This window comes from Pelomonas parva, from assembly GCF_043555835.1.
Classification (GTDB): domain Bacteria; phylum Pseudomonadota; class Gammaproteobacteria; order Burkholderiales; family Burkholderiaceae_C; genus Pelomonas; species Pelomonas parva.
Genome location: NZ_JBIGHV010000004.1, coordinates 389585 through 610343 on the forward strand (window position 1 = coordinate 389585; position 220759 = coordinate 610343).

The window sequence follows — 220759 nt, forward strand, 5'->3', positions numbered from 1 at the left end:
GCAAAAAGTCTGCTCATTCGAAACACGACAAGAGCACCCACGCCTCACACCCCTCGCAGCGCGTCGTCCAGCACCTCCACCCAATGCCGCACCGGCTGCGTCGTGCCGCTCTGCAGATGCTGGATGCAGCCGACATTGGCCGACACGATCTGCTCGGCCTGCAGCGGCGCTAACGCCGCCAGCTTGCGGTCCCGCAATTGCTTGGACAGCACTGGTTGCAGCACCGAGTACGTACCGGCCGAGCCGCAGCACAGGTGGCTGTCGCTGGGCGCGCAGGCGATGCGGAATCCGAGTTCGCGCATCGACACCTCGACGCCGCCCCTTAGCTGCTGCCCATGCTGCAGCGTGCAGGGCGGGTGATAGGCCAGCGAGCCGCCCTTGGCCTTGAGACGGGGCTTGAGCACCGGCACGAGGTCGGGCAGCAGCTCGCTCAAGTCCTTGGTGACTTCGCTGATGCGCCGCGCCTTGTCGGCGTAGGCCGGGTCGTGCGCCAACGCATGGGCGTAGTCCTTGACCGTCACGCCGCAGCCCGACGCGTTCATGACCAGCGCCTCGACGCGCTCGCCCGGGCCGGCCACCAGCGGCCACCAGGCGTCGATGTTGCGGCGCATGTCGGCCAGCGCGCCGTCGTGGTCGCCCAGGTGCTCGCGGATGGCGCCGCAGCAGCCGGCGCCATCGGCCACGACGGTCTGGATGCCCGCCGCGTCCAGCACCCGTGCCGTGGCCGAGTTGATGTTGGGCGCCATCGCCGGCTGCACGCAGCCCAGCAACAGGGCCACCTTGCGGTTGAGCTGACGCGTCGGCCAGTCGTGCGCCGTGGCCGGCGGCTTGGCCGGAACCTTGTCCTTCAGCGCCGCCGGCACCAGCGGCCGGAGCGCCTGGCCCAGCTTCATCGCCGGCTTGAAAAGGGGCGAGGTCAGCCCCTCCTTCAGCAGCCAGCGCACGCGCCGCTCGCTGGCCGGGCGCTCGACCTTGGCATCGACGACGCGCCGGCCGATGTCGACAAGATGGCCGTATTCCACACCCGACGGGCAGGTGGTCTCGCAGTTGCGGCAGGTCAGGCAGCGGTCCAGGTGCAGCTGCGTCTCGCGCGTGGGCTCGGCGCCTTCCAGCACCTGCTTGATCAGGTAGATGCGCCCCCGCGGCCCGTCCAGCTCGTCGCCCAGCAACTGGTAGGTAGGGCAGGTGGCGGTACAGAAGCCGCAGTGCACGCAGCGGCGCAGGATGGCCTCGGCCTCGACACCGTCGGGCGTGCCGGCGAACTCGGGGGCGAGGGTGGTTTGCATCAGCTGGCGAGGGACTTGTTGACGATCTCCTGCGCCTCCTGCAGCAGGACCTGCAGGTGCGCCTCGTCGCGGAAGCTTTCGGCGTAGACCTTGTAGATGTCCTCCGTGCCCGACGGCCGTGCGGCGAACCAGCCGTTGGCGGTGGACACCTTGATGCCGCCAATGGCCGCGCCGTTGGCGGGCGCCGTGCTGATGACCGCCTTGACCGCCTCGCCGGCCAGCGACGTGGCCTGCACGTCCGCAGCCGTCAGCTTGGACAGCCGCGCCTTCTGCTCGCGCGTCGCCGCGCCGTCCACGCGGTCGGCATACGGCCGGCCGTAGGTGGTGGCCAGCGACTCGAAATACTGGCTGGGGTCCTGGCCCGTGCGCGCGGTGATCTCGGCGGACAGCAGCGCGGCGGCAATGCCGTCCTTGTCGGTCGTCCACACGCGGCCGTCGCGCCGCAGGAAGGACGCGCCCGCGCTCTCCTCGCAGCCCAGGCCCAGGCTACCTTCAGCCAGGCCGGGCGAGAACCACTTGAAGCCCACCGGCGCATCGAACAGCGGCGCACCCAGACCACGGGCGATGCGCTCGATCATCGCGGTCGTCACCACCGTCTTGCCGACGCCCACGCCCGCGCCCCAGCCCGGCCGGTTGCGGAACAGGTAGTCCACCGCGACGCTGAGGTAGTTGTTGGGCTGCATCAGCCCGCCGCTGGGCGTGACGATGCCGTGGCGGTCATGGTCGGTGTCGCAGGCGAAGGCGATGTCGAACTTGTCACGCAGCTGCGTCAGGCGCTGCATCGCGTAGGGCGAGGACGGGTCCATGCGGATCTTGCCGTCCCAGTCCAGTGACATGAAGGGGAAGCGCCCGTCCACCACGTCGCTGACCACCGTCAGTGGCAGCTGATAGCGCTCGGCGATGGCCGGCCAGTAGGCCACGCCCGCGCCGCCCAGCGGGTCCACGCCCAGGCGGATGCCGGAGGCGCGAATGACGTCGAAGTCGATGACCTTGCCGAGCAGCTCGACGTACTGGGCCAGGTAGTCGTGCTCGTGCGTGGTGTTGGCCGCCAGCGCGCTGTCGGCGTCCAGGCGATGCACGCCTTGCAGCAGCTGCTGCAGGTAGGCATTGGCGTCCTTCTGGATGCCGGACGTGATGTCGCTGTCCGCCGGGCCGCCGTGTGGCGGGTTGTACTTGAAGCCGCCATCGCGCGGCGGGTTGTGCGAGGGCGTGACGACGATGCCGTCGGCCCGCGCGCTGCCGGTCCTACCCTGGTTGTATTCCAGGATGGCCAGCGACACCGCCGGCGTCGGCGTGTACTGCCCGGCCGGCGCCAGCATCACGTCGACGCCGTTGGCGGCCAGCACCTCCAGCGCGCTGGTCACGGCCGGGGCGGACAGCGCATGCGTGTCCGCGCCGAGGAACAGCGGGCCGGCGATGCCCTGCTGCTTGCGGTGGTCGACGATGGCCTGCGTGATGGCCAGCACATGCCATTCATTGAACGAGCCATCCAGCGCCGAGCCGCGATGGCCGGAGGTGCCGAAGGACACCTGCTGCTCCGGGCTGCTCGGGTCGGGCTGGCGGGAGTAGTAGGCCTCGTTCAGCGCGTCCAGGTCGATGAGCGAGTCCGGCGGCGCCGGCTGGCCGGCGAGGGGGTGCAGTCGAGACATGGTGAAGTCCAGGTTCAGAGATTCGGGTAAAGGCGGCCAGGGTTGAAGACGCCGTGCGGATCAAACGACGCCTTCAGCCGCTTGTGGATGGTCGCCAGCGGCGCGGACAAGGGCGTGAAAACGCCGCAGATCTTGTCCAGCGCACGGAAGCATGTGGCGTGCCCGCCCACTGCGGCGACCGCCTCGCGCACGCCGGCCGGCGGCAGCGGCGTGACGACCCAGCGCTGGGCGCCGCCCCATTCGACAAGCTGCTCGCCGGGCAGCTTCAGCTCCGGCGCGGTGCTGGGCAGGCTCAGCCGCCACAGCCGCGCGCCGCCGGCTACCGCACGCTCGGCGCCGATGAAGAACTCGTCGGCCTGGTCGCGCAGGCCGGTCCAGAACGGTGTGACCAGCTCGGCCGGAATGAGGTCGCCACCCAGCTTGCGCATGGCGGCTTCAACGGCAGCATGCGCACCGGCCAGGCGCAGCAGCAGCGCACCATCCCACCAGGCGCTGGCCTCGATGGGCAGCGGCTCGCCACCCCAGCGGTTCAGCGCCATCAGCGCGGCGCTCTGCTCGAACTCGAAGCGCAGCGTGGCCGTGGCGGCCGGCAGCGGCAGCACCTTCAGCGTGACCTCGGTGATCAGCCCCAACTGGCCCATGGAGCCTGCCAACACGCGGCTGACATCGAAGCCGGCGACGTTCTTCATGACGGTGCCGCCAAAGCTCAGCAGCTCGCCCTTGCCATTGATGAGGACGGCGCCGAGCAGGTGGTCGCGCACGGAGCCCAGCGCGGCGCGCGTCGGGCCCGACAGGCCGGCCGCCACCATGCCGCCCACCGTGCCCCGGCCACAGAAGCGCGGCGGCTCGAAGGCCAGGCGCTGGCGGTTGGCGGTCAGCGCAGTCTCGACGTCAGCCAGCGGCGTGCCGGCCAGCGCGCTGATGAACAACTCGCTGGGTTCGTAGGCCGTGATGCCGTTCAGCGCCAGCGTCGACAGCGGCTCGCCTTGCGGCACCTCGCCATAAAAGTCCTTGCTGCCATGGCCGGTGATGCGCAGAGGCGCGCGCGCATCGCGGATTCGCGCCTGCAGTTCAGCGAAGCTCAAAACCGCTCCAGTTCAGGGAAGGCCAGCACCCCCCGCTTCACATGCATGCGCCCGTACTCGGCGCAGCGGCTCAAGCTCGGGATCTGCTTGCCCGGGTTCAGCGTGCCGGCCGGGTCGAACGCGGCCTTCAGCTTCAGCATCTGCTCAAGCTCCTCGGTACTGAACTGCACGCACATGGAGTTGAGCTTCTCGACGCCCACGCCATGCTCGCCCGTCACCGTGCCGCCCAAAGCCACGCTGCGCTCCAGGATCTCGGCGCCGAACTGCTCGCAGCGGTGCAGCTGGTCGGGGTCGTTGGCGTCGAACAGGATCAGCGGGTGCAGGTTGCCGTCGCCGGCGTGGAAGACGTTGGCGCAGCGCAGGCCGTACTTCTTCTCCATCTGCTGGATGTCGAGCAGGATGGTGGCCAAGTGCTTGCGCGGGATAGTCGAGTCCATGCACATGTAGTCGGGGCTGATGCGGCCGCTTGCCGGGAAGGCGTTCTTGCGGCCGCTCCAGAACTTCAGGCGCTGGGCCTCGTCGGCGCTGACCTGCACATCCGTCGCGCCGCTGCCGCGCAGCACCGCCTCCATGCGGCCGATCTCCTCGGCCACCTCCTCGGGCGTGCCGTCGCTCTCGCACAGCAGGATGGCCTCGGCCGTCAGGTCGTAGCCGGCGTGCACGAAGTCCTCGACGGCGGCCGTCATCGGCTTGTCCATCATCTCCAGCCCCGCCGGGATGATGCCGGCCGCGATGATGGCCGCGACCGCGTCGCCGGCCTTGCGCACGTCATCAAAACTGGCCATCAGGCAGCGCGCCAGGCGCGGCTTGGGCACGAGCTTCACGGTCACTTCGGTGACGACGGCCAGCATGCCCTCGCTGCCGATGACCAGCGCCAGCAGGTCCAGGCCCGGCGCGTCCAGCGCCTCGCTGCCGAACTCGACGGCCTCACCCTCGGCCGTGAAGCCGCGCACGCGCAGCACGTTGTGCAGCGTCAGGCCGTACTTCAGGCAGTGCACGCCGCCCGAGTTCTCGGCGACATTGCCGCCGATGGTGCAGGCGATCTGGCTGCTGGGGTCGGGGGCGTAGTACAGGCCGTGCACTGCGGCGGCCTCGCTGATGGCCAGGTTGCGCACGCCGCATTGCACGCGCGCCGTGCGGGCCAGCGGGTCGATCTTCACGATCTGGTTGAACTTGGCCAGCGCCAGCGTAACGCCCAGTTCATGCGGCATCGCGCCGCCCGACAGACCAGTGCCGGCACCGCGTGCGACGACCGGCACGCCCAGCGCGTGGCAGGCCTTCAGCACGGCCGCGACCTGGGCTTCTGACTCAGGCAGCGCCACGGCCAGCGGACGCTGGCGGTAGGCGGTCAGGCCGTCGCATTCGTACGGCGTCGTCTGCTCAGTCTGGTACAGCAGCGCGTGCGCGGGCAGCAGCGGGGCCAGCGCCGCGATGACGGCGGCGCGGCGGGTGGCGAGGTCGGCGGGTGCGTTCAACCTGGGGCCCGGATCAGGGTCAGGCCTTGCGCGGCGCGCGAGTCCGCGTAGTCTTGGCCGCTGTCCTGAGCGCCGGCTTGGTGGCCGCACCACTCGCCAGGCCCTTGGCCACGCCGCCCACCACCGCACCCGGCACGCTGGCGGCGCGCTTGAGCGTGTCGCTGGCAGCGTCGAAGCTCTGCTTGACGAGGGTGCCGGCGAGGTTCTTGGCCGCGTCGGTGGCGGTGTCCTTCATGGCCGATGTGGCCAGCTGCGTGAACTGCTGGCTCAGCGCCGTCCACCACTGCGTGGGGTCGACGACACCGGCCGGGCTGGCGGCATCCGCAGCGACCTTGGCTGTCTTGGTGGCGGCCTTGGCCGCCGTCTCCACCGTCTTCTTGGCGGCCGCCTGCGCGACGGGCGCGGCGGCGGCCAGGATCTCGGGTGGGATGCCGGGCCAGGCCGGTGTCTCCGGCAGCTTCAGGCTGTCGCGCAGCTGCGCCAGCGGCACGTTCATCGTCTGCAGCGTAGACAGTGTCATGCGCTGCACTTCCAGCGCCTGGATGGTGGCGCCCAGCATGCGGGCGTTCTGCTCCAGCCAGAACTGCACGGTGCGCAGCTCCTCGATGCGCTTGGCCAGCTCCTCGGGGTTGAGCGTGGGCGCGACCCACTGGCCGATGCCGGGAAGCGCCGAACCCGCGCCTTTCACCAGGCCTTGCAGGAAGTCGAATCCGGGCACGAACTTGGTGAAGCTGTTGTCGCTCATGGTTGTCTCCTGGTGGCCTGAGGCCTGTTGGCCTCGCGATGCTACTTGGCGGGGTGCACCGCCTCGACGGTAAAACCCTGTTGCGTCAGCAAGCGGGGCAAGGCCTGCGGCCCGCTCATGTGCAGCGCGCCCACGGCCACCAGCAGGCGCTGGCCGGCGCCATGCAGCGCGGCGATGCGGGCGGCCAGATGCACGTTGCGGTCGTCGTTGACGCGCCTCAACCAGGCGCGCTCCGCCGCCGTGCTGACGCAGCCGCACCAGCGCTCATAGTCGCCCAGCGTCTTCATGTCGCCACGCGCCCAGACATCAGCCAGCTTGCGCAGCGGCGCCCTCACCTCGCCGCGCTGCAACTGATTGAGCGCGCTGTCGACCACCTCGGGCAGCTCGGCCGCCGTGGGCTCCAGCGCCGCGAGCTGCTCGGCCACGCTCTCCAGCGACTGCACCGGCCGGCCCTCGGCCCTGGCCATGGTCACCAGCATCATGTCCTGGCCAAAGCCCGCATCGAAGCCGTCACGGCGCGCCTCCATCAGCATCAGCGTGCTGATCTGCAACATGGCGGGGAAGGCCGCCAGCAGGCCGGGCGGCAGGCAGGCGGCAGCGGCCTGCGCCTCCACACGCAACGCCAGCGCCGGCGGCAGCGGCTGGGCCGGCGGCAGCGTGGCCAGCGCGGGGCCGATGTCGGCCGGGTCCAGCTCCACGGCCAGCACCTCGGTCTCCTTCCATGCCTGCTGCAACGCCGGGCCGGGGTAGGCCCAGTCCGGCTTGCCGATGTGCAGGCTGCCGAACAGAAAACTGCTGTGGCCGTCCCGGCTGATACGCCACAGCGGGCCGCGGTTGGGCGCCTTGGCGGCCCAGGTGGCGGCTTGGTCTGCGCTGGGTTGGGCGGGCATGGGCGGGCAGGCGGCATGGGCGCTGCCGGCAAAGAGCGCGAGCAGAAGGAACTTCCGGATCATTCTTTGGCCTCGATCCGGAGTTCACCGGGTTTCTGTGAGAAATGCAGCCGCCCCAGCACATCCATGCCCAGCAGCGGCGCACCCAGGTTGGGCAGCACGGCCACCATCAGCCGGTCGGCGCGCACGCCGCCGTCCAGCGTGATGTCGGCGCGCGCCGCGAAGCCGTTGGCCGTGCCGCCGGCCGTCTGCGTGCGCACGGTGCCCAGCGGCGTCAGGCCGGCGCGCTCGGCCAGCGCCTGCGGCAGCGCGGTGGACGTGGCACCGGTGTCGACGAGAAAGTCCACCTCGATGTCGCCCACCCGGCCCGGCCAGTGGAAGTGGCCGTCGGCGCCGCGCGTCAGCACGATGGTCTGGCCAGCCAACTGAAAGCGGCTGGCCTCGCGCTCGCGCTCCCAGGCCTTGAAGCCCAAAAAGATGACGAGGCCGACGAGCAGCCAGACGGTCATGAGTTTGAAGGTGTGCGGCAGATCCTGGCGGGACACGGTGGGGCGCGCGGTGGGGCTACGGGTTTGCTGGGGCGCCAACGATAACCGCGCCGCTCAGAATGGCCGCATGAACAAGCTCTTGCCCCTGTTGCTGGTCGCCTGCGCGCCGCTGGCCACGGCGCAGCCCGACCCCTTCGCGCCCATCGCCTGGCTGGCCGGCTGCTGGGCGCCGCAAGGGCGGGAGGCAGGCTCGGCCGAGCAATGGATGGCGCCGGCCGGCGGCCTGATGCTGGGCATGGCGCGCACGCTGAAGAACGGCCGCGTCGTCGAGTTCGAATTCATGCAGATCCGCGCCGGCACCGACGGCCGCTTGAGCTTCATCGCCCAGCCCCAGGGCCGGCCGCCCACCGAGTTCGCGCTGCTGCGCCAGGGCGAGGCGGAAGCGGTGTTCGAGAACCCGGCGCATGACTTCCCGCAGCGCGTCATCTACCGCCTCGCCGCGCCCGACCGGCTGGTGGCGCGCATCGAGGGCGTCGCCAACGGCAAGGCGCGCGGCATCGACTTCCCGATGCAGCGCAGCGCCTGTGGCGGCTAGCCAGGCACGCTGCTTGCCTGTGGACTCACCCACTGCTGTCGCCTGCGCCATGCCCTTGTTGAAACGCATCGCCTCCCTGCTGTTGCTGGCCGTAGCCGTCGGTCTGGCCGGCTGCTCCAGCCTGACGCTGGCCTACCAGCAACTGCCGCTGCTGGCCGGGCTGTGGGCCGACGGCTATCTGGACCTGGACGGCCCCCAGCGCGACCGGCTGAAGGAGCAGCTGCAGGCCTGGCAAGCCTGGCACCGGCGCGAGGAACTGCCGCAGCTGCAGGCGCTGCTGCGCCAGGCCCACGCGGCGCTGGACGATGGCGTCACGCGGGACGAACTGCTGGCGCTGGAGCGCGGCGCCCGCGCCAGCGCCGAGCGCAGCCTGCAGCAGGCCGCGCCGCTGGCCGGGCCGCTGCTGGCCACGCTCAAGCCCGAGCAGTGGCAACACCTGCAGAAAGAGCTGGACGAGAAGACGGCCGACTGGCGCGAGAAGCAGGGCGGCAGCGGCGGGCCGGACGAGCGCGCCAAGCGCTACCTCACCAGCCTGGAACGCTGGCTGGGCGACCTGGACCGCAACACGCTCAGGCAGGCGCGCGCCGACGCCGAGGGCTGGCCCTTCGACCTGCCCGCCCTGGCGCAGGGCCGCGCCACGCGGCAGGCGCGCACCGTGGAGGGCCTGCGTGCCTGGTCACGCCAGGAGCAGGCCGCCGGCACCGCACTGATGATGCAGAACCTGCTGCCGCTGCCGGCCGAGCAGCCCTTGCGCGAGCAGATCATCGCCAGCGTGCTGAAGCTGCTGAACGGGCTCAGCGCCGAGCAGCGCGAGGAAGTCCGCAAGCACTGGGCCGACCTGGCCGCACAGCTGCGCGCGATGTAGTGCTAGACCCCGAGCCCGAACAGTTCGGCCAGCGCCCGGCGGTATTGCGCCTGGCCGACCGCATTCGTGTTGTGGTGCGAGCCGCCCTCCACCAGCACGAAGCGCTTGGGTGCGCGGGCGCGGTCGTACAAGCCCTGGCCCAGGCGGTGGGGGATGAGGCTGTCCTTGCTGCCATGCACCACCAGCAGCGGCGAGCCGACCTCGGCGACCCGCGAGGCGGCGTCGAAGCGCTGCGTGATCAGCGGCGACACCGGCAGCCAGCCCCAGCGGAAGCTGCTGACGACATCGGGGATGGATGTGAAGCTGCCCTCGACGATGAGGCCCGCCTCGTCGCGCACCTCGCTGGCCAGTTGCACGGCGATGGCGCCGCCCAGCGAGTGGCCGAAGATGAAGCGACGCCGGTCGGGGTATTGCCGCGCCAGCCAGTCCCAGGCGGCCTGGGCGTCCTCGGCGGCCATGGCCTCGGAGGGCAGGCCCGCAGAGCTGCGGCCGAAGCCGCGGTAGTCCACGCCCAGCACGGCGAAGCCCAGCTCGTGCATGCGGCGCATGCGCGGGGCGCTGCCGCGCACGTCGTAGCGCGCGCCGTGCAGGTAGAGCAGCACGGGCGCCTTGGGATCGGCCTGCGGCAGCCACAGGCCGTGCAGCCGCACCGCCGCGCCGCGCGATTCGTCGATGCGGCTGTCGAACGCGATCCACACGTCGTCCATGCCCTGTGCGGCCGCTAGGCCCCCCGACCAGGTGCGGTCGCTCGGCTGGAAGATCCAGCCGCGCTGGCGCTCGTCCAGCGTGGCGCAGCCCACTTGCAGGGCCAGGGCGGCAAGCAGGGCGATGCCGGCAAGGCGGCGCCAGGAGCGAAGAAACATCATGCGCACATGCTGCCAGCTTGCCAAAAACCTGGCGCAGGCTGGGCCTTGCTCAGCGGTCGCCCAGCTCGCGCGCAGGCAGCGTCTGCAGGAAGGCGTGCAGGCCGCGCAGGTCCACGTCGTTCATCTGCGACAGCGAGCCGAAGGGCATCACCGCAATGGCCGCGCCGTCCGGACGCTTGCCGCTCTTCATCATCGCGATGAAGGCGTCGACGCTGGCATAGCGCGGCATCGCGCTGCCACGGCCCGGCGTGAGGTTGGCGGCGGCCGGCCAGTCCGGCGGGCCGCCAGGGACCTTGCCGCCGGCATAGGTCGCGCCGTGGCAGCCCACGCACATCTGCGCCACGTAGCGGCCGTGCTCGACGGTGGCCGCCTCGGGTACCGGCGTGGCCGGGGCCAGCGTGTGGTCGATCTTGGCGGCGGCATCCTGGATCAGGCCAAGACCGTAGAGCACGCGCACCGGCGGCGGCAGCTGGATCACGGCGGCCTCACCGTCGAGCGCCGGCAGCTGCTTCAGGTAGGCCACCAGGGCGCCGGTGTCGGCGTCCGTCAGGCGGGCATAGTCCTCGCTCGGCATGATGAGCAGTGGCCGTCCGCCGGGGGCCACGCCGTGGCGCAGCGCCCGCACCCAGTCTTCCACACGGTACGCCGCCGTCGCGCTCTGCGCCGAGGGCGTGATATTGGGCGCGATGACGAGCATGCCGCCACCCTCGATGACCTTGCGGCCGGCGCCGCCCGCGCCGTGGCAGTCGGCGCAGCCACGCGAGTTGAAGAGGTAGCGGCCGCGCTCGATGGCGGCGGCCTCGGTCGGCAGCGTCAGCGCCACGACCTGCACGTCGACCTGGCGCGTCATCTTGCGACCCGCCTGCCACCAGCCCGTGGCTGCCACGGCGGCCGCCCCCAGCAGCAGCACGGCCAGCGCCAGGAGCGCGCGCTTCAGTATCTTGTTCATGCCCTCTCCTCGTGATGCCGTCCACAGGCGGCGCGAAACATGCCGTCAACTACGCAACGCCGCCACAGGCGCCAGCCGCGCCGCGCGCCGCGCCGGCACCCACACAGCCACCTGGCCCAGCAGCCACAGCGACACCGCACCGGCGGGCAGGTAGGCCCAGGGCAGGCGGGGCACCTCGTAGCTCTGCATCAAGACCTGGCCCAGGGCCACGGCGCCGGCCATGCCGATGACGATGCCGGTGGTCGTCAGCAGCAGGTTCTCGACCTGGAAGTAGCGGCGGATCTGGCCCTCGGTGGCGCCCAAAGCGCGGCGCGTGCCGATCATGCGCGTGCGCTGCTGCACCCAGAAGCTGGCCAGGCCGACGATGCCCATGGCCGTGACCAGCAGCAGCGCCAGGCAGACGCCGCCCATCAGCCAGGCCATGGCGCGATCCTGGGCGTAGAACTGCGCGCGCATCTCGGTCAGCGGCCGGGCTTGGGTGACGACGCGGCTGGTATCTGCCGACTCCAGCGCCGCGGTGACGGCCTTGATCTGCGCGTCCAGCTGGCCCGCCTCGGCGCGGATGACGTAGGAGCCACCGCCGCGCAGCGGCAGGATCATCGCGGCGCCGCCGCCGTCGCCGCGCGCGCGGTGCAGTTGCGTAGGCGTCAGCGTGTCGACGACGCCGATGATGGTGGACGGCGACCTGCCGAAGATGTAGACCGTCTTGCCCACCGCGGACTGGCCCGGGAACAGGCGCTCGGCCATGAGCTTGTTGATGATGACCTGGCCGATCTTCGGCTCGGGCGTGCTGAACGCCTTGAAGCTGTCCAGCACCTCCTCGGCCGTGAAGTTGCGCCCCTCCAGCAGCCGCAGCCCGAACGTGGCTAGCATGTGCTCGTCGGACGCGTACTGCGACGCGGACACGCGCTGGCCCTTGCTGTCCGGCTCCAGCGTCACGCCGCTGTTGTTGCTGTTGTTGCCATAGGCGATCTGGTTGGCCACGGTCACCGACTTCAGGCCGGGCAGCGCGCGCAGCCGCGCCAGGTTCTCGCCGACGACCGCTGCGACACGTTCCGGCGGCTGCGGCCTGCTGTCGCGCAGCTGCAGCACGGCGATCTCCGCCTCGGCCAGGCCGCTGTCGGTCTGCAGCGCGTCGACACGCGTCTGGATCAGGTGCAGCGCGTTGGTGACGATGGCGCAGGTCAACGCCACCTCCAGCACGATGAGGCCGGCGGCGATCTTGTGGCGGCGCAGCGTCGACAGGATGGGCCGCAGGTCCAGCAGCAGTGCATGCAGCGCGGCCGCGAAGGCGCTGCGCTGCGGCGGGACGGAGGGCACGAGCGTCAAGGAAGAAGACATCAGATTCCTAATCAGTTGGTGCCAGAGCTACTCGCTTCGCTCGGGCGGTCTGGCACACAAGTCAAGAAACTTTCAATTGAACAGCGGGGGTAACGAGCGCGGCGCGCCACGCCGGCAGCAGGCCGGCGCACAGGCTGGCGACCAACGCCAGGCCCAGCGTCAGCGCCAGCATGGACGCGTCCAGCTCGGCCAGGCGGGCGTAGTCGTTGGGGCTCTGGCGCACCAGCCACAGGCCGGCATTGGCGAACAGCAGGCCCAGCACGGCGCCCACCAGGCCCAGCAGCCCGGCCTCGACGACGAACTGCGCAAAGATGTCGCCGCGCGTGGCGCCCAGGGCGCGGCGCACGCCGATCTCGCCGGCCCGCCTCAGCGTCTTGGCCAGCAGCAGGCCCACCATGTTGACGATGCAGACGAGCAGGAAGCCGAAGGCCAGCCAGGTCTGCAGCCGCACGTCGGCGGGCAGCACCTTCTGCGCGCCCAGCCACTCCATGACGTTGCGCAGCCGCACATTGGTCGGGCGCTCGAAGCGCCCGGCCGCGCGCTGCGCCTCGGAGTAGGCGACGAGGTAGTCGCGGTAGGCGCCGGCATCCTCCGGCTTCTCGAACTCGACCCAGTACTGCACCCAGGCGCAGGCCGAGTTGAGGTCCAGCGGGCTGCCGCCGCCGGCGCCGCGCCCCCAGCAGTCCATGTTGCCCCAGTGGCCCATCTTCAAGGCCATCGCGGTCGAGAACGGCAGAAAGAAGTCCTCGGTGTCGGTGTAGCTTCCCAGCGTCAGGTCCCAGTAGTGGGGCTTCACGTTCCAGGGCTTGAGCACGCCGATGACGCGCAGCGGCTGGCCGCGCACGACGACCTCGCGGCCGACGCTGTTGGCACCGCCGAACAGCTTCTCGTTGAGGCTGGCCGAGATGACGGCCACGCGCGCCTCGCTGACGTCGTCGGCGGCGTTCCAGCTGCCGCCGAACTGCCAGGGCGCGTCGAACATCGCGAAGAAGTCGGCCGACGTGTAGCGCACGCTGGTGAAGATGGGCTTGACCTGCGCGTCGGGCAGCGACACCGCCGTGTTGAAGCCGCTCGACATGGACTGGCGCAGCGCCTTGCGATCGCGCAGCAGCGCCGTCGCGTCGAAGCGGGTCAGGTCGAAGGTGGGTTCGTCGCCCGCCTTCCAGCCGACCATGTCGGACGCATCCAGCTGCACGTTGAACAGCCGCGCACTCTTGGCGGGAATGGGGTCGCCGGACAGCACGTGATAGACGGTCAGCGTCGTCATGCAGGCACCGATGCCGAGAGCAAGTGCCAGCACCATCAGCGCGCTCAGGCCCTTGGAGGCGCGGGCGCTGCGGGCGGCGAGTTCGAGGTAGTGAAGAAACATCAGCGTGTCTCCAAGAGAGCGTTGACAGCAGCGAGTTCGGCGTCGCCGAGCGAACCGGCGGCGCGGTGCAGGGCCAGCAGCGCCAGCACATGGCGGTGGCGGGCCTGGGTCTGGGCGTTCTGCGCGCCGGCCAGCGTCTGGATGGCGAGCAGCAGGTCGGTGGTGCTGCGCGTGCCGAGCGACTGGCCGGTGCGGGTGGACTCCAGCGCGCGCTCGGCGGCCGTGACGGCGGCCTGCGTGGCCTGCAGCTGCACCGCGCCCTGCCCCACGGCCAGGTGTTCGGCGCGCACCTCGCGCATCACGGCACGGCGGCCGGCTTCCAGCTGCTCGCGCGCGGCGTCGCGCTGGAAGCCGGCGCGGTCGGTGGCCGCTGCGGTGGCGCCGCCGGCGAACAGCGGCACGGTCAGCCGCAGCGCGACCTGCGTGGGCGTGCGGCCGGCGTCCAGCGGCGGCACGCCGTCACCGCGCAGGCGTTGCGTGTCCACGCCGAGGCTGAGCGTCGGCAGATGGCCGGCGCGGGCGGACGAGATGCGCTGCTCGCTTGCCTGTACGTCGAGCTGCAGCGCGCGCAGCGCGGGGTTGGCGGTCTCGGCGCGGCGCGTCCAGGCTTCGGCGTCGTCGGGCAGGGGCTGGGCGGCGAGTGCCTGGCGCAGCGGCTGCAGCGTGGCCGGTGCGCTGCCGGTCAGCTCGGCCAGCGCCTCGCGGGCATCGGCCACGGCGGCTTCAGCGGCGAGCGTGCCGGTGCGGGCCAGCTCGCGGTAGGCGCGCGATTGGTCGGCCTCGACCTGGGCCGAGAGGCCGGCCTTGAAGCGGGTGTCGGCCTCGCTGACCTGGCGGGCGAAGGCGTCCTCGTTGGCGCGCGCGGTGGCGAGCTGGGCCTGGGCCGACAGCAGGCCGAAGTAGGCCTCGGCCACGCGTTGGCGTGCGGCCTGCTCGGCGGCGGCCAGGCGCGCCGCCTGGGCCGAGGCCTGGCTGCGGCTGGCGTCCCATTCGCGCAGCGCGGCCAGGTCGACGAGGGTCTGGCTGAGGCTGCTGGTGGTGGTGTTCCAGCGGTTGCCGCCAGTCTGGCGCTGCTCGCTGCGTTGCAGCTGCCACTGCGGCAGCAGCGCCGCGCGGGCCTCGCGGGCGGAGGCCTCCTGAGCGCCGGACAGCGCGGCGGCCTGGCGCAGCAGCGGGTCGGCCGCGCGGGCCTGGGCCCAGACCTGCAACAGGTCGTCGGCGCGGGCGGCTGTCGCCGCGGACAGCACCAGAGCGAGGAACAGAGGACGCATCACGCAGCCAGTTCTGCCGTCAGGTCCACGACCTGGCCGTCGATGACATGCACATTGCGCTGCGCGCGCGCGGCGAGCTGCGGGTCGTGCGTGACCATGACGATGGTGGCGCCGTCGCGGTGCAGCTCTTCCAGCAGCTCCATGACGCTGCGCGCCATCGCGCTGTCGAGGTTGCCGGTGGGCTCGTCGGCCAGCAGCAGGCGCGGCTCGCCGGCCAGCGCGCGGGCAATCGCCACACGCTGCTGCTGGCCGCCGGACAGTTCCGCCGGGTAGTGTTTGCCACGCGCCGACAGGCCCACGCGGGCCAGCGAATCGGCAGCGCGCTTGCGGCGCTCGGCGGCGCCGAAGCCGCGGTAGCGCAGCGGCACCTCGATGTTGTCGAGGACGTTGAGGTCCGGGATCAGGTTGAAGGCCTGGAAGATGAAGCCGATCTTCTGGTTACGGATGCGCGAGCGCTCGCCGTCGCCCATGCGGGAGACGTCGATGCCGTCCAGCTTGTAGCTACCGCCGCTGAAGGCTTCGAGCAGGCCGGCGATGGTCAGGAAGGTGGTCTTGCCGGAGCCGGACGGGCCGGTGACGGCGACGAACTCGCCTTCGTTGACGGTCAGGTTGAAGTCGCGCAGCGCGTAGGTCTCGACCATTTCGGTGCGGTAGACCTTCTGCAGTTTTTCCATCTGGAGCATGGGGGTGTCCTGTTCACTCGAAAGTTGAGTTAGCTCGTTCGGTTTTGCCGACAGCTTGGTTGTCTGAGTTGCCCTTGCCTGGCGGCGAGTACCGTGCCGGGAGTCCCGCCCGGCGGCGGGGTAACTTTCTTCTGCGGGGCCAGAAGAAAGTCACCAAAGAAGCGGCCCTGAACCGCACACGACCGCGACGCCGCGATGAGCGGCGCGCGAAAACATCCACTGGCGTTTCGGGCAGACGCGACCCGCTTCGCTCTCGCTGCTGTCCCTGTGAAGAGCACCATCCATCGCCCCCTCACGCCCGTTAACGCCGGCTGCACGCCGGGCTCACCAGGGAATGCCAATGCAGCGTCGCTGGGGCGACGCGTAGGTTGGGGTGCTAACCCCAACGCTGGTCGGTTCGGGAAGTGTTGGGGTTCGCTGTGCTCACCCCAACCTACGAGGAGCACAGAACCGCCGCGGCGCCCGAGCGCCGCTGTCTTCGGTACTTCTCGTGAGCACGGCGTGCAGCCGCGCGTTAAGCGGGCTGAAGGTGCGATGAGTGATGCGGGTGACAAGGACAGCAGCGAGAGCGAAGCGGGTCGCGTCTGCCCACACGACGATTGGTTGTTGCCATGAGCGGTGCGGGCCTGTGGTGCAGGTGTGCGGTTCAGGGCCTCTTCTTTGGTGACTTTCTTCTGGCCCCGCAGAAGAAAGTTACCCGGCCGCCGGGACGGACTCCCGGCAATGCAGCGATCAGCAGCACTCTCCGCAAAAGCAACCCGATCAAACATCACGCCCAAACCCTCAATCCGCAATCAAGACGCGCTCCGCGCCCTTGAAGTTCTCCGCCCCGGAGATGACCACCCGGTCCCCCACCGCCAAACCAGAGATCACCTCCACCCGGTCCAGCGACCGAACGCCCAGCTTCACCGCGACCTTCTCCGCATGCCCGCCCCGCACCACATAGGCATGGCTGCCGCCGCCCTCATCCACGAAGCTGCCCCGCGCCACACCCAGCACCTTGTCCCGCCTATCCAGCAACACCCGCACCGACAACCGCTGGTTCTGCCGCAACTGCTCCGGCTGCTTGCCATCAAACCGCAACCGCGCCGCCACCTCGCCATTCACGACCTCCGGCGACACCGAACTGACCAGCCCGCGCCACTGCTGCCCATTGCCCGAGATCTCCCCCGGCATCCCCGGCTGCAGCTCGCGCGCAAAGCTCTCGGCCACCTGCATCTGCACCTCCAGCGCCGACAGGTCGATGACGGACAGCAGCTTGGCGTCACGGGCGACGTTGGTGCGGTCGGCGATGAAGAGCTGGCCCACCTGACCGTCCACCGGGGAACGCACGGCCAGCTCCGTCACCTGGCGCTCCAGGTCGGCAGCCAGCAGCTGCTGGCGGGCCAGCGCGCTCTGCTTGGCCTGCACGTCCAACCTGAGGCTGTCGGTCTTCAACCCGCGCAGGCCCGCGGCCTGGTCCAGCGCCAGCTTCGCCTTGGCCAAAGCGTCCTGCGCACGCTCCACCTGCATGCGCGCCGTGGCGCCGGCCTCGAAGGCCTGCGTCTGGCGGGCCAGGTCGTTCTGCGCCGTCTGCTGGTCGATGCGGGCGTTCTCGAACGCACTCTGCAACGCGGCGGACTGCTGGCGCGCCTCGACCTCGGCGCGCGCCAGGTCGGCCCGCAACGCGTCGACCTGGCTGCGCTCCTGCGCGAGGCGGTTGGTCAGCTCGGGCGAGTCCACACGGGCCAGCACCTGGCCCTGCTTGACCGGGTCGCCCGCGCGCACGACCAGCGTCACGGTGCCGGCACCGGGCGCGAACAGCGTGGGGCTCTGCGCGGCGACGACACGGCCCTCGCCGGCCACGTCGCGCGTCAGCGGGCCGATGTCGACGGCGGCGATGTTCAAGCGCGCGGCGCTGACGGCCGCATCGGCGGACAGCATCTGCTTGACGCGCCCGCCGCCCAGCAGCGCGATGGCGGCAGCAATGGCCACGCCGGCGATGACCAGCACGGGCCAGCGCCGAGACCGGGTGGCGAGCGGACGGTCCTGTTCGGAGGTGTCGCGGAAACGGGTGTTCATGGCCAGGTAGTTCGCAAGCCATGTGCCAGCGGCCCGGTCGTTATGAATCAATCACTTGGCGCGGCGGACGGTGTCCGCGGACAGTGGGCGGACAGTCCGGGCGCGGCGGGCGCCTCTTGACTTCCGCTTCACATCGGCCGAGCACATTGGCGGCACCTCAACTACCCAGGGCTCCCACCATGCGCCGCCTCCTGCTTGCCGCCAGCCTCACCGCGTCCCTTGGCCTGCCCGCCATAGCTACCACCACCGCACCCAGCGTGCTGCTCGTCATCTCCAGCGAAGGCCGCTCCGAGGGCACGACCATCAGCCGCCCCGGCTTCGAGATGGACGAGTTGGCCATGGCCTGGCTGACGCTGCGCGCCAACGGGCTGCAGGTGCAGATCGCCAGCCCGGCCGGCGGCGCCGTCGTGGCCGACCGCCACAACCCGCGCGACGACCACATCGCTGCATTCCTGGCCGATGCCGACGGTGTACGCCAGCTGCAGCAGACCCGCCGCACGCAGGACGTGAAGCCCGGCGAACACGCGGCCATCTTCCTGATCGGCGGCAAGGGCGCGATGTTCGACCTGCCGCGCGACACCGCACTGCTCAACCTGCTCGCGGCCCACCAGGGCGTGCTGGCGGCGGTGTGCCACGGCCCGGCCGCGCTGCTGCAGGTGAAGACGCCCGACGGTCGCCCGCTGGTGGCCGGCCGGCGCATGACGGGCTTCAGCGACGAAGAGGAAAAGCTGTTCGGCAAGAAGTGGGCGAAGGAATACCCGTTCTGGCTGGAGACTCGGGCCCGCGAGCTGGGTGCGAAGTGGGAGGAGGCGCCGCTGATGAGCCCCAAGCTGGTCGTCGACGGCTCGCTGGTGACCGGGCAGAACCCGTTCTCGACGACGCTGGTGGCCGAGGCCATCGTCACGCAACTGGGCCGCACGCTGCAGCCGCGCACGGCCTTCCGCGACGAGGCCAGCATGCAGCTGGTGACGCGCTGGCTTGCCGGCGAGCATGGCGGCGTGCGCGCTGCGCTGGCCGCCGAGCCCAAGCGTTTCAACACCGACCTGATCGCCATGCTGGGCTACTACCAGTTCGAAGCAGCGACCGACGACGCTGCGCGCCGGCAGGCGCTGGCCGTCATGGAGCTGGCCGCCCCGCACATGGCGCACGCGCAGTTCCGCCTGGGCCTGGCACGCGCCTATGCCAAGCTGGCACAGCCGCAGCAGGCGCGCGAGGTGCTGACCGCGCTGCTGGCCGCCGACCCGGCCAATGCCGAAGCGCGCACTGCGCTGGAGAAACTGGCTGGGTAGCCCTGGATCAGGCAGCTGACCGCTTGCTATTCATCGAAAGTCTCATGGCATCAACACGCTGGCGACAGGGCGACGTTCACCACTTCGATGAACAGCGCTGCGCGCCCGCTGGTCTGGCGCTTCGAGCCGCTGGCGGCGTTGCTTCTCCTCGTGGGCAGAAGCCCACTTCGTCGGCGCGTCTTGCCAGCGGCCCGCCTCGCCCGCCCCTCGGGCGCGCCCAACTGCCGGATCCAGGGACACTGCCCACATGCCGCACCTGCTGCTCGTCGAGGACCACGCCCCGCTGCGCGAGCAGATCGCCGCGCTGCTGCGCGCGGCCGGCCACCGCGTGACCGAGGCGAGCGACGGGCGGCTCGCGCTGCAGGCCGCGCTGGGCGACGCGCCCGACGTGCTGCTGCTGGACATCGGCCTGCCCGGCCTGGACGGGCTGCAGCTGTGCGAGCAGCTGCGCGCCGCCTCGCCCTGCCATGTGCCAGTGCTGATGATCACGGCGCGCGACACGCTGCCCGACAAGCTGGCCGGCTTTGCCGCCGGCGGCGACGACTACCTCGTCAAGCCCTTCGACGGCGAGGAGCTGCTGGCGCGCGTGCAGGCGCTGTCGCGGCGCGGCCAGGCCGGGCAGGACTACCTGCTGCGCGTGGGCCCGCTGAGCCTGGACCGGCGCGCGCAGGAGGCCTTTCGCGATGGTCAGCGGCTGGCGCTGCCGCCCACGCCGCTGGCGATCCTGCGCCTGCTGATGGAAGCCCACCCGCGCGCGCTGACGCGCAGCCGCCTGATCCAGCGGCTGTGGGACGACGAGCCGCCCGACTCGGACCCGTTGCGCAGCCACATCCACCAGCTGCGGCAGGTGATGGACAAACCCTTCGACCAACCGCTGCTGACCACGGTGCACGGCATCGGCTACCGGCTCGACACCGGGGACACGGCATGACGCTGCAGCGCCGCCTGATGCTGGCCTTCGCCGCGTTCACCCTGGTGGTGGCGGCGCTGTTCGGGTTGTTCGCGATGGCCTTCACCTACGTGGTGGAGGACGGCTTCATCGAACAGCTGCTGCACCGCGAAGCCACGCGGCTGCGCGCCGAGCATGTCCGCGACGGGCGCTGGCCGGCGCCCGTCAACACACCGATGCCGATGCAGGTGCATGAGCAGGCCGCCACGCTGCCCGCCGAAGTCGCGGCGACGCTGGCCGACGAGCCCGGGCGCCGCGAGGTGCCCGGCGCCGAAGGCCGCCACTACCACCTGCTGCCGCTGGTGCGCGAGGGCCAGCCGCCCTGGCTGCTGGCAGAAGTCAGCAGCCAGTTGATCGTGCGGCCCATGCGCGCCGAGCTGCTGCGGTGGCTGGCCGGCTGGGGGCTGGCGGTGGTGAGCCTGGCAGGCCTGCTGGGCTGGTGGCTGGCCCGCCGCGTCAGCCGGCCGCTGGCGCGGCTGTCCGAGCACATGCGCGCCGCGCGGCCGCAGGCCTTGCCGCGCCTGCCCGGCGGTGAGCCGAGCGACGAGATCGGCGACATGACGCGCAGCCTGGACGCGCTGCTGGGCCGCACCCGCGACTTCATCGCCCGCGAGCAGTCCTTCAGCCGCGACGCCAGCCACGAGCTGCGCACGCCGCTAGCCGTGCTGCGCATCGGCCTGGACCGCCTGCACACACAGGCAGACGCGGCCCAGCGCCGCGAGCTGCTGCCGCTGCAGACGTCGGTGCGACTGATGGAGCAGACGGTGGCGACGCTGCTGATGCTGGCGCGCGAGCCGGCCACCGCGCCGGTGGCGCCAACGCCCATCCTGCCGCTGGTGGAGGACTGGGTGCTGGCCCATGCCGCCGCGCTGGACGCCCGGGCGCTGCACATCGACTGCCAGCTCGGCCCCGCCGACGCGCTGGCGCTGCCCGCGCCGGTGCTGCAGCTGGTGCTGGCCAGCCTGCTGGCCAATGCGCTGACGCACGGGCAGGCGGGCGGCTGCATCACGATCGGCTGGCAGGGCGGCAGCCTGTCGCTGCGCAACCCGGGCGCGGGTGATGCGGGAGCGGGATCAGGCCTCGGCCTGGGCATCGTGCAGCGGCTGCTGGCGCAGCACGGCGGCACGCTCGCCTTCGAACAGGCGGGCGGTCAGACCGAGGCGCGCATCGAGCTCGACCGACCGTAGGCGGTCGTCAGACGCTCAGCGTCGCCACGAGGAACCAGTAGGCCAGCACCGCAACGCTCAGACACAACGCAAAGGTCGCCGAGTTCTGTCTCATGGTGTCCTCCAGTCGTTGCGGCGCCGCCTCAGCCGCGCATCAGCTTGTCCGCATGGCGCCAAGTCTGCGGGGCTTGAGGAAACACTGTTGCCAGTGCGGCTTCCGACAGCCCCAGGTGGCGCTGCAGCAGCGGCGCCAGCACCTGGCGGAAGTCATTGGCCACGGCCAGGTCGCGGCCGTCGGCGAGCGCGGGCTTGTCCAGCCCCGGCCAGTCGCCCAGCACCCGGCCGCCCGCCACCGGGCCGCCCAGCAGCCACATCACGTTGCCCCGGCCATGGTCGGTGCCGCCGTTGCCGTTCTGGCGCAACGTGCGGCCGAACTCGCTGACGACGACGATGACGGTGTCCTTCAGCGCATCGCCCAGGCCCAGGCTGAGCGCGTCCAGCCCCTCGCTCAGGCTGGCCAGGCGGTTGGCGAGCTGGCCGCGCGAGGCGCCCTGGTTGACGTGCGTGTCCCAGCCACCCACGGCCGTGAAGGCGAGCTGGGTGTGGGCGTCCTTGCGGATCAGCGTGCCCAGCCGCCGCGCGTCGGCCGCAAAGCTGCGGGCGGAAGGCGCGCCGGCGTCGGCGCTGGGGTCCATGGAGCGCTCGCCCGGCGCCATGCCCGAGGCCATGCTCCTGGCCATCTCGCCCCGGCCCTCGGTCGTGTCGCGCAGCGTGCCGCTGAGTTGGGCGTCGTTGGCGTAGAGCTTGGCGAGACCCGCCTGCATCTGCGGGTTGTCGATGGCGCGGCGCTGCAGGGCGTTGGGCCCCAGGCCCAGGCTGGCGACGCTGGCGGTGCCGGCAAAGATGCGTGGCGGCGTGCTGCCCTGGGAGATGGCGCGCGTGGGCGCGGGCTCGCCGGGCAGCGCGGCCAGCAGGCGGTTCAGCCAGCCATCGGGCGTGGACTTGCGGCCGGGCGTGCCGGACTCCAGATAGTCCTGTGCGTCGAAGTGCGAGCGCGTCGGGTCGGGCGAGCCGCTGGCATGCACGAAGGCGAGCTGGCCGCCGTCCCAGTGGCGCTTCAAGGGCAGCAGCGCGGGGTGCAGGCCGAACAACGAGTCCAGCTTGATGAGGCCGTCCTCGGCGCCGGGCGGCGGCAGCGCGATCTGCGGGCGGCTGGCGGCGTATTCGCGCTCGCCGTAGGGCGCGACGACGGACAGTCCGTCCACCGCACCGCGCAACATGACGACGACGAGTTTTTTCTGTCTGAACTCACCGTTCTGGCCCTGGGCGCGCACGAGAGAGACCGGCAGGCCACCCAAGGTGAACGCGCCGAAATGGAGGAGTTGACGACGGAGCATGGCGGGTCCTTAGCGCTTCATGAAGTCGGGGCTGGCGAGCAGCAGGGCGACTTGCTGGCCCGCAGGCTCGGTCGCCAGCGTGCGGCGTGTCGGCGCACTGACCGAAGCGCCCAGCGTCGTGCCGAGCCTATCGGGTGTGACGCCGCTGCGCTGCCCCAGCGTCGTGGCCAGCTGCACGCGCTGCGTCAGCGCCTCGGGGTTGCGCCAGGCAGCGGCCGTGTTCTTGTAGCCGTCGGGCGTGACGGCACCGTAGAGCGGCTGGCCGGCCTGGACCAGCGCCTGCTGCAGCGGCTGCGGGTTGGCCAGCGGCAAGTCCAGCGCGCGCATGCTGGACAGCAGGTACTGGTAGGGCGTCTTGAACTTGGCCTGCCAGGCGCTGCGGCTCCAGAACTCATCGGCACGGATCAGCGTGCGCGTGAACTCGCGCAGGTCGCCGCCGGTGGCGCGGAAGTTGTCGGCAAGCTTGTCGACGAGGGGGGCCGGCGGCTCGTCGGCGACGAAGGCCTGCGCGAACTTGCGCGCCAGGTGGCGGGCCGTGGCCGGGTGGGCGGCCAGCACGTCCAGCGCGCGCACGCCTTCACTCATGCCCGCGCCAGCCACCGGCTGGCCGAGCCAGGTCTTGCCGCCGTTGTCATGGCGGCGCGCGTTGAACTCGAAGGCGTCACCCGCCCCCTGGCGCTGGTCCACGCCCCAGCCGGTCAGCATGCGCGCCAGCTCGGTCACGTCGCGCTGCGTGTAGCCGCCGTCCACGCCCAGCGTGTGCAGCTCCATCAGCTCGCGGGCGTAGTTCTCGTTGAGCCCGCTGCGGCGCTCCGCACCCGGGCGGGCGGTGCCGGCCGCCACGCTCTGCGCGTTGTCCAGATAGATCAGCATGGCCGGGTGCCGGGCCGTGGCGCCCAGCATGTCGCGAAAGCGCCCCAGCACATGCGGGCGGATGGCGTGCTGCTCATAGTCCGCGATCAGCACACCCACCGCGTTCTTGCCGGCGAAGACGTTGAAGTGGTTGAACCAGAACTCGGCCAGCACCTCCTCCAGCTGCGCCGGGCTCTGCAGCGCGCGCGCCAGCCGCGCCGTGGCGGCCTGCTGCACGAGGGGGCGCACCTGCTCGCGCACGGCGTTCAGCGCGTCCATGCTGGGCGCCTCGCCCTTGGCCTGCTCGCGCCGCGCCTCGCGTGCGGCCCTGGTGGCCTCGCGGTAGCGGCCCAGCAGTTCGCCCTGGCTTAGCTTGAGCACCTCCAGGCCGGCCAGGCGCTCGGTCAGCGCGGCGGGCTGGGCCAGCCGGCGCGGTTCGAGCTGCTCGGTGAGGAAGCGCTCCAGCCACTTCTCGGCGCCCTGCTCGGCGATGGCCGCCGCATCGGCCGGGCGCGGGCCGTAGCCGAGCCGGTTTAGCGCATGCAGCGCGCGCTCGTCGGCGCTCAGGGCAGGGCCGGGGGCGGCCAGGCCGGGGCGGGCCAGCAGGGTCGTGCCCGCAAGGGCGGCGGCGCTGCTCAGCAGCAGGCGGCGGTTCTTGTTCATCGGCGGTCTCCGTCGTTGGGGCGAAGGATCACGCCGAACGCGCAAGGCCGTGTGGCCGATGCGCAAAGATTTGTGTCAGGGCAAGCATCGCCGCCCCCTCGGGGGTTGAGGCCGGACGCGGCGTGCCCAGTGAGCGCGGTGCGCCTGCCCTCGGTCGGGGGACTTCACCCCAACCAGCGCTCCAGGCTACGCAGCGTCGCCGCCAGGTCCAGCGGCTTGGACCAATAACCGTCGAAGCCGCCTCGGCGGGCCAGGTCGGCGGCGAGGTATTCCGATTCCGCCGTCACCAGCAGCGCCGGCACGGTGGCCGCGAGGCCGGCCTGGCGCAACTCGCCCAGCAGCGTGTCGCCGGTGGCATCGGGCAGGCGCTGGTCGCACAGCAGCAGGTCGACACGCTGCTCGGCCACCAGGCGCAGCGCCTCGGCGCCGCTGCGCGCGACCTGCAGCCGCAGGCCAGGCCGCAGGTCCAGGATGCCTTGCATCAGTAACGCGTTGACCGGGTCGTCCTCGACGTAGAGCACGGCGTGCATCGTCATGACGCCCAGCAGTGGCCCGGGCCGGCAAGGGGCAGGACAAGGGCGGCGCGGCGGCAAAAGGGGGTCATGGTCGACTTGCTGAAATGAACTGCGGTGATTATCAAATTTATTGATATCACTGCACATCGCAACCCACACCTGATTCAGGTGTCAGGGCCGGATTCGCCAAATCCGCCGCGCCGCTGGACGCCAAGACCGGCCAGGCCGTCGGCCAGCGCGGCCCAGCGGCCAGCCAGGGTCTGGTCGCCCGGGCGCCCGTGTTCGAGCGCCGCCTCCAGCGCGCCGGCGTGGGCGGACAGCCCCGGCTCGCCCAGCATCTCCAGCACCGCCTTCAGCCCATGCGCCACGCGGCGCAGCGTGGCGGCGTCGGCGCTGGCAAGGGCCGCGTCGCCCTGGGCCAGGTCGTCGGCGAAACGCGTGATGCAGCCGGCGCGGAAGCTGTCGTAGAGCGCCTGGTCGCCGCCGAAGTGCGTGTGCACCGGGCCGGCCCCCTTCACCGCCGGCGCGGCGGGCGGGGCCAGGCGCAGCAGCTCGGCCACCGTGCCCAGCAGCTCGGCCAGCGGCACCGGCTTGCACAGCGTGCGGGCGACACCGCGCGCGGCCAGCGCGAGGTGGCGGTCCTCATGCACGCCAGCGCTGAAGACAACCCAGGGCGGCGCGCCGTCGGCCAGCGCCAGGCCGTCGGTGAGCAGCACCTCGGCCGAACCGTCGGGCAGCATCAGGTCGCTGATGACGAGGCTCCAGCCGCCGGCCGCCAGCGCCGCGCGGGCCTGGGCCAGGTTGGCCACGGCATGCAGTTCGACGGCCGGCGCGGCGGGGTCGTGGCCGGGCAGCTCCTCCAGCGCCAGCTCGACGAAACGGCTGATCGAAGCATCGTCCTCGATCAGCAGCAGGCGGGCGGCCATGCCGGGCGCGTCAGTTGGCCAGCGGGGCTGCGGCGACCTGGGCCAGCAGCGGCGGCAGCTCGGTGACCAGCGCGGTCTTGTGCACCACCGGCACGCCCTCCAGCGCGAAGCGGTAGGGCGCGCGCTGGGCTTCGTCCAGCGCGGTGACGACGATAAGGCGGGAGCGCGCGAACTGCGGGTGCGAGCGCAGGCTGGAGATCAGCGCCGCGCCGTCGATGCCGGGCAGCAGGATGTCGATGAGCAGCACGTCGGGCTCCAGCCGGCCAGCCAGCGCCAGGCCGGCGATGCCGTCGGCGGCGACGTGCAGGTCGGCGTCGGGCAGCTCGCGTTTGACGATCAGGCTGATGAGGTTCTGGAAGTGCACCGAGTCCTCGATCAGCAGCAGCGTCGTCGGCCGCCCGGCGCTGGCCGCAGCCGGCCCAGGCGTCACCGGCGTCGCGGGGGTGGCGCCGCGCGCCGCCAGCCAGGCGTCCAGCGAACTGCGCAGGATGCGGCGGTGGCCGCCGGGCGTCTTCCAGGCCTGCAGGTCGCCGCGGTCCACCATCAATTGCACGGAACGCACGGCCAGGCCCAGCCGCTGGGCGGCCTCGGTGGTGGAGCAGGTGTCGGGGACGGTGGGGGTGGGTTGCACGCGTGGCATTTTGCCGAATTTGCCAGCGCATGCCGAGTGGGGCATATTTGATAGAAACGGTTGCATTCGATAATTCAGGCGTCTGACCGGAATCTGCCATGCCCTCACCCGCCCTCCCCGACACGTTGGCGCCCGCCAGCCGCGCTGCGTCGACGCCTCTGCAGCAGGCTGCGGATGCCCGCCACGAAGCCGACGCGCGCGCCCACCGCGTGCGTCTGGGTCATCTCGCCGAAGCCCTGGCGCGCCACCTCGGGCTGGATGCCGACACCGCACAGCTGCTGCGCCTGGCCGCGCCGCTGCACGACGTGGGCGAGACCGACCCCACAGCGCCCTTCGAGCCCGCCTGGCCGCTGACCTCCGCCGAGGAGCGCCGCCGCCGCCACGCGCAGCCACAGCGCGGCGCGGCGCTGCTGGGCAGCTCGCGCCTGCCGCTGTTCGCGCTGGCCGCCGAGATTGCGCTGCACCACCGCGAGCGCTGGGACGGCAGCGGCTACCCGCAGGGGCTGCGCGGCAAGGCGATCCCGCTGTCCGCGCGTATCGTTGCGGTCGTGGACTATTTCGACGCCTTGACGATGCACCGCCATTTCCGCCCGGCGCGCGCCGACGACTGCGGCCTGGCGATGCTGGCCGAGCAGGCCGGCAGCGCCTTCGACCCGGAGATCGTCGCCGCCTTTGTCGCCCACGCGCCGGAGCTGATCGCGCTGCGCGACCGCATCGACCCGGCCGCGCCGCCGAGGGCCGGGGCTTGAGGCTGGCGCGGCGTCCGATGACGCGCGCCACCTTGTGCGCCGCCGTGGCCCTGGCGGCGGCAAGCGCCGTCGCTGCGCCGCCCACGCCGGTCCTGCAGCAAGTCCAGCAACGCGGCGAGCTGCGCGTGTGCATCTGGCCCGACTACTACGGCGTGTCGCTGCGCCACCCGCGCACCGGCCAGCTCGCCGGCATCGACATCGACCTCTCGGCCGCCCTCGCCGCCGACCTCAAGGTCACGGCGCGCCATGTCGATTCGTCCTTCGCCACGCTCGTCGACGACCTGCTGCAGGACCGCTGCGACGTGGCCATGTTTGCCGTCGGCATGACGCCGCAGCGCGCCCGCCAGTTGCGCTTCAGCCGGCCCTATCTGGAGAGCGACATCTACGCCGTGACGACGCGCAGCAGCCGCGTCGTGCAGCGCTGGGAGGACCTGGACCGCCCCGGCGTGCGCGTCGCCGTGCAGGCCGGCACCTTCATGGAGCCCGTCATGGCCGGCGCGCTGCGCCATGCGACGCTGGTGATCGTGAGCCCGCCGGACACGCGCGAACGCGAGCTGGAGGCCGGCCGCGTCGACGCCTTCATGACCGACTACCCCTACAGCCGCCGGCTGCTGGACGGCGCCGACTGGGCCCGCCTCGTCGCGCCGCCGTCGCCGTTCTTCGTGACCCCCTATGCCTACGCCGTCAAGCCCGGCGACGCGGCCTGGCTCGGCGTAGTGGACGACTTCGTCGCCCGCATCCAGCGCGACGGTCGGCTGAAAGCGGCCGCCGACCGCCACGGCCTGGGCGCCATCGTCCGATCGCGCTGAAATGAATACCAGCACCGTAGGGCAGGTCGCGACCCGCCGTTTGGTAGCGACAACCCGGCAAACGGTCTCGGGTTCCGCCACCAAACGGCGGGTCATGACCCGCCCTACGGCAGGACGCTGATGCCCAACCGCAGCCGCTGGCGCCCCAGCAGCATCACGGCCGGCGCGGGCGCGCTGCTGGCCGCCATGCTGCTGGGCGGCACCGGCTACGCACTGTGGCGCGAGGAGCGCAACCTGATGGCCGACACGGCGGCCCGCCAGGCCTTGCTGGCCCGCGTGCTGGAAGACCACGCCCGGCGCAGCCTGGAAGCCACGCAGATCGCACTGGCCGGCCTGGCCGACGTGGCCGGCCGCAACGCGCCGCCCGAGGTGCTGCAGGCGTTGCTGGAGCAGACGCAGGCCAGCCTCGGCTTCCTGCGTGGCGTGGCGCTGCTGGACGCGACCGGCCAGGTGCTGGCGGCCGCCGACCCCGCCGACCGCGACGCCCGCATCGAGCTGGACGCACTGGGCCCCTGGCCCGCCGACGGCCGCGACGCGGTGGGCGGCTTCGTCGCGGCGCGCAGCCTCGCCACGCTGAGCCAGCAGGGCGCCGTCGTGCCGCCCGGCGTGGGCTTCATCCCGGTGCTGCGCGCGACGCAGCTGGCCGGCAACCGCCCGGCGCTGCTGGTCGCGCTGCTGAACCCCGATGCGCTGGCCAACTTCCAGCAGCTGACGCTCAACGACCCCGAGACCGCTGCCGCCCTGGTCGACCTGGACGGCCGGCTGCTGGCGGCCACCAGCAGCGCCGAGCACCTGCCGGGCGAAGGACTGCCCCAGCTGCTGGCCGCAGGCGGACCGCTGGCCCAGGTGCGCGCGGGCGGCGAGCACGGCCGCTGGGAAGGGCCCGGCCTGCGCGGCGCGCCGCAGCTGGGCGCCTACCGGGCGCTGCGCGCGCGGCCGCTGGCCGTGCTCGTCGAGCTGCCGCAGGCCGAGCTGCGCCGCCAGTGGCTGGCCACGGCGCGCGACCTCGGCCTGCCGGCCGTCGGCATCGCAGCGGCCCTGCTGGCGCTGGCGGGCGTGGCGGCGGCGGCGCTGCGCGCCCGGGAACGCGGCGCCCGCGAGCTGGACAGCGCCCAGCGCCAGGTGGCCGACCGCGAGCGCGAGCTGAGCGCCATCTTCGGCAGCGTGCAGGACTTGCTGTTCCGCACCGACGCGGCCGGCCGCGTGACCTTCATCAACGACGGCTATGCCCGCACCTCGGGCCGCGACGTGGCCCATGTGCTGGGCCAGCCGCTGCAGGAGCTGTTCGGCGGCTCGCCCGCCGTGGCCGCCCTCTTCGACGCCTGCGACGCCGACGAGCCTCGGCCACAGCATGCGCGCGCCGACTGGACCGGGTCCGACGGCCGGGCGCGCAGCGTCGAGCTGCACCTGGCGCCGCTGCGCCGCGGCCCCGGTCAGCTCGAATGGGTGGGTAGCGCTGCGGACGTCAGCGGCCTGATGCTGGCCCAGGCCGAGCTGCGCGCCCAACTCGGCCTGGCCCGTTCGCTGCTGGCCAGCAGCCCGCTGCCGACCTCCGTGCTGGACGGCGACAACTGCTACCTCGACGTCAACCGCGCCTGGGAGCAGTTCACCGGCCGGCGCCGCGCCGATGTGCTGGGGCGCCGCGCCGCCGGCTATCTGCGCGCCGACGAAGCCGCCTTCCACGACGCCCGCGACGCAGAGCTGCTGGCGCGCGGCGGCGAGGTGAACTACGAGACCGTCTGGACCAGCACGGAGGGGCGGCGTCGCGACCTGTTCGTCAGCAAGTCCACCTTCCCCGACGCCCACGGCCGGCCGATGGGCATCGTCGTCTGCTTCATGGACATCAGCGAGTTCCGCGAGGCCGAGCGCGCCACGCGCGCCGCCCGCGACGCGGCGCTGCAGGCGTCGGGCGCCAAGTCCGACTTCATCGCCAACGTCAGCCACGAGCTGCGCACGCCGCTGCAGTCCATCCTCGGCTTCTCGGAGATCGGCGCGCGGCGCGCCCGCGACGACGCGCGGCTGGCCGAGTTGTTCACCGACGTGCACCGCGCCGGCCAGCGCATGCTCAGCCTCGTCAACGACTTGCTGGACCTCAGCAAGATCGAGCGCGGCGCCGAGCCGCTGCAGTTGCAGCGCCTGGACCTGCGGCCGCTGGCCGCCGAAGTGGCGCGCGAGCTGGCGCCGCTGCTGGCCGCGCGCGGCCAGCAGCTGGACCTCGCGCTGGGCGACGACGAGCTGGTCGTGCGGGCCGACCCGCTGCGCCTGCAGCAGCTGTTGAGCAACCTGCTGGCCAACGCCGTGCGCTTCTCGCCCGAGGACGGCGTCGTCGAGCTGAGCGCCGGCCACGGCGAGGACGGCGACGTGCGCGTGGACGTGGCCGACCGCGGCCCGGGCATCCCGCCGGACGAGCTGGAGAGCATCTTCGAGGCCTTCGTTCAGTCCAGCGCGACGAAGAACGCCGCCGGCGGCACCGGCCTGGGCCTTGCCATCTGCCGCCGCATTGCCGCGGCCCATGGTGGCCGCATCTGGGCCGCCAACCGGCCCGGCGGCGGCGCCATCGTCTCGCTGGTGCTGCCGGCAGCGCAGCTCGGTGACACGGTGGCGGCGGCGCTCTGAGCGCGCGCTACTTCACCTCGCCACAGCCAACGGCCGCGCGCGTGGGCCGGACGCCGCCGCACAGCACCTCGGTGTTGCGCAAGCGGGGCGCCTCATCCGTGGCTTCGGAGCTGAGGGGCCTGGCAGCCACGCGGGCTGGCTTGCTAATCGTTCAACGACGACAGGAACTGCTGCAGCTCCGGCGTCCTCGGCGCGCTGAACAGCTCGGCGGGCGGACCGATCTCGTGCACGCGGCCCTGGTGCATGAAGATGACGCGGTCGGCCACCTTGCGGGCGAAGCTCATCTCGTGCGTGACCATCAGCAGCGTCATGCCCTCTTCGGCCAGCGTCTCGACGACGCGCAACACCTCGCCCACCAGCTCCGGGTCCAGCGCCGACGTGATCTCGTCGCACAGCAGCACGGCCGGCTCCATCGCGAGGGCCCGGGCGATGGCCACGCGCTGCTGCTGGCCGCCGGAGAGCTGGTCGGGCATGGCGTTGAACTTCTCGGCCAGGCCCACGCGCGCCAGCAGCTTGGCCGCCTGCTGCGCGGCGTCGTTGTGGGCGCGCTTCTTCACCAGCGTGGGCGCCAGCATCACGTTGCGGCCCACGCTGAGGTGGGGGAACAGGTTGAAGCCCTGGAAGATCATGCCGACCTGCTGGCGCAGCTCGCGCATGGCCATGGCGCTGTCGTACAGCAGCGGCTTGCCGTTGACGGTCAGCGCGCCGTCCTGGAACTGCTCCAGCCCGTTCACGCAGCGCAGCAGCGTGCTCTTGCCGGAGCCGCTCTTGCCGATGATGGCGATGACCTCGCCGCGCTTGACGTCCAGGTCGATGCCCTTGAGCACCTCGTTCGTGCCATAGGACTTGCGCAGCGCGGTGATGCGGACGATGGGGTCGGCGATAGCTTCAGCGGGCATGGATTCGGCGCTCCAGATGTTGGGCGTAGAGGCTGATGGGGAAGCACAGCGCGAAGTACAGCAGCGCCACGCAACCGAAGACGAGGAAGGGCTTGAAGCTGGCGTTGGCGATCATGCTGCCGGCCTTGGTCAGCTCGACGAAGCCGATAACCGACGCCAGCGCCGTGCCCTTGATGACCTGCACGAGAAAGCCCACCGTGGGCGCGATGGCGAGCCGCCCGGCCTGCGGCAGCACGACGTGGCGCAGCTGTTCGCCAAAGCTCATCGCCAGGCTGCGCGCGGCCTCCCACTGGCCCTTGGGCACGGCGTCCACGCAGCCGCGCCAGATCTCGACGAGGTAGGCGCTGGTGTAGAGCGTCAGCGCGAGGGCCGCAGCCGTCCAGGCCGACACCTCGATCCCCAGCAGCGCCAGGCCGAAGTAGGCCAGGAAGAGCTGCATCAGCAGCGGCGTGCCCTGGAAGAGCTGTACATACCAGCCGATGACGCGCCGCGTGCGTGTGCCCAGGCCCAGCCGCAGCGTCAGCAGCAGGCCGCCCACCAGGCCGCCGCCGACGAAGGCGATGGCCGACAGCGCCACCGTCCAGCGCAGCGCCAGCAGCAGGTTGCGGACGATGTCCCAGAGGGTGAACTCGATCATGACGAACGCCTCCCGAAGATGAAGCGCGGCCCGGCCCACATCAGCAGGTGGCGCGCCGCGATGGACAGCGCCAGGTAGCAGAGCGTGGCGATGATGAAGGCCTCGAAGGCTCGGAAGTTGCGGCTCTGGATGAGGTTGGCGGCGTAGCTCAGCTCCTCGGTGGAGATCTGCCCGCAGACGGCCGAGCCCAGCATGACGATGATGATTTGGCTGGTCAGCGCCGGCCACACGCGCTGGAAGGCCGGCGGCAGCACGACGCGCATGAACACCTGCACGGGGCTGAGCGCCAGGCTCTGCGCCGCCTCCCACTGGCCGCGCGGCGTGGCCTGGATGCCGGAGCGCAGGATCTCGGTGCCGTAGGCGCCGAGGTTGAGCGTCATCGCGATCAGCGACGCGGATTCAGGCGACAGCTTCACCCCAAGAGCCGGCAGGCCGAAGAAGATGAAGAACAGCTGCACGATGAAGGGCGTGTTGCGCAGCAGCTCCACATAGGCGCCCAGCACGCGCCGCAGCCACACCGGCCCGCTGACGCGCGACCAGGCGCCCAGCGTGGCGATGACGAGGCCCAGCGGCGTGGCGATGAGGGTGAGGCCCAGCGTCCACGCCAGGCCCTTGAGCAGCAGCGGCCATTCGGCCAGCACCGCGAGGAAGTCGAAGGTGATCATGGGGTGCGCCTTTTCAACAAGGTTCACATTGAGGGCCAGCGGGTAGGGTGGGTCGCGACCCGCCGTTGGGTGGCACAGCACCACACACCATCAAACGGCGGGTCACGACCCGCCCTACCCTGCGCAATCGCTGCGTTTCACATCACAACGGCAACTCGCCCGTGCTGCGGCCGAGCCACTTCTTGGACAGCGCCTCCAGCTCGCCCGACGCCTTGGCCGCCGCGATGATGGTGTTGACCTTGGCCAGCAGTGCGTCCTCGCCCTTCATCACGCCGACGTAGCAGGGGCTGTCCTTCAGCAGCAGCTTGTATTCGGTGTTCAGCCCCGGGTTGCGCTGCATCAGGTTGCCGGCAACGGCGGCGCTGGTGGCCAGCAGCTGGGTCTGGCCGGCTGCGAAGGCGGCGATGGTGGCGTTGTTGTCCTCGAAGCGCTTGTATTCCAGCGTGGCCGGCGCGACCTTGGCCAGCTCCTGGTCTTCCATCGCGCCGCGCGTGACGGCCACGCTCTTGCCGCCCAGGTCGGCCCAGCTCTTGATGTTCAGGCTCTTGGCCGCGAACACCGCCTGGAAGAACGGCGCATAGGCCGCGCTGAAGTTGATGACCTTCTCGCGGTCCGGGTTCTTGCCAAGCGTGGAGATGACCAGGTCGGCCTTCTTGGTCTGCAGGTAGGCGATGCGGTTGGCGCTGGTCACCGGCACCAGCTCGGCCTTGACGCCCAGCTTGGCGGCGATCAGCTGGGCCATCGCCACGTCCAGGCCTTGCGGCGCCATGTCGGGGCCGACGAAGCCATAGGGCGGGTAGTCGGTCGGCACGGCGATCTTGATCGTCTTGCTCTTGGTGATGGTGTCCAGCGCGGTCTGCGCCTGGGCGCCGGCGGCCAGCAGGCCGGAGGTCGCGAAGGCCGCGATGAGCAGGCGGCGGGTCAGGGACGAGGTCATAGCAAGGCTCCTAGATAGGCGGCTGGGGGGTCGGTGGATTCACGGGCCGGCTGCGGCAGCGGCGCGAGCGCGCTGCGCAGCTGGTCCAGCGGGTCGCTGAGGGCCGGCAGGCGCAAGGCGGCCTGCACATTGGCCAGGTGTTCGGCCATCAGCGCTTCGGCGCGGGCGCGGTCGCCCTGCTCCAGCGCGGCGACGATGGCGACATGCTCCTGGCAGGACGCGGCAGCCTCGTGCGAGGACTGGTAGAGCATGGCGATCAGCGTCGTGCGGGCCGTGTAGTCGCGCAGCGTGTCGGCCAGCAGGCCATTGCCCAGGCACTCGGCCAGGCAGACATGGAAGTCGCCGAGCAGGAAGCTGCGCGTGCCGACGTCGTCGCCCCGCAGCGCGGCCTTCTCCTGCTGCAGGTGCTTCTTCAGCCGCGCGAGCGCCGGCTTGCCCAGCGGCGCACCGCCGCGCAGCAGGCCCAGCTCGATGACGCGCCGCGCCTCGAAGGCCTCGCGCGCCTCGTCCTGCGACGGCGAGATCAGGTACCAGCCGCGCCGCGCGCTGACCGTGACGATGCCGCGCGCCGCCAGCCGCGTGAGCGCCTCGCGCACGATGGTGCGGCTGCAGTCAAACAGCATCGCCAACTGCTGCTCGCCCAGCCGCGCGCCGGGCGCGAGCTTTTGTGCGAGCACGGCTTCGACGATGCGCTGGCTGATGTCGGTGGCGGAAATGCCCATGCGAGGGCAACTGCAGCTTCCGTGCCAGCGCTTTTCAGGCTTGTATGCAAGATGGGCGCACAAGATCCGGGCAGGCGGGCCGGTGTGCCGCACCAGCGCAGTGCCGGCGCCCCAGGCTGTGCCGTGAAAGCCCCCGCCGCCCGCAGGGACTCCATCACGCAACAAATAATGTTGCATGAAATCAAACAGCCAGCTCTCCGATGTCCTGCACGTGCTGCTGCACATGGCCGAGGGCGACGGCCCGGCCACCTCCGAGGCGCTCGCGGCGGCGATGCGCACCAACCCCGTCGTGCTGCGGCGCCTGATGGGCGGGCTGCGCGAGGCCGGCTTTGTCGCCTCGGCCAAGGGCCATGGCGGCGGCTGGGTGCTGAGCTGCCCGCTGGAGCGCATCACGCTGCGCGACGTGCACGAGGCGCTGGGCGGGCCGGCCTTCGTGTCGCTGGGCTTTCGTGAGGACCGGCCGCAGTGCCTGGTGGCACAGGCCGTCAACGCCTCGCTGGGCGCTGCGGTGCAGGAGGCCGAGGCACTGCTGCTGAAGCGGCTGGGCGCGGTGACGCTGGCCGCGCTGTCGCAGGACTTTCACCACCGCCTGGCGCAACACCGCGCCGGCGCACCCCACCGACTTGAGGAGCATCTCCATGCAGATTGATTTCGCCATCATCGGCGGCAGCTTTGCCGGCCTGTCGGCCGCGCTGCAGCTGGCGCGGGCGCGCCGCCATGTGCTCGTCGTCGACGCCGGCCAGCGCCGCAACCGCTGCGTGGACGACGCCGGCCAGACCTCGCACGGCTTCATGTCGCAGGACGGTCGCGCGCCCGCCGCCATCGCCGCCGACGGCAAGGCGCAGTTGCTGCGCTACCCGAACGTGCAATGGCTGGACGGCCTGGCGGACGAGGCCCGCATCGGCGCAGACGGGCAGCTGGACTTCCGCGTCGGCGACATGGCGGTGAGCGCCGGCCGCCTCATCCTCGCCACCGGCGTGCGCGACACGCTGCCGCCGGTGCCGGGTCTTGCGGAGCGTTGGGGCCGCAGCGTCTTCCACTGCCCCTACTGCCACGGCTACGAGCTGGACGCCGGCGAGATCGGCATCATCGCCGCCGGCCCGCTGGCCCAGCACCACGCCCACATGCTGCCCGACTGGGGCCGCACGACGCTGTTCCTCAACGGTGCCTACGAATCCGGCGACGAGGAGCGCGCAGCGCTGGCCCGGCGCGGCACGCGCATCGAGGCCACGCCGGTGGCGCGCATCGAAGGCGAGGCCGACGTGGTGTTGGCCGACGGCCGCGTGCTGCGCATGAACGGCCTGTTCACGCAGCCCCGCACGGCCATGGCCAGCCCGGTGGCGGAGCAGCTCGGCTGTGCGATGGTGGACGGGCCGATGGGGCCGTTCATCCAGGTCGGCGCCACACAGGAGACCAGCGTGCCAAACGTCTTCGCCTGCGGCGACGCGGCGCGCGCGGCCGGCAATGTGGCGCTGGCGGTGGGGGACGGCGTCATGGCGGGCTTGGGGGCCCATCGGTCGACGATGTTCTGACGCGGGTCAACCGTCTAGCAGTGCATCGGCGTCGGCGAGGTAGCGCTCCAAAAACTCGTCCAATGACGCCGCCACCAGTACGTGAGGCTTGCCATCGTAATAGTCGATGTAGACCGCGCTGTGCTCATCCGACACCGGCCGCACTCGATAGTTCCAGCAGGACCACATGTAATCGGAGAACTCCACGCCATGCTCGGACGGCGGCTGCGCCATCACTTCCTCCAGCGGCCACAGGCGCCAAAGCGCGTTGCATGGCTGCAGCATGCCGCCGATGGCGCCATACAGCGCCAGCACGTCTGGCGTGGCCTCGAAGCCCAGCGCCCGGAATACCTGCCGGACCCGCTCAGCGGGCTCCGGCGGTTGAGGCTCGGTACCCTCGCGTGTCCAGCGGGCCAGCAGCTGTTCATTAGCCGGCGCGTCGCGGCTGACACGCGGCAGGGCATCGCTCTGCTCGGGAACCCACAACGCAAGGAATTGGCGAAGCATCCTCATGGCCGGACGATAACTGCCAGTGGACGCATCGCGGTCAGAATTGCCGCCCATTCCTATTGCCTCGCCACGACCTGCATGCGCCTCCTCCTCGTCGAAGACGACCCCATGATCGGTGAGAGCCTGCGCGAGGCGCTGCGCCGCCAGGGCTTTGCGGCCGACTGGGTGCGCGACGGCCAGGCGGCCGACGCCGTGCTGGCCAGCAGCGAGCGCTTCGACGCCGTGCTGCTGGACCTGGGTCTGCCCAAGCGCGACGGCGTGGCCGTGCTCCGGGCGATGCGGGCACGCGGCGACGCGACGCCCGTCATCGTGCTGACGGCGCGCGACGCGCTGACCGACAAGGTCGCCGGGCTGGACGCCGGCGCGGACGACTACCTCGTCAAGCCCTTCGAGCTGGACGAACTGCTGGCCCGGCTGCGCGCCATCGCCCGCCGGCTGGGCGGCCGCACCGACAGCGCGCTGAGCGTCGCCGACCTGCGCCTGGACCCGGCCACGCGCGAGGTCACGCGCAGCGGGCGGCCCGTGCTGCTGTCGGCTAGAGAGTTCGCGCTGCTGCAGGCGCTGCTGGAGCGGCCCGGCGCCATCGTCTCGCGCGCGCAGCTGGAGGACCGCCTCTACGGCTGGGGCGAGGAGCTGGAGAGCAACGCCATCAGCGTCTACATGCATCAGCTGCGCAAGAAGCTGGGGGCCGACCTGCTGCACACCGTCCGAGGGTTGGGCTACTACGCCGGACCCGAGAAAGGCGGCGCCGCGTGAAGCTGCTGACGACGCTGCGCGGCCGCCTGTTCGCGCTGCTCGCGCTGCTGGGCGGCGTGACCGCGCTGGCCGTGGGCGGCGCCACCTATGTCAGCGTGCGCGCCGAGGCCGACCAGCTGTTCGACTACCAGTTGCGCCAGACCGCGCTGTCGCTGCGCGACCAGGGCCGCGTGGCCAGCGACGAGGCCGCCGCACTGGCCGACCCGGGGCTGGACTACGTCGTGCAGATCTGGTCGCTGCAGGGGCTGGAGCTGTATTCCAGCCGGCCCCAAGGCATGACCGAGGCGCTGCCGGCACGCGCCGTGCTGGGCTTCTCCAACCTGCGCCTGGCCGGGCAGGACTGGCGCGTCTTCGGCGCGGCCACGCCGCTGCGCGTGGTGCAGGTGGCGCAGCCGCTGGGCGTGCGCCAGCGCCTGGCCGCGCTGGCTGCGCTGCGCAGCGTGGCGCCGGTGGCCATCGCGCTGCCGCTGGTGGCGGCCGCCGTGTGGTGGCTGCTGGGCGTGTCGCTGGCGCCGCTGGCGCGCGTGACGCAGGCTGCGCAATCACGCGGCGCCAACGCGCGCGACGCGCTGCCCACGGCTGGCCTGCCCGGCGAGGTGGCGCCGCTGGTGGACGCCTTCAACGGCCTGCTCGGCCGGCTGGGCGAGGCCTTCGACGCGCAGCGCAGCTTCGTCGCCGACGCCGCCCACGAGCTGCGCTCGCCGCTGACGGCGCTGAAGCTGCAGCTGGGCCTGTTGCGCGACTCGGCGCCGGGCGAAGAGCAGGACGCGGCAATCACCCGCCTGCGCGGCGGCATCGACCGCGCGACGCATCTCGTCGAGCAGCTGCTGGCCCTGGCCCGCGCCGAGCCGGGCGCGCCGGCCGCCGAGCAGCCGCTGGACCTGACCGAGCTGGCCCGCCAGGCCCTGGCCGACGTGCAGCCGCTGGCCGACCGGGCCGGCGTGTCGCTGACGCTGACCGCGCCCGACCCGCTGCCGCTGACCGGCGACCCGCAAGCGCTGCGCGGCGCTTGCCGCAACCTCATCGACAACGCGGTGAAGTACGGCGCGCGAACGGTGCAGGTGAGCGCACTGCGCGGTGCGCGCGGTGCGCCGCTGCTGCGCGTGGACGACGACGGCCCGGGCATCCCGCCGGAGCAGCGCGAGCGCGCGTTCGACCGCTTCCAGCGCGGCGAGGGCGTGGACGCGCCCGGCAGCGGCCTGGGCCTGGCTATCGTGCGGGCGGCGGCACGGCAGCAGGGGGCGACGGTCACGCTGGCGGATTCGCCGCTCGCCGGGCTGCGCGTCGAGATCCACTGGCCCGACGCGACGGCGTCATGAAGCGTCGGCATCTGGACATCGTCCGCTTCGGCGTTGTCGCATGCGCCATTGCGCTTGCATGGGCTTGGCTGCATTCGCTCGGCAGCAGCCTGTGTGCCAACACGGTGCTGAGCGAGTTGCCTTCGCCCTCCTGTCTACTGAGGGCCGCATTGCTGGAGTCCAACTGCGGCGCGACAACAGGCTTCAGTCGCCATGTGCAGATCCTGCGCGCCAGCGAAACGCCACAGGACGACTCGGCCTTCGTCATGGACGACAACCACGGCGCTGCATCGTTGGATGTGCAACTGCGCTGGGACGACGACGCGCGTGTCGTGGTCAGCCACGATGCGCAGGCCCGAGTGTTTCGCGCCGAGCCTTCGGCGCGCGGCGTGTCGATGGGGTACGAGGCGCGGCGCTAGCGAGCCTGCGCAGCGATCAGCGCCGGCGCCGTGACGCGGCGCTCAGGACCCTCCGACGGTGAAGCTCGTACCGTGATAGCCGGTCTGGAACAGCGAGACGGGTCGGCCGGCCCAGCGCGAAACCTCGCGCTGCAGGGCCTGGAATTCCTGCCCCTCCTGCTGGTAGGCGTAAGTGCGGCCGATGCGCAGCACCCGGGCCTCACCGGCGCCCAGCACGGTGGACTCGTAGTAGCCGCCCAGCAGCACCGCCGCCAGACGGGCGCCAGGCTCGAGCCGCACATGCCATTGCACCGCTTCGTACGAGGTCAGCACCAGCACCAGCGGGCGCAGCGAGCGGCGCACAGTCACGGTCACCCGGCCAATGGCACGGGATTGGCCCGGTGCATTGAACTTCTCACGCCCCTCGTAGATGCCGACACCTTCAACCTGCGCATCCCGTACATGGTCCAGCAACGGCGATCCGACCTGCAGCGCGGGGCTCTGGGTGATGCGCCTCTCCTCCGTCGCGGCCTGCTGAAGTACGCGTTGGTTGGCCTCCTCCAGCATGGCCGTCACCACCTCGTCCACCGGTTGGGCAGGCGCCGCTTCGAGCTGCTCCGACAGCCAGATGGTGGGGACGCTGACCTGCGCCACCCGCTTGATGGCGGGAAAGTAGCGCATGGGCCGCTGCCAGGCGGCGCCCTGAAGGCGCGCCAGCGTGCCTTGGGCGGCGTCGAAAAGATAGTTGCCGTTGCCGGCGCCCACGCCGCCGGCCGAGCCCTGCATCGTCAGGGAGACGATGTACTGGTCGGGTTTGCCGGTGGGCACCGGGTTGCTGACCCGCGCCGGCTCGAAGCTGCTCTCGCGCATGTCCAGCGTGTTCAGGTCCATGCGAACCAGCTTGTCGCCGCCGAGCAAGAGTTCCGCGCCCGCGAAGACGATCGGCCCGGATTCCATCAACACGACGCCCATACGCCGGTCGACGCCGGGCTTCTCTGCCACCACTGTCACCTTGGGTTTGCCGTCCTGCTCGTCGAGTTCGAGCTGATAGAGACCCTGAAACGTGGCGATGTTGAACCGGTTGTCGTTGCCCGGCACGGGCAGCAACCTTTCGAACGACGATTGGCCGGCGACCTGCACCGGAACGTCCTCGCCGCTGCGCAGACTGAGCAGGTGAGCCGGCTTGCCGCTGGTGCTGCGGACACCCAGGAAGCGTGGACTCAGCCAATACAGCCAGCGCGCATCGGGAAGCTCCAACAGGGTTTCGCCACCTTCGCTGGCGCGGATGCGCAGCGCGCCGGAAGTCGATTGCGCGAACAGCCTCCCATTCGGTGCCACGGTGACGTCGCCACGCTGGCCACGCTCCTTGAAAAGGCTTCGGCCGCCGCCCAGGGCGATCAGTTCCAGTCCGTCCGTCGTGGTCACGGCGATCACCGGGGCCTGGCCCGCGTCTCGGTTGAGCGCGCCGCCCTCTCCCTGCATGGTCAGCGAAGGCGGTATTTCGGCCACCGGCAGCGGCGGCTGGGCCAGCAGCTGGCCGATACGCTGAACCGCCAGCCAGCGTGCCAGCTTGCGGTCGAACTCAGCAAAGCAGGACTTGTTCTTCACGGCCGCCTCGATATCGGCGGTCGAATGCCGCCAGCTCGGCGTGAAATCCGGGCTGCAGGACACCGCCCGCGCACGCAACCGCGCCGCCCAGGCCTGGTCCAGCGTCGCCCTCTCGGTGGAAGTCTTGCTCAACTGCTCGACGAAGCGCTCGTGCGCCTGCCGGACATCCACTGTCAGCGGCAGCGCCGCATTGATGCGATCTTCTGCCGGGGCGAAACGCTGCCGCACATCGCAACCGGCGAGCAGCGCAGTCGCCAGCAGGGCCAGGGAGAACAGCAAACGGCGCATGGGCATAAGACCAGGGCGGACGGGCCGCCAAAGAGGCAAAGTGAAGCGGCAGGCAGTCTAGTCAGCGCGTCCTGTCGTTAGCCCTAGCAAGCTGACGGCGAATCGGCCATCGGTCACGACATGCCGCAATTTCGAACCACCGCAGCTCGGTCGCGCGGCTGTGTGGGTTCAAGCGCTGATACAGCGCGCGCCCCGCCCCGCCCTGCTGTCCCTTCACGCCTGCGCTCGCAACCGCTGCAATGGCGCCATGAATGAACTGCTGCCCCTGCTGACCTATTGCACGCTGATGTCCGGCACCCCCGGCCCCAACAACATGATGCTGGTGGCCAGCGGCGCCCACCATGGCTACCGGCGTACCTTGCCGGCCATCCTGGGCATCAATGCCGGCGGCGCGGTGCAGACCTTCGTCACCTGCCTGGGCCTGGGCGCGCTGTTCACCGCCTGGCCGGCGCTGCATGCCGCGCTCAAGATCGCCGGCACGCTCTACATGCTGGTGCTGGCCTGGAAGCTGGCCGGCAGCCCGGCCGCGCAGGGCCGGCCGCCCGAGCAGGTCAGCTTCGCGCAGGCCGCGCTGTTCCAGGCGGTCAACCCCAAGAGCTGGGTCAAGGCGATCACGCTGGCCTCGGTCTTCATGCCGACGGGGATGGACGTGATGACGGGCGCGCTGCTCGTCAGCCTCGTCGGCGCGGTCGTCGGCTTCCCCTGCATCTCGATGTGGGCGTTGTTCGGCGCGTGGATAGGCCGCTTCCTGTCCAGCCCGCTGCGGCGCCGTGTCTTCAATGCCATCATGGCCGCCTCCCTCGCCGTGCTCGCCTTGATGCTGCTTCGCTGATGTTCTCCCTGGATCGCGATTCGCCCACGCCGCTGGCCGACCAGATCGAGCAGCGCCTGCATGCGCTGATGGTCAGCGCGCAGCTGCCACCCGGCGCGCGGCTCACGTCCATCCGCCAGCTAGCCACGCAACTGGGCGTCAGCCCCAACACCGTCGTCACCGCCTACGACCGGCTCGTGGCCGCCGGCCTCATCGACTCGCGCGGCACGGCCGGCTTCTTTGTCGCCGACAGCCCCGCCAACGCCATGCCCGACGCGGTGCGCGTGGAGGCGGGCGAGGAGCAGGAGGCCGTGTGGCTGGCCCAGCAAGCCAACGACCAGAAGGCCGGCGTGCTGCTGGCCAGCAGTGGCGCCCTGCCCGCCACCTGGCTGGAAGACGCCGTGCCCGCCGCCGCCGTGCAGCGCGGGCTGGCGCGCGCCACCGCCGGCATGGCCTCGCGCTGCCCGCCGCAAGGCCTGCCCGAGCTGCGCGAGCGCATCGCGACGATGCTGCGTGGTCAGGGCATCGCCGTGGATGCCGGCCGCGTGCTGACGACGTATGGCGGCACGCAGGCCATCGACCTGATCTGCCGCGCCTTCCTGCGCCCCGGCGACTCGGTGGCCGTGGAGACGCCGGGCTACTTCCTGCTCTTCGACCGCCTGCGCCAGGCCGGCGTCAACATCGTGCCCGTGCCGCGCCGCCACGACGGCATCGACCTGGACGCGCTGGATGCCGCCTGCACGCAGCACCGGCCGCGCCTGCTCTTCATCCAGCCCGTGCTGCACAACCCCACCGGCTGGGGCAGCACGGCGGCCAATCTGCACCGTGTGCTGATGCTGGCGCAGCGGCACGACCTGCTGATCGCCGAGGACGACGTGCAGGGCCACTTCCACCCAGGCACGCCGACGAGGCTGGCGCAGCTGTCGGGGCTTGAGCGAGTGATTTACTACTCCAGCTTCGCCAAGGCCATGAGCCCCGCGCTGCGCCTGGGCTACATGGCCGCCGAGCCGGCGCTGATCAAGGCGCTGCTGCGGGAGAAGATCCTGTCGGTGCTGACAACGGCCGCGCTCAACGAGTTCGTGCTGCTGGAAGTGCTCGCCGCCGGCCGCTGGCGCAAGCATCTGGAGCGGCTGCAGCAGCGCCTGGGCACGGCCCGCGTGGCCGCCGCGCGCCAGCTGCGCGAGGCGGGCGTGCTGCTGGAGCATGCGGGCGAAGGCGGGCTCTTCCTGTGGGGCGCGCTGCCGGCGGGGGTGGACGTGGACGGTGTCGTCAAGGAAGCCTTCCGGCGCGGCATCCTGCTGGTGCGCGGCGCCACCTTTGCCGCCGACGGCGCGGCCGACCCGCACATCCGCTTCAACGTCGCCTTCAGCCAACAGCCGCGGCTGGCGGACTTTCTGCGCGAGCAGCTGAGCGCCGCAACGAGTGCGCGCCTGGCCGTGGAGCGCGCCCGCGCAAGCCCGGTCGACCTCAGGCCACGCTGACCACGTCGCCCACGCGGATGGCGCCGCCTTCGAGGATGCGCGCCGTCATGCCGCCGTGGCCGCGCATGGCCGCGTAGCCGCCGGGCCCGATGACCTCCTCCATGCGCGAGCACGGCGCGCAGGGCCCGACGATCTGCAGCAGCGCGTCGCCGACACGCAGCTGCGCGTTCTTCAGCGACAGCAGGTTGATGCCGGAGACGACGAGGTTGCGGCGGAGATCGACCGGGTCCAGCGGGCCACTGCGCGCGAAGGCGGCGATGAGCGAGAGGTGCTCCTGTTGAATCAAGGTGACTTGCCGCGTCGACAGCTCGGCCTCGCCGCGCTTGCCAAGCCGGTCGTCGGCCAGGCCGATGCCCGCCAGCGCCGTGGTCTGGTCGACGAGCCGTGCCGCATCACGCGGCACGCCGCGCACGACGATGGCCTCGATGCGGCCCTGGATGTGGGCCGGCGGAATCATGAGGTCGCGGATGGTCTTCATGGGGAGCGACCTTAGCGCAGCGCCGCAACAAACGAAACACGACGGGGCCACGCTGAAACGGCGTCGCAACGGCGGCTCGCGAGACTGAGACCCATGATGCAGCCGTCCCCCGCCCTCACCCAGGCCAGCCAGCGCCAGTCCCGCACCGTGCGCGAGCTGGGCCTGGCCTGCTGCGCCTATCTGCTGACCTTCAGCGGCGCCGTGCTGGCCTGGCTGCAGCATGCCGGCCTGCCGCTGGACAGCGGCGTGCTGGCCATCTGCGCGCTGCCGCCGCTGGCTGGGCTCGCGCTGTGGACGCTGGACGCGAGCGATGCGCGGCAGTACTCGCTGCACATGGCGACGGCCATGATGGCCTTGCCCATCGCGCTGATGTTCTGGGCCGGCTCGCTGAATGTTGAACCGGCGCAAGCCCCGCCCGCAGCGCCGACGCTCGATGCGCAGCAGCTCTTCGACGGCGCAGAGACCGTGGCCGACACCGACCTGCGCGCCGGCGGCATCCAGCGGCTGCGCACGGGCCGCTTTGCCGACGGCAGCGAGCTGCGGCTGTCGCGCTTTGCCGATGCCGCCGCTGCGCGCAACTACCTCGCAATGCTGTCGCAGGCGATGCCGAATGAGCCCTTCACCGACGCCGGCCGCCAGGGCCTGCGCCTGCGGGGCAACGGCATTGGCGCGGTGGAGATCGTCTACGAGCGCCATGGCGCCGACCTGCTGGAGCTGCGCGCCGCCGACCGCAGCGGCCTGCTGGCGCGGCTGGCGGCGCAGCGCGTGCCGCTGCCACAGGAAGATGCCGCGGCAGCGCCCGCCGAGCCGGTGCCGGCCTGGCCCTTCTTCACCGCGATGACCGTCGCCCACGGCCTGGCCTTCGTCGCGCTGATCGCCTGGGCCGGCTCACACACGACCCGCGTGCCGGCACTGCAGGGTGCTGCCGTGGCGACGCCGGACGAGCTGCGCGCACGGCTGCTGTCGCTGGGCGCGTTCGACTTCACCGAGATTGACGTGGACGGCGCGCCGGCCTTGCGCATCGACGCATCGCCCGGCAAGCGCCGCACACACCACATCACGCTGCACATCGACGCCGGCAGCGGCACGGTGCGCGTGCACGAGAAGCTGGGCGTGGACGGCGACGCGCCGATGGACGCCGCCGAAGCCAGCCTGCGCGGCCCCGGCGACGAGCTGTTCGACGTGGCGCGGCCGGCGGCGCAGAAGGTCTGGTCGTCGACGCTGCAGGCCACGATGGTGGAGCCGTCGCGCCTGGCCGCCGTGCCGCTGCAGTTGCAACACCGCCACGCCGCGCTACCGGCCGACTACGCCGCCCGGCTGGACGGCGAAGGCGTGCTGACCGCGCTGTGCGCCGTTGTCACCCGTTCCGGCTGGCACTGGCAACCGCGTCTGTTCGGCCGCCGCATCTGACAACCCTCAAGGAGTGACCCCATGACCCCGACCCGCCCCCTGATCTCGCTGCTGCTGACCGCCTGCCTGCTGGCCACCGCCGCCTCGCCCACGCACGCCGCCGGCAGCGTCACGCAGGACCTGCAGATGGCCGCCGACAGCGCGCCCTTCCGCGACACCGCCGACGCGTTCGTCACGCGCTCCATGGCCGGCGACGTGGGCGGCATGCAAGCACTGCTGAGCCGCCAGCTGGTCGGCCGCATCGGCGACGAAGCGGCCCGCAAGGTGTTGCAGGCGCAGATCGCGCCGTTCTTCCAGCGCGGCCGCCAGCCGGGCGGCGCGGTCACCATCACGAAGACGACCGACGCTTCGGGCCAGCCGGGCTTTGCGTTCTACATGTGGATGCAGTACGCGGAGGCACCCACTGCCCGCCCGTTCGCCATCTACGTGGTGAAGGAGCAGGGCCGCCTGGTCGTGGCCAACATCGTGCCGGACCGGCTGGTGGAAGGCCGGCATCGCTGAGCGGGGGCGGGCCGAGCGCCCGTCGAAGCACCTACAGCCGGAAGACCGAGACGAGGATCAGCAGCGCGAGCTGCACGACGGGCAGCAGCAGCGAGACGAGCAGCAGGCGGCCAACGTAGGGGCGCCCGGGACTGCTGCGCCCGGAGCGGATGAGCAGGATGTTGATCAGCGCCGTGAGCGGCACGCCCAGCACGGCCAGCAGCATGACGCCCAACGCAACGAACGACCCACCGCCCGTGGTGGCCAGGATGAGGGCGTAGGAAAAGCCGGCCTGGAGCAGCAGGACGCCACCGGCGATGAGGAGGTAAGGCAAGGGCGACTCCGATCTGGCAGTCATGAGCTGGCCGTGAGACGTGACCACTCGATGAGTACGGTCAAACATTCTCATGCGGGGGAATCGCCGTCGCGCGATCAGAAATGATCGAACCGGCACTGTCGACATCCGTGGAATAGGAATAAAAGACGGCCCAGGCGCCCGGCCGATCGCGCCAACCCACAACAAGGATGGAGGCGTCATGAAGCAGTTCTGCTTGGTGATTCCAGCTGCCAGCATCGCCATGCTGACAGCGCCCGTTGCGCAGGCCGCGCAGCAGCTGGCGCCCGTGGTGGTGGTGGGCACGCGGGCCAGTGTCGAGTCCGCCGCCGAGCGCAAGCGCCGCAGCGAGGACATCGTCGACGGCATCCTGGCCGAGGAGATCAACCGCCTGCCCGATCTCAGCGTGGCCGATGCGGTGCAGCGCATCACCGGCGTGCAGATCACGCGGGATCGGGGCGAGGCATCGGTCGCGGCGGTGCGCGGGCTGGTGCAGGTGGAGACCACGCTGAACGGCCGCGAGCTGTTCACCGCAGGCTTTGGCCGCGCGCTGGACTACGCCGACCTGCCCAGCGACATGCTGGCGGGCATCGACGCCTACAAGACCTCCGCCGCTTCGCGCATCGAGGGCGGTCTCGGCGGCACGGTGGACCTGCGCACGCGCCGCCCGTTCGACTTCCGCGCGCCCACGCTGGCGCTGTCTGCCCGCTATCTGCAGGGCGACCTCGTGGACAAGGGCGCCGGCCAGTTCTCGCTGCTCTACGGCAGCGGCACCGGCGAGGCCGCCCTGCTGCTGAACCTGGTGCGGCAGGACCGCGCCTGGCGCGAGGACGCCAAGGGCAGCGGCGCGCCGATGCGCTGCAGCGCGCGTGCCACCTCGGGCTGCCGGCTGGACCTGGTGCCGGGTGAGGACACCGTCGTCCCCGCCAGCACCAGCGAGAGCACCAGCTTCGGCCGCCGCCGCCGCAACGCGGCCAGCGTCATGCTGGGCTGGCGGCCCGGCCCGGCCTGGGACCTGTACGCCGAAGCTCATTTCGCGGAACTGCACACGCGCCAGGACACGCAGCAGATCAACATCGGTCCGAACTTTGCGGCCGGCAGCAGCTTCGACCCGGCCAGCGTCTCGCTCTTTGCCGGCAGCAGCGACGTGCAGCGCATCACCTGGACGAACGCGCCGCTGTCCATCCTCGGCTTCGCACGCGACACCGTCGACCGCACGCGCCAGTTCGCCGCCGGCGGCGCCTGGCAGGCCGGCGAGCTGCGGCTGAGCGCCGACCTCAGCCACACGCGCAGCTTCAACCACCTGTTCTTCTCCGGCCCGACGCTGGCCGGCACGGCCGCGCGTTTCACGCACGACCTGGCGGCCACGGTGCCGGGCACCTCGGTCGAAGGGACCGACCTCGCCGCGCCGGCCAACCTGCGCTATGTGTCGCTGGCCTACCGGGTGCGGCCGCTGCGCGGCAGCCTGCTGGCTGGCCGCGTCGACGCCGAATGGCAGTTGGACCGTGGCGCGCTGCAGCGCGTGGCCGTCGGCTGGCGGCATTCGAAGCGAGAGGCCGACAACGCGCCCAACCTGATCTTTGGCGACATCGCCGTGCCGGGCACGCCCACCGCCGCCACCCAGCCCGGCCGCACCGCCGCCTACCCCTACTCGCCCTTCCTGGACGGCCAGGCCCGCAGCATCGAGGGTTATCTCACCGACACGCTGGCCGACGCGCGCGACGCGGTCGCGCTGCGCCAGGCCTTCGGCATCACCGCGCCGCTGCCCACCGCAGGCGGCCCGCTGGGCGTGTGGCGCATCCGCGAGCGCACACACGCCGCCTACGCCGAGGCGGGCTGGCAAGCCCCGGCACTGGCGCTGGACGGCCAGGCCGGCCTGCGCCTGGTGCAGACGCGCGCGACGCTGGCCGGCAACCAGAGCGTGCCGTCCAGCGCCAGCATCCAGCCGCTGGCCCTCGCCGCGACGACGACCGACTGGCTGCCCAGCGCCAGCCTGCGCTGGCGCGCCGGCGGGCCCTGGCAGTTGCGGGCGGCGGCATCGCGCACCATCACGCGGCCCGACTTCAACCTGCTGTCGCCGTCCCTCACGCTGACGCCCAACAGCATCAACCCGCAGCTCAACCAGGGCACGGCCGGCAACCCGGCGCTGCGGCCGCTGCGGGCCACGAACGCCGACCTGGCTGCGGAAGGCCATTTCGGCGCCGGCCATGCCGCCTCGCTGACGCTGTTCTGGAAGCGCGTGGACGGCTTCGTCGCCACGCGCAGCGAGGCCGAGACACACGACGGCCAGTCCTACCAGGTGAGCCGCCCCTACAACGCCGACGCCGGCCGCATCCGGGGCGCGGAGCTGTCCTACCAGCGCTTCCTCGACTTCCTGCCCGGCGCCTGGCGCGGCCTGGGCATGCAAGCCAATGCCACCTTCGTCGATAGCAGCACCTACGACCGCGCATTGCGCTCCAATGTGGCGATGCAGAACCTCTCGCGCCGCAGCGCCAACCTCGTCGGCCTGTACGAGCACGGCGCCTGGTCGGCCCGGCTGGCGTGGAACTGGCGCAGCAGCTTCCCCAGCGGCACGACCAACGTCGTCGGCCTGGGCACGCTGCAGGCCACCACGCGCGGCTACGGCTGGCTGGATGCCTCGCTGCGTTGGCGCGTCAGCGAGCAGCTGACCTGGTCGCTGGACGGCGGCAACCTGCTGGGCACGCTGCGCCGCTCGCACTTCGGCGTCGAGACGCGGCCGCAGAACGCCTGGGTCAACGACCGCCAGATCGGCACCAGCCTGAGCCTGCGCCTATGAAGACTGCTGCCGTTCGCTGGGGCGCCGCACTGGGCGCCTGGCTGGTGCTGCTGAGCGCCCACGCCGCGCCCATCGACGACTGGCGCCAGCGCGCGGCCGTCGTGCGCAAGCTGGCCGACAACGACGCCCCGGCGGCCTATACGCAGGCCCAGCGCCTGCAGGCCGAGCTGCCGGCGGACGCCACCGCCGCCGACCGCGTGCGGGCGCTCAACCTGCTGGCGCGCATCGAGGTCCATCTCGGCTACTCGGCCCAGGTCATTGCCCGCGCCGAGCAGGCCCTGCGCGAGGCCACGGCCGCGAATGACCGCGCCGGCCAGGCCGAGGCCGACATGAACCTCTCGCTCGGCGCGGTCAACCTCAACCATGTCGAGCGCCTGGTCGAGGTCACGTCGCACAGCATCGCCGTGCTGGACGGCGTCGACCGGCCCGACCTGCTGGCCGAGGCGCTGTTCCGCGGCGCCCTGGTGCTGCGCCGCGTCGGCCGGCTGGAGGAGTCGGCCACCATGGCGCTGCAGGCCATGGACGCGGCGCAGCGCTCGGGCGACCCGCTGGCGCTGGCCTATGCCCACCACGGCCTGGCCGTGTCCTATATGCAGAGCGAGCGCTTCATCGAAGCGGGCGAGCAGCTGGAGCAGATGCGCCGCCAGACCCAGGCCGCCGGCTCCAAGCTGCAGGAGGGCTTCGCGCTGCTGAGCCTGTCCAACGAAGCGCACCGGCGCAAGGACCACCGCGAGGGCGAACGGCTGGTCGCCGAGGCCATCGCCGCCTTCACGGCCGTGGCCACGCCGGTCAACCTCGCCAACGCGCTGCACAACCATGCCGAGCAACTGCTGTCCCAGGGGCGGCCGCGGGAGGCGCTGGCCGAGAGTGATCGCTCGCGCGCCGTTCTCGCGACGACGCAGCTGCGCGCCGGCCGCTTCCACGGCGCCCAGCAGCGCAGCCGCATCCACGAGGCGCTCGGCAACCCGAAAGCGGCGCTGGCGGAGGCCGAGGACGCCTATGCCGAGTCGCTCGCGCTGGGCCAGCCGATCTACATCGCCAGCGCCGCGCGCCGGCTCGCTCAATTGCAGGCGGCGGCGGGCGACCTGAAGCGCGCCTACCGGCTGGCCATCGACGCCGCCGACATGCAGGCGCGCGCCAGCACCGAGCGCAGCGCCGAGCGCCTGCTGGAGGCCGCCCAGCGCCGCCGCGACGAGGCCCGCCAGCGCGAGCTGGCCGAGCTGCAGCGCCGCGGCCAGCAGCAGGCCATCGAGCTGCAGGCCCGCCAACTGCAGGAGCGCTGGCTGTGGACGGTGCTGGCCAGCAGCCTGGTCGCGCTGGGCGGCACAGTGTTCTTCCTGGTGCGGCTGCGCCGCTCGCGCACCGAGGTGCGCCGCCTGGCCAACACGCTGGAGCAGCGCGTGCACGAGCGCACCGGCCAGCTGGAGCGCGCCCAGCACGCCGCCGAGGCCGCCACCCAGGCCAAGAGCGAGTTCCTGGCCAACATGAGCCACGAGATCCGCACGCCGATGAACGCCATCCTCGGCATGTCCTACCTGGCGCTGCAGACCGGGCTGGACGCCAAGCAGCGCAACTACGTCGAGAAGGTGCACCTGGCAGCGGAGTCGCTGCTGGGCATCATCAACGACATCCTCGACTTCTCGAAGATCGAGGCGGGCAAGCTGGAGATGGAGGCCATCCCCTTCCAGCTCGGCGACGTGTTCGACCAACTGGCCAACCTGGTCGGCATGCCCGCCGAGGAGAAGGGCCTGGAGCTGCTCTTCGTGCTGCCCCCCGAGCTGCCCACGGCGCTGGTCGGTGATCCCTCGCGGCTGGGCCAGGTGCTGCTGAACCTTGTCAACAACGGCATCAAGTTCACCGAGCGCGGTGAGGTCACCGTGGCGGTCTCGCTGGTCGAGCGCAGCGACGAGGGCGCGCGCCTGCGCTTCGAGGTGCGCGACAGCGGCATCGGCATGAGCGCCGAGGCCTGCGAGCGGCTGTTCCAGCCCTTCACGCAGGCCGACGCGTCCACCAGCCGGCGCTTTGGCGGCACGGGTCTAGGCCTGGCCATCTGCCGCCACCTCGTCGAGCGCCTGGGCGGCGAGATCGGCGTGCACAGCGAGCCCCACCAGGGCAGCCGCTTCCACTTCACGCTGCCCTTCGCGCTGCAGGCGGGCGGGCAACCCGGCGCGCAGCCGGCGCCGAATGCCGCCGAGCTGCGCGGCACACGCGTTCTCATCGTCGACGACCACCCCGCCGTGCGCGAGCTGCTGCGCACGCTGGTGGCCTCGCTGGGGCTGCACGCCGAGGTGGCGGCACACGGCGAAGCCGCGCTGGCGGCCGTGGCCAGCGCCGACGCCGCCGACCGCCCCTTCAAGCTGGTGCTGCTGGACTGGCGCATGCCCGGCATGGACGGCGTGGAATGCCTGGCGCGGCTGACCGGCATCGCCAGCCGCCATGCACCGCCCACGGTGCTGATGGTCACCGCCTTCAGCCGCGAGCACGCCGAACGCCAGCTACAGGCGCGCGGCCTGCAGGTCGCCGCGCTGCTGCCCAAGCCGGTCACGCCATCGGCGCTGCTGGACGCCTGCGTCACCGCGCTCGGCCTGCCGGCGCCAAGCCCGGGCCGCAACGAGCAGAAGCTGGGCCGGCTGCAGGCCCGCCAGGCCAGCCTGGCCGGCGCGCGCATCCTGCTCGTGGAGGACAACGCCATCAACCAGGAGCTGGCCTGCGGGCTGCTCGAACGCGCGGGCATCGTCGTCACCATCGCCGCCGACGGCCGCGAGGCGCTCGCTGCGCTGGACAGCGCCGAATTCGATGCCGTGCTGATGGACTGCCAGATGCCGGTGATGGACGGCTACGAGGCCACGCGCGCACTGCGCCAGCGCCCCGCGCTGAAGGACTTGCCGGTCATCGCGATGACCGCCAACGCGATGGCCGGCGACCGCGAGAAGGTGCTCGCGGCGGGCATGAACGACCACGTCGCCAAGCCCTTCCGCGTCGACGACCTGTTCGCCACGCTGACCCACTGGGTGCGCCCGGCCTCGGCGCCGCCGGCCACGCTGGCCTTGCCCAGGGCGGCCGGCCTGGACGTGGCCGCCGGCCTGGCGGCGGTCGACGGCAACGAGGCGCTGTACCGCCGGCTGCTGGGTATGTTCAGCCGCCGCGAGGCCGACTTCGAAGCCCGCATGCGCGCGGCCTGCGCGCAGGGCGACCTGGCCACCGCGCTGCGCAGCGCCCACGACCTCAAGAGCGTCGCCGGCACGCTGGGCATGCCCGAGTTGCAGCAGGCTGCGGCGGCACTGGAGGCCGCCTGCGGGCGCGGCGTCGGGGTGGCGGGGATCGAGCCGCTGCTGGGTGATGTCACGCGGCTGTTGCAGCCGTTGCTGCGGGCGCTGCCGGAGCCCGCAGCGGGGTGAGCGAGCCGGGGGGCTCGGTCAGCATGCGGCGGCAATCGGGCAGCGGGGTAGGGCCTTGGGGGAGGACGCCGAGAGGACGAATCGCGGTCATGGGAGCACCGCGGGACTTGCGTTGGTCAAATCTCAGCCTTGCACCTTCTGGTCCCACGCAAGGCCAGGGAGGTCAGAAAGCTATTGCTCCGCAGCCGGCATGCTGTAGCGCTCGCACCGACGCAACACGACCTGGAGTGCCGCGTTCATGATTTTCAACGTCAAAGATCAGCGGGCGGCGAAGCCGTCCGCTGCAGTGACAAGTTGGACATAGCCATTCCTCCCTCCTAAGCCTGGCGCGCCAGCCAGAAGAACGGGGCGGAAAAAATCGCAATCAACCCAATTGACTGGGTTGCCGCAACAAAGAGCGTCTTGGCGGGCTGCTGATTCACCCGCAGGAAGGCGAGCACAAGAAGAATGGGCATTGCGCCTATCAGCAGAAGACGGAACTCCGTAGTGATGGGGTCTTGAACGTCAAACAGGGATCGCAACGGCCCGGAGAAAGTGCCAGCCCCCATGCTCAACGCAACAAGGACGGCAGTGACGGATCGAACGATTGTGCTCATATGCCGAGTGATGTCCAACGTTGGAATCAGCGGACGCCGCAGGCGGTCCGCTGCAATGACTTGTTAATCAGCGTGGTCACGGCCGGCGCACGCTGTTCTTGAGTTCCTCGAGCCGCGCCCACTTGGGATCTGCCCTGCTCGAGACGTCGAAGTCAAGATCTAGCGCAGCTGATGCTTCAGCGAGTTCCCTGCGGAACAGGGCTTCTGACTTGACGTAGTACGTCCAAGTGCGCAAGTTGTTCCCCGTGGAGATCGCAGCTAGCTTTCCTTCCCTTTGCTTCTCAATGCGGCCTTCAAGCACGTCCTCAAGCTTGTAAATGGCGTCTGCGTCTGGCTTCCTAGGAAGGCCGTTCGGCCCCTCATATTTCCAGGTGAACGTCACCGCGATCGGGTATGCCAGCCTCTCGGATGGAAGCTCAAGCTTGTCAATGAAGCGATGAATGATCTTCCAGCCGTCTCGCGGACGTTCCGCCACGGCTGTCGCCCAAAGATCATCTGCTCGCACATCACCGACGGTGAGAAGACAAGTGAGGAGGCCAATGAAGAATCGGTTCATCGCGCTGATTAACGTCGGCGTTAACCGGCGACCAGCGGAGAGGGACGGAGCGAAGCGAAGAACCGCCGCTGGACGTCCGTGTTGAACAACCTGTTAGACCTCATTCCACCACCCCAGCTCATGGCCGTCCGAGTCATACACGTTTCCAAACTCCCAATGGATGCCTGTGCGATTCTCCCGCAGAGTTTCGAAGAGCCTCTCGACCTTTGGAAATCCTGTTTTCACCGGAACTGTGAAGACCAGCAGATTCGTGTCCCTTCCGTCCAGGCGGCCGCCAATGGCGTCTCGCACTTGAGCTTCCAACTGCTCTGCAAAAGACGATACGCCATCGGCTGTGAGGACACGAATCACCAGGTTTCCGCCTCGACTGACTACTCGAAATTCGCCACCCTCGAGAACTTCGATCTCATCTCCAGCGGCGACGCCATACACAAGCCCGGGCGAATGCGTAAGGCGATAGCGTCCTCCGATAGGTTCGGCGTGCACGGGTTCCACACCGCCAAGGTCGACACGCAGCTCGATGTGCTGTTCCATGAGGTCTAACGAGGCTGGGCAATAACCCGATTTCTGCGATGCCCGCAGCGGCTGATCACCGTGGATGCTGAGGAATTCTTCATCGTTTGATGCGTCGAGCCGCCGGCCCGATTGGATTGGTCATTGTGAATGACCTGCGTTGCGCTTCTGAGCCTTGCTCTCGTTGAGCGCCTTTCCCATTCCTCATGATCGTTGCCCTCTGTTGGCGATTTTCTCGATGTTGTGCACCAGGCAGAACAGCCGCCACTGCGTGCCGACCTTGTCCTTGCCGCGCAGCGTGAAGCGGCTCAGCCGCTTGTTGTGGCGCAGGTTGGCGAACACCGGCTCGACGGTGGCGATGCGCTGGCTGTAGAGTCGGCGACCCCGGGGGCTGTCGATGGCTTGGCGCATGCGGTGCAGCGGGTCTTGAGGATCGTCAGGCATCCGGGTGTGCAGCGCCACTGTTCTGCGCGCGGCGTCTGGCTTGCGGATGCATTGAGCGCGCTGCGCGCAGCCCGTGCAATCGCTGGCGCTGGCCTTGAAGTCCTGCCGCAGGTACTGCCCCACCTTGTACAGCGCGCCACTGCTTCGCAGCGTGCAGCCCGCCGGGCATGTGCAGGTGTTGTCGCCGTGGAAGACGAAGTCGCTTGTGCCGAAGAAGCCCTTGACCTTCGGATTGGGACTTTCACCTCGCGCTCGCTTGTCGGCGAGCACTTCGCCCTTCGCCTTGTGCTTGGCCTGCTCTGCGAAACGCTCGTCGCGCTGGCGCATCGCGTTGTCGGCCACAAGGGCCGGGATGGCGGCCTCGCGCAAGGCTTGGACGTTGTCGTTGGAGTGGTAGCCGGCGTCTGCGGTGATCAAGGTGTCGGGCGCACGCACCGCGGCCGTCGCTTCGATCATGGGCAGCAGCATGTGCTGTTCGGAGCCCGAGCCCGTCACCTCGGCGGCCACGATGATCTGGTTCTGGCTGTCCACCGCCGCCTGCGCGGCGTAGCCCTGCATCACGCCTTTGCCCGTGGCCATCTTGGCGCTGTCGGGGTCGGTCACGTTGCTCTTGAGCTCCTGGCCCTTGTCGTTGCGCCGTGGCTCGTTGCGGGCCACGAAGTCGCGCGTCGCCTGGGCTTCACGGCGCAGTTCATCGACACGAGCCTGGCGCTTGGCGTCCAGCGCTTGCGCGCTGTCGCCGCCAGCGTCCTGCGCCTGATGGAGTTCCAGGATCTTGTCGGCCGCCTTGTCCAGCCTGCGCGCCCGGTGCTTGAGCTCCTCATGCGTGCCGCTGCGCTCCTTGCTGGCGTTGCTGGGCAGCTTGACCCCGTCGATGGCGAACATCTGCCGCCCGATCAAGCCCATGCGGTCGCAGGTGAGCAGCACCTGGGTGAACAGCGGCTGGATCTGCTCCTTCAACTCGCGCACGAACTTGGCGATGTGGGTGTAGCTGGGCTGGCTGTCGCCGCTGATGGCGATGAACTGCACATGGTGCAGGCAGGCATGCTCGATGCTGCGGCTGGAGACCAGGCCTCGGCTGTACGCCAGCAGCACGATCTTGAGCATCACGCGGGGGTCGTAGGCACTGGCGCCGACTTCATCGTTGCTGAACTTGGCATCCAGCGCGCTCAGGTCCAGCTCATGGTCGACCAGATGATCCAGCGCGAACTCGAAGGTGCCGGGTTGAATCTGCTCGGCCAGCACAACGGGCAGAAAGCGGGGACTGCGATCTACGAGCTTGTAGCGTGGCATGAGCGTCATCCGGCTGCAGCGTGATGACTGCGATCGTGCCGACTCGCCTGCGTCAGTAACAGTCGGATTTACCGCATGTCGTTGGGTTATTGCACAGCGTCAACGTGCGAGTTCAGCCGACCAGCCAGCGAAGCTGGCGCAGGTCGGCTGCAATGAATGGTTATGCGTCACTGATTGCATGTGAATGGAGTTCCGCAATGGATGCAAACGAAACGACGGTTGCGATGCACGTTCCAAGCCACTCCGGCCCAGCCTTTCAACTTTGACTGGGAAACCGAGTCAGGGTGGACCGGCGTGAAGCCCTCGACCATTGGGCGCTTCCCGCATACCGGACACTTATGAATGAACGCAATTACCACGTGCAACGTTCCAAAGCCGAGCCCGACATAGAGCGCCAGCATTGCCCATTGCATAGCCTCCGGTACGACCAACCTGACGAGCACAGCGGCGGCGCCTGCAACGGCAAGCAGTGCCCAGGTCGCCACGACGACTGAAGCGTCCCAGCGAATGAGCTTAGCGTGCGGGTACTGACGCATAACGTCAAAGGTCAGCGGGCGGCGAAGCCGTCCGCTGCAGCGACAGGTTCAAGCGCAATCGCCCATGTGGACCATGTGGCAGACGGCTTCATCGACTCCCCTTTCTCGCTAAATTGGTGATCGTCACTTCGACATGCTTCGTCTTGCGATTCACACGAGCTGAACTGATGACGACTGCGTCGGCCGGGCGCGCCCCAGGCACATAAAGCTCAAACACCCGGTCGTCGCCGTCGAAGAGCGTGCCCAGCGCGAGTTCCCGGCGCCAATTCTCGGGGACCGGCTCAAAGTCTCGCAGAGCCTCAACGGTCGCAACACGCGCGAGTTCCTCCAGCACCGCCAACTCTCTCGGCTTCTGCGCCGGCTCACCTTGTGGCATGACTTGCGCTTGAACGTGTTCTGTGGCGACAGCCAACGCCTCTTAGGCAAGATCGCTGCGCCCTAGAACATCCTGGGTTGTCGATCGCAAGCAGTTGATTCATCGAAGATTTCTCGAAAAACTGACGGGCGAGACGGTCATTAAATTTCCGGCAAAAGCGGCGCGCCGTTACAAGTTCTCGCCGCGCGAAAACCGCGGCCGTGAGGCCCGGATGATGCCAGCCCGCCCGCAGCTGCCACTGAGTGAAAACTGACGTTCGCCAGCGGCTTGCGGTCGCCGCCCGCAACGCCCAGCCCGCCCTAACCTCCGCCTCACCTTCCCCTCACCCTGCCTTCACCCACCCTCCCTAGAGTGCGCCACATCGGCTGCGCCGCAGCCCGCCCTAGAGGAGAGTTCCCCATGACCCAGACCGCCAAGATGACGCTGACCGCCACGGCCGCTGCGCTGCTGGCAGCCGGCGTGACGCTGACCACCACGGCTTCGGGCTGGACGCTGCCCGGCCTGCTGAAGGCCAAGGAACCCGTCACCGCGCCCGCCACCAGCGATGCCACACCCGCCAGCGCTGCGCCGGCCGCACCGGCCGCCGTCGCGCTGGCCGCCCCCGCCGCCGCCCCCGCACCGGCGGTCGCACTGCCCGCCGCCCAGGTGCCCAACTACCGCGCCATCGTGCAGACGCAGGGCCCGGCCGTCGTGGGCATCACCGTGGCCGGCCTGCACAAGGCGGGCGCCTCGGCCGACGCCGACGGGCCGGGCATGCAGGACGACCCGTTCTTCCGCTTCTTCCGCGGCGTGCCGGGCATGCGCATGCCGCAACAAGGTGCCCAGCCCTTCCGTGGCCAGGGCTCGGGCTTCATCATCAGCAGCGACGGCATCGTGCTGACCAATGCCCACGTGGTGCGCGACGCCAAGCAGGTGACGGTCAAGCTCAGCGACCGGCGCGAGTTCGCGGCCCAGGTGCTGGGCAGCGACCCGGCGACCGACATCGCCGTGCTGAAGCTGGACGCCAAGAACCTGCCCACGGTGCAGCTGGGCGATGCCAAACAGGTGCAGGTGGGCGACTACGTGCTGGCCATCGGCGCACCCTACGGCTTTGAGCAGACGGCGACGCAGGGCATCGTCAGCGCCAAGGGCCGCTCGCTGCCGGGCGAGAGCGTGGTGCCCTTCATCCAGACGGACGCGGCCGTGAACCCCGGCAACTCGGGTGGCCCGCTGTTTGACGCGTCGGGCCGCGTCGTGGGCGTGAACGCGCAGATCTATTCGCAGAGCGGCGGCTTCCAGGGCCTGGCGTTCTCCATTCCCATCGACGTGGCGCTGAAGATCAAGGACCAGCTGGTCGCCCACGGCAAGGTGGAGCACGCGCGGCTGGGCGTGACGCTGCAGGACCTGTCCGCGCCGCTGGCCGCGTCCTTCGGGCTGGAGGCGCCGGACGGTGCGCTGGTGTCCAGCGTGCAGCCGGGCAGCGCCGCCGCCAAGGCGGGCCTGAAGGCGGGCGACGTGATCACCGGCGTGGACGGCGAGCCGGTGCGGGTGGCGGGCGACGTGTCCAGCCGTGTGGGCCTGGCGCGGCCGGGCGACAAGCTGAAGCTGGAGCTGTGGCGCGACAAGAAGCGTGTTGCCGAAACCGTGGCGCTGGGCCGGGCCGACAAGGACGTGCAGGAGGCCGCCGCCACGCCGCAGGGCGGCTCGCTGGGCCTGGCGCTGCGCCCGCTGGAACGCCAGGAGCTGCGCGGCTCGGGGCTGGACCATGGCCTGCTGATCGAGCGCGTGACCGGCCCGGCGCAGCTGGCCGGCGTGCAGCCCGGCGACGTGCTGCTGGCGCTGAACGGCAAGCCGGTGCAGGACATCGAGCAGGTGCGCGACGCGCTGAAGAACAGCCCGAAGCAGGTGGCGCTGCTGGTGGCGCGGGATGGGCAGCAGATCTTTGTGCCGGTCAGGCTGGGTTGATGAAGCCCCTCGTCCGGTCACGCCCCGCTGAACGCGGGCTGACCGGCCGGTCCCCCAAGGGGACGGCGATGCACGCGGCATCCAGCCGCGTGCACATCGCCAGCCGGGCCGGCTTGGGACGGCCCGGCGCTCGGCCCGCAAGGGCACCGAGTGACTAACGGAACGGTTACCTGACGCCACCAGAATGGCGGGCCCACCACGGCCCGCCATCTGTCATGAGCCCACTGCCCGCCTCCCGTGTCGTCGACGTGGACGGCCGCGCCGTCGAGCTGCTGCTGGCCGGCCAGGGCGGGCCGGCGGTCGTGCTGATCAACGGCTCGGGCGGGCCGCTGGCGGGCTGGACGCGAGTGTTCGGCGGCATTGCCGCGCGGACGACGACGCTGGCCTACAACCGCCCCGGCATCGGCCGCAGCGCCAGGCCCGCCGACGACCAGACGGCCGCCGCCATGGTGGCCGGACTGCGGCGGCTGCTGGCCGTGCTGAAGGTGGCGCCGCCCTATGTGCTGGTGGGCCATTCCTTCGGCGGGCTGGTGGCCCACCTGTTCGCGCGGCTGCATCCGGCCGAGGTGGCCGGCGTCGTGCTGCTGGAGGCCACGGCGCCCGAGGACCTGACCTCGCTGAAGGCCCACGAGAACGCGGTGCAGAAGGGCCTGGCCTGGCTGATACGCCGCCTGGTGCCGCCGCAGCGCTGGCACGAGACCGAGCACACCGCGCGCTCGGCCGCTGAGCTGGCCGCAGCGCCGCCCTTCCCTCCGGTGCCGCTGCGCGTGGTGACCGGCACCCAGCCGGCCATGGCATGGGCCACCAGGCCCGCGCTGCTGCAAGCCCGCGCCGCGCACCAGCGCGGGCTGGTGGCGCTGTCGCCGCTCGGGCGCCAGGTGCTGGCCGAGAGGAGCGGGCACTTCCCGCAGTTCAGCGAGCCGGAGCTGGTGGTGGCGACGGTGTTGAGCCTGGTGGCCGCCAAGGCCTGAGACACTTCCGCATCGCCGACCCGCGCCACGCATGCTGGCGCCCAAGCGCCGATGGTTGGCGGCTTGCCGGGCGATAGCAACAGACGGATCTTTCACCTGAACACGGAGAGAACGCGATGCGAGTGCAACAAGTCATCCAATCCGGCAAGCGTGCGATCTGGCCCTTGCTTGCGCTTGGCCTGATCAATGGCCTGTCGATGCCGCTGGCCCATGCGCAGAACGTGCCGGAGTCCGCCGAGGCCTGGGCGCAGGTGGTTGCGCAATTGCCCGAGCCCAAGGACAAGCCGGCGTCCTGGCCGCGCAGTTGCCTGCAGACGATGAAGGAGTTTTCCGACGCCCGCAAGCTGAACTTCACCTCACCGGCGGTGGCCGCCAAGTACCGCGCCAACCTGACCCTGAGCCGGGTGCTGGGCAACTGGGGCGTGCAACGGCTGCACATGCCGTCGGGTCCCAACACGATGTTGTGCGCCGACTACCCCTATGTGCTGAGCAAGTTGCAGGAGGCGGCGGGCGATGAGGCGACGGGCGTACTCGGCGAGCGCGACATCGAGCGCCTGGAGACGGCCATACGGTTGGGCGTCGAGAAAGGCGCCCAAGCCATCGCCGAGCGCGAGAAGGACCTGCTCTCCGTCTTCGGCATCCCGCTGGGCGCGCCACTCAGGATGATGGAGTGCCCGATGCCAATGGGGCGGGTGGTGCAGCGGCCCAAGTTCGTGCCCGTGACCTGCAAGCAGAAGCTCGGTCGATCCGACGAGCATGTGCCGACAGCGACGGTGTATTTCTCGGCAGCCGACTCCCCTTCATGGCTCGGGTCCATCGGACAGTCGAACTCGCTCGACCTGCCCAACCCCAGCTTGCGCCTGGACATCAACAACTGGCTGGTCACCGGCATTCATTTCGAGTCCAACTACCAGGCCGATGCCATCGCGGTGGAGGCCTTGACCAAGAAGTTCGGCGTCAAGCCCACCGTGACCAAGCCCACCGGCTCGACCTGCCTCAATTTCCTGACCGGCGACATCGGGCCCTGCAGCGCCGACTTCCATCACATCACCTGGAACGTGAAGGACTTCATCGTGCGGGGGGAATGCAACTACCGCGTGTTCCGCTGCAAGTACGTCATCCAGATGGCGAGCGCCGTTGCCGCGAAAGAGAACCAGCAGCAGAAGGAACGCGCCGAGCAGAAGGAACGCGCGCTGCGCTCGGGGCGGCCGCTCTGAAGCGCTCGCATGGACCGGCTGGCTGCGCGCCGCCGCCCGCCTGCTCATGAGCGCCAAGCGCTGGGCCTTGGCCTTCCTCATCGGGCTGGCCGTCGTGGCTGGCTGGATCTACGCGATGCGCGCGCCCGCCGAAAGGCGGCCGGCAGCGCCCCCCGGGCCGACGGCGGCGGCGCTGCCGCTGAACCGGCCTCCAAGTGCCTTGGCACGCCTGGCCGAAACCAGCGCAGCGAGTGCCGTGGCCCCGCCTGCGGCACCGCACCCGATCACCGCCCCTGTTGCAGCGAAGCCGCGCATCGGCTCCGAAGGCTACGGCCCGCACATCGAACGCGCCCAGGCCGGGAATGACGCGGCCGCCGCCTGGGAGGCCGTGGAGTGGCTGCGGCAATGCGCTTCGAACGAAGAGAAACGCCAAAGCTACGAAGGTTTGCGCGGCGAACGCATCCCGCAGGAAATGCTGGCCCAGTTGATGTTGGAAGCCGACGCCGAAGGGCGCCTGTGCCAGACCGTCACCGCCCGGCACCGGGCGATGCTGCAGGAACTGGCGCTGCGGGCGATCCGGGGCGGGGTGCCGCACGCGGCAACTGGCTTTGCGGAATTGGTCAGCCCCGATGACCTTGCCCCTGGGCTGCGCCAGGAAGTGGCCGACGCGATGCGCCGCGACGCGAACGCGGGGCAACCGGGGAGCCTGGTAGGCGTACTCGCGCGTGGCACCGCCTGGGGTCTGAGTGACGAGGAGCGACTCGCCTACCTCGTCGCTCTCGGTGAAATGCACGGCAATGGCGGCGCTGCCTTGGTCAGGCAGTGGATCGCGCAACGCGCCATCCAGTTCAAGGCCGAGCCCACGCCCCAACAGTTGGCCGCCGCGCAGACCGTCGCACAGCAGATCATCGACCGCGCCCGCGCAAACAAACCGCCCTGAGCGACACGGCTCAAGCCATGCCGTTGCCCACGAACTCCGCAAACCCCGGCCGCGTGCTCAACCGCTGCACCCAGGCCTCCACCGCCGGCAGCTCGGTCCGCGCGATGGGCGCGTTCTTCCAGCGCTGGGCGGACAGGCCCAGCACCACGTCGGCCAGCGTGAAGTCGTCGCCGGTCACGTAGGCGCCGGTCCTGGCGAGCTGAGCGTCCAGGATGCCCATGTGGCGGTTCCAGTTCGCCACACCGGCTTCAATGGCCTCGGGCGTGGCAGGCACGCCGCGCAGCAAGGCCATGAAGGGCACGCGCCACGAGTTGTTCAGCTCGCCGGCCTGCCAGTCCATCCACTGCTCGACCTTGGCACGCGCCCGCGCCTCGGTGGGCAGCAGCGTCGTCGCGTTGCATTTGCTGGCGAGGTAGCGGCAGATGGTGTTGCTCTCCCACAGCACGAAGTCGCCGTCGATGAGCACGGGGATCAGGCCGTTGGGGTTCAGCGCCAGGTACTCCGGCTCCTTGGGCGAACGAAAGCCCGGGCCCCAGTCCTCGCGCTCCAGGTCAAGGCCCAGTTGCGCGGCGGTCCACAGGACCTTGCGGACGTTGATGGAGGGGAGGCGGCCGAGAAGCTTCATGTCCGGCAGTGTGTCACCTGGATCGGCGCAGCCACATCCCGAACAGCAGCCCCGTCAGGTACATGCTGACCGAGTACAGCGCTGCCGGCAGCGCGACCGGGAACTGCTGCAGCACGCCCAGGGCGAGGTAGAGCGCCAGCGTCGAGTTGTGGATGCCTACCTCGAAGCCGATGGCGATGCACAGCGGGCGCGGCAGCCGCACCAGCCGGCCCAGGCCATAGCCAGCGCCCAGGCTCAGCAGGTTGAACACCAGCACCGCGCCGCCCAGCTCGCCGGCCGCGCCGAGCAGCGCCTCGCGCTCCTTGGCGATGGCCGCGACGGTCAGCACCAGCAGCAACACGGCGGACAGCGCCTTCACCGGCTTGTCCAGCCGCGCCGCGATGTCGGGCCGCGCGCGGCGCACCGCCATGCCGGCCAGCACCGGCAGCGCGATGACGCCGATGACCTCCGCCAGCTTCTGCCACGGCAGCGGCACGACCTGACCCCCGCCGGCGTAATGCGCGATGGCCCAGTTGGCGATCAGCGGCAGCGTGACCAGCGACAGCAGCGTGTTCAGCGCCGTCAGCGACAGGTTCATCGCCACATGGCCGCCGAACAGGTGGCTGAAGAGATTGGCCGTGATGCCGCCCGGCGACGCGGCCAGCAGCATCAGGCCGACGGCGTAGAGCGGCGGCAGCTTGAACAACGCAATGACGCCGACGCAGGCCAGCGGCAGCACGACGACCTGCAGGGTCAGCGCCAGCACGGCGGCGCGCGGGTGCTCGCGCAGGCGGCGGAAGTCGTCCCAAGTCAGCGACAGGCCCAGGCCCGCCATGACGACGGCGAGGACGGCGAGCAGCGCATTGGTCAGCACGGCAGCGTTCAAGGCGGGTCTCCGTTGTGGGGCGGCGCGAGGATAGCGGCGGTCCAGCGGCCGGCGTCGTCACATGCAAGACGCACCAGGCCCGGCCCTGGCACACCGCCGAGGCTCGCGTCGCTGAGCGCGGTCAGCTCGCGCAGCAGCACGCTGACGCGCTGGTCCAGCCGCTTGGCCAACCGGGTCAGCGCCACCGGCTCGCCGCCAGGGGCCAGCTCATGCAGGGCCTGCAGCAGTTGCTCGTGCATGCGGGGTCAACACCACCGGGATGGACTTGGACGTCGGCGTGCGCGCGCCAACGGAGAAGCTCTCCAGCGGCACCAGCGGGTTGGTCTCGGGGTAGTAGCTGGCCAGGCAGCCGCGTGGGATGTCGTAGGCCACCAGCAGGAAGCGCTCGGCCCGGCGTTGCTGCACGTCGTCGTTGGCCTCGCCGATGTAGAGGCTGGTGATGTCGACCCAGTCGCCGGCCTTCATGCCGAGATCACGGATGTCGTCGGCATGGATGAAGACGACGCGGCGGTGGCCCAGCACGCCACGGTAGCGGTCGTCCAGGCCGTAGATGGTGGTGTTGTATTGGTCGTGCGAGCGCAGCGTCGTCAGCGTGAAGACGCGCACGTCACGGTGGCGGTCGGCGGCGCGCTCGACAGCGAGGTCGGTGGGCAGCGCGTGCGTGCTGAACTCGGCCTTGCCGCTCGCCGTGGCCCATTGACGCTCGCTCGCCGTGTTGCGCAGGCGGAAGCCGCCTGGCGCCTTGATCTTCTCGTTGAAGCCGGCGAAGTCGGGCAGCACGGCTTCGATCTTGTCGCGGATGGCGGCGTAGTCGCCCGCAAGCCGCAGCCACGGCGTGCGGCTGTGGGTCAGCGTGGCCGCCGCCATGCGCGCAACCAGCATGGGCTCGGACAGCAGGTGCTCGCTGGCCGGCGCATTCATGCCGGCGGACAGGTGCACCATGCTCATCGAGTCCTCCACCGTGACGCCCTGCGGCCCGGTCGCCTGCACGTCGATCTCGGTGCGCCCCAGAACCGGCAGCACCAGCGCCTGGCGGCCGTGCACGACATGGCTGCGGTTGAACTTGGTCGTGATGTGCACGGTCAGCTCGCACTGCCGCAGCGCGCGCCAGGTGGCGGCGGTGTCAGGTGTTGCCGCCGCGAAGTTGCCGCCCATCGCGATGAAGACCTTGCCGCGGCCGTCGAGCATCGCTTCGATGGCGCCCACCGTGTCGACCCCCGGCTCGCGCGGCGGCTCGAAGCCGAAGACTTCGCCGAGCCTGTCGAGGAAGGCAGCGGCCGGCTTCTCGTAGATGCCCATCGTCCGGTCGCCCTGCACATTGCTGTGGCCGCGCACCGGGCAGGCGCCCGCGCCTGGCCGGCCCAGGTTGCCGCGCAGCAGCAGCAGGTTGACGATCATCTGGATGGTCGCCACCGAATGCCGGTGCTGCGTGATGCCCATGCCCCAGCAGGCGATGACGCGCTCGCTGCTGCCGTAGATGTCGGCAGCCTGCTCGATCTGCGCGCGGGTCAGGCCGGACGCTTCGACCAATGGCTCCCAGGGCTGCTCGCGCAGTTCGGTGACGAAAGCCTCAAAGCCCGTCGTGTGAGCGGCGATGAAGTGGGTGTCCAGCACACCCAGTTCGACGACGCGCTTGCACATCCCCTTGAGCAGCGCGAAGTCCCCGCCCACCTTGAGCTGGAAGTAGTGGCTGCTGATCGGCGAGTCGCCCAGCGTGGCCATCTCCAGCGCGTTCTGCGGGTCGGCAAAGCGCTCCAGGCCCCGCTCGCGCAAGGGGTTGAAGCTGACGATGCGCGCCCCGCGTTTGCGCGCTGCGCGCAGTTCGCCCAGCATGCGCGGGTGGTTGGTGCCGGGGTTCTGGCCGAAGACGAGGATGCAGTCCGCCTGCTCGAAATCGTCCAGCGTGACCGTGCCCTTGCCGACGCCGAGGGTCGGCTTCATCGCCGAGCCGCTGGGCTCGTGGCACATGTTGGAGCAGTCGGGGAAGTTGTTGGTGCCGTACTCGCGCACGAACAGCTGGTACAGGAAGGCGGCCTCGTTGCTGGTGCGGCCGGAGGTGTAGAAGATGGCCTCGTTCGGGTCCGGCAGCGCCTGCAGTTCGCGGGCGATCAGCGCGAAGGCGGCGCCCCAGGTGGTGCGCTGATAACGGTCGGTCTGGGCGTCATAGACCATGGGCTCGGTGAGGCGGCCGGTGGCTTCCAGTTCGTAGTCCGACGCTTCGGCCCATTCGGTCAGCGTGCGCGCACCGATCACTTCCGGCGTCGCACGCCGCGCCGTCGCCTCGGCCGCCACGGCCTTGGCGCCGTTCTCGCAGAACTCGAAGGTGGAGCGGTGATCGCGGTCCGGCCAGGCGCAGCCGGGGCAGTCGAAGCCGTCGGTCTGGTTGGCGTGCAGCAGGGTCTTGGCGCCCTTCACGGCCACACCCTGCTCGTTGAGATGCTTGGCGACGCTCTTCAACGCGCCCCAACCACCGGCGGGGCCGTCGTACAGCTCGATCTTTTGCTCGCTCATGGCGGGCACAAACTCCTTCCCCTCACTCATCGCCCGCAACCTCGTGCGTCGCCAGTAGCTCATGCAGTCTCGCAGCAATCAATTGCTTGTCGGGCAGTTGCAACTGGTACTGCGCCACCAGCGCGGGCGACAGGTTGCGTGACATGGCGTACTCCACCACTTCGTCATCCTTGTCACGGCATAGCAGCACGCCGATGCTGGGGTTCTCGTGGGGCTTCTTCACGTCGCGGTCCAGCGCCTCAAGATAGAAATTGAGCTGGCCCATGTGCTCGGGCTTGAAGGGCCCCACCTTCAGCTCGAAGGCCACCAGGGCCGACAAGCCCCGGTGGAAGAACAGCAGATCGATGAAGAAATCCTGGCTGCCCACTTGCAGGCGGAATTCTTCGCCCACGAACAGGAAATCCTTGCCAAGCTCCAGCACGACGGCCTTCATGTGCTGCACCAGCGCCCGCTTCAGACCACTCTCGCTGTGCGGCTCGGGCAGGCCCAGGAATTCGAGGACGTAGCGGTCTTTGAACACCTCGCCCGCCGCAGGCTGCAAAACTCTCAGCGCTGCCGAGAGTTTTGGCGGGCTCAGCGTGGCGCGCTCGAAGCTGGCGGCATCGATCTGCCGCTCCAGTTGGCGCGAGGTGTACTTTTCTTGACGGCACAAGGTCAGGTAGAAGCGCCGCTCTTCGGGCGATTTGCAGCGCGAGAAGATGGTGGTGTTGTGCGTCCACGGCAGTTCTCTCACCAGCGGCGCGAGTTCTTCATCGCCTTGGTAGGCCTCGTAGAACTGCTTCATGCGCCAGAGGTTCTTGTCGCTGAAGCCTTTGATCGTCGGATCGGCATGCGCGATGTAGCGGGCCAGCTCGGCCACCACGCCCTTGCCCCAGCCGCCCTGGGCCATCTTGTGGCTCAAGGTCCGCCCGATGCGCCAGTAGAGGTCGATCAAGGCGGTGTTGGCCTGCGCAAACACGCGCTGCCGCGTTTGCTGGATGTGGCCCAGCACTTCGGCGAAGTCCTGATGGCGGCTCTCGGGATAGTCACTCATACGCGCTCAACCCCGCGAGCTCGTTGGAATGCTCGGCCACACCCTTCAACTCGCCCCAGCCGCCCGCTGGCCCGTCGTAAAGCTCGATCTTTTGCTCGCTCATGGCGGCCAGACTAGCACTGCGCCAGGCATGGGCTCACCGCGGCGGGGGCAGCGGCTCGCCCCACAGGCGCCGCCACAGCCACGGCAGGCCACGGCGCAGGTCCAGCCTGGCGCCGAGCTGCTCCGGCGGCGTCAGCGGCCTGGCTGAGGTGCCTTGTTCGGCGACCGCGAACGTGAAGATGTAGCTCGGCTCCTGGCCCATGCGCAGGTCGGTGACGAACAGCCGGGTGTCGTCGGCGTGCAGCTTGTAGAACCCCTTGCTGAAGGCAGTGATGCGCTGCACGCCTTCAATGTCTTGCAGCGCGTCGCTCAGCGCCGCGCCGCGCTCGAAGCGGTCGAACGTGATCCTCGGCTCGGCATCGAAGAGTGAATAGAAGCCCTCGTGATAGTGCGGGCCGGCCAGGGCGACCACGCGCCACAGCACGCTGTTGAAAGCCGTGGGTGTCACCAGCACTTGCTCGGCGTTGATGCCCTGCGCGGCCAGCGAGTCGCGAGCCAAGCGCTCCACATGCGCTTGCGCCGCCAAGCCCCAGGCCAGGTAGGCGGTGCTGATCAACAGCCCGGCGGCGTTGGCCTTCAGGCCGCGCGTGCTGCCGCGCGACGCCAGCGCCCAGCCGGCGCCGGCGAGCAGCGGCAAGGTGTACAGCGGGTCGATGATGAAGACGCTGCCGACCCCGAACGGCCGATCACTGAACGGCAGCGCCAGCTGGGTGCCATAGACCGTCATCGTGTCCAGCAGCGGGTGCGTCACCAGCGCCAACCACATCGCCAGCCACCAGCGCCGCCACTGCGGCCACTCGCCATGCAGCCGTGCAATGGCGGCTGCCAGCGGCAGCGAGAACAGCGTCAGCCAGAACAGCGCATGCGTCTCGGCGCGGTGCAGCACCATGTTGCGGATCGGATCGCCGTGCTCGATCAGCACGTCCAGGTCAGGCAGCGTGCCGGCCACGCCACCCCACAAAGCCGCCTTCCACACGGCGGTGCGCCGGCCCATGACGGCCACGCCGACGGCGGCCCCGAGTGCGAGCTGGGAGAGGGAGTCCATGCCCTAGAGCCGCGCGGAAAGCCGGGCCGCGAGCCAGCCGCCCAGCGCGGCGCCTGCAGCCATGCTCAGCAGGCCGGGCCAGCCGCGCGTCGCATCGATGAACACCGGCATGGGCGCGAGCGCATCCACCGCCCGCACCGCAGCCACCATCCCCGCGCCGGCAGCGGCGGTGAACAAGGCGGTGCGCGCCGACGGCCATCGCTGGGCCAGCCACGCCGCCAGACCCAGCGCCGGCAGCCAGCCAGCGGCCAGGATGCCAGCGTAGACAGGGGCAAAGCCGGCCAGGTCTTGCAGCGTGGTGAGCGCACGCACGCCCGGCGGCACGGGCACGCCGAGCGCCACCAAAGCCTGCAGGTTGAACTGCGTCTGCACGACCGAACCCCATGCGGCAGCCAGCAGCCAGCCCGCCGCCAGCGCCAGCAGGACCCGGGGCCAGTGCCGTGGACCGGCGTTGCCTGCGGCCATCGAAAGACTTGGAGAACTCATGCGCCGTGTCGATGTTTCATACTGCCCGCATGATGCGACATGCACTGATGGCCCTGCTGGCGGCCGTGTTCAGCGCGGGCGCGGCGCAGGCCGCCGGCTATCGCGTGGCCACGGTGGCCGCCGGCCTAGTCCACCCCTGGTCGCTGGCCTTCCTGCCCGACGGGCGCCTGCTGGTCACCGAACGGCCGGGGCGTCTGCGCGTCATCGAGCCCGGTGCCAACGGCCAGCCGGCCCTGCGCAGCGCGCCCGTGCAAGGCGTGCCGCATGTGATGGCGCAAGGCCAGGCGGGGCTCTTCGATGTGTTGCTGCACCCGCAGTTTGTCGAGAACAGGCTGCTCTACCTGTCCTTCGCCCACGGCACGCTGGCGGCGAATCACCTGCGCGTGGTGCGCGCCCGGTTCGACGGCACGCGGCTGCTCGACGTGACACCGGTCTTCACCTCGCAGCCGGCCAAGCAGGCCAGCCAGCATTTCGGCGGCCGCCTGGCCTGGCTGCCCGACGGCACGCTGGTGCTGGGCATGGGCGACGGCAATCTGGAGCGCACCGACGCGCAGCGCCTGCACACCCACCTGGGCAAGCTGCTGCGCATCAACGCCGACGGCAGCGTGCCGCGCGACAACCCCTTCGTCGCCACCGCCGGCGCGCGGCCCGAGATCTACAGCCGGGGCCATCGCAACCCGCAGGGCCTGGTGACGGTGGGCGGCGAGCTCTACGCGCACGAACATGGCTCGCGCGGCGGCGACGAACTCAACCGCATCTCACCCGGGGCGAACTACGGCTGGCCCATCACCACCGGCGGCATCGACTACACCTACGCCCGCATCACGCCCTACCGCAGCCTGCCGGGTGTCGAGCCGCCGCTGCTGGAATGGACGCCCTCGGTGGCTCCCGCCGGCCTGGCCTGGTACGACGGCGCGCTGTTCCCCGCCTGGCGCGGCAGCCTGTTCGTCGCGACGCTGAAGGAGCGCAGCGTGCGCCGCGTGCCGATGTCGGGCGGTGCAGCGGGCGTGCAGGAAGTGCTGTTCCAGGAGCTGGGCGAACGCCTGCGCGACGTGCGCGCCGGCCCGGACGGTGCGCTCTACCTGCTGACCGACAGCGCCGACGGCCGGGTGCTGCGCGTGCGGCCGAAGTGAGCGCGACCCGCCGCTATCCTCGCGCCAGGCATCTCCGTGAGACTGCGGCCTGCATCTGGCTGGAACCCAAGTGACCCTGCGACGCGTACTGATCATCGACGACCACCCCGGCGTGTGCCAGGCGCTGGAACTGCTGCTGTCCCTGCACGACATCGAGGCCAGCGTCGCCGCCAGCCCCGAGGCCGGTCTGGCGCTGCTGGAGACGCGGCCGTTCGGGCTGGTCATCCAGGACATGAACTTCACGGCCGACACGACCTCGGGCGAGGAGGGCGAGACGCTGTTCCGCGCCATCCGCGCCAGGCTGCCCGACCTGCCCATCATCCTGCTGACCGCCTGGACGCGGCTGGACGCCGCCGTGGCGCTGGTCAAGGCCGGCGCGGCGGACTACCTCGCCAAGCCCTGGGACGACGCCAAGCTGGTGGCCACCGTGGAGAACCTGCTGGAGCTGGGTGAAGCCAACCGCGAGATCGCGCAGTTGCGCGAGGCCCGTCGCGAGCGGCGTGCGGCGCTGGCGCGGCGCTACGACCTGGCCGGTGTCGTGTTCGGCTCGGACGCGACGGCCAATCTGCTGGAGCTGGCCGGCCAGATTGCCGCCGCGCCCGTGCCGGTGCTGATCACCGGGCCCAACGGCGCGGGCAAGGAGCGCATCGCCGCCTTTGTGCACGCCAACTCGGCGGCCAGGGACGGCGCCTTCGTCGCGCTGAACTGCGGCGCGCTGCCGGCCGACCTGATCGAGGCCGAGCTGTTCGGCAGCGACAGCGGCGCCTACACCGGGGCAGCCAAGGCGCGCGTGGGCCGCTTCGAGGCGGCGGACGGCGGCACGCTGTTCCTGGACGAGATTGGCAACCTGCCGCTGGCCGGCCAGGTGAAGCTGCTGCGCGTGCTGGAGACCGGCCAGTTCGAGCGCCTGGGCAGCAGCAAGACGCGCCAGACCCGCGTGCGTGTGCTGTCGGCCACCAACGCCGACTTGCGCGCTATGGTGAAGTCAGGCGCCTTCCGCGAAGACTTGTTCTACCGGCTCAACCTCATCGAGCTGAAGCTGCCACCGCTGGCCGAGCGGCGCGATGACGTGCTGCCGCTGGCCGAGCACTTCCTGGCCGGCCGCGCGCGACTGGGTGAGGCCGCGCGCGAGGCGCTGCTGGCACACCGCTGGCCGGGCAATGTGCGCGAGCTGAAGAACGCCGTCGAGCGCGCGGCGCTGCTGTGTGGCGGTGGCGAGATCACGCCGGGGTTGCTCGGCGTGGAAGAGTCGGCAAGCAACGGTGGCGCGTATCGCAACCTCGACGAGCCCAGCCGCGAGGCCGTCATGGCCGCGCTGGACGCGGCGGGCGGCATCGTCAGCCGTGCGGCCACGCAGCTGGGCCTGTCGCGCCAGGCGCTGTACCGGCGGCTGGAGCGTTACGGGATCGCGCCTTGACGATTTCTCTGCGCACTCGCGCGCTGCTGGCACTCGCGGTGTCGGCGACCGTGCCGCCGCTGGTCATCCTGGGCGTGCGCCGTATCGGGTTCGAAGACGGCACCGCGCTCGCCGTCGCCATCCTGGTGATGCTGCCGCTGCTCACCTGGCTGGCGGCGCTGTGGCTGGCCCCGCTGCTGCGCCTGACGCGCGCCTTGGAAGGTGCCGTGCTGAGCTACCGCGACGGCGACTTCAGCCTCAACCTGGCGCCCGACGGCCCGCGCGAGCTGGGGGCGTTGACCCGCCTGCACGCCGACATGGGCCTGGCCCTGCGCGAGCAGCGCCAGCACCTGGCCCAGCGGGAGCTGCTGCTGGACACCGTCGTGCAGAACACGCCGGTCGCGCTGGTGCTGACCGCCGCGAGTGAACGCATCGCCATTGCCAACCTGGCCGCGCGCCAGCTGCTGGGCGATGGCCGCAGCCTGGTCGGGCTGGACTTCCCCACCATCATCGCCACCCTGCCCGAGACGCTCCGCGAAGCCCTCGCCAGCGACGGTGACCGGCTCTTCACAGTGACGCTGCCCGACGGCTCCGAAGAAACCTTCCACCACAGCACGCGCAGCTTCCGCCTGCAGGGCCGGCCGCATCGTCTGCGGCTGCTGCGGCGCATGACGCGGGAGCTGTCGCGCGCCGAAGTGGCGACGTGGAAGCGCGTCATCCGCGTGCTGAGCCACGAGCTGAACAACTCGCTGGCACCGATCTCGTCCCTCGCGCACAGCGGCGCCGAGCTGGCCCGGCGCGGCGACACCGAGCGGCTGCCGCAGGTGCTGGCCAGCATCGGCGAGCGGGCGGCGCATCTGCATGGTTTCCTGAGCGGCTATGCAAGCTTTGCCAAGCTGCCCGCGCCGCGACGGGAGGCGGTGGAATGGGCGCCCTTCCTGAACCGGCTGGCGACGCTGGGCGAATTCAACCTCGACGGCGACGTGCCGAGCGAGCCGGGCTGGTTCGACGCGGCGCAGGTGGAGCAGGCGCTGTTGAACCTGATCAAGAACGCGCACGAGTCGGGCAGCGACCCGGACGACATCGCGCTGCGGCTGGCGCTGGTGGGCGCCGAGCTGCGCATCGAAGTCCTGGACCGCGGCCCCGGCATGAGCGAGGCGGTGCTGGCACAGGCGCTGCTGCCGTTCTATTCGACCAAGCGCTCCGAACCTGGATCGCAAGGCGGCACCGGCCTGGGCCTGGCGCTGGCCCGCGAGATCGCCGAAGCGCATGACGGCCGAATCGCGCTGGGCAACCGCGAGGGCGGCGGGCTGCGTGTCGTCATCAGCCTGCCGAGATCAGGATCGCCGCCAAGCCGCTGAAGGTCAGGAAGGCCAGCGCCGTCGACGCCAGGATGATCCGCGCGATGCGGCCGTTGTCCGCGCCGTAGCGCTCGGCCAGCAGCGACACATTGCTGGCGCTGGGCAAGGCGGCGGCCAGGGTCAGCGCGATGAGCTGGCCCTGCGACAGCGGCGCGCCCAGCCAGCGCGCGGCGGCCGCCAGCGCGAACACCAGCGCCGGATGCAGCAGCAGCTTGATCGCCGCGACCGGTAGGTACAGAGACAGCGGCGTGACGCGCCCCGCCGCCCGGTTGGCGCGGCCCGAGCGGCTCAGCACGGCGCCGATGGTGAACAAGGCCACCGGCGAGGCCGCATCGGCCAGCATGGCGATGGTCTTGTCCAGCGGCCCCGGTAGCTGCACGCCCAAGGCGCCTACGGTCGCACCCACGGCGATGGCCCAGGGCAGCGGGTTGGACGCGGCCGCCTTCAGCGCCTGCACAAAGGCCGCCCGCTCGGCGCGCAGGTTGGTGCCGGCCTGGGCCAGCGCGATACAGACCGAGCTGGTCACGAACAGGTCCGCCAGGATGGTGCTGATGACGACGCCGCCCGCCGCACTGCCCAGCAGCGCAACGATGAGCGGCACGCCCATGAAGCCGGTATTCGGGAAAGCCGCCACCAGCGCACCGAGGGCGGCGTCCTTCATGCCCACGCGCGGCGATAGCGTGACGGCCACCGTGAAGAAGACGATCAGCAAGGCCGCCGCCAGGTAGACGCCCAGCAGCGCCGGGTTCAGCAGCTCCAGCACCGGCGTGTCGCGCCCGAAGCGGAACAGCAGACAGGGCAGCGCAAAGAACAGCACGAAACCGTTCAGGCCCGGGATGGCGCTGTCGGGCAGCGGCCCGCGCTCGGCGGCCAGCCAGCCGCACAGCACGAGGGCGAAGAAGGGGAAAGTCGTGGCGAGGACGGCCAGCATGGTCGCGCGCGAGTATCGGGGGCCGTGAGCGATTGCGCGTCCACACCCGTTTGAGTGGCAGCGTGGGATGGCCGCACCCTGGGGTCACCCCTAATATGCGGCCCATGCGAATGCCGAACCTGTCCCTGCCACCGCCAGCCGCTGCCGCGCCACTGGACGAAGGCCAGGCTCTGGGCGTGTGGCGGCTGGAGAAGCCGCTGCCCGACGGCGAGCAGGCCCACGCCGGCCAGTGGTACGCCGCCCACCATGCCATGGCCACCGAGCAGAAGGCGGCCGTCCTCGTGCTCGACCGCAGCGACCAGGGCGCCGGCGTCATGCTGCGCTACGCCGACCAGGCCGGCGACCTCGCCCGCCTGCAGCACCCCCGCATCGCCGTGCCCAGCGACAGCGGCGTGACGCCCGACGCCCACCCCTACCTGATCATCGAAGGCGAGCACGGCGAGCCGCTGCTGCCCCAGTTGCAGGCCATCAGCCTGCGCCAGCGCATCGAGCTGCTGGTGCAGCTCTGCGAGGCGCTGCGCTCGGCCCACCAGCAAGGCTGGCTGCTGTCCGAACTGGACCCGGCCATGATCTGGCTGGGCCCCGACGACGGCGTGCACCTGATGGGCCTGGGCTTGGCGCGCATCCCCGACCCGACCGACCCCTTCGACCGCGGCATCAGCCTGGGTGCCTCGCCGGCCTTCATCGCGCCGGAGCGCCGCAAGGGCGAGCCGCCCAGCCTGGCCAGCGAGGTCTACAGCCTGGGCGCTTTCGCCCGCATGCTGGTCTGCGGCTGGGAGGAGACGCCCCGGGGCCTGGCCCCGCTGCGCGGCAGCGCCGGCAAGGCCTGGCCCTCGCTGCGGGACGACCCGCTGACCCGGCTCGACAACCTGCTGCGCTCGGCCCAGGCCGAGTCGGCCGAGCTGCGCACCCGCGGTGCCGAAGAACTGGCCGACGAGCTGCGTGACTGGCTGGGCCTGAACCCGCCGCGCAGCGCCACTGCCCTGGTGGCGCCGGCCAAGAAGCCGACCAAGCCGCCGGCCTGGTGGCGGCGCTGGCTGCGGCCGACACAGCCTTAAAAGCCGCTAGTGCTTGCGCCCCGTTCGCGGGGTTGTCGGGATGCGCCGCACGCGGCGCTGCGCAACAATGCGCCCCCTACTTCCGGAGGCTGCCATGGCCCGTCGTTCGCTGCTCATTGCGTCACTGATCGCGCTGCCGATGGCCGCTTCCGCAGCCGGTTTCGATACCGGCGACGAAGGCTGGACGACGCCGGTGGCGCCCGTCGGCGGCACGCAAACCTGGCAGGCCAGCGGCGGCAACGGCGGCGGCTGGCTTCAGGTGGAAGACCTCGATGGCAACTCCGACATCCTGCTGACCGCGCCCGCCGCCTGGCTGGGCGACTGGTCGACCTACCTGGGCGGCACGCTGTCCTTCGATGCGCGCAACGTCAACGGCGCCTCCACCGACTGGGCCGGCTTCGGCGAAGTCCGCATCACGGGTGCGGCCGGCAGCGTGCTGCTGGACATCGTGCCCGCCGGCCTGCCGCCCGTCGGCGGCGGCTGGGCCCGGTACAGCGTGTCGCTGACACCCGCCGCCGACTGGCGCGGCGCCTCGCTGGCCAGCGTGCTCGCCAACGTGACCAGCCTGACCATCAACGGCGAATTCCACGCCGGCCCCGGCGAGGTGGTGGGCTTCGACAACATCCAGGTCACCGCCGTGCCCGAACCGGCCAGCGCCGCGCTGCTGCTGGGCGGCCTCGCGCTGCTGGCCAGCCGTCGGCGCGCGCGCTGATGGCTGCGGTTGGCGCCACGCCCGCCGGCACCGGCCTGCTGGGGCTGGGCGAACTGCGGCTCAGCCGGCCGGCCACCAAGACTCAGTGGCTGGCCTTGACGGCCAGCCTGGCCCTGGGCCTCATCGGCGCCGAGCTGGCCTGGCACCACCCACTGTCCGCCCCGCTGGCGCTGGCCGCCTGGGGCGCGGTGGCGCTGCTGGCGGCGCTGTTCTGGGTCAAGACACCGCTGCTGCTGTTCGCACCGCTGCCGCTGATCGGCCTGGCCCCCTGGAGCGGCTGGATCACCTTCGAGGAGATGGACCTGCTCGTCACGGCCTGCGGCTGCGGGGGTTATCTCGCCTACGCGCTGCAGCTCAACGCCCGCGACCGCGCGCCGGCCTGGCGCCATGCGCTGGCCTTTTCGCCGGCGGTGGTCGTGCTCATCCTGGCGCTGGTGCTGTCGACGCTGTGGGGCGTCAAGCGCGGTTTCGACGACGCGGGCGGCTTCGTCTTCGGCTGGTACCAGGGCTACCACGAGGCCATGAACTCGGTGCGCAACGCCAAGGCCTTGTTCCTGGCGCTGGTGCTGCTGCCGCTGTGGACGGCCGCCGCTGCGGCCCGGCCGCGCGGCTTCTCGCGCGGGGTGCTGCTGGGTCTGGTGCTGGCGCTGGCCGGCGCCAGCGCGTCGGCACTGTGGGAGCGGCTGGCGTTCACGGGCCTGCTGGACTTCTCCACCGACTACCGAACGACCGGCCTGTTCTGGGAGATGCACGTCGGCGGTGCGGCGCTGGACGGCTTCCTCATGTTGACGCTGCCCTTCGCCTTGCTGGGCTTGCTGCGCACGCGTTCGCCGGCGCACTTCGTGGCGGGCATGGCCATCGTGCTGCTGGCGGCCTATGCGGTGCTGACGACCTTCTCGCGCGGCGTCTACCTGGCGCTGCCGCTGGCCGTGATCCCGCTGGTGTTGCTGGCCGATGCGCAGCGCCGCCGCGCCGCATCGGGCGGGCCGGAGAGCAGCCACATCGACAGCACACTGGGCGAGGTGGACGCGCCCTTGCCGCGCCTGGCCAAGCTAGGCGCGCTGGCGCTGGCCGGCGCCTTCGCGCTGGCTGCGGCGCTGGTGTTCACCGGCGGCGGCTACCGCGGGCTGCTGGCGTTGTTGTCCGTCATGGTCATCCTGCTGGCCATGCCGCCCAGCCTGTGGCGGCCCAGCGTCGGCCAGCGGCTGACGGCGGTCATCATGGGTGCGCTGCTGGCGCTGCTGCTGGGGGCGCTCAGCTGGGCGCTGTCCACGGCCGTGCCGAAGGCGGCCTATGTGCTCAATGTCGTGGCGCTGCTGTGCTGCGCCGCGCTGCGCTGGCGCGACGTGCCCGGGCAGACGCGGCCGGTCTATGTGCTGCTGGTGACGACGGCCTGGTTCTGGCTGCTGACCACCATGGTCATCGTGGCGGACTACTGGGGCGGCACGGCCGGCCGCTGGACCTCGCTGGCCGCCGGCGTCGCGCTGGGCGCCGTGTGGAGCGCGATGCTGCTGGAGCAGCGGCTGTGGCCGCTGACGAGCACCGGCAAGGCCGGCTGGCGCAAGCGCGCCCTGCTGGTGGCCGGGCTGCTGCTGGTGATGGCCATCGTCGCGGCGCTGGGCGGCGGCGCCTACCTGCGCGACCGCATGGCGACCTGGAAGGAAGACGGCGAGACCCGCCTGACGCACTGGGAGGACGGCCTGCGCCTGCTGCACGGCGGCCAGCAGTGGCTGCTGGGCAAGGGCGCCGGGCGCTTCGTCACCAGCAATCTCTACGACGGCCCGACCCACTATCAGGTGGGGGACTACCGGTTGCGCCGCGACGAGCGCGAGTCCTTTCTGGCACTGACAAGCGGCAAGCACATGCAGGGGCGCGGTGAGCAGTTCCGCGTCAGCCAGCGCATCGACGCACCCGCGCCTGGGCCGGTCACGGTCACGGTGGTCAGCCGCACGGCGAACGACGCGCATCTGGCGCTGCAGCTGTGCGAGAAGAACCTGCTGTATCCCGAGAACTGCGTTGGCACCCAGATGGGGTTGAAGCCGATGCGCGCCGAAGGCGCCGCGCCGGACAGCCCGGGCCAGTGGCAGACCAGCAAGGTGCAGCTGGGCACTGTGCCGGCCATGGGTGGCGACTGGTGGGCGCCGCGCTTCGTGACGTTCTCGATGTCCCTGAACACGACCAGCGCACGCGTCGACATCGCTCGCATCGCCATGCATGACGCGCAGGGCCGCCCACTGCTCGTCAATGGCGACTTCAACCGCGAAATGGCGCACTGGTTCTTCTCCAGCGACCGCTATCACCTGCCCTGGCACATCAAGAACGTGGCGCTGCACGTGTTGTTCGAGCAGGGGCTGCTGGGCCTGGCGCTGCTGGGCGGCGCCTACGTGCTGGCGCTGGTGCGGCTGAGCTTCGGCCGCGGCCGCGACCACCCGCTGGCGCCGGCCATCGTCGCCGCGCTGATCGGCTTCGGCACCGTCGGCGCCTTCGACAGCCTGCTGGACGCACCGCGCATCGGCTTCGTGTTCTTCACGCTGCTGCTGCTCGGACTCGGTCTGAGGGCCTTGCCGGGGGAAGGCGTCGCGCGAGTGGCATGATGCGCGCCCCATGTCCGCCCAGCCATCCGCCGGCCTCAACCCCGCTCAGCTCGAAGCCGTCTACCACCTGAGCGGCCCCTGCCTCGTCATCGCCGGCGCCGGCTCGGGGAAGACCAAGGTCATCACGACCAAGATCGCCCAGCTGTTGACCTCGGGCTACCGGCCCAGCCAGATCGCCGCCATCACGTTCACGAACAAGGCGGCACAGGAAATGCGCGAGCGCGCCAAGGCGCTGGTGGGCAAGAAGGCGGCCAAGGATCTGGCGATCTCGACCTTCCACAGCCTGGGCGTGCGCCTGCTGCGCGAGGAAGGTACGCGCGTCGGGCTGAAGGAGCAGTTTTCCATCCTCGACAGCGACGACGTGCTCAACGTGCTGAAGGACGCCGGCAACACGACCGACATCAACCAGGCGCGGCGCTGGCAGTGGACCATCTCGCTGTGGAAGAACCAAGGCCTGGGCGCGGCCGAGGCGGCGCAGGTCGCCAAGGACGAGGACGAGCGCTCGGCCGCCGCCGTCATGGTGCGCTACCAGGAGCGCCTGGCCGCCTACCAGGCCGTGGACTTCGACGACCTCATCACGCTGCCGCTGCGGCTGCTGACGAACGACGCCGAGGCACGCGCGAAGTGGCAGGACAAGCTGCGCTATGTGCTGGTGGACGAATACCAGGACACCAACGCCGTGCAGTACGAGCTGCTGAAGGCGCTGGTGGGCGCGCGCGGCATGTTCACGGCCGTGGGCGACGACGACCAGTCCATCTACGGCTGGCGCGGCGCGACCATCGAGAACCTCAAGCGCCTGCCGGTCGACTACCCGGCGCTCAAGGTCATCCCGTTGGAGCAGAACTACCGCTCCACCGGCGCCATCCTGCGCGCGGCCAACAACGTCATCGCCGGCAACCCCAAGATCTTCGAGAAGAAGCTGTGGAGCGACTTCGGCGACGGTGAGCCGGTGGTGCTGCTGGAAGCCGACGGCGAGGAGCACGAGGCCGAGCGCGCCGTGGCGCGCATTCAGCAGCTGCGTGGCGACGGCCTGGGGCCGCAGTTCCGCGACTTCGCCATCCTGTACCGCGCCAACCACCAGGCGCGCATCTTCGAGCAGGCGCTGCGCCGCGCGCAGATCCCGTACAAGGTCTCCGGCGGCCAGAGCTTCTTCGACAAGGCCGAGATCAAGGACTTGTGCGCCTGGCTGCGCCTGCTGGTCAACCAGGACGACGACCCCGCCTTCCTGCGCGCGGTGACGACGCCCAAGCGCGGCATCGGCCACCAGACGCTGGGCGCCCTGGGCACCTTTTCGGCGCAGTGGAAGTGCAGCATGTTCGAGGCGCTGTTCTCCGAGAGCCTGGCCACCACGCTGACCAAGCGCGCGCTGGACGGCCTGCACGAGTTCGGCCGCAGCGTGAACGAGCTGCAATACAAGGCCAGGCACACCGAAGGCCACATCGCCGCGCACGCGATGCTGATGGAATGGCTGAAGGACATCGCCTACGAAGCCCACCTGCTCGACAACGAGGAGAACGAGAAGGTCGCGCAGGCGCGCTGGGGCAATGTGCTGGACTTCGTCGACTGGGTGGCCAAGCGCTGCGGCGGCCAGCAGAGCGAGGAAGGCGGCGTCAGCTTCACCGAGCCCAAGCAGAGCGTGCTGGACGTGGCGCAGACCATCTCCGTCATCCTGTCCCTGGCCGAGCGCGGCGACGAGCAGGACCAGGTCACGCTGACGACGCTGCACGCCTCCAAGGGGCTGGAGTGGCCGCATGTCGTGCTGGCCGGCGTCAACGAGGGGCTGCTGCCCTTCAAACGCGAGGAGGCCGAGCTGACGGCCGAGGCGCTGCAGGAGGAACGCCGGCTCATGTACGTGGGCATCACCCGCGCGCGCACGACGCTGGCCGTCTCCACGCTGCGCCGGCGCAAGAAGGGCCGCGACACTGTCGTCGGCATTCCCAGCCGCTTTCTGGCCGAGATGAAGCTACACGAGGGCGATACGCGCGAGGACCCGCGCGAAAAACTCAAGCGCATGCGGGCCGAACTGGCCGCCAAAGCAGCGGCGCGGGCGGCGTCAAGCGCCGGTAGCGACTGAATCGCCCATTCGCGGGGGGTCCCCCCAAGCGCGTGAAGTCTTCACAACCATGCCGCGCTAGGCTGCGAACAATGCGTTACGGTCCTTTTCGACACGGTGAGTCCGCATCATGAAATCCCTCCTCCTTGCTGCTGCCCTCCTGACCCTGAGCGTCACCGCCCCGGCAGGCGCCGCCCGTGATGTCCAGTCGCTGGCGGCTGCAGACAGGGCGCAGGCCGTCATGGTGGCTGACGCCGGCCGGCTGGGTTCGGCCAGCCTGACGGCGTTGAATGACGGCCCCTGGACCACGGCAGAGCGGCGCAGCGAGCCGGAAGCGCAGTTCGGCAACCAACACATGGATGTCGACACCGGCATGCTGCTGCTCGGCCTCGGCGTGCTCGCTTTCATGCTGTCCCGCCCGGCCGTGCGCGCGCTGCGCCGCCAGGAGCAACAGCGCCGCGCGGCCGCACTGGCCAGCACGCTGCAGGGCCGCGAGCACGGCTGAGCGCCCCCACTCCGCAACAGGCCGGCCTTGCGCCGGCCTTTTTGTTTTCTGCGGCGGCACGCGCGGCGACTCCCCCTGCTTCGGTGGCCGCGCGATCGGCCTGTGACGGATGCACGGCGAGGTTTTGGGAAGCCGCGGAACACTTCGCTACATCAACAACCCGCCCTCTGACAATCCCATGAAGTCCCTGCTCCTCACCGCCGCCCTGCTCAGCTCCAGCGCCTTCGCAGCCGACCCGAACCTGGTCACCAACGGCAGTTTCGAAACCACCGCCGTGAATGCCGGCAACTGGCTGCTCAGCCCCACGCTGGAGGGTTGGAGCGTGCTGGCCGGCCCGGCCAACTTCGAGATCCGCAACAACGTGGTCGGCAGCGCCCAGGACGGCAGCAACTTCATCGAGCTGGACACCACGGGCAACACGACCATCGCCCAGAGTTTCGCCAGCCTGACCGCCGGCGCCAGCTATGCGCTGAGCTTCTGGTACGCCCCGCGTGCCAATGTGGCGGCAGCGAGCAACGGCATCGAGGTGCTGTGGAACGGCCAGCAACTGGGCACCACGCTCACCGGCAATGGCGGCAGCGCTCCGGCCTGGACGCAGTACAGCTTCAGCGTCAGCGCGCTGGCCGGCAACAACACGCTGAGCTTCCGCTCGGTGGGCGCCAGCGACTCGCTGGGTGGCTCGCTGGACAACGTCAGCCTGACCTCGGCCGTGCCGGAACCCAGCGGCTACGCGCTGCTGCTAGCCGGCCTGGGCGCCGTGGGTCTGATCGCCCGCCGCCGCGGCAGCGTCACTCGCTGAATCAGATCGCCAGCGGGTCCACGTCGACCGCCCAGCGCAGCACGGCCTTGTGCTCGCGCTTGAGCGCGATCAGCGCCGGCACCCAGTCGCGCAAGCTGGCCTGCAACCGGGCCCGCTGCGTCGCTTCCACCAGCATCTGCATGCGCTCGACATCCGCCACGCGCGCCACCGCGTGCGGCACGGGCGGGTAGACGAGCAACTGCTCGTCCTGCAGCAGCGCCGCTGCGGCCACCAGGAAGGCCTTGGCCGCCTCCACCGTGCGAGCCTCGGCGCGCAGCAGGGCAAGGTGCGAGAACGGCGGCAGGCCGGCCGAGCGGCGCTCGTCAAGCTGGGTCTTGGCGAAGCGCACGTAGTCGTGCCGTGCCAGCGCCTGGTAGAGGGCATGCTCGCGGTGCCAGGTCTGCACCCACATCTCGGCCGGTGAGTCGCTGGAAGCGTCCCGCCCCGCCCGGCCGCCGGCCTGCATCAGCAACGCGAACAGGCGCTCCGGCGCACGGAAGTCGCTGCTGAAGAGCGCGCCGTCCGGGTTCACCGCCGCGACGAAGCGAATGCGCCGGAAGTCGTGGCCCTTGGCGATCATCTGCGTGCCGACGAGGATGTCCACATCGCCGTCGTGCACGGCCTTGAGCTGCGCCTCCAGTTCGCCCTTTCGGCGCGTCGAGTCGGCGTCGATGCGTAGCACGCGCGCGCCGGGCAAGGCCTCGGCGAGCTGCTCCTCCAGCCGCTCGGTGCCGCGGCCTATGGGCGCGATGTCGGGGTTGCCACAGTTGGGGCAGGCGCTGGGCACGCGCTCCGTGAAGCCGCAGTGGTGGCAACGCAGCGTGCGGTCGCGCTTGTGGAAGACGCGCCAGGCGCTGCAATGCGGGCAGTCGCTCTTCCACTGGCATTCGCCGCAGTGCAGCACCGGCGCATAGCCCCGGCGGTTCAGGAACACCAGGCTCTGCTCGCGGCGCTCCAGCCGGGCCTTCAACTCGGCCAGCAGCGGCGCGGTCAGCGCGGTCGTCACGCCGGCGGTGGGCGGCAACGCCTTCATGTCGAAGAGCTTCACACGCGGCAAGGCGCCGCCGCCGATGCGGGCCGCCAGCGTCAGGCGCTCATAACGGCCACTCTCAGCGTGCTGCCAGCTCTCCAGCGACGGCGTGGCCGAGCCCAGCACGACGGGCACCTTCAGGTCGTGCGCGCGCCAGACGGCCAAGTCGCGCGCCGAGTAGCGGGCGCCGTCCTGCTGCTTGTAGGAGGGATCATGCTCTTCGTCGACAACGATCAGCCCCAGCTCGGGCATGGACGCGAACACCGCCAGCCGCGTGCCGAGCACGAGCCGCGCGCGGCCGAGGTGGGCGGCCAGCCAGTTCTGCAGGCGCTGGGCCGGCGTCAGCGCGCTGTGCAGCGAGACGATGGCCAGCGGCTCAGGGCAAGTGGCAGCAAACCGCTCGGTGAAGCGGGCTTCGAGCTGCGGCGTCAGGTTGATCTCGGGCACCAGCACCAGCACCTGGCGGCCGGCCGCGAGCGCGGCCTCGGCGGCGCGCAGGTAGACCTCGGTCTTGCCGCTGCCGGTCACGCCGAACAGCAGCGCCGGCTTGGGCGAGTCGCTGGCCAGTTGCGCCTGGATGCGCGCCACGGCCTCGGCCTGCTCGGGCGCCAGCGGCGGCTTCACGGGCTCGGCGACGGCGGCGCTGGCGGGCTTCTTGTCCAGCTTGCGCAGGCGGGCGGCGAGCTGCTCGGGCGACAGCTCGCGCAGCTGCGGCGGCAGCACCGCGCTGGCCAGTTCGCCAACGCTGCGCTGGTAGTAGCCGGCCGCGAAGTCCAGCAGCCGGCACCAGTCCGCGCCCAGCGGCGGCAGCACGCTGAACACGGCCGCCACCGGCCGCAGCGCCATCTCGGGCTGGCCGACCGCCTCACCCGGCCAGACGACGCCCAGCAGCTCCCGCTTGCCCAGCGGCACGCGCACCAGCGTGCCCGATGCGAGCGCCTGCTCACTGGCGTAGTCAAGCGGGCCGTTCAGGCCGCTGTGCTGCGGGGCATCGACGGCAACGCGCACCGTCACGGCGCCCCCAGTTTCAGCCATGCGCAGCTCCGCGCTTCTTGTGAAGCAGTGGCTCAGCAAGCGGCTGCAAGTGCATGATTCTTAAAGGCTCTTGGGTTGCCCACAATTTCTGTGGATAAGTTTGTGAGCAAATCCCTAGTCGAGAACCAACAGCGAGCAGGAGCTCCGCACCTCGCCCCAAATTCGTTCCCCGACGCCCCCGAGGCGGGGCCTTGAAAATCAAGCACTTAGCACGAATTCGGGAAAACTCTTAGGTGCATCGCACCAATCCTCGCCAGCGTCGCACGCCCCCCAACTTTTGGGGATAAGTCACCGGGCAAGTGCAGATTTGACGGCCCCTTCAGAGCGCCGCGCGCAGGGTGCGGGAATGGCTGTGCACCTCGTCCACCAGGGCCGTGACGCTCTCCGGCGGCGTGAACTGGCTGATGCCGTGGCCCAGGTTGAAGATGTGGCCCGGGCCCGGGCCATAGCTGTCGAGCACCTTGCGCGCCTCCGCCCGCACGGCCTCAGGCGGCGCGAACAGCACGTTGGGGTCGAGGTTGCCCTGCAGCGCGACGCGGTCGCCGACGCGGGCTCGCGCGGCACCGAGGTTCATCGTCCAGTCCAGGCCCACGACGTCGGCACCGGCGTCAGCGATCTCGTCCAGCCACAGGCCGCCACCCTTGGTGAACAGGATGCGCGGAATGCGCTGGCCGTCATGCTCGGTCTTCACCTGGCTCAACACCTGACGCGAATAGGCAAGGCTGAATTGCTGGAAGGCGCCGTCCGCGAGCACGCCGCCCCAGGAGTCGAACAGCATGACGGCCTGGGCGCCAGCTTCGATCTGCGTGTTCAGGTAGGCCGCCACGGCGCGGGCGTTCACGTCGAGGATGCGGTGCATCAGGTCCGGGCGCGCATACATCAGGCTCTTGACCAGCCGGTAGTCGTCCGAGCCGCCGCCTTCGACCATGTAGCAAGCCAGCGTCCACGGGCTGCCCGAGAAGCCGATCAGCGGCACACGACCGTTCAGCACGCGGCGGATGGACGTGACCGCGTCGAAGACGTAGCGCAGCTTGTCCATGTCGGGCACTTCGAGTGCCGCCACAGCCGCCTCGTCGCGCACGACTTTCGCGAACTTCGGGCCCTCGCCCTGCTGGAAGGACAGCCCCAGGCCCATCGCGTCGGGCACGGTCAGGATGTCGCTGAACAGGATGGCGGCGTCCAGCGGGTAGCGCGCCAGCGGCTGCAGGGTCACCTCGGTCGCGTAGTCCGTGTTCGTCGCCAAACCCATGAAGCTGCCGGCCTTGGCCCGCGTGTCGCGGTACTCCGGCAGGTAGCGACCAGCCTGGCGCATCAGCCAGACGGGCGTGTGGTCGGTCGGCTGGCGCAGGCAGGCGCGCAGGAAGTTGTCGTTTTGCAGGGGGGCGAACATGTCCGAAATTATCAGCGCTCCCATGCGTCTCCCGGTGCGGTGCGCGGGAACGTCGTTCACGAGGGCTGGGCGGTCTTTTCGGCGCGAAACGCCGCCATGACCCGCACCCTTGCCGCATTGGTCATCGCCGCCAGCCTGTCGAGCTACGGCCCACAGGCGGAGGCGGTCGTTACTCCAGCCGAAGGCTCTGCCGCCCGACCCAGCTCTCGCCAGCCGGCAGCTCCACGGGGCGGCCGACGCAGGCCGCCTCCACGCACAGCATCTCCGACCAGCCCTCGGGCGGCATGTCGGCCAGCTTGGCGCAGCGCTCCGGGCCGGGGTTCCAGATGACCGCATCCTCGAAGCCCTGATGGCGGACGACCACCTGCCGGCGACCCTCGGTCACCAGCAGCGGTCGCTCTTTCACGCCGTAGTAGACGCGGTCCAGGTCCAGCACGCCGTTCTCGCCGGTCAGCAGCAAGTCCATGCGCTGCAGCGCCTCGGCCTGCTTGATGCTGTCGTGATAGCGCAGCCCGGCCAGGCCTTCGACGCTGACGGCGTCCAGGTCGCCCACACGCAGATAGGTGTGCAACGCGGCGGTGAACTGCAGCGGCACGTCACCGAGGTTCTCGCAGGCCAGTTCGACGTCCAGGCTGCTGCCGCCCACGCGCACGCTCAACTCCAGCTCGAAGGCATGGGGCCAGATGGCGCGCGTGGCCTCGCTGTCGCGCAGGCGCAGCACGGCCAGCGCGTCGTCCTTGCCCTGCTCCTGCTGTACCAGCTCCCACGGCAGGGTGCGCGCAAAGCCGTGCCTGGGCAGCGGACCGCCCTCGGCAAACTGCGGAAAGCAGACCGGCACGCCGCCACGGATGGCCTTGCCGGGCGTGAACGCGCTGCGCGGGGACAGGTAGAGCTGCTCGGCGCCGCCGGCGGGCTTCCAGGACAGCACCTGACCGCCATGCAGGCTCAGCGTGGCGGTGGCGCCATCGGGCGCGGTCAGTGAGATGGCGTCGTTCGCGGTCATGGTTTGGCCTTAGCAAAAACAAACGGCAGGCGCGTGGCCTGCCGTTATGGTCTCACCCTCGTGGGCGGGAGCCTTACTTCTTGCGGAACTTGCGCAGCGCCGCGACCTGGGCCGCCAGCGTCAGCAGCTCGTTCTGGATCGCCGCCTGGTCGAGTTCGCTCTTGGCATTCTTGAGCGCTTCCTCGGCCTGCTTCTTGGCTTCGACCGCCTTGGCTTCGTCGAGGTCCTTGCCGCGGATGGCGGTGTCGGCCAGCACGGTCACGCGGTTGGGTTGCACTTCGAGAATGCCGCCGGCGACGAAGACAAACTCTTCGGTGCCGTCGGGCCGCTCGATGCGCACGGCGCCCGGCTTGATGCGGGTGATCAGCGGCGTGTGCTTGGGCAGGATGCCCAGCTCGCCACTCTCGCCCGGCAGGGCGACGAACTTGGCCTCGCCCGAGAAGATCTGCTCTTCGGCGGAGACCACGTCGACGTGGAGGGTTGCCATGTTCAATCTTCCTTAGCGAATCAAAGTTGAAGAAGGTTCTGCGAGAGACGGGGTGCGCGAGTCACCCCTGTCAAACTCACTGAATCTTCTTGGCCTTTTCAAACGCCTCATCAATCGTGCCGACCATGTAGAACGCCTGCTCCGGCAGGTGGTCGCACTCGCCAGCCACGATCATCTTGAAGCCGCGGATGGTTTCCTTCAGCGGCACGTACTTGCCGGGCGAGCCGGTGAAGACTTCGGCGACGTGGAAGGGCTGCGACAGGAAGCGCTGGATCTTGCGGGCGCGGGCGACCGACAGCTTGTCTTCCGGGCTCAGTTCATCCATGCCCAGGATGGCGATGATGTCGCGCAGTTCCTTGTAGCGCTGCAGCACCTGCTGCACGGCACGCGTTGTCGAGTAGTGCTCTTCGCCGACGACGTTGGGGTCGATCTGGCGGCTGGTCGAGTCCAGCGGGTCTACGGCGGGGTAGATGCCCAGCGAGGCGATGTCACGCGACAGCACGACGGTGGCGTCCAGGTGGGCGAAGGTCGTGGCGGGCGACGGGTCGGTCAAGTCGTCCGCAGGGACGTAGACGGCCTGGATGGAGGTGATCGAGCCGACCTTGGTCGACGTGATGCGCTCCTGCAGGCGGCCCATTTCCTCGGCCAGCGTCGGCTGGTAGCCCACGGCGGAAGGCATGCGGCCCAGCAGTGCGGACACTTCCGTGCCGGCCAGCGTGTAACGGTAGATGTTGTCCACGAAGAACAGCACGTCCTTGCCTTCGTCGCGGAACGACTCGGCGATGGTCAGGCCGGTCAGCGCGACGCGCAGACGGTTGCCCGGGGGCTCGTTCATCTGGCCGTAGACCATGGCGACCTTGGAGTCTTCCAGCTTGTCCTGGACCACGACGCCCGAGTCCGACATCTCGTGATAGAAGTCGTTGCCCTCACGGGTGCGCTCACCCACGCCGGCAAACACGGACAGACCCGAGTGCGCCTTGGCGATGTTGTTGATGAGCTCCATCATGTTGACGGTCTTGCCGACGCCGGCGCCACCGAACAGACCCACCTTGCCGCCCTTGGCGAACGGGCAGATCAGGTCGATCACCTTGATGCCGGTTTCCAGCAGGTCCTGCGACGGGCTCAGCTCGTCGTAGGCGGGTGCGGCACGGTGGATGGAGGCGGTCAGCTCGGCCGAGACCGGGCCGCGCTCGTCGATGGGGTTGCCCAGCACGTCCATGATGCGGCCGAGGGTCGCCTTGCCGACCGGCACCTGGATGGTGTCGCCGGTGTTGAAGACTTCCGTGCCGCGGCGCAGGCCGTCGGACGAGCCCAGCGCGATGGTGCGGACGACGCCGTCGCCCAGCTGCTGCTGGACTTCCAGCGTCAGGGCCGAGCCTTCCATCTTGAGTGCGTCGTACACCTTGGGCATGCGGTCGCGCGGGAATTCCACGTCAACGACGGCGCCAATGCACTGAACGATCTTGCCGACTGCTTGAGTGTTAGACATTTGTGCGTTCCTTCAATTCAAATCTTTGCGTTCGGGCTGGATCAGCCCACCGCGGCCGCGCCGCTGACGATCTCGGAGAGTTCCTTGGTGATCGCGGCCTGGCGGGTCTTGTTGTAGACCAGCTTCAGCTCGCCGATCAGCGTGCCGGCGTTGTCCGTCGCGGCCTTCATGGCCACCATGCGGGCAGACTGCTCGCTGGCCATGTTCTCGGCGACGGCCTGGAAGACCAGAGCTTCCGTGTAACGCAGCAGCAACTCGTCGATGACGGTGGCAGCGTCGGGCTCGTAGATGTAGTCCCAGTCATGCGCCGGTGCACCGTCTGCATCAGGCGTGGCCAGCTCGTCGGCCTTCAGCGGCAACAGCTGATGCACCTTGACCTCTTGCTTCATCGTGTTGATGAACTGCGTGTAGCAGAGGTAGACGGCGGACAGACGGCCTTCGGCATACGCGTCGAGCAGCACCTTGACCGGGCCGATCAAGGCCTCGATGTGGGGCTGGTCGCCAAGCTGGGTGGCATGAGCGACGACGCGGGCGCCGATGCGGTTCATGAAGCCCAGGCCCTTGCCACCGATGGCAACGACTTCGGCCTTCTGGCCCGCGGTTTCCAGCTCCTTGAGCTTGACCGTGACGGCACGCAAGAGGTTGGTGTTCAGGCCACCGCACAGGCCCTTGTCCGTCGTCACCACCACCACGCCCACCGACTTCGCATCCTCGTTCTTGACGAGGAAGGGGTGGCGGTACTCCGGGTTGGCCTTGGACAGGTCGGCCGCGATGTTGCCGATCTTCTCGGCATAAGGCCGAGCCGACCGCATCCGCTCCTGCGCCTTGCGCATCTTGGACGCGGCGACCATTTCCATCGCCTTGGTGATCTTCTTGGTGTTCTCGACCGACTTGATCTTGCCGCGGATTTCTTTGCTTGAAGCCATGCGAACTCCTAGTCAGTGCGGGGCGGAGTGAAAACTCCGCCCCACGTGTTCCGTGGCTTTAGGCGAACGACTTCTTGAAGGAAGTGATCGCGGCGGTCAGTTCGGCTTCGGCATCCTTGTCCATCGCCTTCTTGCTCTCCAGCGTGTCGAGCAGTGCAGCGTGGCTGGACTTCAGGAACTGGTGCAGCCCGTGTTCGAAGGCCAGAACCTTCTTCACCTCGATGCTGTCCATGAAGCCCTTGTTCGCGGCGAACAGCGACGCGGCCATCAGCGAGATGGGCAGCGGCGAGTACTGGGCCTGCTTCAGCAGTTCCGTCACGCGGGCACCGCGGTCCAGCTGCTTGCGGGTGGCTTCGTCCAGGTCGGAAGCGAACTGCGCGAACGCGGCCAGCTCACGGTACTGCGCCAGGTCGGTACGGATACCGCCGGACAGCGACTTGATCAGCTTGGTCTGGGCAGCACCACCGACGCGCGACACCGAGATACCGGCGTTGATGGCGGGGCGGATACCGGCGTTGAACAGGCTGGTTTCCAGGAAGATCTGGCCGTCGGTGATCGAGATCACGTTGGTCGGCACGAAGGCGGACACGTCGCCGGCCTGCGTCTCGATGATCGGCAGCGCCGTCAGCGAACCGGTCTTGCCCTTGACTTCACCCTTGGTGAAGGCTTCGACGTAGTCGGCGTTCACGCGGGCGGCGCGCTCCAGCAGGCGGCTGTGCAGATAGAACACGTCGCCGGGGTAGGCTTCGCGGCCCGGCGGGCGGCGCAGCAGCAGCGAGACCTGACGGTAGGCCACGGCCTGCTTGGACAGGTCGTCGTAAATGATCAGCGCGTCTTGGCCGCGGTCGCGGAAGTACTCGCCCATCGTGCAGCCCGAATAGGCCGACACATACTGCATCGCGGCGGACTCAGAAGCCGAGGCGGCGACGACGATGGTGTACTCCATCGCACCCGCCTGCTCCAGCGAGCGCACCACGTTCTTGATCGACGACGCCTTCTGGCCGATGGCGACGTAGACGCAGGTCATGTTCTGACCCTTCTGGTTGATGATCGCGTCGATGGCGACGGCGGTCTTGCCCGTCTGACGGTCACCAATGATCAGTTCGCGCTGGCCGCGGCCGACGGGCACCATGGAGTCGATGGACTTCAGGCCGGTCTGCACGGGTTGGTCGACGCTCTTGCGCGCGATCACGCCCGGTGCGACCTTCTCGATGACGTCGGTCATCTTGGCGTTGATCGGGCCCTTGCCGTCGATGGGCTGGCCCAGCGCGTTGACGACGCGGCCGATCAGCTCGGGGCCGACCGGCACTTCCAGGATGCGGCCCGTGCACTTGACGGTCTGGCCTTCCGAAAGGTGCTCGTAGGCACCCAGGATCACGGCGCCGACCGAGTCGCGTTCCAGATTCAGCGCCAGACCGAAGGTCTGCGTGCCATCCGGCGCGGCTTCAAATTCGAGCATCTCGCCCTGCATCACGTCCGAGAGGCCGTGGACGCGGATGATGCCATCCGACACCGACACGACGGTGCCCTGGTTGCGGATGTCAGCGCTCGGGGTCAGACCCTCGATGCGGCTCTTGATCAGTTCAGAAATTTCTGCAGGGTTCAGTTGCATGTCGGTCTCCACCCCGGCCGGGGCCAGGGGGTTGGATGTTTAGGCAATCAGGGCGGTCTTCATCCGCTCGAGGCGGGCGCGCACGGACGTGTCAAGCACTTCGTCGCCCACGGTGGCGCGCACACCGCCGATCAGCGAGGCATCGACCCGCACGTCCAGCGTCAGCTTGCAGCCAAAGCGCTTTTCGAGCACCTCGGTCAACTCGGCAAGCTGGGCCGCGTCGAGCGGGAAGGCGCTTTCCACGGTGGCTTCGGCTGCGCCGAACGAGGCGCTGGCCAGCACATGGAACTGCGCGACCGCTGCCGGCAGCGCGTCCAGCCGGCGGTTGTCGAGCACCGTCTGCAGGAAGTTGCGAACACCCGGCAGCAGCGGCTGGCCCAGCTGCCTTTCGGCAGCCTCGGCAGCCACGCCGGCGACCTGGTCGACGGAGGCCTTCGGGTTGTCGGCGAACTGGCGCAGCGCGGCATCACCCGCCACGGCGGCCAGCGCGTCGAGCTGACCGCGCCAGGCGGCCAGGTCGGCATTGCGGGCGACCTGGAACAGCGCCTCGGCATACGGGCGTGCAATGGTGGCGAGTTCAGCCATGCTCAGAGCTCCTGCTTCAGACGGGTCAGCAACTCGGCGTGAACGCCGGCGTCGACTTCCTTGCGCAGGATGGCTTCGGCGCCCTTGACCGCCAGCGCGGCGACCTGCTCGCGCAGCGCCTCGCGGGCACGCACGACTTGCTGGTCGGCATCGGCCTTGGCCTGCGCGACGATCTTGGCGGCCTCGTCCTCGGCACGCTTCTTCGCCTCCTCGACGATGGCCGCGGCGCGCTTTTCAGCGTCGCCCAGCAGCTTGGTCGAGTCGGTGCGCGTCTGCGCGAGCTGTGCTTCCACCGCCTTGTTGGCGGATGCAAGCTCCGTCTTCGCGCGGTCGGCCGCAGCCAGTCCGTCGGCGATCTTGGCGGCGCGCTCGTCGAGCGCCTTGGCAATGACCGGCCAGATGAACTGGGCAGTCACCCACGCGAGGATCGCAAACGGGATCCACTGGATCCACAGTGTTGCGTTGATGTTCACGGCTTAGCTCCTTTCAAGCGTGAAAGGGGACCGTGATTACTTCGGGGCGAACTGGATGAAGGTCGCAGCGAACGGGTTGGCGAACGCGAACAGCAGGGCGATGGCAACGCCGATCAGGAAGGCCGCGTCGATCAGACCGGCCAGGATGAACATCTTGGTTTGGAGCTGGTTCATCAGTTCCGGCTGGCGAGCCGAGGACTCCAGGAACTTGCCGCCCATCAGTGCGATGCCGATCGAAGCGCCGACAGCGCCGAGGCCCACGATGATGCCGCAAGCCAGAGCAACCAGACCGAGGATGTCGTTCATTTGAAATCTCCTAGAGACAGTAAAGGAAAGGGAAAGGAAAGGGAAGGAAGAAACAGCGATCAGTGATCAGTGATGGTCGTGCGCCTGACCGATATAGATCAGCGTGAGCATCATGAAGATGAAGGCCTGCAACACGATCACGAGGACGTGAAACAGCGTCCAGATCGTGCCGGCCACGACATGGCCGAAGGCCATGCTGAAGCCCGTCACGCTCATTGCGAAGGCGCCACCCATCAGCGCGATCAGCATGAACACGAGTTCGCCGGCAAACATGTTGCCGAACAGCCGCATGCCGTGGGACACGGTCTTGGCCAGGAACTCGATCATCTGCATCAGGAAGTTGAACGGCCACAGCGCCCAGTGGTCGCCGAACGGCGCGGCGATCAGCTCATGGCCCCAACCGCCCAGACCCTTGATCTTGACGCTGTAGTAGATGCACAGCAGCAGCACGAAGGTGGACATGCCCAGCGTGGTGGACAGGTCGGCCGTCGGCACGACGCGCAGGTAATCTTTGAAGCCCATGGCCGGGCCGGCCGTGTGCCAGAGCTGCGGCAGCGCATCCACCGGCAACATGTCCATGAAGTTCATCAGGAAGATCCAGACGAACACCGTCAGCGCCAGCGGGCCGACGAAGGCGCGGCTCTTGGCGTTGTTGATGACGCCCTTGGCCTGGTTGTCGACCATCTCGAACAGGATCTCGACGGCGGCCTGGAAACGCCCCGGCACGCCCGACGTGGCCTTGCGCACGCCCAACCACAGCAGGAACACGCCGAGGAAGCCCAACACGGTCGCAAACACCAGCGAGTCGAGGTTGTAGAGGCTGAAGTCGACGATGTCCTTCTGCTTCACACTTTCGAAAGCGAAATTCTTCTGCAGATGCTGCAGATGGTGAGTGATGTACTCACCGGCGCTGGGCGCGTGCTGTTCGCTGCTCATCGTCTTTAGTCGCTCAATTCGTTTTATGAACGGCCCGGCTCAACCACCACCAGGCCCCCAGATGTACCTTCAGGCACGCGATCAGCGCCACCAGCAAGGCCGGCCAGCTCAGATCCCGCACCAGCCACGCCGCCGCCACCAAGATGACGACCGCGAGGCCCACTTTGATCAGTTCCCATACGAGGAACGACAGGAACGCCGCCTGTGCCTGAGCAGCCGGGCGGCGCAGGCCCCAGGCCATGACGGCATGGGGCAGCACCACCGCAGCCGCACCCCAGACCGTGGAGCGCACCTGCTGCGCGGGTGCAGTGCCAAAGAGCCACCACACCAACGCCAACAAGCCACCGACCACCGCCTGGATGAGCACCACTCGCCAGGGCGAGAGGGGCTTTTCGCGCGCCAGCAAGGCTTGCACCTGCTGGGCGGTCCAGGGCAGCACAGACTCGGAATCGGGCGCTTCGTCGTCCCAACCGCTGGCAGGACGAACCTCAGGTGTGGCAGTCATGTCGGCGTTGACGGGACGATTGGGCGCCGGCCCGAATGCCGGCCGGCAAAACCACGGGAGTATATGTGGAAACCCGTACTTTCCCAAAACACACGCCACACATGACGCCACACACCCGCGTCTGCGGGGACGTCGCGGCCCGGCGGTTCTAGAGGCTGCAGCGGTGGGCCGGCAGCCCGGGCACGTCCACGCGCAAGGTCAGCACAGCGCCCGCCCAGGGCTCCTGCGCCAGCTCGTCGGCCGGGCGCTTGTCACTGGCCGTCGTGATGAACAGCGTGCGGCGGTCGGCGCCGCCGAAGCAGGGCATGGTGGGGCAGCGCACCGGCAGCGCGATGTCCTCCAGCAGCTCGCCGGTCGGCGCATAACGCAACAGTCGCTTGCCTTCGAACATGGCCACCCAGTAGGCGCCGGACTCGTCCACGGCCGCGCCGTCGGGCCGGCCGCTGTAGGTCGACAGCGGCTGGTCCGCCGCGCGGGGTGTGAAGCGGGCGAACAGCTGGGCCTCGCCCAGCGTGCCGGCCGCCACGTCAAAGGCATGGCGCCAGACCATGTGCGCCTTGGTGTCGCTGCGGTAGATGAAGCGGCCGTCCGGGCTCCAGGCCAGGCCGTTGGACGTGACGATGCCGCCCAGCTGCGGCTCGGCGCCCGCAGCATCGATGCGGTACAGCGACGCCTCGGGCTCGCGCGCGTCGCTGAGCGCGCCGATCCAGAAGCGCCCGGCCGCATCGGGCTTGCCATCGTTGTAGCGCTGGCGGGCCGGGTCGTAGGGCGGCTCGGCCAGCCGCTGCATCTGGCCGTTAGCCGTGCCCAGGGCCCACAGCCCGTCGCGACGCGCGACGACCAGCCCACCACCCGCGCGGGCGGCGATGCAGCCGGGCTCCGAGTCCTGCGGGAAGACGTCCGGCACATCGGCGCCGGCACGCCAGCGCAGCACCTGCCGGCCGGGGATATCGACGCAGTAGAGCTGCTGCTCGTCGGGATGCCAGAGCGGCGATTCGCCCAGCAGGCAGCGGTGCTCGCCCAGGGGCCGGATGTCGTAGGAGGCGGTCATCCCGCCACTCTAGGCGGTTATCCGAAGTAACTGGGCCGGAAGGCGCCGAGTTCGGCCTTCAGATAGTGCGCGCCGGGGATGGGGTTGAAGTAGAACGGCGGCACTTCCACGAAGCCCAGGCTTTCGTACAGACCGCGCGCGGCTTCCATGTCGTCCAACGTGTCCAGCAGCATGGACGAGTAGCCGGCCTCGGTGGCGCGGTCCATCAGCGCCTGCGCCAACAGCCGGCCCAGGCCGAAGCGGCGGAAGGCCGGACGCACGAACAGGCGCTTCATCTCGCAGGCATTGGGATAGTCGGCGTCGGGCAGCGGGCGGAAGGCGCCGCTGCCGGCCACGGCGCCGTCGACGAGGGCCAGCAGCATCAGCCCGCCGGGCTGCGCGTAGGCGCCGGGCAGCTCGGCGAGTTCCGCCTCGAAGCCCTGGAAGTCGAGGTCGAAGTCGAGGCTGCTGGCGTAGTCGCGCAGGATGAGGCGGGTCTCCCGCCAGTCCTCGGGGGACTCGGGCGTGATGAGCTGGATGTCGGGGCCGACCATAGGCGGCGCAGTTTAGCCAGCAGCGTCAGGACGCAAATCCCAAGACCACTCGGCGCGTCTTCACGCTCTTCTTCTGGTGATCACTCACGTTCGCTGCGCTCACATGAGTGCTCCCCAAAGAACTCAGCCGCGGCCTGCGGCCGGCTCGGCAAAGCCGAGCACGACCCTGCGGGTCTTGGCTGACTTCTTTTCAATCTTCGTCACGACAACCGCACCGATCTCGGCGGTGTTGCTGACATGCGTGCCACCGCAGGGCTGCAGGTCCACGCCCTCGACCTCCAGCACACGCACCCGCCCCAGCCCACGCGGCGGCTGCACGCTCATGGAGCGGACCAGGCCGGGGTTGGCGTCCAGCTCGTCTTCGGTGATCCAGCGGTGGCCGACCGGATGCGCCTCGGCCACCAGGCGATTCAGTCCCGCCTGGATGGCCTCCTTGTCGAAGGGCTGGTCGGTGTGGAAGTCCAGCCGCGCATAGGCCTCGGTGATGGAGCAGCCGTCGACCGGGTAAGGCAGCAGCGCGCACAGCAGGTGCGTGGCGGTGTGGAAGCGGCGATGCGCGTCGCGGCGTGCGGCGTCGACCTCCACGCGCACGGCTGTGCCAACCGGCGGAAGCTCGCCGTCGACGAGGTGGACGATGGCCTCGGGATGCTCCTTGCTCTTGCGCGTGTCGGTCACGCGCCAGCGCCTGTCTCCCGCGCCCAGCCAGCCGGTGTCGCCGGCCTGGCCGCCGCCCAGCGGGTAGCAGACGGTGCGGTCCAGCAGCACGCCGCCCTCAACCTGGGCAGTGACCGTCGCATCGCAGGCCAGCAGCGTCGCGTCCTCGCGGAACAGGTCGTCCGTCCTCATCACAACCTCACCTGGCCATGGATCAAGGGCGTCACGTCGCCGCCTATCCACGTCGCCTCGGCGTCGCGCTTCACGTGCACGCGGCCGGCGCGGCCCAGCACGGCACCTTGGGCGGCGATGTAGCTGTCGCCCGCCAAACCCGCCTCCTGCAACCACAGCGCCAGGCCGGCGTTGAGGCTGCCGGTGACGGGATCTTCCGGCACGCCCAGGTCGGGCACGAAGGCGCGCACCTCGAACTGGCATTCGCTGCCGGCCGGGTGGGCACCGACGACGCCGAGCTTCAGGCCCTGCATCGCCACGAAATCGGGCTGCAGCGCGAGCACGGCCGCGGCATCGGCCAGGCGGGCGGCCATCCAGCCGGGGCCGTTGTCGCACCAGACGAGGTCCAGCAGCGCCTCGGGCGCAATGCGCAGCGCGGTCTGCACCTGCGCGCGGCCGGCGGCGTCGACCGGGCCTGTTCGCCGCAGCGGCGGCGCGGCGAAGGCCAGGCGGGCGCCGTCGCGCTTCACGCGCACCAGGCCGATGGCGCATTGCTGCACGACCTCGCCGGGCTTCTTCGTGTCGCCACCGCTGGCCAGGAAGGCGTGGGCGCTGCCGAGCGTCGGGTGGCCGGCAAAGGGCAGCTCGCCGCCGGGCGTGAAGATGCGCACGCGATAGTCCGCGCCGGGGTCGGTGGGCGGCAGCAGGAAGGTCGTCTCGGACAGATTGGTCCAACGCGCAAACGCCGCCATCTCGTCGTCGGACAGGCCGCCTGCGTCGATGACGACGGCCAGCGGGTTGCCCTTCAGCGGCGTGGCGGTGAAGACGTCGACCTGGGCAAAGCGGCGCAATTCAGTCATGGCGCGTGCTCCACAGCCGGCTCCAGCGCCTCGTACAGCAGGCGGCCGAGTTTCTCGACGCCCTCACCGATGAGGTCGGGCGTCAGCGTGACAAAGGACAGGCGCAGCGTGCGCGGATCGGGCTGGTGGGCGTAGAACGCCGCGCCGGGCACGAAGGCGATGCCGGCGTCCACCGCGCGCGGCAGCAACGCCATCGCGTCCAGGCCGGCCGGCAGGCGGATCCAGAAGAACATGCCGCCCTGCGGGTTCTGCCATTCGCAGCCGGGAGGCATGTGTTCGCGCAGCGCCACGGCCATCGCGTCGCGGTTGGCCTTGTAGAGCGCGCGGATGGTGGGCACGTGCCCGTCCAGGAAGCCGCTCTTCACCACCTCGTGGACGACGCGCTGGTTGAAGCCCGGCGTGTGCAGGTCGGCGGCCTGCTTGGCCTGCAGCAGCTTGGGGTAGAGCTCAGGCGGCGCGATGAGATAACCCAGGCGGAAGCCCGGCGTCAGCACCTTGGAGAAGGAGCCCAGGTACAGCGAGCCCTCGGGCCACAGGCTGGACAGCGCGGGCGGCGGCGGCTCGTCGAACCACAGGTCGCCGTAGGGGTTGTCTTCGACGATGGGCACGCCGGCGCGGCGCGAGGCCTCGACGACGTCGATGCGGCGCTGGGCGCCCATGACCCGGCCCGTCGGGTTCTGGTAGTTGGGCAGCAGGTAGCTGAAGCGAGTGCCGGGCGCGTCGTGGGGCAAGGCGGCGATGGCCTCGGGGCGCGGGCCCTCCAGGTCGCTGGCCAGGCTGGCGAACAAGGGCTCGAAGGGCGTGAAAGCCTGCAGCGCGCCGAGGTAGGTCGGCGTCTCGACGGCCACCGGCGCGCCAGCGTCGCAAAGAATCTTGCCGACCAGGTCCAGGCCCTGTTGCGAGCCGCTGGTGATCAAGACCTGGTCGGGCCTGACGTTCATGCCCAGCGAGGCCACGCGCGCCGCCACCCATTCGCGCAGCGGCGCATAGCCCTCGCTGGCCGCGTACTGCAGCGCCTCGCGCGGCGTGTCGGTCAGCACGCGGTCGCAGGCGGCCTTGATGGCGTCGACGGGGAAGGTGTCCGCGCTCGGCAGGCCGCCGGCCATGGACAGCACGCCCGGCTTTTCGGTGACCTTGAGGATCTCGCGAATGATGGACGGGTTCATCCGCGCGGCGCGGCGCGCTTGCATCCAGACGGTAGTCATGGCGGTTGTTTGGTGAGATTTCAAAGGAGTCAGCCTAGCATCCAGTCGACTGCGGCGCGGGCCTGCAGTTCGGTGGAATCGAACAGTGGCAGCGCCGCAGGCGAGCCGGCCGGCAGCGACAGGCCAAGCTCGGTGCAGCCGAGGATGGCGGCCTGCGCGCCCCGATCGGCGAGCTGCGCGACCTGCGCACGCAGCAGCTCGCGCGAGGCAGGCTCGAAGCGGCCGCAGCACAGCTCCTCGTAGATCAGGCGGTGCACATCGGCGCGGCCGGCCTCGTCGGGCGTGATGACCTCGATGCCGAAGCGCTCGCGCATGCGGTCGCGGTAGAAGCCGTGCTCCATCGTGAAGCGCGTGGCCAGCAGACCGGCGCGGCGCACGCCGGCCGCGCGCAGGGCCTCGGCCGTCACGTCGACGATGTGCAGCACCGGCAGGCCGGCGGCGCGCTCGACCTCGGTGGCGACCAGGTGCATGGTGTTCGTCGCGATCAATAGCGCCTCGGCGCCGGCGCGCCTCAAGCCCGCACCGGCCTCGCCCAGCACCCGCGCGGCCTCGGGCCAGTCACCCGTCGACTGCAGGACGGCGATCTGCGCGAAGTCGACGCTGTGCAGCAACAGCTGCGCGCTATGCAGGCCGCCCAGCCGTGCAGCGACGCCACGATTGATCAGTGCGTACAGATACTGGGTCGACTCCCAGCTCATGCCGCCGAGGATGCCCAGCGTTCTCATGCGAGCACCACCGTCGAGCGCCAACCGAGGCCGACCCGGGCCTCGCGTCGACGTTGCGCAACCGGCTGCAACAGCTGAAAGGCCGCCTCTGGCCAAGCCTCGACGACGGCCTCCTGGCCGGCCGTCAGCGTCAAGCCTTCGCCACTGCGCAGCCAATGGTCGTCGCTGCCACCGGAAAGGGTCAGCCACAAGCGGCCGCTCGTCACGACCAGCCGGCGCGGACCGCGCGAGGCAGCCAGCGTCAGCGCCTGGCCCGGCTTGAGTTGGGTGGTGAATCGATCTTTCATGTCGCCTCCTGCGTATGCACTGGTTGCCGCTTGCCCAGCCAGACCACCGCCAGCACGGCGGCGGCGAAGACCAGCGTCATCGCGTCCAGCGTCTCGCCGAGCAGCGGCACGGCCAGCAGCATCGAAAGGAAGGGCTGCAGCACCTGCACCTGGCTGACGCGCAGCGTGCCGCCCAGCGCCAGGCCGCGGTACCAGGCGAAGAAGCCGATCCACATCGAGAACAGCGACAGGTAGGCGAAGCCGGCCCAGGCCGAGGGCGCTACCGGCATGGTCGGCCGCGTCATGACGGCCAGCGGCACGGTCACGGGCAGGCTCAGCACCAGCACCCAGCAGATCACCTGCTCGGCCGTCATGTCGTTCGACAAGCGCGCGCCGCTGACATAACCCGCCGATGCGCAGACCACCGCGCCCAGCAGCAGGCCGTCCGCCATCTCCAGCCCGCCTGCGCCGCGCCAAGCGGCGAAACCCACCACAAGCCCCAGCCCGGCCAAGGCGCAGGCCCAGAAGGCCAGGCTCGGTCGCTGGCGCAGCACCAGCGCCGCGATGACGGCCGTCGCCAGCGGCAGCACACCGGAGATGACGGCCGCATGCACCGCGTCCACCTGCCGCACGGCCAGCCCGGACAGCAGCGGCCAGCCAAAGACGACGCCGCCCGCCGTGAAGGCCAGCCAGCGCCATTCGCCACCGCGTGGCCGGCGCGCGCCGGTGGCGACGAGATAGGCCAGCGACAGCAGCCCCGCGACGGCGGCGCGGCCGAAGGCGACGAAGGCGGGGTCGAGCTGCGGCGCCTCGACGCTGCCGCCGGCCAGCCTCGTCATCGGCAGGCTGAGCGCGAACATGACGACGCCGGCCAGGCCCAACAGCAGGCCGCGCGTGGCGTCATGTGACGTGGTGGTGGAGATGGAAGACCCTTGCATGGGCTCAGTCTAGGCACAGTCACCAATACAGAACCAGTACAGTCGACCCAGCCACACTTTGAATCTGTACTGCCATGCCCACCGGTACACACCCGCCGCTACAGCGCGACGCCAGCCAGCCGCTGGCCGGCCAGCTGGCCGAGCGCTACGCCCAGCGCATCCGCGAGCGCCTGCTGCTGCCCGGCGCCCGCCTGCCCTCGGTGCGCGACTGCGCCCGCCAGCACGGCGTCAGCCCGCACACCGTCGTCGCTGCCTATGACCAGTTGCAGGCCGCCGGCCTGCTGGAGGCGCGGCGCCAGCGCGGCTTCTTCGTGCGCGAGCAACGGCCCGTGGCCAGTGCCGCCCGCAGCGCACGCCCGGCCACCGCCATGCCGCGCCAGGCGCCGGTGGACGCTACAGCCCTGATCCGCGGCATGTTCGAGGCCGACGCGGCGCGCTCGCCGGGCCTGGGCACGCTGCCGGCCGACTGGCTGGACCCGACGCTGCTGCAGTCCGCGCTGCGGCGGCTGCACAGCGGCCAGGAGCAGGCCCTGCAGACGAGCTACGGCGACCCCAGCGGCGACGAGCGGCTGCGCGTGGCCTTGTCGCAGCGCCTGGCCGACCTCGGCATACACGCCAGCCCGGCGCAGATCCTGACCACCAACGGCGCCACGCATGCGCTGGACCTGCTCATCCGCACCCAGCTGCAGCCGGGCGACGCGGTGCTCGTCGACGACCCGGGCTGGGCCATCATTTTTGCGCGGCTGACGCAGGCCGGCATCCGGCTGCTGCCCGTGCCGCGCAGCGCCCAGGGGCCGAATCTCGACGTGCTGTCCGCGCTGGCCAGGGAACACGCACCGCGCGCCTACCTGACCGTCTCGGTGCTGCACAACCCGACCGGCCACAGCATCGACCTGGCCACCGCGCACAAGCTGCTGCGCCTGGCCGACGAGCACGACTTCTCCATCGTCGAGGACGACAGCTACGGCTTCCTCGCGCCCGAGCACCTGCCGCGCCTGGCCGCGCTGGACGGGCTGCGCCGCGTCGTCTACGTGAGCGGCTTCTCCAAGGTGCTGACGCCGGCCTGGCGGGTGGGCTATCTGGCCGCCGCGCCCGAGCGGCTGGCCGCGCTGACCGACACCAAGCTGCTCGACGGCCTGACCAGCTCGCCGGTGATGGAGCGCGCCGTGGCGCTGTGCCTGGAGCAGGGCCGCCTGCGCCGCCACGCCCAGCGTCTGCGCGAGCGCCTGGATCAGGCCCGCCAGCGCGTGGCGACGCTGGCAGCCCGGCAGGGCTTCCAGTGGGCCGCGCCGCCCGACGGCCTGTTCGGCTGGCTGGACGTGGGCGTGGACACCGAGCGCCTGGCCCAGCCGCTGCTGGACGCCGGCTGGCTGACCGCGCCCGGCGCCCTCTTCAGCGCCACGCGCTGCCCCGGCGCGCTGATGCGCGTCAACATGGCCACGTCGCAGGACCCGGCCTTCTGGCGCCAGTTGCGCGCCTGCGTGGACGACATCCGCGGCGCCTAGCGCCCCCCTAGATTCGCCCTGGTATTCGGTCTGCGGCAGGCGTCAACTCGCGCTGGGCGCCAAGCCCGGGGAGACAGCCATGAACAAGCAACGATGCCGCCTGGGGCATTTCATCGCCGGTCTCGGCCTGGTCATGGCCTCGTTGTCGGCCACTGCCGACTTCTCCGCCGACATCACCGTCAAGCTGCTGGCACCGGGCGGCACGACCGAGGACGCCACGCCCGTGTCGCTGACGCAGACCGTCGCCGTGGCCGACTTGGCCAGCGGCGTGCTGGCCGGCAATCTGGGCGGCACGGGCGACATCAGCGGCTTCATGCTCGACGACGAGCGCGTCTCGTTCGCCGGCAACACCATCCTGCTGCGCCTGGCGGCCGGCGGCGAGGCGGGCGGGCAGCTGACGACCGGCTACCTGGCCGACGGCCTGGACCCGGCCCGCTACGAAATCAGCGGCCTGGCAGTGCCGGGTCACCTCATCACCGGCTACACGGTCCAGGCCTTCGACGGCTTCGCCAACTCGGGCAGCAGCGGCCTGCTCGCGCCCGTCGTGCCGGCGGCGCTGGTGTTCCTGTTCAACAACGACACGATCAGCTTCAACCTCGACAGCATCGTCTTCGTGCCGCGCTTCGCCGGCCAAACCGAGAACTACGCGGAGTTCCGCATCGACCTGCTGACGACGCCGGTCCCCGAGCCGCAACCCGCATGGCTGCTGCTCGCGGGCGGTGCCCTGCTGTTGCTGCGTCGGCGTGCGTCATGAGCGCCGACCCGTTCACGCTGGCCCGCTTCGAGCCGCTCATCGGCAGCGGCTTCACGCTGTGGCTGGATGACGCGACCGCGCTGCCAACCCGCCTCGTCGAGGCCCGCGCCGGTGGCCTAGCGGCGCCGGACGGCCGCCAGCCCTTCAGCCTGACCTTCGAGGCGCCACCGGCGCCCGCACTGCCGCAGAACATCTACCGGCTCGAGCATCCGCAACAGGGTGCGATGGACCTGTTCCTCGTGCCCATCGGGCGCCAGCCCGGCGGCCTGCAATACGAAGCCGTCTTTGCTTAGGAGACCCTCATGGCCGACCCCTTTCTGGGCGAACTCAAGCTGGTCAGCTTCGGCTTCGCGCCCCGGCGCTGGGCCTTCTGCCACGGCCAGCTGCTGCCCATCAACCAGAACCAGGCGCTGTTCTCGCTGCTGGGCACCAGCTTCGGCGGCGATGGCCGCGTGAACTTCGCGCTGCCGGACCTGCGCGGCCGGGCGCCGCTGCATGCCGGGCTCAGCACCACGCTGGGCGAGCGCGGCGGCCAGGAGGCGGTGACGCTGTCGGCCGGCGAACTGCCCGCCCACACGCACACGCTGGCGGCCACAAACGATCTGGCCAACGCCAGCGTGCCGGGCGGCGCCGTGCCGGCCGCCAAGCCGCGCGGCGGCATCAACCGCTATGCACCTGCCGGCGGCGGCGCGGCGGTGATGGGCAGCAGCTCGCTGGCCCCGGCCGGCGGCAACCAGCCGCACAGCAACATGCAGCCCTACCTGGCGATGAACTGGGTCATCGCGCTGCAGGGCATCTTCCCCAGCCGCGACTGACCGAGGAGCTGCCATGTCCACCCCCTTCATCGGCGAAGTGCGCCTCTTCGGCGGCAACTTCGCACCCAATGGCTGGATGCTCTGCCAAGGCCAGCTGGTGTCCATCGCCGAGAACGAGGCGCTGTTCCAGCTGATCGGCACGATCTACGGCGGCGACGGCGAAACCACGTTCGCGCTGCCCGACCTGCGTGGCCGCGTGCCGCTGCACGGCGGCCAGGGGCCGGGGCTGTCGCCGTACAGCCTGGGCGAGCAGGGCGGCACGGAAGCCGTCACGCTGACGGCCGCGCAGATGCCCCGCCACACCCATCCGCTGATCGCCAGCCCGGCCGCTGCCAGCGGTGCGGCGCCCGGCGGTGCGCTGCTCGCCGCCACGGCCACTGCCAGCTACGACCCCGGCACCGCCAGCACCGCGATGGCCACCGGCGCCGTCGGCAGCGCGGGCGGCGCCCAGCCGCACGACAACATGGCGCCCAGCGTGGGCGTGAACTACATCATTTCGCTGTTCGGCATCTTCCCGCAGCCGAGCTAGGAGCAAGACATGGCCGATCCCTTCGTCGCCGAGATCCGCGTGATGCCCTACAACTTCGCGCCGCGGGGCTGGGCCCGCTGCGATGGCCAGTTGATGCCCATCAGCCAGAACACCGCGCTGTTCTCGCTGCTGGGCACCAGCTTCGGCGGCGATGGCAGGTCGACCTTTGCGCTGCCCGACCTGCGCGACAGCTTCGCGATGGGCGCCGGCGACGGGCCGGGCCTCAGCCAGCGCGATCTGGGCGAGCGAGTGGGCAGCGCCACGGTGGCGCTGCTGGCCAGCGAGATGCCGGCCCACAGCCACGCGCTGGCGGCCGGCGTGACGCCCGCCGCCACCAGCCCCGCCGGCAACGTGATGGCGCCGACGGCGAGCGGCGCCAAGGTCTACCGCGCGCCCGGCGCGGCCACCGCCATGGCCGCTGCCGCCGTCAGCCCGGCCGGCGCCAGCGCGCCGCATGCGAACCGCCAGCCCTATCTGGGTCTGATGTTCTGCATCGCGCTGCAGGGCATCTTTCCGCCGCGCTCCTCGTGAAGCACCGCCTGCGCCCTGCGACGCCCGCTGACGCGGCCTGGCAGCTCGCCATCTACGCCGGCACGCGCGCCGATGAGCTGGCGCTGACCGGCTGGCCCATCGAGCAATGCGAGGCCTTCATGCGCCAGCAGCACGAGGCCCAGCAGCGCCACTACGCACTGCACTTCCCCCGCTCGGTCTGCCAGCTCATCCTGGTGCAGGGCGACACGGTGGCCGGCCGGCTGTGGCTGGACGAGCGCGCCGACCGCCTGCACATCCTCGACATCGCGCTGCTGCCCGCCTGGCGCGGCCTGGGCGTGGGCACGCGCTGCCTGCAGGCGCTGGCCGCGCAGGGCCGGTGCCTGAGCATCCAGGTCGAGCTGCACAACCCCGCCCGGCGGCTCTACGAGCGGCTGGGTTTCGTGCCCGAGGGCGAACCCGTGGGCCTGCACCAGGCCATGCTGAGGCCCGCCGCCCACACCGAGGAGTGCCTGCCATGATCAACAAGCGCAATCTGCTCAAGGGCGGCATGACCGCCGTCGTCGCCAGCGCGGGCAGCGCCGCGGCCCTGGCCACCGTGCGGCCCAGCCTCGCTGGGCCATCGGGCCTGGCCAGCTGGCAGGCCCATGTCGGCGAGCGGTTCGACGTCCAGGGGCACGGGGTCACGCTGCAGGCCGTCAAGCCGCTGCCCAGCCGCCAGGCCGGCGAGCAGTTCAGCCTGCATTTCAGCGGCGCGCTGCCGCCCGGCATCGGCGACGCCCTGCTCTCGCTGACCCAGGCCGGTGCGCCCGCCCAGGCCCTGTACCTGGCACGCACACCGCAGGGCCTGCGCGCCGATTTCTGCCGCCTGCAAGGCTGACAAAGTTCTCACAAAGCAGGGCCAGTCCTGCTCGGCCGGCACGGGGTGGCCGGTGAGAATCCGCGTCGCCCGGCACCGCTGCCGTTGCGGTGCCCGATGTGAGCCGAGCGATCCCGTGAAATTTCTTGTTGTAGACCCGCTGGCCGGGGTTCAGACCTTCGTGCGCCAGTTGTTGCAAGCCCATGGCGTGGCGGCAGAGAACGTCCTCTGCTGCGCCAGCGTCGACGCCGCCCTCGCCCAGGGCCCGGCGTTCCAGCCGCAGTTGCTGATCACCGACTGGTTCGCCAAGGCCGCGCTGACCGGCCCGCAGCTCGCCCTGCGGCTGCGCGAGGCGCGGCCCGGCCTGCAGCTCGCGCTGCTGAGCTTCGACGTGACGCCCGAGCACGAGCTGGAGGCGCTGGCGCTGGGCGCCCAGTTCCTGCTGAAGAAGCCCTTCACCGCCGAGCAGCTGAAGAAGGAAATGGCCCGCGTGCTCGACGCGCTGCCCCGGCCGTCACCTGCACGGCTTGCGCGGCCCGTGTTGCCGCCGATGCCGCTGCAGCCGGTCATCAAGCCCGGTGACCGCGTGCGCTTCAACGGCGCCGTCCATGTGGCCCAGTACGTGGTGCACCGACCGGGCGAAACGGTGGTACAGCTGAAAGGCCAGGGGGGCCTGATTCCTGTCGATAGGCTGCAGCCCGCCTAGACGAAAGCGACCAGCAACATCAGCAGCGGATAAGGCAGCGCCACCGTTGGGCGCAGCGCGCTCTTCAGATACTCGGCAACGAGGCCGGCGCCGCGCGGGCGGCTGGCGAGCCAGTCGCTGTGCAACTGCATGGCCGGGGCATCGGCGCCGGTCTTCAGCGCGGGCTCGATGGCCAGCAGGCGGTCGCCCAGCCGACCCTGGAAGGTCTTGAGCACGGCCTCCTGCAACCACAGCAAGGCCAGCACCGCGAGCGCCAGCGCGCTGTCCAGCACCAGCAGCGTCGCCAGGAAGGCTGCCAGCTTGACGGCCAGCGCCAGCGCCTCGTAGCGCTCATGCTGGCTCTGCAAGGCCAGCCATTCCTGCTGCAGCGCGTTCACTTGGCCTCGAGCACTTCCCAGCGCTCCATCAACTCCAGCAGCTCGGCGTCGATGGCGGCAGCGCGGTCGGTCACCTCGGCGATGCGCGCCGCGCCCTGGGCGTACAGCTCACTGCCGGCGATCAGCGCGTTGAGTTGCTTCTGCTCGGCCTCCAACGCAGCCATCAGCTTGGGCAGCTCGTCCAGCTCGCGCTGCTCCTTGTAGCTGAGCTTGCGCTTGGTGGCGACGACCGGGGCGGGCTCAGGAGCAGCCGGTGGCGGCGTGGGCGCGGCAGCGGGCTTGGGTGCCGCCTGCGCCTGCAGGGCTGCAGCGCGTTTGGACTGCGTCAACCAGTCCTGCACGCTGCCCTCGTACTCGCGCCAGCGCGCCTCGCCTTCGTAGACGATGGTGGACGTGACGACGTTGTCCAGGAAGCGGCGGTCATGGCTGACGAGGAAGACCGTGCCGTCGTACTCGGCCAGCAACTCCTCCAGCAGCTCCAGCGTCTCGATGTCGAGGTCGTTGGTGGGCTCGTCCAGCACCAGCACATTGGCCGGCCGCGCGAACAGGCGAGCCAGCAGCAGGCGGTTGCGCTCGCCGCCGGACAGCGTGCGCACGGGCGAATTGGCGCGTGCGGGCGAGAACAGGAAGTCGCCGAGGTAGCTCTTGACGTGCTTCTTCTGGTTGCCGATCTCGATCCACTCCGAGCCGGGGCTGATGGTGTCGGCCAGCGTCGCGTCCAGGTTGAGCGTGTCGCGCATCTGGTCGAAATAGGCGACCGTCATCTTGGAGCCCAGGCGCACGCTGCCGCTGTCGGGCGGAAGTTCGCCGAGGATCATCTTCAGCAGCGTCGTCTTGCCGGCGCCGTTGGGGCCGATCAGGCCGACCTTGTCGCCGCGCAGGATGGTGGAGGTGAAGCCTCGCACGATGGGCCGGTCGCCATAGCTCTTGGACACGTCCTCCAGCTCCGCGACGATCTTGCCGCTGGCGCCGCCGGTGTCGATGTCCAGCCTGACCTTGCCCTGCACATCGCGGCGCGCGGCGTGGGCCTGGCGCATGACCTCCAGCCGCTGGATGCGCGCGACCGAGCGCGTGCGGCGTGCTTCCACGCCCTTGCGTATCCAGACCTCCTCCTGCGCCAGCAGCTTGTCGAAGCGCGCGTTGAACAGCGCCTCGTTCTCCAGCTCGTAAGCCTTGGCGGCCTGGAAGGCAGCGTAGTTGCCTGGGTAGCCGCGCAGTTGGCCGCGGTCCAGCTCGACGATGCGGTTGGCGACGTTGTCCAGGAAGGCGCGATCGTGGGTGATCAGCAGCAGCGAGCCCTTGAAGTCGTTCAGCAGGCCTTCCAGCCAGGTGATGGCGTCCAGGTCCAGGTGGTTGGTGGGCTCGTCCAGCAGCAGCACGTCGGGCTGGGCCACCAGCGCGCGGCCCAGCGCGACGCGCTTCTTCAGGCCGCCGGACAGCGTGCTGATCAGCCGCGAGCCGTCCAGGCCCAGACGGTGCAGCGTCTCCTCGACGCGCTGCTCCCAGTTCCACGCGCCGATGTGCTCGATGCGCTCCTGCACCCAGGCCAGGTCGTCGTTCTCGTCGTGGATCTCGTAGCGCTCGCGCAGCGCCTTGTGCTCGGCCACGCCCTCGCTGATGACGTCGAAGATGGTCGCGTCGCCGCGCAGCTCGGGCTCCTGCGGCACGTAGACGTTGGTCAGGCCTTGCTGCTGCTGCAGCAGGCCGTCATCGAGCTTTTCCAGCCCGGCGAGGATCTTCAGCAGCGAGGACTTGCCGGTGCCGTTGCGGCCGATGAGGCCGACGCGCTCGCCGACTTCGAGGGAGAAACCGGCGCCATCGAGAAGCGCGACGTGCCCAAAAGCGAGATGGGCGTTGGTGAGGGAGAGGACTGCCATCCGGCGATTGTCCCCTGGCCGCCCGGATCAGCCGCGACGGCTGCGGCGCCAGGCCGCTGGCGGCGCACCGTATTCGCGGCGGAAGGCGCGGCTGAAGGCGGTGTCGGTCTGGTAGCCGACCTGCTCGGCAATGTGCGCCAGCGGCGCATTGCTGCCGGCCAGCAGGTTGGCTGCCAGCACCATGCGCCAGTGGGTCAGGTATTGCATCGGCGGGCTGCCCACCAGCTGCTGGAAGCGCTCGGCCAGCACGGTGCGCGATGTGCCGGCCGAGCGCGCCAGCTCCTCCACCGTCCACGGGCGGGCCGGCTGTTCATGCAAGGCCTGCAGCGCGGCGCCGACGATGCGGTCCCCCACCGCCGCCAGCCAGCCGGTGCGGTCGGGCGGCAGCCCGTTCATGTACAGGCGCAACACCTCGATGAACAACACCTCGGCCAGCTTGGCCAGCACGCCCTCCCCGCCCGGCCGCGGCGAGCGGGCCTCGGCCAGCGCATAGCGGATGGAACTCTCCAGCCAGGCCCCGGCGCTCGAACCGCGCACGTTGACGCGCACCAGCGGCGGCAAGCCGGCCAGCAGCAGGCGGGCTAGGCGCGCGTCGCAGGCCAGGTAGCCGCACATCAGCTGCGTCTGCGCACCGCCACCGCCGTAGCTCAGCAGGCGCGGGCGGCGTGCGAGCAGGCGCTCGAACCGCGCGCCCTTGGCCGGCGGCAGGGCCGGGTCGGACGCCATGCGGTGCGCGTCACCGTGCGAGAAGACGATGACGTCACCTGCCGTGAGCGCCACCGGCTCGCTGCCGTCCAGCGTCACATGGCAGTCACCGTGGGTGATGAGGTGGAAGATGACAACTCGCTCGGCCGTCGGCTCCAGCAGCGGGGCGGCAATGTCGGCATGCGGCGACTGGTAGCACCACGGCGCGGTGAAGCGGCCCTGCAGAAAGATTGCGCCCACCAGACGCACCACGCCCAGCGTGTGGGACAGCGCATCCATCAGCCTGCGGCGACCTCGATGTCCAGCAGCAGCGGCACCGGCTGGCGCAGCGCCGCCGGCACCGGGGAGCGCAGGCAACTCTGCTCGACCAGCTCGCGGATCTGCGCCGCCGTCAGCCCGGCGGCCGCGATGCGGATGTGCAGCGTCATCGCCACGGGCGCGGCGCCAACGGGCTGCCCGTCATCGCCGGCAAGACCCAGCAGGCCGCGCGTGTCCGAACGGCTGGTGACCCAGGCGTCGAGCGACTCAAGCGCCACCCCCTGCACCGCCGCGTTCATGACGATGCAGGTGACGGCGCAGGAAGCCGTGCCCGCCCGCAGCAGCCAGCCCGGCGTCACGCCGCCACCGCTGCCGCCGAGTTCAGGCGGCATGTCGGTCTCGACGCGCAGGCCGTTGTCGTGCAGCGCCGAGACGCGCAGGCCGCCTTCCCAGCGCACCCGTGCGGGCGTGTCGTCGTGCAGGCCCAGCTCGGGCCGCTTGCGCATGACGGCGGCCACGCGCTCCAGCGCGGCGGCGATGCGGTCCAGGGCCATGGCACTCTCCCAAGGGGGTGTCGATCGATTATGGGACGCCGGACGCTCGGGCAGGAATTGCGGGCGACAGGGCAGGACGCCAGCGCTGTACGGCGGGATGCTGGCCGCCTTGCCTGTCAGGAGACACCCCCATGAACGCACCGCTCGACCCCACCGCATTCAACGCCCTCAAGGCCCGCCAGCAAACCGCCTGGGCCAGCGGCAACTACGCCGTCATCGGCACCACCTTGCAACTCGTCGGCGAGCAGCTCGCCGAGGCCTGCGACCTGCGCTGGGGCGAACGGGTTCTCGATGTGGCCGCCGGCAATGGCAACGCCAGCCTGGCCGCCGCGCGGCGCGGCGCGACGGTCACGTCCACCGACTACGTGGGCGACCTGCTGCAGCGCGGCGCGGCGCGTGCCACAGCGGAGGGCCTGCAGATCGAGTTCAGCGTCGCCGACGCCGAGGCCCTGCCCTTCGCCGACGCCAGCTTCGACGCCGTGCTGTCCACCTTCGGCGTGATGTTCACGCCCGACCAGGCCAAGGCCGCAGCGGAGCTGGCGCGCGTCTGCCGCCCGGGCGGGCGCATCGCCCTGGCCAACTGGACGCCCGAGGGCTTCATCGGCCAGCTGTTCAAGGTGATGGGCCGACACCTGCCGCCGCCGGCCGGTGCCCAGCCACCGTCACTGTGGGGCACCGAGGCGCACCTGGCCCAGCTGTTCGGCGATGCGGTGAAGGACCAGACCGTCACACGCCGGCACTTCCAGTTCCGCTACCGCTCGCCGGCGCACTTCATCGAGGTCTTCCGCACCTAGTACGGCCCGGTGCACAAGGCCTTCGCCGCGCTGGGGCCGGACCAGGGCGCCGCGCTGGAGCGCGACCTGGCGGACCTGCTGGCCACGCTGAACCGCGCCGGGCCCGACAGCCTCGTGGTGCCGAGCGAGTACCTGGAGGTCGTCCTCACGCGCCACTGAACAGGTGCTCGGCGATGTGCTGCATGACGGCCGGGTCGCTGAGCAGCCGCCGGTGGCCCAGACCCTCGGTCACATGCAGGCGGCCGGCAGGCAGGCCGGCCAGCAGCGTCTCGCTGCCAACGATGGGCGCGGTGATGTCGCCCCGGTCGTGCACGATCAACGTCGGCTGCGTGACGCGCTCGGCCAGCCAGGCGGGCTCGAAATGCCCCAGCGACGCGCCCTCGCGCCGCTCGAAGCGCCCGCGCATGCGCGCCGCCAGGCCTTCGCCGGTGCCCATGGCGTCGGCGAACCAGCGCAGGAACTGCCAGGGCGGCGGCGCCATCGCAACCAGCGCCACACGCTTGGCGGGCAGGCCGCGCGCCAGTGCGTGCGACAACGCCATCGCGCCGAGCGAATGCGCGACCACGCCGTCCCACGGCCCGAAGCGCGCCGTCACGGCGAACAGCGCCCGCACCCACTGCAGCAGGTTGCTGCGCCAGCCACCGCTGCGGCCGTGGGCCGGCAGGTCCAGCAGCACGGGCTCGAAGCCGGCCACGGCCAGCGTGTCGGCCAGCGGGCGCAGCTGCTGCGCGTCGCCGGCCCAGCCGTGGGTCAGCAACACCTTGGGGCGGCCGGGCTCGATGTCCGCACGCTGCCAGACGCTGATGTGGCCGCCCTCGAACGGCAGCCGCCGCTCCACCCAGGGCCGCGGCACGGCGCGCGAGCGGGCCAGCCACTTGGTCGGCATCGGCGTGAAGAACAAGCCCATGGCGACGCGCGTGCCCAGGGCCGGCGACACATGGTGCAAGCCGCGCAGCAGCGCGGCGACGCCGCGTGCGGCTGGGGAGGCGAAGAAGGCGGCGGCGGGGTTGTGGGTGGTCATTGAGGACTCCATATTTCGCACGACCGTGCGACACGTTGGCAAAAAAACTCAGCGGGCAGGTTGGGGCACTTTCGCGGCGGCCAGCATGCGCTCCCAGGCCTTGATGCCACGCTCGTGCACCAGCGGGTCGCGCAGGAAGCGCGTGTCGCGCAGCAGGCCGGTGAAGAGCGCGTCCATCTCGAAGACGAACTGATCGGCGTCCAAGTCCGCCCGCAGGTGGCCGGCCTCGATGGCCTGCAGCACGGTGCGGCGCAACGCTGCGCGCAGGCGCAGCACGCCGTCCTCCAGCTGGTCGCGCACGGGGCCTTCGCGGTCGTCGTACTCGAAGGCACCGGCCGTGTAGAGACAGGACAGCGTGCGGTCGGCGTTGGTGGCGCGGGCCAGCCAGCGGCGCATGATGGCATCCAGCCGCGGCAGGCCGCGCGGCTGGCTCATGGCGGGCACGAAGACGGACTGCTGGAAGCGCCGGTCGTACTCCAGCAACACGGCCACCTGCAGTTGCTCGCGCGAGCCGACGCGCGAGAACACGCCGCTCTTGGACAGCCCCAGCCGCTTGGCGACCTCACCGATGCTCAGGCTCTCAAGCCCCTCGGCGGCGGCCATGGCCAGCGCCGTGTCGACGATGGCGGCCAGCGTGGCTTCGGCGCGGTCAGTGCGGGTTTCCATGCCAACAATTTAGCACGACCGTGCGACGGATATCAAGTGAGCTGGCTGGCGTGATGGCGCAGGTGGTCGTCAACGAAGCTGGCGATGAAGTAGTAGCCGTGGTCGTAGCCCGCGTGGCGGCGCAGCGTCAACGGCTGGCCGGCGGCGGCGCAGGCGGCCTCGAAGGCTTCGGGATGCAATTGCTCGGCGAGGAACTTGTCGGCCAGGCCCTGGTCGATGAGGATGCCGCCCGGATAGGGCGCCGCGCGCTGGATGCGCATCAGCTCGCTGGCATCGTGCGCGGCCCAGGCGGCGCGGTCCTCGCCCAGGTAGCCGCCGAAGGCCTTGCGGCCCCAGGGGCAGCGCATCGGTGCGGCAATGGGCGCGAAGGCCGACAGCGACTGGAAGCGCCCCGGGTGGCGCAGCGCCAGCGTCAGCGCGCCGTGGCCGCCCATGGAGTGACCGAACAGGCCGACGCGGTCCAGGCCGGTTTCGTGCTGCACCAGCGGCAGCAGGTCGTTGAGGAGATAGCTCTCCATGCGCCAGTGCTTGGCCCAGGGCTCGCGCGTCGCGTCCAGGTAGAAGCCGGCGCCGACGCCGAAGTCCCAGCTGTCAGCCTCGCCCGCCACATTGGCGCCGCGCGGGCTGGTGTCGGGCGTCAGCAGCGCCAGGCCCAGTTCGGCGGCCAGGCGCTGGGCGCCGGCCTTGATGGCGAAGGTCTCCTCCGTGCAGGTGAGGCCGGCGAGAAAGACCAGCAGCGCCTTCGGCTGCGGCGGCAGATAGAGGCCGAAGCGCATGGGCAGGCCGATGGCTGCCGAATCGTGCTGCAGAAAGCGCTGGGTGCCATTAAAGGCGCGGTGTTCGCTGAGGGTTTGCATGGCTGGCTTGAATTCAACGCCGCAGGAAGCGGACATGGTGGGGTCGGTCCACCGTCACGTCGCGGCCTGCGGGTGACAGCGTGCCGCGCTCGGGGTCGATGCGGAAGACGGTGACCGTGTGGCCGTTCTGGTTGGCCGCCACGAGGAAGCGCCCGCCGGGGACGATGCCGAAGCTGCGCGGTGTGCGCCCGCCGGTGGGCGTCGTCTCGACAAAGCGCAGCGAGCCGTCCTGCGGGCTGATCGTGAACACCGCGATGCTGTCGTGGCCGCGATTGGACACGTAGAGAAAGCGGCCACTCGGGTGGACCAGGATCTCGGCGGTGCTGTTGCCTTCAGACCTGACCCCGGCCGGCAGGCTCGACAGCACCTGGAAGCTGTCCAGTGCGCCACTGGCGGCGTCCACGCGGTAGGCGGTGACGCGGGACGTCAGCTCCAGGTTGACGTAGGCGTAGCGGCCGCTCGGGTGGAAGGCCAGGTGGCGCGGGCCGCCGCCAGGCTCGGTGGTGGCATGCGTGTGCGGCGTGAGGCGGCCACTGTCCACGTCGAGCCGGTGGATCATGACCTTGTCGAGGCCCAGATCGGGCACGTAGGCAAAGGTCTGGGTCGGGCCGGGGTAGATGCCGTGTGGGTGCGGTCGCGTCTGGCGCTGCGGGTTGACGCTGGCGCCCTCGTGCCGGACGGCGGACGCCGCCGGCCCCAGCTTGCCGTCGTCACCGATCGGGTAGGACACCACGTTGCTGCCGTTGTAGTTGGCCAGCAGCAGCACGCGGCCGCTGGCATCCACCGAGATGTGGCAGGGGCCGTTGCCGCCCGAGGGCTGGGTGTTGAGCAGCACGAGGCTGCCGTCCGGCTGCACGGCGAAGGCGGCGACCTCCTCTTTCCACGAGCCGTCCGGCGCCTTGCCGGCCGCGACCGAGTAGACCAGCGGCTTGCTGGGGTGCATGGCCAGGAAGCCGGGGTTGCCGATGGCGGCAGCCAGCCTTGGGGGCGAGAGGGCGCCGGAGGTCTCGTCGAGTGTGGCGACGTAGATTCCCTTGCTGTCACCGCCGGTGTCGGTGCCGACATAGACCCACGTTTCGGCGGCGATGGTGAAGGGCATGAGCGTGGCAAGAAGGGCCAGGGAAAGGCGTTTCATCGAGGAGGTCAATGGGCCAGGTGTTGCCGCATTGGAACCGAGGTGACTGGGTGCTGCTGCGGCGACTGCCTTTTGCTCGGCGCCACGCGCAGGGCCGCAGTGCGTGCAGAGACCGCCCCCCGTGTCCGCCGCAGCCGCTTTAGACTGCCCCGCATGAAGCCAGCCGCCCTCCTGCTCCTTCTTGCCTCGGCCGCAGCCCAGGCCGAGCCCATCGGCTCCGTCGACACCGCCTTCAAGCTGATCGGCCCCGACCACAAGATCGTCGTCGACGCCTACGACGACCCCAAGGTGCAAGGCGTCACCTGCTATGTGTCGCGCGCCAAGACCGGCGGCATCAGCGGCGCCATCGGCCTGGCCGAAGACAAGGCCGAGGCCTCCATCGCCTGCCGGCAGGTCGGCCCCATCGCCATCAAGCAGCCGCTGGCCCGGCAGGAAGAGGTCTTCAACGAGCGCATCTCGCTGGTGTTCAAGAAGCTGCGCATCGTCCGCATGGTGGACGCCCCGCGCAACACGCTGGTCTACCTCACCTACTCCGACCGCCTCATCGACGGCTCGCCGCAGAACAGCATCACCGCCGTGCCCGTGGGCCGCGAAACCGTCATCCCGCTGAAGAAATGACATTCACCGAGGCACTGTTCGCGCTGATGCCCATGCAGGCGCTGGCCGCCGCGCTGGTGCTCATCACGCTGATCGGCTGGCGCGAAGCGGATGCCGGCGGTCGCTGGGCGCAGGTCGGCATGGCGACGCTGGCGCTGGGCCTGGCACTGCGGAGCCCCGTGCTGGGCGACCCCGCCAGCGTGCCGAATGCCGTGCACAGCGGCGGCGCCGGCCTCGTCAGCGTGAGCCTGTCTGCGCTGTGGTGGGCGCTGGGCCTGTGGCTCACACCCCGCCCCGGCCGCTGGGCGATGACGGCCGCGCCGGTCGTGCTGACCCTCGGCCACGCGCTGCTGTGGCAACACCACGACGCGGCGCAGACGCTGGTCGACCTGGTGCTGGGCGCGCAGCTCATCTGGCTGGGCGTGGCGCTGACGCTGCCCGGCCGCACCGCCGTGCTGCAAGGCCTGAACAGCCGGCGCTGGCGGCTGCTGGGCCTGGCCGCCGTGCTGCCGCTGCTGGGTGCCATGCTCAGCCGCGCCATCGCCACGCTGCTCGGCGACACGGCCCCCTGGCCCGACCTCGTGCTGGCCCTGGCCGGCCAGCTGGCGCTGCTGCTGGCCCTGCCGATGCTGCTGCTGGCCTGGCGCGGCCAGACCGAGGCGGAGCTGGCGCGGCTGGCACAGACCGACGGCCTGACCGGCCTGGCCGACCGCAGTGCGTTCACGAAGCGCTCGGTCGACCTCATCTCCATGGCCCGCCGCTACGACGAGCCGCTGGCCCTGGTCCTGCTGGAACTCGACAACGTCGCGGCGCTGCGCAGCGAGCGCGGCACGGACTTCGCCGACCGCGCGCTGGCGCTGTTCGCCAGCTGCGTGCAGGCGCAGATGCGGCTGGGCGACCTGGCCGGCCGCCTGGAGGGCGAGCAGTGCGGCGTGCTGATGGCGCGCTGCCTGCCGGAAGGCCCGCAGGCGCTGGACCGCCGCCTGCGCACCGCGCTGGCCACCAGCGCGCCCGGCGAGCTGGGCCTGGCGCTGTCCTTCAGCGCCGGCTGGGGCCGGCTGCGCCCGGGCGACCGCGGACTGCCCGACCTGCAGCGCCGCGCCGAGACGGCACTCTACGAAGCGCGCCGCGCGGGCGGCGGCGTGTTGATGGCCGAGCCGGGCGTGGCGGACTGAGCCTGGGCGGCTCAGCTCTGCAGCGCCCAGCGCCTGCACGACTGGTAGGTCTGCTGGCCGTTGGCGTCCCAGGCTTCGAACTTGGGCGCCGCCTCGATCGCTTCCAGCGCCGGCACGGCGACTTCGCGGTCCTTCACCATGCAGGCGAAGTAGGCCAGCCGGTTCTGCCAATAGCGGCTCTTGGGTGACTCATTGATGAGCTGGCGCAGGCCGTCGCGCATCAGCGGCCAGCGGGCCAGGCTGTCCTCGAACAGCTTCTGTTCGTAGTCGCTCTCCGCCGCGATGTTGTAGGAGCGGGCGTAGCGCATCAGCGCGGCGCCATCCGGCAGGCCCTTCATGGACTCGCGGACCCAACTCTCCAGCTGCTCGGGCTCGCCGCCCCACTTGGGCATCAGGCTTTCGAGGCTGCGGTTGTGGATGCACTCGTCGAACGCGTCCTTGCGCATGCCCTTGCGCGCAATCTCCAGCTGCTGCCTGAGGCTGACGTCCAGGCCGCGCAGCAAGGTCAGCAGCGGGCGGATGTAGTAGTTGTCCCGACCCATCACCACCCCATGCGTCTTGGCGTAAGTCAGGGCCTCGTTCAGCTTGGCGCGGAAGTCGGCGAAGCGCTGATCCGACACGGTCTTGGCATAGCCGGCGCCTCGGTAGAACCAGGCCTGGTCCACCAGCGCATCCAGATGCATGGCGTGGGCCAGCGGGGAGTCCGGGCGGCGGCGCGCCCAGTCCAGCGTCGCCGCCACCTTGGCTTCATGGTAGGCCTGCGAGTTGCCGTTGTAGCTCCGGTCGGCGCCCACGCCGAACAGGCAGGCCGCGTGGCCGCCTTCCTGGGCACGCTGCACCTCCGTGAGCGACGCCGCACGCAGCCGCTCGACTTCGGCCCAGTCGCCCCAGAACATCGCCTCGGCGGCCTGGTCCTCGATGGTGTCGGCCAGCGGCGCCGGCGCCGCTGGCGGCGACTGAGATACCGCCACGCCCTGCGCCAGGGCGAGCACAAAGGCCAGCAGCGTGGGTCTCAGCGCCATGACAAGCTCCATTGGTACTCCCGTTGCACGGCCTTTAGGCCGCCCTGCTTGGCGGCGGCGGCCGACCAGTCTTCCTCGCGGGCCTTGGCCATCGTTGCCAGTTCGAGCGTGCCCTCGTGTGCGAAGGCGCGCGCGCCGCGGATGCCCGGCACCTCCACCTCCCGCTTGATGACCTTCACACGCACGACGCGGCCTTCGGCGTTCACGTCGCCCAACACGGTGATCAGGCCGCGTGTGCCGAAGTAGTCGGACAGGCTGGGATAGGGATCGCCGTCACTCAGCGGGCGCGCGGCCCAGCGCCGGTCGCTCCAGAAGAAGTCCGCCGCCTGCATGGCCATGGCGGCGCGGAACTGCGCCGGGTCGGCGCCGGCCCATTGGTGCATCGCGCAGCGTTGCGCCGGCGTGGCCAGGACCGGGTCGCGCCGCGTGTCGTCGCTGTCGCCCAGGAAATGGAAGGCCAGCACCGGCGGCAGCGGCGTCTTGGGCGGCTGGGCGGTGGCGCGCAGTTGCAGCAGCGCCTCTTCCGCCGCCAGCGGCTCGGCCGCACTGACCTGACGCGGCTGGCCCCAGCGTGCCAGCAGCTCGCGTTCGGCCTGCACGGCTTGCTGGCGCACCTCGGGCGGCAGGCCGCGCAGCCGGGCCAGGCGCATGACGAGTTCGCTCGCCTTGGGGCCCACGGGGCGGCACATGCCGGGCGTCTGCAAGGCCCGGGCGAGGGCGGCATCTTGCGCCTCGCCGGTGCTGTCCCGGCCCCAGATGGCGAACTCGTTGGTCAGCCGCGCCAGCATGCGGTTGAACGCCCGCTGCGGATTGGGCTGCTGCATCTCCTCGATCAGCCAGCTGTCCATCAGCGCGCGCACGCGCGGCAGGTGCTCGGCCTGCATGGCTTGCGCGGCCGTCCGCAGATCGGTGTCGAGTTGATCGTCGGCCAGCACGGTGAACCGCGGCACGACGTTGGTCTTGAACACGCGGTTGATCTCCGCCACGGCGCCCTCAGGGACCACCGGCGGCGAGGCCGGCGCCGATGCGGCAGCGGGTGGCTGTGCCGGCACGGTGATGGCCGGTTTCGCAGGCACCTTGACGGCTGCCTTGACGGGCGGCCTCAACGCCGGTTTTGCCGGCGCCTTGTCAGCGGCGCTGGCCAGGCCAGCAGCCGCCAGCGCCGCGGCCAGGCTCAGCAGAGCCGCAGCTTTGCATCTCATCTTGTTCTCCCTTGGACGGCCGCATTGTGGCCAAGCCGAACCGGCGCGCACCTCATGGTTTTCTTGGCCGCCGTGTCGGCCTTGTCCGACACGGCAAGGCGCCGCTGGCCGATCCGTGGCCCGATGCACTGCCACGATCCTTGACGGCGACATCACATCACTGGAGCACTTGATGGCCGACCTCCGCACCCATTCCGAGCCGGCGGTGCCGGGCACCCTGACGAATCGCCTGCTGCTGTCGTCGCTGACGCGCTGGTGGTCGCCGGCCGAGACCTCGTCGTCGGTCGACACGGAGCTGGGCTATGAGTCCGCGCTGCCGTGGACGCTGGGCGACACGCAGGACGGCCGCGTCGACGACTGAGTCGCCCTCAGGCTGCTGAACAACCAGGCCCGCCCCGGCATCGCCGCGGCGGGCCTGCCGCTTACTGGATCAACCCGTTCTTGAGCGCGTAGTAGGTCAGGTCGCTGTTGGTCGCCAGCTTGAGCTTCTCCAGCACGCGCGTGCGGTAGGTGCTGACGGTCTTGACGCTGAGGAACAGCGCCTCGGCGATGTGGCCCACGGTCTCGCCCTGCGCCAGGCGCAGGAAGACCTGGAACTCGCGCTCCGACAACACCTCGTGCAGCGGCTTGTCGGTGGCCCCGCCGCTGGCGCCGCCGACGACGCTGTCGGCCAGTTGCTCGGCCACGGCCGGGCTGATGTAGCGCCGGCCGCGCGACACGAGGCGGATCGCGTTGGCGATCTCGTCCGGGTCGCATTCCTTGTTCAGGTAGCCGGCAGCACCCTGGCGCAGCAACGTGGTCGCGTAGTGCGCCTCGGGGAAGCCGCTGAGGATGAGCACCGGCAGCTCGGGGAAGCGCGCCTTGATGGCCGCCAGCGCGTCGACGCCGCTCTGGTCGGGCATGGAGATGTCCAGCAGCAGCACGTCGACATCGCCGCGCCGCGCCATCTCCAGCGCCTCGTGGCCCGTGGCGCCTTCGCCGGTGACGCGCAGGTCGACATGGTCGGACAGGAACTGGCGCAGCCCGGTGCGCACGATGGCGTGGTCGTCGACGATACCGATGCGGATCATGGTGTGTCTGCGTTGGAGAGTGATGTGTCAGCGTAGCAGCCCGTCATGCCGCCTGGCCTAGGCCGGTGTCCTACAACGATGACAGCCGTGTCCGACAAGCGGCATGTCTGCGGGACTATCTGCGGCAGGGGGCGCTGCTCCGATAGTGCGGCAACGGCCCAGCGTGGGCCGCCAAACCAAAAGGAGCACCACCATGCTGAACAAGTCCGCCCTGACCCTCGCCCTCGCGTCCGCCCTCATCGCCACCGTCGGCGTCACCAGCGGCTGCGCCGTGGCCCGCGACCAGCAGACTGCCGGCAGCTATGTCGACGACACCGCGCTGACCACCCGCGTCAAGGCCAAGTTCGCCGCCGACCCGATCGTCAGCGCCATGTCCATCAGCGTCGAGACGCTCAAGGGCACGGTCCAGCTCGCCGGCTTCGCCAAGAGCAGCGAAGAGCGCGCCGTGGCCGAGAAGCTGGCCCGCGAGACCTCCGGCGTCGTCGCCGTGCGCAATGACATTGCCGTCCGTCCCTGATGCCCCCTCGCACGCGTCGCGCCTAGGACAATTCCTACAGCGCGACGCGTTGCCGATGCAGCCGGCCGCAGGTCGAAGCGGTTCATACTTGATCCTCAACAAGCCATACGCTGCCGTCGGGGCCATGCCAGCACTCAAAGCCTTCATCGTCGAGGACAGCCCGGTGATCCTGGAAAACCTGGTCGCCACGCTGGAGGAACTTGCCCAGGTGGAGGTGGTGGGGTCGGTGGCCGACGAGGCCAGCGCCGTGCGCTGGATGAGCCGCAACCCGGAGTCCAACGCCGACCTCTTCATCGTCGACGTCTTCCTGCGCTCCGGCACCGGCCTGGGCGTGCTGCAGGCTGCGCAACGGCTGGGCGTGCGGGCGCGGCGCGTTGTGCTGACCAACTACGCCACCGAGGAGATGCGCCGGCGCTGCGCCAGCCTCGGTGCAGAGCGCGTGTTCGACAAGAGCCGCGAGCTGGACGACCTCATCGCCTATTGCGCCGAACTGGCCGAGCAGGTTTCGTCCCGCCCTGCAGCCGCGGCGAGCTGAACGGGTGCTGCGTCATCTCGACCCCTGGCTGGAGGGCGCTGCGCGCAACCGCGGCATCGCCGTGGGCCTGGCCGCGCTGGCCGCTGCCGCCGTCATGGGCGTCAGCGAGGCGGCCTTCTGGGGCGCCGACAAGGCGCTCGCCCAGTCCCAGGCCCGCCACCTGGCCCGCGACGACAGCCTGCGCCTGCGCGAGCTGCTGACCACCGCCGAGACCGCCCAGCGCGGCTACCTGCTGACCGGCAGGGACGACTACCTCGCCCCCGTGCAACTGGCCGAGCGCGAACTGCCGGCCGTGCTCAACCGGCTGCGCGGCCAGTACGAAAGCTCCGACTGGGCCACCCTCGTGGCCCATGCCAGTGATCGCGCCGACGAGAAGCTCTCGGAGCTGCAACTGGTCATCCAGCTCTACCGCGATGGCAATGTGCCGGCCTGGCAGGGGCTGGTGGAGTCCGACATCGGCCGCGAGAAGATGCAGGCGGTGCGCGATGCCGTCGCGCAGCTGGACCGCCATGAGCTGGACCAGATCGCGCTGGAACGCGAGGCGGTCGACCGCTCGCTCAGCTACGGCCGCATCGGCGTGCACGGGCTGACGGTCATCAGCCTGCTGGGCCTGGCCATCTTCCTGCGCCGCAACGAGGCCCTGCACAAGGCCCGCCGCCAGCATGCCAACGAGCTGGCCCAGGAGCGCGACCGGCTGGACGGCGAGGTGGCCCGCCGCACCGCCGAGCTGACCGAGCTGGCCCGCCACCTGCAGACCGTGCGCGAGGACGAGCGCGCCCACCTGGCCCGCGAGCTGCACGACGAGCTCGGCGCGCTGCTGACGGCCGCCAAGCTCGACGTCGCCCGCATCCGCCGCATGACCAAGACGGCGCCCGACATCGACGAGCGCCTCAAGCACATGAGCGCCCTGCTGGACCAGGGCATCGCGCTGAAGCGCCGCATCATCGAAGACCTGCGGCCGTCGGCGCTGTCCAACCTGGGCCTCACGGCCGCGCTGGAGATCCTGGTCCAGGAGTTCGCGCAGCGCTCGGGCCTGCAGATCAGCCTGGAGCTGACCGAGGTCCCCACCGAGGACGGCGACCGCCTGGCCTTGTACCGCCTGGTGCAGGAGGCGCTGACCAATGTGCTGCGCCACGCCAAGGCCAAGACGGTGCGCGTGTCGCTGGGCGAGGCCGATGGCTGGCTGCAGCTGCAGATCCGTGATGACGGCCAGGGCTTCAACCCGGAGGCCGTCGGCGCCGGCCATCACGGGCTGCTGGGCATGCGCTACCGCATCGAGAGCCTGGGCGGCACGCTGCAGCTGCTGTCCACGCCCGGACGCGGCACGCTGGTGCTGGCGCGGCTGCCACGCCGCACGGCGCCCGGCACGGTCGAGCCGGTGGCCGAATCGGCCTCCTGAAGTCCTACAGCGCCTGCCTGAGGCGGCCGACAACCGACCGCCAACCCGCCAGCCACACTGACCCCAGGCCCACCCCCCCTGCGCGCGACGGGCCGGTTTCATCAGCACGGAGGGCGCCATGGAGTTCCTGAAATCACTGCCTGCCAAGGTCTGGCTGCTGGCTGCGGTCGCTGCCGGCAGCGTCGTTCTGGCCACCATGGACGACGCGCCGCCGCGCTCGGCGACGCCAGGCGCCGCCACGCAGTGGCAGGCACAGTTTGCGCAGGGCCTGCAGGTGTCGCTGCGGGCCGTCGCCGACGGCAACGAGCGGCCAGCCATCGACCGCACCACCAAGCCGCGCTGACCGTCAGGCGGCCGCAGTCGCCAGCAGCCCCGCCACCGGCTCGGGCCGGTGCAGCAGAAAGCCCTGCACCTCGGCGACGCCCAGGCGCACCAGCTCCAGCAGCACCTCGGGGGTCTCCACGCACTGGGCCACCGTCGTCAGGCCCAGCGTGCGCGCCACGTCGACAAAGCTGCGCACGGCCACCTGGTCCAGCGGGTCTGTCAACAGATCGCGCACGAACTGGCCGTCGATCTTCAACACATCCACCGGCAGCGCCTTCAGGTAGCTGAACGACGAGGCGCCCGCGCCGAAGTCGTCCAGCGCGATGCGCACCCCCAGCGCGCGCATCTGCGCGATGAAGTGGGCCGCGTCGGCCAGCCGCGTGATGACGGCCGTCTCGGTGATCTCCAGGCACAGCGCCCGCGCCCGCTCGGGGCCCAGCTGCTGCAGCAGCGCGCGCGCCTCCTGGTGGAAGGCGGCGTCCTGCAGCGTCAGGCCGGACAGGTTGACGGACAGCGACGCGATCTCCGGGCCGCCATCGCCTTCCTCGCGCTGCAGCATCGCGACGGCCTGGCGCAGCACCCAGCGGTCCAGCCGCGGCGCGATGTGAAAGCGCTCGGCCGCCGGCATGAAGGCGCCGGGCAGCACGCACGTGCCATCGGGCTCGCGCAGCCGCAGCAGCAGCTCGCCGCGCAGCCTGCCGTCGTCCTCGGCGCCCTGCGCGGCCATCACGCGCTGCAGGTCCAGCTCGAAGCGGCCCTCGTCCAGCGCCTGCTGCAGCCGCGCGGCCCAGCGGTGCTCGCTCTGATGGGTGCGCAGCGTCGCGTCGTCGGGCGCCCAGACGTGTACGCGGTTGCGCCCCTGCTCCTTGGCCAGCATGCAGCAGCCATCGGCCTCGCGCAGCGCGGTCTCGGCATCGGGCCAGCGCGTGTCCAGCGGCGCGACGCCGATGCTCGCGCCGATGCGAAAGCTCTGCCCGCCGTGCACGTAGCGGTAGCGGTCCAGCGCGTCGCAGAGCTTGCGCGCGACATGCAGCGCCTCGTCCGGCGTGCAGTTCTCCAGCAGCGCCGCGAACTCATCGCCGCCCAGACGGGCCACAGTGTCGCGGCTGCGCACGCCGGCCTCCAGGCGCTGCGCCACCTGGCTCAGCACCTCGTCGCCGGCGGCATGGCCGCACTGGTCGTTGATGAGCTTGAAGCGGTCCAGGTCCAGCGCCAGCACGACATGCTGGCTGCCGTCGCGCCGGGCGCGTTCGAAGGTGCGCGCCAGGCGCTGGCCGAACTCGGTGCGGTTGACCAGGCCTGTCAGCCCGTCATGGCTGGCGCGCCAGCTGATCTCGTCGAACTGGCGGCGCTGCTGCGTCACGTCGCGGAAGACGAGCACCGCGCCGAGGACGCCGCCCGCCTTGCCGCGGATGGGCGCCACCGAGTCGTCCACGGCGCGCCGCGTGCCGTCGCGCGCCAGCAGCACGGCGCCACCCGGCAGCCGCGACGGCTGGCCGCTGACCAGGCAGCGCTGCACCGGGTCCGGCAGCGGCTCGGCGGCGCCCTCCAGCTGGGCCACGAAGACGCGGCTGGCCGGCTGGCCGCGCGCCTCGGCGGCGGTCCAGCCGGTCAGGCGCTGGGCGACCGGGTTCAGCCAGCTGACACGGCCCTGCGCATCGGTGGTCAGCACGGCGTCGCCGATGCACTGCAGCGTGACCTCCAGCAACTCGTGCTGCACCTCGATCTGCTGCTGCAGCCGGCGCTCCTCGCTGACGTCCCAGCACACGCCCGACAGCCGCAGCGGCCAGCCGGCGCCGTCGCGCAGCACGCGGCCCGAGCCGTGCAGCACGCGGGTCGTGCCGTCGGGGCCCTCGACGCGCCATTCGCCGTCGAACTGCCCTGCGCCGCGGATCGCGCTGCGCAGGGCCTGCAACGCGGCGCGGCGGTCCTGGCGCTGCAGCTGGCGGCACCAGCCGGCGGGCGTGATGCGCCGGCCGTGGGAGGCCTCCTCGCCGTGCAGCCGCCACATCGCGTCGTCCCAGGACAGCGCGCCCTGGGCAGAGGCCTGCAAGTCCAGCTCCCACACGCCGATGCCGCCGCCGTGGGTGGCCAGCGCCAGGCGCTCCAGCGTGTGCTCCAGTTCGGCGCGCACTCCGGCGGCGTCGGTCACGTCCTGCATGACGACGCCCACACGCGGCCCGCCGCCATCGTCGTCCGCGTCCGGCCCGCCGACGACGCGCAGCACGCGCTCGCCGCGCTCATCGCTGCAGCGCAGCTCCACGTCCCAGCGCAGCCCCTCCTGGGCCGCACGGTGCAGCGCGGCGTCCAACATCGCGGCGCCGTCCGGGCCGAAGCGCTGCAGCAGCGCCGCCAGCGTGGGCACCTGGCCGGCCGGCAGGCCGAGCAGCTCGCAGGCGGAATCGGACAGCAGCAGCGCGTCGCTGTCGGGCTGCCACTCCCAGGCGCCGACCCCGGCCAGCCGGCTGCAGCGCTCCAGGAAGCGGGCGTTCTGCGCAAGGGCCAGCAACGCGGCAGCCATGGGCGGGGATTCGCTCATAAGGTCTCCAGGCAGAGGAACGGCAAGCTTGAGGCCGCCTGGCTGCGGGCGCAGTCGGCGAGCCCGGAGCGGCGCTGTAGGACAAGGCCGGCAGTGCTGTTTGTTACTGCGCTGCTGCCAACGCCGGCGTCGCGCGCCGCGTTGAGGTCGGCACCGGCGCTGCGGCGCCCGCCACGAGGAGCCTCTCATGTCCATCCGCCATTCCCTCACCCGCTGGATCGCCCCCGCCCTGCTGGCCGCCGCCGGCCTGGCCGCCGCGCCGGCGCAGGCCACCGACATCGGCGTGTCCATCGGCTTCAGCCAGCCCGGCGTCTACGGCCGGGTCGACATCGGCCGCTACCCGCAGCCGGTGCTGGTCGCGCCGCGCCCGGTCTACATCGGCCGGCCGGTGCACCGCGAGCCCGTCTACCTGTGGGTGCCGCCGGAGCACCGCCGCGACTGGCGCCGCCATTGCCGCGCCTATGGCGCCTGCGGCGCGCCGGTGTACTTCGTGCAGGACGGCTGGTATCGCCAGCATGTCGTGGTGCACCGCGAGCGTGACCGGCATGGCCACGCCCACCACGGCCGTGGCCATGATCGCGGTCACGGGCATGGCCGGGGTCACGGCCACGGTCACAGGGACTGATCGCGCAGCAATCAGCGCGCGACGCGCATCAGCCTGCCGCTGTCGGTGAGCAGCAGCAAAGCGCCGTCCGCCGCCACCGCCACGGCGCGGATGCGCTCGCCGAGGTCGGCGAACAGCATCTCGCGCGACGCGACGGAGTCGCCACTGAGCGTCAGCCGCCACAGCGCCTGGCCGGCCAGCGCGCCGACGAACAGATTGCCCTGCCACTCGGGGAACATCGCGCCGCTGTAGAAGGCGATGCCGGCCGGCGCGATGGACGTGGGCACCCAGCTGGTCAGCGGCTCGACGAAGCGCGGCGCATGCACGCCGCCGCCGATGGCGCAGGCGGTGCCGACGGGGTCGCCGTAGTTGCAGCCGTAGCTGACCAGCGGCCAGCCGTGGTTGCCGCCGGCGCGGGCGATGTTGATCTCGTCGCCGCCCTGCGAGCCGTGCTCGCTGACCCACAGATCGCCGGTCGTCGGATGCAGCGCCGCGCCCTGCGGGTTGCGGTGGCCGATGCTCCACAGCCCCGGCAGCGCACCCGCGCCGAAGCCCGGGTTGCCGGCCGGCAGGCTGCCGTCACGGTTGATGCGCACGACCTTGCCCAGCGTCTGCGCCACGTCCTGCGCGGGGCTGCCGAGCTGGCGTTCGCCCAGCGTGATGTAGAGCGTCTTGTCCCGCGCGAAGACGAGGCGCGAGCCGTAGTGGCCCGTGCCAGTCACCTTGGGCGCCTGGCGGAAGATGACCGTCAGCCCCTGCAGCGCATTGCCGACCAGTTGGGCCCGCGCGACCGCGGTGCCGGACTTGCCTGCGTCGGCGCCGCTGCCGGGCTCGGCATAGCTGAGGTAGACGAGGGCGTTGCTGGCGTAATCCGGGTCCAGCGCCACGTCCAGCAGGCCGCCCTGGCCGGCGCTGCTGACGACCGGCCCGCCGCTGATCGGCTGGCTGCCCGAGTAGTCGGCCGCCATGCGCACGAGGCCGGCGGCACGCTGGGTGACCAGCCAGCTGCCGTCGGGCAAGGCCGCCAGGCCCCAGGGGCTGGCGAAGCGCGCCGCCTGGGCCGTGGCGCGCGCCGCTGCCGGCGCCACCACCGGTGGTGCGGGTGGCGCGGCCGGTGGTGCGTCCGCGCCGCCGCCACCTCCGCCGCAGCCCGACAGGGCGGCCAGCACGGCCAGCAGCGCCAGAACGGGGGTTGCAGTCATGCGCATGGGTGCTCCTGGGGGCCGTGAGACTTGTCACGCTACACGCAGATGCAAGCGCCGGCATGTAGCGATCGGTTAACTGCTCAGGCCAAGGGCAACTCCGCGTTACGGCACTTGCCTTCCAGCAGACATCATGCGCGGCCACTTCCGCTGCCATCCCGATGCGCCTGCCCCTCCACGCCTTCATGGCCCTGTCCCTCACCGTGCTTGCCGGCTGCGGCGGCGGTGGGGGCAGCAGCGCCAGCGCCCCGACCAACGCGCCCGCCGCCACCGAGCCGCCGCCCACCGTGCCGGCCGCGCCGCCGATGACGCAGCGCGATGCCGTCCGCCTGGCCGCGCAGGCCAGCTTCGGCGCGAGCGAGGCGATGGTCACGCAGATGCGCACCCAGAGCGCCGCCGCCTGGGTGCAGGCCCAGGTGCAGCTGCCGCAGGCCTCGCGCTACACCGCCGGCGGCACGAGCGCCGTGCACACCGACACCAGCGGCGTGGGCTTCTGCGACCAGCCCGCCAACAAGGGCGACCACTGCTGGCGCGACGCCTTCTCCAGCCAGCCACTGCTGTGGGACTTCTACCGCAACGCTGTCGGCCAGCCCGACCAGTTGCGCCAGCGCATGGCCTTCGCGCTGCAGCAGATCCTGGTCGTCAGCAACCTGGAGGTGGAAGGCACCTACGGCCTGCGCCGCTACCAGAACGCGCTGCTGGACAACGCCTTCGGCAACTACCGCGACGTGCTGCGCGCGGTCGCGCTGAGCCCGGTGATGGGCGACTATCTGAACGGCGTCAACAACGACAAGGCCGCGCCCAACGAAAACTTCCCGCGCGAGCTGCTGCAGCTCTTCTCCGTGGGCACCTGCCTGCTGGAGACCGACGGCAGCCTGAAGGGCGGCCGTTGCCAGGCGACCTACGACAACACGGCGGTCCGCAACTACGCGTATGCACTGACCGGCTGGACCTATCCGGCCGGCGGCAAGTCCAAGTGGGGCTGCTCGCCCAAGGGCGCCAACTGCCGCTTCTACGACGGCGAGATGGCGCCGCTGGCCAGCCTGCACGACGGCGCCGAGCGCGCGCTGCTGGCCGGTGGCAAGAAGGCCGCCGGAAGCACGCCCGCGCAGGCGCTGGATGCCGTGCTCGACAGCCTGCTGGCCCACCCCAACATCGCGCCCTTCATCGGCAAGCAGCTCATCCAGGCGCTGGTGCGCTCCAACCCCACGACCGGCTACGTGAGCCGGGTGTCGACGGCCTTCCAGAGCGGCAGATTCAGCAGCGGCGGCATCAGCTTCGGCACCGGCCGCGCCGGCGACCTGGCCGCCACCGTGGCCGCCGTGCTGCTGGACGCCGAGGCGCGCGGCGACGCATCGCCCGGGTCATCTGGCGGCCGGCTGCGTGAGCCGGTGCTGATGATGACCGGCGTGCTGCGCGCGCTGAACGGCCGCACCGATGGCGACGCGCTCGGCTGGTGGTGGGGCGAGACGCTGCGCCAGCATGTCTTCCGCTCGCCGTCAGTCTTCAACTTCTACCCGCCCGACTACCCGGTGCCGGGCACAAAGCTGACCGGCGGCGCCTTCGGCATCCACAACGCCAACACCTCGCTGGAGCGGCTGAATTACCTGACCTACCTGCTCAACTGGGGCGGCTCCGAGCCGGTGGCCAGCGTGCCGGGGGCGATCGGAACGAAGGTGACGCTTGACGCCTTCGATGCCGATGCGGCCGACGCCGACAAGCTCGTCGACCGCCTCGCGCTGCTGGCCCATGGCGAGCCGCTGCCCGCCGGCCCGCGCGCCAAGGTGGTGGAGGCGGTGGGCTGGTGGACGGACAAGACCGACGCCAAGACCTGGCGCGCCAACCGCGTCAGGACGGCCGCCTACCTGGTGTTCGCCGCGCCGCAGTTCCAGATCATTCGTTGAGGGGTCATCCATGTCTCACCACCACCCCTCCCTCAGCCGCCGCCGCCTGCTTGCCGGCGCCCTCGGTCTGGGCACGCTGGGCGCCCTGGCGCCGCTGCGCTCCGCCCAGGCGGCCGACTTCAAGGCGCTCGTCTGCATCTTCCTGTACGGCGGCAACGACGGCATGAACAGCGTCGTGCCGATGGACGCCGGCCGCTACGCCGACTACGCCCGGGTGCGCGCCGGCCTGGCGCTGCCGCAGGCCAGCCTGGGCCGGCTCGGCACGAGCGATTTCGGCCTGCACCCGGCGCTGGCTGCGCTGACCCCGCTGTTCGCCGCCGGCAAGCTGGCCGTGCAGTTCAACGTCGGCCCGCTGCATGCGCCGCTGACCAAGGCCCAGTACCGCGCCGATGCCGGCCGCACGGCGCTGACGCCGCCCAGCCTGTTCTCGCACAGCGACCAGCAGGTGCTGTGGGAGAGCGCCAGCACCGACGCCCAGAGCCGCACCGGCTGGGGCGGCCGCGCGTCCGCCGCGCTGGGGCTGGTGAGCCCGGTCATCAGCGTCGGCGGCAACGGCCATTTCGGCCTGTCGGAGCTGGCCGCGCCGCTGGTGCTGCCCGGCCCGGGTGACGGCTTCGGTGCCGCCGGCTTGGCCAGCGCCGACATGACCTGGAAGCCCAATGCGCTCAAACTCGACGCGGTGAAGTCACTGGCCGAACAGTCCGCCGACACCGACCTCGCCGGCGCCCTGCAGAAGCAGCAGATCGACGCGATGGCGCTGTCCGAACAGCTCGGTCCCCTGGTCAAGCGCAAGCCCGGCGAGGCGGGCAGCAATGCCGCCATCGACGCAGCATTCGCGCCGCTGATCGTCAACGGCAATGTGTCGACGGGCCTGGGCCGGCAGCTCTACCAGGCCGCCAAGATGCTGGACGTGCGCGCCACGCTAGGCGGCAACCGGCAGATCTACTTCGCGCAGCTCGGCGGCTTCGACACGCATGGCGAGCAGATCGGCACCGACGCGCTGTCGGGCCAGCACGCCGGCCTGCTCAAGCAGTTGGGCGACGCGCTGGCCTGCTTCCAGGCGGCGCTGACGGCACTGGGCATGGCCGAGTCGGTCACCACCTTCACGCAGAGCGACTTCGGCCGCACCTTCAAGCCCAACAACAGCAACGGCACCGACCACGCCTGGGGCAACCACCACTTCGTGCTGGGCGGCGCGGTCAAGGGTGGCTTCCATGGCCAGTACCCGGTGCTGGCGCTGGGCGGGCCGGACGATGTGGGCGTCGACAGCTGGGAGCAGCACGGCCGCTGGATTCCGACCAGCTCGGTCGACCAGTACGCGGCCACGCTGCTGGGCTGGATGGGCGCGAGCGCCGGGCAGCTGGACACGGTGTTGCCCAACCTCGCCAACTTCGGCAGCGCGCGCAGCCTGGGGTTCCTGTAGTGGCCTGAGCTTGCCGCGCTGGGCGCGTTCTTCTACTCTGGGTGCCCCGCACACGAGGAGCGTCCGATGAGCTTACCCAGCCTGGATTCACGAGTGAGCGCCATCCGCACGGTCGCGCTGGTCGGCCCCGCCGCTGCAGGCAAGACACTGCTGCTGGACGCGCTGCTGGCCCACGCCGGCGCCATTCCGCAGGCCGGCAGCATCGAGCGCGGCAGCACGGTGTCGGACCACGACCCGCTGGAGAAGCGCCTGGGCCATTCGCTGCAGTCCAGCCTCGCCCATTTCACGCACGGCGGCATTCGGGTCCACGCCATCGACACGCCCGGCGCGCCGGACTTCGTCGGCCAGGCCCTGCCCGCGCTGGAGGCGGCGGACACGGCCCTCATCGTCATCAACGCGCAGAACGGCATCGAGCTGATGGCCCAGCGCCTGCTGACGGCCGCCGGCGAGCGCGGCCTGGCGCGGCTCATCGTCGTCAACAAGATCGACGCGCCGGATGTCGACCTGCCTGCGCTGCTGGCGCAGATCCGCGAGGTGTTCGGCAAGGAATGCCTGCCGTTGAACTTGCCGGCCGGCGGCGCCCAGCGCGTCGCCGATTGCTTCTTCGCGGCCTCGGGTGAGGCCGATTTTTCGTCTGTCGCCGACGCGCACCGCGCGCTGGTGGAGCAGGTCGTGGAGGTCGACGCCGAGTTCGTCGAGCGCTACCTGAACGACGGCGACATCGATCCGCGCGAGCTGCACGCGCCGCTGGAACAGGCACTGCGCGAGGGCCATCTGATCCCGGTCTGCTTCTGCTCGGCCAAGACGGGCGCCGGCGTCAGCGAGCTGCTGAGCGCCATTGAGCTACTGATGCCCAACCCGGCCGAAGGCAACCCGCCGCCTTTCCTCGAAGGCAAGGGCACCGAGCCCACGCCCTACCCGGCCACGCCCGACCCGGCCGCCCATGTGCTGGCCCATGTCTTCAAGATCGTCGCCGACCCCTACCTGGGCAAGATGGGCATCATGCGCGTGCACCAGGGCAGCATCGCCAAGGGCGGGCTGCTGTTCGTCGGCCATGCACGCAAGCCCATCCGCGTGGGCCACCTGTTCATGCTGCAGGGCGCCAAACACGTGGACGTGGACGAGGCGCTGCCCGGTGACCTGTGCGCCATCGCCAAGGTCGACGACCTGGCCTTCGACGCCGTGCTGCACGATGCGCAGGAGGACGAGCACATCTACCTGAAACCGCTGGACTTCCCGACGCCCGTGCACGGCCTGGCCATCAGCCCGGCGCGGCGCGGCGACGAGCAGAAGCTGTGGGAGGTGCTGGCCCGGCTGGTGGACGAGGACCCCTGCCTGCGCATCGAGCAGGCAGGCGAGACGCACCAGACGCTGGTCTACGGCCTGGGCGAGCTGCACCTGCGTCTGCTGCTGGAGCGCCTGCGCGATCTCTACAAGGGCGAGGTGCTCACCGAGCCGCCGCGCATCGCCTACCGCGAGACCGTCTCGGCGCCGGCCGAGGGCCACTTCCGCCACAAGAAGCAGAGCGGCGGCGCCGGGCAGTTCGGCGAGGTCTACCTGCGCGTCGAGCCGTTGGCGCGCGGCGCCGGCTTCGAGTTCGTCGACGCGGTCAAGGGCGGCACCATCCCCGGCCAGTTCATGCCGGCGGTCGAGAAGGGCGTGCGCTCGGCGCTGGCCAGCGGCGTCATCGCCGGTTACCCGCTGGTCGACCTGCGCGTGGTCGTCTACGACGGCAAGCACCACTCGGTGGACAGCAAGGAGATTGCCTTCGTCACCGCCGGCCGCCGCGCGCTGATCGAGGCCGTGAAGGAGGCCCGCCCGCTGGTACTGGAGCCCATCGTGCAGGTCGAGATCACGGCGCCCGAGCACGGCATCGGCGACATCACCGGCGACCTCGCCTCGCGCCGCGGCCAGGTCAACGGCACCCGCGCCGCCGTGCCGGGCAGCCTCATCGTGCAAGGCCTGGCGCCGTTGGCCGAGCTGGCCAGCTACCAGACGCGGCTGAACGCGATGACGGCCGGCGAGGGGCGCTACACGCTGGTGCTGTCGCACTACGAGGCCGTGCCGCCCAACACCCAGGCGGCGCTGGTCGGCGCGTACAAGGCGCACGACGAGAGTGACTGACGGCTCGCCGGGCGGGCCCGAGGTGAAGCCGCCTTTATCATTGCGGTCATGCCCAGCGCCAATCGCGACGTGGCGCAGATCCGATTGGACAACGCGCTGCGACTGTTCGAAGAGTTCGTCAGCGCCACCATCAAACACCCCGATGCCGCCACCCTGCGTGGCCTGGAAGGGCGCTTTGCCGAGCGGCTGCAGATCCAGCCCAGCTACTGGAGCCAGATCAAGGGCCGCTCGCGTCAGATCGGCGAGCGGCTGGCGCGCCAGTTCGAGCAGCTCTGCCACAAGCCGCCCGGCTGGATGGACATCGAGCATGGCGCGGCCGCACCTGCTGCCACGGCGCCAGCACACGCAGCCCCTGCGCCGGCCGATGCCTCGCACAGCCTGCCCCAGGACGACGACGAACGCTTCATCGTCGGCCTCGTGCTGACCTACTACCGCCGCCACCCGCAGCGCGCCCGCACGCGGCTGCTGGACCTGCTCGGCGAAGTGCTCACGCCAACCGCTGCCGCACCGGCACCCGTCGCCAAACCGGCCGCGCCCAGCCCGCAGGCCGAGCTGGACGAGTGGCGCAAGCTGCAGTCGCGCATCGCGCCGCTCAAGCCCAAGAAGCGCTGATCCTTGCGCTGAAGCTTCGGCGCATCCGTCATTGGACGGCGCCACCCCTGCACGTTAGGGATGTTGGATAAAAACCGCTTGCGCATGAGAAACGTTTGTTTATCATTTGCGCAAGTCGTGCCGCTGAAGTTCCGCGCACACGGCGAAGTCGCACACCCCCAAGTCCCCTGACCGCCCGGCCCGGCCTGCCTCCAGCGCAAGCCCCGAGCACCCCAAACCTTGTTCGCAAATGCAGGCCCATCCCGGGTCCAGCTGCTGCATTGCCCGCCGCCCTCGCGCGGCACCCACCGGAGCCCACCATGCCCCAGTTCACCTCGCCGCGCCCGATGCGCATCACCAGCCGCAAGCCGCGCAACCCGCTCGTCGCCCCGGCCCACAAACGCCAGGCCGGCCGACACCAGAGCCCCAACGACGCCCATGCGCAACGCCAGCAGGCCCGCCTCGAACTGCGAAGCCTGCTGCGCGACCGCTACCCGGACGAAAGCCCCTGACACCACGGCACCGCCCGCGCGCTCATCCATGTCATGAGGGCCGGCCGGTGCCACGAGGAGACCCTCATGAGATTGATCGAACTGCGCGGCCCCGATGCCGCCGAAACACACGACGTCTGGGCCCGCCGCTGGGCCCGCATCAAGCGCGCGGCCCGCGCGATCCGGCTGGTGTTCTCGCCGGTATATCGCAGGCGCCGCCGCGCCCGCAGCCAGCTGGAGTTCTACGCCGAAGCCGGTGCGCCCGAAGGCGCGCTGTATCTCGACGGCCAGTTGATTGCGCAGCTGGACGGCATCCGCAGGTTGTGAATTGATGCGCCAACCGGGGTCTCATGCGACGAGCATGGGGCCCCGCACAGGCCTAGCATCGGGCCATGTCCGACCGCCTGCGCCTCAACGCCCCGCTGCCCAGCCTCGATGCCTGGGTGGAGGCCTTCGCGACGGCCGAGATCCCGGTGCTGACCGACACGGCCGAGACGCTGGAGCAGATGCGCGCGACCGAGGACGACGTGGACGCCCACGGCCTGGGCGAGCTGATGTCGACCGACCCGCTGATGACGCTGAAGGTGCTGGCCCATGTCAGCGAACTGCGGCGCAGCCACAGCGCTGGGCTGCATGCCGCGCCGGAGACGGTGACGGCAGCGCTGGTGCTCATGGGCATCACGCCCTTCTTCCGCGCCTTCGGCCCGCAGCCGACGATGGAGGAGGCGCTGGCCGGCCACGACGAGGCGCTGATCGGCCTGTCGCGCGTCATGCAGCGCGCCGAGCGGGCCTCACGCTATGCGCTAGCCTTCGCGGCCCACCGGGCCGACCCGGACGCCGCCATCATCCACAGCGCGGCGCTGCTGCACGACTTTGCCGAGATGCTGCTGTGGGTGCACGCGCCCGACCTGGCCTTGCAGATCGCCACGCTGCAGGCCGCCGACCGCACGCTGCGCAGCGCTGCGGCGCAGCGGCAGGTGCTGGGCGTGACGCTGGCCGATCTGGAGCAGGCGCTGATGAAGCGCTGGCGCCTGCCCGAGCTGCTGACCCGCATCACCGGCAACAAGGATGAGCGGGACCCGCAGGTGCGCTGCGTGCACCTGGCCGTGCGCGTGGCGCGGCACACGGCCCGGGGCTGGGACGACGCGGGCGTGCCGGATGACCTGCACGAGATCGCCGAGTTGTTGAACCTCAGCGAAGCCCACGCCCTCAAGCTACTTCACGAGTTCGACTGACGGCGCCGCCAGGCGATCAAGCCGAGGCCGCCGAGCAGCAGCGCAACGCTGGTCGGCTCCGGCACGGTCGTGATCGTGGCCGTGAAGTTGGCGTTGTTGGGCGCGAAGTCCGAGATGGCGCCGACGCCCGCACTGGCGAAAGCGAGGTCGCGCGGCCACAGGTTGAAGGTGTAGTCCAGCTTGTTGGTGAAGCCGGTGCCCGGCAGCAGGCTGCCGGGCACTGCGGCGGTGATGGTTTTGCCGCTGATGGTGACGGTGCCGGGTGCCAGGTTGGTGCCGGCCACCGAGCCGGTGGCGTCCGGCCGTACGAGGATGACGCGGTCGAAGCGCACGCCGTCGAGGCCGAGACTGGCGCCGAAGCCGGCCGTGCCCGCGCCGCGGTTCACGCCCCAGACATAGACGCCGGTCGCCGTGCTGCCGACGTTGCCGTCCAGCGTCGCCTTCAGGAAGAAGGTGTCGAGGCTGGCGTTGTAGAGGACGGTGGCGGCGACCACGTCCAGGTCGGCGCTGGTGCTGCTGCCGGCAAAGGTGGCGAGGAAGTCACCCTGGGGGTCGGTGATGCCGTCGACTGCATGGCTGGCCAGTGGCAGGCCGAGGGCGAGAGCGGCGACGGTTGAGGCGAGAAGACGCATGCAGAACTCCTGGTGAGGACGAGGTAAGAGGCCGGATGGCCACGGTGGGGTGGACGAGCAGCGGCGGCGGCTATTCCAGCCACCCCCTAGAAGGCGGGGCGCGGCCGCTCAGCAGCGCGCGCAGGCGCTCGCGGCCGCGTGAGACCCGCGACATGACGGTGCCGATGGGGATGTCCAGCGCCTGGGCGATCTGGGCGTAGGCCATGCCCTCGAGGGCCACGAGCAGCAGCACCTGGCGTTGATCGAAGGGCAGCGCGGCCAGGGCGGCATCCAGATCGCGCAGCGCCAGCCGCTCGGTCTGGGCAGCGGCGACGGGGATGTCGGGCGGCTGCTCCAGGTCGACCAGGTCGAGGCGGCCCTGGCGCAGCCCGTCGACGTGCAGGTTGTGCATGATGCTGAACAGCCAGCCACGCATGTCGCCCACGCCCTGCCACAGCGTGGCGCGGGCCCAGGCGCGCTCCAGCGTGTGCTGCACCAAGTCGTCGGCGTCCTCGCGGTTGCGCCGCAGCGCGCGAGCGTAGCGGTGCAGGCGCGGCATGCAGCCCAGCACCTCGCCAGCGTCGGGCGAGGCGGGGCGGGTCCGGTGCAGCGGGGCGGTGACCATGGCCGGTGAATGCCGGCGGCCACCTCAGAGGTTCAACGCATCCCTAGACTGGAACCGCCGTGGTGTTCTTCAGGCGCTCCAGCACGAAGCTGGTCTTGCAGTCCTGCACGCTGGGGTGCATCAGCAGCGTGTCGCTGATGAAGCGGGCGTAGTGCTGCATGTCCTGCACCAGCACGCGCAGCAGGTAGTCCATCTCGCCGGTCAGCGCGGCGCATTCAACGACCTCTGGCCAGGTCTGCACGGCGGCGCGGAAGAGGTCGCGCGGGTTGCGCAGCGGGCTCTCGGTCTGCTTCTCCAGCCGCACATTGAGGTAGGCCGTGAGGCCCAGGCCGATGCGCTCGGGCCGCACCAGCGCCACGTAGCTGCCGATGACGCCCGCCTCTTCCAGCCGGCGCACGCGGCGCAGCACGGCGGAGGACGACAGGCCGGCCTCGGCGGCGAGCGCGTCGTAGGTCAGGCGGCCGTCGACTTGCAGCGCGCGCAGGATGCGGCGGTCGATGGCGTCAAGTTCGATGGAATGGTCCATGCACGCAATTTTCCTGCGCATTCGCATCAATGTGCGCCAGGATTTGCATAAATTCTGCGGGCGACGCGCCGCAGAATTTTCCACTTCCGACATCACGACGCGAGGCAGACATGGCCAAGTTCACGCCCTGGGACAACCCCATGGGCACCGACGGGTTTGAGTTCATCGAGTTCGCCGCGCCCGACCCGGCCGGCCTGGGCAAGCTGTTCGAGACCATGGGCTTCAAGGCGGTCGCCAAGCACCGCCTCAAGAACGTCACGCTGTATCGCCAGGGCGGCGTCAACTTCATCATCAACGCCGAGAGCGACTCGTTCGCGCAGCGCTTCGCGCGCCTGCACGGCCCGTCGATCTGCGCGATCGCCTTCCGCGTGCAGGACGCCGGCCACGCCTACAAGCGCGCGCTGGAGCTGGGCGCCTGGGGCTTCGACAACAAGGCCGGTCCGATGGAGCTGAACATCCCGGCCATCAAGGGCATCGGTGACTCGCTGATCTATTTTGTCGACCGCTGGCAGGGCAAGGGCGGCGCGGCGGCCGGCGCCATCGGCAACATCTCCATCTACGACGTCGACTTCGTGCCCGTGCTGGACGCGCAAGGCCAGCCGGTCGACCCCAACCCGGTGGGCAATGGCCTGACCGAGATCGACCACCTGACACACAACGTCTTCCGCGGCCGCATGAAGGAATGGTCGGAGTTCTACGAGCGCTTCTTCGGCTTCCGCGAGGTGCGCTACTTCGACATCGAGGGCAAGCTGACAGGCCTCAAGTCCAAGGCCATGACCAGCCCCTGCGGCAAGATCCGCATCCCGATCAACGAGAGCAGCGACGACAAGAGCCAGATCGCCGAGTACCTGGACCTGTACCACGGCGAGGGCATCCAGCACGTGGCGCTGGGCACGACCGACATCTACGGCACGGTGGAGGGCATGAAGAGGGGCGGCGTCGAGTTCCAGGACACCATCGAGACCTACTTCGACCTGATCGACAAGCGCCTACCGGGCCACGGCGAGAACCTGGCCGAGTTGCGTCGCCTGCGCATCCTCATCGACGGCGCCACGCACATGGGCGCGGACGACGAGCTGCTGCTGCAGATCTTCACGAAGGAAGTGATCGGCCCGATCTTCTTCGAGCTGATCCAGCGCAAGGGCAACGAGGGCTTCGGCGAGGGCAACTTCAAGGCGCTGTTCGAGAGCATCGAGCTGGATCAGATCCGCCGAGGCGTGCTCAAGGACGAGGCCAAGGCCGTCTGAAGACAAGCCCAGGCCTCGGGTGAATGCACGAGGCCCATGTGGCCCACGCCGTCCAGCCGGTGCGCGCGTGAGCCCGGCAGGATGGCCATCTCGGCCGGGTTGACGATCTGGTCGCAGGGCGTCCAGAAGCTGTCCATGTCCGGCATCCCCGGCAGCTCCGCCAGCCAGGCACTGCGCAGCCGCATCTGGCGGGCGTTGCGTCCCTGCCCGAAGGCGGCCATGCGGGTGCCCAGGTGCGGCGAGCCCAGCGTGATGACGCGCGGCACGTCGTGCGCCGCGCCATGCTTGCGCCACCAGGCCCGCAACGCCAGGCCGCCCATGCTGTGGGCGCACAGCACCGGCATTTGCCCCGTGTGCGCCTTCAGCTCGCGCACACCTGCCTCGATCTCGTCGGCATAGGCATCAATGCTGCCGAACGCCGGCTCCAGCGTCGGCGCGATAAACGCCACGCCCTGCGCGCGCAGCCGCTTCATCCAGCCGTTCCAGCGCCCGCGGTTGCAGGCAAAGCCGTGGACGAGCAGCACTCCCGTCTGCGCACCGGCGGGCAGGTGATCCGGCTCGGCCCATTCACGCCAGGGCTGCCGCCACGAGAACGCCAGCTCGCTCGCAACGACCTCGCGACTCCAGGCGCGCAAGAGCTGACCCCAGCCCGGCGCCGGCCGGTTGACCCAGCGCAGCTGGACGAAGCCCAGCATCAGCACCGCCGCATGCAGGGCCAGCGTCATCAGCCCCCAGCCCCAGCCATAACGCCAGCCGACGCCCAGCGCCACCAGCACACGCAAGAGCCCCCAGATCCTCTGCAGCCACCCATTCATCGCGCCAGTGTAGGGACGCAAAATGGCGGGCAACGATGGACTCACACAGCGCCGAATCCCTGCTGGCCGAACTGCGCAAGGTGGACGCAGAACGCGCGCGCCGCACGCTCGACCCGGCACTGGCCGCGCGCGTGCAGGCCGTCAAGGCCTATCAACAAAAGCGCTTTGCCAAGACCTACGCGGACCTGCTCGCCAACCCACGCTACGAATCGGCGACGCGCTTCTTCCTGCACGAGCTGTACGGCCCTGGCGACTACCGCCAGCGCGATGCGCAGTTCGCCCGCGTCGTGCCGGCGCTGACCCGCCTGTTCCCCGAGGACGTCGTCGACACCGTGGCCAAGCTGGCGCGGCTGCACGCGCTGTCCGAGCGGCTGGACACGCGCATGGGCGAGCACCTGCTGTCACCCGACATCACGGCGCCGGACTACGCCATCGCCTGGCGCGCCTGTGGCGAGCCCGAGGCGCGCGCACAGCAGATCGCGATGACGATGGCCGTGGGCCAGTCGCTGGACCGCCTGACACGCAAGCCGCTGCTGCGCCAGTCGCTGAGGTTCATGCGCGGCCCGGCCCAGCTGGCGGGGCTGGGCGCGTTGCAGGACTTCCTCGAAACCGGCTTCGACACCTTCCGCGCGATGCGCGGCGCAGCGGAGTTCCTGTCCACTGTGCGACAGCGCGAAGACGCCTTGGCGCACGCCTTGTTTCGAGCGGACGACGCAGTCCTAGGGCAACTCCCCTAGCCTGATGTAACCCCGCGTCCCAATATCGTCGGCTTCACGAAAAGAGGCCTGCTGATGACAGCCATCGTTGCCGAAGTCCCCGAAGTGACAGCCCGCGCCAAGCCCTGGCTGGCCAGCTATCCGGCCGGTGTGCCCGCCCAGATCGACACGCGCGTCTACCGCTCCCTGGTCGAGCTGCTGAACGAGTCCTTCCGCAAACATGCACAGCGCGATGCCGCCATCTGCATGGGCCAGCGCATGCGCTTTTCGGAGATGGACCAGCTCTCCACGCAGCTCGGTGCCTGGCTGCAGGCGCAGGGCCTGAAGCAGGGCGACCGCGTGGCCATCATGATGCCCAACCTGCTGCAGTACGGCGTGGCCATCGCGGCCATCCTGCGCGCGGGCTTCGTCGTCGTGAACGTGAACCCGCTGTACACACCGCGCGAGCTGGAGCACCAGCTCAAGGACTCGGGCGCACGGGCCATCATCGTGCTGGAGAACTTCGCGCACACGCTCGCCGAAGTCATCGACGCGACCGACGTGAAGCACGTCGTGCTGGCCTCGATGGGCGACCTGCTGAACTGGTGGAAGGGGCCGCTGATCAACTTCGCGGTGCGTCATCTTAAGAAGATGGTGCCGGAGTTCCGGCTGCAGCTGACGTCCAAGACGGGCGAAGGCCGCACCGTCGTGCGCTTCAACGAGGCGCTGGCCCACGGCGAGCGCCTGCACCTGAAGAAACCCGAGCTGGGCCCGGACGATGTCGCCTTCCTGCAGTACACCGGCGGCACGACCGGCGTATCCAAGGGCGCCACGCTGCTGCACCGGAACATCGTCGCCAACATCCTGCAGGTCGAGGCCTGGTTCCAGCCCATGCTGGCCAAGCTGCCCTCATTTGCAAATGGGGACGTGCAGCTCACCAACGTCTGCGCGCTGCCGCTCTATCACATCTATGCGCTGACGGCCTGCTTCATGCTCGGCACGCGCCTGGGCTACCTCAACATCCTCGTGCCCAACCCGCGCGACATCCCCGGCTTCATCGAGACGCTGCGCGGCCACAAGATCCACCTGTTCCCGGCCGTCAACACGCTGTTCAACGCGCTGGCCGCCGAGCCGGGCTTCTCGCGGCTGGACTTCTCCGAGCTGGTCATCTCCAACGGCGGCGGCATGGCCGTGCAGCAGGCCACGGCCGAGAAGTGGCTCAAGGTGACCGGCTGCCCGGTCATAGAAGGCTACGGCCTGTCCGAGACGGCGCCGGCCGCCACCATCAACCCGCTGGACCAGCGCGCCTTCAACGGCAGCATCGGCCTGCCCATCTCGTCGACCGAAATCGCCATCCGCAACGACGACGGGCAAGACCTGCCCCTGGGCGAGCGCGGCGAGATCTGCATTCGCGGCCCGCAGGTCATGGCCGGCTACTGGAAGCGCCCCGACGAGACGGCCAACGTCATGTACGCGGACGGCTTCTTCAAGAGCGGCGACATCGGCATCATGGACGTGCGCGGCTACGTGCGCATCGTCGACCGCAAGAAGGACATGATCCTGGTCAGCGGCTTCAACGTCTACCCGACCGAGATCGAGCAGGTCGTCAGCATGCACCCCGGCGTGCTGGAGTGCGCCGCCGTCGGCGTGCCCGACCCGAAGTCCGGCGAAGCCGTCAAGCTGTTCGTCGTCAAGAGCGACCCGGCCTTGGCCGAGGAAGACCTGTCCTCTTACTGCGCCCAGCAGATGACGGCCTACAAGCGACCCCGCTTCATCGAGTTCCGCGACGAACTACCCAAGAGCAACGTCGGCAAGATCCTGCGCAGAGAGCTGCGCACGAACACCGCCTGATTCGTCTCAGGCGCCCGAGGCTGGACGCCTCGGGACTGGCCCGTCAGAACGGGTTGTTCTTCGCGCGGGACAGCGCCAGCGTGCCGATGCGCTCCTGAGCTGTCGGGCCCAGCAGCGTGTCGCCGGCCCACAGCCACTGCGAGGTGGCTTCTGGGTCCAGCGTCTCGGTCGTGCAGTCCTGCGGCGCGACGTTGGTGCGGCAGGCCGGCCGCGTCACGTCCGTGAAGCCGAACGCGAACGGGAAGCGCGCGATCTGCTGGACGGTCTCGTCCACCAGCACCAGACCGATCAGCCGGCCATCGTTCAGCAGGTTCAGCCGCATCGTGATGTTGAAGGCGGCGCTGAGCTCGTCCAGCAAGGCGGCGCGGTCGATGTCGGTCTGCTGCTCACGCTCCTTCTGGCCGAAGGGCGTGAGGCCGACGTCGATGATGGTGGCGATGACGACGCGGCCGTTGGCGTTGGCGATGCGGTTGGCCTGCTCGGCCAGCAGCTTGCCGCGCGCCCTGGCCTCGTTGACCAGCGAACTGCGGCTGACGGCCGGGAACTGACGGTACAGCTCGACGATGTCGTTGACACCCACCATGATGCCGACGATGTCCCTCGGGCCGAAGCGGTCGTTGGACAGATGCAGGTCGATGCGGTCGCGCACGTCCGCCACCTTGGCGCCGGCGAACGCATACATGATGCCCTGCGGCAGCGCGACGAAGTCGGTGTTGCACTGCGGGTAGACGAAGCCGAAACCGCTGGCCAGGATCTGCGTCCAGACCGGGCTGACGCGGCACTCCACCTGGCGGGTGTCGGGGTTCAGGCCGTTGATCGTGTACTTCTTGCCGCTGGACAAGATGGTGCCGCTCTCATCGCCGAAGGCAATGACGCGGGTCGGCGCGAACGGCTCGATCTGCGAGGTGGCCCCGCCGCCGCAGCCGGCGACCAGCGCCGCAGCTGCCACCGCAGCCAGAAGCAGGCCGCTTTTCAATTTCTGGGAGACAACTCGGTGCATGACGATCAACTCAGGGCAGGAACAAACTTCAATCGGTGAAGGCGGCGGCGGCCCGGCTGAGCCGGTCCCGCACACCATCCCAGGCGGGGTCGCGCGGAGGCGCCTCGACCCATATTTCCCGGGCGCCGGCCGCGTCCAGCGCCCGCAGCACCGCAAACAACTCGTGCGCCGCAGCCGCCGCGTCGGCCGGCTGAGGCTGCCATTGGCAGGCCAACCCGGCCGGCGGCTGGGCGCGTGAATATACCGCCACCCCTTCGAGGGCCTCGCCGGCGGCCGCTGTAGCCAGACGTAAAGCCAGCGCATCGGCCGCCAGCAGCCGCACCCGGGCTGCGGGCGCGTAGTGCGCGGCCAGCGTGCCGGAGGCCTTGGGCGCGGCGGCGTCCGGCTCGGCCAGCGCCTGGCCCAGCGCGGCCTCGATGCGCGCGCGGCTGAGCAGGCCGGGGCGCAGCAGCGCCGGAAACTCGCGGCTGCAGTCGACGATGCTGGACTCGATGCCGACTTCGCAGGCGCCGCCGTCCAGCACCATCAGCTCAGGCCCGAACTCCTCGACGACATGGCGAGCCAGCGTCGGGCTGACGCGGCCGAAGCGGTTGGCGCTGGGCGCCGCCAGGCCTTGCACACCCAGCTCGCGGGCAGCGGCCAGCACGGCGCGCGCCACGGGGTGGGCCGGGGAGCGCAACGCGATGGTGGCCTGGCCGCCGGCTGCAGCCTCGGCCACACCGGCGCGGCGCGGCACGATGACGGTCAGCGGGCCGGGCCAGAAAGCGGCCATCAATCGGCGCGCGGTCTCGGGCAGGTGGTCGGCAAAGGGTTCGGCACCGGCGGCATCGAGCACATGGACGATGAGCGGGTGGTCGCTCGGCCGGCCCTTGGCAGCAAAGATCGCGGCGACGGCGGCGTCCTGGTCGGCGCGCGCCGCCAGGCCGTAGACGGTCTCGGTCGGCAGGCCCAGCAGCCCGCCCTCGGCCAGGCGCTGCGCGGCGGCCTGGACGGCGGCGGGGTCGTTGCCAGGCAGCAGCAGCATCAGAAATCGGTGGGCAGGCCCAGCAGCGCAGCCGCTTGCACAGCCACCGCATGCGCCGCCTCGGGCGTATTGGCCGTGATGTTCAGGTGGCCCATCTTGCGGCCATGCCGCGCGTCGGCCTTGCCGTAGAGGTGCAGATGGGTGCCCGGCAGCGCCAGCACGCGGTCCCAGGCTGGCGGCGTCGGGCCGCCGTCTGCGCTGAACCACAGGTCGCCCAGCAGGTTCAGCATGACCGACGCCGAATGCTGGCGCGGCGCCAGCAGCGGCAGGCCGGCAAGCGCCCTCACCTGCAGCTCGAACTGCGACACGTCGGCGCCGTTCATCGTCCAGTGGCCGGAGTTGTGCGGGCGCGGCGCCATCTCGTTGACGACCAGGCGGCCGTCATCCAGCCAGAAGAACTCGATGCACAGCACGCCGACATAGCCCAGCGCCTCGGCCACCTGGCGGGCGGCGGAGACGGCCTGTTGCTGCACATCGGCAGGAACCGCCCGCGCGGGCACCTCGGTAACGGCCAGGATGCCGCCGCGGTGCAGGTTCTGCTGCACGGGGAAGTTCACCAGTTGCCCATCCGCGCCGCGCGCCACCAGCACGCTCAGCTCGGCCTTCAGTGGCAGCAACTGCTCCAGCACGCAGGGCACACGCTTGAGACCCGCCCATGCGGCGGCCAGCTCGGCGGCGGTGGCCACGCGCACCTGACCCTTGCCGTCGTAGCCCATGCGCGATGTCTTCAGGATGCCGGGCAGCAGGGCCGGGTCGACCGCAGCCAGCTCGATGTCGTTGCTGATGACCGCATGCGGCGCGCAGGGAACGCCGGCCGCCTCGAAATGCGCTTTCTCCACGGCGCGGTCCTGGCAGACGGCCACCGAGGCCCCTGACGGCGCGACGACGCGCATGCCGGCCAGCGTCTCCAGCGCCAGCGCCGGCACGTTCTCAAACTCGGTCGTGATGGCGTCGCAGTCGCGCGCCAGCTGCGCCAGGCCGAAGGAATCCAGGTAGTCGGCCTTGACATGCTTTTCGGCGACGGCGCCGGCGGGGCTGATGGCGTCCGGGTCCAGCACGACGCAGCGGTAGCCCAGCGCCTGGGCTGCGTGGACGAACATGCGGCCGAGCTGGCCGCCGCCCAGGACGCCCAGCGTCGCGGCGCCCGGAAGAAGCGCGCTCAACGCAAGTCCTCGGTCATGGCCTGGGCAACGGCCGTCTGCCTGGCGCGGAAGGCATTCAGCTTCTCCAGCAGCGCAGCGTCACCCGTCGCCAGCATGGCCACCGCGAACAGCGCCGCATTGGCCGCGCCGGCGTTGCCGATGGCGAAGGTGGCAACGGGGATGCCCTTGGGCATCTGCACGATGGAGTGCAGCGAATCGACGCCCTGCAGGTGCCGGCTCGCGACCGGCACGCCCAGCACGGGCACCGTCGTCTTCGCGGCCAGCATGCCCGGCAGGTGGGCGGCGCCACCGGCGCCGGCGATGATGGCCTTCAGGCCCCGGCCGGCCGCCGCTTCGGCATAGGCGAACATCTCGTCGGGCATGCGGTGGGCCGACACGACCCGGGCATCGAAGCCGACACCGAACTCGGTCAGAATCTCGGCCGCCTGCTTCATTGTTTCCCAGTCACTGCTGGAGCCCATGACGATGCCGATGACGGCGTCCGGTTTCAAAGGGGCTGACGTGGACAAAGCGCGCTCCGGGGCTCAGGAAAGCCTTGAATTGTAGAAGCCGCGTCTCAACCTCCCGCCCAGGCCCCATCTCCTGTCCGCCATGATCGACATCACCCTCCAGAACTTCGAAGCCGAACTCATCACCGCCTCCCGGAGCCAGCCCGTGCTGCTGGACATCTGGGCGCCGTGGTGCGGCCCCTGCCGCACGCTGGGCCCCATCCTGGAGAAGCTGGAGACGGCCTACGCCGGCCGCTTCGCGCTGGCCAAGCTCAACAGCGACGAGGTGCCCGAGATCGCTACGCAGCTGAGCCAGATGTTCGGCGTGCGCAGCATTCCTTTCTGCGTGATGTTCTTGGACGGTCAACCGGTGGACGGCTTCGTGGGCGCGTTGCCCGAGGCGCAGATCCGCGAGTTCCTGGACAAGCATGTGCCCGCCGGCGAAGAGTTGGAGGCGCAGGCCGACGTGGAGGAAGCCACGGACCTGCTGGCGGAAGGCGACCTGGAAGCGGCGCTGGCCAGGCTGGCCCATGCCGTGCAGACCGACCCGGCCAACGAGGCCGCCCGCTTCGACTACGTGAAGGCGCTGCTGGAGCTGGGCCTGCTCGAAGACGCCCGCGCCGCCTTTGCGCCGGTCGCCGCCAGGGCGGCAGACACGATCACGCCGCATGCCCGCTTCGCCGCGCTGGCGGTCTGGCTGACCGCGCAGGAAGCTGCGGCCGGCGCCGACCTCGGCGCGCTGCAAGCGGCAATAGCCGCCAACAAACGCGACTTCGACGCCCGCTTCGCGCTGGCCCAGGCCCACATCGCCGCACAGCGCTTCACCGACGCCATGGACGAGTTGCTGGAAATCATCATGCGCGACAAGGCCTGGAACGGCGAGGCGGCGCGCAAGGCCTATGTCGCCATCCTGGAACTGCTGACCAAGCCGGCACCGAAGCCGGCGGCCGAGGCCAAGAGCGGCGCGCTGGAGCTCGCCGGCAAGGCAAGGGTCGTGCAGAGCGACCCGCTGATCGACCAGTACCGGCGCAAGCTGTCGATGGCCTTGTTCTGAGGCGCTCGTCAGCCTGGTCGGCGCGAACTCAAGGCGCGTCGCCCGGGCGGTGGCGCAGCTCCCGCAGCTTCACGCATTCGGCGTGGCTGCGGAACGCCGGCTTCTCGCATTGGCGGTCGATGCACCAGGCACGCGCCAGCAGCACGCGACTGCCACAGGCCTCGCTTGGGCTGCTGGGCTCGGGCGACGCAGACGTGGATGCCGGCGCCGTCTGGGCCGGCGTCGTGGTGGCGGCGGCGGCGGGCTCGGGGGCCGCGAACACGGGGCTGCGCGGCACCGGGCGGAAGTCGCCGGCTCGCTCGGTGACGATGGGCTTGAGGGCGCCGTCGCGGCGCACCGGGGCGGATGCCGCCGGCTGCGGACGCGGCGCAGGAGTGAGGACCGGGGCGGGAGCTGTTGCCGGCTTGGGCGGCGCCGCGCCGACCGGGGCGGCCGAAGCAGACGGCGCCGCTGATGCGGCCCCGGTCACGGCCGGCGCGCTGGCCGGCGCCGAGGGCGCGGACGCAGGTTCTGCAGGGGCTGCCGACGCGGCGGAGGCCGCAGTGGGCGGCGGCGCGTGCCTGGCCACGTTGTCCTGCAACTGGACGATGAACAAGCCCAGCAGCACGACGGCCAGCACCGCCGCGGCGGCCAGCCACAGCCGCCTGGGCGCCCGCGCGGGCACGGCAGACGGGGCGGGCACGAGGGTCGTGCGCAACATCTCCTCGGGCATGGCCTGCACGGTGTCGGCGAACTCGATGTCCAGCCCCGCGTCGGGAGCAGGCGCGGCCACGGGCGCCGGCGGTGCAGACCGGGGCGGTGCGGCCTGGGGCGACGGCACGCTGGCGCGGCCCTCGATGACCTCGCGCCAGGCCGCGACGCTCTGCGGCCGCTGGTGCGGCGGCACGCGCAAACCCCAGTCCAGCGCCGCCAGAAAGGCGGGCGAATAGCCGTCGACCGCCAGCGGCGCGAGTTCGTCACCCATCGCGCGGGCGGTGCAGGGCGGCGGCGGATGGCCGGTCAGCAGCTCGTGCATGACGGCGGCCAGCGCATAGAAGTCGGTCCAGGGGCCTTGCTTCAGGCTGGTGGCCTCGGCGTACTGCTCGATGGGCGCGAAGCTGGGCTTGAGGATGGCGGTAAAGACCTGCGTGCGGTCGCCGATGGCCTGGCGGGCGGCGCCGAAGTCCAACAGGATGGGTGCGCTGCCATCGGCCGGCAGGAAAATGTTGTCGGGCGCGACGTCCCGGTGCCAGACCTGTTGCGCGTGCAGCGCCTCCAGGCCGCCCAGCACGGCATCGAGCACGCGCCGTGCCCAAGCCTCGGCGGGCGGCTTGGGCAGCGTCTTGCGCGCCTCGCGCAAGTTCTGGCCGACCAGGCGAGGCATGACCATGTAGGCGGTGCCGTTGGCCTCCCAGAACCGGTAGACCTTGAGCAGCGAGGGGTGGTCGAAACGGGCCAGCAGCTTGGCCTCGTTGACGAAGCTACGCCGGCCCAGCTCGAAGGTGTCGCGCATGGACAGCGAGCGCACCGAGACCTGGGAGCGGCCGTCGCGCTGCGCGAACTGGCTGGGCATGTACTCCTTGATCGCGACCTCGCGTTCCAGCGAATGGTCACGCGCGAGGTAGACGATGCCGAAACCGCCGACGCCCAGCGTGCCGAGGATCTCCAGCTCACCGAAACGGGTACCCGGCGGCAAGGCCAGCAGGGTGCTGTTGGAATCGTCGGCGGGAGCGGCGGTCATGGCGCGCGAGAGTAACGCAGCCATGGCTACGGGAAAGCCCGAAAACCCGCGCCCCAAGGGGGCTGCCCTTGCAGGAGTTCTGCGGGTCGAGCGACGGGCCTGCCACGGCGATGTGCTTGCGGTTCAAGGCCGCAAGCATCGCCGGACACAGTTGCTTGGGGGGCCGCTCAGGTGCGCCCGCGTGCAACGAGGCGCGACTGTGCGAGGAGCCTTCATTTCGGCGGAGTGACCAGCCCCGCAGCGGTCAGCCGCTCGGCCCAGTCGCGGCGCTGGGCTGCATCCTGCGCCCAGGCCTCGGCGGCGGCGTCGGCCTGGCGGGCAGCCAGGCCGTCCTCGTGAAGGCGGGCATAGACCTGCGCCAGACGGGCATGCAACGCCGCGCGCTCGTCGAGGTCGCAGTGTGGCGAGTCCTCGGCCAGCACCTCGACGGCAGCCTGGTCGGCCAGTGCTCGTGCGCGCTGCCCCTGGCCCGTATTAGCCCAGCACCAGGCCAGGTCGGCCAGCAGGCTGCCGCCCACGCGCGCCAGGCCAGCAGCGACGGCCTCGGGCAGATGCGCCTCAAGCAGCGCGGCGGCGGCGGCGAAGTCGCCTTCAACGGTCAGCAACTGGGCGCGCAACAACGGCGTCAGGTCCTGCCGCGCCGAGCCGCCAACGGCGCCGTCGTAGTTGTGGATGGAATCGACCCCGAGCAGCGCGACGGGCATGGCACCAACGTCCCCGGCAAACGCGGCGTGGCGGATGTGCAGCACGCGCATCTGCGCTTGGTTGTAGATCATGGCGGAAAGGCCGGCGGCATCGCCTTCATTCCCGGCTGCTCTGCGACCCCAGGCATACCAGACAGCAGCCATAGCTTGCTTCTTGGCCAAGTCCCACGACATGCCCAGCGCCGAAGCAACTCGACACGACGCTGCATCATCGAAATGGCCGGCCAGCACCGCCTTCGCATGCGCAATGACCCCGTGAATATCACGATCAACAAACGCCATCTGCGCCAGCCAGGCATCACACAGCCACCGCAGCGAGGTAGCACCTGCTGCGGTCGCCATCACGTGAGCACGACGGACGCGGTCGCGCGCGCCTCCGAAGGCGCTGAAGTAGGCCCTCAGCCCTTCGGCCAGATGCAGCCAGGCAGCCAGCTCCACGTTGGGATGAACGAGCGCCCGGGCCTGCAGCCGGTTCAGCTCCTTGCGGGCCTCGACGTCGTGGCCGTGGCGCAGCCACAGAATGGCGCGCTGGGCTTGCAGCACGGCACAGCGCGCCGGCACCGCAGCGGCGGTGGCGATCTCGGCATCCAGCCGCTCGGCCAGCTGGCTACGGAGCTGGACGGGGCCGGCCGTGCTCACCGGCCCATCCTTGATCCTGCGGCCTGGCCTGGCCGACAGCACGGCCAGTCGTTCGCCAGGCGGGAGCGAACTGGCTCGGGGCGGCCCTGTGCGGCGCTCATACCGTCAGCCGTTGCAAGGCTTCTTCGTACTTCTGCACTGTGTTGGCAATCACCGCGGGTGGCAGGGCCGGCGCCGGCGCGGTCTTGCCCCAGGGCTGGCCGTCGACGCTCGCCTGCTCCAGCCAATCGCGCACGAACTGCTTGTCGTAGCTCGGCGGGTTGCTGCCCGGCGCGTAGCTTTCGACGGGCCAGTAGCGCGACGAGTCGGGCGTCAGCACCTCGTCCATCAGCGTCAGCGTGCCGTCGGCATCCAGGCCGAACTCGAACTTGGTGTCCGCGATGATGATGCCCTTGGTCAGCGCGAAATCGGCGGCGCGCTGGTACAGCTGGATGGAGATGTCACGCACGCGGGCGGCAAGGCCCGCGCCGACGATGGCTGCCGCCTGCTCGAACGAGATGTTCTCGTCGTGATCCCCCATCTCCGCCTTCGTGGCCGGCGTGAAGATGGGCGCGGGCAGCTTGTCGGCATTGCGCAGGCCCGGCGGCAAAGCGACGCCGCAGACGCTGCCGCTCTGCTTGTACTCCGCCCAGCCGCTGCCCGCCAAGTAGCCCCTCACGACGGCCTCGATGGGCAGCGGCTTCAGGCGTTTGACGAGCATGGCGCGGTCGCGGATCTGCTCGCGCTCCTCGGGCGCGACGACGGCCAGCGGGTCGTCGCCCGTCAGGTGGTTGGGCACAATGCTCTGCAGCTTGTCGAACCAGAACAGCGCCATCTTCGTCAGCAGCGCACCCTTGCCCGGGATGGGCTCGCCCATGATGACGTCAAAGGCCGAGAGGCGGTCGCTGGCGATCATCAGGATGCGGTCGTCGCCGACGGCGTAGTTCTCGCGCACCTTGCCGCGGCCGAGCAGCGGCAGGGAGGTCAGGCTGGATTCGTAGAGGGCTTGGGGCATGGCGGCGAGCAAAGAGACAAGGCCACAATTTTAGGTGCGCAGGTAGGACCTGACACTCGCGGCAAAGCTGTGCACGTCGATGGGCTTGGCCAGGTAGCCGTCGCAGCCGGCCGCGCGGAAGCGCTGCTCGTCGCCCTGCATCGCATACGCCGTGAAGGCGATGACGGGCACGTCGTCCAGGCCCGGCGTGACCTTGAGTGCGCGCACGAGGCTGAGGCCATCGGTGCCCGGCAACTGGATGTCGACAAGCACGATGGCCGGCCGCGCCGCACGCAGGCGTGCCCAAGCCTCCTCCACGGTCAGCGCTTCGTCGACGACAAAGCCGCCGGCCTCCAGCACGTAGCGGGCCAGGTCCAGGTTGAGCTGGTTGTCGTCGACGACGAGCACACGTGCAGCCGACGCGGTCATTGCCCTGCCTCCTTGCGGCGGCTGCGGCGACCCTGACGGGCGGCACGCAGCAGCGCGTCGCGGACTTCGGGCAATGACGCCGGCTGGGGGCCACCCGCGATGATCGACGCGGACAGCGTCAGCGCCTCGATGTCCTCGACGCTCAGCGAGAGCGCCGTCCAGACGAGGACGGGCACGTGCGCCCAGCGCGCATCGCTGCGCAGCAGGTGCAAGACCTGAAAGCCGTCGACGCCCGGCATCATCAGGTCCAGCACGACGATGGCGGGGTCGAGCGAGGCCAGCGCCTGCAAGGCCTCGGCGCCACCAGACACGGCCACCGTCGCGATGTCACTGGCCGCCAGCGCGGCGCACATCAGCTCTCGCGACGCCGCCTCGTCATCGACGACCAGCACCGGCCGCCCCGGCGCCAGGCGCTCGCGCAGCGGCACGAGGGCGCGCGCGAGCGCGGCGCGGCGCAACGGCTTGGCCAGCACGTCCGCCACCGGGAATGCCACGCCCGCACCGTCGGCTGCCGTCAACGCCAGCGCCTTGACGGCGGCATGCATGGACGGCCCGCCGTTGCGCAGCGCGGCCAGCATGGCCAGGCCGGGCGAGTCGGGCAGGCCCAGGTCGATGGCCAGCTCGGTGTAGCGGCGCACGCGCGCCAGGCGCAGCACCTCGGCAGCGGTGGCGGCGGTGTCGACGGCCACGCCGGCCTGGGACAGCTCGCGGGCGACGCCGTCACGCAAGGGATGCTCACGCAGCGCGACGAGCTGCTGGTGAGCTGGCCGCGGCTGGTCGGCGGCGTCGCTCTCGGGCTGTCGCGGCAGCACCGCGTAGAAGCGGCTGCCCTGGCCCGGCTCGCTGTAGACGCCGACACGCCCGCCCTGCGCCTCCACGAGCCGGCGCGTCAGCGCCAGCCCGAGACCGGTGCCCTGGTGGCGCTTGGTGAAGCCGTCATCGAGCTGCTGGAACTCGACGAACAGATGACCGATGCGGTCCGGCGCGATGCCCAGACCCGTGTCCTCGACTTCCAGTCGCCACAACCGCGGCCCCTCGCCCAGCATGCGCAGCTCGATGCGGCCGCCGGCGGGCGTGAACTTGATGGCGTTGGACAGGTAGTTCAGCAACACCTGCTTGAGCCGCGCCGGGTCCAGCACGAGGCCGTGCAGTTCCGGCGCGATGGACGACTTCAGGCTCAGCGTCCGCTGCTCGGCCAGCACCGCGACGGTGGCCATCACGTCGTCGACTATTGTCCCCAGGTCGACCGGCTCGGCATGGAAGTCCATCTTGCCGGCCTCGATCTTGGACAGGTCCAGCACGTCGTTGATCATGTTCAGCAGATGCCGGCCGCTGCTGGAAATGTGCTGCAGCCATTGCCGCTGGCGCGCCGCGTCCACCGGCCTGCCGTCCATGTTCAGCAGGTCGGAGAAGCCGATGACCGCGTTCAGCGGCGTGCGCAGTTCGTGCGACATGTTGGCGAGGAACAGGCTCTTGAGCCGGCTGCTCTCCTGCACGCGGCGGTTCTCGGCGGCGAGCCAGACCGCCTGCTGGCGTGCCTGCTCGGCCGTGCGCGTGGCCGTCACGTCGGCCACGATGCCGACCAGCCGCGCCGCGCCGGCCTCGTCGTGGCTCACGCGGGCGTCCAGGCGCAGCCAGTGCAGGCTGTTATCGGGCCAGTTGATGCGGAACTCCGCATGCCAGGGCAACTGCCCTTGCGGAAGTGCGCTCAGCCCGGCCTCGACCATGGCGCGGTCGTCGGCATGCACTGCGGCCAGCATGCGCTCGCGGTCCCAGGGCATGGTGGCGTCGGGCAGGCCGAAGCATTGGTCATAACGGCGCGACCGGTGGATCTGCCCGGTCTCCAGCTCCATCTCCCAGTCACCGATGGCCGCAGACTCCAACGCGAAGCGCAGCCGCGCCTCGCTCTGGCGCAGCGCAGCCTCGATCTGGCGCTGGTGGGTCAGGTCGCGCGCCGAGTTGACGCCGCCGATGATGCGGCCCGCCGCATCGCGCAGCGGCGAGACCTGGGCCGAAATCTCAAGCCGCCGGCCGTCCTTGGCGATGCGCACGGTGCGCAAGGGCGGCACCTGCTGCCCCTGGGCCAGGTTGGCGACGATGCGCATCTCCTCGGCCTCGCGCTCGGGCGGGATCAGCATCTGCACCGGCTGCCCCACCGCCTCCGCGGCGGTATAGCCGAACATGCGCGCGGCGGCCGCGTTCCAGTTGGTGATGCGGCCGTCCAGTGACTTGACGATGATGGCGTCGGCCGAGGACTCCACCACGGCGGCCAGGCGGCGCACCTCGGCCTCGGCCTCGGTCAGGCGGCCGATGTCGCGGAACACCAGGCTGATGCCACGCACCCGGCCGTCGCGGTGGCGGGTCAGGTCGCCCTGCAACTCGACCGGCGTGTGCGTGCCGTCGCGGGCGATGCACACCACGGTCTGGCGCATGCTCCCGCCCTGCTGGCCGCGCTCGGCGACCACATCCACCGGATTGCGGGCCAGCATCTCGACCGGCCGGTCGACGCGGTCGAACACCTGCCAGACCGACAGCCCGCGCGCCTCACCGGCCGTCCAGCCCGTGATGGCCTCCGCGACCTCGTTCATGCGCGTGACGCGCCCCTGGTCGTCCGTGGTGATGAAGCCCGCACCGATGCTGGCCAGCGCGCCGGCCAGGCTCTGCTCCAGCTCCAGCAGATGGTCCTCGGCGCTGTTGCGGCGCTCCACCTCCTGCTGCAGCGAGCGCAACGCCGCCTGCATCTCGGCGCTGGACGGGATGGCCAGCAGCTTGGGCATCAACCGCCAGCCGACCACGGCAGTCAGCACGGAGGCCAAAGCCGTAAAGACCTTGCCGGCGGTCTGCAGTTCGTAGTCGGGCCGCCAGATCGTCCAAACGTCCAGCACATGGGTGACGCCACAGGCAAAGATGAAGACGGCGAACAGCGTCGCCAGCCTGCCCAGGTTGACCTGCGGGCGCTGGCGCGCGTAGCTCGCGATGACCAGCGGGATGGAGAAGTACGCCAGCGCGATCGAGAGGTCGGAGGCCACCATCGTCCACAGCAGGCCCGGCGACCACTGGAAGCAATAGCCATGCGGCAGAAAGCCCGCGCGCGCGACGATTCCGGTCAGCTCGTCCATCAATGTCTCCCACCCAAGTGCACTCGGGGTTAGCGGCGATTCTGATCCTCAGGACAGAAGGCGGACGCCCGGGGAGCGGGGTTTATTGCCCGGACCTCAGCGCGGCGGGACGAGGTCGAACCCGGTGTAGCGGGCGATGAAGCGCTGCCGGCCCTCGCGGGCGAAGGCGTCGGCGTCCCAGTCGCCAGGCAGCAGCCGGGGTGCGAACTCGTCGCGGAAGCGGTAGACCTGGGCCGGCAGCGTGCGGCCGTCGGCCAGTGTCACGACGACGCCGACGCGCTCGTACTCGGCGCCCTCGAAGGCATCCAGCCGCGCCCAGGCCACCGCATCCACATCCAGGTAAAGCTGCCCCGGCACCGTGGCGCCGGGCGCTGCCCGCATGCCGGGATAGTCCTCGCCCCGCACCGGGTGGCGGCGGTGATCGGCCAGCGAGGCCGGCTCGCTGGCGAACTCATGCCCGCAGACGCGGGCCATGATGTCGGCCCACATCAGCGAGCCGTAGGTGAAGCAGTGACCCGTCGTCACTGCACCTTCTGGGCCAGTTCACCGCGCGCGTAGGCGCCGGCGATGTCGACCAGCGTGCGGCCCTTGATCTTGCCCGCCTGGCCTTCGCAGCCGAACTCCATGTAGCGCTGCTTGGCGATGACCTTGGCGGCTTCGCGGGCGGGCTTGAGCCATTCGCGGGCGTCGAACTTGTCGGGGTTCTCGGCCAGGAACTTGCGCACCGCGCCCGTCATCGCCAGGCGGATGTCGGTGTCGATGTTGATCTTGCGCACGCCGTGCTTGATCGCTTCCTGGATCTCCTCGACCGGCACGCCGAAGGTCTCCTTCATCTTGCCGCCGTACTGGTTGATGACGGCCAGCAGGTCCTGCGGCACGCTGGACGAGCCGTGCATGACGAGGTGGGTGTTGGGGATGCGCGCGTGGATCTCCTTCACGCGGCCGATGGCCAGGATGTCGCCCGTGGGCTTGCGGCTGAACTTGTAGGCGCCGTGGCTGGTGCCGATGGCAATCGCCAGCGCGTCCAGCTGCGTGGCCTTCACGAACGTGGCAGCCTCCTCGGGGTCGGTCAGCATCTGGGCATGGTCCAGCTTACCCTCGGCGCCGATGCCGTCTTCCTCGCCGGCCTCACCGGTTTCCAGGTTGCCCAGGCAGCCCAGCTCGCCCTCGACGGTGACGCCGACCTTGTGCGCCATCTCGACGACCTTGCGCGTCACTTCCGTGTTGTATTCGAAGGAGGCCGGCGTCTTGCCGTCCTCCATCAGCGAGCCGTCCATCATCACGGAGCCGAAGCCCAGGTCGATGGCGCCGGCACAGACCTTGGGGCTGGTGCCGTGGTCCTGGTGCATGACCAGCGGGATGTGCGGATACATCTCGGCGGCGGCCAGGATCAGGTGCTTGATGAAGGGCTCGCCGGCGTACTTGCGGGCGCCTGCACTGGCCTGCAGGATGACCGGTGCGCCGACTTCATCGGCCGCAGCCATGATGGCTTGCACTTGTTCCAGGTTGTTGACGTTGAAGGCTGGGATGCCGTAGCCGTGTTCGGCGGCGTGGTCCAGCAACTGACGCATGGAAACGAGAGGCATGGGAAATTCCCGGTGGAGTTGAGAAATCTGGGCCGACTGCGATCGCGACCGTAGTCCGTAACCGCGTCGTAACTGGTTGGGGATTCTATGGACTCGCGGGCATGCCCCACCCCCATGGATGAGAGTAGTCATCACAATGCGCGCTCATGACAAGACTGGTGTTCGACCACCTCACCAACTGGATCACTGCGGCTGCCAGCGAGCACTCGCACGATCTGGCCGCCCACATCGAGGAGCGCACCGGCGCCAGCCACCGCGCCGCGATGGCGGCGCTGAAACGCCTGGTCGACGCCGGCTGGCTGGCCCGCTCGGGCACCTCGCGCCGCCCCGTGTTCGCGCCCGGCGCGCTGCGCCAGGTGGCGCGCAGCTACACGCTGCACGGCCTGCAGGAAGACCTGCCCTGGCAGCGTGACTTCGCGCCTCATTTCGCGCTGTCCCGGCACGTGGAGCGCATGGTGCAGCACGGCTTCACCGAGCTGGTGAACAACGCGGCCGACCATTCCGGCGGCAGCAGCGTCACCGTGTCGCTGCGCCAGACGCCCACCCATGTGCAGCTGCTGGTCAGCGACGACGGCTGCGGCGTGTTCGACAAGATCTGCACCGCCTTCCAGCTCGAAGACACGCAGCACGCGATGCTGGAGCTGAGCAAGGGGCGCCTCACCAGCGCGCCCGACGCCCACACCGGCCGCGGCCTGTTCTTCAGCAGCCAGCTGGCCGATGTGTTCGACATCCACGCCAACAACACCGCTTACCAGCGCCGTGCCTGGGAGAGCAGCGGATGGAAGAAGGGCCGCGCGCTGCCCCGCCAGGGCAGTTCGATCTACATGGCCATCGCGCTGAACACGACGCGCACGCTGGACGGCGTCATGGACGCCTGGAGCATCCAGGGCGACGGCATCGAGTTCGACCAGACGCGGGTGCAGCTGCGCCTGCTGACAACGGAAGGCCAGGCGCTGGACTCGCGGGCCGCCGCCCGCCGGGTGGGTTCACGGCTGACAACCTTCAAGCGCGCAGAGATCGACTTCGACGGCGTGACCGACGTGGGCCATGGCTTCACGGACGAGTTGTTCCGCGTGTTCGCCAAGGCGAATCCGCAGGTGGAGCTGGTGGCGGTGAATGCGACGGCGAGGATCGAGGCGCTGGTGAAGAGCGCTCGCGCCTAGGGTTTCCTGAGCGCCGGCACCGGCGGCACCGGGATGCGCGGGCCGACGTAGCCTTGCACGACACCGAAGCGGCCACCGTCCTCCCGCGTCCAATCCTCCGCCCAGACCTGCATCTCCGCCGGGTCGCGGCCGACGAAGTTCCACCACAGCAGCGGCGCCTGCGCCCAGGGCTCGCCGCCCAGCAGCAGCAGGCGTGACGCCGCCGAGCAGCGCAGTTCGACCGACTCGCAGCCCGCGCCGATGTAGAGCAGCGTGCCAGGCGCGACGGTCTCGACCGCGTCGTGGCCGGCAGGGCTGACCTCGACCTCGCCCTCCAGCAGCATCACGCCATGCTCGAAGCGCGCGTCCAGCGCCAGCGTCGCGCAGGCCGGGCCGGCGGCAACCAGATCGACGCCCAGCAGCGGTGTGAAGCTGGGCACCGGCGAACGCTCGCCCGCGAAATCGCCAACGAGCACGGTCGCGTCCCAGCCGTCGTTCAGCGCCGCACGCGGCAGATCGGCGAAGTGCTGGAAGCTCGGCGCCATCTCCCGCTCGGCATCCGGCAGCGCGATCCACAACTGCGCCAGGTGGATGCGGTCGGACAGCGACTCCTCGCTGTGCGAGATGCCGCGCCCCGCCGTCATCAGGTTGACCTGGCCAGCGCGCAGCACCTGCTCGGAGCCCAGGCTGTCGCGGTGCAGGATCTCGCCCTCGATCATCCAGCTGAAGGTCGACAGCCCGGTGTGCGGATGCGGGCCGACGTTCATGCGCTTCTCCGGCGTGGCCGGACCGGCGTGGTCGGCAAAGCACCAGGCGCCAATGACGCGGCGACCCTTGTTGGGCAGCGCCCGCTGGATGGGCAGGCCGCCGACGTCGCCGACATGGCTGGTGATGCGCTCGACGAGGAAGCTCATACCGCCCTCGCCTGCACGAAGGCGACAAAGCCCTGCACGAACTGCTGTAGCTGGGCACGCACCTTGTCGTCGACCAACACGCCGTCGGCATCGAACACCGTGCCGACGCGCGACACCATCAGCCGCCCGCCCATCCAGAAGTCGTTGCCGAAGGCGCGCAGCACGGACAGCAGCGCGTCCTGCGACTGCACCGTGCCGAAGCCGCCGGGTGTCGCGCCGATCAGGCCGGTGGGCTTTCCGCCGAACAGCTTCGACCCCTCACCGCTGGGGCGGGACAGCCAGTCCAGCCCGTTCTTCAGCACGCCGGGGATGGCGTTGTTGTACTCGGGCGTCGAGATCAGCAGCGCGTCGGCGGCGCGGATCTCTTCGCGGAGTTTCGTCACCGCCTCCGGGATGCCTTCGGCCTCGACATCGCCGTCGTAGAGGGGGATGCCGTGCAGGGTGCGCAGCTCGATCGTGACGCCTTCGGGCGCCAGCGCGGCGGCGGCGCGCAACAGGGCGGTGTTGTAGGAGGCGCGGCGCAGCGCGCCGCTGAGGGCAATGATCTTCATGCGAACCTGAACGGCAGCTCCCGGTGGCGCTGCCCCGTCAACCGCGCCACCGCGTTCGCAAGCGCCGGGGCCAGCGCCGGCAGGCCCGGCTCGCCCATGCCCTTGGGTGGGTCGTTGCTGGGCACGATGCTGACGGTCATCACCTTGGGCGAGTCCGTGATGCGCGGCATGGCCATGTCGTAAAAGTTGTTCTGCTCGACGACGCCGTCCTTGAACGTGACGCGGTGGGTCGGCATCGTCGTGGCCAGGGCCATGATGGCCGCGCCCTGCACCTGCGTCTCCACGGAGCGTGGGTTGATGCAGAGGTTGCAGTGCACGCCGGCATGCACTTCCTGCAAAACGGGCTGGCGGTCCTTGCCCTTGCCCTTCAGGCTGGCGACGACGACATAGGCCACGACCGACTCGAAGCTCTCATGCACTGCAACGCCCCAGGCCTGGCCGGCCTTGAGCTTGCGCTTGCCGTAGCCGCTCTTGTCCACCGCCGCCTGCAAGGCCAGGCGGTGGCGCTCGGCCTTGGCGTTGCCGGTCATCAGCTTGAGGCGGTAGGCCACCGGGTCCTGCTTGGTGGCAAAGGCGATCTCGTCGAGCAGCGTCTCCATCACGTAGGCCGTGTGTGTGGCGCCCACCGAGCGCCACCACAGCACCGGCACGTTGACGTCCGGGTGGTGCACGCTCAGGTTCATCGGGATCTCGTAGGGGTCGCGCATGCCCTCGGTGGTCGTGCCGTCCACGCCCTTCTGGTAGCCGAAGCCTTCCAGCGGCGAGCCCTTCAGGATGCTCTGGCTGACGATGCGGTGCTGCCAGCCGGCGATGTTGCCCTTGGCATCAAAGCCGATCTCGGCGCGGTGCACGGTCATGGGCCGGTAGTAGCCGGCCTTGACGTCGTCCTCGCGGCTCCAGACCACCTTGACGGGCATGGGCTTGCCCGCCTGGGCCAGCGCCACGGCCACGGCCGCCGCCTCGCGCGGCCATTCGCTCGTGGGCACGGCGCGCCGGCCGAAGCCGCCGCCGGCCATCTGCACGTGGATCTGCACCTGCTCCGGCTTCAGGCCTACCGTCCTGGCCAGGCCCATCGCGTCCAGGCCGGGCATCTGCGCCGCGTAGTAGACGTCGCAGCGGTCGGCCTTCAAGTCCACCGTGCAGGCCAGCGGCTCCATCTGCGCGTGGTTCAGGTAAGGGAAGACGAAGTCGGCCGTGATCTTCTTGGGCGCCTTGGCCCAGCCGCTCACGTCGGCCTGGAACTCGGGCTTGGGCGCGGGCGTACCGGCGGTCTTGGCGAGTGCCAGGTATTGCTTGGTCAGCGCCGCCGTGTCGGCCTTGGCCACGCCGCCCAGGTCCCAGTCGACCTTCAGCGCGTCGCGACCCTTCTTGGCGGCCCAGTAGCCGCTGGCCACCACGGCCACGCCCTGGCCGCCACGGTCCAGCGTCACGGGCAGCACGGCCTTGACGCCCTTGACCTTGAGCGCCTCGCTGGCGTCGAGCTTGCCCACCTTGCCGTTGAAGACGGGCGGGCGCTGGATGACGGCCACAGCCATGCCCGGCAGTTGCACGTCCATGCCGTAGGCCTGGGCGCCGGTGCTCTTGGCCTGGCTGACGACCAGGCCGGTGGGCTTGCCGATGAGCTTGAAGGTCTTCGGGTCCTTGAGCGTGACGGTCTCGGGCACGGCCTGCTTCATCGCCGCGTCGAAGAACTCGCCGTAGCCGGCGCTCTTGCCACCGCCGCTGATGACACCGTTCTCGGCTTTCAGCGACGAAGCGGGCACACCCCAGGCTTCGGCCGCTGCGCCCACCAGCATGGCCTTGGTGCGGGCACCCAGTTCGCGGTATTGCGGGTAGCTGTTCTTGATCGAGTTGGAGCCGCCGGTCAGGTGCATGCCGAACAGCGGGTCCACGTAGGCGGCCTTCTGGTCGCCGAAGCCGGTGCGCACCCTGCTCCAGTCGGCGTCCAGTTCCTCGGCGCAGATCATGGCCAGGCCGGTCTCGATGCCCTGGCCCATGTCCATGCGGTTGCACAGGATGGTGGTGGTGCCGTCCTTGGCGATGGTGATGAAGGCCAGCGGCTGTTCGGTAGGCTTGGCGCCGGGCTTGGGCGCCTGCGCACCGCTCAAACTCGGCAGCATGGCCAAGCCGACGGCGCCGCCGACGGTGGCGGTGACGAAGGCGCGGCGGGAGAGCCCGCCGGACAGTGCTTGGTCGATACGACGTGGATTCAGCATGTGAGACCCTTCAAGCGAGCTTGCTCGCAGCCGCATGGATGGCGGCGCGGATGCGGGTGTAGGTGCCACAGCGGCAGATGTTGCCGGCCATGGCTTCGTCGATCTGGGCGTCGCTGGGCTTCTTGTTGGTCTTCAGCAAGGCCACGGCGCTCATCACCTGGCCGCTCTGACAGTAGCCGCACTGGGCCACGTCGTGCTCGACCCAGGTGGCCTGCACCACCTGGCCAACCTTGTCGTTGGCCATGCCTTCGATGGTGGTCACCGGGCCTTGCACGGACGAGATCGGCGTCATGCAGGCCCGCACCGGCGCACCCGCCACATGCATGGTGCAGGCGCCGCACTGCGCCGCGCCGCAGCCAAATTTGCTGCCGGTGAGTTGCAACTCCTCTCGCACGGCCCAGAGCAGGGGCATGTCGGGGTCGGCGTCGAGCGAGACGGCGCGACCGTTCACGTTCAGGTTGATCATGGGGGGCCTCGGGTATGGAACTGCGCGACTCTAGCCACAAGCGCCGCCCCAGTACATCGGTCAGGAATTCAGCCCCTGGATCTCCCTCATCAGTGCGTCCAGGGCGACCGGCTTGACGAGGTGGCCGTCAAAGCCCGCCTGGGCCGAACGCCGCAAATCCTCCGGCTGCCCATAGCCGGTCAGCGCGACCAGGCGCATGGACGCGGCCGACGGGTCGGCACGCAGGCGGCGCGCCACCTCGTAGCCGTCCATGCCCGGCAGGCCGATGTCCAGCAGCATCACGTCGGGCCGCCAGGCGATGGCCATGGTCAGCGCATCGTCGGCGCTGAAGCCGGTCTGCACCTCGTGGCCGTCGGCGCTCAGCATCAGCGACAGGGACTCGGCGGCGTCCTCGTTGTCGTCGATGAGCAGCACGCGGCGCGGCGGCGGGCCGGCCGGGGGCGCTGCCACGCCGGCCGGCGCGGCCAGCGTCGTCAGCGGCAGGCGGATCTCGAACGTGGCGCCGCCGCCCACGCCCGGGCTGCTGGCACTGACCTGGCCGCCATGCATGTTCACCAGGCGCCGCACGATGGACAGACCGATGCCCAGACCGCCCTGGGCGCGGTCCAGCGTGCGCGCGCTCTGCACGAAGAGATCGAAGACGACAGGCAGGATGTCGGGCGCGATGCCGGCGCCGCTGTCCTGCACGCGGATGACGGCCTGGCCGCCCAGCGCATCGAGCGTGAGGCGGATGTCGCCGCCCGGGTCGGTGTACTTGGCGGCGTTGGACAGCAGGTTGACGACGCATTGCTCCAGCCGGGCGGCGTCTCCCAGCACCCGCAGGGCCCCTTGCAATTCGACCGCCAGCCGGTGGCGACGCTCCTGCACGGCCGGCCCGGCGGCTTCGACGGCGGAGGCGATGACGGCAGCCAGGTCGACCGGCCGGCATTCGAGCTCGATGCGGCCATGGGTGATGCGCGACACGTCGAGCAGGTCGTCCACCATGCGCGCCATCTGCTGCACCTGGCGGTTGATGATCTCGACCGCGCGGCGCACCGGCGCCTCGGCGGGCAGCGTGCGCAGCATCAGTTCGGCCGAGTTGCGGATGGGCGCCAGCGGGTTGCGCAGCTCGTGGGCCAGCATGGCGAGGAACTCGTCCTTGCGGCGGTCGGACTCGCGCAGCGCCTCCTCCATGCGCTTGCGCTCGGTCATGTCGAAGGAGATGCCGCACAGGCCGCTGACCTCGCCAGCGTCGTTGCAAAGGGCCTGGGCACGCACCTCGATCCAGCGCACCTCGCCGCTGTCAGGCCGCACCAGGCGCAGCTCCTGCGTGAAGCCGCAGCGGCTGCGCACGGCGGCGTCGATGGCGGCGCGGTGCTGCACCACGTCGTCGGGGTGGACGAGGGCGAGCCCGGCCTCCAGGCTGGCCGGCATCGTGCCGAGCACGTCGGCAGCGTTGTCGGACAGCGTCAGCTTGCGGGCGCGGAAGTCGATGTCCCAGCTGAACATGCGCGCATTGGTGAGGTACAGGCGCAGCTGCTGCTCGCCGGCGCGGCGCAGCCGGTCCAGCTCGATCAGGGCCGACACCCGCGCCAGCAGCTCGCGCGCCGTGAAGGGCTTGACGAGGTAGTCGTCCGCCCCGGCGCCCAGGCCATCGATCTGCGCCTCCTCGCCCGCGCGGGCCGACAGCAGCACGACCGGGAGCGCGCGCGTGCGGGCATCGGCGCGCAGCTCGGCCAGCAGTTGGAAGCCATCCAGCCTGGGCATCATCACGTCGGACAGCAGCAGCGCCGGCCGCTCGCGGCGCACCGCCGCCAGCGCCTGCTCGCCATCAGCCGCCTCCTCGACACGGAAATAGGGCGCCAGCAGACCGCGCAGGTACTGCCGCATGTCGGCGTTGTCGTCAGCGATGACGATGCGCGCACCCAGCGTGGCGCGGTAGCGCTCGCCGAGCGGGGTCGGCGCGTGGCCGCCCGGGCCTGGTTGGGTCGCGGCTGCGGCTGCATCGGGCAACCAGCGCAAGGCCTCCTGCACATAGCTGGGCGCCAGGCTGATGTTCGGCGCCTCGGCGCGCTCATGGCTGACCTGCTCGGCCGGCAGGTGGGCATGGCCGAAGGGCAGGCGCAGCGTGAAGCGCGTGCCGCGGCCCAGGTGGCTGTCCACCGCGATGTCGCCGTGATGCAGGCGCATCAGCTCCTGCACCAGAGCCAGGCCGATGCCGCTGCCTTCGTGGGTGCGCGCCAGCGCGCCCTCGATGCGGTGGAAGCGCTCGAACAGGCGCGGCACCTCGTGCTCGGCCACGCCGATGCCGGTGTCCTCGATGGCGACGACGGCCACGCCGGCCTCCGCCGTCACCTGCACCGAGACACCGCCCTGCAACGTGTACTTCAGCGCGTTGGACAGCAGATTCAGCACGATGCGCTCCCAGTGGTCGCGGTCGACGTAGACCGGCGCCGGCAGCGTCGGGCAGGCAACGCGGAACACCAGGCCGGCCTTCTCCATCGCCGAGCGGAAGGTGCTGGCCAGCTCGCCCGTCAGCGCCGCCAGGTCGGTAGGCCGGAAGGTGGAGGAGACGCGCCCGACCTCGATGCGCGAGAACTCCAGCAACGCGTTGACGAGCTTGGACAGCCGGCGCGCATTGCGCTCCACCATCACCAACCGCTCCTGTTGCGCATGCGGCAGGCCGCCCTGGGTGAGGGCGTCGTGCAGCGGCCCGAGCATCAGCGTCAGCGGGGTGCGGAACTCGTGGCTGATGTTGGAGAAGAACTGCGTCTTGGCGCGATCCAGCCGCGCCAGCTCCTCGGCCTTGTGGCGCTGCAGCTCATAGGCCTCGGCATGGCCGATGGCCGCCGAGAGCTGCCGGGCCACGAGCTGCAGGAAGTCCGTGTAGCTGCCTTCGGCCAGGCGGTGCGGGCTCAGGCCGACCACCAGCACGCCCTCCCGGCCGGCATCGCCCGAGGGCCGGATGGGCAGCAGCATGGCCTGGCGCGGCGCCTCCTGCCAGTCGCCGCGGGGCCAGGCGATGCCGGCCGGCAAGGCCTGCACGACCCTGGGCTGCTGGGACGCCAGCACCTCGTCCGCCCGCCAAGGCGCGGCGCTGAAGTCCAGCGCCTGAGCCGCCTCCAGCCAGGGCCACGGCTCGCCGGCCGCAGCGGCCAGCGTGAAGCTGGGTTCGCCGTGGCTGCGCAGCAGCACCAGCGCGAAGGGCAGGTCGCGGCGGTTGGTCTGCAGCGCCTGGGCGCAGCGCTGCACGGCCTCGTCGACCGTGCGCGCATCGGCGGCGCGCATGGCCAGCTCGCGCAGCAGCGCCAGCTGGCGCTCGCCGATGACGCGCTGCGTCTCGTCGGAGTTGGCGCAGATGATGCCGGCCGGCAGGCCGTCGTCGCCGGGGATGGGGCTGTAGGAGAAGGTGTAGTAGGTCTCCTCGGGGTAGCCGTTGCGCTCCATGATGAGCAACTGGCTCTCGACGAAGGTGCCGTCGCCGCTCATGGCGCTCTCGAGCAGCGGGCTGATCTCTGCCTGGATCTCGCGCCAGACGCTGACCGTCGGCTGGCCCAGCGCCTGCGGGTGCTTGCCGCCGATGATGGATTGGTAGGCGTCGTTGTAGAGATAGGTCAGCTGCGGCCCCCAGCCGACCCAGATCGGCTGGCGCGAGGTGAGCATGATGCGCACGACGGTCTTGAGGCTGCGCGGCCAGTGTGCCGGCGGCCCGAGCGGCGTGGCGGCCCAGTCGTGGCTGCGCATGAGCCGCCCCAGCTCACCGCCGCCCGCCATGAAGGCGGTGTCGGGCTCTCGCGGCGCGGTCGCAGGGTCACTCATGGGGCGGGTCGGCAGTGGGCACTGCGGCACGATACCGCGCGCACGCGGCTGCGGTTGTAGGCGCCAGCCGATGAAGCCGCAGGCGCGTCAGCCACGTGCGTACTTCGCCAGCGCCTGCAGCAGCGCGGCCAGGCTGATCGGCTTGGTGAGGTGGGCGTCGCAGCCGGCGGCGAGGGAGTGCTGCACATCGGCCTCGAAGGCATTGGCCGTCAGCGCGACGATGGGCGTGCGCGGCAGGCCCTCGGCGGCCTCGACGGCGCGCCACTGGCGTGTGGCCGACAGGCCATCGACGACGGGCATCAGCATGTCCATCAACACCAGGTCGAAGTGGCCGGCGCGCAGCGCCGCCAGCGCCTCGGCGCCGTCGCGCGCACGGGTGATGCGGTGGCCCAGTGGCGCCAGCATGCCCTCGATGACGAGCACGTTGACGTCGTTGTCCTCGGCCAGCAGCAGCGACAGCGACCGGCTGGGCGCGGCGCGCTCGGCCTGGGCCGCACCGGCGGCCGCCGGGGCGGCCAGCGCGATGGCCTCCACCTCGGGTGGCGGCGTGTCGGGCAGCGCCAGCCGGGCCTCGAAGCGGCTGCCCTCGCCCGGCCGGCTCTGCACGCTCACGTCGCCGCCCATCAGCCGCGCCAGGCTGCGCGTGATGGACAGGCCCAACCCGGTGCCACCGAACTCGCGCGCGATGCTCACGTCGGCCTGCGAGAAGGGCTGGAAGATGCGGTCCAGCCGCTCGGCCGCGATGCCGATGCCGGTGTCGCGCACGCTGATGACGACGAGGCCGGCCGCATCGCGCGACAGCTCCACGGTGACGCCACCGGCCTTCGTGAACTTGATGGCATTGCCGACCAGGTTGGTGACGATCTGCGCCACGCGCTGCGGGTCGCCCAGCACCCAGCCGGTCGTCTCGGAGCGCGCGAACACGCTCAGCCACAGGCCCTGACTCTGGGCGCGCTCGCGCAGCAGCTCCAGCTGCAGGCCGACGAGGTCGACGAGGTTGAACGGCTGGCTGGCCAGCTCCAGCCGACCGCTTTCGATGCGAGCGTTGTCGAGCAAGTCGTTGATGAGGGCGAAGACCTGGCGGCCGGCATGGCCCAGCACGTCGACGTAGTGCGCCTGGTCGGGCTTGAGCGGCGAGCGGGCCAGGATGTCGCAGAAGCCCAGCACCGCGTTCATCGGCGTGCGCATCTCATGGCTCACTTGCGCCAGCAGCTCGGTCTTGGCGCGGCTGCGGGCCTCGGCGAGTTCGCGCTGGCGCGTCAGCTCGCGCTCACGGGCGCTGGCGTCGCGGCCGCGCTGCACGGCCGTCAGCAGCAGCGCCAGCGCGAGCAGGTAGAGCGCGGGCGCCAGCGTCGGCAGCAGGCCGGCCATCACGGCGGCCCAGGCGGTGCAGACCAGCAGCAGCAGCGCCAGGCCCGCCGCCAGCGCCTGCTGGCGCAGCAGCAGCGGCAGCGCGCCGAGCAGCAAGAGCAGCCCGTTCAAAGCCCAGACGGCGGCGCCGCGCTCGCGCAGCAGCGGCAGCGGCTCGGCGCCCAGGGCCTCGAAGACAGCCGCGTTGTGCGCCGCGCCGAACAGCCGGCCTTCCGGCAGCATGACCTCGTCCGCGAAGAAGGCGCTGCTGCCGACGAAGACGCTGCGGCCGGCCAGCTGGCGCGCCAGTTCGGCGTCGTCCGTCGCGCCCAACGCGGCGCGCATCAGCCGCTGCCAGGGCAGGCGCGGCAGCTCACCGCCATTCAGCGGTAGCCGCAGCCGCAGTCGGGCCTGCTCGTCGACCGGCCAGCGGCGCGGGCCGGCGATCAGCTCGCCGCCTTCGAGTCGCCAGCCCGCCGCAGCATCGGCCCGCAGCCGCGCGGCCAGCGCCAGGCTGGGCAGCGCGCGGCCCTGCACCTGGTGCAGCAGCGGCAGCCGGCGCAGCAGGCCGTCGTCGTCCAGATCCACCGAGATGACGCCCAGGCTGCCGCGCACGGTCAGCGCGTCCAGCAGGGTGTCGGCGGGCGCGGTCAGCCCGGCCCACGGGATGCCGGCGGCCGCGCCGCCGACGCGCTGCAGCACCGCCTCCTCGGCGGGCGAGGTGGGCGCCAGGTCGACGGCGCTGCGCTGGCGCGGCGCCAGGCCGGCGGCGGCCAGCACGACGGGCGGCGTGCCGGGCAAGGCCCGGGCCAGCTCGGCATCGCCCTCGCGCGCGCCAGCGAAGACGATGTCGATGACGACCAGCCGCGCGCCGGCCTGGCGCAGGTAGTCCAGCATCAGCGCATAGACGCTGCGCGGGTAGGGCCACTCGCCCAGCGGCTCGCGCAGCGCGCGCAGCGAGGCGTCGTCGATGTCGACGATGACGCTGCCCGGCTCGGCCGGCGCGGGGGCGGCGGCGCGCACGAAGAGGTCGGCCAGTTGGCGATCCACACGCGGCTGCAAGCCGACGAGGCTCAGCAGCGCCCAGAGCGCCAGGGCGCCGGGCAAAGCGAGCCAGGGCCAACGTTTCAAAGCAGTGGAATCAACGCGAGAGGCAGCAGCCACAACCAGCGCGGGTAGGGCACTTCGATCATCTGCGTCTGGCCCCAGGGGCCGGCCGCGCCGGCTGCATTGAAGGCACGGGCGCGCAGGAAGTACTTGCCCCAGGACGGCTTGGCCATCACCACCTCGGGCTTGTCGGTGGCGATGCGCTGCAGGTCGGGGCCGTCGAAGGTCGCCGCCTTGGCCCACTCCAGTTCGTAGCGCACCACGCCCGCGTCGGCGCGCCAGCGCAGCTTGAGCTGGTCGCCGCTGATCTCGGGCTCGGCCGGCGGCGGCGCGGGCGGCGGGGGCTGGATCTCGAAGCGCTGCGGGTCGCTGAACGGGCCGGCGCGGCCGCCGGCTTCGACCGAGGCGATGCGCCAGTGGTAGGCGCCGTCGGGCAACTTCGCCTCGTAGCTCGCCGAATCAATCGGCGGCGGCTGCAGCGCTAGGTCCTTGAACTCGGCGTCACGCGCGATCTGCAGGCGCACGTCGGGGGCGGCGGTGTTGCGCGTCCAGGCCAGGGCCATGGCGCCGTTGTAGCTGACGGCACCCTGGGCCGGCGCCTGGATGAAGGGCGGCTCGGGGCGGGCCTGCAGGTGCACGTCGGCATCGGCGGCGGCGCCTTCGTGGCCACGGGCGTCGATGCCGCGCAGGCGCAGCGTGTAGTCGCCGTCGGCCAGCTCGCGCGCCTCGGCCCAGGCGGCCACGGGCTCGGCGACGCGGGCGTCGAGCAGCAGACGGTCGAAGTCGCCCTTGGGGAAGAGCTGCGCGCGCCAGGCCACGGCGCCGGCGGGCGAGGCGCCCCAGCTCAGGCGCAGCGGCAGGCGCTCGGCGGTGCGCGGCAGCGCGGTCAGATCGGGAGCCGGCAGCAGCGGCGTCACGCGCAGGCTGCCGCCCTCGGCGAGCAGCCCCTGGCCGGTGGCCACGTCGGCACCCAGGCCGTCGGCATGCACGGCGCCTGAAATGACCTGCATGCGCGTGGCGCCCTCGGTGGTCTGCACGCGGAACTCGGTGCCGCGCACGCCGAGGTTGGCGTGCGGCGTGCGCAGCTCGTACAGCGGCACGCGTTGCGGGTTGGGCGCGACGCGGTTGTCCGCGCCCCCCTTGTCCACGCGCAGGCGCACGGCGGGGATGGCGCCGCGCCCCAGCACGAGCAGCTGCTCCAGCGTGACATCGCTCTGCGGCGGGATCAGCAGGCGCGAGCCGTCGGCAAAGCGCAAGGAGGCGCTGGCCTGCGCGCCGGTGCGCAGGCGGTCGCCGCTGCGCAGCGTGGCACCGCTGGCCAGGGCTTCGCTGGCTGCGTCGCGCAGACGCTGCACGTCGCCCTTGACGAACACCGCCTCGGCCACGCTGGCCTCGCGCTTGAGCCAGGCGACGGGCATGCGCAGCGTGCGGCCGGGCATCAGGCGCAGCGGGTCGGCCACGCGGTTGAGCTTCTGCAGGTCGCGCCAGCTGCGCGGCGCCGACAGCCAATCCTCGGTCAGCGTCAGCAAGGTGTCGCCGGGCTGGACGCGATAACGCCAGTCGGCATCGGCGGCCTGCGCCTGCGCGCCGGCCCAGCCACTGCACAACAGCAGGCCCATGGCCAGCCAGACCTTCAATGCATTCATGCTCACCTCCCACTCCCTGCAGGAGCAAGGATGGTAGCGATACAGAATGCCGCCTGCTTCCGTGAAGGAGGGTCTATGCCTGTCTTTTCCGACTTCGTCGCCTGGCTGCGCCGCCACCGCCTGAGCTGTTTCGGCCTGATGACCTTGAGCTTCATCGCCTTCGGCCTGCTGACGCTGGACCTGCTGCGCTTGGTGGGCAGCAACGCCGCCTTCCTCTCCGACAATGGCTGGCAAGGCCTGCAAGACGGCGGCCTGCGGCAGCTGCTGGAGCTGCTGGCCTCGTGCGTGGGCGCGATGGCGGCCTGGCTGCTGTTCAAGCTGTGCGAGACCTTGCTGGTCCAGTCGCTGACGAAATGAGGCAAGGCGCCACAAGCGCTGCGCCACAAAAACCACAAGACCCGAGGAGACCCCATGCCGGTTCTGACCACCCAGCTCAACCCCCGCTCGGCCGACTTCAAGGCCAATGCCGACGCGATGCGCGGCCTGATCGATGACTTGAACGCCAAGCTCACTCAAATTGCGCAAGGCGGTGGCGAGGCGGCCCGCGCCAAGCACACCGCGCGCGGCAAGCTGCTGCCGCGCGACCGCGTGGAGATGCTCCTGGACCCGGGCACGCCCTTCCTCGAACTGGCGCCGCTGGCCGGGCTCAACCTCTATGACAACGCGGCGCCCGGCGGCGGCGTGGTGGCCGGCATCGGCCGCGTGTCGGGCGTGGAGTGCGTCATCGTCTGCAACGACGCGACGGTGAAGGGCGGCACCTACTACCCGATCACCGTCAAGAAGCACCTGCGCGCGCAGGAAGTGGCCGCGCAGAACCGCCTGCCCTGCATCTACCTCGTCGACAGCGGCGGCGCCAACCTGCCGAACCAGGACGAGGTGTTCCCCGACCGCGACCACTTCGGCCGCATCTTCTTCAACCAGGCCAACCTGTCGGCCGCCGGCATTCCGCAGATCGCCGTCGTGATGGGCTCGTGCACGGCCGGCGGTGCCTACGTGCCGGCGATGAGCGATGAGACCATCATCGTCAAGAACCAGGGCACCATCTTCCTGGGCGGCCCGCCACTGGTGAAGGCCGCCACCGGCGAGGTCGTCACGGCGGAGGACCTGGGCGGTGGCGACGTGCATACGCGCCTGTCCGGCGTCGCCGACCACCTGGCCAACAACGACACGCACGCGCTGGCCATCGCGCGGCAGTCCGTCGCCCGGCTGAACTGGACGAAGACGAACCCGCTGGCCATGCAGGCGCCCAGGGCGCCGCTGTCCGACCCCGCCGAGTTGCACGGCGTCATCCCCGTCGACACGCGCAAGCCCTTCGACATCCGCGAGGTCATCGCCCGCATCGTCGACGGCAGCGAGTTCGACGAGTTCAAGGCCCGCTACGGCGCCACGCTGGTCTGCGGCTTCGCCCACATCGAGGGCATGCCGGTGGGCATCGTCGCCAACAACGGCATCCTGTTCGCCGAGAGCGCCAACAAGGGCGCGCACTTCATCGAGCTGTGCTGCCAGCGCAAGATCCCGCTGGTGTTCCTGCAGAACATCACCGGGTTCATGGTGGGCCGCAAGTACGAGAACGACGGCATCGCCCGCGCCGGCGCCAAGATGGTCACGGCCGTGGCCTGCGCCCAGGTGCCGAAGTTCACCGTCATCATCGGCGGCAGCTTCGGCGCGGGGAACTACGGCATGTGCGGCCGTGCGTACTCGCCACGCTTCCTGTGGATGTGGCCCAACGCGCGCATCTCGGTGATGGGCGGCGAGCAGGCGGCCAGCGTGCTGAGCACCATCCGCCGCGACGCCATCGAGGCCAAAGGCGGTGCCTGGTCGGCTGAAGAAGAGGACGCCTTCAAGGCGCCGCTGCGCCAGCAGTACGAGGACCAGGGCCATCCGTACTACGCGTCGGCCCGGCTGTGGGACGACGGCGTCATCGACCCCGCCGACACACGCCGCGTGCTGGCGCTGGGCTTGAGCGCATCGCTGAATGCGCCCATCCCGGAGACGAAGTTCGGCGTGTTCCGCATGTGATGGCGATGCGCTGGCGCTTCCTGCTAGCCCTTGCTTCGGCCAGCATCAGCTTCGCGGCCGGCGCGGCCACGCGGGATGACCTGGCTCGCGTCGAGACCGCACTGCGCCGCGTCGCGGCGCCCTGGTGCGGCCGGCTCGCGGCGCTGGATGCCCAAGGTCAACGTCGCTGCAACGTGTCCTTCGAGAACCTCGGCCCGGTGGGCGGCGGCAGTGCCTTCGCGCTGCTCGACGGGACGCACATCACCGACGAGTTGCTGGCTGTGCTGTCCATCGACGAACTCGCCGCCGTGATGGGCCATGAGCTGGCCCACCTCGTGCTGGGCCATGGTCTTTTCAAGCTGCGCCAGCAGCAGGCCCTCGCACCGAACGAGATGCGCGGCATGGCGCTGTCGCTGGCCGAACGCGTCGGCGTGGAGCCCCACGAGCACACGCCCGCCGGTCCGCGCGCCCAGGAGCTGGACGCCGACACGCTGGGCCTGGTGTTCGCGGGCATGGCCGGCTACGACGTGCGCCGAGGCGCCGCCTTATGGCGCACAGCGGCGGCCCGCATCCCCGGGTGGACGGCGCATGGCGGCGCCACCCATCCCGACGACGCCCGACGCCTGGCCCATGCCACCCAGGTGGCCGCCGCTTTTTGCCGCGCCGTAGCGGCCTCGCGCCCGCCCTGGCCCGCCGAGGACAGGTTGCTGCCCGCCTACGAACTGTCGCGTGACGAAGCCCTCCGGCTGCTCGACCCCACCGCGCTTGCCAAGGCCTGCCGCAAGTTGCCGCCCGCACGGGCTTCAAGACCATGAACGCCTGATGATCACCATCCGCCCACTGGCCGCCAACGACTGCCTGACCGAACTGACCGCGCTGCTGCACGTGTCCTACGCCTCGCTTGCCGCCCAGGGCTGGAACTTCACGGCGGTGGACCAGAGCGTCGAGGTCACGCGCCAGCGGCTGGCCGAGGCGCAGGGCTTCGTCGCCGAAGTGGACGGCCGCCTCGTCGGTACGGTCGCCGTGCGCGGCCCCAAGCCCGCAGGCGAGGCCTACATCGCCGACCCGCCACCAGCGCTGTACACGACGCCCGGCACGGCCATCCTGTCGCAGCTCGCCGTGCACCCCGACTGCCGTGGGCAAGGTGTCGGCGAGCAGTTGATGGACGCCGCCGAGGGCTGGGCGCTTGGACAGGGCTTCTCCAAGCTCGCCCTCGATACCGCCGAGCCTGCCGTCGCTCTTCGCCGCCGCTACCAGCGCCGTGGCTACGTCGCCACCGGCCGCGTGCAGTGGCAGGGCAAGACCTACGCTTCGGTGCTCATGTGCAAACCGTTGCAGCGCGAATGAAGCTGCGGGAGGCTTTCGTGCGAATCGAGTAAGATACACACGAATCGCATCATTCCATACACATCATGCGCACAAACATCGACATCGACGACGACCTGATGGCTCGCGCCATGGCGGCCGGACCGTTCAAGACGAAAAAGGAAGCGGTGGAAGCGGGCCTCGCGCTACTGGAACGCCAAGCCGCCTACCGCGAGATCCTGAAGTGGAAGGGCAAGCTGCAATGGGGCTGGGACGACAGTGAGCCGCGCCTGGACGGCCAGCCCAATATCGTCAGCATCGGCGAGCCCGAGGCGGCGTATCGGGCCAAACCCGCCACCAAGCCAGCAGCAAAGGCACCCGTGATGCCAGCGGCCAAAGCGGCACCGAAACCACCGCGCCATGGTCGTCGTTGACAGCAGCGTCTGGATCGACCTGTTCGCCGGTCGCGAAAACGGCGCCACGGCTGCGCTTGAACAGCTGCTGAACGACGGCCAGACCCGCCTCGTTCTTCCCGACCTCGTGCTGTTCGAGGTGCTGCGCGGCTTTCGCAGCGAGGGCGATCTGCGTATTGCGCGTTCGTTGCTGTCCACCCTGCCCACCGAATCCACCGGCGGCGCCGATCTCGCCCACAGCGCAGCAGACCAGTACCGCCGCCTGCGCCGCCTGGGCCTGACGATCCGCAGCGGCATCGACTGCCTGATTGCCACCTTCTGCATCGAGCGCGATTTCGCCTTGCTGCACCGTGACCGCGATTACGACGCCTACGCCGACCACCTCGGCCTGCAAGTCTGGCCTCACCTGGACCACTGACCCCTTGACCGCACCACACCTCGTCCGCTTGCTCTGCTTGCTGGCCACGCTGGCTGCAGGCTTGGCGCAGGCCCAGGCCCAGGTCCCCGAGCGCCTGCAGGCCGATGTGCGCGAAGCCATCGTGCGCGTGCCGGCCCGCGTGGAAGACGCCTTTGGCAAACCCGCCGAGGGCGAGTTGCTCGTCACCACATTCCGCCCGGCCGGGCCGGGACCGTTCCCGCTGGCGGTCATCAGCCATGGACGCGACCCCGACAAGCGCGCCGAGTACAGGCGGCCGCGCTACGAGTCGGCCGCGCGCTACTTCGTGCGCAAGGGCTTTGCGGTGGCCGTGCCGCTGCGCCTGGGCTATGGCGTGCTCGCCAGCGCGGGTGACCCGGAGAACAGCGTGTCCTGCGACGCGCCACGCTTCGGCAGCGCACTGCACGCCGCCGCGCAGCAGATCCTGGCCGTGCGTGACTTCATGTCCCGTCAGCCCGACATCGATGCCAGCCGCACCGTGCTCTTGGGCGTGTCCGTGGGCGGCATCGCCACCATCGCGGCCACGTCGGCGCATGCGCCGGGTCAGGTCGCCGCCATCAACTTCGCCGGCGGGCATGGCGGCAATCCCGAAAAGCGCCCGGGCAGTCCTTGCCAGAGCGACCACCTGCGCCGCCTCTACCGCGCCTACGCCGAGGACAACGCCCGCGTGGCGCCGGCCACACCGACGCTGTGGGTCTATGCCGAGAACGACAGATACTTCGGCCCCAACCATGCAAGCCGCTGGGCCCGCGCCTATGCCAATGCCGGCGGCGCCGTGGACCTGCGCGTACTGCCTCCGTTCGGCGAGGACGGGCACGCCCTGTTCACCGCCGGCAACGACGTCTGGCAGCCGCTGGTCGACGAGTTCCTGAAGCCGCTGGGCTTTGAGCAGCCCGGTAGCGTCGCCGCACCTGCGCCGGTGCTGGCGCTGACCGGAGACGCCAGCCCGCCGCCCGGTTCCAAACCCACGCAGATCGCCGGCTTCCAGAAGTTTCTGACCACCAAGTCGCCACGCGCCTTCGCGTTCGACGGCAACGGCCATTGGGGCTATGCCAACGGCGACGATGCGCGCTCGCGCGCGCTGGCCCGCTGCCGACGCAACATCCGCAACGAAGACGACGGCACGCCGGCCTCGACCTGCCACCTCTACGCAGTCGACGACGCAATCGTCTGGAGCACGCCATGACGCCCCATCTCACACTGACCCGCCACGGCCCTGCTGGCCACATTGCCCGCGTCACGCTGAACCGCCCCGAGGTCCGCAACGTCTTCAACGAGGTGCTGATCGATCAGCTGACGCACACCTTCACGACGCTGGGTCAGGACGACACACTGCGCGCCATCGTCCTTGCCGCCGAGGGCAAGGCCTTCTGCGCCGGGGCCGACCTGAACTGGATGAAGGCCATGGCTGGTTACTCATGGGAAGAGAACCACGCCGACGCGACGCGGCTGGCCGACATGCTGTGGGCCATCTACAGCTGCCCGGTGCCGGTCATCGCGCGCGTGCAGGGCGATGTCTACGCGGGCGGCGTGGGGCTGGTGGCCTGCGCAGATGTTGTCGTCGCGGTGGACACGGCGGGCTTCTGCCTGAGTGAAGCCAAGCTGGGCCTGCTGCCCGCCACCATCGGCCCATACGTCGTCAAGGCGCTGGGCGAGCAGGCCTCGCGGCGCTACTTCGTGACGGCGGAGCGGTTCGCTGCCGACGAGGCCAAGCGCCTGGGCCTCGTGCATGAAGTCGTCACGACCGACGCTTTGGACGCCAAGGTCGACGAACTGACGACGGCCATCGCCGCCAACGGCCCAGCCGCCGCGCGAGCCTGCAAGCAACTCGTCAAGGATGTAGCCGACCGCCCCATCACGGCCGAGCTGCGCAACGACACGGCCCGACGCATCGCCGACATCCGCGCCAGCGCCGAGGGCCGCGAAGGGGTGCAGAGCTTCCTCAGCAAGAGCAAGCCGTCCTGGCTGGCAAGCTGACGCCATGGCCATCCTCAACTACAGCTTCTCGCTGACGGCGCCACCGGCCCCGCGGCCGCAGGAACGGCAGTCCCGCGCCTACTCGGAGTTCCTGCTCGACCTGGCGCCCAAGTGGCGCGAAGTTCCGACCGACGAAGACAACTCGCTGACCTTCCAGTCCGACGACGACGGCGCCGTGATCGTCATCGCCGTGGACTTCTTCGACATCCCCGACGACCAGGCCCAGGCGCTGGCCGAGCAATGCGTCGACAGCCGCATCGACGCCATCCGCGCAGCCAGCCAGGCGCCGTTGCAGGTGCTGCTGCGCGACGTCAAGCCGCGCACCGGCGGCGGCGGGCTGGAGATGTCCTTCGTCGCGGATGCCGAGGGCGAGCCTGTGCACCTCTACCTGGGCTATGTCACCGCGCGCAAGATCCTGAGCTTCTCCATGGTCTGCCAGCCCGGCCGGCAGGAGGCGGCGGCGCTGTTCAACGCGACGGTGCCGGGTTTTCGGCCGCGCCTGCCATGACGAACATCGACGCCATTCAGCTGATCGCCCTCGCCGCCGCCCTCGGCTGGGCCAGTGGCCTGCGGCTGTACTTGACCGTGCTGCTGGTCGGCATCGCCGGGCACTTCGGCTGGGTGCCGCTGCCGCCGGGGCTGCAGGTGCTGGCGTCGCCGCTGGTCATGGGCTGCGCGGGCTTCATGGCGCTGGTCGAGTTCCTGGCCGACAAGATCCCGCTGGTCGACAGCGCCTGGGATGCGCTGCACACGCTGATTCGCATCCCCGCCGGAGCGGCCCTCGTGGCCGGGCTGGTGAGCGGCTGGGCGGGCGACCACGGCACGGCCTGGGGCGTGGTCGCGGCGCTGCTGGGCGGCGGCCTGGCCGCCACGGCGCATGCGGCCAAGGCCAGCACGCGCGCGGCGGCCAACACCTCGCCCGAACCCTTTTCCAACCTCGGCCTGTCGCTGGCCGGCGACCTGGCCGTGCCGACGATGCTGTGGCTGGCCTGGGCGCATCCCTTCGTCTTCTTCCCGCTGCTGGCGCTGGCGCTCGTCGTCATGGCCACGCTGATCTGGTTCTGCTTCAAGTTCATCCGCGCGCTGGTCCGCCGCGTGCGCCGCCCCTCCCCCGCATGACTTCTCTCCAAGAGCGCAGCCGCGCCGCCGTCTGGCACCCCTGCACGCAGATGGCCCGCCTGGCCGATGTGCCGCCCCTGCCCATCGCCCGCGGCGACGGCCCCTGGCTGTTCGACACCGACGGCCGGCGCTACTTCGACGCCAACTCGTCGTGGTGGGTCAACCTGTTCGGCCACAGCGACAAGCCTCTGCATGATGCGATCAAGGCCCAGTTGGACACGCTGCCGCACGTGATGCTGGCCGGCTGCACGCATGAGCCCGCCGTGCGGCTGGCCGAGCGCCTGTCTGCCCGCACCGGCGGGGTGCTAGGCCACGCGTTCTTCGGCAGCGATGGCGCCAGCGCCGTCGAGATCGCGCTGAAGCAGAGTTTTCATTCCTTCAAGAACCGGGGTCGACCCGAAAAGCGCGAGTTCGTCTGCCTCAAGAACAGCTATCACGGCGAGACGCTGGGCGCGCTGAGCGTGACCGACGTGCAGGTCTTCCGCGACGCCTACGACCCGCTGCTGATGCGGGCGCACATCGTCGCGTCGCCTGATGGGCGGCTGGGCAACGAGGCCGAGGCTTTGGCAGCGATGCGCACGCTGCTGGCCGAGCGCCACGCTTCAATAGCCGCTGTCATCGTCGAGCCACTGATTCAGGGCGCGGCGGGCATGGTCATGTATTCGCCGGCCTACCTGAAGGGCCTGCGCGAGCTGACGCGCGAGTTCGGCGTGCATCTGATTGCCGACGAGATTGCCGTGGGCTGCGGCCGCACCGGGACCTTCTTCGCGTGGGAACAGACAGGCGCCGAGTGGCCCGACTTCATCCTGCTGTCCAAGGGCATCACTGGCGGCACGCTGCCGCTGTCGCTGGTGCTGACAACGGACGACGTGTTCGCCGCCTTCTGGAGCGAGGACGTGACGCGAGGCTTTCTGCATTCGCATTCGTACACCGGCAACCCGCTTGCCTGCGCGGCGGCCAATGCGGTGCTGGATCGCTTCGATGCTGGGCAACTCGATGCGAACCGCGTGCAAGCCGAAGCGCTGACCCGCGCCTTTGCGCCGCTCACGTCGCGTGTGACCCACCTGCGCCAACGCGGCATGATCCTGGGCTTCGATGTGCCCGATGCGCCCCCGCGCTTTGCCGAACGTTTCCACCTCGCCGCGCGCGAACGCGAGCTGCTGATCCGCCCGATCGGCTCGACCGTCTACCTGATGCCTCCCTACCTGATCGACGACGCGACTGCGGCCTTCCTGGCCGATGCCGTGTCGAAGACCTTGAACGATGTCCTTGCTTGATCACCTGAGCACCAAGCTCAACGCCCTCGCCGCGCAGAGCCTGACCCGCAGCCTGCGCCGCGCCGACTCTCGAACCGCACCCCGCCAGACCATCAACGGCCGCGAGCTGCTGATGTTCTGTTCCAACGACTACCTGGGCCTGGCCGCAGAGCCCGCCATCGCCTCGGGAATAGCCGAAGGCGCGCGGCTGTGGGGTGGCGGCTCGGGCGCGTCGCCGCTGGTCAGCGGCCACAGCGCCGCGCACGAGGCCGTCACCGACACGCTGGCCCGCTGGTATGCGCCGCACATCCCGCAGGCGCGTGCGCTTGGCTTCTGCACCGGCTACATGGCCAACCTCGCCGTCGTCACGACGCTGGGTGACGAGCACACCGAGATCTTTTCGGAGCAGCTCAACCATGCGTCGCTGATCGACGCGGCACGGCTCGCGAAGGCCAAGGTCACGCGCTACGGCCATGCCGACGTGGCGGGCCTGCGCGCACTGCTGTCGGCCAGCACGGCCAAGGTCAAGCTCATCGTCACGGACGCCGTCTTCAGCATGGACGGCGACCTAGCGCCGCTACCCGGCCTGCTGGCGCTGGCCGAGCAGTTCGACGCGTGGCTCATCGTCGACGACGCCCACGGCTTTGGCGTGCTGGGCGAGCGCGGTCGCGGCTCGCTGGAGCACTTCGGCCTGCACAGCGAACGCCTGATCCTCGTTGGCACGCTGGGCAAGGCCGCCGGCCTGGCCGGCGCCTTCGTCGCGGCCCACGCCACCATCGTCGACTACCTGCTGCAGTCCGCCCGCAACTTCATCTTCTCGACCGCATCGCCGCCGGCCATCGAGCATGCGCTGCTGACGAGCTTCGCGCTCATCGATGGGACCGTCGGCAGGCAGCGCCGCGCCAACCTCGTCGCGCTTCAGGCCCGCCTGCGCGACGGCCTGAAGTCACTCATCGACCACCACCCGCGCCTAGGCTGGCAACTGACCGACTCGGCCACGCCCATACAGCCCCTCATCGTCGGCGGCAACGCCGAGGTCATGGCCCTGGCCGCCGCGCTGGAGAGTGCAGGCCTGCGCGTGCCCGGCATCCGCCCGCCCACGGTTGCCGCCGGCACGGCGCGGTTGCGCATCACGCTGTGCGGCACGCACACGGCGGCCGATGTGGACGAGTTGCTGAGCGCGATGGAACGCGCCGCTTCAGCACAGGAGCGGGCTGCGTGAAGGGCTTCTTCATCACCGGCACCGACACCGAGATCGGCAAGACCTTCGTCACCGCCGCGCTGACCCGTGCCCTCGCCGCGCATGGGTTGCGCGTCGCGCCAATCAAGTCCCTGGCGGCTGGTCAAGAGTTCGTCGATGGCCGCTGGGTCAACGAGGACGTGGCGACGCTGCTCGCGGCTCAGAACCTCGACCTGGCCGACGCCGACATCGGCCCGCTGCAATTCCGCGAGCCCTGTGCGCCGCACATCGCCGCCCGACTCGAAGGTCGCAGCATCGAGCGTGAACCGCTGCTGACCGCCATCCGCGCCACGGCAGCACGCGCCGACCTCGCCCTCGTCGAAGGCGTCGGCGGCTTTCGCGTGCCGTTGAGCGGCACCTGGGACACCGCTGACCTGGCCGTCGACCTGGGCCTGCCCATCGTCCTCGTCGTGGGCCTGCGCCTGGGCTGCATCAACCATGCGCTGCTGACCGCCGAGGCCATCCGCGCCCGGGGCCTGAGGCTGGCTGCCTGGGTCGCCAACACCGTCGACCCGCACCAGCCACATGTCGCCGACAATCTCGCCTCGCTCCAGGCCGGCCTGAAAGCACCCCGCCTCGGCCACCTGCCTCGACTTTCCGACCCGCTGGCCGCGCCAGCCTGTCTAGACATCTCAGCATTGCTCACCGCATGAACCAGATCCAGACCCTCACCCCGACCGCCGACGCCGACCGCCGCCAGGCCAAGCCCTGGACCGTGAGCGAGATCGCGGCGCTGTTCGAGCTGCCCTTCAACGACCTGCTGTTCCGCGCACAGACCGTGCACCGCGAGCACTTCGATGCCAACGCGGTGCAGCTGTCCACGCTGCTGTCCATCAAGACCGGCGGCTGCGAGGAGGACTGCGCCTACTGCCCGCAGTCGGCCCACTTCGACACCGGCCTGAAGGCCGAGAAGCTGATCCCGCTGCAGGAGGTCATGGAAGCCGCCCGCGCCGCCAAGCAGAACGGCGCGACGCGCTTCTGCATGGGCGCCGCCTGGCGTTCGCCCAAGCCGCGCCACCTGGAAGCCATCGGCGAGATGATTTCCGAAGTGAAGGCCCTGGGCCTGGAGACCTGCCTGACGGCCGGCATGCTGGAAGACGGCCAGGCCGAACAGCTGAAGGAAGCGGGGCTGGACTACTACAACCACAACCTCGACACCGCGCCCGAGTTCTACGGCCAGATCATCACGACGCGCACGTATCAAGACCGCCTGGACACGCTGGACCGCGTGCGCCAGCAAGGCCTGAAGGTCTGCAGCGGCGGCATCGTCGGCATGGGCGAGACGCGCCGCCAGCGCGCCGGCCTGATCGCCCAGCTTGCCAACCTGGACCCCTACCCCGAGAGCGTGCCCATCAACAACCTCGTGCAGGTGGAAGGCACGCCGCTGGCCGGCGTGGCGCCGCTGGACCCGCTGGAGTTCATCCGCACGATTGCCGTCGCCCGCATCACGATGCCGCGCGCCATGGTGCGCCTGTCCGCCGGCCGCGAGGAGATGCCCGAGACCATGCAGGCGCTGTGCTTCCTGGCCGGTGCCAACTCCATGTTCTACGGCGACAAGCTGCTGACGACGAGCAACCCGCAGGCCGAGAAGGACCGCGCGTTGCTGGAGCGGTTGGGGATGCGCTGCTCGACGGAATCGGGCCTGGCGTCGGACGCTGCGGCCAAAGTCGAACTCTGCACACACTGACATGAAGCAAGCCCTCCTGTTGATCGCCGTCCTCGCCCTGTCCGGCTGCGCCTTCGTCTACGACCAGGTGCAGGACATCGCGCAGGCGAAGTGCGCCAATCTCGGCAACGCCCAGGAGCAACGCGCCTGCGAGAAGCGCAACGCGCCGGCCTACGACGACTACGAGGCGCGCCGCAAGCGCCTGAAGGAAGGCAAGCCGGGCTGACCGGCGCCGACCCGTTTCATCAGCGCCAGTGACCCTGGCCATGCCTGAACAACCCTGTAGAAGGTTCACGAGACCGGAGACAAGAAGAAATGTTCAAGAAGATCCTCATCGCCAACCGGGGTGAAATCGCCTGCCGCGTGGCGGCAACGGCGAAGCGCCTCGGTATCCAGACGGTCGCCGTCTATTCCGACGCCGACCGCGACGCCCAGCATGTGCAGGCCTGCGACGAGGCCGTCCACATCGGCGGCCCGGCGCCGCGCGACTCGTACCTGCAGTGGCAGCGCATCCTCGCCGCCGCCCAGGCCACGGGCGCGCAGGCCGTGCACCCGGGCTACGGCTTCCTCAGCGAGAACGAGGCCTTCGCGCAGGCCTGTGCCGATGCCGGCCTCGTCTTCATCGGCCCTCCGCCGTCGGCCATCCTGGCGATGGGCCTGAAGGCGGAGTCCAAACGGCTGATGGAAGCGGCCGGTGTGCCGCTGGTGCCGGGCTATCACGGCGCCGACCAGGACTCCGCGCTGCTCAAGCGCGAGGCCGGGCGCATCGGCTACCCCGTGCTCATCAAGGCCAGTGCCGGTGGCGGTGGCAAGGGCATGCGGGCGGTCCACAGCGCCGACGAGTTCGACGCGGCGCTGGCCTCCTGCAAGCGCGAGGCCATCAACAGCTTTGGCGACGACGCCGTGCTGATCGAGCGCTATGTGCAGAAGCCCCGCCACATCGAGATCCAGGTGTTCGGCGACTCGCATGGCGACTGCGTCTACCTGTTCGAGCGCGACTGCTCCGTGCAGCGCCGCCATCAGAAGGTGCTGGAGGAAGCGCCCGCGCCGGGCATGACGGCTGAGCGCCGCGCACAGATGGGCGAGGCGGCCGTGGCCGCCGCGAAGGCCGTGGGCTACGTTGGCGCCGGCACGGTCGAGTTCATTGCGGAACAGGACGGTCGCTTCTATTTCATGGAGATGAACACGCGGCTTCAGGTCGAGCATCCGGTGACGGAAGCGATCACCGGCCAGGACCTGGTGGAGTGGCAACTGCGCGTCGCCTCGGGCGAGCCGCTGCCGCTCAAGCAACACGAGCTGCGCATGCTGGGCCACGCCATCGAGGCGCGCATCTGCGCGGAGAACCCCGATGGCGGCTTTCTGCCCGCCACCGGCAGGCTGGACGTGGCGCGCTGGCCAGCGCACGTCGCGTTCCAGCGTGGCACCGTCCGGATTGATGCCGGCGTGCGCGAGGGCGACGCCATCAGCCCGTTCTACGACTCGATGGTCGCCAAGCTCATCGTCTGGGGCGAGGACCGCGCGCAGGCGCTGGCCCGGCTGGACCTGGCGCTGCGCGACACGCACATCGTCGGCCTGCAGACCAACGTCGCCTTCCTGCGCCGCTGTGCGGCCACGGCGTCGTTCTCGAACGCGGACCTGGACACCGGCCTCATCGAGCGCGAGCGCGCCGTGCTGTTCGACCAGCCGGGCCTGCCGCTGCGCATCAGCGCCGCCGCCGTCGTCGCGCACAAGCTGGCCGTCGAGGGCTCGACCCAAGGCGCCGACCCGTGGAGCGCCCGCGATGGCTGGCGCCTGTTCGGCTCGGCCACGCGGCGCTTCGACCTGGAGGCCGGTGGCACGCACCACGAGGTGCTGCTGTCGCGCCACCACCGGGGCGGCATGACGCTGACGATCGGAGGCGAGGAGATCGAGTTCGCCGTGCAGTCGAGCGATTCCGAGACGCATGAACTCTTCCTCGGCGAGGAACGCATTCGCGTGAAGACCTACGCCCAGGGCGAGCGCGTCGCCGTCTTCGCCGCTAACGGCTCCGCCGTGCTGACCGAGGTGGACCTCATCGCCCACGCCGGCGACGGCCCCGCCGAGGGCGGGCGGCTGACGGCACCCATGCCCGGCAAGCTCATCGCCTTCCTCGCCCGTGCCGGCGACACCGTCACCAAGGGCCAGCCGCTGGCCGTCATGGAGGCGATGAAGATGGAGCACACCATCAGCGCGCCGCGCGACGGCAAGGTGGCGGAGCTGTTGTTTGCGGTCGGGGACCAGGTCGGCGACGGCGCCGAACTCCTCAAGCTGGAGGCCTGAGCCATGGCCCTCCCTGCTCACGTCAAGCTCCTCGACGTCGGCCCCCGCGACGGGCTGCAAAACGAGAAGGAGAACGTCTCCACCGAGCACAAGGCGCAGCTCGTCGCGCTGCTGCAGGACGCCGGCCTGAAGGAGATCGAGGTCACCAGCTTCGTGTCGCCCAAGTGGGTGCCGCAGATGGGCGATAACACCGCCGTGATGGCGGCCATCGCCCGGCGTGCCGATGTGCGGTATTCGGTGCTGGTGCCCAACCTCAAGGGGCTGGAGCCGGCGTTGGCCTCAAAGCCCGACGAGATCCTCGTCTTCACCGCCGCCAGCGAGGCCTTCACGCAGAAGAACATCAACTGCTCCATCGCCGAGAGCCTGGAGCGGTTCGCCCCGGTCATTGAAGGCGCGCATGCGGCTGGCGTGAAGGTGCGGGCGGCGCTGTCGTGCGCGCTGGGTTGCCCCTACGAGGGCGACATCAGCGCCGACCAGGTCGAGGCCGTCGTCAAGCCGCTGCGCGCGCTCGGCGTGGACGCCATCGACATCGCCGACACCATCGGCGTGGGCACGCCGCGCAAGGTACAGGCGGCGATGGAGCGGGCGTTGAAGCACTTCCCGGTCGCCGAGGTGTCGGGCCACTTCCACGACACGTATGGCCAGGCGCTCACCAACATCTACGCCAGCATTGAACTGGGCATCCACAGCTTCCACGCCAGCGTGGCAGGCCTCGGCGGCTGCCCCTATGCCAAGGGCGCGACGGGCAATGTCGCGACGGAGGACGTCGTCTTCATGCTCAACGGCCTCGGCATCGAGACCGGCATCGACCTGGACAAGCTGGTCGACGCCGGCGCCTTCATCTCCAACGTGCTGGGCCGCCCGCCGGTGTCGCGGGTGGCGCGGGCCGTGCTGGCCAAGCGGGGTGGCTGAGGGCGGCTGATGTCGGTCGGCGTGATCGCCTCGGCGCTCAGCGCTCGGCCACGGCCACGGCCACGGCCTGTCATTTCCGAAAGACCGTTTCGCGCAAGCGCAGCCGCCATCGTGGCGCCTGGCACTGCACGTGTGTTCGATGAGCAGGCGTGTTGGCGAGTTCACTGGGTCAGCTTCAAGTCTTCCAGCAACCCGGCCAGCTCCGGTGATCGATGAAAGATGCGGCGACCGGCCTCGACCAAGCGTCGTATGTCGGCTGGCGGTAGGCTGAGCGCCGTGGGCAGCCGGCCAAGGTCTTGCAGTTCGGGCTCGAGGCCTGCGGCCTGCAGGCTGACCTCGATGTAGTAGGTGCGCAGTGGCCTGTCGCCGGCGCCGGGCGGCTCCTGCGACCAGCGCGTGAGTGCCTCACGCAGTTGCTCCTGCGAGTCGCTGGAATAGCGGCCCAGCGGGATATCGGCCACGGCCCGCGCGACGCGAAAGACCGAGGGCACGTCCGCTGAACGATCGGCATCGTTGCCCGCCTGACCTTCGGCGTTGACGACGATGAACACGAACGAGCGCATGCCCTCCAGGCCGCCGTCCTCGGCGACCGCACGCAGGCTGCCGCGCACGGCCACCGATTCCAGCGGGCCGCGCGTGGCGAGGTTGTCTGACAGGCCACCATCCAGCAGGTGGATGTAGGGGCGCTGCGCCTTGTCCAGGTAGCTGATCGTCTGGCGCGTCAGCTGCGCACGTTGGCGGTTGCCGAGCAGGCTGTACATGTCGATGTTGCCGACGTGCGGACAAGGGGCGGCATGGTTGCGCAAGGTGATGGGCGACAGCGCGATCGGCACCGCCGCCGACGCAGCCACGGCCGTGGCCAGCTTCAGGCTGCCGAGGTCGGAACACAGCAGGTCGAACGGGTCCTGCAGGAACTCGAAGCGCGAGCCCTGGGACATGTCCGTGGCGCCGATCACCACCAGGGGCCGGCTGCCCCGGCGCAGGACATCGGCATAGCGCGTGCCCTCGAAGACCTCGCGGTCCAGGAACTCGGCGAGCACGTCGCCCCGACCGAAGCGCGGCGAGAACATCCAGCCCCACTGACGGGGCGCGAGCAAGTCGTCGACGAAGGCCAACTGGAGGTCGCGCATCAGGACCTGGTCGAAGAACGCGGGGAACATCGCGTCGCCCTTCATCGCGAGGTAGCCTGCGGCCAGGCTGCCGCCGGACACCGCGCTGACGATGTCCAGTTCGTCGAACAGGCTGCGGCGCCGGCCGTCGAGTTCGACGGTGGTTTCGCGCATCGCCTGCAACACGCCGTAGGCCAGTGCCGCGGCTCGCGCACCGCCGCCCGAGAACGAGGTCGCCACGAAGAGGGCGTTGCCGTTCTCCGGCGTGGCGGGCAGGGCCCGCATGCGGTAGCCGGGCTGCGGCGCAGCGGTCTGCAGCGGCGCGTTGTAGTCGGGGCGGACGCTGCTGCAGGCGCTCAGCAGCGCGAGCGTGCACGCCACGATGGGGGTGGCTGCCCGGTTCATGCGTGCACGCGGCAGGGTTCGGCGTTCGGAGACTTCAGAACTTGGCGCCGCTCATGGCCGCCATGAAGGCCTGCGGGTTGAAGTACTCGCGGTAGTTGACGATCAGCCCGTTGCGGACGGTCACCACGGTGGCGTAGCTCAGCTCGTAGGGGTTGCCATTGCTGATCACGCGGCCAGAGACGCTCCACTCGGCGATGGCCACACTGGGGCCATCGGTGGCGTGGATCTTCATCGTCGGCAGGGACTTGATGTCGATGGCCTTCGGGTAGTCCTTCAGGAAGGCGTAGATGGCTGCGCGGCCGACGATCTTCCTGGCCGAGGGGTCCGGCGAGAACGGCAACTCGACGATGACGTTCTCGTCGCACAGCTCAGACCAGCCTTTCATGTCCTTGGCGAGAAAGAGCTCCAGGGCGCGCTTGAGCACTTGCGATGCCGTCGGGCCTTGGCCCACGCTCTGGGCTTGCGCGGGTGCAGCGAGTGCTGCGATCGCCAACGTGGCTGCTGTCATCAGTTGCCGACGGCCGGTACCCGTGCCGAGGCTTTGCTTTTGGTCTGCGTTCATAGGTGTGTTCATGGATGAATCCTTGGAGGCGGAGATGGCGGTAGAGGCCCTTGGCGCGATGAACTGACGCAGCAAGCGCGCATCAGCCCTGCGATACGAGGCTCAAATCTTGATGAAGTTGGTGGCAGACAGGCTGCCAAAGGGCAACTGCGACAGCTGGCCGCCGGCCACCAGCGAGCCGAGGTCCACCGGGAAGTAGCCGATGGCTTCCAGCACCTGGCGCACGGCCTGCTTGGCGTCGGCGTCGTCGCCGGCATAGAACTGCACGCGCTGGCCGCCGGACGCCTCGGGCTGCGCCAGCACGTTCACGTCCAGGTGGTTCAGTGCCTTGACGACACGGGCGCCGGGCAGCATGTCGCGGACCACTTCGCTCGACGAGCGGCCGCCCAGATCGATGGCCTTGATGCCGTAGGCGGCCAGCGGGTTGCTCGGGTCCTGGGCGTCGGGCGAGTTGGGGTCCAGGAACTCGACGGGGTTGGTGCCGTCGATGACGATGCGGTTGTTCCAGGCCGGCAGACCCTTCAGGGCGGTGCCCAGGTCGGTCCAGCGCACGGCGATCAGCACGATGTCGGCCGAGGCCGCTTCTGCGACGGTGCCGGCGGTGATGGAGCCGCCCAGTTCCGCCACCAGCGGCGCCAGCGACTCGGGGCCGCGGCGGGTGGAAATGATGGCTGCAATGCCCTTCTTGGCGAGCGCCCGGGCCACGTTGCTGCCGAGTGCGCCGGAACCGATGATGCCGATGGTCATGATGTTGTCTTTCGTTGGGTTGGGGTTGGAGGAAACGTTCAGGGGGAGCTGCGCAGGTGCTTGCTGACGCCTGCGCGTCGTCAGTCAGCCGAGCAGGCCTGCAGCCCGCAGGCTCGGCCCGATGCGGCGAATCTCGGCTTCGCCACGCGCCAGCGCGGCGGCGCTGGTGTGCACGGAGTACGTGCCCATCACCAGCGGATGCGGGTGCGGCACGGCAGAGCCCAGCACGAAGCGCGTGTCGGCGTCTGCGATGAAGTCGATGGCTGTTTCTGACGGGGCGAAGCTGACGAGCTCGCCGGTCGCAATGGGCTCGCCGGCCCGCAGCCGCCCGCTGGCCACCGCCACCCAGGCCACGGTGTGCCCGGCAGGCGGCGTGTAGCGCCAACGTTCACCCTGCGCCAGCGTCACCGAGAGATAGGTCATCTCTGACGGCGCCTCGACAGCACTGCGCGCCGTGCCGTAGCGGCCCAGCAGCACCCGCGCCGGGCCCACCTGCGGCACGTCGGACGGCGCCAGATACCGGCTGAATGCCGGTGCGCTTTCCAGCGCGGCGGGCAGCGCCACCCACAGCTGAAACCCTTGACCGGGCTGGTCGCCCACCGGTTCGCCGGTGTGCCACACGCCGCCGCCGGCCTGCATCCATTCCACGCCACCTGCGGGCAGCACACCGGCCTGGCCGGTGCTGTCGGCATAGCGCACGTCGCCCTGGGCCATGAAGGTCAGCGTGGCGATGCCGGAGTGCGGGTGCATGCCGAAGCGCGTCTGGCCATGCTGTGCATTGAAGTTCACCAGGTCCAGGAAGATGAAGGGCTTGAGGCTCTGGCCCAGGTCGCCAGGGCTCATCAGGCGGGTGACGGGTCCGTGCGTGCGGCCCCGGGTGCGGTGCACCACCGCGCGGCTGGCATTCGCCAGCGCGGCAGGGACTTCGGTGGTGGGAGTGGAGGACATCGGCTGGCTGTGTTGATTCGATGGCCGAAGCTTAGAAACGTCAGCTTTGCGCGACTAGCCGGCACAATCGGATTGCACTCGTCCAACTTTGAAATTAATCGTGCCATGCTCGACCTCAACGATGTCGCCGTCTTCGTGCATGTCGTGCGCTACGGCAGCTTTGCCGAGGCCGCGCGGCGCCTGGGCATCCCGCCCAATACCTTGAGCCGCCGGGTGCAGCAGCTCGAAGCGCAGCTGGGCACGCGGTTGATGCAGCGGTCCACGCGCAAGCTGTCGCTGACCAGTGCAGGGCAGGATTTCCATGACCGCTGCGCCGACGCGGTGGAAGGCCTGGTCGACGCGGGCCAGGCCTTGATGTCCGGCAACGAAGCGCCCAGCGGGTTGGTGCGAGTGGCCGCACCGGCCGACTTCTTCGACTTTTTCCCGATGGAATGGCTCGTCGACTTCCTGGCCCAGCACCCGCAGGTTCGCGTGGACTTCGTGCTCAGCGATGCGAGTGCGGACCTGATTGCCGACCGCATCGATGTCGCGATCCGCGGCGGTGTCCTGGAAGACTCCAGCCTCATCGCGCGCCGGGTGCTGGACGCCGGGCTGGATGGCCTGGTGGCCAGTCCGGCCTACATCGCAGCGCGTGGCACGCCAGCGACCTTGCAGGACCTCGCCGCCCACGACTGCCTGGTCTTCGCACACCCCAGCGGACGTGCGACCTGGCAGCTGTCAGCGCAGGACGGCAGCGACGCCGAAGTGCAGGTGGCGGGCCGGCTCAGCGGCAACACCGTGCAGGTGCTGCGCAAGGCCGCGCTGGCCGGGCTGGGCATTGCGCTGCTGCCGTCGACGATGACGCGGCGGGAACTGCGGGCCGGTCTGCTGGTGCCGGTGCTGCCGCAGTTCACCCGAAAGGGCCATGGTGTGCACCTGGTGTACGCCAGCCGCCGGCACCTGCCCTCCGCCGTGTCGGCCTTCATCGAACTGGTGGCCGCCAGGCTCGGCGACTTCCAGGACCTGCCGATGAAGACGCCTGGAACGCCGGCCTGATGCGGGCTGCGCGCGACGCGAAAGTCGACTCAGGATCGAAAGCTGCCGGCAGGCAGGTCTGTCACAAGGGGCGGCAGTGGCCGTGGGCTGGCGCGCTGTGGGCGCACGCTTGCCTCAGCCCGCCGCTCGCCCACCCAACGCCGCCACCACCGCCTGCAGCGCCCGCCCGCAGTCATCCCGGTTGAGCCCGCCGCCCAGGCACAGGCGCAGGCCTTCGGGCGGCTGCCGGTCGGTGCAGAAGGCGCTGGCGGCCACGGCGGCAATGCCCAGCTCGCGCAGCGCGTTCGCTATCGCACTGGCCGAGGACTCGGGGCCGGCGGCCTCGGGCAGCGGCAGCCAGCAGTGAAAGCCGTTGGGCTGCGTGTGCACGCCGAACGCGCCCAGCCGCTCCCGCATCAGCGCGCTGCGCCAGCCGCATTCGGTGCGCACGGCCGCCAGCACCTGGGCGGCGTGCCCCTGCTCCAGCCAGCGCGAGACGACGGCGTTGATGAAGGGGGACGCCATCACCGTCGTCGCCCGCAGCGCGCCGGCCAGGCGCTGGTGCGCCGCCACCGTCGGTGACAGCACATAGGCCACGCGCACGCCCGCACCCAGCCACTTGGACAGGCCGCTGACGTAGTAGGTCACCGCACCCGCAAAGTCGGCCAGCGCGGGCGGCGTGGCGGCGGGGAGCATGCCGTAGGCGTCGTCTTCGATGATGGGCACGCTGTAGCGCAGCGCAATGTCGGCGATCTGCTCGCGGCGCTGGATGGGCAGCGTGGCGGTGGTGGGGTTATGCAGGTTGGGGCACAGGTAGAGCGCGCCCACCGGCGTGCTCTTGCAAGCCGCCTCGAACTCCTCGGGGATGAGGCCGCGCTCGTCCATCGCCAACGGCAGCAGTTGCGTGCCCAGCTGCGCCGCAATCGCCTTCATGCCCGGGTAGGCCAGGCTCTCCACGCACAGGCTCTGCCCGGGCTTGACGAGCAGGGACACGAGCGCGAGCAGCACCGCATGGATGCCGGGCGCGATCAGCACGCGCTCCACCGCCGCGTCGGGCACCCACTGCGCCAGCCAGTGGGCGGCCAGCGCGCGGTCATGGGCGGTGCCGCCGAAGTCCTGGTAGCGCATCAGGTCGTGCAGCGGCGTCTGCGCGACGGCCTCAGCGCCGCTTGCCTGCAGCGCCTGCATGGCGGGGTGGTCCTCGATCTCGGGCGGCATGTTCATCGTCATCTCGGCGCCCGTGCCGGCGCGCAGCGGCAGGCCGATGAAGGAGCCGCGCACATACGAGCCCATGCCGGGGCGCGATGCGATCAGCCCGCGCTCCCGCGCCTGCGCAAAGCCGCGCACGACGGTCGTGTAGTTCAGCTGCAGCGTGCTGGCCAGCGCGCGCAGCGGCGGCAGGCGTTCGCGCGGCACCAGCCGTCCCTGCTGCAGATCCTCGGCAATCAGCTCGGGAATGAGCTGGTACGCCGGCAGCCCGCTGTTGCGGATGCGGGCGATCCAGTGCGTGAAAGGCATGGCCCAGTGTGCCTGTCGCACGGGCTGATTTGACGGGTTTGCTCCGTCGCAGCGGGGCCCCCGCGTTGCACACCGGCCATTGATCGGGTGCATTGATTGCATGGCCCTGCTGCGTTGCGGTGCGCGCCGCCGGCCGCCGCGCCTGCACGTCCGCAACCCTCCACCCGGCCGCGACGCCCGTTTGATCGCATGTTGATCGCCCGGCAGCTGCACCCCATGGCATGTGATTCGCAATGAAGCGACTGTCCGGCGCGCTTTCACCCCACGGCAGCCGGCTCCACCGCAACCCAAGAGGACTCCCATGCCCAAGGTCACCCACCCCGCCGCCCAGAAGGGCGATTTCCTGGTCGACTACGAAGAGAAGGTGTTTGAGGACGTCAAGGCCGAGCCCGGCGAGAAGGCCTTGGTGACTTTCCACACCGTGGCCTTCGAAGGCTCCATCGGCTTCGTCAACCTGCTGCAGGCGACAAGGCTGCAACGCAAGGGCTACGACACCTCCATCCTGCTCTACGGCCCCGGCGTCACGCTGGGCGTGAAGCGCGGCTTTCCCAAGCTGGGCGACGCAGCCTTCCCCGGCCACCAGAACTTCAACGAGCAGATCACCAAGTTCATCGCCGAGGGCGGCAAGGTCTACGCCTGCCGCTTTGCGCTGCAGGCGCTGTACGGCCACGGCGAAGGCGCGCTGATCGAAGGCATCCGGCCGATCAACCCGCTGGACGTGCTGGACGTGGTGCTGCTGCACAAGAAGGCCGGCGCGGTCATCATCGACACCTGGACCCTGTGATGCCGGCGCCGAAGACGGTCCGCGCCGCCGCCGCCCAGATCTCCCCCGATCTGGACAGCGCCGACGGCACGCTCGCCCGCGTGCTGGAGACCGTGCGCGAGGCTTCGCGCAAGGGCGTGGAGCTGATCGTCTTCCCCGAGACGCTGCTGCCCTACTACCCTTATTTCTCCTTCGTGCAGCCGCCGGTGCAGCAAGGCCCGGCCCACCTGCTGCTGATGGAGCGCGCACCGACCGTGCCGGGGGCTATGACCGACGCGGTCTCGGCCGCAGCGCGGGAGGCCGGCATGGTGATCGTGCTGGGCGTCAACGAGCGCGACCACGGCAGCCTTTACAACACGCAGCTGATCTTCGACGCCGACGGCCGCCTGCTGCTCAAGCGCCGCAAGATCACGCCGACGTATCACGAGCGCATGGTCTGGGGCCAGGGCGATGGCGCGGGCCTGACGACCGTGGCCACGCGCGTGGGCCGCGTCGGCGCGCTGGCCTGCTGGGAGCACTACAACCCGCTGGCCCGCTACGCGCTGATGGCGCAGCACGAGGAGATCCACTGCGCGCAGTTCCCCGGCTCGCTGGTGGGCCAGATCTTTGCGGACCAGATGGGCGTGACCATCCGCCACCACGCGCTGGAGGCGGGCTGCTTCGTCGTCAACGCGACGGGCTGGCTGCGCGAGGAGCAAGTGCGCGCCATCACGGCCGACGAGAAGCTGCAGGGGGCGCTGCGCGGGGGCTGCCACACAGCAATCATTTCGCCGGAGGGCAAGTACCTCGCGGAGCCGCTGACCGAAGGCGAGGGCCTGGTGATTGCCGACCTCGACATGGCGCTGATCGCCAAGCGCAAGCGAATGATGGATTCGGTGGGCCACTACGCGCGGCCCGAGCTGCTGAGCCTGGCGATCCGCCGGGACGCCAACAGCACCACGCTGCCCTGGCCCGGCGCCGCCGCGCAAGAAGCCACCCTCCCCTTGCCCGAAGGAGCACCCCATGACTGAAGCCCTGGCGCTGCCCGCGGCCTCGCGCGCGCTGATGACCGAGCTGCAGTCGCAAGGCCTGCGGCTGCTCGACCCCGGTGCCGGCGCCGCCAGCCGCCGCGGCGGCGCCGGCCCGTCGGACCACAAGGCCGTGACGGTGGACGGCGTGACGCTGATGGTGCCGGTGCACACGCATACCGCCTTCAGCTCGCCCTTTGTCGCCGATGCGCCCGGGCCGGACGGCCGCAGCGTGCTGCGCCGGGGCAGCATCCCGATTGCCAGCGTCAGCTTCCCGCGCCAGCCGCGCTTCTATTCGCGCAGCACGGCGGACGGCATCGCCTACTCGCAGATCGCCACGCTACACGGCGCTGACGTTCTGGCCACCACGGTGCTGCAGACCTGCATCCGCTACGAGAGCCGGCGCAAGGCCTGCAAGTTCTGCGCGATCGGCCAGTCGCTCGCGGCAGGCCGCACGATTGCGCACAAGACACCGGCACAGCTGGCCGAGGTGGCCCAGGCCGCCGTCGAGCTGGACGGTGTGAAGCACATGGTGATGACCACCGGCACGCCGCCTACGCCGGACCGGGGTGCGAAAGTGCTGTGCGACAGCGCCGAGGCCATCCGCGCAGCGGTGGACCTGCCGCTGCAGGCGCAGTGCGAACCGCCCGACACCGATGCATGGTTCCAGCGCATGAAGGACGCGGGTGTCGACACGCTGGGCATGCACCTGGAAGTCATCGGCGACGACCTGCGGCGCCAAATCCTGCCCGGCAAGGCCGAGGTGCCGATGGCGCGCTATTGGGACGCGTTCGGCGCGGCCGTCGACGTGTTCGGCCGCGGCCAGGTCAGCACCTATCTGCTGGCCGGCCTGGGCGACAGCGCCGAGCTGCTGCTGGCCACCAGCGAGCGTCTGCTGGCGCTCGGCGTCTATCCCTTCGTCGTGCCCTTCGTGCCGATCAGCGGCACGCCGCTGGAAGACCGCCCTGCCCCCGATGCCGAGTTCATGCGCAGCGTGCTGGAGCCGCTGGGCCGGCTGGTGGCCGACGCCGGCCTGCGTGCCGGTGACATCAAGGCGGGCTGCGGCCGCTGCGCCGCCTGCTCGACGTTGTCGCGCTACGAGACGCCGCTGGCGGCCTGACCATGCAACTCCACACCCTCCACTCTCAGCCCTGGTGCGAGCTTGATGCGTCGTACACACCGCAGGAGTTCCGCATCCAGTGGGCCAGCGACCCGTGGATGGCGCGCGAGGCGCTGGCGCTGCGCCGGCAGGTGTTCTGCGAGGAACAGGCGCTGTTCGCGCACGACGACGCGGATGCCATCGACCGCGAGCCCAGCACGCGTTCCCTCGTTGCCGTCACCTGCCTGGCCGGCGAGGCCGACGAGGTGATCGGCACGGTGCGCATCCACCAGGCCGCGCCCGGCGTGTGGTGGGGCTCGCGCCTGGCCGTGCGGGCCGACTGGCGCACGCACAAGCGCCTGGGCACCAGCCTGATCCGTCTGGCCGTGACCAGCGCGCACGCTCTCGGCTGCGAAGAATTTCTCGCCCATGTGCAGGGGCAGAACGTGCCGCTGTTCGAGCGGCTGCACTGGCAGTCGCTGGAACAGCTTGAGCTGCACGGCAAGCCGCACGCGCTGATGCGCGCCTCGCTGGCGCACTACCCGCCGTGCACGACGCCTTATGCGGGCTTTGTGCTCACTCAGGGTTAGGCGATGACGCATCTGGCCCAACTCGCCGACGCACTGCGCAACAGCCGCGGCTTTCGCCACAAGCGCGACATCGCGGCGGTACTGCCGCAGCTCAGCGGCATTGCCGGCATCACGACAGTCCCCAACGGCGACGACTGCGCGGTGCTGCCCGACCCCACCGGCGACGGCCATCTGCTGCTGGCCATCGAGGGGCTGATGCAGGACTTCGTCACCGCGACGCCCTGGTTCGCCGGCTACAGCGGCGTGATGGTCAACCTCAGCGACATCGCCGCCATGGGCGGCCGGCCGGTGGCCGTGGTGGATGCGCTGTGGGCCGGCGACGCCGACGTGGCGCAGCAGCTGCTGGCCGGCATGCAAAGCGCTTGCGAGCGCTACGGCGTGCCACTGGTGGGCGGCCACAGCAACCTGCGCGCGGGGGCCGGCCAGCTGGCCGTGGCCGTGCTGGGGCGCGCCCGGCGGCTGATCAGCAGCTTTAGCGCGCAGCCGGGCGACCGCATCCTGATGGCCATCGACCTGCGCGGGCAGTGGCAGGACGGCCAGCCGTTCTGGAACGCATCGACGGCCGCCCCGCCCGAGCGCCTGCGCGCCGACCTGGCGCTGCTGCCGCAGATTGCCGAGGCCGGCCTGTGCGACGCCGGCAAGGACATCAGCATGGCCGGCGTGCTGGGCACGCTGCTGATGCTGCTGGAGTGTTCAGGCGTTGGCGCGCATGTGGACCTGGCGCGGCTGCCGCTGCCGGCCGGCACACCCGGCTGGCACGAGAACGGCGCGTTCGACGCCCACCTGCGCTGGCTCAGCGCCTTCCCGAGCTACGGCTACCTGCTCAGCGTGCGCGAACCTCAAGCCGCAGCCATACAGCAAGTATTCGAGTCGAACGGCATTGCCTGCGCCGACATCGGCACCGTGCAACCCGGCAGCCGGCTCACGCTGCAGCTCGGCGAGGCACGAACGACCTTGTGGGATCTGGGCGCCGAGCCCTTCATCGGCGCGGCGCCCGTCGTCCAGCAAAGGCCCGCCGCATGAACATCGCGCTGCTGACCCATTCCGTGCGCCCGCGTGGCGGCGTCATCCACACGCTGGAGCTGGCCGGCGCGCTGCAGCGGCGCGGCCACCGCGTGACGGTGATCGCGTCGGCGGAGCGCGGCGAGTCCCTGTTCCGCACGACGGCGTTTCCGGTCCAGGTCATCCGCCTGCCGGTGCTCGGCGGTGACCTCGTGCAGCAGGTGAGCCAGCGCATCGACGCGCTGGTGCAGGCCTTGCCGGCGCTGCTGCAGGCCGGCCGCTTCGACCTGCTGCATGCGCAGGACAGCCTGAGCGGCAATGCGCTGGCGCTGCTGCGCGCCCAGGGCCTGCCACTGCCGCGCTGGCTGCGCACCGTGCATCACCTGGACGTCTTCGCGCAGGACACGCTCAACCGGTGGCAGGAGTTCGCCTGGCGCTCGGCCGACGGCGTGGCCTGCGTCAGCAATACCTGGTGCGCGCACTTTCGCGAGCACTTTGGCGTGACGGCGGAGCGCGTGTTCAACGGCGTCGACCTCGGCCGCTATCGCATCGCCGCCGATGCGGGCGACGCGCAGCGCCTGAGCGAGCTGGGGCTGGATGAAGCCGGCGGTCCGGTCTGCCTGCTGGTGGGCGGCGTGGAGGAGCGCAAGAACACGGTGCGCCTGCTACACGCCTTCGCCCGGCTGCGCCGCGACGACCCGGCCTGGGCCGACGCGCGCCTCGTCATCGCCGGCGGCGCCAGCATGCTGGACCACATCGCCGCGCGCATGGCCTGGCAGCAGGCGCTCGCCGAGCTGGGCCTGGCCGAGGGCCCCGGCCAGCCCGTGCTGCGCACCGGCCCGCTGCCCGACGAGGCCTTGCCCGCGCTGATGCGCCGCGCCGACGTGCTGGCCATGCCCTCGCTGGTCGAAGGTTTCGGCCTCGTCGCGCTGGAAGCGCTGGCCTGCGGCACGCCGGTGCTGGTATCCAACCGCCCGCCCTTCACCGAGCATCTGCACGACACGCCGAGCGTCGCCTTGTGCAACCCGGAGGACATCGCCTCCATCGCCGCCGGCCTGCAGACCGCAGCGCGCATGCCCAGGCTGACGACACCGCCGCCGGTCAGCGTCGCCCACTCGTGGGAGCGCAGCGCCGCCGTGCACGAGGCCTGGTACCGGCGCGCGCTGAGCACATCACCCGATGTGCAGAACCACACCCTGTCCTTTTGCCTCTGAGCACGCCATGCCCGCCATGCACTACCGCCTCCGCTGGCCCGACGCCAGCGAGACCCTCTGCTACTCGCCCTCGCTGATCATCCAGGACTACCTGCGCCCCGGCGACGACTACCCGCTGGCCGAGCTGCTAACCCGCGTGCGCGAGGCCACACGCATCGCCAACGAGCGGGTGCAGGCCAAGTTCGGCTTCACCTGCTCGCGCGCCGGCGACCAGCTATTGCAGACCGAGGCGCGCGCCGCCGCCTTTGCAGCCGATGCCCGCGTGCGCGTGGTGTCGTTCGAGCCGGCCTGAACTCATCCCAAGGAGACATCGATGAAGCAACCCATTCACCACGAAGTCGTCATCGTCGGCGGCGGGCAGGCCGGCCTGTCGGTCAGCCACGGCCTAACGGCCCAAGGCGTGCAGCACATCGTGTTCGAGAAGCACCGCGCCATGCACGTGTGGAAGACCCAGCGCTGGGACAACTTCTGCTTGGTCACACCCAACTGGCAGTGCCAGCTGCCGGGTCACCCCTACGCAGGCCCCGACCCGCACGGCTTCATGAAGAAGGACGAGATCCTGCAATACCTCGACGCCTTCCGCGCCCACGTGAACGCGCCGCTGCGCGAAGGCGTGGCGGTGGAGCTGGTGAAGCCGCTGGCCGAAGGCGGTTTTCTTGTGCGCACGAGCGAAGGCGAATGCACGGCCGGCCAGGTCGTCGTTGCATCCGGCGGCTATCACGAGCCCATCGTGCCGCGCCTGGCCGAGCGGCTGCCGCCGCAGATCATGCAGGTCCATTCTGCGCAATACCGCAATGCCGCGCAGCTGCCGCCCGGCAAGGTGCTGGTGGTGGGCTCCGGCCAGAGCGGCGCCCAGATCGCCGAGGACCTGCACCTCGCCGGTCGCGAGGTGGTGCTGGCGGTGGGCGATGCGCCACGCTGCGCCCGCTTCTACCGGGGCCGCGACGTGGTGGACTGGCTGGCCGACATGGGCTACTACGAGATGCCGGTGGGCCAGCACCCGCTGCGCGAGGGCGTGCGCGACAACACCAACCACTACGTCACCGGCCGCGACGGCGGGCGCGACATCGACCTGCGGCGCTTCGCCAGCGAAGGCATGGCGCTCTACGGCGTGCTCACCGGCCTGGATGACGACCGCGACACGCTGCGCTTCGCGACCGGCCTGCGTGAGTCGCTGGACCGGGCCGACCGCACCTACAACGGCATCAACGCGTCGATTGACCGCTACATCGAGGCCAGCGGCCTGGATGCCCCGCCGGGCGGCGTCTACGAGCCGGTATGGCAGCCGGCCGAGGAGAGAGAGACCCTATCCCTGCGCGACGCCGGCATCGCCAGCATCGTCTGGTGCATCGGCTTCACGCCCGACTTCCGCTGGCTGGACGCGCCCGTGTTCAACGGCCGGGGGCACCCGATCCAGCAGCGCGGCGTGACCGCCGTGCCGGGCCTGTACTTCATCGGCCTGCCGTGGCTGCACACCTGGGGGTCGGGCCGGTTTTCAGGTGTGGCGCGCGACGCCGACCATCTCGTGCGGCAAGCGCTGCTGCACAGGTCAGCGCAGCCCGCAGAACTTGCCGCCGCCTGACCCGGCAGCGGCGCGGTCAAACAGCCGCTTCCGCCACGCGCTCGCGAAACAGAACGGCCCGCTCGGCGCTGGCCACCGCCTCGATTCGCGCGGAGGCGTCGGCCAGCCAGTCGAGGAAGCGCGACTCGCTGTCCACCTCGCGGGCGCTGGCGCGCAGCTCGGCATCACGGCCGGCCAGCATGCGGCTGGCCAGGTCCAGCGCAAACATCTTGGCGCGCATCAGGCGGCGCAGGTCGGCGGCGGCGTCCCCAGGCACCGGGGCGGGTGCTGCGGCGGCGCGCTGGGTGACCAGGCCTTGGCGGCGCAACGTGGCGAGTGCTCGCGAATCCAGGCCCAGCGAGCGCGCAATGACGAGCAGTTCCGCCTCTCCGCGCTGGCCGTCCACGCTGATCAACAACATGCGCAACGGCACGGGCAGGCTGCCGCGCGGGCCGGCCAGCAGCAGGCGGGCGGCATCGGTCTTGGCTGGGGCAACGACGGGCTGGGACATGACGGCTCCTCTGAGGCGCCCATCATGTCGAGCGGATTTGCAGGCGCTATGACAAGGCCGTGACCCTCAGTCGCTGTCAGGCGGGTTGCGCAGCCGCTGCGAGAACCACCACAGATGCCCGTCCGGGTCCACGCAGGCATAGGTGCGGTCGCACCAGTACTCGGGGCCGTGGTCGCTGTCCGCGGGCTCATAGGTCACGCGTGCGCCGGCCGCGCGGGCCCGGGCGCAATGGGCGTCGACATCGTCGACATAGAGCATCAGGCTCTGCGTGTTGGCGCCGCCCGCCGCGCGCGGGCTGCGGCCAGCGACGCCGAAGCGGGCGTCGCGCTCGGCACTGCTGTCAGCCACCATGATGATGGCCTCGCCATAGCGCAGCTCGCTGTGCGCGACGCTGCCGCCAGGTCCGTCCACAACGATCTGCAGCTCGAAGCCGAAAGCCTGGGCATACCAGGCAATGGCCTCGCGTGCGTCGTCGCAGTAGAGCGCCGTCGCCAGGCGGGGCCAGCCGGGCGGGGTGGGTTTCATCGTGGTCTCCTGAAAGGCTCGGTGCGGTTCAATCCTCGCACCACGACCGCCACGCCACCACCCCATGAAGCTCGCCGCCTGCGCCCTTGCCCTGCTCTGCACGCTGACCACCCAGGCCCAGGAGGCCGCACCCACCTACGACGCCGCCAAGGCTCATTCCTGGGGCGCCAACGAGCAGGGCCTGCGCCCCTACACCTTCGTGCTGCTGAAGACCGGCCCCAAGCGCATGCCCGACGGCCCGGCGCGCACCGAGATGTTCCAGGGCCATTTCGCCAACATGACGCGGCTGGCCAAGGAGGGCCTGCTGGTGTACGCCGGCCCGCTGGACGGCAAGGACGGCCTGCGCGGCCTGTTCATCTTTGCGACCGCCGACCTGGAGGCCGCCCGCAAGGCCGTGGAGACCGACCCCGTCATCGTCAACGGCGAGATGGTGGCCGAGCTGCACAAGCACTTCGGCTCGGCGGCGCTGCTGGCGGTGAACGAGTGGCATCCGAAGCTGATCAAGCCCAAGCCCTGAGCTACCCTTGCGCCCGTTTCAACGGGAGGCTTCTTCAATGATCCTGGGCATCGACCTGGGCACCACGCACAGCGCGGCGGCGGTGTTTCGCGACGGCGCGTCCGTCCTCATCCCCAATGCCCACGGCGACTTTCTGACGCCGTCTGCCGTGGCGCTCGACGACCAGGGCCACACGCTGGTGGGCCTGGCCGCCCGCGAGCGCGCCGGCCTGCATGCCGAGTCCACGGCGCTGGCTTTCAAGCGCTGGATGGGCAGCGACAAGAAGATCACGCTGCGCAGCGGTGCGCAGGTGAAGGAACTGCGCGCCGAGGAGCTGTCGGCCCTCGTGCTGCAGACGATCAAGGCCGATGCCGAGGCCTTCCTCGGCGAGCCCGTGACCGAGGCCGTCATCACCGTGCCGGCCTACTTCAACGAAGCGCAACGCCGTGCGACCCGAACGGCCGGCGAGATCGCCGGGCTGAAGGTCGAGCGCCTGCTCAATGAACCCACGGCCGCCGGCCTGGCCTACGGGCTGCAGGAACGGCCCGAGCACAGCAGCTTCCTGATCTTCGACCTGGGCGGCGGCACCTTTGACGTGTCGGTGCTGGAGTATTTCGACGGCGTCGTCGAGGTGCGCGCCAGCGCCGGCGACACGCGCTTGGGCGGCGAGGACTTCAGCCGCGTCATCGCCCAGCTTTTTGCCAGGCAGTGCGAGACGCTCAGCACCGAGGAGCGCCAGGCCTGGTTCGAGGGCGAGACGTGGTGGCGCCTGGCCGAGCAGGCCAAGCGCGACCTGGGCGAGCGCGACAGTGTGGAGGTCAGCACCGTCTGGCGCGAGCGCACGCTGGCCGCGACGCTGAGCCGCGCCGACTTCGAGGCTGCCTCGGCCGAACTGCTGCAGCGCCTGCGCCGCCCCATCGAACGCGCGCTGGCCGATGCCCAACTCGACCCCGCAGGCCTGGCCGAGGTCGTGCTGGTGGGCGGCGCGACTCGCATGCCCATGGTGCAGAAGCTCGTCACGCGCCTGTTCCAGCGCCTGCCGCTGCGCAAACTCGACCCCGACCTCGCCATTGCCATGGGCGCCGGTGTGCAGGCCGGCCTGAAGGCGCGCGACGCGGCGCTGGACGATGTCGTGCTGACCGACGTGATGCCGTATTCGCTGGGCATCATCGCGGCGGCCCAGGTCAACGGCCATTTCATGGCCGACCGCTTCTCGCCCATCATCGAGCGCAACACGCCGGTGCCGGTGTCGCGCGTGGAGCGTTATCACACGGTGGCCGACCAGCAGCGCCAGATCCTCATCGACGTGCGCCAGGGCGAGTCGCCGGTGGGCTCGGAGAACCTGAGCCTGGGCAAGCTGGAGATCCCGTTGAAGCCCGTGCCGGCGGGCGAGGCGGGCGTGGAAGTGCGCTTCACCTACGACGCCAACGGCCTGCTCGAGGTCGAGGCCCACGAGACGCCCGGCGGCCAGCGCCACGAGCTGATCATCGAGAGCCAGGGCGCGCGCCTCACCCCCACCGAACTCGCCGCCACGCGCGAACGCCTGCAGGCGCTGAAGCGCCACCCGCGCGACGAGCAGGACAACCGCTACCAGATCGAGCGCGCCAAGCGCCTGTTCGAGGACCGCCTGGGCAACGACCGCGCGATGCTGCAGGACTGGCTGGGCGCCTTCGAGGCGGCGCTGCAGACGCAGGACGCACGCGTCATCCGCAGCGCCCGCCAGCAGTTCAAGGAAGCGCTGGACAGCATCGACACGTCGTTCAAATTCTGAGCATGTGGGAACAGGACTGGGCCCTGCTGGGCATTGAACCGACGACCGAGCTGGCCGCGATCAAGAAGGCCTATGCGCTGAAACTGAAGGTTACGCGGCCGGATGACGATGCCGAGGCCTACCAGGCGCTGCGCGGGGCCTATGAGCGCGCGCAGCAATGGGCGAGGTGGCAGCACGAGAACCCCGGCGAGGCAGCGGCCGTTGCCGAACCGCGAGCGCCCGAGGAGCAGGCGGCGCCTGCTGAAGAGCCGCCGGTGCCGGAACATGTCGTCACGCCGAAGCACCTCACCGACGAGTTGGAGCTGCTGTGGCGGCGCAGCGGCGAGGCGGCGCTGATGCACGGCTGGGCGGACGCCCGCCGCGAACTGGACCAGCAGCCGCTGAGCCGGCAGGTCGAGTTCTCCGCCGCGTTCGCGCGTTGGGCACTGGGCCTGCCCAGCCTGCCCGACGCGTTCCTGAAGGCACTGGAGGCGCACTTCGGCTGGCTGAACGACTTCCGCACCGAGCGCCAGTTGGGCACCGAGCTGGCCCATGCGCTGCACGAGGCGTTCGACGAGCGGCTGCGGCCTGCCCCCATCCCCGAGCCCGTGCGCGAGCTGGGCGCGCCGCTGCAGCGGCTGGATACGCTGCGCCAGAGCGGTGGCGCCTGGTGGCGGCTGCAGTTGCTGCTGCTGTTGCTGCAGCCCACGCTGGTACGCGGCCAGAGCCTGCTGGGGGCGCAGTGGCTGCGCAAGCTGGGGCTGGACATGCACGCCCAGCGCCTGCTGGACGAAGGCATCAAGCGTGGCCTGTGGCTGCGCGTGGGGCTGGCCGGCACGCTGTGCTTCGGCGCCGGGCTGCTGGTCTTCGGCGACGCGATCATCGCTGGCGCCCATCTGCTGGGCTGGCTGCTGGGCACCGGCGCCGTCATGGTGGCGGGCCTGCTCGTCGCGTCGCTGATCCACACGGGGCCCGCCCTGACTCACGGCCAGAAGCGCCTGGCGCTGCCGCTGGAGCGCTGGCGGCAACACGGCATGCAGCCGGTGCTGGGCCTGGTGTGGCTGTTGTTTGCGGCCTGGCTGGCTTGGCTGACCCCCGATGCCGACGGGGCTGCGGTCGGCCTGCTGGCGTTGATCCCCGCGTGGCTGATCGAGCCGGCGGCCTGGCTTTTCGGCCTCGCGGGCCTGGTGGCTGCCTGGCCGCTGCTGCCGCTGCACGGTTGGGTGGTGGCCGGCCTGTCGCCGCTGGTGGGCTTTGTGTTCGCGATGGCGCTGGGGGCCTGGCTGCCGCTGCCCAGCTGCCTGCTGGTGGGCACCGCCTGGATGCTGCTGGCCGCGGCCGTGCACGAGGAGCGCGTGCGTGCGACCGGCCTGGCGCTGTGGCCGCTGCGCCCGATGCTGAACGCCCTGGCGCTGGCGCAGCGCTGGACCTACACGGTCGCGCTGCTGCCGCTGGCTTGTGCGGCCGCCTACGTCACGTTGAACGACGGGCCGATACGGGCCAGCACCGTCTTCCTGATCTGGGTGTTCGGCAACCTGCTGACGGCCTGGTTGCAGGACAAGGCCGAGGCCTGGGCGCTGAGGCAGCTGCCTGCGCCCGTGGGCGATTGAAGGCTCAGCGCTTGTTCAGCACCTTCGGCACCGGGTTGGGACGCAGCCGGAACGCATCCGGCAGCCCCGAGCCCAGCAGCGGGCGCAGGTAGAGGCGGAAGGCATCGGTCACGTCGGTGCCGGCCTCGTTGATGAAGTGGTCCTCCATCGTGCGCGTCTTGCCGGCCACGTCGGTGAGCGGCAGCAGCTCGTAGTCCACCGAGTAATAGCCCACGCGCTTGATGGCGACGGAACCGTCGCGGTCGCCGTGGAAGGCGTATTGCACGGCCTTCTCGCCCACCTCGCGGGCCTCGCGCTGGTCCACGTCGGACACGCAGCCGAGGAAGCTGCGCTGCAGGTAGCCGAAGGTGTCGCCGCGCACACGCTTGATGCCCAGCTTGGCCTTGATCTCCTCGCACAGCAGGTCGGCCAGCGCGCCGGTGCCGCTGAGCTGCACGTTGCCATGCGCATCGCGCTCCAGGTCGCCGGCGAGCTTGGACAGCATGGGCGTGCCGCTCGCATCGTGGATGCCCTCGCTGACGGCGATGACGCAGCGGCCGTAGCGCTCGTAGGCGGCCTTGACGTCGCGCAGGAACTGCTCGGTGTCGAAGTGACGCTCGGGCAGATAGATGAGGTGGGGGCCGTCGTCGTCGAACTTCTTGCCGAGCGCTGCAGCGGCCGTCAGGAAGCCGGCATGGCGGCCCATGACGACGCCGACATAGATGCCGGGCAGCGACGCGTTGTCGAGGTTGGCGCCGGCAAAGGCCTGAGCGACAAAGCGCGCCGCCGACGCGTAGCCCGGCGTGTGGTCGTTGCCCACCAGGTCGTTGTCGATGGTCTTGGGGATGTGGATGGTGCGCAGCGGATAGTTCGCCGCAGCGGCCTCCTCGGAGACGATGCGCACGGTGTCGGACGAGTCGTTGCCGCCGATGTAGAAGAAGTGCGTGATGCCATGCGCCTTCAGCACCGTGAAGATCTCGTGGCAGTAGGCCGCATCGGGCTTGTCGCGCGTGGAGCCCAGCGCTGACGACGGCGTGTTGGCCACCAGCTCCAGGTTGTGGCTGGTCTCCTGCGTCAGGTCGACGAAGTCCTCGTTGACGATGCCGCGCACGCCGTGGCGCGCGCCGTAGACCTTGCCCACCCCGGCCTGGCGGCGCGCTTCGAGCACGACGCCGACGAGGCTCTGGTTGATGACGGCGGTGGGGCCGCCACCTTGGGCGACGAGGATCTTGGCGAGACTCATGAACGCTCCTGGCATGTCGTGGGGACGGCGGAGTTTAGGGTTCCGCCGTGACGACGCAATCAGGTGTTCAACGCTTCATCCAGGCTTGCAGATCTTCAGCCGGCATGGGCTTGGCGAACAGCCAGCCCTGGCCTTCGTGGCAGCCCAGGCCGATCAGGTACTGGCGCTGCTCCTCGGTCTCGATGCCCTCGGCAATGACGGTCAGGCCCAGGCCGCGGCCGAGGTTGATGACCATCTGTGCGATGGTCGAGCCCGCGGTGGAAGACTGCGCCTCCTGCACGAAGGCGCGGTCGATCTTGAGGCGGTCCACCTGCAGCTGGCGCAGCTGGCTGAGCGACGAGAAGCCGGTGCCGAAGTCGTCGATGGCGACGCTGAAGCCGAGCTGCTTGATGTCGGCCAGCACGCGCAGCACGAGGTCGGCGTCTTCCATGGCCATGGACTCGGTGATCTCCAGCTCGATGTGCTGCCCCTCGACGCCCGCGTCCTTCAGCGCGCGGGCCAGCGTGTCGATGAAGCCTGGGTGGCGGAACTGCGCCATCGAGATGTTGACCGCCATGCGGAAGCTGTCGTGGCCAAGCGCGCGCATCTTGGCCAGCTGCTGGCAGGCGGTGCGCACGACGAATTCTCCGATGGGGATGATGAGGCCGCTCTGCTCGGCCAGCGGGATGAACTGGTCCGGCGGGATGAAGCGGCCGTCCGTCGTGCGCCAGCGCAGCAGCGCCTCGGCGCCGATGACGCGGCGGCTCTCCAGCTCGACCTGCGGCTGGTAGACGACGAAGAGCTGGCTCTCCTCAAAGCCGGTGCGCAAGCCCTTGAGCAGCTTGAAACGCTCGCGCGCGTCGCTGCCCATGGCGGCGGAAAAGTATTGGGATGAGCCGCGTTGCTGCTGCTTGGCTCGTTTGAGCGCGATCTGGGCGTCCAGCAGCAACTCGGAGCCGACGGCCGTCGATTCACCCAGGCGCACGAGGCCGGTGGTGGCCGACAGCTGCAGGCGCTCGCCGGCGACCATGAAGGGCTCGGTGAAGACCGCCTGCACGGTCTCCGGGCAGACCTTGCCATGCTCGCCCAGCACACCGAAGGTGTCGGCGCCGACGCGTGCCATGGCGGTGTTCAGGCCCAGCACCTCGGCCAAGCGGTGCACGACGGCCTGCAGCACCTGGTCGCCGAAGTGGTGACCGAAGGCGTCGTTGATGTCGGAGAAGTCGTCGATGTCGATCAGCGCGAGCGTGACACCGGACGGGTCCTTGAGGTTCTTGTCGAGCAGCTCGACGAAGCGGTTGCGGTTGGGCAGGCGCAGCAGCGGGTCGTTGTAGGCCTGGTCCAGCAGCTGGCTGTACAGCACGACGTTCTCGAAGCCGACGGCGATGTTGGAGCAGAAGGCGCGCAGCAGTTGCTGGTCCAATTCGTCCAGCTCGCGGCCGACGTCGACCAGCGCCGCCATCGCGCGGCCGGGGCCCATGCCGAAGTACAGGCAGGTGCCGTCGTCGTAGAGGTTCTTCTGCTCGCGCAGGCAGCGCTCCAGCCGCTCGCGCACGGCGGGGATCTTGACCTGTGCCAGCGGCCGGTCGATGAGGCCGCTGTACTGCCCCGCAGCAGCAACGATGCGGACCTCGCCCTGCGTGTCATTGCTGACCTGGGCGCAGACCAGGCCCTCGGGCAGGATACCCAGCAGCGCGCACAGCTGCGTGACGACGCCCTCGGCGAAGCGCGACAGGCCGCGCATGCGCGACAGCGAGGTGCTGCTCTCGACGATCATCTCCAGCCCGCGGCGGTTGGCCTCCAGCGCGCAGATCTGGCGGTAGGAGCGCACGGCGGCGGTCAGCACCGTGTAGAGCCGCGTGCGAGTCAGCTCCGACTTTGTCTTGTAGTCGTTGATGTCATAGGCCTGCACCGTCTCGATCTCGGGCGCGTAGCCGGGCTGGCCGGTGCGCAGCACGATGCGCACGGCGTTCATGCGGCGCTCGTCGCGGATGTGCCGCACCAGCTGCAGGCCGGCGTCCTCGCTCTCCATGACGACGTCCAGCAGCACGACGGCGAGGTCTTCCTCGGTGCCGAGCACCTGGCGGGCCTGGGCGGCGGAGCTGGCGTGCAGGAAGACGAGCGGCTGGCCTTCGACGGTCAGGCCTTGCATGGCCAGCTCGGTGGCCTTGTGCACGTCACCATCGTCGTCGACGATGAGGATGCGCCAGGGCCGGTTCTGCGGGCGATGCTCGTGCTCGTTGTGCTCGGGGTCGTCGAGCAGTTCGAGCAGGTCGTCGTCAACGGCGGACGTTGTTTCTTGCATGGGGGAGAGGGCTCCGGGCACGTGACCACCACGGCTGCGGCAGCCCCGTCGAACAGGACACGCAAGCGTAGTGCATCCGTGGGAGCGCTGCCACGAAAAGCGCGGGCAAAAGCCCGCCTCTTCAGCTCAACGTTTACCGGGTTTGCCCGGACGCGCACCGGGCGCGCGGGCCGCGCCGGTCACACGCGGCGGCAGGCCGGTGTGCTGGGTCAAGAGCTGGCCCTTGCGCGGCGTGGCCGGCTTCATCGGGGCCTTCGCATCAGGCTTGGCAATGGTGGAGTTCTTGCGCCGCGCGCTGTCGTAGCTGCCGTCCGTGATGGGCTGGTAGCTCGGAATCAGGTGGTGCTTGCCATTGCCGATCAGGTCGGCGCGGCCCATGGCCTTGAGCGCCTCGCGCAGCAGCGGCCAGTGGTTGGCATCGTGGTAGCGCAGGAAGGCCTTGTGCAGCCGGCGGCGGCGCTCGCCGCGCACGATGTCGACCTTCTCGCCACGCGTCTCGTCGCGGCTGATGCCCTTGAGCGGGTTGAGCCCCGAGTGGTACATCGCCGTGGCCGTGGCCATCGGGCTGGGGTAGAAGGTCTGCACCTGGTCGGCGCGGAAGCCGTTCTTCTTCAGCCAGACGGCGAGGTTCATCATGTCCTCGTCGCTGGTGCCGGGGTGGGCGGCGATGAAGTACGGGATCAGGTACTGCTTCTTGCCGGCCGCCGCACTGGCGGCCTCGAACATCTGCTTGAAGCGGTCGTAGCTGCCGATGCCCGGCTTCATCATCTTGGACAGCGGGCCGCCCTCGGTGTGCTCGGGCGCGATCTTCAGATAGCCGCCAACGTGGTGGGTAACCAGTTCCTTCACGTACTCGGGCGACTGCACGGCCAGGTCGTAGCGCAGGCCGGAGCCGATCAGGATCTTCTTGACGCCCGGCAGCGCACGCGCGCGGCGGTACATCTTGATGAGCGGATCGTGGCTGGTGTTCAGGTTCGGGCAGATGCCCGGGTAGACGCAGCTGGGCTTGCGGCAGGCGGCCTCGATCTCGGGGCTCTTGCAGCCGATGCGGTACATGTTGGCCGTAGGGCCGCCCAGGTCCGACACGATGCCGGTGAAGCCCTTGACCTTGTCGCGCATCTCCTCGATCTCGCGGATCACGGAGTCTTCCGAGCGGCTCTGGATGATGCGGCCCTCGTGCTCGGTGATGGAGCAGAAGGTGCAGCCGCCGAAGCAGCCGCGCATGATGTTGACGCTGAAGCGGATCATTTCCCACGCGGGGATCTTGGTCGCGCCGTCGTGGCCGCCATGCTCGTCCGCGTAGCTGGGATGCGGCGCGCGGGCATAGGGCAGGTCGAAGACGTGGTCCATCTCGGCCGTCGTCAGCGGGATGGGCGGCGGGTTGATCCACAGGTCGCGTTCGCCGTGGCGCTGCACCAGCGCGCGCGCGTTGCCAGGGTTGGTCTCCAGGTGCAGCACGCGGTTGGCGTGGGCGTAGAGCACCGGGTCGCTCTTGACCTGCTCGTAGGCCGGCAGGCGCACCACCGTGTGCTCGCGCGGCGGCATCTGGATGCGGCCTTGTCTGTGGATCGTGATGGGCTTGGGCGCTTCGGGTTCGTCGGTCGCGCAGGCCTTGTCGTCAATGATCTGGTAGGGGCTGATCAGGTTGTCGATGCGGCCGGGACGGTCCACCTCGGTCGAGTCCAGCTCGAACCAGCCTTCGGCCGTCGGGTCGTCGGTGCGGCGCATGAAGGCCGTGCCGCGCACGTCGGTCAGGCTTTCAATCGGCTCGCGGCGCGCCAGGCGGTGGGCGATCTCGATGATGGCGCGCTCGGCGTTGCCGTAGACCAGCAGGTCGGCCTTGCTGTCCACCAGCACGGAGCGGCGCACCTTGTCTTGCCAGTAGTCGTAATGGGCGATGCGGCGCAGCGAGGCCTCGATGCCGCCGATGACGACCGGCACATCCTTGAAGGCCTCCTGGCAGCGCTGCGTGTAGACCAGCGTCGCGCGGTCGGGGCGCTTGCCGCCCTGGCCGCCGGGCGTGTAGGCGTCGTCGCTGCGGATTTTTCGATCAGCCGTGTAGCGGTTGATCATCGAATCCATGTTGCCGGCCGCGACGCCGAAGAACAGGTTGGGCTTGCCCAGCGCCTTGAAGGGCTCGGCCGATTGCCAGTCTGGCTGGGCAATGATGCCGACGCGAAAGCCTTGCGCCTCCAGCGTGCGGCCGATGACGGCCATGCCGAAGCTGGCGTGGTCAACGTAGGCGTCGCCGGTGACGATGATGATGTCGCAGGAGTCCCAGCCGAGCTGCTCCATCTCCGCCCGGGACATGGGCAGGAAGGGCGCGGGGCCGAAACGCTTGGCCCAGAACGGGCGGTAAGCGGTCAGCGCCTTGGGCGGTTGGGGTAGTGCAGACATGGCGAGATTGTCGTTGGGCAGGCCCAGAAAGCACAAAGCCCGCGCAGGGCGCGGGCTTGGCTCAACGGCCGAAGCCGTGAGGGATTACAGCGAACGGATGTTCGATGCTTGCAGACCCTTGGGGCCTTGCTTGACTTCGAATTCCACTTGCGCGCCTTCGGCGAGCGTGCGGAAGCCGCCGTTGTTCTTGATTTCGCTGTGGTGGGCGAACAGATCCTTGCTGCCGTCGGCCGGCGTGATGAAGCCGAAGCCCTTGCCGTCATCAAACCATTTGACGGTTCCGGTTTGCATGGTGCTCATTTGAAATTTCCTTGGTGTCGTTGCTTGAATTCACCCGCAGCCCGAACGGCTGCGGCAAAACACAACACTCAAGATCAGACAGAACGGGCGATTCGGCCGGCGTTACTCGCCAACCGAACGGGGGATTGTAGCGGGCTCAGGCGTTCAGCAGGGCGTGAACCGCGATGACCTTGCCGCGGCCGCGCGCCGTGCCTCCGGCAACCCGGCTTTCCTCGAACACCTCGCAGGCGCAGTCGCGGCAGGCGCCGCAGGCCGTCGCCACCCGCAGGTCGTCCTGCAAGGCCTCGAAATTCGGGCAGCCGCTGGAGGCGGCAATCGCGATATCGCGATCAGAGACTCGGTGGCAGACGCAAACAATCATGGGTGCGAAGTCTAATGCGAATCGGTCTCATTTGCAAAAAGAGCGGTTTTGCCGAGGGGCTTTCCCTGCCGATACTCCGGCAACTCTTCACAAATACAGCAAGGAGGCCTCCATGAAAGGCGACCCGCAAGTCATTGCCCACCTGAACGCCCAGCTCAAGCTGGAGCTGACCGCCATCAACCAGTACTTCCTGCATGCCCGCATGCTGAAGAACTGGGGCCTGATGAAGATGGCCAAGCACGAGTACGAGGAGTCCATCGAGGAGATGAAGCACGCCGACAAGCTCATCGAGCGCGTGCTGACGCTGGACGGCCTGCCCAACCTGCAGGACCTCGGCAAGCTCTACATCGGCGAGAACGCCATCGAGACGATGGAGTGCGACCTGAAGATCGAGAAGACCGGCTACACGCACCTGAAGGAGGCCATCGCCTACTGCGAGAGCGTGCGCGACTATGTCTCCCGCGAGCTGTTTGTGCAGATCCTGGACGACACCGAAGAGCACATCGACTACCTGGAGACGCAGCTGGAGCTGGTGCAGACGGTGGGCGCGCAGAACTACCTGCAGTCGCAAATGGGCGACGCAAGCTGATCCAACGCTCCGGCCCGTGCCGGAAGTGACAGCGGGATAGTCCGGAGTAACGCAACCGGCCTCCCGCGCTCAATAGGGGCATGCAAGTTCTGCAGGCCCCTTTTTCATGCTCCCGCCCGTCATGAGCTGGCTGACCCGCCTCGGCTTTGTCGCGCCCGCTGCAGCGCAGACGGACGACGGCGCGCTGCTGGCCCGGCTGGCCGCCGGTGACGCCGAGGCGCTGGCGCTGCTGTACCGGCGCGAGAGCGGCTCTGTCTACCGCTATGCACTGGCGCTGGCGGGCGACGAGGCCGCTGCGATGGATGCGGTGCAGGAGGCCTTCGCCCAGTTGCTGCGCGGGCCGCAGGGCTACCAGCCGGGGCGCGGCTCGCTGGGCGCCTACCTGGCCGGCATGGCCCGCCACCAGATGCTCAGCCAGTGGCGCGACGCCCGCCGTCATGTGCCGCTGGACGACGCGCTCGACACCGAACCCACGCCCGCCAGCGATGACTGCCTGACGCAGGCCCAGCGGCACGACGGCCTGTGGGCCGCCATCCGCCGGCTGAGCTGGCCGCAGCGCGAGGCCATCGCCCTCGTGGACCTGCAGGAACGCCCCTACGACGAGGCTGCAGCCATCGCCGGCGTCAGCACCGACGTGCTGCGCACCCGCCTGCACCGCGCCCGTCAGCGCCTCGCCGAGTTGCTGGCCGCTGGAGAACGCCATGAATGACACCCCCGACTGGCTGCGGCCGGCGCGCGCCGAATTCGCGCGGCTGCGTCCCGATGCCGCGCAGGACGCCGCCGTGCTGGCAGCGCTAACGCGACAACTGCACGCTCTTCATGTGGCGCCTCCCGTGGATGAACACCGCTGGCCGCGCCGCCTCGCCTGGGCCAGCGGCGCGCTGGGCACCACCGCCGCACTGCTGCTGAGCGCCCTGCTGCTGCTGGACCCACCCGGCCCTCACGCCACCCCGTTGGCGAATGCCGGCAGCGGCTTCATCCCGCTGGTGCCCGAGCCCGAGTTCCGCGCCGCGCTGGCGGCCGGGCGCAGCGCCGCCGTCTGGTTGCAACCCACCGAGCTGCCGCGCGAACGCCTGGCGCTGCTGGGCCTGCCCTTCGATGCCGCGCGTGCCGACGAGTTCGTGCGCGCCGAACTGATGTTGAACCCTCTCGGCCAGGTGCTGGCCGTGCGACTGCTGGAGACCCACCCATGAAAAAGCCCCTGACCAGCCTGACCCTGTGCGCCGTCGCCGCCTGCGCCTGGGCGCAGGACGCCGATGTGCTGCGCCTGAACATCGAGCGCGATGTGTCCCTGGCGCTGGCCGACCTGCCCGTGCGGCTGGCCCTGGGCGACCAGGCCCTGAGCTTTGCCGGCCGCGAGCTGGAGGCGGAGCGCGTCGTCAAGGGCGCGCCCTATTGCGCGACCGCCGTGCACGAGAACGTGCAGACGCTGGCCGATGGCAACCGCATCGTGCGCAAGCAGCAGAGCCAGCTGTGCCGCGACGGCGAGGGCCGCACGCGGCGCGAGGTGCAGCGCGAAGGCGGGCCCAAGGTCGTCTACCTGAACGACCCGGTCGCCAAGGAGAGCTGGGTGGTCCACCCCGATCAGAAGCGCGTGCAGCGGCTGCGCGGCACGGCCAGCCTGCACGGCGGCGACGCGGCCGCGCACGCGGCCTGGCAGGCCTCGATGCAGGACTGGGGCGAGCGCATGAGGGAGCAGGCGGGGCGCTGGCGGGAATGGGGCGCCAGCGTCGCCGAGCGGGCGCGCAGCGCGGACTCGGAGCGCCTGCGCGCCCGCTCGGCGGGTGAACCGGGCATCGTCATCGAGCGGGAGGGCATCGCGCCGTCCGCACCTGCGGCACCAAGCGCCAGCGCCCCCGAGCGCCGCCGCGAGCTGCGGGTCTTCCGCGCCAGCGAAATGCCGGCGCCGCCGGCACCCATGGCCATCCCCGTTCCACCCGTGCCGCCGATGCCACCGCTGCTGCTGCAAGGCCCGCTGCTGCCGCGCGGCGGTGGCACGACCACGGCGCTGGCGCCCAAGGAGATCGATGGCCTCAAGGTCAACGGCGAGCGCACGACCTGGACCATCGAGGCCGGCAAGATCGGCAACGAGAAGCCCATCGTCATCAGCCGCGAGGTCTGGCGCAGCCCGGAGCTGATGCTGACCGTCTCCAGCCGCGATGCCGACCCGCGCAGCGGTGAGCAGAACTACCGGCTGGAGAACATCAAGCGCGGCGAGCCAGACCCGGCGCTGATGAAGCCGCCCGCAGATTTCAGCGAGGCGCCTAAGCGCGCGCCCCGGCCGGCGCCTAGCGCCCCGACGCGCGCGTCCTGATTCACTCGGCCGGCGTGGCTGCCGGCTTGAGCATGGACGCCAGGTTCTGCGCGATGCCAGTGATGCCCTGATTCGACAGGCCCGCGTCGTGCATCACCGCATCGACGATGGGCTTGGCGATCTGGTACTGCAGCGCCGAGTTCATGACCTGCTCGGGGAAGGTGGCGCCATTCGCACCACCGCCTTCCGAGCCACCGCCCTGGCCGGGCATGCCATTGACCTGCACGATGCGGATGGAGTCGATGTTCTCCATCGGCTTGACCGCCTCGGCCAGGATGCTGGGCAGTTGCTGCAACAACTGCGTGCGCACCTGCAGCTCGACCTGCGCCGCCGACAGCGTGTTCAGCGCCTCATTGATCGCACGCCGGCCTTCGGCTTCGGCCAGCGCTGCAGCCTGCTTGGCCTTGGCTTCAATCGTCAGCGCCTCGGCGCGGTCGATAGCCGCTTCCTTCTCGGCCGACGCCGACACCTTCACCGCGATGGCGTTCTGCTCGGCGTCCTTGCTGGCCTCGATCAGCTGGATGGCCTTGTCCCGCTCGGCCACGGCCACCTGGCGGGCGGTGTTGACGGTTTCCTCGGCCTTCACGGCCTCGGCGCGCGCCAGATTGGCGGCGGCGTCGGCCTCGGACTGCTCGCGCGACTTGGTGGCGATGGCGATCTGCGTGTCCTGACGGGCGATCTCGACCTGCTTGCGCTGCTCGGCGCGCTTCATCTCGGTCTGGCGCTCCTGCTCGATCTCGCGCGTCTGGATGACCAGCGTCTTCTCGATCTCGGCCGCCTTGATCTCGCGCTCGGCCTCAATGCGGCGCTGGCCCACCTGGCGCTCGGCCTCGATCTTCACCGTCTCGGCCTCACGGGTGCGCTCGGCCTGCTGAGACGCGATCTGCGCAGACTGCTCGGCCCGTGCCATCTCGATCTCGCGCTTCTGCGACAGCGAGGCGAACTCCTGGTCCTTCTCGATCGTCAGCTTGAGACGACTCGCCTCCAGGTTCTTGGTGCGCACCTGCACCTCAGTGTCCTGCTCGACGTCGTTGCGCTGCTTGCGCCGCGCCTCGGTCTGCTCGGTCAGGCGCGTCAGGCCCTCGGCGTCGAAGGCGTTGTTGGGGTTGAAGAACTGCTTGTCGGTCTGGTCCAGGCTGGTCAGCGAGACGGACTCCAGCTCCAGGCCGTTCTTCTCCAGGTCCTCGGCGACGGCGTTCTGCACCGCCTGCACGAAGTCGCGGCGCTTGTCCTGCAGCTCCTGGATGGTCATGGTCGCGGCCGTGGCGCGCAGGCTGTCGACGAACTTGTCTTCGACCAGCGCCTTCAGCTCGTTGGGGCTCATCGTGCGCGCGCCCAGCGTCTGCGCCGCCGTGCTGACGGCTTCCTCGGTCTGCTTCACGCGCACGAAGAAGGCGGCCGTCACGTCGACGCGCATGCGGTCCTTGGTGATCAGGCTCTCGCGCTCGCGGCGCAGCACTTCCAGCTTGAGCGTGTTCATGTTGACGAGCACGCGCTCGTGGAACACCGGCAGCACGATGGCGCCGCCGTCCATGATGACCTTCTGGCCACCCAGGCCGGTGCGCACGAAGGCCAGTTCCTTGGTGCTGCGCTTGTACAGCCGCGCGAACACGAAGCCGATGGTCAGCAGGCCCAGCAGGCCGATGCCGGCCATGACGGAGATGTCGATGATGTTGTCCATGTCTTGTTGAACTCCCTCGTTAGAGCAGGTTGGGATGCGGGTTGGCAATGCAGCGATAGAAGGCCCCCGCCTTGCGCACGATCAGTATCTGCGCGCCTTCTTCAAACACTTCGTCGTCCACATCGGGCTCGACCATCAGGTAGTGGACGCGGCCATGCGCGTCGCGCACCCGCGCCTGCGCCGCCAGGCCACGGCGCGCTGCACCGCCGCTGACCACGCCGCCGCGCCCCACCAGCGACTGCTCGCTGACCGCACTCGTCTCGTCGCGCGGAATGATGTGAGCCACCAGCGAGCCCAGGCCGCGCACCGTGGCCAGCCCCGGCGGCACGGCCAGCAGCCCCGCCAGCCAGGCCGGCAGGAAGCTGCCCAGCAGGTTGAACGCCACCTTCTGCAGCGCGTAACCGAACAGTGCGTAGCCCAGCAGGAAGAGCAGCAGCAGCACCAGTGCCGGTACGCGGCCCAGGTGCAGCCAGCCGAGCACGCGGTCCAGGCCGGACTCGGGCACGGCGTGGGGCAGCAGGTCGTCGAGCACATTGCTGGGGCTGAGCGCGACCAGCATGCCCAGGCCTTCCAGCAGCGCGATGGCCACGATCAGCGCCACGGCGACGCCGAAGGGCAGGGTCTCGGGCGAGGTGAACAGGTTCATCGAGATGTTCCCGGGTTGCGGACGGGCAGGAGTGTCACGCTTGTCCGGCCTTGATTTGAGCCAGCCGCTCGGCGATCTTGTGGTCGCGCACCATGGCTTCGAGTTCACTCAGGCGCGCTGCCTGGTCGAGCGTGCCGGCGCGCTGCGTGCCATCCAGGCCGGTCTGGCGCTGGTAGATCTTGTCGAAGGCATCGGTGACCTTGCTCAGACGCTGCTCCACGCTCGATTGGCCGACCGGCTGCGCGGCCGATTCGGTGGCCGCGCGGCTTTTGCGGAACTCGGCCAGCGCCTCCTGCATCTCACGCTTCTTGGCCAGCAGAGCGGCCGTGAAGCCCTGCAGCTCCTGCTCCTGGCGCGCCAGGTCGGCCAGCGTGGTCTCCAGCACGGGGATCTGCGCCTCGATGTCGATCTGGCGGGACACGGCGGCACGGGCCAGGTCCTCGCGCTGCGTGGCCAGCGCCTGCGCGATCTGGTCGCGCAGGTCTTCATGGCTGCAGTTGAGCTTGGCGTGCTGCTGCTGCGCCAGGTGGCGGTTGGCGCTGACGAGGCCCAGCTCGTGGCGCACCTCGTCGATGACGCCATCGGCCTCGCGGATGGCCTGCTCCATGGCCGCCAGCGGGTTCAGGTCCTCGATCTTGTCCAGCAGCGCATGCACGCCACCGGCGATCACGCGGCCCACGCGGGTCTTCAGGGAATCGGCCATGTCAGCTTCCTTTCGAGGAGTTCAAAGTCGAGGCGATCTCGACGGTGGCGACGAGGTGGCGGCGCACCACCTCCGGGTCGAAGGCATGCGCGGAGGCTGTCGTGGCCTGGCGCAACAGCGATTCGCTCAGTAGGGCGGCGCGGCGCACCAGCGAGTCTTCAAGCTTGGCGGCTTCGTCGATGGTCGTGGGCGCGCTGCTGATGACGAGGGCCATCAGCGTCGTGACCTGCTCGACGAGCAGGTTGAGCACCTCGGAATGCCGGCCCTCGCTGCCCTCGATGCGCACCAGCGCCTCGCGCAACCGGTGCGTCAGCTCCCGCGCCCAGCCATGGGCAGCCACGTAGTCAAACGCGCCGTCATGCTGGCGCTTGAGCTGGCCCAGCAGCACGCGCAGCTTGTCGCTGTTCGTCGTCGCGCCGTCCACCTGCAGCTGCGCGAGCCAGAGATAGAGGTCGCTGGGGATGCGAGCCGACAAGGGCTCCATCGTGATCGTCTGCGTCGCCATGCGGCACCGCCTTCAAATGAGTTCCAACGAACACGAATGTATTCGTTTGAATTCGTTTGTCAACAAGGAGAGGCGATCGCGCTGTTCAGGCGACAGGTGAGGGCTCGTGCTGCCGCCGGGTGCGCATCGGGTGATCTCGTCGCGTGCACCCGGGCGAAACAAACAATTGAAACAAGAGACAGCCGCCGAAAAAACAGGATCGAAACGCGAGCGGCCCAGCATCGTGGCCTTGTCCTTGTGGACATCAACAAGTCGTTCGTGATCATGAAACTTTCAAAATCTCTTTCCTGCGTCCTACTCGTTGCCGCGGGTGCCCTGTCCACCCGGGCGGCAATGGCAGCGCCCGTCGTCCACGAGGCATTCGACTACGCAGCAGGCTCAGGCCTGGTGGGCAACAGCGGGGGCAGCGGATTTGGCGGCGCCTGGCAGAACGGGCTGTTTTCGGGCGGCTCGCAGTTTGGGGTTGCTGCGGGTTCACTGGCCTATCCCGGCTTGGCAGGCACGGGCAACAGCGGGGCCGAAGACAGCGCGGCCGGCTACTGGGGCGTGCGGCGCAGCCTCGCGACGTCCATCGGTGCCGACGGCACGACGGGTTACCTCAGCTTCCTGATCCGCGGGACCGCAGGTGCGAATGCCTCCGACTTTTTCGGCCTGTACCTCGAGGCCACGAATCCGGCCAGCGATGTGTTCATTGGCAAGGGCGGTGGCGGCGTCACCGACCGATGGGTCATCGAACGGCGCGGTGGCCAGGATCAGGTGGCCAGCGACGACGTGATCGATGCCATGACCACGCTGCTGGTGCTGAGGATGGATTTCGCCGCCGGTGCCGACACCTTCAGCCTGTTCGTGAATCCGCAGCTCGGCGCCGGCGCCCCCACCGCCGATGCTGTCAACGGTTTCATCGACGCCGGGGCGATCGCGGGCATCGGCCTGTTCGGCAGCCGCGGCTGGTCCATCGACGAGATCCGCATCGGTGACACCCTGGCCGATGTGACACCAGCGGCGGTGCCGGAACCGGCTACCTGGACGCTGTCATTGGTGGCCTTGCTCGGCCTGCTAGGCACCCGCAGACGAGCGGCCTGAAGCACGCGGCAAAAGCTTGCGAAATTTAGGTGACAGCAATCCGCCCAAGGACTAAACCGCTCGCGCGGTAGCCGCAACATCCGGCTCCATATCGGCTTCACCTACCGCTGACGTCGCCCCAACGCTCAACGGCCGGGAACCGCACACGTGGCCTGCTTCAAGCCGCCATCAACTGGCTGAAGAACTTCTCTCCACTCACCCGCGGCTTGTAGGCCGACACGGCCTTGGCGATGGCCGCGATGTGATCCGGCGTCGTGCCGCAGCAGCCGCCGGCGATGTTCAGGAAGCCGGCCTTGGCGAACTCGCCCACCAGGCGGGCCGTCACGTCGGGCGTCTCGTCGAAGCCGGTGTCGCTCATCGGGTTGGGCAGGCCGGCGTTGGGGTAGCAGCTGACCGCCACGTCGCCCGCCACCTTGGACAGTTCCTCGATGTAGGGCCGCATCAGCGTGGCACCCAGCGCGCAGTTCAGGCCGATGGCGATGGGGCGGGCGTGACGCACCGAGTGCCAGAAGGCCGTCACGGTCTGGCCGGACAGGATGCGGCCGGAGGCGTCCGTCACCGTGCCGGAGATGATGACCGGCAGGCGCTCGCCGGTGTCTTCCATCAGCTCGTCCAGCGCAAAGATGGCAGCCTTGGCGTTCAGCGTGTCGAAGATGGTCTCGACCAGGAAGACATCACAGCCGCCCTCCAGCAAGCCCTTGGCCTGCTGGTAGTAGGCGGCACGCAGCGTATCGAAGTCGACGTTGCGGGCGCCGGGGTCGTTGACGTCGGGGCTGATGGACGCCGTGCGCGGCGTGGGGCCCAGCGCGCCGGCCACGTAGCGGGGCTTGTCGGGCGTGGAGTACTTGTCGCAGGCCGCGCGGGCCAGCTTGGCGGCCTCGACGTTCATCTCGTAGGCCAGCCCGGCGAGGTCATAGTCTTCCTGCGCGACGGTGGTGGCGCCGAAGGTGTTGGTCTCGATGAGGTCGGCGCCGGCGGCGAGGTATTGCTCGTGGATCTCCAGCAGCACGTCGGGCCGCGTGAACATCAGCATCTCGTTGTTGCCCTTCAAGTCCTTGTGATGGTCCTTGAAGCGCTCGCCCCGATAGTCGGCCTCGGTGAGCTTGTAGCGCTGGATCATGGTGCCCATGGCGCCGTCCAGGATGGCGATGCGGTTCTGCAGCAGGGCGGGCAGGCCTTGGGCGCGGGTGTAGGCGATGGGCTTCATGCGCCCATTTTCGCAGGCTCCGCGAGCCCCTAGTCGCGCCTGAAGAACTCTGCCGCCTCGGCCAGCACCACCTCGGGCGCCTCCTCGGCGATGTAGTGGCCGCTGTCCACGGCGCGGCCCGTGACGTTCTCGGCCGCCGCCTGCCAGAGCTTCAGCGGCTCGAAGCAGCGGCCGACGACGCCGTTGGCGCCCCACAGCACGCGCAGCGGCTGGGTGACGCGTTGGCCGGCGTCGCAGTCGGCACGGTCGTGGGCCAGGTCGATGCCGGCACCGGCGCGGTAGTCGGCACAGATGGCCGCTGCGGTGCCGGGCTTGGCAATGCAGCGCTCGTACTCGGCCCAGGCGTCTGGCCCGAAGAAGCCGCCGCCCCGCCGGCCCATGCCGTCGCGCAAATAGGCCAGCGGGTCGGCCTCGATCAGGCGCTCCGGCAACGGCGCCGGCTGGATCAGGAAGAACCAGTGCCAGTAGGCCCGCGCGAAGGCCTCGGTCGTGCCCTCGTACATGGCCAGCGTGGGCGCGATGTCCAGCAGCATCAGCCGCGTGACGACTTGCGGGTGGTCCAGCGCCAGCCGGTGCGCGACACGGGCGCCTCGGTCATGGGCCAGCACGGCGAAGCGCTCGTGGCCCAGCGACTGCATCAGCGCCACCGCATCCAGCGCCATCTCGCGCTTGGCATAGGCCGCGCTGCCCTCGCCCGCCGCCGGCCGGTCGCTGTCGCCATAACCGCGCAAGTCCATCAACACGACGCGGCGGCTCTGCGCCAGCACGGGCGCCACGCGGTGCCACATCGCCATCGTCTGCGGGTGGCCGTGCAGCAGCAGCAGCGGCTGCCGGCCCGAATCCGCCGGGCCGCCCTGGCGGGCGAACAGCGTGACGCCGTCGCGCTGGATGGTCAGAGGTTGCAAGCCGTTCCACATGCCGCGCATTGTGGGCTGCGGGAACGCCGGGCCGGTTCCCGCGATGCTGCGCGCCCTGGTTTGGGAGGGCCTGCAAGGCGCGAAGCGCAGCCATGGCGCCGGCCATGGCGAGCATTTGCAACGCCGCAGGCTGCCCAAAGCAGGGATGCGCTGCGCGCGAGGGACTGGCGCGGCGTTTCCCTCGATATAAGCTTTGGTTATGCCCCCTGCCCTCGCGCGCGCTTCGCACCCGGCCACGCACGCCGAACAATCCCCTCGCCTGCACTCCCCTTCCGCCGTCATGAAGACTCTTCTGCTGTCCGCCTCCCTCGCGCTGCTGACGCCGCTGGCCGCCCAGGCCCAAGGCAAGCCGCTGATCTACTGCGCCGACGCCAGCCCCGAGGGCTTCGACCCCGGCCTGTGGGACAGCGCCAGCACCAACATCGTCAGCGCACAGATGTTCGACGGGCTGCTGGGCTTCAAGCGGCCGACGACCGAGCTGACTCCCAAGCTGGCGACGAGCTACGAGATCTCGCCGGACGCCAAGACTTTCACGTTCAAGCTGCGCTCCGGCGTGAAGTTCCACAGCACGCCGTGGTTCAAGCCCTCGCGCGACTTCAACGCCGACGACGTGGTGTTCACGTTCAGCCGCTTCGTCGACCCGAATCACCCGTTCAACAAGGCCTTCCCGGCCGTCTTCGTCTACCCGCAGAACCTGGGCCTGTCCAAGCTCATCGCCGGCATCGACAAGGTGGACGCACAGACGGTGCGTTTCCGCCTGCACCAGCCCAATGTCACCTTCATCGCCAACTTCGCCTTCGGCTGGGCCGGCATCCACTCCGCCGAGTACGCAGCCCAGCTGCTGAAGGCCGGCAAGGCCAGCCAGATCAATGTGCATCCGGTCGGCACCGGCCCGTTCCTGTTCAAGAGCTACGCCAAGGACGACGTGCTGCGCATGACGGCCAACCCCGATTACTGGGGCGGCAAGCAGCCCACCACCAACCTCGTCTTCAGCATCAGCCGCGAGCCCAATGTGCGCGTGCAGAAGATCGCCGCCGGCGAATGCCATGTGACGGCGGCGGTGCGCGACGTGGACATCGCGGGCCTGACCGGCAACGCCAACGTCAGCATCGAGAAGATCCAGGCGCTGAACATCTCCTACCTGGGCTTCAACCTGAAGAAGGCGCCCACCGACAAGCGCGAGGTGCGCGAGGCGCTGGACATCGCCATCGACCGCGACGCCATCTTCAAGGCGCTGTTCCCGCGTGGCGACGCGATGCAGGCCGTCAGCGCCTTCCCGCCCGCCATCCCGGGCTACAACAAGAAGCTGAAGAACGAGTTCGACCCGGCCAAGGCCAAGGCGCTGCTGGCCAAGGCGGGCTTTCCGAACGGCTTCGAGATCGACCTCTGGGCCCTGCCCGTACAGCGGCCCACCAACCCCAACGGCCAGCTGATGGCCCAGCTCATCCAGCAGGACTGGGCCAAGATCGGCGTCAAGGCCAGCATCAAGACCTTCGAGTGGGGCGAGTACCTCAAGCGCGCCAACAACGGCGAGCACAACGTCTACATGAGCGGCTGGAGCGGCGAGACCGGCGACGCCGACGACTTCCTGACGCCCAACCTCAGCTGCGCGGCCAACAAGAGCGGCATCAAGTTCTGCAACGCCGAGTTCGAGAAGCTCATCGACGAGGCCCGCGCCACGCCCGACCAGAAGAAGCGCATCGCGCTCTACGAGAAGGCCCAGGAGATCTTCAAGCGCGAGCGGCCGTGGATCACGATGGCACATTCGACGGTCTACATCCCGGTGCGCAAGGACGTGGTGGGGTTCAAGATGGCGCCGAATGGCAGCGTCGACTTCGAAGGCGTTTACCGTAAATGAGGCTTCGCCATATAGAGGTCTTCCACGCCATCATGCAGGCCGGCACCATCAGCGGTGCCGCGCAGCTGCTGCACATCTCGCAGCCCGCCGTCACCAAGGTCTTGCAGCACTGCGAGCTGCAACTGGGCATGGCGCTGTTCGACCGCGTGCGCGGCAAGCTCTACCCGACGCCCGAGGCGCAGCGCCTGTTTGTCGAGATCGACAAGCTCAACCGCGACCTCGTCGGCATCCGCCGCCTGGCCGCCAACCTGAAGAGCGGCGAGGCCGAGCAGGTGCGGCTGGTCGCCACACCGGCGCTGGCCACAGCCATCGTGCCGGCGGCGATGACGCCCTGGTGCAAGGCCTTCCCGCAGGCGAGCTGCTCGCTGGCCACGCACCACACGCGCGAGATCGTCTCGGCGCTGCTGCTCGGCGAGGCGGACCTGGCGCTGTCGCTGCAGGACCCGCGCCACCCCGGCATCAAGGCCGAGGTCATCGCCAGCGGCGCGATGGTGGCGCTGTGCCCGCTGGGCAGCCCGGAGGCTGAAGGTGAGGGCCCGCTCGGCCTGGCCGACATCCGCACCGAGATCGTCGGCCTGCAGAGCGACGACCCGCTGGCCGGCCTGCTCCACCACGCGGGCGAGGCGCTCGGCCAGCCGCTCGCGAGCCGCATCACCGTGCAGACCTACCAGCTCGCGCGCGCGCTGGTGGAAGCCGGTGTCGGCATGACGCTGGTGGACCCATTCACCGCCGCCAGCGCCGACCTCGCCAAGGTGCGCGTGCGCCCGCTGGCACCGCAGGTCGCCGTGCACCTCTACCTGCTCAGCGCCGCCAGCGCGCCGCTGGGCCAGGCGTCGCGGCGACTCGTCAAGTTCATCACTGCGGCTGCGCACGCCCACCTCGCGAGGCTGCCGTGATCGCCATCGAAGACATCGCCAGTCATCCCGATTTCCGACCGCTGGCCAGCCTGCAACACGGCATAGCCACCGACCTGCGCTACGCGACCGCCGACAACTTCGTCGGCCACTCCGTCTACGCCGGCATCGACTGCGCCTGGCTGCGCCGCGAGGCTGCGGACGCGCTGGAGCATGCCGCCGCCTGGCTGCAAGAACGCCGCCGCGGCTACCGACTGCTGGTGCTGGACGCGCTGCGCCCGCAGCGCGTCCAGCAGCGCCTGTGGGACGAGCTGCAGGGCACGCCGCTGACGATGTACCTCGCCCACCCCGAGCGCGGCTCCATCCACAGCTTCGGCATGGCGGTGGACATCACGCTGCTGGACCCGGCCGGCCGCGAGGTCGACATGGGGTCAGGTTTTGACGAGATGACGCTGGCCTCCCACCCCGACCACGAGGCCGAGCACCTGGCGCTGGGCGCGCTGACGCCGCAACACCTCGTCGAGCGCGGCTGGCTGCGCGCGGCGATGCGCGAGGCAGGGTTCCACGGCATTGCCACCGAGTGGTGGCACTTCGACTTCGGCGACCGCGTGGCGGTCAGGCGGGATTTGCCGAGGGTGCTGTAGGGCGGGTCATGACCCGCTGTTTAGGTGCGGGATCGGGAACCAGGTGGCGGGTTGTCGCCCACGAACGGCGGGTCGCGACCCGCCCTACCCGGGCTGGTGACAAGCCACGCACAGCTTGTTGCCATCCGGGTCGCGGAAGTAGGCGCCGTAGTAGTGGGCGTGGTACTCGGGCCGCAGGCCAGGCGGGCCTTCGCAGCTGCCGCCTTGGGCCAGGGCCAGCGCATGGACCTCGTCCACCTGGGCCCGCGAGCGCGCGAGAAATGCCACCATCTGGCCATTGCCCGGCTGGTGCGGCTGCTGGTTGAAGGGCTGGCCGATCAGGAACAGCGGCCGAGGGTCGGGCGACGACTGCCAGCCGGCCCACGGCCGCTCGTCGTTCTGGAAACGGAACTGGACGTCCAGCGCGTCGAGCACGGGCTTGTAGAACTTCAAGGCGCGCTCGAAGTCGGAGACGCCGACCATGATGTGTGAGAACACGGAATGCCTGCCTTCTCGGGATGGGGGACAAGCGTAGCCGGCGGACCGCGCCCTACACGGCGGCCCATTCCGACTGCGTGATGCCGAATGCCTGCTCTGCGCAGGCAAGCGCCTCTTGCACGGTCTCATGCCACGAATCTGCGGCATAGCGCCCATCCAAGGATTGGTAGACCAGCAGGAAGTTCTTGCGGCCATCGTCGGTGACCTCGAATCGAAACTCGATCTCGAGCGCGTTGTCGTCATCAGGATCGGCCGGGGACCAGCCGCTGTTCGGATGCTCGAGGATGCGCACGACCCGTCGCGCGACGGTTGCATAGGTTTTCATTGTTGAATCGCCTCACTTGTCTTTGTCGACAGCCGCCGCCGGATGAAGCCGGAGCGACCGTCGCGTGCATTTGATGGGCCGTGACTATGCCCAGGCGATCAGCCCCACGGCCAGCGCGACGTAGAAAGCCAGCCCAGTCAGCAACAGGCCTACCCGCGTGATGACGCGTCGGCCGTCACGCCTGAACGAGAGCGCGCCGGCCATGCCGTGGACGCGGCCTTCGCGGGCGCCGAGTTGCTCGCCACGCCAGCGCCCGAAACTGGCCAGCGAGACGACCGCACGGCCAGTGCCAATCAGCAGCAGCTCGACCACAAGCCATGCCGCAAAGATCAACAGTTCATCCATGCGACGCCTGCCTCAACGCTTGCCCAGCTCGGCTTCCAGCCGATCCAGCACGCGCCGCACGCCTGCCCCCTCGCTGATCTGCGGATTCGAGTACCCGTCGCTCTTGCCCGCCTCCTGCTCCCGCACCGCGATGACCTTGCGCGCCGCCGCGTGCGCCTCGGCGAAGGACCAGGTCTTGCGCAACTCCTCCTCGTACATCGCCCGGCCAAAGAAGGTCAGCTCGGACAGCTTGCCGCAGCCGTAGGAGGTGTGGTCGGCGTCGGCCGCCGTCATGACCAGCGTGCCGTCGTCGGCCAGCGGCGGTATCCAACTGCCGGAGTAGCAGGCAGACACCGACACCACGCGCCAGCGCACGCCGGCTTCGTCCAGCCAGCGCTTCAGCAGCTCGGGCGTCATTGGCCCGGTCTGCATGGGCGAGGTGTCCGCCGCCAGCTTGCCGTCGGCGCCGCCGTGCGACGTGAGGTGCAGGAAGAGCACATCGCGCTCGCGGTCCATGACCGTCGCGATGTGGGCGATGGCCTTGCGCAGGTGCAGCGGCGTGGCCCATGGCAGCGTCGTCACGGTGGCGGGGTTCACCACCAGTTCCACCAGCCGGCCGTCGGCGCCAAAGCGCTCGCGCATCGTCTTCGCGACAACGGCGCTCTCGCGCATGAAGACGTCCTCGGACGCATAGGGCGCGTAGGTCAGCGCGTAGACGTTGACGCGGCCGGGCGCGGGGGGCTGCAGGCCGGCGAGTGCCCGGGCCAGCAGTTGCGGCTGCGCGTCGACGACCTCGTCGGTCAACGGCAGGCCGGCCCAGGCGTCCGGGTCGGGCGCCGGCTCGGACCACCAGAACGTCGTCGGCGCGAGCCAGCTGGAAATGGCCAGCGCCAGCGGCATCACCAGCAGGACGGCGACGCGCGCCAGCCCGCCCGCCGCGAAGCGCCACAGCAACGCGATCTGCGCGAACCCAAGCCAGGCGATGCTGAGCAGCCAGGACGCCCAGTACACGCTCTCCGGCCACGCATCCACCGGGCCCAGCGCCGCGCTCAGCGCCAGCACGGCGGCGCCGTCGACCCAGGCCAGCAGCAGGCCGGCGCTCCAGGCCAGTGCCAGCAGCGTGGCCGCTGTGGGCGCGGGGGGCTCGGTGGTGCGGGCGGACCTGGCCACGATCCAGCAGAGCCAGGCCATCAGCGCAAAGTCCGTCCAGCCGTGCAGGAAGCTGCGCCACAGCAGCGTCGGGCTGCCCTCCGTCACCATGCGCTGCACGGCGACAGCGCTCAGCAGCAGCGCCGCGGCCAACACCGCCAGCGTCAGCGGCCGCGCCTCCAGGCCCTGCCAGCGCGGCGCG

216 protein-coding genes and 1 pseudogene (1 of these 217 only partly in view) are annotated in these 220759 nt (G+C 70.2%); 99 read left to right on the forward strand and 118 right to left on the reverse strand.

The features are described 5' to 3' along the window. Positions 1–44 precede the first annotated feature (44 nt). Genes glcF through ACG00Y_RS12525 form a run of 7 tightly spaced genes read right to left on the reverse strand, consistent with a single transcriptional unit; the run spans position 45 to position 7639 of the window. Positions 45–1286 carry a glycolate oxidase subunit GlcF gene (glcF, locus tag ACG00Y_RS12495; protein ID WP_394479228.1) on the reverse strand — a complete coding sequence of 414 codons (1242 nt, stop codon included), beginning with the start codon at positions 1284–1286 and terminating at the stop codon, positions 45–47. Further along, the gene (pgm, locus tag ACG00Y_RS12500) at positions 1286–2935 is read right to left on the reverse strand and encodes a phosphoglucomutase (alpha-D-glucose-1,6-bisphosphate-dependent) (RefSeq protein ID WP_394479230.1); all 1650 of its coding nucleotides are present in this window, start codon (positions 2933–2935) and stop codon (positions 1286–1288) included. Before pgm ends, glcF begins: the two co-directional genes overlap by 1 nt. Positions 2936–2949: 14 nt before the next feature. After that, a complete protein-coding gene (gene glcE, locus ACG00Y_RS12505; RefSeq protein ID WP_394479232.1) occupies positions 2950–4020 on the reverse strand; it encodes a glycolate oxidase subunit GlcE in 1071 nt (356 codons plus the stop codon). Further along, positions 4017–5495 carry an FAD-linked oxidase C-terminal domain-containing protein gene (locus tag ACG00Y_RS12510; RefSeq protein WP_394479234.1) on the reverse strand — a complete coding sequence of 493 codons (1479 nt, stop codon included), beginning with the start codon at positions 5493–5495 and terminating at the stop codon, positions 4017–4019. The genes glcE and ACG00Y_RS12510 overlap by 4 nt, the downstream gene beginning before the upstream one ends. A 19-nt stretch (positions 5496–5514) precedes the next feature. Further along, positions 5515–6240, reverse strand: a complete 726-nt coding sequence (locus ACG00Y_RS12515) for a PhaM family polyhydroxyalkanoate granule multifunctional regulatory protein (RefSeq protein ID WP_394479236.1) — start codon at positions 6238–6240, stop codon at positions 5515–5517. A gap of 41 nt (positions 6241–6281) precedes the next feature. Next, positions 6282–7193, reverse strand: a complete 912-nt coding sequence (locus tag ACG00Y_RS12520) for a TraB/GumN family protein (protein WP_394479238.1) — start codon at positions 7191–7193, stop codon at positions 6282–6284. Next, positions 7190–7639, reverse strand: a complete 450-nt coding sequence (locus ACG00Y_RS12525; RefSeq protein ID WP_394479240.1) for a retropepsin-like aspartic protease family protein — start codon at positions 7637–7639, stop codon at positions 7190–7192. Before ACG00Y_RS12525 ends, ACG00Y_RS12520 begins: the two co-directional genes overlap by 4 nt. A gap of 106 nt (positions 7640–7745) precedes the next feature. On the opposite strand from ACG00Y_RS12525, the gene ACG00Y_RS12530 reads away from it, so the two are divergent. Then, positions 7746–8213 (forward strand): DUF6265 family protein, encoded by a 468-nt coding sequence (locus tag ACG00Y_RS12530; protein ID WP_394479242.1) that lies wholly within the window; start codon positions 7746–7748, stop codon positions 8211–8213. Positions 8214–8262: 49 nt separating this feature from the next. Continuing rightward, on the forward strand, positions 8263–9078 hold the full coding sequence (locus ACG00Y_RS12535; protein WP_394479244.1) for a DUF6279 family lipoprotein: 816 nt from the start codon (positions 8263–8265) through the stop codon (positions 9076–9078). 2 nt (positions 9079–9080) lie between these two features. Here the strand turns inward: ACG00Y_RS12535 and ACG00Y_RS12540 are convergent, their stop codons facing one another. From ACG00Y_RS12540 to ACG00Y_RS12570, 7 genes are all read right to left on the reverse strand, one after another. Beyond that, on the reverse strand, positions 9081–9944 hold the full coding sequence (locus ACG00Y_RS12540) for an alpha/beta hydrolase (protein WP_394479245.1): 864 nt from the start codon (positions 9942–9944) through the stop codon (positions 9081–9083). Positions 9945–9993: 49 nt separating this feature from the next. After that, positions 9994–10893 carry a c-type cytochrome gene (locus ACG00Y_RS12545; RefSeq protein ID WP_394479247.1) on the reverse strand — a complete coding sequence of 300 codons (900 nt, stop codon included), beginning with the start codon at positions 10891–10893 and terminating at the stop codon, positions 9994–9996. Positions 10894–10938: 45 nt separating this feature from the next. Then, positions 10939–12234 (reverse strand): ABC transporter permease, encoded by a 1296-nt coding sequence (locus ACG00Y_RS12550; RefSeq protein WP_394479248.1) that lies wholly within the window; start codon positions 12232–12234, stop codon positions 10939–10941. Positions 12235–12295: 61 nt separating this feature from the next. Next, a complete protein-coding gene (locus ACG00Y_RS12555; RefSeq protein WP_394479250.1) occupies positions 12296–13603 on the reverse strand; it encodes an ABC transporter permease in 1308 nt (435 codons plus the stop codon). Next, positions 13603–14874 (reverse strand): TolC family outer membrane protein, encoded by a 1272-nt coding sequence (locus ACG00Y_RS12560; RefSeq protein WP_394479251.1) that lies wholly within the window; start codon positions 14872–14874, stop codon positions 13603–13605. The genes ACG00Y_RS12555 and ACG00Y_RS12560 overlap by 1 nt, the downstream gene beginning before the upstream one ends. Then, complete coding sequence (locus ACG00Y_RS12565; protein ID WP_394479253.1) at positions 14874–15557, reverse strand: ABC transporter ATP-binding protein; 684 nt, start codon at positions 15555–15557, stop codon at positions 14874–14876. The genes ACG00Y_RS12560 and ACG00Y_RS12565 overlap by 1 nt, the downstream gene beginning before the upstream one ends. Before the next feature lie 783 nt (positions 15558–16340). Continuing rightward, complete coding sequence (locus tag ACG00Y_RS12570; RefSeq protein WP_394479255.1) at positions 16341–17618, reverse strand: efflux RND transporter periplasmic adaptor subunit; 1278 nt, start codon at positions 17616–17618, stop codon at positions 16341–16343. A 179-nt stretch (positions 17619–17797) separates the two neighbouring features. On the opposite strand from ACG00Y_RS12570, the gene ACG00Y_RS12575 reads away from it, so the two are divergent. The 3 genes from ACG00Y_RS12575 (at position 17798) to ACG00Y_RS12585 (ending at position 21043) form a co-directional block, all read left to right on the forward strand. Next, positions 17798–18907 carry a DJ-1/PfpI family protein gene (locus tag ACG00Y_RS12575; protein ID WP_394479256.1) on the forward strand — a complete coding sequence of 370 codons (1110 nt, stop codon included), beginning with the start codon at positions 17798–17800 and terminating at the stop codon, positions 18905–18907. A 247-nt stretch (positions 18908–19154) separates the two neighbouring features. Further along, positions 19155–19838 carry a response regulator transcription factor gene (locus tag ACG00Y_RS12580; RefSeq protein ID WP_394479258.1) on the forward strand — a complete coding sequence of 228 codons (684 nt, stop codon included), beginning with the start codon at positions 19155–19157 and terminating at the stop codon, positions 19836–19838. Beyond that, positions 19835–21043, forward strand: a complete 1209-nt coding sequence (locus tag ACG00Y_RS12585) for a histidine kinase dimerization/phospho-acceptor domain-containing protein (RefSeq protein WP_394479260.1) — start codon at positions 19835–19837, stop codon at positions 21041–21043. The genes ACG00Y_RS12580 and ACG00Y_RS12585 overlap by 4 nt, the downstream gene beginning before the upstream one ends. A 122-nt stretch (positions 21044–21165) precedes the next feature. Here the strand turns inward: ACG00Y_RS12585 and ACG00Y_RS12590 are convergent, their stop codons facing one another. The 5 genes from ACG00Y_RS12590 to ACG00Y_RS12610 all read right to left on the reverse strand — a co-directional run bounded on the left by ACG00Y_RS12590 (position 21166) and on the right by ACG00Y_RS12610 (position 26015). Further along, positions 21166–22419, reverse strand: coding sequence for a DUF1501 domain-containing protein (locus ACG00Y_RS12590; protein WP_394479262.1), 1254 nt, complete (start codon positions 22417–22419; stop codon positions 21166–21168). 9 nt (positions 22420–22428) lie between these two features. Next, positions 22429–23934: a DUF1800 domain-containing protein gene (locus tag ACG00Y_RS12595; RefSeq protein WP_394479263.1), complete on the reverse strand. Its 1506-nt coding sequence runs from the start codon at positions 23932–23934 to the stop codon at positions 22429–22431. 164 nt (positions 23935–24098) lie between these two features. Continuing rightward, entirely contained in the window at positions 24099–24470 is a 372-nt protein-coding gene (locus tag ACG00Y_RS12600) for a response regulator (protein WP_394479265.1), read from the reverse strand. Positions 24471–24613: 143 nt separating this feature from the next. Further along, positions 24614–25375, reverse strand: coding sequence for a DNA-binding transcriptional response regulator (locus tag ACG00Y_RS12605; RefSeq protein ID WP_394479267.1), 762 nt, complete (start codon positions 25373–25375; stop codon positions 24614–24616). A gap of 10 nt (positions 25376–25385) precedes the next feature. Then, on the reverse strand, positions 25386–26015 hold the full coding sequence (locus tag ACG00Y_RS12610; protein WP_394479269.1) for a helix-turn-helix domain-containing protein: 630 nt from the start codon (positions 26013–26015) through the stop codon (positions 25386–25388). 89 nt (positions 26016–26104) lie between these two features. Here ACG00Y_RS12610 and ACG00Y_RS12615 point away from each other — a divergent pair, with 89 nt between their 5' ends. The 3 genes from ACG00Y_RS12615 (at position 26105) to ACG00Y_RS12625 (ending at position 30180) form a co-directional block, all read left to right on the forward strand. Beyond that, positions 26105–26755, forward strand: coding sequence for an HD-GYP domain-containing protein (locus ACG00Y_RS12615; RefSeq protein WP_394479271.1), 651 nt, complete (start codon positions 26105–26107; stop codon positions 26753–26755). Positions 26756–26772: 17 nt separating this feature from the next. Further along, positions 26773–27564: an ABC transporter substrate-binding protein gene (locus ACG00Y_RS12620; protein ID WP_394479273.1), complete on the forward strand. Its 792-nt coding sequence runs from the start codon at positions 26773–26775 to the stop codon at positions 27562–27564. Between the two features lie 120 nt (positions 27565–27684). Next, positions 27685–30180 carry an ATP-binding protein gene (locus ACG00Y_RS12625; protein ID WP_394479274.1) on the forward strand — a complete coding sequence of 832 codons (2496 nt, stop codon included), beginning with the start codon at positions 27685–27687 and terminating at the stop codon, positions 30178–30180. A gap of 143 nt (positions 30181–30323) precedes the next feature. Here ACG00Y_RS12625 and ACG00Y_RS12630 read toward each other — a convergent pair whose 3' ends face one another. The 5 genes from ACG00Y_RS12630 to ACG00Y_RS12650 form a co-directional block, all read right to left on the reverse strand. Beyond that, positions 30324–31079, reverse strand: a complete 756-nt coding sequence (locus ACG00Y_RS12630; RefSeq protein ID WP_394479275.1) for an amino acid ABC transporter ATP-binding protein — start codon at positions 31077–31079, stop codon at positions 30324–30326. Further along, positions 31069–31716, reverse strand: coding sequence for an amino acid ABC transporter permease (locus ACG00Y_RS12635; protein WP_394479277.1), 648 nt, complete (start codon positions 31714–31716; stop codon positions 31069–31071). Before ACG00Y_RS12635 ends, ACG00Y_RS12630 begins: the two co-directional genes overlap by 11 nt. After that, complete coding sequence (locus ACG00Y_RS12640; protein ID WP_394479278.1) at positions 31713–32381, reverse strand: amino acid ABC transporter permease; 669 nt, start codon at positions 32379–32381, stop codon at positions 31713–31715. The genes ACG00Y_RS12635 and ACG00Y_RS12640 overlap by 4 nt, the downstream gene beginning before the upstream one ends. A 142-nt stretch (positions 32382–32523) precedes the next feature. Further along, entirely contained in the window at positions 32524–33318 is a 795-nt protein-coding gene (locus tag ACG00Y_RS12645; protein WP_394479280.1) for a transporter substrate-binding domain-containing protein, read from the reverse strand. After that, positions 33315–34040: a GntR family transcriptional regulator gene (locus ACG00Y_RS12650; RefSeq protein ID WP_394479281.1), complete on the reverse strand. Its 726-nt coding sequence runs from the start codon at positions 34038–34040 to the stop codon at positions 33315–33317. Before ACG00Y_RS12650 ends, ACG00Y_RS12645 begins: the two co-directional genes overlap by 4 nt. A gap of 175 nt (positions 34041–34215) precedes the next feature. Here ACG00Y_RS12650 and ACG00Y_RS12655 point away from each other — a divergent pair, with 175 nt between their 5' ends. Both ACG00Y_RS12655 and ACG00Y_RS12660 read left to right on the forward strand, forming a co-directional pair. Beyond that, complete coding sequence (locus tag ACG00Y_RS12655; RefSeq protein WP_394479283.1) at positions 34216–34689, forward strand: Rrf2 family transcriptional regulator; 474 nt, start codon at positions 34216–34218, stop codon at positions 34687–34689. Beyond that, a complete protein-coding gene (locus ACG00Y_RS12660; protein ID WP_394479285.1) occupies positions 34679–35572 on the forward strand; it encodes an NAD(P)/FAD-dependent oxidoreductase in 894 nt (297 codons plus the stop codon). Before ACG00Y_RS12655 ends, ACG00Y_RS12660 begins: the two co-directional genes overlap by 11 nt. Before the next feature lie 6 nt (positions 35573–35578). Here ACG00Y_RS12660 and ACG00Y_RS12665 read toward each other — a convergent pair whose 3' ends face one another. Next, on the reverse strand, positions 35579–36064 hold the full coding sequence (locus tag ACG00Y_RS12665) for a hypothetical protein (protein WP_394479287.1): 486 nt from the start codon (positions 36062–36064) through the stop codon (positions 35579–35581). A 75-nt stretch (positions 36065–36139) separates the two neighbouring features. Between ACG00Y_RS12665 and ACG00Y_RS12670 the strand changes: the two genes are divergently transcribed. Genes ACG00Y_RS12670 through ACG00Y_RS12680 form a run of 3 tightly spaced genes read left to right on the forward strand, consistent with a single transcriptional unit; the run spans position 36140 to position 38534 of the window. After that, on the forward strand, positions 36140–36817 hold the full coding sequence (locus ACG00Y_RS12670) for a response regulator (protein WP_394479288.1): 678 nt from the start codon (positions 36140–36142) through the stop codon (positions 36815–36817). Continuing rightward, positions 36814–38136: an ATP-binding protein gene (locus ACG00Y_RS12675; RefSeq protein ID WP_394479290.1), complete on the forward strand. Its 1323-nt coding sequence runs from the start codon at positions 36814–36816 to the stop codon at positions 38134–38136. The genes ACG00Y_RS12670 and ACG00Y_RS12675 overlap by 4 nt, the downstream gene beginning before the upstream one ends. After that, entirely contained in the window at positions 38133–38534 is a 402-nt protein-coding gene (locus tag ACG00Y_RS12680; protein WP_394479292.1) for a hypothetical protein, read from the forward strand. The genes ACG00Y_RS12675 and ACG00Y_RS12680 overlap by 4 nt, the downstream gene beginning before the upstream one ends. 42 nt (positions 38535–38576) lie before the next feature. On the opposite strand, the gene ACG00Y_RS12685 is transcribed toward ACG00Y_RS12680, so the two are convergent. Continuing rightward, positions 38577–40409, reverse strand: coding sequence for a hypothetical protein (locus ACG00Y_RS12685; RefSeq protein WP_394479293.1), 1833 nt, complete (start codon positions 40407–40409; stop codon positions 38577–38579). A 247-nt stretch (positions 40410–40656) separates the two neighbouring features. Here ACG00Y_RS12685 and ACG00Y_RS12690 point away from each other — a divergent pair, with 247 nt between their 5' ends. Beyond that, positions 40657–41241 (forward strand): LysE family translocator, encoded by a 585-nt coding sequence (locus ACG00Y_RS12690; protein ID WP_394479295.1) that lies wholly within the window; start codon positions 40657–40659, stop codon positions 41239–41241. Continuing rightward, complete coding sequence (locus ACG00Y_RS12695) at positions 41241–42701, forward strand: aminotransferase-like domain-containing protein (protein WP_394479297.1); 1461 nt, start codon at positions 41241–41243, stop codon at positions 42699–42701. Before ACG00Y_RS12690 ends, ACG00Y_RS12695 begins: the two co-directional genes overlap by 1 nt. On the opposite strand, the gene ACG00Y_RS12700 is transcribed toward ACG00Y_RS12695, so the two are convergent. Further along, entirely contained in the window at positions 42688–43179 is a 492-nt protein-coding gene (locus ACG00Y_RS12700; protein WP_394479299.1) for an MOSC domain-containing protein, read from the reverse strand. The genes ACG00Y_RS12695 and ACG00Y_RS12700 overlap by 14 nt on opposite strands. Before the next feature lie 96 nt (positions 43180–43275). Between ACG00Y_RS12700 and ACG00Y_RS12705 the strand changes: the two genes are divergently transcribed. Both ACG00Y_RS12705 and ACG00Y_RS12710 read left to right on the forward strand, forming a co-directional pair. Continuing rightward, positions 43276–44589 carry a hypothetical protein gene (locus ACG00Y_RS12705; RefSeq protein WP_394479300.1) on the forward strand — a complete coding sequence of 438 codons (1314 nt, stop codon included), beginning with the start codon at positions 43276–43278 and terminating at the stop codon, positions 44587–44589. A 21-nt stretch (positions 44590–44610) separates the two neighbouring features. Beyond that, positions 44611–45090, forward strand: a complete 480-nt coding sequence (locus tag ACG00Y_RS12710) for a sigma-70 family RNA polymerase sigma factor family protein (protein WP_394479302.1) — start codon at positions 44611–44613, stop codon at positions 45088–45090. Between the two features lie 31 nt (positions 45091–45121). Here ACG00Y_RS12710 and ACG00Y_RS12715 read toward each other — a convergent pair whose 3' ends face one another. Continuing rightward, positions 45122–45403 carry a hypothetical protein gene (locus ACG00Y_RS12715; protein ID WP_394479303.1) on the reverse strand — a complete coding sequence of 94 codons (282 nt, stop codon included), beginning with the start codon at positions 45401–45403 and terminating at the stop codon, positions 45122–45124. A gap of 202 nt (positions 45404–45605) precedes the next feature. Between ACG00Y_RS12715 and ACG00Y_RS12720 the strand changes: the two genes are divergently transcribed. Both ACG00Y_RS12720 and ACG00Y_RS12725 read left to right on the forward strand, forming a co-directional pair. Then, entirely contained in the window at positions 45606–48200 is a 2595-nt protein-coding gene (locus tag ACG00Y_RS12720; RefSeq protein ID WP_394479305.1) for a TonB-dependent receptor, read from the forward strand. After that, positions 48197–51598, forward strand: a complete 3402-nt coding sequence (locus ACG00Y_RS12725) for a response regulator (RefSeq protein ID WP_394479307.1) — start codon at positions 48197–48199, stop codon at positions 51596–51598. The genes ACG00Y_RS12720 and ACG00Y_RS12725 overlap by 4 nt, the downstream gene beginning before the upstream one ends. A gap of 317 nt (positions 51599–51915) precedes the next feature. Here ACG00Y_RS12725 and ACG00Y_RS12730 read toward each other — a convergent pair whose 3' ends face one another. The 5 genes from ACG00Y_RS12730 to ACG00Y_RS12750 all read right to left on the reverse strand — a co-directional run bounded on the left by ACG00Y_RS12730 (position 51916) and on the right by ACG00Y_RS12750 (position 55912). Next, positions 51916–52194: a hypothetical protein gene (locus ACG00Y_RS12730; RefSeq protein WP_394479309.1), complete on the reverse strand. Its 279-nt coding sequence runs from the start codon at positions 52192–52194 to the stop codon at positions 51916–51918. Positions 52195–52270: 76 nt separating this feature from the next. Continuing rightward, positions 52271–52750: a DUF695 domain-containing protein gene (locus ACG00Y_RS12735; RefSeq protein ID WP_394479310.1), complete on the reverse strand. Its 480-nt coding sequence runs from the start codon at positions 52748–52750 to the stop codon at positions 52271–52273. Between the two features lie 93 nt (positions 52751–52843). After that, entirely contained in the window at positions 52844–53284 is a 441-nt protein-coding gene (locus tag ACG00Y_RS12740) for a DUF4265 domain-containing protein (RefSeq protein WP_394479312.1), read from the reverse strand. Between the two features lie 183 nt (positions 53285–53467). Continuing rightward, on the reverse strand, positions 53468–55000 hold the full coding sequence (locus ACG00Y_RS12745) for an IS1182 family transposase (protein ID WP_394479314.1): 1533 nt from the start codon (positions 54998–55000) through the stop codon (positions 53468–53470). A 624-nt stretch (positions 55001–55624) separates the two neighbouring features. Continuing rightward, complete coding sequence (locus ACG00Y_RS12750; RefSeq protein ID WP_394479316.1) at positions 55625–55912, reverse strand: hypothetical protein; 288 nt, start codon at positions 55910–55912, stop codon at positions 55625–55627. A gap of 399 nt (positions 55913–56311) precedes the next feature. Here ACG00Y_RS12750 and ACG00Y_RS12755 point away from each other — a divergent pair, with 399 nt between their 5' ends. From ACG00Y_RS12755 to ACG00Y_RS12770, 4 genes are all read left to right on the forward strand, one after another. After that, positions 56312–57856, forward strand: a complete 1545-nt coding sequence (locus ACG00Y_RS12755) for a Do family serine endopeptidase (protein WP_394479317.1) — start codon at positions 56312–56314, stop codon at positions 57854–57856. Between the two features lie 215 nt (positions 57857–58071). Continuing rightward, a complete protein-coding gene (locus ACG00Y_RS12760) occupies positions 58072–58827 on the forward strand; it encodes an alpha/beta fold hydrolase (RefSeq protein WP_394479319.1) in 756 nt (251 codons plus the stop codon). A gap of 116 nt (positions 58828–58943) precedes the next feature. Next, entirely contained in the window at positions 58944–60044 is a 1101-nt protein-coding gene (locus tag ACG00Y_RS12765; RefSeq protein ID WP_394479321.1) for a hypothetical protein, read from the forward strand. Between the two features lie 46 nt (positions 60045–60090). Continuing rightward, a complete protein-coding gene (locus ACG00Y_RS12770) occupies positions 60091–60963 on the forward strand; it encodes a hypothetical protein (protein ID WP_394479323.1) in 873 nt (290 codons plus the stop codon). 10 nt (positions 60964–60973) lie between these two features. Here ACG00Y_RS12770 and ACG00Y_RS12775 read toward each other — a convergent pair whose 3' ends face one another. The 7 genes from ACG00Y_RS12775 to ACG00Y_RS12805 all read right to left on the reverse strand — a co-directional run bounded on the left by ACG00Y_RS12775 (position 60974) and on the right by ACG00Y_RS12805 (position 67609). Then, positions 60974–61588, reverse strand: coding sequence for a glutathione S-transferase family protein (locus tag ACG00Y_RS12775; protein ID WP_394479325.1), 615 nt, complete (start codon positions 61586–61588; stop codon positions 60974–60976). A 13-nt stretch (positions 61589–61601) separates the two neighbouring features. Then, positions 61602–62453 (reverse strand): bile acid:sodium symporter family protein, encoded by an 852-nt coding sequence (locus ACG00Y_RS12780; RefSeq protein ID WP_394479327.1) that lies wholly within the window; start codon positions 62451–62453, stop codon positions 61602–61604. Continuing rightward, the gene (locus ACG00Y_RS12785; RefSeq protein ID WP_394479329.1) at positions 62450–62692 is read right to left on the reverse strand and encodes a hypothetical protein; all 243 of its coding nucleotides are present in this window, start codon (positions 62690–62692) and stop codon (positions 62450–62452) included. Before ACG00Y_RS12785 ends, ACG00Y_RS12780 begins: the two co-directional genes overlap by 4 nt. Continuing rightward, a complete protein-coding gene (locus ACG00Y_RS12790; protein ID WP_394479331.1) occupies positions 62661–64964 on the reverse strand; it encodes an FdhF/YdeP family oxidoreductase in 2304 nt (767 codons plus the stop codon). Before ACG00Y_RS12790 ends, ACG00Y_RS12785 begins: the two co-directional genes overlap by 32 nt. A gap of 22 nt (positions 64965–64986) precedes the next feature. After that, a complete protein-coding gene (locus ACG00Y_RS12795; protein WP_394479333.1) occupies positions 64987–65997 on the reverse strand; it encodes a PDDEXK nuclease domain-containing protein in 1011 nt (336 codons plus the stop codon). A gap of 136 nt (positions 65998–66133) precedes the next feature. Next, positions 66134–67144 carry a metal-dependent hydrolase gene (locus tag ACG00Y_RS12800; protein WP_394479334.1) on the reverse strand — a complete coding sequence of 337 codons (1011 nt, stop codon included), beginning with the start codon at positions 67142–67144 and terminating at the stop codon, positions 66134–66136. Positions 67145–67147: 3 nt separating this feature from the next. After that, positions 67148–67609, reverse strand: a complete 462-nt coding sequence (locus ACG00Y_RS12805; protein WP_394479336.1) for a hypothetical protein — start codon at positions 67607–67609, stop codon at positions 67148–67150. A gap of 53 nt (positions 67610–67662) precedes the next feature. Between ACG00Y_RS12805 and ACG00Y_RS12810 the strand changes: the two genes are divergently transcribed. From ACG00Y_RS12810 to ACG00Y_RS12820, 3 genes are all read left to right on the forward strand, one after another. After that, a complete protein-coding gene (locus tag ACG00Y_RS12810) occupies positions 67663–68763 on the forward strand; it encodes a PQQ-dependent sugar dehydrogenase (RefSeq protein ID WP_394479337.1) in 1101 nt (366 codons plus the stop codon). Between the two features lie 70 nt (positions 68764–68833). Beyond that, positions 68834–70180 carry a sigma-54-dependent transcriptional regulator gene (locus ACG00Y_RS12815; protein WP_394479339.1) on the forward strand — a complete coding sequence of 449 codons (1347 nt, stop codon included), beginning with the start codon at positions 68834–68836 and terminating at the stop codon, positions 70178–70180. Next, positions 70177–71520, forward strand: coding sequence for a sensor histidine kinase (locus ACG00Y_RS12820; RefSeq protein ID WP_394479340.1), 1344 nt, complete (start codon positions 70177–70179; stop codon positions 71518–71520). The genes ACG00Y_RS12815 and ACG00Y_RS12820 overlap by 4 nt, the downstream gene beginning before the upstream one ends. Here ACG00Y_RS12820 and ACG00Y_RS12825 read toward each other — a convergent pair. Continuing rightward, a complete protein-coding gene (locus tag ACG00Y_RS12825) occupies positions 71483–72451 on the reverse strand; it encodes an AEC family transporter (RefSeq protein ID WP_394479341.1) in 969 nt (322 codons plus the stop codon). The genes ACG00Y_RS12820 and ACG00Y_RS12825 overlap by 38 nt on opposite strands. A 104-nt stretch (positions 72452–72555) precedes the next feature. Between ACG00Y_RS12825 and ACG00Y_RS12830 the strand changes: the two genes are divergently transcribed. From ACG00Y_RS12830 to ACG00Y_RS12855, 6 genes are all read left to right on the forward strand, one after another. Then, positions 72556–73509 carry a protein kinase family protein gene (locus ACG00Y_RS12830; protein ID WP_394479343.1) on the forward strand — a complete coding sequence of 318 codons (954 nt, stop codon included), beginning with the start codon at positions 72556–72558 and terminating at the stop codon, positions 73507–73509. Positions 73510–73603: 94 nt separating this feature from the next. After that, positions 73604–74221: a PEP-CTERM sorting domain-containing protein gene (locus ACG00Y_RS12835; protein WP_394479345.1), complete on the forward strand. Its 618-nt coding sequence runs from the start codon at positions 73604–73606 to the stop codon at positions 74219–74221. Further along, positions 74221–76815, forward strand: a complete 2595-nt coding sequence (locus ACG00Y_RS12840; protein ID WP_394479347.1) for a hypothetical protein — start codon at positions 74221–74223, stop codon at positions 76813–76815. The genes ACG00Y_RS12835 and ACG00Y_RS12840 overlap by 1 nt, the downstream gene beginning before the upstream one ends. Before the next feature lie 10 nt (positions 76816–76825). Beyond that, positions 76826–78889, forward strand: coding sequence for an ATP-dependent helicase (locus tag ACG00Y_RS12845; RefSeq protein WP_394479348.1), 2064 nt, complete (start codon positions 76826–76828; stop codon positions 78887–78889). 109 nt (positions 78890–78998) lie between these two features. Continuing rightward, positions 78999–79373 carry a hypothetical protein gene (locus ACG00Y_RS12850; protein ID WP_394479349.1) on the forward strand — a complete coding sequence of 125 codons (375 nt, stop codon included), beginning with the start codon at positions 78999–79001 and terminating at the stop codon, positions 79371–79373. A 178-nt stretch (positions 79374–79551) separates the two neighbouring features. Continuing rightward, entirely contained in the window at positions 79552–80172 is a 621-nt protein-coding gene (locus tag ACG00Y_RS12855; protein ID WP_394479351.1) for a PEP-CTERM sorting domain-containing protein, read from the forward strand. Between the two features lies 1 nt (position 80173). Here the strand turns inward: ACG00Y_RS12855 and ACG00Y_RS12860 are convergent, their stop codons facing one another. From ACG00Y_RS12860 to ACG00Y_RS12955, 20 genes are all read right to left on the reverse strand, one after another. Continuing rightward, complete coding sequence (locus ACG00Y_RS12860; protein WP_394479352.1) at positions 80174–82237, reverse strand: primosomal protein N'; 2064 nt, start codon at positions 82235–82237, stop codon at positions 80174–80176. Between the two features lie 319 nt (positions 82238–82556). Continuing rightward, on the reverse strand, positions 82557–83627 hold the full coding sequence (gene hemE / locus ACG00Y_RS12865) for a uroporphyrinogen decarboxylase (protein WP_394479353.1): 1071 nt from the start codon (positions 83625–83627) through the stop codon (positions 82557–82559). Positions 83628–83796: 169 nt separating this feature from the next. Continuing rightward, positions 83797–84630, reverse strand: a complete 834-nt coding sequence (locus ACG00Y_RS12870; protein ID WP_394479354.1) for a D-hexose-6-phosphate mutarotase — start codon at positions 84628–84630, stop codon at positions 83797–83799. A gap of 73 nt (positions 84631–84703) precedes the next feature. Beyond that, positions 84704–85117: a F0F1 ATP synthase subunit epsilon gene (locus ACG00Y_RS12875; protein ID WP_056266377.1), complete on the reverse strand. Its 414-nt coding sequence runs from the start codon at positions 85115–85117 to the stop codon at positions 84704–84706. A 76-nt stretch (positions 85118–85193) separates the two neighbouring features. Then, the gene (gene atpD, locus ACG00Y_RS12880) at positions 85194–86606 is read right to left on the reverse strand and encodes a F0F1 ATP synthase subunit beta (protein ID WP_394479357.1); all 1413 of its coding nucleotides are present in this window, start codon (positions 86604–86606) and stop codon (positions 85194–85196) included. Between the two features lie 41 nt (positions 86607–86647). Beyond that, on the reverse strand, positions 86648–87532 hold the full coding sequence (gene atpG / locus ACG00Y_RS12885; protein WP_394479359.1) for a F0F1 ATP synthase subunit gamma: 885 nt from the start codon (positions 87530–87532) through the stop codon (positions 86648–86650). Positions 87533–87590: 58 nt separating this feature from the next. Beyond that, complete coding sequence (gene atpA, locus ACG00Y_RS12890; RefSeq protein WP_394479361.1) at positions 87591–89144, reverse strand: F0F1 ATP synthase subunit alpha; 1554 nt, start codon at positions 89142–89144, stop codon at positions 87591–87593. A 39-nt stretch (positions 89145–89183) separates the two neighbouring features. Then, the gene (locus ACG00Y_RS12895) at positions 89184–89729 is read right to left on the reverse strand and encodes a F0F1 ATP synthase subunit delta (protein WP_394479363.1); all 546 of its coding nucleotides are present in this window, start codon (positions 89727–89729) and stop codon (positions 89184–89186) included. 2 nt (positions 89730–89731) lie between these two features. Continuing rightward, on the reverse strand, positions 89732–90202 hold the full coding sequence (locus ACG00Y_RS12900) for a F0F1 ATP synthase subunit B (protein ID WP_394479364.1): 471 nt from the start codon (positions 90200–90202) through the stop codon (positions 89732–89734). Positions 90203–90238: 36 nt separating this feature from the next. Then, entirely contained in the window at positions 90239–90508 is a 270-nt protein-coding gene (atpE, locus tag ACG00Y_RS12905; protein ID WP_394479366.1) for a F0F1 ATP synthase subunit C, read from the reverse strand. A 66-nt stretch (positions 90509–90574) separates the two neighbouring features. Next, positions 90575–91444: a F0F1 ATP synthase subunit A gene (gene atpB / locus ACG00Y_RS12910; RefSeq protein WP_394479368.1), complete on the reverse strand. Its 870-nt coding sequence runs from the start codon at positions 91442–91444 to the stop codon at positions 90575–90577. A 13-nt stretch (positions 91445–91457) separates the two neighbouring features. Beyond that, positions 91458–91949, reverse strand: a complete 492-nt coding sequence (locus ACG00Y_RS12915) for an ATP synthase subunit I (RefSeq protein WP_394479370.1) — start codon at positions 91947–91949, stop codon at positions 91458–91460. Between the two features lie 148 nt (positions 91950–92097). After that, positions 92098–93000: an SMP-30/gluconolactonase/LRE family protein gene (locus ACG00Y_RS12920; protein ID WP_394479371.1), complete on the reverse strand. Its 903-nt coding sequence runs from the start codon at positions 92998–93000 to the stop codon at positions 92098–92100. A 17-nt stretch (positions 93001–93017) separates the two neighbouring features. After that, on the reverse strand, positions 93018–93533 hold the full coding sequence (locus ACG00Y_RS12925; RefSeq protein WP_394479373.1) for a GNAT family N-acetyltransferase: 516 nt from the start codon (positions 93531–93533) through the stop codon (positions 93018–93020). Positions 93534–93656: 123 nt separating this feature from the next. Continuing rightward, positions 93657–94379 carry an alanyl-tRNA editing protein gene (locus tag ACG00Y_RS12930; RefSeq protein ID WP_394479375.1) on the reverse strand — a complete coding sequence of 241 codons (723 nt, stop codon included), beginning with the start codon at positions 94377–94379 and terminating at the stop codon, positions 93657–93659. Then, positions 94379–95218, reverse strand: coding sequence for a PhzF family phenazine biosynthesis protein (locus ACG00Y_RS12935; RefSeq protein ID WP_394479377.1), 840 nt, complete (start codon positions 95216–95218; stop codon positions 94379–94381). Before ACG00Y_RS12935 ends, ACG00Y_RS12930 begins: the two co-directional genes overlap by 1 nt. Further along, positions 95215–96423, reverse strand: a complete 1209-nt coding sequence (locus ACG00Y_RS12940) for an aminotransferase-like domain-containing protein (RefSeq protein ID WP_394479378.1) — start codon at positions 96421–96423, stop codon at positions 95215–95217. The genes ACG00Y_RS12935 and ACG00Y_RS12940 overlap by 4 nt, the downstream gene beginning before the upstream one ends. 29 nt (positions 96424–96452) lie before the next feature. Further along, on the reverse strand, positions 96453–97148 hold the full coding sequence (locus ACG00Y_RS12945; RefSeq protein WP_394479380.1) for an aspartate/glutamate racemase family protein: 696 nt from the start codon (positions 97146–97148) through the stop codon (positions 96453–96455). After that, the gene (locus ACG00Y_RS12950) at positions 97145–97435 is read right to left on the reverse strand and encodes a DUF2917 domain-containing protein (protein ID WP_394479381.1); all 291 of its coding nucleotides are present in this window, start codon (positions 97433–97435) and stop codon (positions 97145–97147) included. The genes ACG00Y_RS12945 and ACG00Y_RS12950 overlap by 4 nt, the downstream gene beginning before the upstream one ends. After that, the gene (locus ACG00Y_RS12955) at positions 97432–98352 is read right to left on the reverse strand and encodes a DMT family transporter (RefSeq protein WP_394479383.1); all 921 of its coding nucleotides are present in this window, start codon (positions 98350–98352) and stop codon (positions 97432–97434) included. The genes ACG00Y_RS12950 and ACG00Y_RS12955 overlap by 4 nt, the downstream gene beginning before the upstream one ends. A gap of 74 nt (positions 98353–98426) precedes the next feature. Here ACG00Y_RS12955 and ACG00Y_RS12960 point away from each other — a divergent pair, with 74 nt between their 5' ends. From ACG00Y_RS12960 to ACG00Y_RS13000, 9 genes are all read left to right on the forward strand, one after another. Then, entirely contained in the window at positions 98427–99857 is a 1431-nt protein-coding gene (locus tag ACG00Y_RS12960; protein WP_394479385.1) for an aminotransferase-like domain-containing protein, read from the forward strand. 79 nt (positions 99858–99936) lie between these two features. Next, positions 99937–100611, forward strand: coding sequence for a PEP-CTERM sorting domain-containing protein (locus tag ACG00Y_RS12965; RefSeq protein ID WP_394479387.1), 675 nt, complete (start codon positions 99937–99939; stop codon positions 100609–100611). Then, entirely contained in the window at positions 100608–100904 is a 297-nt protein-coding gene (locus tag ACG00Y_RS12970; RefSeq protein ID WP_394479389.1) for a DUF6916 family protein, read from the forward strand. The genes ACG00Y_RS12965 and ACG00Y_RS12970 overlap by 4 nt, the downstream gene beginning before the upstream one ends. Before the next feature lie 9 nt (positions 100905–100913). After that, positions 100914–101426 (forward strand): phage tail protein, encoded by a 513-nt coding sequence (locus ACG00Y_RS12975; RefSeq protein ID WP_394479390.1) that lies wholly within the window; start codon positions 100914–100916, stop codon positions 101424–101426. A 13-nt stretch (positions 101427–101439) separates the two neighbouring features. Then, the gene (locus ACG00Y_RS12980; RefSeq protein ID WP_394479392.1) at positions 101440–101955 is read left to right on the forward strand and encodes a phage tail protein; all 516 of its coding nucleotides are present in this window, start codon (positions 101440–101442) and stop codon (positions 101953–101955) included. 9 nt (positions 101956–101964) lie between these two features. Continuing rightward, positions 101965–102486: a phage tail protein gene (locus ACG00Y_RS12985; protein WP_394479394.1), complete on the forward strand. Its 522-nt coding sequence runs from the start codon at positions 101965–101967 to the stop codon at positions 102484–102486. Then, entirely contained in the window at positions 102483–102965 is a 483-nt protein-coding gene (locus ACG00Y_RS12990) for a GNAT family N-acetyltransferase (RefSeq protein ID WP_394479395.1), read from the forward strand. The genes ACG00Y_RS12985 and ACG00Y_RS12990 overlap by 4 nt, the downstream gene beginning before the upstream one ends. Beyond that, complete coding sequence (locus tag ACG00Y_RS12995; RefSeq protein ID WP_394479397.1) at positions 102962–103324, forward strand: DUF6916 family protein; 363 nt, start codon at positions 102962–102964, stop codon at positions 103322–103324. Before ACG00Y_RS12990 ends, ACG00Y_RS12995 begins: the two co-directional genes overlap by 4 nt. 115 nt (positions 103325–103439) lie before the next feature. Further along, a complete protein-coding gene (locus ACG00Y_RS13000) occupies positions 103440–104009 on the forward strand; it encodes a response regulator (protein ID WP_394479398.1) in 570 nt (189 codons plus the stop codon). On the opposite strand, the gene ACG00Y_RS13005 is transcribed toward ACG00Y_RS13000, so the two are convergent. The 4 genes from ACG00Y_RS13005 to ACG00Y_RS13020 are packed head-to-tail and all read right to left on the reverse strand — an operon-like array spanning position 104006 to position 107780. After that, complete coding sequence (locus ACG00Y_RS13005) at positions 104006–104386, reverse strand: hypothetical protein (protein WP_394479400.1); 381 nt, start codon at positions 104384–104386, stop codon at positions 104006–104008. The two genes, ACG00Y_RS13000 and ACG00Y_RS13005, sit on opposite strands and share 4 nt — an antisense overlap. Continuing rightward, the gene (locus tag ACG00Y_RS13010; RefSeq protein ID WP_394479402.1) at positions 104383–106263 is read right to left on the reverse strand and encodes an ATP-binding cassette domain-containing protein; all 1881 of its coding nucleotides are present in this window, start codon (positions 106261–106263) and stop codon (positions 104383–104385) included. The genes ACG00Y_RS13005 and ACG00Y_RS13010 overlap by 4 nt, the downstream gene beginning before the upstream one ends. Positions 106264–106290: 27 nt before the next feature. After that, a complete protein-coding gene (locus ACG00Y_RS13015; RefSeq protein WP_394479404.1) occupies positions 106291–107247 on the reverse strand; it encodes an AraC family transcriptional regulator in 957 nt (318 codons plus the stop codon). Beyond that, positions 107247–107780: an OsmC family protein gene (locus ACG00Y_RS13020; protein WP_394479406.1), complete on the reverse strand. Its 534-nt coding sequence runs from the start codon at positions 107778–107780 to the stop codon at positions 107247–107249. The genes ACG00Y_RS13015 and ACG00Y_RS13020 overlap by 1 nt, the downstream gene beginning before the upstream one ends. 131 nt (positions 107781–107911) lie before the next feature. Between ACG00Y_RS13020 and ACG00Y_RS13025 the strand changes: the two are divergent. After that, positions 107912–108733 (forward strand): annotated as a pseudogene (locus tag ACG00Y_RS13025) (class I SAM-dependent methyltransferase). On the opposite strand, the gene ACG00Y_RS13030 reads toward ACG00Y_RS13025, so the two are convergent. Genes ACG00Y_RS13030 through ACG00Y_RS13045 form a run of 4 tightly spaced genes read right to left on the reverse strand, consistent with a single transcriptional unit; the run spans position 108720 to position 112253 of the window. Then, positions 108720–109595 carry an alpha/beta fold hydrolase gene (locus ACG00Y_RS13030; RefSeq protein WP_394479408.1) on the reverse strand — a complete coding sequence of 292 codons (876 nt, stop codon included), beginning with the start codon at positions 109593–109595 and terminating at the stop codon, positions 108720–108722. The pseudogene ACG00Y_RS13025 and the gene ACG00Y_RS13030 sit on opposite strands and share 14 nt — an antisense overlap. A gap of 48 nt (positions 109596–109643) precedes the next feature. Further along, positions 109644–110261 (reverse strand): TetR/AcrR family transcriptional regulator, encoded by a 618-nt coding sequence (locus tag ACG00Y_RS13035; RefSeq protein WP_394479410.1) that lies wholly within the window; start codon positions 110259–110261, stop codon positions 109644–109646. A 32-nt stretch (positions 110262–110293) separates the two neighbouring features. Continuing rightward, positions 110294–111118: an S-formylglutathione hydrolase gene (gene fghA, locus ACG00Y_RS13040; RefSeq protein ID WP_394479412.1), complete on the reverse strand. Its 825-nt coding sequence runs from the start codon at positions 111116–111118 to the stop codon at positions 110294–110296. Between the two features lie 13 nt (positions 111119–111131). Further along, positions 111132–112253, reverse strand: coding sequence for a lactonase family protein (locus tag ACG00Y_RS13045; protein ID WP_394479414.1), 1122 nt, complete (start codon positions 112251–112253; stop codon positions 111132–111134). A 153-nt stretch (positions 112254–112406) separates the two neighbouring features. On the opposite strand from ACG00Y_RS13045, the gene ACG00Y_RS13050 reads away from it, so the two are divergent. After that, positions 112407–112871, forward strand: coding sequence for a CreA family protein (locus ACG00Y_RS13050; protein ID WP_394479416.1), 465 nt, complete (start codon positions 112407–112409; stop codon positions 112869–112871). After that, positions 112868–114025 carry a GGDEF domain-containing protein gene (locus ACG00Y_RS13055; protein ID WP_394479418.1) on the forward strand — a complete coding sequence of 386 codons (1158 nt, stop codon included), beginning with the start codon at positions 112868–112870 and terminating at the stop codon, positions 114023–114025. The genes ACG00Y_RS13050 and ACG00Y_RS13055 overlap by 4 nt, the downstream gene beginning before the upstream one ends. A gap of 11 nt (positions 114026–114036) precedes the next feature. Here ACG00Y_RS13055 and ACG00Y_RS13060 read toward each other — a convergent pair whose 3' ends face one another. Continuing rightward, on the reverse strand, positions 114037–115047 hold the full coding sequence (locus tag ACG00Y_RS13060) for a hypothetical protein (RefSeq protein ID WP_394479420.1): 1011 nt from the start codon (positions 115045–115047) through the stop codon (positions 114037–114039). Further along, positions 115038–116249: a hypothetical protein gene (locus ACG00Y_RS13065; RefSeq protein ID WP_394479422.1), complete on the reverse strand. Its 1212-nt coding sequence runs from the start codon at positions 116247–116249 to the stop codon at positions 115038–115040. The genes ACG00Y_RS13060 and ACG00Y_RS13065 overlap by 10 nt, the downstream gene beginning before the upstream one ends. A gap of 172 nt (positions 116250–116421) precedes the next feature. On the opposite strand from ACG00Y_RS13065, the gene ACG00Y_RS13070 reads away from it, so the two are divergent. Next, positions 116422–116610, forward strand: coding sequence for a hypothetical protein (locus ACG00Y_RS13070; protein WP_394479424.1), 189 nt, complete (start codon positions 116422–116424; stop codon positions 116608–116610). Between the two features lie 61 nt (positions 116611–116671). On the opposite strand, the gene ACG00Y_RS13075 is transcribed toward ACG00Y_RS13070, so the two are convergent. Next, positions 116672–117319 carry a response regulator gene (locus ACG00Y_RS13075; RefSeq protein WP_394479426.1) on the reverse strand — a complete coding sequence of 216 codons (648 nt, stop codon included), beginning with the start codon at positions 117317–117319 and terminating at the stop codon, positions 116672–116674. Between the two features lie 193 nt (positions 117320–117512). Between ACG00Y_RS13075 and ACG00Y_RS13080 the strand changes: the two genes are divergently transcribed. From ACG00Y_RS13080 to ACG00Y_RS13095, 4 genes are all read left to right on the forward strand, one after another. Then, the gene (locus tag ACG00Y_RS13080; protein WP_394479428.1) at positions 117513–117836 is read left to right on the forward strand and encodes a BON domain-containing protein; all 324 of its coding nucleotides are present in this window, start codon (positions 117513–117515) and stop codon (positions 117834–117836) included. A 124-nt stretch (positions 117837–117960) separates the two neighbouring features. Further along, a complete protein-coding gene (locus tag ACG00Y_RS13085) occupies positions 117961–118371 on the forward strand; it encodes a response regulator transcription factor (protein ID WP_394479430.1) in 411 nt (136 codons plus the stop codon). Between the two features lie 4 nt (positions 118372–118375). Then, positions 118376–119770 carry a CHASE3 domain-containing protein gene (locus ACG00Y_RS13090; RefSeq protein ID WP_394479432.1) on the forward strand — a complete coding sequence of 465 codons (1395 nt, stop codon included), beginning with the start codon at positions 118376–118378 and terminating at the stop codon, positions 119768–119770. Positions 119771–119888: 118 nt separating this feature from the next. Further along, entirely contained in the window at positions 119889–120113 is a 225-nt protein-coding gene (locus tag ACG00Y_RS13095; protein ID WP_394479434.1) for a hypothetical protein, read from the forward strand. 3 nt (positions 120114–120116) lie between these two features. Here the strand turns inward: ACG00Y_RS13095 and ACG00Y_RS13100 are convergent, their stop codons facing one another. Continuing rightward, complete coding sequence (locus tag ACG00Y_RS13100) at positions 120117–122633, reverse strand: EAL domain-containing protein (protein WP_394479436.1); 2517 nt, start codon at positions 122631–122633, stop codon at positions 120117–120119. Positions 122634–122820: 187 nt separating this feature from the next. On the opposite strand from ACG00Y_RS13100, the gene ACG00Y_RS13105 reads away from it, so the two are divergent. Next, positions 122821–123258, forward strand: a complete 438-nt coding sequence (locus ACG00Y_RS13105) for a hypothetical protein (RefSeq protein ID WP_394479438.1) — start codon at positions 122821–122823, stop codon at positions 123256–123258. A gap of 11 nt (positions 123259–123269) precedes the next feature. Here the strand turns inward: ACG00Y_RS13105 and ACG00Y_RS13110 are convergent, their stop codons facing one another. Beyond that, positions 123270–124439 carry a PQQ-dependent sugar dehydrogenase gene (locus tag ACG00Y_RS13110; protein WP_394479440.1) on the reverse strand — a complete coding sequence of 390 codons (1170 nt, stop codon included), beginning with the start codon at positions 124437–124439 and terminating at the stop codon, positions 123270–123272. 161 nt (positions 124440–124600) lie between these two features. On the opposite strand from ACG00Y_RS13110, the gene ACG00Y_RS13115 reads away from it, so the two are divergent. The 7 genes from ACG00Y_RS13115 (at position 124601) to ACG00Y_RS13145 (ending at position 132207) form a co-directional block, all read left to right on the forward strand. After that, positions 124601–126343, forward strand: coding sequence for a DUF1800 domain-containing protein (locus ACG00Y_RS13115; RefSeq protein ID WP_394479442.1), 1743 nt, complete (start codon positions 124601–124603; stop codon positions 126341–126343). A 10-nt stretch (positions 126344–126353) separates the two neighbouring features. Continuing rightward, on the forward strand, positions 126354–127766 hold the full coding sequence (locus tag ACG00Y_RS13120) for a DUF1501 domain-containing protein (RefSeq protein WP_394479443.1): 1413 nt from the start codon (positions 126354–126356) through the stop codon (positions 127764–127766). A gap of 66 nt (positions 127767–127832) precedes the next feature. Next, a complete protein-coding gene (fusA, locus tag ACG00Y_RS13125) occupies positions 127833–129890 on the forward strand; it encodes an elongation factor G (RefSeq protein ID WP_394479445.1) in 2058 nt (685 codons plus the stop codon). Between the two features lie 48 nt (positions 129891–129938). Continuing rightward, positions 129939–130502 (forward strand): hypothetical protein, encoded by a 564-nt coding sequence (locus ACG00Y_RS13130; RefSeq protein ID WP_394479447.1) that lies wholly within the window; start codon positions 129939–129941, stop codon positions 130500–130502. 299 nt (positions 130503–130801) lie between these two features. Then, positions 130802–130993: a hypothetical protein gene (locus tag ACG00Y_RS13135; RefSeq protein ID WP_394479448.1), complete on the forward strand. Its 192-nt coding sequence runs from the start codon at positions 130802–130804 to the stop codon at positions 130991–130993. Positions 130994–131059: 66 nt separating this feature from the next. Then, on the forward strand, positions 131060–131299 hold the full coding sequence (locus ACG00Y_RS13140; RefSeq protein ID WP_394479450.1) for a hypothetical protein: 240 nt from the start codon (positions 131060–131062) through the stop codon (positions 131297–131299). Positions 131300–131364: 65 nt separating this feature from the next. Then, positions 131365–132207, forward strand: a complete 843-nt coding sequence (locus ACG00Y_RS13145) for an HDOD domain-containing protein (RefSeq protein ID WP_394479452.1) — start codon at positions 131365–131367, stop codon at positions 132205–132207. Here ACG00Y_RS13145 and ACG00Y_RS13150 read toward each other — a convergent pair. The 3 genes from ACG00Y_RS13150 to ACG00Y_RS13160 form a co-directional block, all read right to left on the reverse strand. Next, positions 132192–132839: a PEP-CTERM sorting domain-containing protein gene (locus ACG00Y_RS13150; RefSeq protein WP_394479454.1), complete on the reverse strand. Its 648-nt coding sequence runs from the start codon at positions 132837–132839 to the stop codon at positions 132192–132194. The two genes, ACG00Y_RS13145 and ACG00Y_RS13150, sit on opposite strands and share 16 nt — an antisense overlap. A gap of 70 nt (positions 132840–132909) precedes the next feature. Continuing rightward, entirely contained in the window at positions 132910–133443 is a 534-nt protein-coding gene (locus ACG00Y_RS13155; protein ID WP_394479456.1) for an RNA polymerase sigma factor, read from the reverse strand. 43 nt (positions 133444–133486) lie between these two features. After that, the gene (locus ACG00Y_RS13160) at positions 133487–133969 is read right to left on the reverse strand and encodes an Lrp/AsnC family transcriptional regulator (protein ID WP_394479458.1); all 483 of its coding nucleotides are present in this window, start codon (positions 133967–133969) and stop codon (positions 133487–133489) included. 110 nt (positions 133970–134079) lie between these two features. Here ACG00Y_RS13160 and hppD point away from each other — a divergent pair, with 110 nt between their 5' ends. Continuing rightward, positions 134080–135216: a 4-hydroxyphenylpyruvate dioxygenase gene (gene hppD / locus ACG00Y_RS13165; RefSeq protein WP_394479460.1), complete on the forward strand. Its 1137-nt coding sequence runs from the start codon at positions 134080–134082 to the stop codon at positions 135214–135216. Here the strand turns inward: hppD and ACG00Y_RS13170 are convergent. Continuing rightward, a complete protein-coding gene (locus ACG00Y_RS13170; RefSeq protein ID WP_394479462.1) occupies positions 135171–136031 on the reverse strand; it encodes an esterase/lipase family protein in 861 nt (286 codons plus the stop codon). The genes hppD and ACG00Y_RS13170 overlap by 46 nt on opposite strands. Before the next feature lie 35 nt (positions 136032–136066). Here ACG00Y_RS13170 and ACG00Y_RS13175 point away from each other — a divergent pair, with 35 nt between their 5' ends. Beyond that, positions 136067–136768, forward strand: a complete 702-nt coding sequence (locus ACG00Y_RS13175; RefSeq protein ID WP_394479463.1) for a DUF8198 family protein — start codon at positions 136067–136069, stop codon at positions 136766–136768. Positions 136769–136822: 54 nt separating this feature from the next. Continuing rightward, positions 136823–138577, forward strand: coding sequence for a long-chain-fatty-acid--CoA ligase (locus ACG00Y_RS13180; RefSeq protein WP_394479465.1), 1755 nt, complete (start codon positions 136823–136825; stop codon positions 138575–138577). A 43-nt stretch (positions 138578–138620) separates the two neighbouring features. Here the strand turns inward: ACG00Y_RS13180 and ACG00Y_RS13185 are convergent, their stop codons facing one another. The 4 genes from ACG00Y_RS13185 to purE are packed head-to-tail and all read right to left on the reverse strand — an operon-like array spanning position 138621 to position 142225. After that, positions 138621–139577, reverse strand: coding sequence for an esterase (locus tag ACG00Y_RS13185; protein WP_394479467.1), 957 nt, complete (start codon positions 139575–139577; stop codon positions 138621–138623). Positions 139578–139605: 28 nt separating this feature from the next. Next, entirely contained in the window at positions 139606–140601 is a 996-nt protein-coding gene (locus ACG00Y_RS13190) for an L-threonylcarbamoyladenylate synthase (protein ID WP_394479469.1), read from the reverse strand. After that, positions 140601–141764, reverse strand: coding sequence for a 5-(carboxyamino)imidazole ribonucleotide synthase (locus tag ACG00Y_RS13195; RefSeq protein ID WP_394479471.1), 1164 nt, complete (start codon positions 141762–141764; stop codon positions 140601–140603). Before ACG00Y_RS13195 ends, ACG00Y_RS13190 begins: the two co-directional genes overlap by 1 nt. Then, positions 141761–142225 (reverse strand): 5-(carboxyamino)imidazole ribonucleotide mutase, encoded by a 465-nt coding sequence (purE, locus tag ACG00Y_RS13200; protein ID WP_394479682.1) that lies wholly within the window; start codon positions 142223–142225, stop codon positions 141761–141763. Before purE ends, ACG00Y_RS13195 begins: the two co-directional genes overlap by 4 nt. A gap of 130 nt (positions 142226–142355) precedes the next feature. Between purE and ACG00Y_RS13205 the strand changes: the two genes are divergently transcribed. Next, complete coding sequence (locus ACG00Y_RS13205; protein ID WP_394479473.1) at positions 142356–143306, forward strand: tetratricopeptide repeat protein; 951 nt, start codon at positions 142356–142358, stop codon at positions 143304–143306. A gap of 28 nt (positions 143307–143334) precedes the next feature. On the opposite strand, the gene ACG00Y_RS13210 is transcribed toward ACG00Y_RS13205, so the two are convergent. The 7 genes from ACG00Y_RS13210 to fba all read right to left on the reverse strand — a co-directional run bounded on the left by ACG00Y_RS13210 (position 143335) and on the right by fba (position 152476). Beyond that, positions 143335–145026 carry a serine/threonine protein kinase gene (locus tag ACG00Y_RS13210; protein ID WP_394479475.1) on the reverse strand — a complete coding sequence of 564 codons (1692 nt, stop codon included), beginning with the start codon at positions 145024–145026 and terminating at the stop codon, positions 143335–143337. Between the two features lie 212 nt (positions 145027–145238). Further along, positions 145239–146369, reverse strand: coding sequence for a hypothetical protein (locus ACG00Y_RS13215; protein ID WP_394479477.1), 1131 nt, complete (start codon positions 146367–146369; stop codon positions 145239–145241). 97 nt (positions 146370–146466) lie between these two features. After that, entirely contained in the window at positions 146467–147363 is an 897-nt protein-coding gene (locus ACG00Y_RS13220; protein ID WP_394479479.1) for a phosphoribosylaminoimidazolesuccinocarboxamide synthase, read from the reverse strand. 30 nt (positions 147364–147393) lie between these two features. After that, a complete protein-coding gene (locus ACG00Y_RS13225) occupies positions 147394–147771 on the reverse strand; it encodes a response regulator (protein ID WP_394479481.1) in 378 nt (125 codons plus the stop codon). Continuing rightward, positions 147768–150890: a PAS domain S-box protein gene (locus ACG00Y_RS13230; RefSeq protein WP_394479483.1), complete on the reverse strand. Its 3123-nt coding sequence runs from the start codon at positions 150888–150890 to the stop codon at positions 147768–147770. Before ACG00Y_RS13230 ends, ACG00Y_RS13225 begins: the two co-directional genes overlap by 4 nt. A gap of 96 nt (positions 150891–150986) precedes the next feature. After that, positions 150987–151415 (reverse strand): gamma-glutamylcyclotransferase family protein, encoded by a 429-nt coding sequence (locus ACG00Y_RS13235; RefSeq protein ID WP_394479485.1) that lies wholly within the window; start codon positions 151413–151415, stop codon positions 150987–150989. Next, a complete protein-coding gene (gene fba / locus ACG00Y_RS13240; RefSeq protein WP_394479487.1) occupies positions 151412–152476 on the reverse strand; it encodes a class II fructose-bisphosphate aldolase in 1065 nt (354 codons plus the stop codon). The genes ACG00Y_RS13235 and fba overlap by 4 nt, the downstream gene beginning before the upstream one ends. Positions 152477–152622: 146 nt before the next feature. Here fba and ACG00Y_RS13245 point away from each other — a divergent pair, with 146 nt between their 5' ends. Continuing rightward, positions 152623–153639, forward strand: a complete 1017-nt coding sequence (locus ACG00Y_RS13245) for an ATP-binding protein (protein WP_394479489.1) — start codon at positions 152623–152625, stop codon at positions 153637–153639. Here ACG00Y_RS13245 and ACG00Y_RS13250 read toward each other — a convergent pair. From ACG00Y_RS13250 to ACG00Y_RS13280, 7 genes are all read right to left on the reverse strand, one after another. Next, positions 153636–154532 carry a pirin family protein gene (locus ACG00Y_RS13250; RefSeq protein ID WP_394479491.1) on the reverse strand — a complete coding sequence of 299 codons (897 nt, stop codon included), beginning with the start codon at positions 154530–154532 and terminating at the stop codon, positions 153636–153638. The genes ACG00Y_RS13245 and ACG00Y_RS13250 overlap by 4 nt on opposite strands. Continuing rightward, positions 154529–155083 carry an NADPH-dependent FMN reductase gene (locus ACG00Y_RS13255; protein ID WP_394479493.1) on the reverse strand — a complete coding sequence of 185 codons (555 nt, stop codon included), beginning with the start codon at positions 155081–155083 and terminating at the stop codon, positions 154529–154531. The genes ACG00Y_RS13250 and ACG00Y_RS13255 overlap by 4 nt, the downstream gene beginning before the upstream one ends. Continuing rightward, the gene (locus ACG00Y_RS13260; protein ID WP_394479495.1) at positions 155080–157299 is read right to left on the reverse strand and encodes a xanthine dehydrogenase family protein molybdopterin-binding subunit; all 2220 of its coding nucleotides are present in this window, start codon (positions 157297–157299) and stop codon (positions 155080–155082) included. The genes ACG00Y_RS13255 and ACG00Y_RS13260 overlap by 4 nt, the downstream gene beginning before the upstream one ends. Before the next feature lie 10 nt (positions 157300–157309). Continuing rightward, positions 157310–157765: a (2Fe-2S)-binding protein gene (locus tag ACG00Y_RS13265; RefSeq protein ID WP_394479496.1), complete on the reverse strand. Its 456-nt coding sequence runs from the start codon at positions 157763–157765 to the stop codon at positions 157310–157312. A gap of 60 nt (positions 157766–157825) precedes the next feature. Continuing rightward, positions 157826–161563 carry an ATP-binding protein gene (locus tag ACG00Y_RS13270; protein ID WP_394479498.1) on the reverse strand — a complete coding sequence of 1246 codons (3738 nt, stop codon included), beginning with the start codon at positions 161561–161563 and terminating at the stop codon, positions 157826–157828. A gap of 87 nt (positions 161564–161650) precedes the next feature. Further along, the gene (locus ACG00Y_RS13275) at positions 161651–164044 is read right to left on the reverse strand and encodes a hybrid sensor histidine kinase/response regulator (RefSeq protein ID WP_394479500.1); all 2394 of its coding nucleotides are present in this window, start codon (positions 164042–164044) and stop codon (positions 161651–161653) included. Further along, positions 164041–165666: a FecR domain-containing protein gene (locus ACG00Y_RS13280; RefSeq protein ID WP_394479502.1), complete on the reverse strand. Its 1626-nt coding sequence runs from the start codon at positions 165664–165666 to the stop codon at positions 164041–164043. The genes ACG00Y_RS13275 and ACG00Y_RS13280 overlap by 4 nt, the downstream gene beginning before the upstream one ends. Before the next feature lie 75 nt (positions 165667–165741). Here ACG00Y_RS13280 and ACG00Y_RS13285 point away from each other — a divergent pair, with 75 nt between their 5' ends. The 17 genes from ACG00Y_RS13285 to ACG00Y_RS13365 all read left to right on the forward strand — a co-directional run bounded on the left by ACG00Y_RS13285 (position 165742) and on the right by ACG00Y_RS13365 (position 180286). Then, positions 165742–166023 carry a hypothetical protein gene (locus ACG00Y_RS13285; protein WP_394479504.1) on the forward strand — a complete coding sequence of 94 codons (282 nt, stop codon included), beginning with the start codon at positions 165742–165744 and terminating at the stop codon, positions 166021–166023. A 54-nt stretch (positions 166024–166077) separates the two neighbouring features. After that, positions 166078–167685, forward strand: coding sequence for a carboxyl transferase domain-containing protein (locus tag ACG00Y_RS13290; protein ID WP_394479506.1), 1608 nt, complete (start codon positions 166078–166080; stop codon positions 167683–167685). A 5-nt stretch (positions 167686–167690) separates the two neighbouring features. Next, complete coding sequence (locus ACG00Y_RS13295) at positions 167691–168479, forward strand: M48 family metalloprotease (RefSeq protein ID WP_394479508.1); 789 nt, start codon at positions 167691–167693, stop codon at positions 168477–168479. A gap of 7 nt (positions 168480–168486) precedes the next feature. Next, a complete protein-coding gene (locus ACG00Y_RS13300) occupies positions 168487–169011 on the forward strand; it encodes a GNAT family N-acetyltransferase (RefSeq protein WP_394479510.1) in 525 nt (174 codons plus the stop codon). Between the two features lie 65 nt (positions 169012–169076). Further along, entirely contained in the window at positions 169077–169403 is a 327-nt protein-coding gene (locus ACG00Y_RS13305; protein ID WP_394479511.1) for a type II toxin-antitoxin system VapB family antitoxin, read from the forward strand. Further along, positions 169390–169800, forward strand: a complete 411-nt coding sequence (vapC, locus tag ACG00Y_RS13310; protein ID WP_394479512.1) for a type II toxin-antitoxin system VapC family toxin — start codon at positions 169390–169392, stop codon at positions 169798–169800. Before ACG00Y_RS13305 ends, vapC begins: the two co-directional genes overlap by 14 nt. Positions 169801–169804: 4 nt before the next feature. Then, the gene (locus tag ACG00Y_RS13315) at positions 169805–171004 is read left to right on the forward strand and encodes an alpha/beta hydrolase family protein (RefSeq protein WP_394479514.1); all 1200 of its coding nucleotides are present in this window, start codon (positions 169805–169807) and stop codon (positions 171002–171004) included. Further along, positions 171001–171795 (forward strand): enoyl-CoA hydratase/isomerase family protein, encoded by a 795-nt coding sequence (locus tag ACG00Y_RS13320; protein ID WP_394479516.1) that lies wholly within the window; start codon positions 171001–171003, stop codon positions 171793–171795. Before ACG00Y_RS13315 ends, ACG00Y_RS13320 begins: the two co-directional genes overlap by 4 nt. A 4-nt stretch (positions 171796–171799) precedes the next feature. Further along, on the forward strand, positions 171800–172303 hold the full coding sequence (locus ACG00Y_RS13325) for a hypothetical protein (RefSeq protein WP_394479518.1): 504 nt from the start codon (positions 171800–171802) through the stop codon (positions 172301–172303). Further along, on the forward strand, positions 172300–172914 hold the full coding sequence (locus ACG00Y_RS13330) for a DUF4126 domain-containing protein (RefSeq protein WP_394479519.1): 615 nt from the start codon (positions 172300–172302) through the stop codon (positions 172912–172914). Before ACG00Y_RS13325 ends, ACG00Y_RS13330 begins: the two co-directional genes overlap by 4 nt. Then, positions 172911–174191, forward strand: coding sequence for an adenosylmethionine--8-amino-7-oxononanoate transaminase (gene bioA / locus ACG00Y_RS13335; protein WP_394479521.1), 1281 nt, complete (start codon positions 172911–172913; stop codon positions 174189–174191). Before ACG00Y_RS13330 ends, bioA begins: the two co-directional genes overlap by 4 nt. Then, complete coding sequence (locus tag ACG00Y_RS13340; RefSeq protein ID WP_394479523.1) at positions 174178–175392, forward strand: 8-amino-7-oxononanoate synthase; 1215 nt, start codon at positions 174178–174180, stop codon at positions 175390–175392. The genes bioA and ACG00Y_RS13340 overlap by 14 nt, the downstream gene beginning before the upstream one ends. Then, positions 175389–176063 (forward strand): dethiobiotin synthase, encoded by a 675-nt coding sequence (gene bioD, locus ACG00Y_RS13345; protein ID WP_394479525.1) that lies wholly within the window; start codon positions 175389–175391, stop codon positions 176061–176063. Before ACG00Y_RS13340 ends, bioD begins: the two co-directional genes overlap by 4 nt. Further along, on the forward strand, positions 176060–177097 hold the full coding sequence (gene bioB, locus ACG00Y_RS13350; RefSeq protein ID WP_394479527.1) for a biotin synthase BioB: 1038 nt from the start codon (positions 176060–176062) through the stop codon (positions 177095–177097). The genes bioD and bioB overlap by 4 nt, the downstream gene beginning before the upstream one ends. A gap of 1 nt (position 177098) precedes the next feature. Continuing rightward, the gene (locus ACG00Y_RS13355) at positions 177099–177302 is read left to right on the forward strand and encodes a hypothetical protein (RefSeq protein WP_394479528.1); all 204 of its coding nucleotides are present in this window, start codon (positions 177099–177101) and stop codon (positions 177300–177302) included. Between the two features lie 89 nt (positions 177303–177391). After that, a complete protein-coding gene (locus tag ACG00Y_RS13360) occupies positions 177392–179374 on the forward strand; it encodes an acetyl/propionyl/methylcrotonyl-CoA carboxylase subunit alpha (protein WP_394479530.1) in 1983 nt (660 codons plus the stop codon). Positions 179375–179377: 3 nt separating this feature from the next. Next, complete coding sequence (locus ACG00Y_RS13365; protein ID WP_394479532.1) at positions 179378–180286, forward strand: hydroxymethylglutaryl-CoA lyase; 909 nt, start codon at positions 179378–179380, stop codon at positions 180284–180286. A 161-nt stretch (positions 180287–180447) separates the two neighbouring features. Here the strand turns inward: ACG00Y_RS13365 and ACG00Y_RS13370 are convergent, their stop codons facing one another. The 4 genes from ACG00Y_RS13370 to ACG00Y_RS13385 form a co-directional block, all read right to left on the reverse strand. After that, entirely contained in the window at positions 180448–181800 is a 1353-nt protein-coding gene (locus tag ACG00Y_RS13370) for a patatin-like phospholipase family protein (RefSeq protein WP_394479534.1), read from the reverse strand. A 34-nt stretch (positions 181801–181834) separates the two neighbouring features. After that, positions 181835–182362, reverse strand: coding sequence for a nuclear transport factor 2 family protein (locus tag ACG00Y_RS13375; RefSeq protein WP_394479536.1), 528 nt, complete (start codon positions 182360–182362; stop codon positions 181835–181837). 102 nt (positions 182363–182464) lie between these two features. Further along, positions 182465–183109, reverse strand: coding sequence for an NADPH-dependent F420 reductase (locus ACG00Y_RS13380; protein WP_394479538.1), 645 nt, complete (start codon positions 183107–183109; stop codon positions 182465–182467). Between the two features lie 84 nt (positions 183110–183193). Further along, a complete protein-coding gene (locus tag ACG00Y_RS13385; RefSeq protein ID WP_394479540.1) occupies positions 183194–184057 on the reverse strand; it encodes a pirin family protein in 864 nt (287 codons plus the stop codon). A gap of 105 nt (positions 184058–184162) precedes the next feature. Here ACG00Y_RS13385 and ACG00Y_RS13390 point away from each other — a divergent pair, with 105 nt between their 5' ends. Then, positions 184163–185092 (forward strand): LysR family transcriptional regulator, encoded by a 930-nt coding sequence (locus ACG00Y_RS13390; protein WP_394479542.1) that lies wholly within the window; start codon positions 184163–184165, stop codon positions 185090–185092. Positions 185093–185206: 114 nt separating this feature from the next. On the opposite strand, the gene ACG00Y_RS13395 is transcribed toward ACG00Y_RS13390, so the two are convergent. Next, a complete protein-coding gene (locus ACG00Y_RS13395) occupies positions 185207–186589 on the reverse strand; it encodes an aminotransferase-like domain-containing protein (RefSeq protein WP_394479544.1) in 1383 nt (460 codons plus the stop codon). Between the two features lie 301 nt (positions 186590–186890). Here ACG00Y_RS13395 and ACG00Y_RS13400 point away from each other — a divergent pair, with 301 nt between their 5' ends. The 8 genes from ACG00Y_RS13400 to ACG00Y_RS13435 are packed head-to-tail and all read left to right on the forward strand — an operon-like array spanning position 186891 to position 193846. Further along, positions 186891–187373: an MSMEG_0572/Sll0783 family nitrogen starvation response protein gene (locus tag ACG00Y_RS13400; RefSeq protein ID WP_394479546.1), complete on the forward strand. Its 483-nt coding sequence runs from the start codon at positions 186891–186893 to the stop codon at positions 187371–187373. After that, positions 187373–188362, forward strand: coding sequence for a Nit6803 family nitrilase (locus tag ACG00Y_RS13405; RefSeq protein ID WP_394479548.1), 990 nt, complete (start codon positions 187373–187375; stop codon positions 188360–188362). Before ACG00Y_RS13400 ends, ACG00Y_RS13405 begins: the two co-directional genes overlap by 1 nt. After that, the gene (locus ACG00Y_RS13410; protein WP_394479550.1) at positions 188355–189479 is read left to right on the forward strand and encodes an MSMEG_0568 family radical SAM protein; all 1125 of its coding nucleotides are present in this window, start codon (positions 188355–188357) and stop codon (positions 189477–189479) included. The genes ACG00Y_RS13405 and ACG00Y_RS13410 overlap by 8 nt, the downstream gene beginning before the upstream one ends. 2 nt (positions 189480–189481) lie before the next feature. Continuing rightward, positions 189482–190048, forward strand: coding sequence for an MSMEG_0567/Sll0786 family nitrogen starvation N-acetyltransferase (locus tag ACG00Y_RS13415; RefSeq protein WP_394479552.1), 567 nt, complete (start codon positions 189482–189484; stop codon positions 190046–190048). Positions 190049–190051: 3 nt separating this feature from the next. Beyond that, positions 190052–191071: a sll0787 family AIR synthase-like protein gene (locus ACG00Y_RS13420; RefSeq protein ID WP_394479554.1), complete on the forward strand. Its 1020-nt coding sequence runs from the start codon at positions 190052–190054 to the stop codon at positions 191069–191071. After that, positions 191068–192264: an MSMEG_0565 family glycosyltransferase gene (locus ACG00Y_RS13425; RefSeq protein ID WP_394479556.1), complete on the forward strand. Its 1197-nt coding sequence runs from the start codon at positions 191068–191070 to the stop codon at positions 192262–192264. Before ACG00Y_RS13420 ends, ACG00Y_RS13425 begins: the two co-directional genes overlap by 4 nt. A 16-nt stretch (positions 192265–192280) precedes the next feature. Further along, complete coding sequence (locus ACG00Y_RS13430) at positions 192281–192556, forward strand: MSMEG_0570 family nitrogen starvation response protein (protein ID WP_394479557.1); 276 nt, start codon at positions 192281–192283, stop codon at positions 192554–192556. A 21-nt stretch (positions 192557–192577) separates the two neighbouring features. Further along, complete coding sequence (locus ACG00Y_RS13435; RefSeq protein ID WP_394479559.1) at positions 192578–193846, forward strand: MSMEG_0569 family flavin-dependent oxidoreductase; 1269 nt, start codon at positions 192578–192580, stop codon at positions 193844–193846. Positions 193847–193862: 16 nt separating this feature from the next. Here ACG00Y_RS13435 and ACG00Y_RS13440 read toward each other — a convergent pair whose 3' ends face one another. Continuing rightward, the gene (locus ACG00Y_RS13440) at positions 193863–194336 is read right to left on the reverse strand and encodes a hypothetical protein (protein WP_394479560.1); all 474 of its coding nucleotides are present in this window, start codon (positions 194334–194336) and stop codon (positions 193863–193865) included. Between the two features lie 66 nt (positions 194337–194402). Next, positions 194403–194861 (reverse strand): VOC family protein, encoded by a 459-nt coding sequence (locus ACG00Y_RS13445; RefSeq protein ID WP_394479562.1) that lies wholly within the window; start codon positions 194859–194861, stop codon positions 194403–194405. A 64-nt stretch (positions 194862–194925) separates the two neighbouring features. Here ACG00Y_RS13445 and ACG00Y_RS13450 point away from each other — a divergent pair, with 64 nt between their 5' ends. Genes ACG00Y_RS13450 through ACG00Y_RS13460 form a run of 3 tightly spaced genes read left to right on the forward strand, consistent with a single transcriptional unit; the run spans position 194926 to position 198717 of the window. After that, positions 194926–195378: a YciI family protein gene (locus ACG00Y_RS13450; RefSeq protein ID WP_394479564.1), complete on the forward strand. Its 453-nt coding sequence runs from the start codon at positions 194926–194928 to the stop codon at positions 195376–195378. Positions 195379–195415: 37 nt separating this feature from the next. Next, positions 195416–197128, forward strand: a complete 1713-nt coding sequence (locus ACG00Y_RS13455) for an Hsp70 family protein (protein WP_394479566.1) — start codon at positions 195416–195418, stop codon at positions 197126–197128. 2 nt (positions 197129–197130) lie between these two features. After that, positions 197131–198717 (forward strand): hypothetical protein, encoded by a 1587-nt coding sequence (locus ACG00Y_RS13460; RefSeq protein WP_394479568.1) that lies wholly within the window; start codon positions 197131–197133, stop codon positions 198715–198717. Between the two features lie 4 nt (positions 198718–198721). On the opposite strand, the gene ACG00Y_RS13465 is transcribed toward ACG00Y_RS13460, so the two are convergent. From ACG00Y_RS13465 to ACG00Y_RS13485, 5 genes are all read right to left on the reverse strand, one after another. Continuing rightward, a complete protein-coding gene (locus tag ACG00Y_RS13465) occupies positions 198722–199939 on the reverse strand; it encodes a 6-phosphofructokinase (RefSeq protein ID WP_394479570.1) in 1218 nt (405 codons plus the stop codon). Between the two features lie 67 nt (positions 199940–200006). Next, positions 200007–202223, reverse strand: a complete 2217-nt coding sequence (locus tag ACG00Y_RS13470) for a putative bifunctional diguanylate cyclase/phosphodiesterase (protein WP_394479571.1) — start codon at positions 202221–202223, stop codon at positions 200007–200009. Between the two features lie 126 nt (positions 202224–202349). Then, a complete protein-coding gene (locus ACG00Y_RS13475; protein ID WP_394479572.1) occupies positions 202350–204620 on the reverse strand; it encodes a YgiQ family radical SAM protein in 2271 nt (756 codons plus the stop codon). A gap of 84 nt (positions 204621–204704) precedes the next feature. Beyond that, positions 204705–204911: a cold-shock protein gene (locus ACG00Y_RS13480; RefSeq protein WP_056875433.1), complete on the reverse strand. Its 207-nt coding sequence runs from the start codon at positions 204909–204911 to the stop codon at positions 204705–204707. 145 nt (positions 204912–205056) lie between these two features. Continuing rightward, positions 205057–205281, reverse strand: a complete 225-nt coding sequence (locus ACG00Y_RS13485) for a (2Fe-2S)-binding protein (protein WP_394479574.1) — start codon at positions 205279–205281, stop codon at positions 205057–205059. Positions 205282–205393: 112 nt separating this feature from the next. Here ACG00Y_RS13485 and bfr point away from each other — a divergent pair, with 112 nt between their 5' ends. From bfr to ACG00Y_RS13505, 4 genes are all read left to right on the forward strand, one after another. Further along, positions 205394–205870: a bacterioferritin gene (gene bfr / locus ACG00Y_RS13490; RefSeq protein ID WP_394479576.1), complete on the forward strand. Its 477-nt coding sequence runs from the start codon at positions 205394–205396 to the stop codon at positions 205868–205870. Positions 205871–205991: 121 nt separating this feature from the next. Further along, positions 205992–206579: an RNA polymerase sigma factor gene (locus tag ACG00Y_RS13495; protein WP_394479577.1), complete on the forward strand. Its 588-nt coding sequence runs from the start codon at positions 205992–205994 to the stop codon at positions 206577–206579. Continuing rightward, positions 206572–207063, forward strand: coding sequence for a hypothetical protein (locus ACG00Y_RS13500; RefSeq protein ID WP_394479578.1), 492 nt, complete (start codon positions 206572–206574; stop codon positions 207061–207063). The genes ACG00Y_RS13495 and ACG00Y_RS13500 overlap by 8 nt, the downstream gene beginning before the upstream one ends. After that, positions 207060–208184, forward strand: a complete 1125-nt coding sequence (locus tag ACG00Y_RS13505) for a hypothetical protein (protein ID WP_394479579.1) — start codon at positions 207060–207062, stop codon at positions 208182–208184. Before ACG00Y_RS13500 ends, ACG00Y_RS13505 begins: the two co-directional genes overlap by 4 nt. Position 208185: 1 nt before the next feature. Here ACG00Y_RS13505 and ACG00Y_RS13510 read toward each other — a convergent pair whose 3' ends face one another. From ACG00Y_RS13510 to ACG00Y_RS13525, 4 genes are read right to left on the reverse strand one after another with little or no spacing between them, the layout of a single operon-like run. Beyond that, positions 208186–209865 (reverse strand): flotillin family protein, encoded by a 1680-nt coding sequence (locus ACG00Y_RS13510; RefSeq protein ID WP_394479581.1) that lies wholly within the window; start codon positions 209863–209865, stop codon positions 208186–208188. Positions 209866–209884: 19 nt separating this feature from the next. Then, positions 209885–210511 carry a YqiJ family protein gene (locus tag ACG00Y_RS13515; RefSeq protein WP_394479583.1) on the reverse strand — a complete coding sequence of 209 codons (627 nt, stop codon included), beginning with the start codon at positions 210509–210511 and terminating at the stop codon, positions 209885–209887. Between the two features lie 34 nt (positions 210512–210545). Beyond that, complete coding sequence (locus tag ACG00Y_RS13520; protein ID WP_394479585.1) at positions 210546–211214, reverse strand: PspA/IM30 family protein; 669 nt, start codon at positions 211212–211214, stop codon at positions 210546–210548. A gap of 1 nt (position 211215) precedes the next feature. Further along, a complete protein-coding gene (locus tag ACG00Y_RS13525; RefSeq protein ID WP_394479586.1) occupies positions 211216–211719 on the reverse strand; it encodes a hypothetical protein in 504 nt (167 codons plus the stop codon). A 36-nt stretch (positions 211720–211755) separates the two neighbouring features. On the opposite strand from ACG00Y_RS13525, the gene ACG00Y_RS13530 reads away from it, so the two are divergent. Then, positions 211756–212802 carry a PEP-CTERM sorting domain-containing protein gene (locus ACG00Y_RS13530; RefSeq protein WP_394479588.1) on the forward strand — a complete coding sequence of 349 codons (1047 nt, stop codon included), beginning with the start codon at positions 211756–211758 and terminating at the stop codon, positions 212800–212802. Between the two features lie 157 nt (positions 212803–212959). Here the strand turns inward: ACG00Y_RS13530 and ACG00Y_RS13535 are convergent, their stop codons facing one another. Next, positions 212960–214009 carry a homocysteine S-methyltransferase family protein gene (locus tag ACG00Y_RS13535; protein WP_394479589.1) on the reverse strand — a complete coding sequence of 350 codons (1050 nt, stop codon included), beginning with the start codon at positions 214007–214009 and terminating at the stop codon, positions 212960–212962. A gap of 29 nt (positions 214010–214038) precedes the next feature. Next, positions 214039–214935, reverse strand: coding sequence for an alpha/beta fold hydrolase (locus ACG00Y_RS13540; protein WP_394479591.1), 897 nt, complete (start codon positions 214933–214935; stop codon positions 214039–214041). A gap of 271 nt (positions 214936–215206) precedes the next feature. Here ACG00Y_RS13540 and ACG00Y_RS13545 point away from each other — a divergent pair, with 271 nt between their 5' ends. The 3 genes from ACG00Y_RS13545 to ACG00Y_RS13555 are packed head-to-tail and all read left to right on the forward strand — an operon-like array spanning position 215207 to position 218282. Then, positions 215207–216784 carry an ABC transporter substrate-binding protein gene (locus tag ACG00Y_RS13545; protein WP_394479592.1) on the forward strand — a complete coding sequence of 526 codons (1578 nt, stop codon included), beginning with the start codon at positions 215207–215209 and terminating at the stop codon, positions 216782–216784. Further along, complete coding sequence (locus tag ACG00Y_RS13550; RefSeq protein WP_394479594.1) at positions 216781–217680, forward strand: LysR family transcriptional regulator; 900 nt, start codon at positions 216781–216783, stop codon at positions 217678–217680. The genes ACG00Y_RS13545 and ACG00Y_RS13550 overlap by 4 nt, the downstream gene beginning before the upstream one ends. After that, positions 217677–218282, forward strand: a complete 606-nt coding sequence (locus tag ACG00Y_RS13555; protein WP_394479596.1) for a M15 family metallopeptidase — start codon at positions 217677–217679, stop codon at positions 218280–218282. The genes ACG00Y_RS13550 and ACG00Y_RS13555 overlap by 4 nt, the downstream gene beginning before the upstream one ends. A gap of 84 nt (positions 218283–218366) precedes the next feature. Here the strand turns inward: ACG00Y_RS13555 and ACG00Y_RS13560 are convergent, their stop codons facing one another. From ACG00Y_RS13560 to ACG00Y_RS13575, 4 genes are all read right to left on the reverse strand, one after another. Continuing rightward, on the reverse strand, positions 218367–218759 hold the full coding sequence (locus ACG00Y_RS13560; RefSeq protein WP_394479598.1) for a VOC family protein: 393 nt from the start codon (positions 218757–218759) through the stop codon (positions 218367–218369). Positions 218760–218811: 52 nt separating this feature from the next. Then, entirely contained in the window at positions 218812–219084 is a 273-nt protein-coding gene (locus tag ACG00Y_RS13565; RefSeq protein ID WP_394479600.1) for a hypothetical protein, read from the reverse strand. Between the two features lie 84 nt (positions 219085–219168). Then, positions 219169–219429, reverse strand: a complete 261-nt coding sequence (locus tag ACG00Y_RS13570) for a hypothetical protein (protein WP_394479601.1) — start codon at positions 219427–219429, stop codon at positions 219169–219171. Between the two features lie 12 nt (positions 219430–219441). After that, on the reverse strand, positions 219442–220759 hold the 3' portion of the coding sequence (locus tag ACG00Y_RS13575; protein ID WP_394479603.1) for a C13 family peptidase. Its footprint extends 71 nt past the window's final position; the window shows 1318 of its 1389 coding nt (coding positions 72–1389); its start codon lies off the right edge, out of view; the stop codon is at positions 219442–219444.

Coding starts and splice junctions, on each gene's coding strand:
- glcF (WP_394479228.1), bottom strand. CDS start 1,286: ATGCAAACCACCCTCGCCCCCGAGTTCGCCGGCACGCCCGACGGTGTC.
- pgm (WP_394479230.1), bottom strand. CDS start 2,935: ATGTCTCGACTGCACCCCCTCGCCGGCCAGCCGGCGCCGCCGGACTCG.
- ACG00Y_RS12515 (WP_394479236.1), bottom strand. CDS start 6,240: ATGAGCGACAACAGCTTCACCAAGTTCGTGCCCGGATTCGACTTCCTG.
- ACG00Y_RS12520 (WP_394479238.1), bottom strand. CDS start 7,193: ATGATCCGGAAGTTCCTTCTGCTCGCGCTCTTTGCCGGCAGCGCCCAT.
- ACG00Y_RS12525 (WP_394479240.1), bottom strand. CDS start 7,639: ATGACCGTCTGGCTGCTCGTCGGCCTCGTCATCTTTTTGGGCTTCAAG.
- ACG00Y_RS12530 (WP_394479242.1), top strand. CDS start 7,746: ATGAACAAGCTCTTGCCCCTGTTGCTGGTCGCCTGCGCGCCGCTGGCC.
- ACG00Y_RS12535 (WP_394479244.1), top strand. CDS start 8,263: ATGCCCTTGTTGAAACGCATCGCCTCCCTGCTGTTGCTGGCCGTAGCC.
- ACG00Y_RS12540 (WP_394479245.1), bottom strand. CDS start 9,944: ATGATGTTTCTTCGCTCCTGGCGCCGCCTTGCCGGCATCGCCCTGCTT.
- ACG00Y_RS12545 (WP_394479247.1), bottom strand. CDS start 10,893: ATGAACAAGATACTGAAGCGCGCGCTCCTGGCGCTGGCCGTGCTGCTG.
- ACG00Y_RS12550 (WP_394479248.1), bottom strand. CDS start 12,234: ATGTCTTCTTCCTTGACGCTCGTGCCCTCCGTCCCGCCGCAGCGCAGC.
- ACG00Y_RS12555 (WP_394479250.1), bottom strand. CDS start 13,603: ATGTTTCTTCACTACCTCGAACTCGCCGCCCGCAGCGCCCGCGCCTCC.
- ACG00Y_RS12560 (WP_394479251.1), bottom strand. CDS start 14,874: ATGCGTCCTCTGTTCCTCGCTCTGGTGCTGTCCGCGGCGACAGCCGCC.
- ACG00Y_RS12565 (WP_394479253.1), bottom strand. CDS start 15,557: ATGCTCCAGATGGAAAAACTGCAGAAGGTCTACCGCACCGAAATGGTC.
- ACG00Y_RS12570 (WP_394479255.1), bottom strand. CDS start 17,618: ATGAACACCCGTTTCCGCGACACCTCCGAACAGGACCGTCCGCTCGCC.
- ACG00Y_RS12575 (WP_394479256.1), top strand. CDS start 17,798: ATGCGCCGCCTCCTGCTTGCCGCCAGCCTCACCGCGTCCCTTGGCCTG.
- ACG00Y_RS12580 (WP_394479258.1), top strand. CDS start 19,155: ATGCCGCACCTGCTGCTCGTCGAGGACCACGCCCCGCTGCGCGAGCAG.
- ACG00Y_RS12585 (WP_394479260.1), top strand. CDS start 19,835: ATGACGCTGCAGCGCCGCCTGATGCTGGCCTTCGCCGCGTTCACCCTG.
- ACG00Y_RS12590 (WP_394479262.1), bottom strand. CDS start 22,419: ATGCTCCGTCGTCAACTCCTCCATTTCGGCGCGTTCACCTTGGGTGGC.
- ACG00Y_RS12595 (WP_394479263.1), bottom strand. CDS start 23,934: ATGAACAAGAACCGCCGCCTGCTGCTGAGCAGCGCCGCCGCCCTTGCG.
- ACG00Y_RS12600 (WP_394479265.1), bottom strand. CDS start 24,470: ATGACGATGCACGCCGTGCTCTACGTCGAGGACGACCCGGTCAACGCG.
- ACG00Y_RS12605 (WP_394479267.1), bottom strand. CDS start 25,375: ATGGCCGCCCGCCTGCTGCTGATCGAGGACGATGCTTCGATCAGCCGT.
- ACG00Y_RS12610 (WP_394479269.1), bottom strand. CDS start 26,015: ATGCCACGCGTGCAACCCACCCCCACCGTCCCCGACACCTGCTCCACC.
- ACG00Y_RS12615 (WP_394479271.1), top strand. CDS start 26,105: ATGCCCTCACCCGCCCTCCCCGACACGTTGGCGCCCGCCAGCCGCGCT.
- ACG00Y_RS12620 (WP_394479273.1), top strand. CDS start 26,773: ATGACGCGCGCCACCTTGTGCGCCGCCGTGGCCCTGGCGGCGGCAAGC.
- ACG00Y_RS12625 (WP_394479274.1), top strand. CDS start 27,685: ATGCCCAACCGCAGCCGCTGGCGCCCCAGCAGCATCACGGCCGGCGCG.
- ACG00Y_RS12630 (WP_394479275.1), bottom strand. CDS start 31,079: ATGCCCGCTGAAGCTATCGCCGACCCCATCGTCCGCATCACCGCGCTG.
- ACG00Y_RS12635 (WP_394479277.1), bottom strand. CDS start 31,716: ATGATCGAGTTCACCCTCTGGGACATCGTCCGCAACCTGCTGCTGGCG.
- ACG00Y_RS12640 (WP_394479278.1), bottom strand. CDS start 32,381: ATGATCACCTTCGACTTCCTCGCGGTGCTGGCCGAATGGCCGCTGCTG.
- ACG00Y_RS12645 (WP_394479280.1), bottom strand. CDS start 33,318: ATGACCTCGTCCCTGACCCGCCGCCTGCTCATCGCGGCCTTCGCGACC.
- ACG00Y_RS12650 (WP_394479281.1), bottom strand. CDS start 34,040: ATGGGCATTTCCGCCACCGACATCAGCCAGCGCATCGTCGAAGCCGTG.
- ACG00Y_RS12655 (WP_394479283.1), top strand. CDS start 34,216: ATGAAATCAAACAGCCAGCTCTCCGATGTCCTGCACGTGCTGCTGCAC.
- ACG00Y_RS12660 (WP_394479285.1), top strand. CDS start 34,679: ATGCAGATTGATTTCGCCATCATCGGCGGCAGCTTTGCCGGCCTGTCG.
- ACG00Y_RS12665 (WP_394479287.1), bottom strand. CDS start 36,064: ATGAGGATGCTTCGCCAATTCCTTGCGTTGTGGGTTCCCGAGCAGAGC.
- ACG00Y_RS12670 (WP_394479288.1), top strand. CDS start 36,140: ATGCGCCTCCTCCTCGTCGAAGACGACCCCATGATCGGTGAGAGCCTG.
- ACG00Y_RS12680 (WP_394479292.1), top strand. CDS start 38,133: ATGAAGCGTCGGCATCTGGACATCGTCCGCTTCGGCGTTGTCGCATGC.
- ACG00Y_RS12685 (WP_394479293.1), bottom strand. CDS start 40,409: ATGCGCCGTTTGCTGTTCTCCCTGGCCCTGCTGGCGACTGCGCTGCTC.
- ACG00Y_RS12690 (WP_394479295.1), top strand. CDS start 40,657: ATGAATGAACTGCTGCCCCTGCTGACCTATTGCACGCTGATGTCCGGC.
- ACG00Y_RS12695 (WP_394479297.1), top strand. CDS start 41,241: ATGTTCTCCCTGGATCGCGATTCGCCCACGCCGCTGGCCGACCAGATC.
- ACG00Y_RS12700 (WP_394479299.1), bottom strand. CDS start 43,179: ATGAAGACCATCCGCGACCTCATGATTCCGCCGGCCCACATCCAGGGC.
- ACG00Y_RS12705 (WP_394479300.1), top strand. CDS start 43,276: ATGCAGCCGTCCCCCGCCCTCACCCAGGCCAGCCAGCGCCAGTCCCGC.
- ACG00Y_RS12710 (WP_394479302.1), top strand. CDS start 44,611: ATGACCCCGACCCGCCCCCTGATCTCGCTGCTGCTGACCGCCTGCCTG.
- ACG00Y_RS12720 (WP_394479305.1), top strand. CDS start 45,606: ATGAAGCAGTTCTGCTTGGTGATTCCAGCTGCCAGCATCGCCATGCTG.
- ACG00Y_RS12725 (WP_394479307.1), top strand. CDS start 48,197: ATGAAGACTGCTGCCGTTCGCTGGGGCGCCGCACTGGGCGCCTGGCTG.
- ACG00Y_RS12730 (WP_394479309.1), bottom strand. CDS start 52,194: ATGAGCACAATCGTTCGATCCGTCACTGCCGTCCTTGTTGCGTTGAGC.
- ACG00Y_RS12735 (WP_394479310.1), bottom strand. CDS start 52,750: ATGAACCGATTCTTCATTGGCCTCCTCACTTGTCTTCTCACCGTCGGT.
- ACG00Y_RS12740 (WP_394479312.1), bottom strand. CDS start 53,284: ATGGAACAGCACATCGAGCTGCGTGTCGACCTTGGCGGTGTGGAACCC.
- ACG00Y_RS12745 (WP_394479314.1), bottom strand. CDS start 55,000: ATGCCACGCTACAAGCTCGTAGATCGCAGTCCCCGCTTTCTGCCCGTT.
- ACG00Y_RS12750 (WP_394479316.1), bottom strand. CDS start 55,912: ATGCCACAAGGTGAGCCGGCGCAGAAGCCGAGAGAGTTGGCGGTGCTG.
- ACG00Y_RS12755 (WP_394479317.1), top strand. CDS start 56,312: ATGACCCAGACCGCCAAGATGACGCTGACCGCCACGGCCGCTGCGCTG.
- ACG00Y_RS12760 (WP_394479319.1), top strand. CDS start 58,072: ATGAGCCCACTGCCCGCCTCCCGTGTCGTCGACGTGGACGGCCGCGCC.
- ACG00Y_RS12765 (WP_394479321.1), top strand. CDS start 58,944: ATGCGAGTGCAACAAGTCATCCAATCCGGCAAGCGTGCGATCTGGCCC.
- ACG00Y_RS12770 (WP_394479323.1), top strand. CDS start 60,091: ATGAGCGCCAAGCGCTGGGCCTTGGCCTTCCTCATCGGGCTGGCCGTC.
- ACG00Y_RS12775 (WP_394479325.1), bottom strand. CDS start 61,588: ATGAAGCTTCTCGGCCGCCTCCCCTCCATCAACGTCCGCAAGGTCCTG.
- ACG00Y_RS12785 (WP_394479329.1), bottom strand. CDS start 62,692: ATGCACGAGCAACTGCTGCAGGCCCTGCATGAGCTGGCCCCTGGCGGC.
- ACG00Y_RS12790 (WP_394479331.1), bottom strand. CDS start 64,964: ATGAGCGAGCAAAAGATCGAGCTGTACGACGGCCCCGCCGGTGGTTGG.
- ACG00Y_RS12795 (WP_394479333.1), bottom strand. CDS start 65,997: ATGAGTGACTATCCCGAGAGCCGCCATCAGGACTTCGCCGAAGTGCTG.
- ACG00Y_RS12800 (WP_394479334.1), bottom strand. CDS start 67,144: ATGGACTCCCTCTCCCAGCTCGCACTCGGGGCCGCCGTCGGCGTGGCC.
- ACG00Y_RS12805 (WP_394479336.1), bottom strand. CDS start 67,609: ATGGCCGCAGGCAACGCCGGTCCACGGCACTGGCCCCGGGTCCTGCTG.
- ACG00Y_RS12810 (WP_394479337.1), top strand. CDS start 67,663: ATGCGACATGCACTGATGGCCCTGCTGGCGGCCGTGTTCAGCGCGGGC.
- ACG00Y_RS12825 (WP_394479341.1), bottom strand. CDS start 72,451: ATGCTGGCCGTCCTCGCCACGACTTTCCCCTTCTTCGCCCTCGTGCTG.
- ACG00Y_RS12830 (WP_394479343.1), top strand. CDS start 72,556: ATGCGAATGCCGAACCTGTCCCTGCCACCGCCAGCCGCTGCCGCGCCA.
- ACG00Y_RS12835 (WP_394479345.1), top strand. CDS start 73,604: ATGGCCCGTCGTTCGCTGCTCATTGCGTCACTGATCGCGCTGCCGATG.
- ACG00Y_RS12840 (WP_394479347.1), top strand. CDS start 74,221: ATGGCTGCGGTTGGCGCCACGCCCGCCGGCACCGGCCTGCTGGGGCTG.
- ACG00Y_RS12845 (WP_394479348.1), top strand. CDS start 76,826: ATGTCCGCCCAGCCATCCGCCGGCCTCAACCCCGCTCAGCTCGAAGCC.
- ACG00Y_RS12850 (WP_394479349.1), top strand. CDS start 78,999: ATGAAATCCCTCCTCCTTGCTGCTGCCCTCCTGACCCTGAGCGTCACC.
- ACG00Y_RS12855 (WP_394479351.1), top strand. CDS start 79,552: ATGAAGTCCCTGCTCCTCACCGCCGCCCTGCTCAGCTCCAGCGCCTTC.
- ACG00Y_RS12860 (WP_394479352.1), bottom strand. CDS start 82,237: ATGGCTGAAACTGGGGGCGCCGTGACGGTGCGCGTTGCCGTCGATGCC.
- hemE (WP_394479353.1), bottom strand. CDS start 83,627: ATGTTCGCCCCCCTGCAAAACGACAACTTCCTGCGCGCCTGCCTGCGC.
- ACG00Y_RS12870 (WP_394479354.1), bottom strand. CDS start 84,630: ATGACCGCGAACGACGCCATCTCACTGACCGCGCCCGATGGCGCCACC.
- ACG00Y_RS12875 (WP_056266377.1), bottom strand. CDS start 85,117: ATGGCAACCCTCCACGTCGACGTGGTCTCCGCCGAAGAGCAGATCTTC.
- atpD (WP_394479357.1), bottom strand. CDS start 86,606: ATGTCTAACACTCAAGCAGTCGGCAAGATCGTTCAGTGCATTGGCGCC.
- atpG (WP_394479359.1), bottom strand. CDS start 87,532: ATGGCTTCAAGCAAAGAAATCCGCGGCAAGATCAAGTCGGTCGAGAAC.
- atpA (WP_394479361.1), bottom strand. CDS start 89,144: ATGCAACTGAACCCTGCAGAAATTTCTGAACTGATCAAGAGCCGCATC.
- ACG00Y_RS12895 (WP_394479363.1), bottom strand. CDS start 89,729: ATGGCTGAACTCGCCACCATTGCACGCCCGTATGCCGAGGCGCTGTTC.
- atpE (WP_394479366.1), bottom strand. CDS start 90,508: ATGAACGACATCCTCGGTCTGGTTGCTCTGGCTTGCGGCATCATCGTG.
- atpB (WP_394479368.1), bottom strand. CDS start 91,444: ATGAGCAGCGAACAGCACGCGCCCAGCGCCGGTGAGTACATCACTCAC.
- ACG00Y_RS12915 (WP_394479370.1), bottom strand. CDS start 91,949: ATGACTGCCACACCTGAGGTTCGTCCTGCCAGCGGTTGGGACGACGAA.
- ACG00Y_RS12920 (WP_394479371.1), bottom strand. CDS start 93,000: ATGACCGCCTCCTACGACATCCGGCCCCTGGGCGAGCACCGCTGCCTG.
- ACG00Y_RS12925 (WP_394479373.1), bottom strand. CDS start 93,533: ATGGTCGGCCCCGACATCCAGCTCATCACGCCCGAGTCCCCCGAGGAC.
- ACG00Y_RS12930 (WP_394479375.1), bottom strand. CDS start 94,379: ATGAGGACGGACGACCTGTTCCGCGAGGACGCGACGCTGCTGGCCTGC.
- ACG00Y_RS12935 (WP_394479377.1), bottom strand. CDS start 95,218: ATGACTGAATTGCGCCGCTTTGCCCAGGTCGACGTCTTCACCGCCACG.
- ACG00Y_RS12940 (WP_394479378.1), bottom strand. CDS start 96,423: ATGACTACCGTCTGGATGCAAGCGCGCCGCGCCGCGCGGATGAACCCG.
- ACG00Y_RS12945 (WP_394479380.1), bottom strand. CDS start 97,148: ATGAGAACGCTGGGCATCCTCGGCGGCATGAGCTGGGAGTCGACCCAG.
- ACG00Y_RS12950 (WP_394479381.1), bottom strand. CDS start 97,435: ATGAAAGATCGATTCACCACCCAACTCAAGCCGGGCCAGGCGCTGACG.
- ACG00Y_RS12955 (WP_394479383.1), bottom strand. CDS start 98,352: ATGCAAGGGTCTTCCATCTCCACCACCACGTCACATGACGCCACGCGC.
- ACG00Y_RS12960 (WP_394479385.1), top strand. CDS start 98,427: ATGCCCACCGGTACACACCCGCCGCTACAGCGCGACGCCAGCCAGCCG.
- ACG00Y_RS12965 (WP_394479387.1), top strand. CDS start 99,937: ATGAACAAGCAACGATGCCGCCTGGGGCATTTCATCGCCGGTCTCGGC.
- ACG00Y_RS12970 (WP_394479389.1), top strand. CDS start 100,608: ATGAGCGCCGACCCGTTCACGCTGGCCCGCTTCGAGCCGCTCATCGGC.
- ACG00Y_RS12975 (WP_394479390.1), top strand. CDS start 100,914: ATGGCCGACCCCTTTCTGGGCGAACTCAAGCTGGTCAGCTTCGGCTTC.
- ACG00Y_RS12980 (WP_394479392.1), top strand. CDS start 101,440: ATGTCCACCCCCTTCATCGGCGAAGTGCGCCTCTTCGGCGGCAACTTC.
- ACG00Y_RS12985 (WP_394479394.1), top strand. CDS start 101,965: ATGGCCGATCCCTTCGTCGCCGAGATCCGCGTGATGCCCTACAACTTC.
- ACG00Y_RS12995 (WP_394479397.1), top strand. CDS start 102,962: ATGATCAACAAGCGCAATCTGCTCAAGGGCGGCATGACCGCCGTCGTC.
- ACG00Y_RS13010 (WP_394479402.1), bottom strand. CDS start 106,263: ATGGCAGTCCTCTCCCTCACCAACGCCCATCTCGCTTTTGGGCACGTC.
- ACG00Y_RS13015 (WP_394479404.1), bottom strand. CDS start 107,247: ATGGATGCGCTGTCCCACACGCTGGGCGTGGTGCGTCTGGTGGGCGCA.
- ACG00Y_RS13020 (WP_394479406.1), bottom strand. CDS start 107,780: ATGGCCCTGGACCGCATCGCCGCCGCGCTGGAGCGCGTGGCCGCCGTC.
- ACG00Y_RS13030 (WP_394479408.1), bottom strand. CDS start 109,595: ATGACCACCCACAACCCCGCCGCCGCCTTCTTCGCCTCCCCAGCCGCA.
- ACG00Y_RS13035 (WP_394479410.1), bottom strand. CDS start 110,261: ATGGAAACCCGCACTGACCGCGCCGAAGCCACGCTGGCCGCCATCGTC.
- fghA (WP_394479412.1), bottom strand. CDS start 111,118: ATGCAAACCCTCAGCGAACACCGCGCCTTTAATGGCACCCAGCGCTTT.
- ACG00Y_RS13045 (WP_394479414.1), bottom strand. CDS start 112,253: ATGAAACGCCTTTCCCTGGCCCTTCTTGCCACGCTCATGCCCTTCACC.
- ACG00Y_RS13050 (WP_394479416.1), top strand. CDS start 112,407: ATGAAGCCAGCCGCCCTCCTGCTCCTTCTTGCCTCGGCCGCAGCCCAG.
- ACG00Y_RS13055 (WP_394479418.1), top strand. CDS start 112,868: ATGACATTCACCGAGGCACTGTTCGCGCTGATGCCCATGCAGGCGCTG.
- ACG00Y_RS13060 (WP_394479420.1), bottom strand. CDS start 115,047: ATGGCGCTGAGACCCACGCTGCTGGCCTTTGTGCTCGCCCTGGCGCAG.
- ACG00Y_RS13065 (WP_394479422.1), bottom strand. CDS start 116,249: ATGAGATGCAAAGCTGCGGCTCTGCTGAGCCTGGCCGCGGCGCTGGCG.
- ACG00Y_RS13070 (WP_394479424.1), top strand. CDS start 116,422: ATGGCCGACCTCCGCACCCATTCCGAGCCGGCGGTGCCGGGCACCCTG.
- ACG00Y_RS13075 (WP_394479426.1), bottom strand. CDS start 117,319: ATGATCCGCATCGGTATCGTCGACGACCACGCCATCGTGCGCACCGGG.
- ACG00Y_RS13080 (WP_394479428.1), top strand. CDS start 117,513: ATGCTGAACAAGTCCGCCCTGACCCTCGCCCTCGCGTCCGCCCTCATC.
- ACG00Y_RS13085 (WP_394479430.1), top strand. CDS start 117,961: ATGCCAGCACTCAAAGCCTTCATCGTCGAGGACAGCCCGGTGATCCTG.
- ACG00Y_RS13095 (WP_394479434.1), top strand. CDS start 119,889: ATGGAGTTCCTGAAATCACTGCCTGCCAAGGTCTGGCTGCTGGCTGCG.
- ACG00Y_RS13100 (WP_394479436.1), bottom strand. CDS start 122,633: ATGAGCGAATCCCCGCCCATGGCTGCCGCGTTGCTGGCCCTTGCGCAG.
- ACG00Y_RS13105 (WP_394479438.1), top strand. CDS start 122,821: ATGTCCATCCGCCATTCCCTCACCCGCTGGATCGCCCCCGCCCTGCTG.
- ACG00Y_RS13110 (WP_394479440.1), bottom strand. CDS start 124,439: ATGACTGCAACCCCCGTTCTGGCGCTGCTGGCCGTGCTGGCCGCCCTG.
- ACG00Y_RS13115 (WP_394479442.1), top strand. CDS start 124,601: ATGCGCCTGCCCCTCCACGCCTTCATGGCCCTGTCCCTCACCGTGCTT.
- ACG00Y_RS13120 (WP_394479443.1), top strand. CDS start 126,354: ATGTCTCACCACCACCCCTCCCTCAGCCGCCGCCGCCTGCTTGCCGGC.
- fusA (WP_394479445.1), top strand. CDS start 127,833: ATGAGCTTACCCAGCCTGGATTCACGAGTGAGCGCCATCCGCACGGTC.
- ACG00Y_RS13130 (WP_394479447.1), top strand. CDS start 129,939: ATGCCCAGCGCCAATCGCGACGTGGCGCAGATCCGATTGGACAACGCG.
- ACG00Y_RS13135 (WP_394479448.1), top strand. CDS start 130,802: ATGCCCCAGTTCACCTCGCCGCGCCCGATGCGCATCACCAGCCGCAAG.
- ACG00Y_RS13140 (WP_394479450.1), top strand. CDS start 131,060: ATGAGATTGATCGAACTGCGCGGCCCCGATGCCGCCGAAACACACGAC.
- ACG00Y_RS13145 (WP_394479452.1), top strand. CDS start 131,365: ATGTCCGACCGCCTGCGCCTCAACGCCCCGCTGCCCAGCCTCGATGCC.
- ACG00Y_RS13150 (WP_394479454.1), bottom strand. CDS start 132,839: ATGCGTCTTCTCGCCTCAACCGTCGCCGCTCTCGCCCTCGGCCTGCCA.
- ACG00Y_RS13155 (WP_394479456.1), bottom strand. CDS start 133,443: ATGGTCACCGCCCCGCTGCACCGGACCCGCCCCGCCTCGCCCGACGCT.
- ACG00Y_RS13160 (WP_394479458.1), bottom strand. CDS start 133,969: ATGGACCATTCCATCGAACTTGACGCCATCGACCGCCGCATCCTGCGC.
- hppD (WP_394479460.1), top strand. CDS start 134,080: ATGGCCAAGTTCACGCCCTGGGACAACCCCATGGGCACCGACGGGTTT.
- ACG00Y_RS13170 (WP_394479462.1), bottom strand. CDS start 136,031: ATGAATGGGTGGCTGCAGAGGATCTGGGGGCTCTTGCGTGTGCTGGTG.
- ACG00Y_RS13175 (WP_394479463.1), top strand. CDS start 136,067: ATGGACTCACACAGCGCCGAATCCCTGCTGGCCGAACTGCGCAAGGTG.
- ACG00Y_RS13180 (WP_394479465.1), top strand. CDS start 136,823: ATGACAGCCATCGTTGCCGAAGTCCCCGAAGTGACAGCCCGCGCCAAG.
- ACG00Y_RS13185 (WP_394479467.1), bottom strand. CDS start 139,577: ATGCACCGAGTTGTCTCCCAGAAATTGAAAAGCGGCCTGCTTCTGGCT.
- ACG00Y_RS13190 (WP_394479469.1), bottom strand. CDS start 140,601: ATGCTGCTGCTGCCTGGCAACGACCCCGCCGCCGTCCAGGCCGCCGCG.
- purE (WP_394479682.1), bottom strand. CDS start 142,225: ATGGGCTCCAGCAGTGACTGGGAAACAATGAAGCAGGCGGCCGAGATT.
- ACG00Y_RS13205 (WP_394479473.1), top strand. CDS start 142,356: ATGATCGACATCACCCTCCAGAACTTCGAAGCCGAACTCATCACCGCC.
- ACG00Y_RS13210 (WP_394479475.1), bottom strand. CDS start 145,026: ATGACCGCCGCTCCCGCCGACGATTCCAACAGCACCCTGCTGGCCTTG.
- ACG00Y_RS13220 (WP_394479479.1), bottom strand. CDS start 147,363: ATGCCCCAAGCCCTCTACGAATCCAGCCTGACCTCCCTGCCGCTGCTC.
- ACG00Y_RS13225 (WP_394479481.1), bottom strand. CDS start 147,771: ATGACCGCGTCGGCTGCACGTGTGCTCGTCGTCGACGACAACCAGCTC.
- ACG00Y_RS13230 (WP_394479483.1), bottom strand. CDS start 150,890: ATGGACGAGCTGACCGGAATCGTCGCGCGCGCGGGCTTTCTGCCGCAT.
- fba (WP_394479487.1), bottom strand. CDS start 152,476: ATGCCTCTCGTTTCCATGCGTCAGTTGCTGGACCACGCCGCCGAACAC.
- ACG00Y_RS13245 (WP_394479489.1), top strand. CDS start 152,623: ATGACAAGACTGGTGTTCGACCACCTCACCAACTGGATCACTGCGGCT.
- ACG00Y_RS13250 (WP_394479491.1), bottom strand. CDS start 154,532: ATGAGCTTCCTCGTCGAGCGCATCACCAGCCATGTCGGCGACGTCGGC.
- ACG00Y_RS13255 (WP_394479493.1), bottom strand. CDS start 155,083: ATGAAGATCATTGCCCTCAGCGGCGCGCTGCGCCGCGCCTCCTACAAC.
- ACG00Y_RS13260 (WP_394479495.1), bottom strand. CDS start 157,299: ATGCTGAATCCACGTCGTATCGACCAAGCACTGTCCGGCGGGCTCTCC.
- ACG00Y_RS13265 (WP_394479496.1), bottom strand. CDS start 157,765: ATGATCAACCTGAACGTGAACGGTCGCGCCGTCTCGCTCGACGCCGAC.
- ACG00Y_RS13270 (WP_394479498.1), bottom strand. CDS start 161,563: ATGAGTGACCCTGCGACCGCGCCGCGAGAGCCCGACACCGCCTTCATG.
- ACG00Y_RS13280 (WP_394479502.1), bottom strand. CDS start 165,666: ATGAATGCATTGAAGGTCTGGCTGGCCATGGGCCTGCTGTTGTGCAGT.
- ACG00Y_RS13285 (WP_394479504.1), top strand. CDS start 165,742: ATGCCTGTCTTTTCCGACTTCGTCGCCTGGCTGCGCCGCCACCGCCTG.
- ACG00Y_RS13290 (WP_394479506.1), top strand. CDS start 166,078: ATGCCGGTTCTGACCACCCAGCTCAACCCCCGCTCGGCCGACTTCAAG.
- ACG00Y_RS13295 (WP_394479508.1), top strand. CDS start 167,691: ATGCGCTGGCGCTTCCTGCTAGCCCTTGCTTCGGCCAGCATCAGCTTC.
- ACG00Y_RS13300 (WP_394479510.1), top strand. CDS start 168,487: ATGATCACCATCCGCCCACTGGCCGCCAACGACTGCCTGACCGAACTG.
- ACG00Y_RS13305 (WP_394479511.1), top strand. CDS start 169,077: ATGCGCACAAACATCGACATCGACGACGACCTGATGGCTCGCGCCATG.
- vapC (WP_394479512.1), top strand. CDS start 169,390: ATGGTCGTCGTTGACAGCAGCGTCTGGATCGACCTGTTCGCCGGTCGC.
- ACG00Y_RS13320 (WP_394479516.1), top strand. CDS start 171,001: ATGACGCCCCATCTCACACTGACCCGCCACGGCCCTGCTGGCCACATT.
- ACG00Y_RS13325 (WP_394479518.1), top strand. CDS start 171,800: ATGGCCATCCTCAACTACAGCTTCTCGCTGACGGCGCCACCGGCCCCG.
- ACG00Y_RS13330 (WP_394479519.1), top strand. CDS start 172,300: ATGACGAACATCGACGCCATTCAGCTGATCGCCCTCGCCGCCGCCCTC.
- bioA (WP_394479521.1), top strand. CDS start 172,911: ATGACTTCTCTCCAAGAGCGCAGCCGCGCCGCCGTCTGGCACCCCTGC.
- ACG00Y_RS13340 (WP_394479523.1), top strand. CDS start 174,178: ATGTCCTTGCTTGATCACCTGAGCACCAAGCTCAACGCCCTCGCCGCG.
- bioB (WP_394479527.1), top strand. CDS start 176,060: ATGAACCAGATCCAGACCCTCACCCCGACCGCCGACGCCGACCGCCGC.
- ACG00Y_RS13355 (WP_394479528.1), top strand. CDS start 177,099: ATGAAGCAAGCCCTCCTGTTGATCGCCGTCCTCGCCCTGTCCGGCTGC.
- ACG00Y_RS13360 (WP_394479530.1), top strand. CDS start 177,392: ATGTTCAAGAAGATCCTCATCGCCAACCGGGGTGAAATCGCCTGCCGC.
- ACG00Y_RS13365 (WP_394479532.1), top strand. CDS start 179,378: ATGGCCCTCCCTGCTCACGTCAAGCTCCTCGACGTCGGCCCCCGCGAC.
- ACG00Y_RS13370 (WP_394479534.1), bottom strand. CDS start 181,800: ATGAACCGGGCAGCCACCCCCATCGTGGCGTGCACGCTCGCGCTGCTG.
- ACG00Y_RS13375 (WP_394479536.1), bottom strand. CDS start 182,362: ATGAACGCAGACCAAAAGCAAAGCCTCGGCACGGGTACCGGCCGTCGG.
- ACG00Y_RS13380 (WP_394479538.1), bottom strand. CDS start 183,109: ATGACCATCGGCATCATCGGTTCCGGCGCACTCGGCAGCAACGTGGCC.
- ACG00Y_RS13385 (WP_394479540.1), bottom strand. CDS start 184,057: ATGTCCTCCACTCCCACCACCGAAGTCCCTGCCGCGCTGGCGAATGCC.
- ACG00Y_RS13390 (WP_394479542.1), top strand. CDS start 184,163: ATGCTCGACCTCAACGATGTCGCCGTCTTCGTGCATGTCGTGCGCTAC.
- ACG00Y_RS13395 (WP_394479544.1), bottom strand. CDS start 186,589: ATGCCTTTCACGCACTGGATCGCCCGCATCCGCAACAGCGGGCTGCCG.
- ACG00Y_RS13400 (WP_394479546.1), top strand. CDS start 186,891: ATGCCCAAGGTCACCCACCCCGCCGCCCAGAAGGGCGATTTCCTGGTC.
- ACG00Y_RS13405 (WP_394479548.1), top strand. CDS start 187,373: ATGCCGGCGCCGAAGACGGTCCGCGCCGCCGCCGCCCAGATCTCCCCC.
- ACG00Y_RS13410 (WP_394479550.1), top strand. CDS start 188,355: ATGACTGAAGCCCTGGCGCTGCCCGCGGCCTCGCGCGCGCTGATGACC.
- ACG00Y_RS13415 (WP_394479552.1), top strand. CDS start 189,482: ATGCAACTCCACACCCTCCACTCTCAGCCCTGGTGCGAGCTTGATGCG.
- ACG00Y_RS13420 (WP_394479554.1), top strand. CDS start 190,052: ATGACGCATCTGGCCCAACTCGCCGACGCACTGCGCAACAGCCGCGGC.
- ACG00Y_RS13425 (WP_394479556.1), top strand. CDS start 191,068: ATGAACATCGCGCTGCTGACCCATTCCGTGCGCCCGCGTGGCGGCGTC.
- ACG00Y_RS13430 (WP_394479557.1), top strand. CDS start 192,281: ATGCACTACCGCCTCCGCTGGCCCGACGCCAGCGAGACCCTCTGCTAC.
- ACG00Y_RS13435 (WP_394479559.1), top strand. CDS start 192,578: ATGAAGCAACCCATTCACCACGAAGTCGTCATCGTCGGCGGCGGGCAG.
- ACG00Y_RS13440 (WP_394479560.1), bottom strand. CDS start 194,336: ATGTCCCAGCCCGTCGTTGCCCCAGCCAAGACCGATGCCGCCCGCCTG.
- ACG00Y_RS13445 (WP_394479562.1), bottom strand. CDS start 194,861: ATGAAACCCACCCCGCCCGGCTGGCCCCGCCTGGCGACGGCGCTCTAC.
- ACG00Y_RS13450 (WP_394479564.1), top strand. CDS start 194,926: ATGAAGCTCGCCGCCTGCGCCCTTGCCCTGCTCTGCACGCTGACCACC.
- ACG00Y_RS13455 (WP_394479566.1), top strand. CDS start 195,416: ATGATCCTGGGCATCGACCTGGGCACCACGCACAGCGCGGCGGCGGTG.
- ACG00Y_RS13460 (WP_394479568.1), top strand. CDS start 197,131: ATGTGGGAACAGGACTGGGCCCTGCTGGGCATTGAACCGACGACCGAG.
- ACG00Y_RS13465 (WP_394479570.1), bottom strand. CDS start 199,939: ATGAGTCTCGCCAAGATCCTCGTCGCCCAAGGTGGCGGCCCCACCGCC.
- ACG00Y_RS13470 (WP_394479571.1), bottom strand. CDS start 202,223: ATGCAAGAAACAACGTCCGCCGTTGACGACGACCTGCTCGAACTGCTC.
- ACG00Y_RS13475 (WP_394479572.1), bottom strand. CDS start 204,620: ATGTCTGCACTACCCCAACCGCCCAAGGCGCTGACCGCTTACCGCCCG.
- ACG00Y_RS13480 (WP_056875433.1), bottom strand. CDS start 204,911: ATGCAAACCGGAACCGTCAAATGGTTTGATGACGGCAAGGGCTTCGGC.
- ACG00Y_RS13485 (WP_394479574.1), bottom strand. CDS start 205,281: ATGATTGTTTGCGTCTGCCACCGAGTCTCTGATCGCGATATCGCGATT.
- bfr (WP_394479576.1), top strand. CDS start 205,394: ATGAAAGGCGACCCGCAAGTCATTGCCCACCTGAACGCCCAGCTCAAG.
- ACG00Y_RS13495 (WP_394479577.1), top strand. CDS start 205,992: ATGAGCTGGCTGACCCGCCTCGGCTTTGTCGCGCCCGCTGCAGCGCAG.
- ACG00Y_RS13500 (WP_394479578.1), top strand. CDS start 206,572: ATGAATGACACCCCCGACTGGCTGCGGCCGGCGCGCGCCGAATTCGCG.
- ACG00Y_RS13505 (WP_394479579.1), top strand. CDS start 207,060: ATGAAAAAGCCCCTGACCAGCCTGACCCTGTGCGCCGTCGCCGCCTGC.
- ACG00Y_RS13510 (WP_394479581.1), bottom strand. CDS start 209,865: ATGGACAACATCATCGACATCTCCGTCATGGCCGGCATCGGCCTGCTG.
- ACG00Y_RS13515 (WP_394479583.1), bottom strand. CDS start 210,511: ATGAACCTGTTCACCTCGCCCGAGACCCTGCCCTTCGGCGTCGCCGTG.
- ACG00Y_RS13520 (WP_394479585.1), bottom strand. CDS start 211,214: ATGGCCGATTCCCTGAAGACCCGCGTGGGCCGCGTGATCGCCGGTGGC.
- ACG00Y_RS13525 (WP_394479586.1), bottom strand. CDS start 211,719: ATGGCGACGCAGACGATCACGATGGAGCCCTTGTCGGCTCGCATCCCC.
- ACG00Y_RS13530 (WP_394479588.1), top strand. CDS start 211,756: ATGTATTCGTTTGAATTCGTTTGTCAACAAGGAGAGGCGATCGCGCTG.
- ACG00Y_RS13535 (WP_394479589.1), bottom strand. CDS start 214,009: ATGAAGCCCATCGCCTACACCCGCGCCCAAGGCCTGCCCGCCCTGCTG.
- ACG00Y_RS13540 (WP_394479591.1), bottom strand. CDS start 214,935: ATGCGCGGCATGTGGAACGGCTTGCAACCTCTGACCATCCAGCGCGAC.
- ACG00Y_RS13545 (WP_394479592.1), top strand. CDS start 215,207: ATGAAGACTCTTCTGCTGTCCGCCTCCCTCGCGCTGCTGACGCCGCTG.
- ACG00Y_RS13550 (WP_394479594.1), top strand. CDS start 216,781: ATGAGGCTTCGCCATATAGAGGTCTTCCACGCCATCATGCAGGCCGGC.
- ACG00Y_RS13565 (WP_394479600.1), bottom strand. CDS start 219,084: ATGAAAACCTATGCAACCGTCGCGCGACGGGTCGTGCGCATCCTCGAG.
- ACG00Y_RS13570 (WP_394479601.1), bottom strand. CDS start 219,429: ATGGATGAACTGTTGATCTTTGCGGCATGGCTTGTGGTCGAGCTGCTG.